We start from the raw sequence: 184,003 nt of genomic DNA, 5'->3' as shown, positions 1-184,003 counted from the left end.
CCGGGACGCCAGGCCCCGCTATATAACGTAATACCATGGAGACGCGTTCCTCTCGTTACGGGGGAACCGGCAATGAAACAGAAAAAAAAAGAAAAATGAGGGCGCGACGGGCCGCGGACGGGCCCCTCGGGGCGGACTGCGCCCCTCCCCCCGCGCTCGGGGGGAAAGCTCTAGAAAGGAGGTGTTCCAGCCGCACCTTCCGGTACGGCTACCTTGTTACGACTTAGCCCTAGTTACCGATCTTGCCCTAGGCCGCTCCTTGCGGTGACGGACTTCAGGCACTCCCGGCTTCCATGGCTTGACGGGCGGTGTGTACAAGGCCCGGGAACGTATTCACCGGATCATGGCTGATATCCGATTACTAGCGATTCCAGCTTCACGGGGTCGGGTTGCAGACCCCGATCCGAACTGTGACCGGTTTTGTGGATCCGCTCCGCATCGCTGCGTGGCTTCCCGCTGTACCGGCCATTGTAGCACGTGTGTGGCCCAGGACGTAAGGGCCGTGATGATTTGACGTCGTCCCCACCTTCCTCGCGGTTTGCACCGGCAGTCCCGCTAGAGTCCCCATCATGACATGCTGGCAACTAGCGGTAGGGGTTGCGCTCGTTATAGGACTTAACCTGACACCTCACGGCACGAGCTGACGACAACCATGCAGCACCTTGCAAAATGCCCGAAGGAAAACGTGTCTCCACGCCTGTCATAATGCATTTAAGCCCTGGTAAGGTTCCTCGCGTATCATCGAATTAAACCACATGCTCCACCGCTTGTGCGGGCCCCCGTCAATTCCTTTGAGTTTCATTCTTGCGAACGTACTCCCCAGGTGGGATACTTATCACTTTCGCTGGGCCGCCCAGACCTCAAGGGCCCGGACAGCTAGTATCCATCGTTTACGGCGTGGACTACCGGGGTATCTAATCCCGTTCGCTCCCCACGCTTTCGTCCATCAGCGTCAATATACGGCTAGTGAGCTGCCTTCGCGATCGGTGTTCTATGTAATATCTATGCATTTCACCGCTACACTACATATTCCGCCCACTCCGCCATAATTCAAGACCGCCAGTATCAAGGGCATTTCTACGGTTGAGCCGCAGACTTTCACCCCTGACTTAACGGCCCGCCTACGGACCCTTTAAACCCAATAATTCCGGATAACGCTCGGACCCTCCGTATTACCGCGGCTGCTGGCACGGAGTTAGCCGGTCCTTATTCCCATGGTACCGTCAAGGCGCCACACGTGGCGCCGGTTCTTCCCATGTAAAAGCGGTTTACGACCCATAGGGCCTTCTTCCCGCACGCGGCATGGCTGGATCAGGCTTGCGCCCATTGTCCAATATTCCTCACTGCTGCCTCCCGTAGGAGTCTGGTCCGTGTCTCAGTACCAGTGTGGGGGACCCCCCTCTCAGGGCCCCTAACCATCGTAGCCCAGGTAGGCCGTTACCCTACCTGCAAGCTAATGGTACGCATGGCCATCCGCTACCGCCCGAAGGCTTTGGGCGCGATGCGATGCCGCAAGGCGCCCGTATGGGGCATTAATCCGGGTTTCCCCGGGCTATTCCCCGGTAGCGGGCAGGTTCCATACGCGGTGCTCACCCGTGCGCCGGTCGCCGACTCTGTGCAAGCACAGATCGCTGCCCCTCGACTTGCATGTGTTAGGCCTGCCGCTAGCGTTCATCCTGAGCCAGGATCAAACTCTTCATCGTTGTGCGTTAAATGTATTCGCGCACCGCCGACCGAAGAGCCCGAACCGGGCCCGTCGCTCCTCATCGTTCCTAAAATTCTCTGTCCCGGACCGCAAATGAAAAAACGGCCCGGATATTATATGGTTCCTTCCCCGGGCCTTTCGGCCAGGGGTCGTTCTGTATTGTCTCCACAGTATGTCAATGAACTTCCTATCTCAAATCCGCCCCGAAAGAACCGAATGTTCCTCCTGTGTCTCTCAAAGCGGGTGCAAATATAAGAGGGTTTTTCGAATAAAAAATACAAATGATGATTTTTTTTGAAGTTTTTTTTCGCCCTCTCTTCAAACCCTTATCCTTGAACCGATTAAAGCAGTTCATTGAATTAAGGGGCAACAAAAATACTGCAATTTATTCTTTTGGGCAAGGTTTCCCCATCCTTTTATCATCCTTTTAACCTATCGGACGAGGTTCATGGCCTCGCCGCCGCTAACACGTGCTCCCTACTATCCTAATTCGCTTCCATCGTCCCAAAGAGGGGGAGAAAAAAATTCTAATCCCCTTACAACCCCATCCCATCCCGACCTGAAAAAGAAACAGATCAAAGCCAGAGGGGTAGTTCAGGGACACAAAACTCGAGAACGGTATCCCCCATTAGCTACGAAAACCATACCGACTACTCCTTACAGTAACGATGTCCTCCATGGCAAAACCCCGCTATTTCCGTACAATCGTTTCATCCCTATATATCAACCTCCACGGCCCAAGCCGCCGCCGCCTATAAATTGTTGTGCGCATGAATAGGGATTGCTATCTTTGGCATCCTAAAAATCAGGTATGATCAAAATCACCTTACCGGACGGTACTGTCAAAGAATTTGCGAAAGGAAGTACACCGATGGACGTCGCCCAGAGCATCAGTTCGGGCCTGGCGCGGAACGTTATTTCCGCGAAATTCAACGATACCATTGTAGAAACCGTCACCCCGTTGAACGAAGACGGCCATCTTACCCTTTATACCTGGAACGAAAAGGAGGGAAAAAAAGCCTTCTGGCACTCCAGCTCCCACATTGTCGCCCAGGCCTTGGAAGAATTGTATCCGAGGATAAAGTTGACCATAGGACCGGCCATCGAAAACGGATTTTACTACGATGTGGATTTTGGGGAACATACCATTTCAGAGAAGGATTTTCCGGCTATCGAAAAAAGGGCATTGGAGATAGCTCGGGGCAAACACGATTTTAAGATGCATCCGGTATCCAAAACGGATGCGCTATCCTTATATAAGGAACAGGGCAACGAATATAAGGTAGAGCTTATCGAGAACCTGGACGACGGAACGATTACCTTCTGCGACCACGATACGTTCACCGACCTGTGCCGCGGGGGCCACATCCCCAATACCGGAATCGTAAAGGCGATAAAAATCTTGAACGTAGCGGGCGCCTATTGGCGCGGCGATGAAAACAAGCCACAGCTCACCCGGGTGTACGGTATTTCTTTTCCAAAACAGAAACTGTTGAAGGAATATCTCGAAATGCTCGAAGAGGCCAAGCAACGCGATCACCGCAAATTGGGACGGGAACTGGAACTCTTTACTTTTTCACAAAAGGTGGGCCAGGGCCTTCCATTATGGCTTCCGAAAGGGGCGGCCCTTAGGGAGCGGTTGGAGTCGTTCCTCAAAAAAGCCCAGAAAAAGGCGGGCTATGAGATGGTCGCCACTCCCCATATCGGATCAAAAGAACTTTATGTTACCTCGGGCCATTACGAAAAATACGGGGCGGACAGCTTTCAGCCCATTCACACCCCGAAAGACGACGAGGAGTTCTTGCTCAAACCGATGAACTGTCCGCATCATTGCGAAATCTATAAGACCCGGCCCTTCAGTTACCGGGAGCTGCCCAAGCGGTATGCGGAATTCGGGACGGTATATCGGTACGAACAAAGCGGGGAACTTCACGGACTCACCAGGGTGCGCGGATTTACACAGGACGATGCCCATATTTTCTGCACGCCGGATCAGCTGGACCAAGAGTTTAAGAATGTCATAGACCTATCCTTATATGTATTGAGATCTTTAGGCTTCGACAACTTTACGGCGCAGGTTTCCATCCGGGATCTGGATAGCCCCGAAAAATATATCGGTTCGGTAAATAACTGGGAAAAGGCCGAAAATGCCATCATCAACGCCGCTACCGAAAAAGGATTGGATTTCGTCATCGAAAAAGGAGAGGCCGCTTTTTATGGTCCGAAGCTGGACTTTATGGTCAAGGATGCCTTGGGAAGGCAATGGCAATTGGGCACTATTCAGGTGGATTACAACCTTCCCGAACGCTTCGACCTGACCTATAAAGGTAGTGATAACGATTTGCACCGACCGGTCATGATCCACCGGGCGCCTTTCGGAAGTATGGAACGCTTTATCGCGCTGCTTCTAGAGCACACGGGAGGAAATTTCCCGTTATGGCTCATTCCCGAGCAAGCTATCGTGCTGCCCGTGAGTGAGAAACACGAAAAATATGCCGAAAAAGTTTTGAGTTCATTGGAAAATAACGAAATTCGCGCTCAAATCGACGCGAGAAACGAGACCATAGGCAAAAAAATACGGGAGGCCGAGATGAATAAGATTCCCTTTATGATTATCGTGGGGGAGAACGAAGAGGGAACGGACACGATTTCCGTACGCCGACATGGCGGCGAAGATTTAGGATCACTGACCACAAAAGAGTTTTCTGACTTGGTTTCTAGCGAAATAAATAGTACTTTAAAGTCGTTTTTTTAATCCAAAGTTTAACTAAAAAGAATAAGTCATAGCAATACGAAGAAGATTTAGGCCCAAGCCTAGAAGAGAAAATAAGAATCCGCACAAAATCAACAAGAAAATTTTGGCGCCCGAGGTACGTTTGGTGGGTGACAATGTAGAGGCCGAGGTGATACCTATTCGGGAGGCCCTGGACAAATCCATCGAAATGGGATTGGATTTGGTGGAAATATCCCCCAACGCCAAACCGCCAGTAGTCAAAATAATGGACTACAAAAAATTTCTCTACGAACAGAAGAAACGCGAGAAGGCCATGAAAGCCAAGGCTTCAAAGGTCACCGTAAAAGAAATCCGTTTTGGTCCCAATACCGACGACCATGATTACGATTTTAAAAAGAAGCATGCGGAAGGATTCCTAAAAGATGGCGCCAAACTGAAAGCTTATGTTTTCTTCAAGGGACGTTCTATCGTTTATAAGGATAAAGGGGAAATACTGCTTTTGAGACTCGCCCAGGATCTGGAAGAAGTTGGAAAAGTGGAACAATTGCCCAGATTGGAGGGAAAGCGAATGACCATGTTCATGGCTCCCAAAAATAAAAAATAAGGATAGGAACGATCGCCGTGCTCAGGTCAACAGACCGCAAAGTATTTCAATAGCACCTATTGGATGGAATTGTCCGAAATGGTAATTGCTACTGCTCCCATCACATCAGGCCCTGTTTGTAGGGCTTGTTCCATGTTATAAAAACGCGGATAGCATAACACCGGGCTGATGAAGTCTTTCTTCGAAAGCGCGCAACGAGATAGAAGTTTATAAAGTGAGATTAACATAAATAGGAAAAATGCCGAAACAGAAAACAAAATCCAGTGCCAAAAAGCGTTTTAAGCTGACCGGAACCGGAAAAATCAAAAGAAAGCACGCTTTTAAGAGCCACATTCTTACAAAGAAGTCCAAAAAGCGCAAGCGTAATCTAACGCAAAGCACGTTGGTCCACAAAGCCGACGAATCGAATATCAAAGAACAATTGTGCCTTAAGTAAAAGCTAGGGAACATTTGAAATTAGGTACTATATTAACCATGGAGTTGGGCCTTCAAAAGCGTTATGAATTTATGGATTCATAGTTATTGATTCGTAAAATTGATGACCGCCTACTACAAAAAAACAGAGAAAAATGCCAAGATCAGTAAACGCAGTTGCTTCACGCGCTAGGAGAAAAAAAGTGATAAAGCAAGCCAAAGGCTATTTCGGACGTCGTAAAAACGTTTGGACGATAGCGAAAAACGCGGTGGAAAAAGCGATGTTGTACGCCTACCGTGACAGAAAAAATAAGAAGAGAACCTTCAGATCCTTATGGATTACCCGTATCAACGCGGGGGCACGCCAGCACGGAATCTCGTATTCTCAATTTATGGGAGGAGTGAAGGCGAACGGTATCGAACTTAACCGCAAGGTGCTGGCCGATTTGGCCATGAACCATCCCGAAGCGTTCAAGGCGATTGTCGAGAAAGTAAAATAAGTTTTTAAAGTATCTCACTTTGAAAGGTCCGATTCCGTAGAATCGGACCTTTTTTTTGATATGTGCAAGGTTGCCTCGACCTGGACTTTCGGACCAAGGGTTTTAATCCTGTGGAGTCGGATGCAGGACTTCAGGAAATGCCAAATATCAAAAGCATCCCCAGCCACTCCTCTGCAATATCAGACTCCGTATGCGGAAAGCACGATTTTTCGTCCGGACGCCCGGTTGCGGTGCTCACATAGGTAAATGCCCTGCCAAGTGCCCAAGTTCAATCTTCCGCTGGTAATCGGTACCTGAACCGAAGCGCCCATCAACGATGCCTTGATATGGGCCGGCATGTCATCGGGGCCCTCGTAGGTGTGCACATAGTACGATGCATTTTCCGGGACCATCACGTTGATATGGCTCTCAAAATCGGTTCGGACCGTGGGATCGACATTCTCGTTAATCGTCAAACTGGCGGACGTATGTTTGATAAATACCTGTAGCATACCCGTTTCGATTTTCCGGATTTCGGGAAGAGAGGCCTCAACGGTGTCCGTAATCAAATGAAAACCCCGATTTTGGGGAGACAAGCGTATTTCTTTTTGGTAGAACTTCATTGCACTATATTAAATTGAACGCTTTTATGCGCGTTTTCATCCGAGAATCTAAATCTAAAACTTTTAAAATCTATTCGCGAAATTAATTTCTAAGGAATACCTTTGCCGGTCAAATTTTTAATAGGATGGATTTATCAAAAGTAAAAATGGTCGTCACCGATATGGACGGCACCCTGCTTAATTCCCAACACGAGGTAAGCGGACAGTTTCTCGAACTTTTTCAAAAACTGAAAGAACGCGATATTGTTTTTGTGGCCGCCAGCGGAAGGCAGTATCAGAGTATCGTAGATAAACTGCCGTCTATTAAAAACGATATTATCTTCATTGCCGAAAATGGGGGACTTGTCATGCAAAATGATACCGAACTGGTCTCTACTCCCCTAGCCTCCCCCGCCAAGAAACGTGTGCTTGATATATTGGACTCCATTGACGATGTACACCCCGTTCTCTGTAGCAAGAACAGTGCCTTCATCCTTCCAGAGTCCCGTGAATTCGAAGAAAAATTGCAGGAATACTACTCCGAATACGCAGTAATCGATGACCTAAAAGCCTTCGAGGGAGAGATTTTAAAAATAGCCTTGTATCATTTCGAGAATTCGGAGCAATTCATTTATCCCTTTGTCAAACCCTTAGAGGGCGACTTACAGGTAAAGGTTTCGGGGCAAAACTGGGTCGATGTATCCAGCCTCGACGCCAATAAGGGCTTCGCTCTACGAAAAGTCCAGCAACTTCACGGTATCACGCCTAAAGAGACCATGGTATTCGGAGACTACAATAATGACCTGGAGATGCTGGCGCTGGCCGACTTTAGCTATGCCATGGAAAATGCGCATCCGAAAGTTAAAAAAGCGGCCAAGTATAGCACGCTAAGCAATGACGACCTTGGCGTTGAGGCGGTTTTGGAAAAACTCTTGGCCTGAAAAATGGTTTAAGGTTCAATCGCTACTTCGTAGCCGTTTAAGGTTCGAAGTTAAAAGATGGATGTAGTTGTGTTTGAACCTTAAACCTGCCGAAGGCGGAATTTGAACCTCAAATCAAATCAGGACTCAGGTTGCACTAATGAGGCCGACAGTACTGCCTGCCATAACCGCAACTGCGTACCGAATCACGTTTTCTGCTTCTTTTTTCGAGCCGCAGGGAATAGGACGTTGTTCAATATCAGGCGATAGCCCGGGGAGTTCGGATGTAGTTCCAGCTCCGTTTTCGGGTCCCCCACCCGATGCTGGTAGTCTTCGGGGTCGTGCCCACCGTAGAAGGTAAAGAATCCCTTTCCCTTGATTCCGTGAATGTAGCGGGCCTCACCGTTGATCTTGTTTTCCCCCAACACCATGACCGTCGGCTTGACCTCACCCCTGGTGAACGCTGTGGTCTGACCCATAAATCCCTTTACCAAAGCGGTATGGTTCTGGCAAAGCATGGTGGGCACGGCATCCCATTTGGCGGAAAAATCCATCAGGGAAAAATAGTCCTGTTCCTTGGGTACGTTGCCGCGCTTGCCGGTCATATCGATGGAGGAAAATTCGTACTTTAACGGGTTCCTCTCCAAAGTAAAATCGGTGAACGCAAAGGTGTTGGTGAAGTCCAGCTTCGTCTGATAATTGGCATCGGACGGGTCGCCGTCGAACATCGGTTCGCAGATATCGACCCCTTCTGCGGCCAGGGCAATATCGAAACTATCGGTAGCCGAGCACATGGCGAACATAAAGCCTCCCCCGATAACATATTTCCTGATTTTTTGGGCGACGGCGCTTTTTTGGTCCGAAACTTTCGAAAATCCTAGTTTTGTCGCTAGCGCCTCCGCTTCTTCTTTATGTGCGATATACCAGGGTGCGGCGCGGTAGGCTCCGTAAAACTTACCGTATTGCCCGGTAAAATCCTCATGATGCAGGTGCAACCAATCGTAGAGCGCGAGTTTATCCCCCAGCACTTCCTCGTCGTAAACGGTCACATAGGGAATCTCGGCATAGGTGAGCACCATGGTGACCGCGTCGTCCCAAGGGGCGTTTCCCTTAGGGGAATACACGGCGATCTTAGGTGCTTTCTCGAGGATAACAGCATCCTGATTTTGAGAGGGACTGCTGATTTCATCGAGAATGGACTGCGCCTGTCCGTCTGAAAGGATTTCATAGGACACGCCCCGAATCTGACATTCTTTTCTGATCGCTTCGCCATCGGGCAGCAAAAAAGAACCTCCACGATAGTTCAGCAGCCATTGTACTTTTTGTTGCTTGGTCAGCACCCAATAGGTAATTCCATAAGCCTTTAGATGGTTCTTTTGAGACTCGGCATCCATGGGAATCAGGATGGAACTCGCTAAAGCTGCGGAAGAATAAAGAATAAGAAGAAGAGAGAAGAGACTTTTGCGCATCGTCAGGGTGTTACTGCTTTACCCAAAGATAACGCAATTCCCTGCTGCGAATTGTTAGCACGCGTTAAAGCTTTCTAAAACGGTACATCATTATCGCCATCGTTCAAGGAACTACCAAAGGCTTGATCGGCATCGGGCAGGTTCTTGGTCGTAAACGGATTCTCTTCATTGGCGTTCATTTTGGATTGAAATTCGAAGGGCGAATCGAAATCGTCGAGGTTGTCGAATTTACCGAGCTGGCCGATAAATTTGAGACGTATGTTTTCGAGTCCGCCGTTACGGTGCTTTGCCACGATAAACTCCGCCTGGCCCTGGGTCGGAGATCGCTCCTCGTCGTCCCATTCGTCGATCTTGTAGTATTCCGGACGGTAAATAAACGATACGATATCGGCATCCTGTTCGATCGCCCCCGATTCCCGAAGGTCGGAAAGCAAGGGCCGCTTGCTGCCGCCCCGGGTCTCCACGGCGCGGGAAAGCTGGGACAGGGCGATTACGGGTACATTGAGTTCCTTGGCCAAAGCTTTCAGGTTCCGCGAGATGGTGGAAATCTCTTGCTCGCGGTTACCGCCTTTTTGGCTCCCTCCGGCGGTCATTAGCTGCAGATAATCGATAATAATTAGTTTGATATCGTGCTGCGAGGCCAGTCGTCTTGCCTTGGCACGCAGGTCGAAAATGGACAGCGACGGGGTATCGTCTATGAACAATGGGGCCTTTTCGAGGGACTTCACTTTCACGTTCAATTGTTCCCACTCGTGCTTCTCCAGTTTTCCCGTTCGAAGTTTTTCGGACGACAACCCCGTTTCCGACGATATTAAACGCGTAATCAGCTGTACCGACGACATCTCGCAGGAAAAGAAAGCCACCGGAATATCGTTGTTGACGGCCATGTTCCGCGCCATGGAAAGCGTCAGGGCGGTCTTACCCATACCGGGACGTGCAGCGACGATGATCAAGTCACTGGGTTGCCACCCAGATGTCAGCTTATCGACCTTGTCAAAGCCCGAGGGCACCCCGCTCAGGCCCTCTTTGTTGGCGATTTCCTCTATTCTTTTTTTAGCCTGGATGACCAGGTTCTGCGCCGTTTCGGCGGAACGTTTCAGGTTTCCTTGGGTAACATCGTATAATTTGGCCTCCGCAGCATCCAACAGATCAAAAACATCGGTACCGTCGTCGTAGGCCTCCTTGATTATTTCGTTGGATATTTTAATAAGACTGCGCTGAATAAACTTTTGTAGGATGATCCGCGCGTGGAACTCTATATGCGCCGAAGAAGCCACCTTTTGAGTGAGTTTTATCAGGTAAAAATCCCCACCGATGGCCTCGAGCTTCCCGTCCTTCTTCAACTGGGACGAAACTGTTAATAAATCCACCGGTTCGGCAGTTTCGAAGAGTTTAAAAATGGCTTCGTAAATATAGCGATGCGCATCCTTGTAAAAAACATCCGGATGTAGGATATCTATTACTTCGTCCACTCCCTTTTTGTCGATCATCATCGCTCCGAGAACAACTTCCTCTAAATCAACTGATTGTGGCGGAATTTTCCCACGTTCCAAGTTGATGAGCGTGGACTTGTCAATCTTACGGCCGATAACAGGGTTGGTCTTTTCCATGGCTACGAAATTATGCAATTAACTTTAGGGAAACGAGAACTTGTTCGCTCGCGATATTCACAGTCCGTTCACAATTGCATGTTAATAAGTTACGATTTTGTGTTGATAACAAAAAAAATCCGAAGAAAAGCTTCTTCGGATTTTTTCGAACTTGATAAAATCGTGTATCAGCCGTTGTAAACTCCCATTTGGGAATATTTATCCATCCGTTGCTCTACCAATTCTTTTGGGGATAACTTTTCAAGCTCCTCATAATGGGTCCTAATTTTATTCTTGACGATTTCAAAGGTTTTATCCCGATTGGCGTGTGCACCTCCCGCAGGCTCACGTACGATCTCATCGATCAACTTTAATTTTTTCATATCCTTGGCCGTCAGTTTTAAGGCTTCCGCGGCCTGTTCCTTATATTCCCAACTACGCCAAAGGATGGAGGAGCACGATTCGGGCGAAATGACCGAATACCAAGTATTTTCCAACATCAGTACTTTATCACCTACCCCGATGCCCAAAGCCCCGCCGGAGGCCCCTTCGCCTATGATGACGACAATGATCGGCACTTTAAGACGGGTCATTTCCAAAATATTCCGTGCGATGGCTTCGCCCTGTCCCCTTTCCTCGGCCTCGATGCCCGGGTAGGCGCCGGGGGTGTCGATCAGGCACACCACGGGTATTCCGAACTTTTCGGCGGATTTCATGGCGCGGAGGGCTTTACGGTATCCCTCGGGATTGGCCATTCCAAAATTGCGATACTGCCTAGTCTTGGTGTTATAGCCTTTTTGCTGTCCGAGAAACATATAGCTTTGGTCGTCGATTTTCCCAAGCCCTGTAATCATCGCCTTATCGTCCTTGACGTTTCGGTCCCCGTGAAGTTCAAGAAAAGTATCACCACAGATGGCATTGATATAGTCCAACGTATAGGGACGATTCGGGTGTCGGGACAGCTGTACGCGCTGCCAAGCGGTAAGGTTCTTATAGATTTCCTTACGGGTATCGGCCAGTTTCTGTTCGATCTGCTTGCAGGTCTCGGTCACGTCGACATCGCTCTCCTCCCCGATGACCATACACTTATCGAGCTGTTCTTCGAGTTCCTTGATGGGAAGTTCAAAATCGAGATATTCCATGTTCTGATAGGTTTGTTTGATTGGACAAATATAAAATTTTAAAACCTGACTGCCTACCGCTTTGCCTTCTGCAGGAGCACAAAAGCCAAAATACCAAAGAGCAGGTTCGGCAGCACCACGGCCAATAAGGGTGAAAAGCCGGACTGTTCGGCCAAGGTACCGAAAACCTTGTCAAAAAATATAAATATAAAGGCCACGATTATTCCGAAGGCCAGGTTCACGCCCATGCCGCCCCTGCGCTTTACCGAGGCCACGGCCACCGCAATGATGGTCAGGATAAAGGCGGATATCGGCAAGGCCCACCTTTTATATTTTACCAAGACATACGTGTTGATGTTCGAGGCGCCCTTCTGCCGCTGGTCTTCGATAAACTTGTTCAGTTCGAAGATATTCTTGGTCTCGGCCACGTAAGACACCGGGGTCAGATCGCTTATATCGAAGGTGAACAGGGTATCCAGCCGGCGTTTGGTATCCACCAGCGCGGTATCGCCCACCATCTTTCGCTTGGTATAGGAGGTCAAGCGGTACGCGCTATCCTTTTCGACCCATCGGATATTGGCTGCCGATATCTTGAAATCCAATTGGTCATCCTCATTAAAACGTTCGTAGGTAAAGTTATAGCCGATCTGTCGGGCCGGGTCAAAATTGCTGACATAGATATAATCGGTCTTGTTCAATTGAGTAAAGACGTTGCTGGTGACCCGATCCTGCTTGCCTTTTTTAATGTATTTGTATTTAAACTCGTTGAATCCCAAACTTGCGGAGGGCACGATGAACATCCCCAGGACGAACATGATTAGGGCGATGATGGATGCCCCGATCAAATAGGGCCTTAAAAACCTGCCGTAGGATACCCCGGAGCTTAAAATGGCCACGATTTCGGTATTACTGGCCAGCTTCGAGGTGAAAAAGATAATGGAAAGAAAGAGGAAGATCGGAAACAGTAGGCTTCCTATATATATCGTAAAGTTACCGAAATAGACTATAATCTCGTCCAAAGGCGCCTCATTGGCCTGCATTCTACCGATCTGTTCGGCCAAGTGGGCCATAATCCCAATGGGAATGAACAACAAAATCATGACCCCAAAAGTGACCAGGTAGCGTTTCAGTATGTATTTGTCGATTATGGTCAGCACTTCTACAGCCTTTTATCCATTTGTTTGACCATGACGGTCTTCCACTCTGAAAAATCCCCCGCTAAAATATGCTTTCTCGCCTCCCTAACCAACCAGAGGTAGAAACCGAGGTTGTGTATGGTGGCAATCTGCTTGCCCAAATATTCATTGGCCGCGAAAAGATGCCGCAGATAGGCCTTCGAGTATTCGGTGTCGACAAAGGTGAGGCCCATTTCATCAACCGGGGAAAAATCGTTTTCCCACTTTTTGTTCTTGATGTTGATGGTGCCGTGCGCCGTGAACAACATGCCGTTTCTCGCGTTTCGGGTCGGCATGACGCAGTCGAACATATCGACGCCCAGGGCAATGTTTTCCAGGATATTGATTGGCGTTCCTACCCCCATCAAATAGCGCGGCTTGTCTTCGGGAAGGATGTCACAGACCACCTCGGCCATGGCATACATCTCTTCGGCGGGCTCCCCTACGGACAGCCCCCCAATGGCATTGCCCTCCGCCCCTACCCCGGCGATATATTCGGCGGAGCGTTTTCGAAGGTCCAAATAGGTCGAGCCCTGTACGATCGGGAAAAAGGTTTGGGAATATCCGTATTCCAAAGGTGTTTTCTCCAGATGCGCGATACAGCGTTCCAGCCAGCGGTGGGTCATGTGCATGGAGCGTTCGGCGTAGTTGTAATCACAGGGATATGGGGTACATTCGTCGAAGGCCATGATGATATCGGCCCCGATAATACGTTGGATTTCCATGACCCGTTCGGGGGTGAAAAGATGGGTCGATCCGTCGATATGGGATTTGAACTTGACCCCTTCTTCCTTGATTTTTCTATTGTTGGATAGGGAATAGACCTGATAGCCGCCGCTGTCGGTAAGGATGTTCCGGTCCCATCCCATGAACTTGTGGAGTCCCCCCGCCTGTTTGAGGATATCGGTCTTGGGACGAAGAAAGAGGTGGTAGGTATTCCCGAGGATGACATCGGGGTCGATATCTTGCTTTAATTCACGCTGATGTACGCTTTTTACGGAAGCCACGGTGCCCACAGGCATAAAAATCGGGGTTTCAATTGCGCCGTGATCAGTGACCATGGTCCCGGCCCGCGCCTTGCTTTTAACGTCCGTTTGGTGTAGGGTAAACTTCAAATTTCGTAATATTGGGGACAAAGATAGTCATCTGACCCGCATTAGATCCTTAAGGAAAAAATAAATGCAATTCAAATTAGGGAGTCGGTACAATAAACCCATTGAGCTGCCGTTGTAAGGGATAGAAACGCTACGGTTATCGCGGTATTGTTTTTGATGCCGTGATAACCACATAAACAAACACTATATATGAAAAATTCACTGCTTGCGGCGGCCTTTGCGCTATTCAGCATCGCTGCCTTTTCACAATCGAAATCAGGGTTCGGAATCAAAGGTGGACTCAACTACAATCAGAACGGTGACCTGATTGCCTCTGTTGGCGATGCCGCCGAGAACATCGTTCAGGGTTCGGACGGAAAAGTCGGTTACCACGTCGGGGTGTTCGGCCAACTGCAGCTGCTACGCTTGTATCTCCGCCCGGAATTGATCTATACTAAAACGCAAAGCGCCTACGATCTAAACGGGGGCACCAAATATGATATATCAAAGTTGGACCTGCCCGTATTGGTCGGAGCCAAGCTTATCGGTCCCTTACATGTGTTCGCAGGCCCCGCCTTTCAGTATATACTGAACAATGATTTGGAGGGCTTTAATATCAACGATGCGGAAAAGGATTTTACCGTTGGGCTGCACATCGGAGCCGGGGTAGATCTGGGCCGTTTGGGACTCGACGTACGCTACCAAAGGGGATTCTCGGAAAATGAAGCGGAGTTTATCGGCGACAATATTACACCAGAGATTTCCGGCCGGGTCGATTCCAGGCCTTCGCAGGTGGTCTTTGCGGTATCCTTGAAATTGTAGGATGCCTTTAGGGAAGTCTTTCTGAATCTATAGTCTCGGAATAGTGACCGAATGATATATTACTGCGCACTTGACGGAGTTTGGAGCTTCGTAATAAAAAACAAAGCCGTCTTCATTGTTGGAGACGGCTTTGTTTTTTAAAGATGTAGATTCGCTCGGAAGCTATTTCGTATCGGGATCAAGATAATCGGGGATGCCATCGTTGTTGGTATCGGTCAAAGTGACGTTCCCCTCCTCATCAATTTCCACTTCATCCTTTGTCGGGGTACCATCGCGATCATGATCCGCAGTATTGCTCACCAACAACTGTATATTGAATACTAAAGGCGAATAAGAAGCACCAACGTTCGGACTATTGTAATAACCCAAAGCCGATGGAAATATCAACAGACCTGAACCAAAACCCTTGACTTCGAAAGTACCGTCATCATTGACGATGATATCCCCTCCGGATTTAAACTGAGGCAGCCCTCGTTTAAAACCTTGAATCGTTCCACTATTGCCTTGTGACAAAGTACCTTGTAAATCGAGCCAAGAGGGGTTACCGATGTTGCTATCGAAAACAGTTCCGTCTAAACGAGATCCCTCGTACCTAAGAAAAACGGAATCGACCTCCGTCGGGCTTTCGCCCACGCCTTCCCGGGCCTTTAGAAAGTACATCTTGTGTTCGATATTTTGCTCATCCCCTTCAAGATTAAGGTCACTCGATGATAGATGCACGGTCTTGCTTGCCGTTTGCATCGAAAGGGGTTTTAACAGCGTATCCCCTTCTGGAATTTTTTTGACCACAACCCGATAATCAAAATCCTCGGTCGGATTTTCAAAATCCTCATAATTATAATAATGGGTATTGAGATACTCCTGAATTTTGGCCTCATCCTCTGCAGCAACTTCAGCCAAGGGTCTTGGGGGCACGGGTGGGGGCGCACCTTCATCATCATTATTACAGGAAATTACCAGTAATCCCACGGCAAACAAGGCAGCTACTCTACTCATTATCATCTTTCGTTTTTAAAAGCGGCAAGATACAATTTTCCCTTACTTTTGTTCGAGACCTTAACAAAGATTTTCCATGCGTATCGATAAATACCTTTGGCACGTCCGTTATTTTAAGACCCGTAGCGTTGCCTCGAGGGCCTGTAAAAAGGGACAGGTAAAGGTCAACGACCAGGTGGTGAAACCGTCGCGTGAGGTTTTTCCAATGGATGAAGTCCAAGTTCGCAAAAACCAGATCGACCTACAGCTTACCGTACTCGATATCCCCAAGAGTCGGGTCGGGGCCAAGCTGGTGGATATCTACCGGAAAGACACCACCCCCAAGGAAGTCTATGAACACGGCGAGCTATTGAAAAAAACCAAGGAACACTACCGAAAGAAAGGTACGGGAAGACCCACAAAAAAAGACCGACGCGATATCGAGGAGTATCTGGACGAAGGGCCATCCTCCGTGGAAGAATAGTACTGAAGGAAGAATCGGATATTAAACCAAAATGTCGAGCGTGACTACTTGACTTCTTATCCCAAAAATAGATTCAGATAGGAAAATCGGTCAGAAATGGTTCTAATTCCCGCTCTCCCGTTTATCTTTGAACAACAGATATCCCATCCATATGGACAACAAGATACTAACACACGAGCAAATACAGCATACCGTACGTCGCATCGCCTATCAAATCTACGAAGCCAATGTCGATGAAAAGGAAATTATCATCGCGGGGATAGCGTCAGGGGGATTACAGTTCGCCAAGAAATTGCAAGCCGTGCTGAAACAAATCACCGATGCCGAAATAACACTATGCGACGTTACTATGGACAAGTCCGACCCCCTTTCAAGCGGTGTTCAAACCTCTATTCCCGAGGATGGATATCGCGAAAAATCCGTAGTGTTGGTCGATGACGTATTAAATTCCGGCACTACCCTAATCTACGGGGTCCACCATTTTTTAAAAACACCTCTTAAACAGTTAAAAACAGCGGTTTTGGTCAATCGAAATCACAAGAAATATCCGGTGAAAGCCGATTTTAAAGGTATTTCATTATCCACCTCGCTACAGGAGCACGTTCATGTGGAGTTCAAGTCAAAAAACGATGTGGTTTATTTGGATTAAACTGCTCAGGAATCGGATTGATAATCCCAGTTTTCCACAACGGTTCCGGACTGAAAGTCAATAGATATCTTATTCATTGTTGAATTAATTCATTGTTGCATTGAATTCATGATATCCGCAACTATATCGATTGCTTCATTACTGCCGCAGTCGATCACCGTGTGGGCTTGATTATAGAATTCACTGCGTTCGAAAAGATGCTTTCCGATGAATTCGGGCAGCTCACCATCGGGGATATGCCGTATTAAAGGCCTCGTGGATTTTTGTTGGGACAGGCGTTGCGCCAGTTGTCCAATAGGTACCTTGAGGTAGAACACGTTCTCCGAACCCTTTAAGATTGTCTCCATATTTTTGCCATAGCAAGGGGTCCCCCCTCCTACCGAAAGCACGAAATTGTCTTTACGAAGAAGAAGCTCGTTCAGGTACTGGTGTTCTTTTTTTCTAAAGTATAGTTCTCCTTTATCGCCAAAAATATCGGCAACGGATAATTTTTCCTTTTCCTCGATATAATCATCCAGATCCAAGAACTGGAGTCCCATTTGCCGGGCGAGTTTCTTTCCCACCGTGGTTTTGCCACTTCCCATATATCCCAATAGAATTATTTTCACGCTTTTGACTTTTTGTAAAAATGAAGCATTTTAGAGCCAATTCAAAGAAATCTCAAATTTCTCTTGAAATCGACTTGTCAAATTAATTATTGCTTTTATATTTGCAGCCGCTAAAGGGAATATTGTTAGCGTTATATAAAATGTTGTTAGTCCGACCTGGTAGCTCAGTTGGTAGAGCATCTCCCTTTTAAGGAGAGGGTCCTGGGTTCGAGCCCCAGCCAGGTCACAGTAATGAGAACATGCCCTTCAAGAGATTGAGGGGCTTTTTTATACGACAGGTCCACGCAAGGTAAGTTTATCTTAAGTGACGGTTTTATGTCACTTGAAACAGGTGATGGTGGTTGTTCCAATAGATGCCTATGTAGATAAAGCTCAACACATAGCCAATAAACACGGGAAGTACTTTGAACAAAGACTGCATGGTCGCATCTTCCGGAGCCTTAAGCTCCAAAACCATAATAGTGATAACGATGGCGAGACCCCATCGCTGAAGGCTTCTAATCTACTAGTGGTCGCGATTCAATATTGTTCGGTTCAGCTATTAAAAACGGTTTCTTTTTCGATACCCAATTTTTTAATTCTGGCAAACAGGGTTTTTGCGTTCATATCCAAAATGCCGGCAGCGCCGCCAATGCCGCTTACTTTTCCATCCGTCTGTTTTAAGGCACGAATAATATGCTGCCGTTGGGCTTCCTCAAAGGTTAGAAGCCCCCCTGTTCTGATAGATTCCGATTCCGATTCCGTGGGCATCCAACTTCCGATATTCAGTGTTGTTCCACTTTCGACGATAACGGCGCGTTCTATTAGATTTTCCAGTTCCCTTATATTTCCGGGAAAACTATAGGCCATTAGCGCGTTCACTGTTTTTTTGGATAATCGTCTGAATGATTTACCGGCCTTGGCCGAATATTTTTCCAAAAAGAACTGTGCCAGTAGCGGAATGTCTTCCTTCCTATCACGAAGAGGTATATTGTAGATTGGAAACACATTCAACCTATAATAAAGATCTTCCCTAAATGTACCTTCCTTTATCATTTTTTCAAGACGCCTATTGGTAGCGGCGATTACCCGCACATCCACTTTTATGGTCTTTGTACCGCCCAGTTCATCAAATTCACCATCTTGTAAAACCCGTAACAATTTGGATTGTAAGTCAATGGGCAACTCCCCGATTTCATCCAGGAAAATGGTGCCCCCATCGGCAAGCGTAAACTTACCCACCTTGTCATCGACAGCACCGGTAAAAGCCCCCTTTTTATGCCCGAACAGTTCGCTCTCGATGAGTTCTTTGGGCAAAGTGGCACAATTCACTTTTATGAGGGGACGCTCTTTGCGCAAGCTGTTAGTGTGCAGCGCACTTGCCAGTAATTCTTTACCTGTACCGGATTCCCCCGTAATCAATACCGTGGTAGCTGTCGGCGCCACCAGATGTACTTGTTCCAATACTTTGGCATAAACCTCGCTTTTACAGATGATGTTGTCGGCATTGATCTTAGCACTTATTTCTTCCTGTAAATACTCGTTTTCGATTTCGAGCTTGTCCTTTAAGCTCTTTATTTCCTCTAAGGCCCGATGTAATTGCACATCCCGCTCTTTGCCTTCGGTAACATCTTGGTAAACGCCTACGATCTTAAAAATTTTGTCTCCTTTTAGCACCGGTTTTACAATGGCACGTATAAACCTACTCGGATTTTCTTTAGTCTCAAAAACCTCGTCGAACGGTACGGCATTTCGAGTCGCTTTGACAATACTTTTTTTGAAAAGGTCGGCATCCTTTAGATAATGGATTATTTTATTGGGATGAAAATCTTCTTTATTCTCGGTTTTGAAGATAGAGAGTGCCTCTTTCGTAACTAGAATGGTGCCATCTTGAAGATCTAGGTTCCACCCCCCGACCTTGGCGATAGATTCTACATTGTCAATTAGATTTTTATAAAAGCTGGAGGACGAGATATCTTTCAAAATGGCACAGATCATTTGTTCCCCTCCATAAGAGAAAAATTGGGCATATACCTCTACCTCATAAAATTTACCGGATCTATTTCGGTGTACCGCCTTAAAATTGTCACTGCCATTTTTTCGGACCTTTTCCCAATGCGCCCGCCAGCTCTCGGAGGTAACGGTGCTATTGATATCGAATATGCTCAACTTGGTAAGCTCCGATTTTTTATATTGAAGGCGGTCACACAGTATCTGATTGCCATAAATGATGTTGCCGTCCCGATTTGCCCAGAACACCTCATAGGGAAGGGTATCCACCAACCATTCCTTAATAGGCCCTACCTCTGCGATTTCTGCCATTAGGTTACATCTTTGTGGTTAAAAATAGGTTAATATTTCTCAAATAACAGAAAATTCTCATAAATAAGAACATATGCTTACACGACATAGTGTACTCATTTGTAAAACAGCTAATTACAGTTCTGGTATAACATTAGCTTTAAATAAGGCGACGATAAAAGTAAAAATAGAATATATTATAAATAAGGAGTAGAAAAACCATGAACACAGTACTACACAAAGCGGACACAAGAGGGGATGCCGACCACGGATGGCTGCATTCCAAACATACTTTCAGTTTTGCAAACTATCATAATCCCGAGCGGATGAACTTTGGGGTGTTGAGAGTATTGAACGATGATATCGTCTCGGAAAGTAGAGGCTTTGGAGCGCATCCTCATAGGGATATGGAAATTGTATCCATTCCCCTTGAAGGCGATTTAAAGCATCAAGATAATATGGGGAACGCGACCCTTATCAAGGCGGGCGATATTCAGGTAATGAGTGCCGGCACCGGGGTGATGCATTCCGAATACAACTACAATCCCGATAAGCCCGTAAAATTTCTGCAGATTTGGATAGTGCCGAACAAGCAAGGTGTAGCGCCACGCTACGATCAGATTACGCTAGACACTGCAGATCGTAAAAACCAGTTGCAGCAGGTATTATCGCCCAATGCAGAAGATGCAGGGGTTTGGATACACCAAAATGCGTGGTTTAATATGACCCAACTCGATAAGGGCAAGGAGCTGCAATATCCCTTGAACGATGCCGAAAACAATGGCGTGTATGCCTTTGTGCTGAAAGGGGATGCCACTGTCAATGGCCAAGCGCTTCATGAAAGAGATGGTTTTGGCATCTGGGATGTAGCGAATTTAGACATCAAAGCGGACACCGATACCGAAATCCTATTAATGGAAGTCCCGATGAACGTCTAGAAAAATAAATCAATAATTAATTAATTTTTTTAAATCAGAAAAATGGAAACAACAGGTACAACAAAATGGAACGTGGATGCCGCTCACTCAGAAGTAGGGTTTAAGGTAAAACATATGATGATCTCTACCGTCAAAGGAGCTTTTGAAGAATTCAAGGCCTCCATAGAAAGCGAAAATGAGGACTTTCAAGATGCGGACTTTAGCTTCACTGCGCAAGTCGATTCTATCAATACCAAAAATGCGGATAGGGACAAACACTTGAAATCCGAGGATTTTTTCAATGCATCCGAATATCCTGAAATGACATTTCAATCATCCTCTTACGATGGGGATAAGTTAGTCGGAGATTTGACCATCAAGGACATAACCAAAGAAGTGACATTTGATATGGACTTTAACGGGATTGCGGAAGACCAGTACGGACAGACTAAGGCAGGGTTTGAAATTTCAGGAAAAATAAACAGAAAGGATTTCGGACTTACTTGGGATGCCGTCACCGAAGCCGGTAGTGTCGTGGTAGCCGAAACCATACGGATGGCCATTGATCTGCAATTTATTAAAGAGTAGGTTTTCAACAAATAAGGTAATTGGGACCGGTCGTCACGCTAGACCGGTCCCAATTTTAATAACGAATATTACCCAATATCTTAAAATACAATTTAACTTAGCATTGGATTGTATATTAAACCCAATTTCTTATGGAAACAACTATAAGTGAGAGAGATAGCAAAGGCTTCGCCATGGTAAGGGAAGACGGCAAGAGGGCCGGAACGATGACTTATTCCATAGCGGGAGAAAACTATATTATCATAGACCACACGGAGGTCGACCCTGCATTCAAAGGCAAAGGGATCGGAAAGCAGCTGCTTTACAAAATCGTGGAGATGGCACGGGAAAAAGAAATCAAGATTACACCCTTATGTCCTTTTGCAAATGCTATGTTCAAAAAGCTTGATGACATTCAAGATGTACTAAAAAGATAAACTATGAATTATGGGTGAACATACCTTATTTCCAGCATTGCCACTCGCCGAGTGGAACAAATCAAAGGAAACCCTGCACCGTTATTTACAGATAGTAGGTAAGTTGCGCCTATCGTTAATGCCCAAAGACAATCACTGGTGGCACATTACCTTGTACGTCACCAGCAGCGGTATTACCACGGGACCCATCCCTGATAAGGACTTTACCTTTGAGGTCAGTTTTGATTTCATCGGTCATACACTCAACGTAAATACGAGCAAGGGAGACATGCGCTCTTTTGATCTTAAGGATGGCCTCTCCGTTTCTCAGTTCTATAAAAAACTGGCCGAAATATTTAACGAGCTGCAAATAGATTTTGATATTAAGGCAGAACCCTACGACCTAACTGACAATATACCCTTTCCTGAATGCACACAGCATCATAGGTACGATAAGGATGCTGTTCACAAAGCTTGGAAGATTTTGGTGCAAGTCGACATGGTCTTGAAGGATTTCAGCGGCAAGTCGTACAGTAAAACCTGTCCAGTTCACATTTACTGGCATCACCTCGACCTTGTCGTCACCCGGTTTTCAGGGGATAAGGCTCCGGAATTGGTCAATGCATCCAAAGTAGAAAGGGAGGCCTATTCTCATGAAGTCATCAGCTTCGGGTTCTGGTTCGGAGACGATAATATTAAAGAACCAGCATTTTATTCCTATACCTATCCTTCCCCGGAAAACATTGATAAAGAACCATTGAGTCCCGAGAGTGCCGAATGGCAGGATGCGAACGGTAGCCCTATGGCCGTATTACTGTATGAGGATATAAGAACAAGCGCTGATCCTAAAAAGGAAATCATGGATTTCTTGGAAAGTAGCTATCGGGCCGGAGCAAAATTGGCCGGTTGGGATATGGAAGCCTTGAAGGTCGATTCCAAATAGATCCCATTTGCGGTGCATTTAATGATTATTGGCATACGACTTGGAGGGCAGTGCCCACGCCTTAATTAAGAGAGAAAATACTTGCTAAAATGATGGGATCAAAAATTTTCATTACAACGATACTCGCTTCGGTTTTACTGTTTGCCTGCAATGAAAAATCGAAGAAGGAAAATAGGGACACCGTCAAATCAGAGTCAATTACAACGGAGTCCAACACAATCAAAACCCAATCCCTTACGGACAAAGAAGGGAATACACTTGAGATGTCCTTCGATAATTCCGAAGGTACGGCAACCATAGACCTGAATGGTGAGACCGCTCAACTTTCCAGCCAAAGGCCTGCTTCGGGCATCTGGTATAAAGATAATCAATATGAATTGAGGGGAAAAGAGAACGATATCTGGTTGAAAAAAGACGGAGAAGTGATTTTCGAACATGAGGACGAAAAGGTGGACATAGAAGCGAAAAACGACGATGGCGACGTTCTAAATATGACTTTCAACAACACGGAAGGAACTGTTAAAGCCTATTTAAACGGCGGAAAACAAATTGATTTGGCAGAAGAAAAAGCAGCCTCCGGTATTTGGTATAAGAACGACCACTATGAATTAAGGGGAAAAGGGAATCAGTATCGATTGACAAAAAACGGGACCGTCGTTTATTCCAATTAAGTCGGAAAATTACTCTTAAATCTAACGATTCTTTCTCTCGGTACGACCTTATAGTTGATTTCAAATTTTTGAGGATTCTTGGGTACGTGCCAAGGCCCCCGGTTCAATCCTTTGTTCGGTGTCTCAGGTACTATCGGTACTCAATCGGACAGTAGAGTAGGTCATAAAAAATCTCTCATCGGCCTAGAATTAGTTCTCATTAGTTTATTTTAGCAATCGCCATTGCCTTCAGGGACAGGAGAGCATACCGCAAAAGAAACTGAACCAACTACAAGAATAACCGACACATATGCCATTATTACAAGACATCCTTATCCTTCTAGGTTTTTCAGTGGTAATCGTTTTTGTGCTGCAGCGGTTAAAACTTCCTTCCATAATCGGCTTCCTGTTGACCGGTGTCATTATAGGGCCGTACGGCCTAAGTCTCATCAAGGCCGTAGAACAGGTAGAGATCCTATCGGAAGTCGGTGTAATCCTGTTACTTTTTGTTATTGGGATGGAATTATCGATCAAACAGTTGGTCTCCATTAAAAAAACGGTTTTTATAGGTGGCTTTTTACAGGTAGGACTAACCGTAGGTGTTGCCGGTCTTGTTTATTATCTATTAGGAAATTCTTGGAACGAGTCTGTATTCGTCGGCTTTCTATTTTCCTTATCAAGTACCGCAATCGTTTTAAAAACATTACAAGATCGTCAAGAAATTTCTGCTCCGCATGCAAGAAATGCATTGGCGATCCTGATTTTTCAGGACATCATAGTAGTGCCTATGATGCTGGTTACCCCGATGATCGCTGGAGAATCCAGTGATGTAGCCACCGATATTTTAATGTTATTGGTAAAATCGGCCATTGTCGTGGTACTCACATATATCAGTGCCCGGTACGTCGTACCTAGATTGATGCATGCTGTGGCAAAGACGAACAGTAAAGAACTTTTTCTCCTGGTCACCATTACCCTATGTTTTGCGATTGCCTTTCTAACGGCAGAAATAGGACTATCGTTGGCACTCGGTGCTTTTATTGCCGGCCTTATTATATCGGAATCGGAATATAGCCATCAGGCTACCAGTATCATCCTTCCTTTTCGGGAACTTTTTACAAGCTTCTTTTTTGTCTCTGTCGGCATGTTGCTTGATTTGAGTTTTTTTCTGAACAATATTCCTATCATCCTACTTTTGGTATTGATCGTCCTGATACTAAAATCATCTGTCGTGGCCATTGCGGTCGCCCTTCTGAAATATCCGACCAAAACTGCATTGTTAACGGGCCTGGCGCTTTTTCAGGTGGGGGAATTTGCTTTTGTCCTTTCTAAAATAGGTATCGGGTACGATCTTTTAACGCCAGAGACCAACCAGTACTTTCTGTCCGTTTCGATTGTGTCTATGTTATTAACTCCATTTGTCATTATTTTTTCGGAGAATATATCCAATAAGGTTTTAGGGGTCAAAAGAAAGTTAGGGCTAAAAAGGGACCTAGATCCAAGCGATATCGAAGAAGTTGTCGATGCCACTTTAGAAAATCATTTAGTGATTATCGGGTACGGAATAAATGGAAGCAATTTGGCTAAGGCGGCCACGGCTAATAACATTCCTTTTATAGTAATTGAGACGAACGCTGAAATAGTAAAGCGGGAAAAGGCAAAAGGTTTACCCATCATTTTTGGGGATGCGACAAATGACCATATTCTTGAGACCGTCCATCTGTCAAGGGCCCGAGCGGCCGTTATTGCCATTTCTGGAGGTAGTGACACTCAAAACATCATTAAAAAAATACGATCCATCTCCGATTCATTATATTTAGTGGTAAGGACGAGATATGTTAAACAGACTTCTGAATTATTGGCCTTGGGCGCTGATGAGGTGATTCCCGAGGAATTTGAAACATCCATACAGATATTTGAACATATCCTGCACAATTTTCTTGTACCTGAAGACGATATCGTTCAGCTTATCCATAAGGTGAGGGCCGACAATTACCAAATGTTCAAGGGAGAATTAAAGCGGCCGAAAACCTATAGGACCAGCGAGCTGGCGGATTTCAATATCAAAAGCCTGCGCATGAGTTCGGACAGTAACAAGTTCTTGGGAAAACCTTTAAGGGAACTGGATCTAAGGGGAAGGTACGGCATCAATATATTGGCCATTAAAAGAAAGGATAAATTGCTGGAAAGTGTACAGCCTGACGAGGTACTTCACCAAGGAGACATCATTTATATTCAGGGAAAACAGAGTAAAGTAGAGGAATTTCATCAACTTATAGCCTAAAACAACAGGGTAGCAGGTATCCATGAGTGTGGCCATAATCTTGCCGGATGCTATCGTCCATACAGCCTGAAAAACGCAATACAATCTTTAGAAATGAACAAACGGTTTATAGTACTCATTGACTTTTCGGAGTATTCGAGCAATCTGATAAAGTATGCTTGCGATTGGAGCAAAGAAGCAAATGCGAAGATTCTTTTGCATCATCAGACCCATGAGTTTTTACCGGCATTTGCAGAGGAGGAAGCTAGGGAATATATTGTTCGGCAAGCTAATGACAAAGCACTTGAAAAACTGAAAGCACTTGCAAGCGACCTCATTCCGGATACTATAGAGGTGTCCTTTTATGTTTCTGAAAATGATTTCCAGCATACGTTGCCCCAGCTATTGGTAGAACCTTTTGAAAATCTAATTTTTCTAGGTCTGAAAGGTACGGGAATGCTAAAGAAATTATTTCTTGGGAGCGTCGCTCTTCAAATCATAGGAAACACTGACAACACGGTGGTTGCTATGCCTAAAGGAATCGATTCTTTTTCGCACGAAAAAATTTTCGTGGCAGTAGGCGAAAACAAAGTGTTGAACGTACAGCAATTGGACAATTTTCTAAAGTTCATCCACCACCAGAATACTAGTATAACATTTTTCCATTTGGCGAAACCGAATGAGGACACTACCCGTATTAAAGAACAGTTACAGCATCTCTCGGAAACATATGCCGACAGGTTTACTACAGACTTTGCTATTTACGAAGCCAATAATCGAATAGACGGTATAAAGGGAGTAATTAACAACAAGATTGATGAAATACTGATCGTTCAAAAAGGCTCGCGTATTTTAACCGATCAACTATTTAGGCGATTTTTGATTAACGAATTGGTGTACGAAGGTCAAACCCCTTTGGTTGTTTTACCTTGAGAACGGCTGCAGCAACTTTCGGATATCTCTGGCACCTCACAAGAATTTATACGTGTGAAAAATACGGAATTTACACCTAAGCTGGTTTCGCTGCTCAAGGAGGGCATAGGCAGAAAACAAATTACGAAAGACGTTTTATCGGGAATTATTGTAGGTATTGTAGCCCTTCCCTTGGCAATAGCGTTCGCCATTGCATCGGGGGCGAATGGCGCCAGTTTAGGGAGTTGCTGAAAGGTAATTTAATGGATATCATCGTACTCCTGACCACCTTCTTCCTGACCGTATTTTTCGATTTGATCTTGGCCATCGAGATAGGTATGATCCTATCGAGCTTTCTTTTTATGAAACGAATGAGCGAAGCGACAACCATCAACGATGCGGAAAACCTTTTTGCGGAATCAGCCTCAAACGGTGAAACAATGTTTGAAGAAGAGTTACCCTACATCCCTATAGATACCATGCTGTATGAGATAAACGGACCCTTGTTTTTCGGGGCATCTCAAAAATTTCAGGATGTACTGACAGAACTGAAACAGAAGCCCAAGGTGCTAATCATTAGAATGAGACACGTTCCCTTTATCGACGCTACCGCAATGAACAGTTTAAAAGAATTTCATCATAAGCTACAGTCGTCCGGAACAGGTATTATTCTTTCGGGTGTAAACCCTCAGGTAAAAGAAGAATTGCATAAATCCGGACCTTATTCAATACTTGGAGAAAATAATATACTTGAAAACATACATAAAGCTATCTTAAGGGCTGAAGAGGTGTCGAAGTAATTCCACCGAAATCACAAATAAAAAAATTCTATGCCAGAACTTATTATAGATGCCCGAGAAGCCGCCATCAGTTCCCATTTAAGCGTAAAGCGTATCCTTCCCTTTAGACAAAGAAGAATGGTAGGCCCTTTTATTTTTATGGACCACGCAGGCCCTACAAGCAATTTTCCATCCGAAATCACCTCGATGGACGTGTTGCCGCATCCTCATATCGGCCTCTCTACGGTAACCTATCTGTTCAGTGGCAACGTTACCCACCGCGATAGTCTAGGGGTCGAGCAAATTATTCATCCAGGAGAAGTAAACTGGATGACGGCGGGAAAGGGCATTTCCCATTCCGAGCGTTTTGAAGACCCCGAACTTTTGGAGAAAGGCGGTCTGGAAATGCTGCAGACTTGGGTGGCCCTGCCGGAATCAGTGGAAGAGAGCGACCCCACCTTTGTGAATTACAAACCGGACCAGCTGCCAGTTTACACCGACACGGGTGTCTGGATGCGTTTAATTGCTGGCAATGCCTACGGATTAAAGAACGATGTAAGCGTTTATTCCCCTCTGTTTTACCTGCACGTAATACTGGAAACAGGTGCAAAGATTGATTTGCCCGGGGAGCATTCCGAAAGAGCTATTTATATCACAAACGGAAATTTGGAACTATCGGGAAGAACCTATTCCAACGGCCAAATGATTGTCTTTTCAAAAAACGAAGCGGCAACTGTTCGAGCCAAAACAAATACCGAATTGATGATTTTGGGCGGAGAACCCCTGGGCGAACGATTTATCTGGTGGAACTTCGTCTCTTCGAGCAAAGAACGTATCGAGCAAGCCAAGAACGATTGGAAAACCGGGAAAATCATACTGCCCCCCAATGATAATAAGGAATTTGTTCCGCTTCCGGAAAACCGATTTAAGCCTGCAAGTAGCGATGTGCCGCCCCCGGAGCCGCTTTCGTGAGGATTCTTGACAGAGACGACAATGATGGTCGAGCGGTGACGGATCGATTGTTGCCCCATAAGTTTCTATCTTAGAAAATGCATTTGATTCTGGGATTGCCTTCGGCGTTCATCCAAAACGGCTAGGGAAACGGTCTAACAACCCCCGGAATTCCCGACCCGCTAAAAGAATTTTCTTTAAAGTCGGTTTTGAATGGGGCGGTGAGGATTTTTTCAATAGGAGATGTGTAATCTACTTTAGTTTCACAGACTTTCTTAAACGAGGTTGACATGAATAAAATGATACGCTTGTTGAGTTTTGGTGCACTACTTTTAGTGAGCGTACCACTGAACGGCCAAAGTTTTATAGAAGAAATCTTAAAAGTCCCCATCAAAAGGGCGATGGATAAAAGCGCCGACGTACGTGTGCAGGAAATGCAAGGTGAGGGTACCCAATGGGAAATGGAAGCCATTAAAGGCAAAAGATTGCCTCAGGTTTCCCTTACGGGGGGGTATGGTTTTATGTACTCCCGATTAAGCCCCAAGTTTCCTACTCAATATCTGCCTATCAGCGGTACTCCGTTTTTGGAAGACCCCCTGGTTTCCAATTTTCAGACCCAAGTTTTTCTAGGAAGTCTTTCTGCACGGCAAGTTATTTTTGCGGGAAACCAAATTAACAGCGGTGTCCGGGCATTGGAAGAAAAACAAAAGGCCGAACGTTTGCTGGCAGAAGCCGGCAGGGAGGAAATCGCAAAGGAAGTCATCACGACTTTCGATCAATTGATGCTGTTAAGTGAAGTGGACAAATTGATCGAAGATTCGGGGAAAAGACTTGAGTCAGAGCATAAAAAGGTAGTAAAAGGAATCGCAAACGGTTTGGCCATCCCCTATGATCGAGATAAAATAAAATTGGCGATGCTGGAATTGGAAGAGAAAAAACTGGAAGCTCAAGGAAATAGAAACGTCCTGCTTGCCAAGCTGGAATATCTTACCCAAATGACAAAGAGCGAATTGGAATCCATTGAATATGAGTTACAGACTTTTTCATTGAGCCAAGTGTTCCCAACCCCAGAAAACCGGGCAGAATTGAAGGCCTTGGAAGCAGGGAAAAAAGCAAAGGAGTTTGCCTATCAAAAAGAAAAGGGCGCTTATTTTCCCACGATTTTCGCCTTTGGAAACCTGGCCTATTTAAATGCCTTTGACTCGAGTATCAAATTCAGGGATGTACCCATTTCCGGGGATGTGACCTTAGAGGCGGAGCACATCAGAATGGAACCCGCTGCAGCGGTAGGAGTAGGAATGAAGTGGGATGTGTTTAAAGGAGGGACACACCGCAAGAATGTAAAAAAGGCGGCGATAGAAGTCGAAATAAGTGAGACCAAATTAAAGGATACCCGAGAGAAGTTCGAACTGTTGTTATTCAAGAACAGATCTGATCTTAAGTCCGCGGAACAAAAGGTCTTGGTAGCTGAACAGCGGGTCAAGATAGCCGAAAACAATTTGCAGCTGGCATCCCGGCAATACCGCGCCGGTTTAGTCGATATGACAGAACGCCTGGCTTCGGAAAATGATTTTTATAAAGTGAACTTGAACTATCACAACCAAATTCTCGATCAGCGGACCGCTGTTCTGGAACTTCTACTGGCTACCGGGGAATTATCGGATAAAATTTATAACGGATATGGAAATTAAGAATATAGTACCCTTCGTAATCTTGTTGATTTCGGCCTCTTGTTCGGACAAAAAAATCGACCCCGCTTTTATGGGGAAGATCGAAAGGGACCAAATTTCAGTGGTAACCAAAGTGCCCGGGACAATAGAACGGATATTGGTCAACAATGGCGACTACGCCAAGAAAGGGGACACCTTGGCTATCTTGGACATCCCCGAAGTGGACGCCAAAAAACAACAGGCAGAAGGAGCTTTACAGTCGGCGGAGGCACAGTATCAGATGGCAATCAAGGGAGCCACCGAGGGCCAATTAAGGCAATTGCAGAACAAAGTAAGCGGACTCAAGGAGCAATTTGAATTTGCGAAAAAATCGTTGGTCAGATTAAACGGCATGGTGCAGGATAGTCTTGTACCCCAGCAACAGTTCGACGAAGTGTATGCGAAATACCAAGGCGCAAAAAACCAGTATGAGGCCGCCAAAACCGAATTGGAAGAGGCGCGGACCGGTAGCCGACAAGAGCAACAGGCCATGGCTTTAGGTCAGCAACGGCAAGCTTCGGGGGCAATCTCGGAGGTGGGCGCCGCGGAACGGGAAAAATATATGCTTGCGCCACAGGATATGACCGTGGAGACCGTCAACTTAAAAACGGGGGAACTGGCCTTGCCCGGATATCCCGTTTTTAGCGGGTATATCGACCATTCGGTCTATTTTAGGTTTACCATTCCGGAAGGTCAATTGGGCGAGGTCAAGCCTGGCGAAAAAATAAAGGTAAAGGTGCTCTATAAAGATGCGCCGCTTATCGACGGCGAAGTGAGCACCGTAAAGGCGCTGAGTTCGTACGCCAACATTGCTACCGCGTATCCCGATTTTGATATGCAACAAGCCTTATTTGAAGTAGAAGTACGCCCCACAGCACCAGAAAAGACGAGAGATTTGATCACCAAGGCCTCTGTTTCCCTAGAACTTGACAAATAAAGCAACGTGAAGAAATTTGTACACTTGATAAAAAGGGAATTCAGGCTATTTTTTAGCAATAGCGTACTGCGACTTTTATTTATCGGTGCCCCCATTTTATACGGTGTTCTCATCGGGGCCGTATATCAAAAAGGAAAAATAACGGACCTCCCCATTATTGTGGTCGATCAAGATCATAGTCCGATGAGCACTACGTTTATCGATATGCTCGAGGAAATCGAAAGTATCGAAGTAGCCGCCGTACTACCCGCCATGAACGGCGCCAAGGATAGGGCGATCGATGAAGAAGCTACCGTCATCGTAAACATACCGATCGGATTTACGTCCGGAATCCAACAAAATCGATTGACCGAGATCACCCTTTTTGTGGATGCTTCGAACACCTTGACCTCCAACACGGCACTCATGGCGGTCAATGCTGTCGCCATGACAATGAAAGCGGGCATTCAGATAGAATCCCAGATGAAACAGGGAGTTCCGGAATATGTGGCCGCCCAAAACTATGAACCGTTCAAGACCACGATCATCAAACAGAGTATCAGAAGCGGCAACTATTTGTACTTTATGCTGCCCGGGGTCTTGTTAACGGTTTTCCAACAGGTCTTGCTATTGGGATTGGCCCTCACCTTTGCCGCTGAATATGAAAACGGCACGTTCAGGGAATTGGTTCGAAAAATGCCAAATGCACTTGGAATGCTAGCCGTAAAAATTATACCCTATATGATTATGTCCGTTGGAATACTCCTATTGTACTGGGGCTTTTCCAGATATTTCAATATGGTCATTAGCGGTGCCTTTTGGGGATTTTCGCTGAGTACGTTCGTCTTTATCCTTGCCGTTTGCGGAATAGGGGTTTTGGTAAGTATTGTCTTGCCCAATTAATTGAAAGCTACGGAAGTATTAATGGTCGTGGCTACGCCAAGTTTTATCCTTAGCGGATTTACCTGGCCCCTGAGTCAAATGCCTACTTGGGTACAATTTATAGCCGATTTGATCCCATTAACGCATTATTTGAAAACCTTCAGATTGCTGTACCTCAATCACTCCGGAATTTCCCATATTTATGGGCCCTTACTCGCAATGGGTGTTATTGCCATCATTTGTTTGACCCTATCGGCAGTAATTCTGCATTTTAAGATTAGGAAAATAACAAGGGATGTGTGAGAACACCCTGAGGAGCCAAATTCCCCTTTTCCAGAAGTAAAAGAATTCTTATGATAAACACGATATCTAAAATACCATTGTTGAGACAACTCCTATAAACCATAAATCTAAGCTGCTATTTAGTAGATCAAAAGTCAATCTCGAAAAGACATGTTTTTTACTTAGCTTTGAATTCCATTAATCTTAAATTTTATGAAGAACATACTCGTGGCGGTCGACCGACCAAAAAATGCAGATCAGTTAATAGCCTATGCTGTCAAAATCGCCAAGCTCACAGATGCGAAAATTTGGATTATACACGTGACGGCAGACAATCCGAAAGATTTTCTGGCTCGTGAGGCCGGTCCTCAGTATGTTTACAATAAGAGAGACGAGGAACACAAGAAAGAAGCCGCCTTTCTTGAACAATTGGCACAGCAGACCATAGAAAAATACGATGTTTCCGCTAAAGGCTGCTTAATTAAGGGGCCGGTCATCAAATCGCTCACAGAAATCGTTAAAGCGCACAATATTGACCTTGTTGTGGCCGGGCATAAAAGAAAACATTTGGTTTACGGATTGTTTACCGAAAACAAGAAACGGGATTTGATCGATGAACTGAAAATTCCTTTATTGGCCGTTCCGTTGGTCTAATCGGCCAACCACAACGGTCGTCCAATGACAACAGATCGTAACTATTAGCTATTATAACGATTGTCGCCAATACCTACGATCTGATTGTTTGTACTTGAACCTGCCCAAGTATGTTCGATTCGCTTCCATCAATTCCTTCGGCTCATCCCAAACTTGGTGATTTTTCGGAAAACCTATCCTTTGGTAGGCTTTGGTGCCCACTTATTATAGGGAGTCATGTCGAAGTTATTGACTTCGTCCATAGTTAGGTCAAGCGCTTTTGCAACTCCTTCCCCATATTCGGGGTCTGCCTTAAAGCAGTTTCTGATATGGCGGACCTGAATGAATTTGTCGGCACCCCCTACTTGAGCCGCCGTATTCTTGAACAATAGATCCGCCTTGCCGTCGGCCTTGATAATGCGGAACAAATCCCCAGGCTGCGTGAAATAATCTTCGTCGTCGTCCCTGAAATTGTGTGCATAAGCGGTACCCTCCAATTCCAAGGGCGGTTCTTTTGCCCTGGGCTGTTCCTGCCATTCCCCATAACTGTTGGGTTCATAATGTTTGGTCGCACCGTAATTGCCATCGACACGCATGGCCCCGTCACGATGGTATGCGTGATAGGGACAAGTGGGTTTGTTCACGGGGATTTGATAGTGGTTGACCCCCAGCCTGTATCGCTGTGCATCCCCATAGGAAAACAATCTTCCCTGCAGCATTTTGTCCGGGGAGAACCCGATTCCGGGGACGATGTTCGTAGGGTCGAAGGCGGCCTGCTCCACATCCTGAAAATAATTTTCCGGATTCCGGTTCAGTTCGAATTCCCCGACGGGAATAAGCGGAAAATCCTTTTTTGACCACACCTTGGTCAGATCAAAAGGATGGAAACGGTAGGTCTTCGCCTCCTCTTCCGTCATAACTTGGACGAACATTTTCCACTTTGGGAAATCCTCTTTTTCAATGGCATCAAAAAGATCCCTTTGCGATGATTCACGGTCAATGCCCACTAATTCCACAGCCTCTTTATCCGTAAGATTCTCGATTCCCTGTTGGGTAATGAAATGGAACTTCACCCAGTGTCTTACATTCTCCTTGTTTATAAAACTGAAGGTATGGCTTCCAAAACCGTGCATATGTCGGTACCCTCTGGGAATGCCTCTATCGCTCATTACTATGGTCACCTGGTGCAGGGCTTCGGGGAGCAGCGTCCAGAAATCCCAGTTGTTGTTGGGGCTCCGTAAATTGGTTTTTGGATCACGTTTTACGGCGTGGTTCAGGTCCGGGAACTTCATCGGGTCCCGAAAGAAAAATACCGGGGTATTGTTTCCGACCAGGTCCCAGATTCCTTCCTCGGTATAGAACTTCAGTGCAAAGCCCCGGATATCCCTTTCGGCATCCGCGGCCCCCCTTTCGCCGGCAACCGTGGAAAAGCGGCTGAACATTTCGGTCTTTTTCCCCACTTCACTAAATATTTTGGCCTTGGTGTATTGCGTGATGTCATGCGTTACAGTGAACGTGCCGAAAGCCCCTGAGCCTTTCGCGTGCATTCTTCTTTCAGGGATTACCTCTCGGTCGAAGTTTGCCATTTTTTCAAGAAACCAGGCATCCTGCATTAACATGGGTCCGCGCGGACCGGCTGTTTGTACATTTTGGTTGTCCCCAACTGGCGCCCCGGTCCGTCTGGTGAGTTTTGAGTCTTTTTCCTTCATTTCATTTCGTCTTTTAATCGGTTGTACAATAAGTGAATGAAGTTACATAATTCCAGTAACTTAGCGCACATGGTAAAGTGTTAAATAGCAGTTTGAAAGTCACCGAACCTGGGCCATTACTAATGAAAGCCTCAGCGTCCGACCCGAAATTAAGTATGGGTTATATAAGTCAATATAACGTCCCTTAGGAATGAGCCACCTTCCTATCCTTGAAAATCAAGCTAAAGACGTATCCGAAAATAAAACAGGAGGCGACCCCGAAAAACGCGTACATCAAAAAGCTGATCTCGGTAAAAACGCTAATGTACCAGATCAGGATGGCGCTGGCTACCAGGCCCATTAATGTTCCGGTGGCGTTGGCCTTTTTGGTCAGCATCCCCAAAAGGAACATGCCGCCCAGCCCCCCGGTAAACAGTCCGAGATAGCGATAGAATTGGTCCCAGAGCGATTTGATGTTGGAGTTCGCCATCCACAGTGCCAATAGTATTCCGACGATTCCCGTAAGTATGGTCACGATCCTTGCTATCCGCAGCATTTTGGTGTCCTTGGTCCGGGACCTGAAGTGTTGATGGAAATCGTTGCAATAGGCGGTGGATACGGAATTGAGACTACTGCTGATGCTTGACATGGCCGCGGAGAATATTCCAGCCACCAGAAGGCCCGAAACGCCTATAGGCAATTCCCGCACTATAAACCACGGGAAAATGGAATCGTTATTGGAGATTGCCGGGGAAAGGGCGTTGGGCATTTCGGTATAAAAGATAAACAAGAGGGTTCCTATACCGAAAAATATGATGGTGGCCGGAAGGGTGAGAACGGCGTTCGTATAGAGCGTTTTTTGGGAATCCTTGACGCTTGAACTCGTCAGATAACGCTGTACGATGGTCTGATCGGTACCCTGGGTGACCATGGCCGAGGCGAGCCCCCCGATAAAGACCACCCAGAAAGTGGATTCGGTAAAGTCAAGATCCATATTGGCGATATTGAACTTGTCGCGCTCCGAGGCATAGGTAATCATTTCGCCAAATGAGGTTTCCGTATAGATCATCATCCAAGCGACTGCCAGAATACTACCGCCGAGCAGCACGATGACCTGCAGAACATCGGTCCAGATGACCGCTTCGATGCCCCCGAAAGTGGTGTAGAGGATGCAGAGTACCCCCATGATCATAATACTGGTTTCCACCGGAATGCCCGTCACTATCGAAATGGCCAGCGAGGGCAGTAGCAGTACGATTCCGATCCGTCCCAGCTGAAAAAGGATAAAGGAAAGACTGCCGAAGGCGCGGGCCGCGTAATTAAAGCGGTTCTCCAGATATTCGTAGGCGGTTCGAATATGCAGTTTGTTAAAGAAGGGAATAAAGATAAACGCGATTACGGGCGTGATCAGAATGGCCGTAATGTTTAGAAAAAAGAAAGACCAATCCGTTATAAATGCCTTGGCGGGGATGGCCATAAAAGTAATGGCGCTCAGCAGGGTGCCGAAGACACTGAGGCCCGATGCCCACCACGGGATTCGCCCGCCACCTACGAAATAATCTTCGGTGGACTTTTGTTTACGTGCAAAATAGACCCCGATCAGAAGGGAAATCAGCAAGTAGAGGGCCAAAACGGTATAATTGATAATACCGAAGGGTTTGGTGGCATCGGCAATGGCATATGTCCGTACTTCGGGCGTACGGATGCCGGGGGAAACCTCCCCGGAAACAATGACAAAATCGTCGGCCTTTTTAAAGGATAACGCGGTCACCGGAATTGGGTCCGGCAAGGTATCGTACACATACCAGGTTTTGGTGATACTATTATAACCGAGGATTTCTTGGGAGAAACCGGGATGGGAATTTAAAAGGGCATCCCTTTCAGCAGTAAGGCTGGCCTGAATGGAATCGTTTTTTTCGCTGTCGAGTTGTAGCGCAATGTGCTCCAACCGGTCGAACAGCACTTCATCGGAACCGCCGTAAACCATGATGCCCATCGAGCCTATACTCTCGGCGGAAGCCCCCATCAAGACCCTGGGCTTTCCATTGATCGGTATCTCCCCTTCATTTTTCCAAAAATTATCCTGTAGGTCGTAGGATAGATAGGTGGTCAGAGGCTCCGATTTTTGGCCCGATAGCTGGTTACGCCCGCCGATAACAAACAGTTTTCTCGAATCTTTGGTTTCTTGGACGGCAATAGTATGCAACGCGCGGGGAGCACCGGGTAAATCCTCAAGTTTTTCCCATTTTTTGGGATTGTCCAAGCGCATCCGATAAAAGGAATTGACGCTCCTATCGGCGTTTTTACCGCCAACGACATACACATACCCCGCTTCGACCACGGCGGCGGTATAGGCCAAGGGCTCGGGCAGACTTGGAAACCTGGCAATCTCGACCTCCTCGGATGCCGGATCGTACCTTAACCTGAGCACTTGATCTTTCGCCGTAATGCCATCCTCCCCGCCGATGACCAAAATTCCCTCGGGAGTGGACACCGAAGCTCCATAAGCAAGGGGAAATGGCAACGATCGCCCGGCCAATTTCCACTGCCCGTCGTTCAGCACATAAATGCTGTCACTATATACTTTTTTGCCACCTTCCCAAGGTAGTCCGCTGGGAAAGTTGGCGCCCCCGGCAGCAATTACGGCCCCATTGTGCCACCCACCAACCATTCCCGCATATCCAAAGGAAACGGAGTCCTTCGCCTTTGCGGGAAGCTCGGGCACATCGATCAATCTGACTTTCGGAATCTCCTGGCCTCTCGATATCAATGCGAACAAAAGGAGGAATACACTGATTGCCGAATGAATACTGTTTCTCATTCCGTTTTAAGGTTTTTGATACTGGTCCGCCCCGTCCGTCAACCAGGCTAGGGAAAAGCTGGCGAATACATTCTCGGTATAGTCGTCCTTCTCAAAAAATACGGCGATATCTCCATTGTCCAGCACCGTAAGGGAAGAATAGGCGGCGCTGCCCCCGTATATTGTCTTGCCCTCCGACCATGTTTTTCCCTCGTCATAGCTAACGCGTACGGTGAGGTTGGTACGGTCGTCTTCTGAATTGGCATTGGCAAAAAGCAACCTGTTCTTATCGTAGCCATCCTCGGTGGAAGTGTATCGGATGATGCTTGCATTGCAGCCCGGGTCACTGAGTTGGGGTTCCGGCTCGGTGGTCCATGTCTTGCCTTCGTCCGAGGATATGTGCACATAGCGGATTCCTTTTTTGTCATTGACCCTGGCGTTGATCATCCACCTTCCGTCTTCGAGCTCGACAATTTTTGACTCGTCGGCGGGGGTGATGGGGGTATCGATGAAGTACCAGCTCTCGCCATGGTCGTCACTTCCAAATACGTGAAGACCCCGCTTTAGGTTGACCATGCAGTGTAGCAATTTACCGCCCCGGGTCTGTATGCCCCGGCCAGAGGTAATGAACTTAAAATCGTCGTGCCATTCCGGTTTTGCGATCTGATCGGTGATGTCTTCGGGTTCGCTCCAGGTTTTCCCGTTATCATCGCTCTTGACCACGTGGAGGTAGTAAACGTCCTTCTCGGTATCGAGGTTCATGAAATTATAGAACAAAAAGATCTCGTCGGTGGTTTCGTCCACGATAAAGGACGGGTCCGAGGCGGACTCGCCCAGCGGAAAATCGATTACGGTCTCGATGGGCGACCAGGTCTGGCCGTTGTCCGTGCTTCTGCGTAACACAATGTTGATATCATCGCTCCCGCGAAGGTCATTGCAAGATGGGATCCGTTCGTCGATGGCCGCGAGGACATCTCCATTAGATGCCGTAATCAGTGCGGGAATGCGATAGCAGGCTATTGAATCGTTGTCGGTCGCATTGAAAAGATCCTGATGGTTGATCAGGCCTTCCGCCATTTGGTGGACGTTTTTTTGGGCGGTTACGGAACAGGCGAAAAGTACTAAGGCTAATAAAGGATTTAGTTTCATAATCGTGGAATTAAAATGTATATATCTGTGGAAATTATCGGTTTTCGTATTTTTTTTATTGGGATGCATCAGGATGGTGTGATGGTTTCTATCCGTTCAAAGGTCTTCCAGCACTGGTACAGGGCACGCGGCACGTGAAAACAGCCTTTCCATTTCCCGCCTTTTAAGGTCAGATGGGGCGCTCCTTGTCGGTTGAGGTAGCCGAACCATTCCCCGTTCTCGGTGTCGGGAAAATGCGTCCATGAGTACTCATGCACCTTTTCGTACCAGTTCTTTATTTTATTTGTCGGATGGTGTTCGTAAGCTTTGGCCAAGGCGACCAAGGCTTCCAGGTGCACCCACCAAAGCTTTTGGTCGTGTTCCAATTGCTGGGGCGGATGGCCCTTAGCATCCATAAAATAAAGAATGCCCCCGAATTCGTTATCCCATCCGTACTCCAAAATTCGGATAATCGTATCGGTTGCCGTTCGGATAAGGTTTCGGTCTTTTTGCCGCACCCCGATATCGATCATAAACCACATCGCCTCGATGCCGTGCCCGGGATTGATAAGGCGGCCTTCGAAGCTATCGTGTAAAGATCCGTCGGAAAACAGGTTCTCAAAAATCAATCCGGAATCCTTTTTAAGAAAAACGCCCATGACCTCATTGACGCTGAAATCGATAGTCCGTTGTACTTCTTCCGGTTCTAGGATGTCTTCAAGTTCCAAGACTAGGTTGGAAAGGATCATGGGCAAGGCGAAGTTCTTCAATTGACGTTCCCCGGTGCTCTTCTCGTAGCTGCCTTTCGGATTGTCTTTTCGGCGCAAAATGTTACGGTAGGTGTTTCTGGCCAAGGTTCGAAATTCCCCATCCCCCGAGGCCTTGGCGTACTGGGCAAAGGCCATGGCGGCAAAGCAGTCGGAGAAAATATTATAAGGCTGCACCAGGGCCTTTCCATCTCGGGTCAGGGAGAAATAGAAGTTGCCCTCGGCATCCATGCCGTATTTCCTTAGGAATTCCGCTCCCGATTTTGCCATTTGCAGCCAGGAATCACGTTGTTCCACCTGGTTGTAAAGCATCGAAAACAGCCACACCTGGCGGCCTTGCAGCCAAACGAACTTGTCCGTATCGTACACTTTTCCGCTGCGGTCGAGACAGGTAAAGTACCCACCGTAACGGGAATCCGGCGAATTGCGTTCCCAAAAGGGAATCACATCGTCAAAAAGGGCTTTTTTAAAATGCTCCGAGTAAATCATTTCAAAATAATATGTATGACATAATACAAATCTAGGTAAATTTTACTTAACTTCGGAGGATGAAGGACAATTAATATAATCCGTCGGATAGGCTCGTTGGGGAAAATTAGTTATAGTTGTCCTAGATTGCTACTTTCTTTTGTAATTTTAAAACATTTTTTGGGTAAGCCCTTATTCACCACGTATCAAAATCATCATGAAAACGTTAAAAAAACTAAAGCCGGTAGATACAGGATCCCTAGTGGACAAGGTGGAGGTCCGCCTGCTCTCCTTTTTCAAGGATAACAATCTCAAGCCGGGGGATGCCATTCCCAAAGAGCTCGAATTCGCCGAATCACTGGGCGTAAGCAGGACCGTGGTTCGCGAAGCCCTACTCCGACTTAGGACCCTAGGGTTGATCGATTCCAGAAAACATAAGGGCATGACCCTGAAGCATCCCGATATCATCAACAACTTCGCACGTATATTGGACCCGACCCTTCTGGGCGAAAATACCTTAAAACAGCTGTTCGAACTCCGGCTCATTTTGGAGATGGGGATGGCGGACTTCCTTTTCGAACATAAGACCAAAAAGGATATGGACGAGCTGGAGGAAATCGTAGCTGCCGAGGAGGCTACCGATAGCGGAAAGATCAGGTTTACCCTTGACAAAGAGGTCGCTTTTCACGGAAAACTGTACCAAATGTCGAACAATACGACCCTACAGAAATTTCAGGACCTGTTGCTGCCCGTTTTTAACTACGTGTATCAAGAGGATACCAAGAGTACCGACCTTGACGACTATCATTTTTCGGGCGGGCGGTTCGTCAGCCATCGCATGTTATTTCAGAATCTGAAAGTCGGCACCCCCGATACTTTTAGAAATGCCATGCGCCGGCATTTGGAGCCCCACTTTGACCATACCTTCTCGAAAAAGGAAAGCAAGAAAAAAGGTCTTGGCTAACTCATCCAAGACCTTTTCGCAACTCAACTAACTCAAACAATATTCGAATTCTAGTTGTATCCGGGCGTCTGCTCCAGCATAGGATTTCTACCGATCATATCCAAGGTGATGGGCAACAACAGCTTGTATTCTTCCCCAGCGCTTAAAAAGGGTACGTTGTCGATGACATAGCTGTCTCCCGCCCGTCGTAGATCCCACCATCTTTTGCCTTCCGCTATAAACTCCTTATACCTTTCCTCGAGAATGGTTTCCGTATTCTGCGCTTCTGAACCCATTGTAAAACCATAGGTTGCAGCATCATAATTTTCGCCATACGCCCGCTCCCTGATCTGGTTAATTTCAACCGACGGATCCTCGCCCAATAAGTTCTTGGCTTCCGCCAACAGTAGTAGGACATCCGCATAGCGATAGATCGGAATATCGTTGTCCATAATTCGGATACTGCCATCTATGGTGCCATCGTATTTCTTGATTACGGACCCAAAATAGGGTCCGGGGGCGTAGTTGGGATACCCTGCACCGCCATTGTCGTCAGTATACAAGCGGGTAAAGGAGGATTTTTTACGGGTGTCAAGATTATCGTCGATAAGGATCAAGGTTTTTTCAGAAGGCCCATACCTGTTGGCGCCATTGACAATAAAGTCGGACATGGGATTGCCGTCACTGTTAAATTGAGGCTGTATTTCGGTTGTTCGTCCAGTCATTAGACCATAGTAGTTCAACGCTTCATCCTTTTCATATTGGGCGGCAAAGATAAATTCCTTGTTATTTTCGTTATCGACCGACCACAGATCGGCAAAATTGGGCACCAATTCTACATCCAGGGAAGCAACCTCCTGCAGGGCGTTTCTGGCTTCGGTGTAATCGGCATCGCCGCCTCCAAGCAAAGTCCCGGACCAAATATACACATCTCCCTTTAGGGCCAAAGTAGCTGCTTTGGACCAATAGACACGCTTGTTCAACCAAAAGGAGCCATCGGATCCAAAAGCATCCAGAGAGGCTTGGATGTCGGACTTTATTAATGCCATTACCTCTGATTGAGGGGCTCTCGGCTTGCTCAATCCTTGTGGGTCCGTAGTAGCTAAAGGTTCCGTGGAAATGGGTACCGCGCCCCATGTTTTTAATAACGTGTAATAATACATCGCCCTAATCCCATAAGCTTGTCCCAGCATATGTTGCTTATCCGCCTCACTATCGAATTCGATGTTCGGCACATTGAGCAGAAAATCGTTTACCTGATGGATTTCGTTATATAGCCCTGCCCAACCCCCAAAGGGTGCGGTCGACACGGTAAAGTTAGACTCGATAAGCTCTACATTGGCGGGCGACTCAAAAGTCTGGCCACCCCACATATCGCTTCGTATTCCACCCAGAAGCCACTGTGTGAAATTGGTACTCCTAAAAGAACCATACAAGCCTGTGTGGGCCGCCCGTGCTCCGTTTTCGGAATCCCAAAAGCCGGCAACCGTCAGTTCACTCGGAGCTTCAAGTTCCAGTTCCTTTTCACATGAGCCAAGAATCAATAAGGCTGTAACTAGATATAGATATTTCATGTCGAATCGTTTAAAATGTTAGATTGAGTCCCACGGTATATGTTCTAGGTACGGGAAATTCTCCTAGTTGAATGCCTCCTTCTTCGGGACTATCGCCGCTGTATCCCTTAAAATAATACAGGTTGGAACCTGTCAGATACAAGCTTAAACCCTTGATCTTGTCGTTGAAGGCATTGGTAGGAATGTCATAACTTAAGGTAACCTCCCGCAAGGCCAAGTAATCGCCTTTTTCCCAGAAACGGTTGCTAATGGTCTGTTCATTACCCCTGAAGATGTTGCGTTGCGCATCGACGAAAACAAATCGGGGCACATCGGTATTTCGGTTGTCCGGGGTCCACGAATCCAATACAATTACGTCTTGGTTCAAATTCCCCTGGGTCTGCGCTAGGCCCTTTCCCCGAATATGGTTGTAGATGATGTGGCCCGTAGCGAAGTCGGTCTTGACGAACAGCCCGAAATTTTTGTATTTCAAATTGGAAGTGAAGCCACCTATCAGGTCCGGGGTGGTACGGCCGATGACCCTTCTGTCGAAACTGTTAATCGTATTGTCCCCGTCGGTATCTACCCAGGCCACGTCGCCGGGATAACGTTGGGTGGGGTCGGGCAATAGTTCGTCTTGCCGGGTCGCATGTTCATCCACCGCCGCTTGGTCGGCGTAGATATAATCCTGAATATAAGCGGTGACCAGATCCTGGCCGACCCGCTGTCCTTCTTGCAGACCGCCTACCCAGATCTGTTCGCCCGTGTTGGGGTCGTTGATCTGTACACCGCCCTGCCGGTTGAACTCATTGTCATTTTCAGGTAATTTTTCCACGAAATTTTTGCTATGGGACAGGGTGCCGCCCAGTTGCCATTGCACATCATCCGTTCTGATCGCATCCGCGGTCAACTGAAGTTCAAAGCCTTTGTTCCGTAGAATACCGTTATTGGTACGGATGGATCCGAACCCTGTCCAAAATGGTAGGGTCAGGTTGGAAATCTTATCTTCCACATCCCGTATAAAGTAGTCCCCAATTAGGGTCAACCTGTTGTCAAAAAACGATACATCCAGTCCCGCATTGAATGTGGTGGAACGTTCCCACTGCAGGTCCAAGGTCGGAAGCCCCGTATTGGCATAACCTGTTTGACCATCATAAATCCCTTGGGAGCCATAAGAGCCGAACACCACATAATTCGCTACCCGATCGGGCTGCCCCGCGGGAACCAATGATGATAGATTTCCATTGACCCCATAGCTCAGTCTAGGCTTAAAGTTGGTGATTACGTTATTAAGGGACGAATTGATGAAAAAATCTTCCTTATGCGCGTTCCATCCTAAGGATATCCCCGGAAAGAAACCGTATTTATTGTTCGCCAATTGGGACGAACCGTCGTAGCGATAGGTAAAGCTTACCAAATATTTATCCGCAAAGTCATAGTTCAGGCGACCAAATGTGGATAGTATGATGTTTTCGGATTCAAAGCTGGAGGGCACCCCGTTTGCCTCACTACCTGCGTTCAAGGTATAAATCAGATCAGTTGGAGAGTTTTGTGTAGCCGCTCCTAGTCCAAAATAATTATTTTTATAGTACTCCCCTCCTATCAAAAGGTCAAAGTTATGATCTTCTATAGATTTTGTATAGTTCAACGTGCCCGTCAACTGATTCCTCAAGGTTCTCTCCAAGCTGGCTGAGGCATTTCTAGTGGTTATCAAGGTATTTCCATTGAGATAGGCCTTATTGAACGCCTCATCATGGTTGTTTATGGTAAAATGGCTTCCGGTCAACGAAAATGCCAGGTTCTTTGCAATGTCCCAATCCAATACTACGGAGGCGGATAAGCGCTGCTCTAAATTCTTGCGGATAAACTTGTCAATATAGTACAACGGATTTCCGAACCCGCTGTTCGTACCGGGGTTCAGCTCATTGGAAAGCGTTCCATCGGGATTATTGTTGTAGGTCCTAGAGGTAGGAGCCTGTCCCGTAAATCTCCTGAATACCGTATTTTCCGACCCCAAAGGACTCTCGTTCAGATTGGAATGGGAATAGAGTATGTTCGAAGAGACTTTCAGCTTATCGGATATATTATAGGAACCGCTGAACTTTCCCGAGTAGCGTTTGAACCCCGAGCCCAAGATCAGTCCATCATTGTCTAGATATCCGAGACCTAAATAATAGGTTCCTTTCTCGTTACCTCCGTCAAATGATAAATAGTGGTCAACGGATTGGCTGGGTTGATAGACGAGATCGCTTACATCATTGTTCAAAAAAAGAATTTGTTGTCCGGGATTCAGGGGGTCTTCTACGGTGTCCCATCCGGGCTGGTTCAACAAATACCTGTTGTTGTCGTTAAGAAATTGCACCGTAAAGGGGGAATCAGTGGTATTGCCGCCTGTACCAAACGCCAAAGGCCCGTCCAGAAAAGCTGCGAACCCGGTATCGTTTCCGGTGGCCTGTCGATAATACTGCACCGCCTGGCGGTTGTATCGAATAAAATCCGCGGCACCGATATAATCGGGAGTGTCCCGCTTACGGTTGACGCTATATTTTTGTTTATAGCTGATATTCGATCGTCCTACTTTACCGGTCTTCGTTGTTACCAAGACGACCCCGTTGGCCGATCTCGCTCCATATATGGCGGTTGCAGCTGCATCCTTTAACACCTCGATGGATTCTATGTCATCCGAGTTCAAGGCATAGAAACTGCCCGGAATACCATCGATCAAGATCAATGGGGAGCCCGAACCGTCAAAATTGGTCCCTCCGCGCAAAACAATTTCAGGGGTTGATCCGGGCTGTCCCGTGGTATTGGTAACCCGGAGACCGGCAATGGTACCTTGTAGCGCAGTCGCTGCATTCGACCTACTCGAGGTTTCCAAGATCCGGGTATCCAACTTAGCGACCGAGGTCGTTAGTTTGGCCCTGGATTGTTTCCCGTAGCCCGTAACGACCACCTCGTCCAAGGTTGCAAAATCTTCTTCAAGGACTACATCGATGTTGGACTGATCGTTTACCGGAATTTCTTGGGATGCATATCCTATATAACTGAACATTAGGATGTCATCGGGATTTGCGTCGATGGTATAATTTCCGTCGAAGTCGGTCTGGGCCCCTTTCGTAGTTCCTTTGATAACGACACTTGCGCCGGGCAAGGGTATGCCCTCCGCATCCACCACAGTACCCGTAATCGGTGTTTCTTGGGCGAATGTCGTTGTGCTAAGGAATAGCACAAAAATTGTTAAAAGACCGTAAGATTTAGGCCAATAAAAGTGATTTAAAGATATATTAAGCGCTTTGATCCACTTAATTATCCGGTTCTCAGAGTGTTTCATACCATGAAAGTTGAGTTAACAATAGTTTAGGAACGCTGCAATATAAATAAATTATTGTATTATGTTATACATAACTTATTATAAAATTAAAATTTTAACATTTTTCCCGGGTTTTCCAGGTAGATTTTACACTACAGGTTATTAACCAAATGGAATATGCTCAATTAGTGAGGTACTCTTCTGAAAACGAGGTGCTCAATAGGGGGAGTATTCCCTTTTCATCGAGTTTTTGGACCGCGGTGGTCAACTGCCCATCCGTCATCGTATGATGTGGAAACCGGCTAGGCCCCATATCCAACCCGAAGAGCCGCATAAAGCTTTTTCCGGCCCCGTTGAAACCACCGATCTTGTCCAAGGTTTCCACAAAAAAGATGGCCTTCTCCTGAAGGGCTTCGGCACTTGGTATATCATCATCCCTAAAGGAGGAAATCAGTTTGTAATAGAGCGGAGCTAAATGGTTATAGGTGCTTCCCACCCAACCGGTAGCACCGAGCGGCAGACTGGACACTAGTTTTTCATCTACCCCGAAGAGAATGTTTCTCGAGCCTTGATCGAAATGTAGGCACCGGGAAAAATCCTTGGGATCGTAGTGCGAATATTTGATGCCCTCAAAATTGGGAATCCTATCGACGGCCATCCTTAAAAAATCGATCATTGGAAAGTTCGCACCGGTCAATATGGGAATATGATAATAGTAAAAAGGTAGGCTCGGCGCACGCTTCGCGATCTCGGAGCAATAGTGCAAAAGGCTATCTAGGGTTTGCGGCTTGAAATAAAAAGGGGGAAGGGCGCAGATAGCATCCGCCAACTCTTCTGAATGCGCCGCCAAATCTTGGGCTTCCCGGATGTTGGTGTGCCCCACATGGTTGGTGATAAAGAAATTTTCGGGACTTTCCTTTGCCCAAGCCTCGATCAGTTGTTTCCGCTCCGTCGTACTTAGCGATACGAAATCGCCGGTAGAGCCATTTACAAAGGCCCCCTTGACCTTATTGGATTTTAAAAATTCACCGTAAGGGGCGATAGCATTCAAGTTGAGAGAACCGTCTTGACGCATCGGGGCGTAGGTGGCAGCAATTAAATCTTTCATATTTGTATTATGTATTACATATCACAAATATAGTGTTTATTTTTTGTCATCCAATATTGGATATGGACCAACGTCATCGGCTGCGGGAATTAAATTAAAACTGAACACAAAGGATTATTCCCAATCATAGATCCATGAAGGTTATGGAAAAACAATCATAGCAATCCTCTACAAACAAGGGCTTTTTTCAGTGGACGGCTTTGTATATGGCATCGAGCAGACTTCCTTCCTCTTTGGTGTCATTCCCGAGTTCCCAGAACATGATACCGCCCAGTCCCTTTTCCTTGACGTATTCGGTTTTTTTAGAAACGGATACCGTATCGTCGTAAGAAATCATTAGACTGTCCGCGGCATTGTACATATAAGGGGCTTTGGCAACGTCGTCCCAATAGCGCTCAAAATCGGGGTCTGGCTCATACGATTTCCGGATTTGGTGGTAGGGCATCCATCCGATATGGATGCCGCCGCTTTTCTGGTACAATCCGTTGTTTTCAGGGCGGACGCCTTGCCATACCCTGCCGTAGAAGGCACTTCCTATCACGATCTGTTTGGGGGCAACGCCTTCTTTGATCAGAAAATCCACGATTTTTTGGGCCGAGCGCGGATGGGGATCGGTAGTTGCACCGGATTGATACAAACTATCCAGATAAGTGTGGAAGGGCGTTCCTTCGATATCCTTGCTGCGTATTTCCCCCAATGGGGTATGGTGTCCCGTGTAAATAGACACCCCCGAAACCTGGTCATAGGTCATCACGTTGGTATAGTCCGCGTACTTCATTACCTCCTCCATTTCGACGTGATCGTAATACCGTTTCCAGCCGGCGGAAGCAAAAGTAAGCAGCTTAGGAGTCTCAAAACGGTCCAGCATCTCCCGCAATCCCTTCATCAGGGCGGTGAAGTTTTGGGTATCCTCTTTACGAGCCTTGGTACCGGCACCCGATATTCCCGGGTACTCCCAGTCCATGTCCATTCCATCAAGTCGGTATTCCTTTATAAATTTCGAGGCACTTTCTATAAATTTTTCGCGGCTTTGAGCGGTCAAGGCCATATCCGAAAACCCGTCCGCGCCCCATCCGCCACAGGCGATCATCACCTTTAAATCGGGATTCCGTTTCTTTTGTTCTACCAGGGCCTTTAGCTTTGGTCCTGCTGCTTCCGGCACCCTGAATTTCATTTCTCCGTCTATGACATTCGTGAAGGAGTAGATAATATGGGTAAGCTTCTCAACGGGAATCTTCTCCGGTTCAAAATTTCGTTCCGGCACGTAATAGGCCATGATTACCGGTTCAACAGCGGATTCCGCCTCTCGGGATCTTTCCATCTTTTTTTTTTGTGACATGGAGCAACCGAGCATTAAGAGCGGCACTATAACAAGAGATACAATGGTATTTTTCCAGTTCATTTTTGCTTATTTAATCATGTGAATAATTAATATCGAATAGTTTCCACCCAACTTAGGACTTGTTCGGGGTATTGCTCCGATTCATGTTATGAACTTGTTTGGACTTTTTGATTTGAACCGATCCCGAAACCTTTCGGGAGGCTTTTGCGTCCTAATGAAGGCTTTGTTGAGCAGCATAGCCATAGCAACGCTGCGATAAAAAGACAAAATTAGTGGGCAAAATGTAAAATTTGCAGGTAAAAGAGAAAGTCTGATCGAGTTCTATGAACATAGCGCGTTAGGGATGTAAAATACATAGTTTTTACAGACCTAAGAAATTTGATGATGGTATTTTTCCTATACAAAAATATTTGCTGTTCCTACTACTGAAATGTCAAGCAAAATGTATAGCTTCCCCCTTTAACATTTAAACCGGAGATAAGATGGTTCAAAAATATAGGTACACCTGGCTCTGCCTGTTGATCGGGGCGGTAAGCTTTGCGCAAAGCACCAAACAAGAGGCAGCGGAACAATTAGAACGCAATGCCGATTCCTACGGAAAGATCGCCATGCAAATATGGGATTGGGGCGAGATGGGCTATTTGGAGGATAAAAGTGCGGACTTGCTGCAACAAACCTTAAAAGACCAAGGCTTTACCATCGAAAAAGGCGTTGCCGGTATTCCCACCGCCTTTATAGCGGAGTATGGCAGCGGCTACCCGGTGATAGGGATTCTAGGGGAATATGACGCTTTACCCGGCCTCTCCCAAAAAGCGTTGCCCAAAAAAGAATCCGCAGGCGGACAGGCGGGGCACGCTTGTGGCCACCATCTGTTCGGCACCGCATCCGCAGCTGCCGCCATCTCCACCAAGCAATGGATGGAGGAAAACGATATCGAAGGTACCATCCGATTCTACGGTACCCCGGCGGAAGAAGGGGGGTCGGGAAAGGTCTATATGGTCAGGGAGGGTCTTTTTGACGACGTCGATGTCGTGCTCCACTGGCATCCCGGCGCCCGGAACAGTGCCGACGCAGGGGCGGCCTTGGCCAATAAATCCGCCAAATTCAGGTTTCACGGAATTTCGGCCCATGCCGCTTCGGCTCCGGAACGCGGACGCTCGGCCTTGGATGCCGTCGAGGCCATGAACTTCATGGTTAACATGATGCGGGAGCATATTCCCGAGGATGCGCGCATTCATTACGTCATTACGGATGGCGGAAAAGCCCCCAACGTGGTGCCGGATTTTGCCGAGGTTTACTATTACGCCAGGCACGGGAAAAGGGACGTGGTCATCGACATCTTCGATAGGATAATAAAGGCTGCCGAAGGCGCAGCCATGGGTACGGGGACTACTTTTGACTACGAAATGATCGGGGGTACCCACGACCTTCTGCCTAATATTACCCTGCAAAAGGTCATCTACAATAACTTAAAAGAGATTGGAGGGTTTGACTACGATCAAGAGGAGCGGGCTTTTGCAGATCGAATGGCGGAATCCCTAGGTACCGACAACATAGACTATCAAGTGGCGCGAGACGTGCAGGAATTTAAGGCGGAAGCCAAGGCCACGGCCTCTACCGACGTAGGTGATGTCAGCTACACCGTTCCCACCGCCGGCTTCTCCACCGCCACCTGGGTTCCTGGTACCGCCGCCCATAGCTGGCAGGCCGTGGCTGCCGGGGGAACCAGTATCGGGAAAAAAGGGATGATGGTAGCGGCCAAAACCCTTGCGCTTACGGCAATGGACCTCTTTGAAAAACCGAAAACCATTGAAGAGGCCAAGGAGGAGTTTTTACAGGCGCGGGGCGATGATTTTGAATACATCCCCTTATTAGGAGATAGAACACCTGCATTGGACTATAGGAAATAGAAAACCGTAATGATTTTCAATGCTCAGAACGTGTAAGCTACTTTGACTTTTTCCATCCTATAAAAAAACAACGCGCCTAAAAAATAAAGCACCACATCCCAAAAATCGGCGGTGTAGCGCGGATTTACCTTGGGCAAATAATATTCGAAAAAGAGGGCGTAGTACAAGGTAACGCATAAAATCAGGGGTAATGAGAGCTGAATAGCAGGTTCGGCCTTCAGTTTGCGAACACTGTATTGACATATAAAAAGGACAATGGGCATGCACAGAAAGTCGTTGACATGGTTGTTAATCCACCAAGGCAGAGGCAGTCCCATTCGCTGCGCCGTATAGATACAGCCGGCGAGCAAGCAAAATCCGATCAAATAAAAATGGGACGATTTCAGCACGTAAGGTTCGTTTGTCGACATTTTTCGTTCCATAGTCTAAAATGCCAAATAGCTGAAAATAAACGCCAAAAAAGCCCCGATTGCCATCACCACGGCCCAGACGGAATAGAAAACTTTCGCAGGATATCGAATAATCGGATTGGGATGTCGGATCAACTTTTTAAAATACTGGGTTACGGCATTGGGTTTTTCTTCGTCTCTTTCCTTTTCTTTTTGCTGCGTACGCTCCTCGCCCTCACGCTTACGTTTTAGGTTGGTATTGATCAGTTCACCACAATTTTCACAATAATCCCTGTTCAAGTTCAGATGGCCGCATTCGGGACATCTGCGATAGGTTTTCTTCGCCATAGCGCAATTCTAATAGGTGGAGCTTTTCCATTTACGCCACCGCAAGCAAGATACTACCTTTTTTTATGGGGTGGCCGTACCGGACTCATGATCCGGGCCGCAAGTTTGTTTTTTCTACAGGGATAACAAATGACCTTTATCATATCGAATCTGGTTTCCCGCGTTTATCTTTGACTACAGAACAGGGCTTTCGCATTGCCCTAGACAATAGACTAAAACTCAAAGCATGAAAAGAATATTAATCCCCACGGATTTTTCCGAAAATGCCCAAAAAGCCATTGATTATGCGCTTGGTCTTATAGAAGGTAAGGAATGTACGGTCTATATCCTGCATGCCTACCATGGCGTACCCACGGCAGTAGGAAATAAGACGACGACAAAAAAACAGCTTAAACAGTTGGTAGAGGACCTCCAATCCAAAAAAAATACAAACCACAGTTTCAAATCAGTTTTTGAAACGGATTCAGTAATCAACTTGGTCAACAAAACAGTCATCGACAAGGAAATTGATTTCGTTTTTATGGGTACCCGGGGCTCTTCGGCGGTTCGCCAGATGTTGATAGGCGGGAACACGACCGATGTACTGAAACATCTCGCCACCTGCCCCGTCATTGCCGTTCCCGATGGATTCCCCGCGCATCTGCCCCTCGAAGTTGCGTTCGCCACCGATTTTAAATATGCCTTTAATAAAGAACAGCTCCAACCACTGGTGATGCTATCAGAATTATGCAATGCCAACTTGAACATCGTGCACATTAAAGCTGAAAAGAACTTGAGCGATGAACAGCTACAAAACAAAGAAAACCTCGTCGTTCATTTACAACACTTGGCCCCGAGATTGAAAGAGGTACCGATGGAAGACACCATCGCGGAATCTTTGCGGAACTACGTACGTGAAAACCCTATGATAGGTTTGGTCGCCTTATTGAAGACCAAACACGGGTACTTTAAAAAATTATTTCGCGAACCCGTAGTCCGGAAAATGATCTTTCAGGCCGAAGTTCCCTTATTGGTTTTGCCAATGCTCAGGTAGTTTTTTCCGATGCGACTGATACTTATCATGTTCTGTAAGCTAAAAGAAGCCTATATTTGACTCAAAACATCATACATAAATGGAAAATTTAGTAGGAATAGATCAAAAGAAAGCCGAGCAATTAGTTGAACACCTCAATAACTTATTAGCGGATTACGAAATATTCTATCAAAACCTGAGAGGCCTGCATTGGAATATCAAGGGCAAGGAGTTCTTTGAACTGCACGAGAAATTCGAGGAATTCTATAAGGATGCCTTTGTAAAAATCGATGAAATCGCGGAGCGGGTGCTGACCTTGGAAGGGGAACCCTTACACACGTACACCGATTATCTAAAAGCTGCCGAAGTGAAGGAAGAAAAGAATGTTACCGACGGGCCGCAGGGCGTCGAGGTGGTCATTGACAATTTTAGGACCTTGGTAAGAAAAGAGCGCGGTATTCTCGCTCTGGCAGCCGATGCGACCGATGAAGGTACGGTAAGCCTAATGAGCGACTACATTTCCGAAACGGAGAAAACTTTGTGGATGCTGCACTCGTATTTGAGATAAGTGTCGGAATTGGAGGCAGGGCGTACCCTGTCTCCATGTTTTTATGCAGAATCCATGAACATCAATTGGATACTATTGGTCGTCGGAGGCCTGTTTGAAACAGGTTTCGCCATCAGTTTGGGAAAAGCACAACACACGTCGGGCAAGGAAATGTGGCTGTGGCTGCTATCTTTTATAGTTTGTGTGAGCATTAGCATGTACCTGCTATTCAAGGCCATGGGCGGAGAGACGGCCATTCCCGTGGGTACGGCCTATGCGGTATGGGGCGCTATCGGGGCCATTGGAACGGTCATCGCGGGCATTTTGCTATTTAAAGAGCCCGTAACTTTTTGGCGGATGTTCTTTTTGACCACCCTGATCATCTCCGTAATCGGATTGCAGACGGTAAGTAGTAGCGCCTAGCAGGGACTAAACCTTTGTGGACCAAAGTACCGTGGTTATTTTAAGTGACTAATGAAATTCATTCCAGCGCACAACACTTCTCGGTCGGCAGCTGCAGTGCCCAGTAAGCGGGAAACTGCCTACTTCAGCTAATTACTACTCCGTGAACTATTTTTTAAATTCCAAAACGAGTTGCACTAAAGCACTTCGTGTGATGTCAAGGCAAAATTAGTCGCAGGCATCGGGAAATTCTAATGATTTCACTTTTGCCGACCGTTCTTCTAAGAGCCGAAGAACCAAGAGGCGATCGAAAAATAGACTACCACGCCGCAAATGTCCGATAAAGAGGTCACCAATGGGGCACTGGCGGTCGCCGGATCTAATCTTAACCGCGTAAAGATAAAGGGCAGCAGAAGTCCGATCAAACTGCCAATGAATACAGTTACGATCATGGAAAGCCCGACAACGGCCACTATTTCCGGGGCCCTGAAGCTAGCTATTGCTGCAACCCCAATTGCCATGGTGACCCCTAAAAGAAAGGAGACGAGAAATTCCTTGCCCACCAGTTTATGCCAATCCCCCAGTTGTACGCCCCCTACCGCTAGATATCGGATCATCAAAGTAGCCGACTGGGAACCGGCGTTCCCACCACTATCGATCAAAAGGGGCAAAAAGAAGACTAAGGGCACGAAGGATTGGATGACGTCCTCGAAAGTGGACATGGCCGCTCCTGAAAAGACATTCATAAAGACCAACAGGAACAGCCACACCACCCTATTTTTGTACAGATCGAACACCTTTGCCCTGATGGGATCGGCTATAGCACTCTTTATCGACCCGAATTTGTGAAAATCTTCGGTGGACTCTATTTCGTCGACATCCATTATGTCATCGACCGTAACAATTCCCAATAGGACCCCATCGGCACTGACGACCGGTAACGCCACCCTATCGTACTTCTTAAAGAGCTGTACTGCGATTTCTTGGTCGTCTATTGCTTTGAGGGCGATAAAGCGATGGTCCATAAGCTCTTGCACCCGCTGTCCCGGAGCGGCTAGAAGCAATTCCCCTATCCCGATGTCATCGATCATTTTACCTTCCCCGTCCACGATAAAAATGACGTTCAAGGTCTCCGAATTCCTACCATAATGCCGAATATATTCGAAGGAAGTCTCCACCGAAAAAGTGGGTTTGATTGCCACGAATTCGGGGGTCATCAGTCGGCCGACACTATCCTCGGGATAACTTAAAAGCTGGTTAGTGATCTTCCGTTCTTCGGGAGATAACAGTTGAATCAAGGGCAAGGCGACATTCTCCGGTAAGTTTTTAAGGAAGGTGGTCCGGTCGTCCGGCTCGATATCGTTAAGCAGGTTCGCTACTTTTCGGGGTCTTTCGCCCAAGGCCCCGACAATCGTCAGCTGATCGGAATGAGAAAGCAGTTTGAACACTTTTTTTGCCCGCGCTCTGCTGAGCAGCCGGAAAAGAATAATCTTTTCCCGATCTGGGGCCTCCTGCAAGACGCGAACCGCGTCGTTGGCCTCCAATCCGTTTAACCCAATCTTGGCCAATCTAAAGTCCCTATTCCCAACAAGTTCTATTAAATTCGTTTTTGTTTCGATCATACAGGGCTTTTCTATGATTTGTAGGTTGACTGGAACTCTAGGGCTTGGTCAGTGTCCATGGTATTTTCACAACTTGATATACAAAAAGAAATCCGTTCGTCACGGGAACTCGAATTTCCGTTTTTAAAGGATGGTTTACAAAACGTAAGAAGTAGAACAATGTATTTAAATCCGAATGATATCCGTCGGCGTTTCCACTATAATGGCACGGTTGCCGCGCAAAGCTATCGGTTGTTTCATAATCTGAGGATGGTTTTGAATCATAGTTATCCAATCTTCAGAAGAAAAATCCTTATCCGCAAGTCTTTTGGTGTATGCAAAATATTCTGGATCGACCAGTTCCTTAATCTTTATCTTCAAGCGAGATGCGAGTTCCGCAATTTGGGTACCGGTCAATGGCGTTTTTAGGATGTTGATGGTTTTAATAGGAAATCCCAATGATAGGGAATAGGCCAATACCTGTCGCCTTCCGGGAATGGGAATCGTAAAATAGGGTAATCTGTCTATTCGACGTGGCTATCACTCCCGTATTTCTACTAGTTCTGTACATAGTTGCTACATTTTTACAATATTCGAAAATAGAAAAACAAACTAAACGTCTGTAGATAAGTACATACAATGAAACCTTTTTGAGCAACGGGTAGGTCTCGATAGTTTGCCTGTGCTGAGCGACCGCCTGAATGGCATGGTCGAGCAGGCAACCGCAGTACTCTACCCGTCATTTTGCCGGAAATTTGCGTTACCTGGATGGGCAATGACAAATCATAGGAAAATTTCAAAAAAATCAATTCCGACCAAAGTGGGGTCGCCCAGCGGACTTCCTCTCCCCTATTCCTCTAAAAACTGTCTCAATACATACTGTAAAATGCCGCCGTGTTTTATGTACTCCCTTTCAATATCGGAATCCAGCCGTGCTGTCGCTGTAAACTGAATTTTGGAGCCGTCTTCTTTTTTAGCGGTCACCTGCAGCTCCTTGCGGGGCTCCAATCCCTCCTCGATTCCCGAAATCGAGAAAGTTTCTCGACCGGTCAAGCCTAGGCTGTTAGCATCTTCTCCTTGTTGGAATTTCAACGGTAAAACGCCCATGCCCACCAAGTTGGACCGGTGGATACGTTCGTACGAACTGGCAATGACCACTTTCACGCCCAATAGGTCGGTGCCTTTGGCGGCCCAGTCCCGGGACGACCCCGAACCGTACTCGCTGCCTGCCAATACGATCAAAGGCGTCTTGTTCTCTTGATACTTCATCGCGGCATCGTACACGTGCATTTCCCGGTCCTCGGGAAAATAGGTCGTATAGCCGCCCTGCTTCGATGCAATCTCATTTCTAATGAATACATTGGCAAAGGTACCGCGCATCATCACTTCATGGTTGCCCCGCCGTGAACCGTAGGAGTTGAACATCTGACGCTCGATACCCTTGGATTTCAAATACTGACCTGCGGCGCTGGATTCGGAAAAAGATCCTGCGGGGGAAATATGATCGGTCGTCACTGAATCGCCCAGCTTGACCAGCACCCTGGCGTCCTTTATATTTCGAAGGGGTTCCGGGGTTTCGCTGATATCCTTAAAGAAGGGGATTTCCTTGATGTAGGTGGAATCATCCTTCCAGTCATAATCCAATCCCGTTGGGGCCGGCAGATTTTGCCATTGTTCCTCCCCATCGAATATCACACTATACTCGTGGGCATAATCGTCCTTTGTGGTAGCGCTCTCAATAGCCCTTTGGATTTCTTGTTGGGACGGCCAAATATCCCTTAGAAAAACTTCCCTCCCATTGGCATCATGCGCCAGCGGATCTTCCATCAAATTAATATCCACTCTTCCCGCAATGGCGTAGGCCACCACCAACATGGGCGAAGCCAAAAAGTTCATCTGTATCTTGGGATGGATACGCGCCTCAAAATTACGGTTACCGCTGAGTACCGAGGCGGCTACCAAATCATAGTCGTCGATAGCCTTTTCGATATGTGGGGGCAGGGGACCTGAATTTCCGATGCAGGTGGTACAGCCGTAGCCGACCACGTGGAACCGTAGGGCCTCAAGGTATTCCAGGAGCCCGGCGCGCCTCAAGTAATTGGTCACCACCTTCGACCCCGGAGCCAGCGACGTCTTCACCCAAGGTTTGACATCAATACCTTTTTCCACGGCCTTTTGTGCCACCAGTCCCGCGCCCAACATCACTGAAGGGTTCGAGGTATTGGTACAGGAGGTAATAGCGGCAACCACGATGGAGCCGTCGCTCAGGGCATATTCCTGATTCCCTTGACTGATACGTACTGAGTGCAGGGGGTCTCCCTCTTCTTGCAGTACCTCGACATCGTCCGCCACCTTCTGGTCGCGAAACTGTTTGTTGAAACGGGTGCCCGAACCACCTTCGGCGTACCAGGTCTCGCGTTCTTCCAAGGGCACGTAATCGCGACCGTGGATTTCCTTCAAAAGGCTTCCGAACCGGTCTTTCAGATCTACGGCCCGAATTTTATCCTGCGGTCGTTTGGGGCCCGCGACCGAGGGTTCCAAGACGGACAGGTCAACGGTAACCACATCTGAGTATTCCATTTTCTCTTTCCCTGTTCGCCATAACAGGTTCTTCTTGCAGTACGTTTCCACCAAATCGACCTGGGCCTGCTCGCGATTGGTCTTCTCCATATAATGCAAGGTCTGGTCATCGATCGGAAAATAGGTGATGGTACACCCAAATTCGGGGGACATATTCGCGATAGTGGCCCGGTCGGGAACGGACAAATGATCCAGCCCATCCCCGAAAACTTCCACAAAATCACCGACTACCCCATACTTGCGGAGGCGGTTCGTGATTTCGAGTACCATATCCGTAGCGGTAATACCTTCGGACAATTTTCCCTTCAATTGCAGACCGATAACCTTCGGGGTGGAGAAATAAATTGGTTGTCCCAGCAGGGCGGCCTCGGCCTCGATGCCCCCGACGCCCCAGCCTACCACTCCGATACCGTTGACCATGGGGGTATGTGAATCGGTGCCCACCAAGGTATCGGGATAGGCCCATCCGTCGCGCTCCATAACGCCCTTCGCCAAGTATTCGAGATTCACCTGGTGGCAGATACCCATTCCCGGGGGAACTACCGTAAAATCGTCAAAGGCGTTCTGAGCCCACTTTAGCAGCTCGTAGCGCTCTCCGTTACGTTTATATTCGTACTCCACATTCTTTCTGTACGCATAATCGGTACCAAAAAAATCGACCTGAACGGAATGATCGATGACCAGGTCCACGGGCACTTTAGGATTGATCTTTGCCCCATCCTTTCCCTTTCGGATGGCCTCTGAACGAATGGCCGCGATATCGACCACGGCAGGCACCCCCGTAAAATCCTGCATCAGCACCCGTGCCGGTTTATAAGGTACGGAGGCTTCACTTCCCTTTGGATCCCAATTGATCAGATTTTCAATATGGTCGTCCGTGACCAAAAACCCGTCATGGTTACGCAAAGCGTTTTCCAGAAGAATACGGATGGAAAACGGTAGTTTTTTTACCTGTGGATGTTTTTCCGCAACCTTCTCAAGGCTGATGATGTTCGTATCGCGACCCTGTACTCTCAGGGTGCTTTTAAAAGAATTGGCGTCCATAGTATCCTATTTTAAATATCTCTTTATCCCTTGAAAAATGACCGATCCAAAAAAACAGGGAACCCCAGTACTCGGGAGACCCCCTGTCAACAACAGGCAAATCACCAGCGTGCAGGGGCTAAGCGCTGGCATTGACCTTTAAAGCTTCTGAATCGAATGAAAAATGAAGTTACCATTTTATTTTGGGAATCGAAATGATTAAAATCAGGTCCATGAAATTTTAGATCAAAATGTATAATTGGGAGCAGAGGAGAACAGATGGGGCAGTATCACCGTCACCAGAACCATGCGACCAATTTCAAAGGCCATTGCGAATTGCAGTACAATCTGACGGATATCATGGTATTTAATCGGTAGCAACCTTATATTTGTCCTAAACCGAAATACTGCTACCATGAAAAAAATAATTCTTCCGACCGATTTTTCCGAAAACGCCACCAACGCCATAAGATATGCCCTGCACCTGTTTCAAGGGGTCGAAACCACCTTCCATCTGCTACATACGTACACCCCTCCCGTTTTTCAGGTGGAGAATCTGTTCTACAAACCAAGCGAGGATAATCTCATCGATTCCTACCAGCGAAGGGCATACGAAAAATTAGGAGTTTTACGAAAACAATTGGAAAGGGAATTCGATAACCCCGAATACACTTTTGAACTACACGGGGTGTTCAATACGTTGCCCGAAGAAGTTCACTATATGGCCATACGCGAAGATGCCGATTTGGTCATCATGGGCTCACAAGGGGCTACAGGGGCCACGGAAATTTTGTTCGGAAACAATGCAACGCATGTCATCCGAAGGGCCAGTTGTCCGCTTATCGTCGTCCCCTCGGGCTACACCTACAAAGCCCCGAAAACGGTAGGGTTTCCCTCTGATTATGAAATCGACTACGACAAGGAACAACTGCAACAACTTTTGGATATCTGCGAAAAATACGATTCAAAAATTGATGTAATGCATGTATCCTCAGGTTACGACCTGACCGAGGAGCAGTTGCGGAACAAACAAAAATTAAAGCAGCTTCTTGAACATACCCCGAATGCCTTTCACAAACTGAGAGATCAAGGTGTGATCGAGGCCATCAACGCCTTTAAATCAGATAGGCCAATGGACCTCTTGGTCATGATACGAACGAAACACACTTTTTTCCAACGTCTTTTTGTCGAACCCGTCATTAAAAAAATCGGTCTTCAGGTCAACATCCCCTTTATGGTGATTCCGCATGAGGATAAATAAAGGCTGCGGATAGCGAATGCCGTCAGTCGTCCCGAACATCTTGAAGATACCTTACATTTATTTACAACTTAAAGCTTGCGCCATGGATAAAAGAATATTGTTGCTTACCGACTTTTCAAAGAACGCCCTGAACGCCGCCCTTTATGCACTGGACCTGTATTCGGATCGGGTTTGCAGTTTTTATATTCTAAACACCTACGGAGTAGATGGCTTTTCCATTGATGGCTCTGCCTATACGAGGCCGGGGCAATCATCCCATGACATCGCAAAATCGGAAACGGAAATCCGATTTAAAAATTTTATGCAGATGCTTCGCATGCATTCTGACAATTCTAAGCACACCTACGAGACTATTGCTTCCTACGATTCTTTGCTCGATGGGGTGAAGAAAGTGGTTGCCAAGAAGGATATTGACATCATCATCATGGGTACCAAGGGCATGACCGGATCAAGAACAGTGCTTTTCGGCATGAATACCGTTAATGTGATGGAAAAGGTAACGGAATGCCCGGTTTTGGCGGTGCCTGAAGACATAAAATTTAGACGTCCGAAAGAAATCGTTTTTCCTACGGACTACAAGAAGCCTTTTAAGCGAAGAGAACTCAAATACCTCATCACTATCGCCCAAATGCACAACACCTCTATTCAGGTGCTGCACGTTATGGAATCGAATGAGTTGAGTGAATCGCAAGAGGATAACAAAGAATTGCTAAAGCGCATCTTTAAAGAGGTCGGGCATAGTTTTCATGAACTGGAAGGGGCATCGGTGAATTCTGAAATCAACGCTTTTATCGACAAGAGGAACAGCGCGATGGTGGCTTTTGTCAACTACAAGCGCAATTTTTTCAGCAAACTGATCTCAAGGCCCCTGGTCCGGGACTTGGGGTACCAATCACGGGTTCCCGTACTTGTTTTGCGAAATCGTACCTAAAAAAGGACTAAAGCACCATAGGTTTTAACCATTGAATGAAATTCATTTCCTTGCACAGTGCCCAGTGGTAAGCAGTCGCAGAAGGCAGTTAACGAAAAAATGCCTGCTGCAACCGCCAACCGATTGGACCAAAGATTTTTTGGAAGCTAAAGCGGAATGCGTTAAAGTGCATAGTTTTAACTGTTTTTCTAGACAAATAAAGTCCTCAAGTAATCGATGGCAGTCTCTTTTGCCCTTCAATCGCTGTTTACCACCTTCTAAGCTGCGCTTTTGTTTACTATCCTTGCTCTTCTGACCTGACCGATATCATTGCATACCCCGCAAAGAAAGGCTAATTTGTAAAGCGGCCTTAGGATGACATCTCATAGGTAGTCGTTATGACGGATTAAAGGATTTTTAGGGAGAATTATAGTATATCACATTAAAAAAATAGGAAAATGGAAAACACGCGCACCGTTTTAAACCGTACACAAAAGACCGAGAAACTACATTGGCACATTGAACATTGGAGGTCGGACTTGCAGTTCATGGAAGATGAAACCCGTTTTCTCGAGCAGTTGCTGCATTCCGATGTCTTCGAGCCCGATACGCCCCATCTCTCGGATCGAATACAAAAATATTCAGCTCGGCTCGACAAGTTCAAGGCACGGAAGTCCCGATTGCGGGACCTGATAGCCAAACACGAACGATTTCTCGGCAGCGTTATGGCATCCCAGGACGAAGAGGTAGTTTCCGACTTTTATTTTAGACACGATGATCTTGAAATGGAAGTCCTTGATTGCACCGATGATTTCAAGAGCTTAAAAAAGGAGCTGTTCGACTTTATGGCAGAAGCGCTAAGAAAACCAAGGACGGAGATGGCCTAATTAACGCCGTCGGGACTTCAAGGCCTCGAAGCCGGCAATCAAATCGAACAACTCTTCGTCGATGGTGCTTTGCCTGAGGCGGTTATAAACCAAGTTGAGTTCATCGAGCATTTCGTCGATGTTCTTTTCCGCACGTTGCATGGCTTCGAGCCGGCTCGCATTTTCGGCGGCCAAAGATTCCGCACAAGCTTTGTAGATGGAAACAAAAAGGTATTCCCTGATCAAGGCCCGTAACGTGTTTTCGGTACTACCGATGACCCTGGGCAAATTTTTGGATGGCCACTTTATTTTCGATAGCTCACCGTACCATTTCTTGTCAGGCGGATAGAGCTGTCGGCTTTCCTGTCGATAGCCGGCGACGGGCAGGGGACTATTATGGAAAATAAGAAGGCCATAGCTTTGGTTTTGCTGCCGATATTCTTCGCTCTCGACCAAAATATGGTTCACCAAAGGCGTAATCGCAGTAACCGAATTCGGAACATTAAAAAGTCGCGCAGGTTTCAGTCCGCCCTGCTCGAGCAGTCCATAGGCCCTTTCGCCGACCGCCCAAATCTCAACCTCGCCGGGAACGGCTTTAAGTTCCTCTTCCGAAAAGTCCGTTACCGCATCGTTGAATCGCCCGACAAGACCCTGGTCCGACCCGAAGACAACTGCCAGGGTGAAGCGGTTTTTATCCTTTTCCCCATTCGACATCACCGAGAGCCTTTCCCGTTCAAAACAGGTATACAGTCCCAATAACACGGTACGGTAATATTCCTGCAAAGACTGCACCGCCATTTCGTATTGGGAAATATTGGAAGTGGCCATGGCCTTCATGGTGCGTACCACCGATGCCATATCGCTGGCGCTGCGCTTTCGTCGTTGCAGGTTTATCAGGGTGTCACTCATGGTTCTCGGATTCGGTGTTCTCAGTCTTTATTACTGGGCGCAAGGCTTCGTTCGCCAGTGCCATGATCGTTTCCTCGTCATTTTCATCCATTGCTTCGGAGGCAAAAATGCGCTGTAGTACCGATTCGGGCAATCGGGACGCCTTCTTTCTGACCCGGGCTTCCGCTTCCCCCACCCGGTCTAGGGGTACGTCGTCGAAAAGACCGTTGGCCAGTGCCATCAGTACAAGCAACTGTTCCGGTACGGGAACGGGCCGCATTTCAGGTTGTTTGAAAAGCAGGCGTATCCTTTGCCCATGTGCGATGGTCTTTTCGGTATCTTCATCCATACGGGTACCGAAACGCGAAAAAGTCTCCAGCTCCTCCGATTGGGCGTAGGCCAGTTTTAAGTTGCCCGAAATTTTCCGGTAGGCCCGCAGCTGTGCCTTCGCCCCTACCCGCGAAACGGATTTTCCTATATCTACCGCCGGTAACATTCCCAGTTCGAAGAGTTTTGGCGAAAGGTACACCTGCCCGTCGGTAATCGAAATCAGGTTCGTGGGAATATAGGCCGAAATATCCTGTGCTTCGGTCTCGACTATGGGCAAGGCGGTCAACGATCCCCCTCCATGGTCGTCGTTGAGATGGGTAGCCCTTTCCAGCAGGCGGGAATGGACGTAAAATATATCCCCCGGAAAGGCTTCCCGGCCCGGTGGTCTGCGCAGTAAAAGGGAAAGTTCTCGATACGCCCTGGCATGGTTGGTCAGGTCGTCATAGACGATCAATACGTCGCGCCCCCGTTCCATAAAATATTCGGCGATACTTGTGGCCGCATAGGGGGTAATGTATTGTAGCCCGGGGGGGCTGTTGCCTTCCGTGACTAAGACCACGGTGTATTCCATGGCGCCCCTTTCGGTCAACTGCGCCACCACCTTGGCAACGGAAGCGGTGCGCTGCCCAATCGCGCAATAAATGCACAGCATGTCTTTATCGTGCTGGTTCAAAATCGTGTCAATGGCGATGGAGGTCTTTCCGGTCTGCCGGTCTCCCAAGATCAATTCCCGCTGCCCCCGGCCAATAGGGATGATCGCGTCGATTACCTTGATTCCCGTTTGCAGGGGAGCGTTCACCGCTTCGCGGCTCATGATCCGCGGTGCAGGTCTCTCGATGGGAATACGGTGTTCCGTGGTTATCGGCCCCTTATCGTCCATCGGACTTCCCAAGGGGTCAACTACCCTCCCGATAAGGTCTTCCCCAACAGGGATGTCGGCGACCCGGTGGGTTCGGGTTACGGTATCGCCGGCCTTAAGCCTATCGTCCCAATCCAGAAGGACCACCCCGAATTCGTCTTCCTCCAAATTAAAGGCGATCCCATAAATATCATGCGGAAATCGGAGCAGTTCCTCAAATCCGGTTCCCGGTAGGCCCGTAACCGTAGCAATACCCGCGGAAACGTTCTTTACCGTTCCCATTTCCTTCAACTGGGGTTCGGAACGATAGCTTTGACGGCCAGTGCTGATTTCAGTAAACGCTTCGTCTAAAATCTTATCCAAGTCAGGCGTCGGCATCTTCTTTTTGTTTAATGATACTGCTCTTTTTTAACGCGTCGAGATAGGCTTCGATGTTCCACGACAGCTGGTAGTTCTCGGTGTCGATCTCGATTCCGCTTATTAAATTCGGTTCGGTTCGATAGCTAAAATCGATTTGTTGTCCCGTTATTTCCGCAAGCACGTTCTCCAAATTGGATTTCGAGGATGCCGGAAGGTCGAAGGTGCTGTTAATTATTACGGAAGGATTTTCATCGATCGCATTTTTAAGGTTTGCCCTGTCCCCGTTGTCCAAATTGCGGAGCTTACCGATAAAAACCTGTACGATCTGGTCTTCAAGGCCCGCATCGGCCAAGTCGGAAAGGGTTTTGCCCGCTATGGCGAAAACCTCCTCCTTGGTCCTGCGCTTTACGGTATCGATAAGTTCCCGTTGCTGCTGTTGGAGCGAGGACTCATATTTCGTCCGTAGGGCGGTGGACTCCTCCCGCACCTGATCGAAAAGACGTTTCTTTTCGTTGTTCGCCGCCTCGTGTACCTCGTTCATTTTGGCGCTGCGCTCGTTATCGAAAGCTTCGTTCTTTTCCCGAAACAGTCGATGCTCCTTAACTGCTTCTGTCTTTTTCGATTCGGCCTCGTCAAGACGCGCCCGGATCTTCTCTTCCCGTTCGTCAATAGCGCTCAAGACCGGTTTGTACAAAAACCGTTTTAAGAGCCAGACGAGAATGAGAAAATTGACGATCTGAGCAATTACCGTAAACCAATTGATTTCCATTGTAATCTTGTTAATACACTATTATTTGTGCTTGTCGCGGCATCTTATCGGCTACCGAACAGACATCGATCATCCTTTTATCATCCTAAAAAATAATTCCAGAAGGGATTTGCAAAAATGAGGATCATCGAAAGCACGAAACAGTAGATGGCCGTAGATTCGATCATGGCCAGACCTACGAAGAGCGTTCGGGTAATTGTCGGGGCGGCATCGGGTTGTTGTGCAATGGAATCCAATGCGGTCGAAACGGCCCTACCCTCTCCCACTGCGGGCATCATACTGCCAATGGCCGTTGTAAGGCCTGCCGTGATGATCGAGGCCATTGCGATAATCGTTGTACTATCCATGTTGTATCTGTTTTAGGTTCTTGTTCTTTTGTTCTTGCGCATCTTGTGTAGCGGCAGTGATATACACCGTCGCAAGAATCGCGAAAATATAGGCCTGTATCATGCCCGTGAGCAGCCCCAGGGCGCTCATGATCACCGGAAAGAAAAAGGGTACGATGGAAAGCAGCACGGATACGATCAGGCCCCCGCTCATAATATTTCCGAAGAGGCGTACCGCCAAGGCCAATGTCCGCGACAGTTCGCTGATGATATTGAAGGGCAACATGATAAAATTCGGCTGCAAGTAGGATTTCAGGTAGCCTCGCAGTCCACCCTCGGCAATGCCAAAAATGGGGACCGCAATGAATACGCAGATGGCCAGCGCCGCCGTGGTGGAAAGCGAGGCGGTAGGCGGTTCGTACCATGGCACTATGGTCAATAGGTTCGATACGGCGATAAAGAGAAATAAGGTTCCGATAAAACCCATGTACTTTCGCGGTCTGTTCAACCCCACTTCTTTGATCTGGTTCTGTATCATTAGAATCAGCATTTCAAGGATACTTTGCCAGCGGGTCGCCTTGATATCGGATTTCAGGTTGCGGGTTATGGCCCAAGTCCCGACAGCCAATAAGAGCATCAACGCCCACGTGGTAACGATGGTGAGGTTTAGGTTGATAAACCCGTACTCCCAATATATCATGTCATCCGGACTAAGTCTCATCGCCGATCTTTTTAGAAAACGCCTTCTCGGGACTATCTTGTTTTTGCGTGATGCGGGTGATCACGATCCTGGCTATCAAAAACCCTCCGAGGCAAGCCAACATTTTCTGCCAGCTATTGGCGCCCACGTAGTAAAAGCCGACCACGACCATCGCCATTCTTATGATGGCACTGCCCGCGAATATCAGGCCGGTCCTATTCGATCGCAAGCCCAAACGGATCGTAACCCATAGTCCGCCAAAAAAGAGCGTACCCAAAACCGCTCCGGCCAACACTGCCGGAAGCAGCCCTAAAATTTCATTCATTTGCATCTTCGTTGTTTTTATGTATTTCCCTGTCTTCTTTCCGTACCCAATTCCATGCGATCAGACAGCCCAAAATCAGGCCGGCGACCAACAGACTGAGGGTCCATGAAAAATCTTCCTTATAATGTTTATCCAGCCACACCCCCAATGCCGCTCCCAATAAGGTGGGTACTGCGATAGACCATCCTACCAGCCCGAAAAGTCCAAATCCGGACCATACGCTTCTTTTGTCGCGTTGCGCCCGCAATTTTCTTTGCTCCCTATCGCCTACTACCTTGCCGAGAGGGGAGTCATTCTTTCTATTTTGGTCTTTTGCCACTTTATTTGCCTATTTTTTGCAGGTTGCGCATAAAGCCGGTCTCCAATTTGGCCATAACGCTCCGGGCGTTTATCTCGAGTTCGTCCAATTGCATCATCTCCCGTTCCACCAAGTCCCGCAATTCCCCGAGTGGGGCATCCCCAATGGCATAGCGTACCGATACCGAGACCTCGCTGCCCGCCTTTATCATAATACCCTCGTCCAATGCAATATATTTTACCCCCTGCTTTTCAGTTTCGTAGCTGAGGATGCCCGGGGACAGGGCCGCTGTGCAATCGAGCCTTCGCGGCAAAATTCCGTAGGCACCGGCGGTGGTCTCGACCACGATTTTCTTCACATGGTCGAAATCCGCGAACACGCGATCCGGCAACAGTATTTTAAGATGCATTAGATCTATATCCATCGTTTAATGGGTGACCGGGGTTTCCTTTGTAACTTCATCGATCGCGCCGATCATATAGAAATCGCTTTCGGGATACTCCTCGAACTCATCGTTCAATATGCGTTCACATCCGTCCAGCGCCTCCTTTAAGGGTACATTTTTCCCTTTGTACTGCGTAAATTGTTCGGTCGTGTAAAAGGGTTGTGTAAGAAAACGTTCGAGCCGGCGTGACCGGTTGACCGTTTTTTGGTCCTGCAGGGACAGCTGTTCCAAGCCCAACATGGCTATGATATCCTTTAGTTCTTCATACTGTGCCAAGGTCTGCCGAATGCGCTGTGCGATAGCATAATGCCTTTCGCCTATGACATGCGGGGCGGCCATTTTAGACCCCGATTGCAACAGATCGATGGCGGGATACATCCCTTCGCTCGCCCGTTTTCTGGATAAGGTGATGGTAGCGGACAAATGCGAAAATGTATGCACTGCCGCCGGGTCGGTCAGGTCGTCTGCGGGGACGTACACCGCCTGTATAGAGGTAATGGCTCCCGCCTTGGTGTTGGCAATACGCTCTTGCAGTTCCGATAGTTCCGTACCTATGGTCGGTTGGTATCCCAGTCGGGAAGGCATTTGCCCCAATAATCCGGATACCTCCATCCCGGCCTGGATAAAACGGAAAACGTTATCGATAAGCAGCAACACGTCTTTATGCGCGTCGTCACGGAAATACTCCGCCATGCTCAGCGCGGCGTGTCCCACCCGAAACCTAGCCCCCGGCAGTTCGTTCATCTGTCCGAAGATCATTGTCATTTCGGGCAGTACGCCCGCCTCCTTCATCTCGTGGTAGAGTTCCAGGCCTTCGCGGCTGCGTTCGCCGATACCGCAGAACATACTGACCCCATCGTGGTTCTGGACCATGTTGTGGATCAGCTCGGTCAACAGCACTGTCTTGCCGACCCCGGCACCCCCAAAAAGTCCCGCCTTGCCCCCGCGTTCCAACGGCACCAAGACATCGATCGCCTTTATTCCGGTCTCAAAGACCTCGGATGCGGTCGAACGCTGGGTCAATCGTGGCGGGGGATTGTGTATACTGCGCCTTTCGATGTTCGGCGGTAGCTCGAAGCCATCGAGCGTATTTCCGAAGACGTCGAACATATGGCCCAAGGTTTTCTCTCCCACCGGCACCTTCAAAGGTTCGTGGGTGGCGATCGCCTTCATCCCCCTTGCCAGGCCCTGGGTCGGGGTCAATGCGATGCAACGCACCCTTTTTCTGTCGAGTTGCATCTGTACCTCAAGGACTATTTCTAGTCGCGGCCCTGATTTGACCACCGTATTGATGGATGGAAGATCAGACTCGAACCGCAGGTCCACCACGCTTCCCTGAGTGGCGACGACGGACCCGGTACTTTCCGAAGTTTTTGTATTTTCCATTCCTGTTCGTAAAATTTAAGGACCATCTTATATTACCCCTTGATTCTACCCTGAATTTTGTGGGTGATTTCAGGATTCCTCCGTCAAACGGAAGTTATCACCGATGGAAAAAGGACGGAACGAGCAAGGAAGAAAGACGAATACATTTTCGGGAACATCCAAAAAGGCAAACCTATGACTAAAAACACCCATATGTCCTTTATTTTCTTTGCTCATTCTTCCTTTCGTCGTTTGGTCCAATTAAATAACAACTGTTTTCACAGAAATAATGGTAGAACCTACCCCTTTATGACCGCCAGTGGTTGCAGTTCGATCTGAACGTCGACCAAACTGGTCTGGTTCGCCATGACCTCGTCGATATCCTTGTACGAGCTGGGGGCTTCGTCGAGGTCGTTGCGGTGTCTAATGGCATGCAAAATTCCCTTGTCCGAAAGGGCCTTGCTTTCCGCTTTAAGATCCAACGTCTTTCGGGCCTTGGTGCGGCTCATGACCCTTCCGGCCCCGTGGGAGCAGGATTCAAATGATTTCGCGTTTCCCTTTCCCTTGACAAGGTACGACCGGGTGCCCTGGGAGCCGGGAATCATGCCCCACTCCCCTTTCCTGGCGCGAGTCGCCCCCTTGCGGTGTACGAGGACCGATTCGCCAAAATGGTCTTCCCGTGAAGCAAAATTGTGGGGCTTGTTGATGAAATCGTAAAACGCTACCTCGGGAATAATCTCCGTAAAGGCGGACTTCGCCCGCTCCATCATCAGTTTTCTGTTGGCCAGGGCGAAGTCGATACAGTAGTTCATCTCATTCCAATACAGCTCGAAATCATCTGAATCGTCCGGTATAAATGCCAAGTCTTGGGGAACGGGACTATCCATGGTCTTATTCTTCTCCTTAGCGATCCTGTTATAGTGATTCGCCACGGTAAAACCGATATTTCTGGATCCCGAGTGAACCATAATCCATATATAGCCGTCCGATCCTTTTTGAATTTCGATAAAATGGTTCCCCCCACCTAGCGTCCCTACTTGATTCAAGGCGCTTTCATATTGCTGTTTCACTACGGGCAGGTTTCCCTCCAGTGCGGGCATCCACGTTTCATCCTGTGGATTCTCATGGTGCCTGAAGCCCACCGGTACCGTCTTTCGGATAGCGGACATAATTTTTTTCAGTTTCGGGGTTTCCAAGTGTTTCAGGTCCGTCCGCAACGAACACATGCCACATCCGATATCCACTCCCACCGCATTGGGAACAATGGCACGCTTGGTGGCCAAGATGGCACCGATGGGCATGCCATATCCCTGATGGGTATCGGGCATAATCGCAATATGTTTGTAGGCAAAAGGCAGGTTGGCAAGATTGCGGGCCTGTTCCAAAGCCCCTTCTTCCATCTCCTCTTCCTTCAACCATAATTTTATCGGTAATTTCTCTGTCTCAATGATATCTTTCATGTTTTCGAATTATCTCGCTATTAAACCTTGGTTAATATTAGAAATTCCTTGTGACTCTGATGGACCTAACTTATATTATTGCTTTAGAGGATGAAATGATTATTATCATCTTAGAATCATTTTCTATCGGATAATTTTGTATTTACTATAGCACACTATGAAAAAGCGCTGGAATAAAAAAAAGACAACCGGTTCATCGAACAACGGGGGATTAAAACCTCCTGCGGGATGTATGGGCTCCAATTGGTTCTACTTCTTCCTGCTCGGATGGCTGTTGTGGTTCTTTGTATTCTCGAACCCCATGTCGAACACGGAAGAAATTAGTTGGAATTTTTTACGGGATTCCCTTGTAGCCCCACAAAAAGTAGCAAAAATAGAGGTCATTAATCGAGAGGTCGCCGAAATCTATCTCAAGAAAGAAGAGCCGTCCGAGCCCGAAGACGAAGACACGATCGATAATTTCTTTAGCGTACCGGAAGGACCACGGTACCGCATTACCATCGGTTCGGTCGAAACCTTCGAGAACAAATTGCAACAGGCTGAAGCTAATCTGTCGGCGGCGGACGGGATTGAATTGCAGTACAAAACGAGAACCAGTTGGACGAGCATCTTGACTTGGCTTTTGCCCTTAGGAATAATCATTTTTTTCTGGGTGTACATGCTACGGAGGATGCGCGGGGGCGGAATGGGAGGCAACCCCTTCTCCAAATTCGGGAAATCTACCGCGAAAATATCCGAAAAGGGCACCAAAAGCTCCGTTACCTTTGAGGATGTAGCAGGGCTTCAGGAAGCCAAAGTCGAGGTCATGGAAGTGGTCGATTTTCTAAAAAATCCGGAAACGTACACCCAATTGGGAGCTAAAATTCCCAAGGGGGTCATGTTGGTCGGTCCGCCCGGAACGGGTAAGACCTTAATGGCCCGGGCCGTTGCCGGGGAGGCCGATGTGCCCTTCTTCTCCATATCGGGGTCGGAATTCGTTGAAATGTTCATAGGGGTGGGCGCTTCCAGGGTGCGCGACCTCTTCAAAAAGGCCAAGGAAAAATCCCCGAGCATTATCTTTATCGACGAGATCGATTCCGTAGGCCGTACCCGTGGCCAGGCGAACGTACACCAGTCCAACGACGAACGGGAAAGTACGTTGAACCAATTGCTCACGGAACTCGATGGGTTCGGCCCCAATACCGGGGTCATCGTCATCGCGGCCACGAACCGCCCCGATGTGTTAGATCAGGCCTTGTTGCGCCCGGGCCGTTTCGATCGCAGTATCCATCTCGAGCTCCCTACCAAAGCCGAACGAAAAGAAATATTCGAAGTCCACCTAAAACCTTTAAAGCTTGCGCCAAACGTAGACCGGGAGGTCTTGGCACAGCTCAGTCCCGGTTTCTCCGGGGCCGACATCGCCAACATCTGTAACGAGGCCGCCCTGATTGCCGCAAGAAAGAAAAAGTCGGCCGTGGAACAAGAAGATTTTATGGAGGCCCGTGACCGTATCGTTGGCGGCATGGAACGCAAAAGCAAGATCATTTCCGACAAGGAGCGGAACATCGTGGCCTATCACGAAGCGGGCCACGCCGTGGTCAGTTGGTACCTGAAGAACGTCGACTCCTTGGTCAAGGTGTCCATAATTCCCCGTGGAAAATCATTGGGCTCCACCTGGTACCTGCCCAAAGAACGGCAGATCGTCACCAAGGCCCAGTTTATGGACCAGATGTGTGCCTTGTTGGGCGGCCGGGTCGCAGAGGATGTAATTTTTGACGAAATCTCTTCCGGGGCGCTCGACGATCTCGAAAAGGTGACCAAACAGGCCTATAGTATGGTAGCCTACTACGGACTGGACAAAGAGATCGGGCCGATCAGCTTTTACGATTCCACGGGCAGAAACAACCAAATGCTCGGCAAACCCTACAGTGAAAACATGGCCGAGCAAATAGACAAGGAAGTGCAACAGCTGGTAAATGATGCCTATCAGCGGACCAAGAACCTACTGATCAAGCACCGGGACGAACTTGAAAAACTTGCCGAACTTTTATTGGAACAGGAAACGGTCGGAAAAAAAGACCTGGAGAAGATCTTGGGCAAACGTAAAATGGAAGAGCTGGTAGAAGGTCCAAAAGGGGATAATAAAAAACCCTCGATCCCGCAGTCGTAGGACATTAGCGAGAAAAGAAATTAGTCTTCGCACACATATTGATCGCTATTTTGGAGAAACAATCAAAAGTAAATTCTATATTTGCAGTCCCTTTTCAAAATTTGCGCACGTGGCGGAATTGGTAGACGCGCCAGCTTGAGGGGCTGGTGGCCATTAGGCTGTGGAAGTTCGAGTCTTCTCGTGCGCACTTTATCCCATTGAAGAAAAAGCCCGAGCGTTCTCGGGCTTTTTCTTTGTCCACCCCTGCCCAACTGACGGTAGTCTGCAACCCTGAGCACATGACAAGTTTTGACCACTAAAACTCCCAATAATGGAAACTAATAGAGATATTTGGATGAAAGTTGTACTTATCCCTATTAAATTGTAAGTTTGTTTAGCGTTTGAACATTTTCCATGAACAATAAAAGAAAAGCTTTTAGTATACGAGACTTGGAGAACCTGTCGGGAATCAAGGCCCACACGATCCGAATATGGGAAAAACGATATGATTTACTGTCCCCGGACCGAACGAGCACCAATATTCGAACCTACGATATCAATAGTTTACAAAAGCTCTTGAACATCACCTTGCTCTACAACGGGGGCTACAAAATCTCAAAAATCGCCAAAATTCCGGAAAAGAGCATTCCTCTTATGGTGCGCGAAATCGTTTCCGAAAACAATATAAAAGACCATTCGATCAGTGCCTTTAAGCTCGCGATGATCAATTTTGATCAATCCCTTTTCGCCAAAACGTACAACGATTTGTTGACGGATCGCTCATTTCCGGAGATTTTTCGGGATATTTTCATTCCCTTGCTCAGGGAATTGGGCATGCTATGGCAAACGGATACCATCAGTGCGGCCCATGAGCACTTCATCGCTTGCCTTATCAAACAGAAAACACTGGCGAACACCGAAAAGTTACAACACATCGCCCCGGTCAAAAAGGACAAGGTCTTTGTTCCCTACCTTCCGGAGAACGAAATCCATGATATGGGGCTGCTGTACCTCAATTATGAAATCGTGGCAAGGGGGTACAGATCCATCTACCTCGGCCAGATGGTTCCCATGGAGAATTTGGTCGATATCATGGGTTATTTCGACAACCTATATTTCGTTTCCTACCTCACTGTAGGGCCCGGCAAGGATAAAATACATCAATACCTCAAAGACTTTGAATCCATGGCGAACGGACACGGAGGGGTCAAGCTTTGGCTTCTCGGACGTCAGACCCAATATCTGGCCGAAACCAAACTCCCCGATTTCGTAAATATCTTTTCTTCTTTGGATGAGGTTGTCGGAAGGCTTTGAGTGTTTCGTAATGACTTTAAAAGTATAGATGCGAAAGAAAATTTCAATTATCGGCTCAGGATTTTCCTCCTTGGCGGCATCGTGCTATCTCGCCAAGGAAGGACATGAGGTGACCATTCATGAAAAAAACAGCAGTGTTGGCGGCAGGGCGAGACAATTAAAAATAGATGGTTTTACTTTTGATATGGGACCGAGTTGGTACTGGATGCCCGATATTTTCGATAAATTTTTTGCCGATTTTGGGAAAAAGACCTCGGACTTTTATCGTCTGGAAAAGCTCGATCCCGCCTATAAGGTATTTTTCTCCGACGATACGATAACGATCGGCGATTCCATGGAAAAAATTTGCGCGGAATTTGAACGCATCGAACCTGGAAGCGCCATCTATCTGAAAGAGTTCATCGCAGAGGCCCAAGACAATTACACCATTGCCATTAACAAGGTGGTGCTGCGTCCGGGCCTATCCCCCTTCGAGCTTATCACTCCAGAGACTGCAACGCGGGTCGACCGGTTTTTCAAGACCATCAGTAGCCGGGTCCGAAAAAAATTCCAAAATCCCAAGCTTATCTCCATCTTGGAGTTCCCGGTCTTGTTTTTGGGTGCCAAACCCAGCAAGACACCTTCGTTCTATAGCTTTATGAATTTTGCGGATTTCGGACTAGGAACCTGGCACCCGCAAGGGGGTATGTACGAAATAATCGATGCCATGAAAACCCTTGCGGTAAGCTTGGGCGTTCAAATCAACACTGAAAGTCCCGTGGAAAAAATTCTTGTAGAAGGCAAACGGGCATCCGGTATATTGGTCGGGGGCGAGGCCATACGTTCCGATGTCGTACTCAGCGGTGCCGATTATCATCATTCCGAAACCCTTCTCGACGAGCAGTATCGCCAATACTCCGAAGCATATTGGTCCGGTCGGACCTTCGCTCCATCGGCCTTGCTATTCTACATGGCATTCGATAAAAAACTAAAAAATGTAGCGCACCACAATTTGTTTTTTGATACCGATTTCAAACAACACGCCCAAGAAATCTACGATACCCCGCAATGGCCCGCCAAACCTCTTTTTTACGCCAATTTCCCCTCCATTACCGACGACAGCATGGCGCCCGATAATCGAGAAACAGGTTTTTTTCTGGTACCCATAGCCCCCGGTCTCACGGATACCCCAGAACTTAGAACGCAATATTTCGACATCATAATGCGAAGGTTCGAAGCGCGCACCGCCCAGAAAGTGCGGAAAAACATTATCTTTAAGGAAAGCTTCTGTGTGAACGACTTCGTCGAGCAGTACAACTCGTACAAGGGAAACGCGTACGGATTGGCCAACACCCTGCTCCAAACGGCTTTTTTACGACCTAAACTGAAAAGCGGAAAGGTGGAAAATCTATTTTTCACGGGGCAGCTGACCGTTCCGGGGCCGGGCGTGCCGCCGGCCCTTATCTCGGGAAAATTGGTAGCCGATCTTATCTTAAAAAAAAAATAAATGTTCTCAAGCTATGAAATCCACCTTCGACCATGTTTCTTACCGGTGTAGTAAAATCGTCACCGAATCTTACAGTACTTCGTTTTCTATGGCTACGAGGATGCTCGCATCATCAATACGGTCCGATATTTATAATATCTACGGATTCGTTCGCTTTGCCGATGAAATAGTCGACACCTTTCACGCGTACGAAAAAGAGGTGTTGTTCGAGAGGTTCGAAAACAGTCTGAATCAAGCCTTGGAGGATAAAATCAGTTTAAACCCTATCCTAAACGCCTTCCAGCATACCTATCACAAATATGGTATTCCCTACGATCTTGTGGCGGCCTTTATGAAAAGTATGCGGATGGACCTGCATAAAACCATATATCGCACCGAAAAGGAATTTAGGGAATACATTTACGGTTCGGCCGATGTCGTAGGCCTCATGTGTCTTAAAGTTTTCGTGAAAGGAGACGGGAAGAAATATTCGGCCCTGAGGGAAAGTGCCATGGCCTTGGGTTCTGCTTTTCAGAAGGTCAACTTTTTGAGGGACCTAAAAGCAGATTACGAAGACCTCAACCGCAGTTATTTCCCGAATACCAATTTGATGGAGCTGAACGAAATCTCGAAGACCAGGATCGTTGACGAAATCAAGACGGACTTTGCCATGGGCTATTCCGGTATCGTGAAATTGCCGAACGACGCGAAATTTGGGGTCTATACCGCCTACAAATATTACCATAAACTATTGGGGAAATTACAGAACACACCGCCATTGGAAATAAAGAACGCGCGTATCCGTGTGCCGGATTATGAAAAATTCGGGGTGTTGGCGAGATCCTATGTGAAATATAAACTGAGGTTGGTGTGAGAAAAAGTTTATGCGTTTATGGCTTTATGAGAAGTTTTGATTGATTTGTTAAATGCAAATCCGAAGCTTTAGTCTTAACTTCGTAAAGATTAGGTAAAAGGATTTAGGACCAGAGCCTGCGAATCTTGATTCGGAGTTTTAGAGTTCGGAGTGTCGGGATCAGAATAAAAAAATAGGAATTAATAATTAGCAATCAGAAATGAACATCGTCATTTGGATATTGATATTTTTGGGAACGTTTTGCTTTATGGAATTTATGGCTTGGTTCACCCATAAGTACATCATGCACGGATTTCTATGGAGCTTGCACAAAGATCATCACAGAAAGGACCACGATTCATGGTTCGAGCGTAACGATGCCTTTTTTATTTTCTATGCAGTGGTCAGCATGGTATTCTTTTATCTAGGGGCCCAAACAGAGTTTTGGTATGGTTGGCCCCTTGGATTCGGAATTCTAGCCTATGGAATCGCCTATTTTCTGGTACACGATATATTTATTCACCAACGGTTTAAAATGTTCCGTAACGCCAATAATTGGTATGCCAGGGGCGTTCGGCGGGCACATAAGATGCATCACAAGCATTTGGGCAAAGGGGACGGGGAATGCTTTGGGATGCTTTTTGTTCCCTTCAAGTACTTTAAAAGATAAAGTGTTTATCTGTTTAGAAACCTTAGGCCGGACCTTGGGCGGTTAGACTTAAGACGAAGGACATGAACATCTTGTAAATAGCGTCCCTTGTACTAAAAAGGCCAACAGTCTTACGTTCCAGCGCCAGCAGTCTTAGGTCTTACTTGACGATCAGGGAATTAAGCAGAGGAATGAAAACAAACTACTCGGCGAGCAATCGATCTATAATCGCCCGCACCTCGGCGCTGTTCCAATCCCGTGCCCCGGTTTCGGCCAAGGCGATTTTCCCTTCCTTTCCTAAGATATATGTGGTGGGCATGGATTTAGAAGCGAGCTCCTCGGGAATATTCTCTATATCGGTATAATAAAAGGGTAAAGTGTAGTCATTTTTTTGAAGGAAAGAATCTACCCTCGACGTATCTTCCTGGGTCACCAAAAAAAAGCCGATCTTGTCTCCATAATCATCATAGAGGTCTTGGATATCAGGCATTTCCTTCAGGCACGGCGCACACCATGTAGCCCAGAAATTCAAAAATACGACCTCCCCCTTTTCTTTGGCGAAACTACGGGGATTTCCATCAGTACCGGTCACCGTCCACTTATAAGCTGCGTCAGAAACCTGCAGGTCGGTCTTCAGGGCTACCGCGCTTTTAGACCACAGTCTGCCCGCATACCCTCTGACCTTCGGGCCTAATGGCGTGAAAAAATAAATACCGACCCCAATGAATAGCAGGACTAGGAAAGCAATTATCAACGAACGTTTCATACACTTAGATTTTTGTTGTTTCCAGTTTCTGCGCCCTCCCTATCACACTCCTGAAGAGGGCACAAACACGCGAAAAGCCCTAATAAGCTTGTTGCTCGTAGTGAAAAAGCAATCCGTCGGACTTGTAACATGTCCGAGGATTGCTTCATCATTCTTACTTGATTAATTGCGGAGGTAATTCGAGACGTCTTACGCCGCGTTTTCCCTTTTGATTACATTCAGGGCGGAACCTTCGTTGAACCATCCGATCTGGGCGGCATTGTAGGTATGGTTCGCCTTGATGGTGTCTTTGCTTCCATCGGCATGCACCACTTCGATGGTCAACGGCTTGTCCGGTGCAAAGTCCTCAATATCGACAAAGTTGAACGTATCATCTTCCTGAATCAGGTCGTAGTCGTCTTCGTTGTCGAAAGTAAGCCCCAACATCCCTTGTTTTTTCAGGTTCGTTTCGTGAATTCGGGCGAAGGATTTTACCAAGACGGCGGCAACTCCCAAATGTCGGGGTTGCATGGCCGCATGCTCACGGGAAGACCCTTCCCCGTAATTATGATCGCCCACGACGATGGTTTTAATGCCCTTGGCCTTATATTCTCGCTGTACATCGGGCACTCCGCCGTACTCGCCGGTCAACTGGTTCTTGACAAAATTGGTCTTTTTATTGTAGGCATTGACCGCGCCGATCAGGGTGTTGTTGGCAATATTGTCCAAATGCCCGCGGAAACGCAACCAGGGGCCGGCCATGGAAATATGGTCGGTGGTGCACTTGCCGAAAGCCTTGATCAATAGCTTGACCCCTTGCAGCTCATCGGGGGTGATGGGTTCGAAGGGCTCCAACAACTGCAGCCGTTCGGAATCCTTTGCCACTTTGACCTCAACGCCGGAACCGTCTTCGCGGGGTTCGAGATATCCCGCATCCTCGACCTCAAAGCCCTGTGCGGGCAATTCGATGCCCATCGGTTCGTCGAGTTTGACCTCTTCGCCGTCCTCGTTGATCAGGGTATCGTTCATGGGATCGAAGTCCAATTTCCCGGAAATCGCTATCGCCGCCACCATTTCCGGCGAGCCGACAAAGGCGTGGGTATTGGGATTGCCATCCGCCCTTTTGGAAAAGTTCCGGTTAAAGGAATGTACAATCGTGTTTTTTTCGTCCCCCTTCAGGTCACTTCGGTCCCATTGCCCTATACAGGGGCCACAGGCGTTGGTAAACACGGTCGCGCCCAAATCTTCGAAAATCTGGAGCAGGCCGTCGCGCTTGGCCGTGAAGCGAATCTGCTCGGAACCGGGATTGATTCCGAAATCCGACTTCGGCTTTATTTTTTTGGTGACCGCCTGTTTCGCTATGGATGCCGCCCGGGTCAGATCTTCGTAGGAGGAGTTGGTACACGACCCGATCAGGCCCCATTCTACATTGATGGGCCAGTCGTTTTCCCTGGCCTTGACACCCAGTTCACCAACCGGGGTGGCCAAATCGGGCGTAAACGGCCCGTTGAGATGGGGTCGTAGTTCGTTCAGATCGATTTCAATCAGCTGGTCAAAGTACTCGGAAGGGTTTTCGTAAACCTCATCATCCCCGGTCAGGTATTCACGGATCTTGTTGGCTTCATCGGCCACCTCGGCCCGCTCCGTCGCCCTAAGGTACCGCTCCATGGAATCATCGTAGCCGAAAGTGGAAGTAGTAGCCCCTACTTCGGCGCCCATGTTGCATATGGTTCCTTTTCCGGTACAGGAAAGGTTTTTGGCCCCTTCCCCGAAATATTCGATAATCGCCCCGGTACCGCCCTTTACGGTAAGGATTTCGGCTACCTTTAAGATGACATCCTTGGCGGACGTCCATCCGGAGATATTCCCCGTCAGCTTCACGCCGATAAGTTTCGGGAATTTCAATTCCCAAGGCATTCCCGCCATCACATCAACGGCATCGGCCCCACCGACCCCGATGGCGACCATTCCCAATCCGCCCGCGTTCACGGTGTGGGAATCGGTTCCGATCATCATCCCACCGGGAAAGGCATAATTTTCGAGAACAACTTGGTGAATGATTCCCGCACCGGGCTTCCAAAATCCGATGCCGTATTTATTGGATACGGATTCCAAAAAGTCGAAGACCTCGGCGCTAGTGTTGTTGGCGGCCCTCAAATCGGCCTCCGCCCCGCTCTTGGCCTGGATAAGGTGGTCGCAGTGGACCGTGGTCGGCACGGCAACCTGAGGTTTTCCCGCCTGCATAAACTGGAGCAGGGCCATCTGCGCGGTGGCATCTTGGCAGGCGATCCGATCGGGTGCAAAATCGACATAGTCCTTGGCACGGGTAAAGGCCTTGGTCGGGTTGCCGTCCCACAAATGGGAGTAGAGTATTTTTTCCGAAAGGGTCAGCGGTTTCCCGGTCACTTCCCGCGCTTTGTCAACGCGTTCGGCCATATGGGCATATACCTCTTTGATCATGTCTATGTCGAATGCCATTCTGTATGTGGTTTAGGTTATTGATCTGTTTTAACTGTCTTTGTTTCCAGGCTTTTTAGTAGTTCCCGTTCTCGCTTTTTTCCTCCACCTAAGCATGGCTTTTACTATTGAACATGGACGCCGTTAAGCTAATGGACCGAAAAAATAAACAAGGAATTAAACTCGTTACCAGCCTTCCTCCAAATCTGCCAAAATTACTAAAAAAGGACAAGGATAGTAAGGATTTCGGGGGATTTTTAGGATGCTCGGCGGCGGTGTTGCAGAAAGTCTGGTTCCATGCGCCCGGCATTGGGCGTGAAAGGCCATTTCGAAGCAAGAAATGGGCCAGTTGCCAGGAAAAACAACTAGGTGGGAAGCCCGGCCCGACCTTGTTTTATAACAACTTTCCGACAATATCCTCTTCGGAAATGCCCTCTGCCTCTGCCTTGTAGTTCTTGATAACGCGATGTCTTAGGATGCCCATGGCAACGGCCTTGACATCTTCACTATCCGGGGAATACTTCCCTTGGACGGCGGCATGCGCCTTGGCCCCTAAGATTAGGTTCTGGGAGGCACGGGGTCCGGCGCCCCAATCGATGAACTGTTTGGTAAAGTCGGATGCATTCTCCAAGTTGGGCCGAGTGCGGTTGACCAGATTTACGGCATACTCCACCACGTTGTCGGGTACGGGAATGCGACGTACCAGATGTTGTACCTGCAAAATCTCCTCGGCATTGAAAATCGTATTGACCGAGGCCTCCACATCGGTCGTGGTTCGCTTGACCACCTCCATCTCTTCGGCTACGGAAGGGTATTTTAGTTCGATGGCGAACATAAAGCGGTCGAGCTGCGCTTCGGGCAACGGATAGGTACCTTCTTGCTCTATCGGGTTCTGGGTGGCCAGGACAAAGTAGGGCAATGCAAGCGCATGCCGTTGCCCGGCAATGGTTACTGCCCGCTCTTGCATGGCTTCCAGCAAGGCGGCCTGTGTCTTCGGGGGAGTACGGTTGATTTCATCGGCCAAAATGATATTGGCGAAAATAGGTCCCTTGATGAACTTAAAGTTCCTGTTTTGGTCCAACACCTCGCTTCCCAGGATATCGCTGGGCATCAGATCGGGCGTAAACTGGATACGCTTAAAATCAAGGCCCAAGGTTTGGGCAATAGTGTTGACCATCAAGGTCTTCGCCAGTCCCGGCACCCCGATGAGCAGGGAGTGTCCGCCTGTGTATATGCTCAGAAGAATCTGGTCGATCACCTCATGCTGACCAATGATGATTTTGGCGATCTCCGCCTTGAGCGCCTTGTGCTTTTCGACCAGCTTGTCAATTGCTTCTACGTCAGACATGCACTTACTCCTTTACCCAATTGTTGGCAAAATCGCAATCCCTATTGTCCTCGTCCACGCTGATGTACGTATCGGTGATATGTTTGTCCATCCACTTTTTTATCGCCTTATACTGTTTTTCTGTTTTGGCCAGCTCTTGGATCTTGGTGTAGTCTTGGGCGAAATTTGCGGTATGCTCGTCGTAACGGTTGGTGACCTTTAGAATTTTGTACTTGGGACCGCCGCCCCTGGGGTCCTCTTCCAACAGCGGATAGGAAATTTCGTCATCCTTGAGATTTCGTACCTGGTTGTACAGCGTAGGATCCATCTTGGTCAGTTCAAAACGGGAATCATAGTTCACGGGGTTGCGCAGCAGTCCCCCATCGAACTTCGTCTCCTTTTCATCGCTAAAATTAAGGGCCGCCTCGGCAAAGGTGTATTTGCCTTCCATGATGTGTTTGCGGATCGTATCGAGTTCCTCTTTCACCTCGTCCAAGGCCTTCTGTGAAATTTCAGGCTGCATAAGGATGTGACGTATATCGCGTTCCTGCCCTCGTATCTTCTCCATATAAATGATGTGATATCCGAAAGCGGTTTCAAAGGGCTCGGATATTTCACCTTGTTTTAGGCTGAAGGCTACGTCCTTAAAAGTCTTGTCGAATCCGGTATCTTTGGTAATACTATAAAATCCACCGTCGGACTTGGAGCCGGGATCTTCGGAATACAAAATCGCCTTTACGCTGAAACTGGCATCGTTATCCAGAACATCGGCCCTGATCTTGTTCAATTTATCGATGACCTCCTGCTTTTCCTTTTCGGTCGGTTCTGGCGCTTTTACGATCTGGGCGATTTCCATTTCCGCTCCGAAGACAGGGCGTTCGTCCTCTGGAATATTGTTGAAGAACTGCCGCACCTCCTCGGGAGTGATCTCGATTTCCTCGACAATACTGGTTTGCATTTTTTCCGAAAGCATACGCAGTTTGTTGATCTTATTGATGTCCTCCCGAAGGCTGGCCTCATCTTCCTTTCGATAGAATTGCAATAGTTTTTCCATGGACCCGGTCTGCTGTACGAACGACTGGATCTGTCTTTCGGTAGTAGCCGCGACCTCGTCGTCGGAAACCAAAAGACTGTCCTGCACCGCCTGATGCGCATAAAGTCGGTCTTCCATCAATTTGCCCAGCAAGCCGCATCGGGTAACATCCTCAACCGAGGCGCCTTGGCTTTTCAGGTCGATGAGCGTTTTTTCAATGTCGGAATCCAATATCACATAATCACCGACCACCGCTGCAATTCCGTCCAATTTGATTTTTTTGTAGTTGCTTGAGGAATCCTTTTTGACATCCGTAACATCCATACTTGCTTCCAAGGCCGGTTCGTCCGGCTCTACCTGAGTATCCGTCAGTTCGTCGGATTGTTGGGCGAATGTTATGCCACATATCGCCAGCATTACAAAAAGGGCTCTCAATCGTATCGTTTTCATCATTTTAACCTTCGTCATTACTATTTTTATTTGTTTTGTCATAGACCTCGAATTTCCTTTTTTGGATGGCCTCGTCGATTACATCTGTTTCCAATTTTCGTATAAAATCCAGTTTCCTGCGGCTTAAAAGCACCCGCTCGATGGTGGGTTCGATAAAGGACAATGGAGCGATATCGTCTACCTCCATGACATCGATGATCTTGGCCAAATATACCCCGCTATCATCCTCCATGTTCAGAAATTGTGATTTCTTTAGGTGTTTCTCGACATTTTCAAATGTCAGAGGGGGGATTTCATCGATGATACGGGATGCCGTCACCCAAATGGAGTCGTTGAAACTCGCTTTCCGAAACTGGACGCTGATGGAGTCGAGTACGTTCTGGTCCTTTTCCCCAAAATTTTTAAGTCTTTCGGCAACTTCCACCTTGTTCAGAAAATCCTTGGAAAGGGCCACAAACCTCAGCTTGACCAATTTTTCCTTCAACCGGAAGTTTTCTTTTTCCCGCTCGTAAAAGTCTTGCAGCTCTGATTCGTTTACGGTTGAATCGTTGACCTGTTGTACCAGAGCCTCCTTATACGCCCGGGTATATAAATCGGTGCGGTAATCGGCCACCAAGGCCTCGAATTGCTTCAATTTATCCTCCGGCAGGTTGATCTTGGCCTTATCGAGAAGAAGTTGATTCGATGCCCAGGTATTGATGTAATCGGTCACAAAGGCAATGCTGTCATCTTTTGAAAGGCTGTTGCCGAATAGCGGGGCAAGATCTTCTTTGAACAAATAATTGTCCCCCACCCGTGCCAATGCCTCGGGCCGCTCTTTCTTCCAAAGGGAATCACAACCCCCTAAAAGTACCGTCGCAACAAGACAGCACAGCACGTAGATACGGGATGGAACTTTTGCTCGCATGGCGCAAAAATAACAAAAGCCCGCCGCTTCGCAAGGCTACCTTATTATTAGTTAACAGAACTTTGGGGTGGGAACAGGGGAATTTATTACTTTCGTTTTGTTAAGGGGAAAGCGGCGGACCGAAAGTCCCCGATCTGAAACCAAGGAAGCACCATCGGCCCCCAACCGCGAACCACTACCGCCACCCGAAGCCGATAGAACCAAAAGCCAGACCATGAAACTGCCTTTACCTTCTTTTTTGTCCGTGGCCGTGACAATTGGCCGTAAAAAAGCACTGCGCCTACTCTTGCCCGCTGTAGTTTTCGCGATTCTAGGTGCCTGCGCGGTACAGGAACCGTCGGGCACTCCCCTTGAAAAGGTTTTGGGCTCCCATGTACCCGCGATAAAGCGGGTAATGGATAGCATTTCTCATTACGGACTGCAGATTCGGTACACCCAAATCGATCGTAAAAACGATAGTGTCGTTCTAAGGGACTTCGATTTTCAGGTCGATGCGGATGCATATTTTTATCCGGCCAGCACTGTAAAATTCCCGATTGCGGTCTTGGCCCTTGAAAAACTGAACCGCACCGACTCCCTCGATCGTAACACCCGTTTTTACGTCGAAGGCGATTCCGTGGAAACGACCTTTGCCGAGGCGATTTCCCAGATTTTCGCCGTAAGCGACAACGATGCCAGCAATCGGCTAATAGAATTTTTGGGACAGGATGCCATAAACTCCGGCCTTAGAAAAAAAGGGGTGCGCCCCGTCCGAATCGCCCATCGGCTCGGGTATCGTTCGGACGACCTGGCCACAAAACCCCTGATCATTTACGAAAATGACAGCACGACCGCTATTTTGGACGGCACTATCAACACCGCTCCGGAACCTCTAGACCTTAAAAACATCACCAAGGGAAAGGGATACTATGAAGGAGGTGCCCTGATTGACGAAGCCTTCGATTTCAGTCTTAACAACTATTATCCCGTTCCCGCCCAGCATGGATTGCTGAAACGGATCGTCTTCCCCCACCTCTTTTCATCCGAAGAACGCTTCGATATCAGTGAAGAACAGCGGGAGTTTCTTCTTACCGCTATGCATACCCTTCCCAAAAAAGTAGGATACGACCCCAAAGAATTTTACGATGGCTACGTCAAGTTCTTTATATATGGGGACACTCAACAGGACATTCCGGCGAGCGTCAAAATCCATAATAAAGTGGGATTCGCCCATGGCACCTTGACCGACTCCGCCTATATCACTGACGACCAAAATGGGGTGGAATTTATGCTGACCGCCACAATCCTGGTCAACAAAAACGGCATCTTTAACGACGACACCTACGAATACGATGAAATCGGACTTCCTTTCTTGGCGGAATTGGGGCGGCAGTTATATGCCTATGAAGTCGATCGCAAAAAATAATATCACGGAAGCATCGACACCTCTACCTTATCCACGGTTTTACCCTTTTTCCAATACATTTTCACATCCTCCAAAGTCAGGTAGAGACAAGGCACTATTACTAGGATGATGCTGGTGGCGAAAACGATGCCAAAGCCTAAGCTGATGGCCATAGGAATGAGGTGAAAGGCTTGGCTGGAGTTTTCTAAAATGATGGGTGCCAGACCGCCGAACGTGGTCAAGGTCGTCAGCATGATCGGCCTGAACCTGCGTAATCCCGCCTCGTGGATGGACTCGTAGATCGATTTCTGCTTCCGTTGTTTATTGGCATAGTCGATCATGATCAGGGAGTCGTTGACCACCACTCCGGATAAAGCGATAACCCCCATAAGGCTGACGATGGATATATCATAGCCCAAAAGTATGTGCCCGATAACCGCGCCAATAATTCCGAAAGGGATTGCGGCCATCACAATCAAGGGCTGGCTATAGCTTTTAAAAGCCAGGGACAGCAGGGCATAGATCAAGAGCATGGCGATGCCAAAACCGCTCCAAAGGCTGGCGGTACTCTCGCGCATGTCCGCTTGGCTGCCCTCGAACGTCCAAGTGGTACCGGGAAAATCCGCACGCAATTGCGGCAGCACCTCTTCCTGAACCCTTTCAAGCACCCTTGAAACCGCATTGGAAGGCTCTACGTCCATCCCCACGTTGACCACGCGCCGCCCGTCGCGACGGTTGATACTGGTAAAGGCTTCCCGTTGCCGAACCTCGACGACATCGAGCAGGGGAACTTCCACCCCGGTCGGGGTACGTACTAAAAAATCTTTCAGATTGTGCATATCCTTTCGCTCTTCGTAGGGCAATTTGACCCGCACCTCGATCTCATTGTTACCTCGCAACTGCCGCATGGCCAAGGCCCCGTAGAAGGCATCCCGCACCTGTCGGCCGACATCATTGGAAGTAAGCCCTAGGTTCCGCCCTTCGGGAAGCAGTTTGAAATCGTACTGAATTTTGCCCATATCGTAGTTATCATTGACATCACGGGTATTCTCAAATGCTTCCATACGTTCCAAAAAAGCGGTACTGGCCTGCTCCAATACCTCAATTTCGGAATGGCTCAGGTCGACACTAATGTCTTGCTGGTATCCCCCGGGTCCCCGTTCGGCCTCGAAGGTAATCTGGTCGACCCCTTGGATGTCCCCTATGTTGTCGCGCCAAAGCGCTATGACCTCGCCCGCGGTCATATCCCGTTCGTCAGGTGGCCGCATCACGATTTCCACATCGACGAAACGTTGTCCCCGTACATTGGTCTTGATACCTTCGGCCACTTTGTCCAACCCGTGCTCCTCGAACATTCTTTCGGTAGCCGCGGTAACCCTTCGTGCCACTTCCGCACCCTGGTCCGGGGTGGTGCCGACCGGCAGTAAAATCCCTGCTTCGATTTCCTCTGCCGCCACCTCGGGCATCATGATCATCCCCATATGGTCGCTCATCGCGAACCCGCCCACCACCAACAACAGGGCGACGGCCGCACTGAGGCTGATATAGCGGAATTCCAAGCATTTGTCCAGAAAGCGGCGATAGTATTTGTCGATGACATGCTCAAAGCCCTGGGCGAAACGCCGTTGGTATTTTTCGATAAAACGGAGCGGCTTGGGCGTTTTGGCATCCTTTTTCAGATGGGCCAAATGAGCCGGTAGAATAAACAGGGCCTCGATCAGGGAAACGGCGAGGATGACGATGACCACCACCGGCAAGGGCCACCAGAACTTTCCGTTTTCGCCCGGCATAAAGAGTAGGGGCACAAAAGCGATGATCGTGGTAATAATACTGAACGAAACCGGCATGGATACATCCTTGGCGCCCTTGATGGCCGCCTCCATAGCGCTGTATCCCTTTTGCCGATACTCGTAAATATTTTCGCCTACTACGATGGCATCATCCACAACTATTCCTAAAACCACCAAAAAGCCGAACATGGAGATCATATTGATGCTGACCCCTAGCATCGGCAAGAAAATCATCCCCCCTACAAAGGATATGGTCATCCCCATCATGACCCAAAAGGCCAGCCGGTATTCCAGAAAAAGCGTCAGGATGGTCAGTACGATCAAGATAGCCAAAAGCCCGTTGCCGGTAAGCAGGGAAAGCCGCTCGCGAAAATCTTCGGCCTGGTTGCTATCGATACGCCATTCCACCCCCGGCGGCAACTGAAAGTCCGCCATAATTTCCTTGACTTTTTCCTCTATTTCCATGGGAGATTGGTCTCCCACCCGAAAAACGTCGAGACCAATGTTCTTGGTGCTGTTGAACTCCCCAAAGAACCCCACTTCTTCAAAGCCATCGCGTACAGATGCGATATCGCCCAGGGTTACCGTAGCTCCGGAGGGGGAAGTGATAATGGCAATCTTGCTGAATTCATCTGCCCACTGCTTGCGTTCCTGCATCCTGAGGAGTATTTCCCCGGTCTTGGTCTCCACCGCCCCGGCAGGCACGTCTTCGCTGCTCTCGGCGATGATGTCGGCCACTTGGCCCAACGTAAGGCCGTACTGCCTTAGGTTGTGGCGGGGAATCTCTACGTGGGTCATATAATCGGGTACGTTCCCGAATTCCACTTGGGTAATCTCGGGGTTGCTCAACAGGATGTTCCGCAAACGTTCGGCCAATTTTCTTAAGGTCCACACATCTACATCGCCGTACAGGCTAAGTTCCATGACGTCTCGCCGCCGTGATTGAAGGGCCACTTCGGGCCGTTCGATATCGTCGGGAAATGTGCGGATGCGGTTGATTTCCTGGTCAATTTCCTGAAACGCCTTCATGCGGTCGGAGCCGGCCACCAGTTCTATGGTTACCTCGCCGGAACCTTCGCGTGCGGTGGACACGATTTCCTTGATACCATCGACATTGCGCACCGCCTCCTCGACCGGTAAAAGGATGCCTTGTTCGACCTCGGCGGGGCTAGAGCCGGGATAGACCACGTTTACTTCGACAAAATCGAGCTGAAACTCGGGAAATACCTCCTTTTGGATAGTGAACATGGAATAGATTCCCCCCGCGAGCAATACGATCATGAGTAGGTTGGCGGCTACGGAGTTCTTGGCCATGTAAGCGATCATACCCTCTTTCACCGACGCACTCTTCTTCCCGGACGGCTTCTCGTTCCCGACGTTTCCCCCCGGATTTTCCTTTCTCGCGTTTTCCGAGCCTACCTTATCCGCATCCTTCATTTTTTCTTTTTCCTCATTCATATCATTGCTGCGTTTTGGTAGTGTCCGTTTGCTCCCTTTGGCGCCCCGTCATCCCTTCGGTACGCAGGCTTACACCTTCGGCTACGGTACTGAGATTGGTGGTTACCACTTGGTCCCCGTCTTCAAGTCCTGAAAGGATATAGGCATGTTCGGCATCGTAGAGTAGAATCTCGACCTTGCGAACCTGTAGTTTTTTATCTTGCATTACCCATACCGTCTCGTTGCTACGCACGTAGTCGCGGTTTAAACGCACTACGTTGACGACGGGTTCGGCCTGTATTCGGGCTTCGACAAAGCTACCGATGATCAAGGGGGGCTGCCCTTCGTTCCCGGGGTTTTGGGCGAGGGGGTCTTCCACCCTCACCAATACCCGTGACAGGCGGGTCTGGTCGTCGAGCGCCCCGACCTGACGGTAGAGATGGCCCGTTCGGGTTTCGCCCGGTTTCCATGCCGTTCGGCTACGCAGTTCAACGGAAGAGCCGGTCTGGTCTTGTTCTAAGGGAAAATCCAGCCAGCGCAACTGGCTTACGGGAACGGTCATTTCTACCCAATAGGCGTCCGTCCCCACAAGCCGGCCCAGATTATCGCCCGGTGAAACCTGGGAACCTACGGTTACGTTGCGGCTTAGTACCTGGGCATCAAAAGGGGCACGCACGGTTGTCCGCCGGAGATCGAGCTGCGCCTGGTCGACCGAGGCCTTGGCTGCTTTAAGGTTGGCCTTGACCGCATCAAGTTGGGGCTTGCGAAGCACCAACTCCTTTTCTTCGGATGATAGCGAATCGCCTCCGATCAGCGCCAGGTCTTGTTCCGCGACCTGTTGGCGGCCCATTTCCATATTGAGGTCGGTCTGTGATTGCTGCAATTCGCTCCGCCGCAGCTCCAAGGTGTTGCCGTAATCGGCGGGGTCGATTTTCAGCAGAACCTCGCCTTTGCTCACCCTTCCTCCCGGCGTAAATGAGGGGTCTCGCCGCAGGATCTGGCCACCCACCAAGGGACTGAGCACCACGTCATCGACCGGCCTTACGGTACCGGTAGCCGTGATTACCGGATTAAAATCCCCCTTCTCTGCGGACACCACATTGACCAGCATGGCGGTCTGTTTGCTAGCTCCCTCACTTTTGGCCGTGGGTTCGGTCAGAAAGATAAACGACGTGATCAGCCCCGCCAGAAGCAGGATACCTACACAAATCAATACAATTTTCTTTTTCTCCATATAGTAGTTGTTCCTAAAATTAAGCGGCCCGTACCGACCTTTTGAAAACGGATGGTATATACTTGAAATAGTACAGTGCACCCATCTACCCTACTTTTTAAGAGTGGGATTTCTACTCCGGCATCGGTTCCCTACGGCATTGCCACCTGATCTGTTTCAAATCCTCCGGACAATGCCCGATAGAGTGCAATACGAATCTCCAGTTGTTCGGCCTTGGCGTCTATCAGATCCCGTCGCAGCTGTTGTTCCTGGTCCAGCGCGAGCAATACATCCAAATAGGGACTCAATCCGTTCAAAAATTCCAATCGCAGTTGCCGACTTGTTTTTTCGGCCAGCTCGACCTGCTTTTTAAGAATTTCCATCCGCTCTCTCTGTTTGATATCTCGGATCAGGGCGTCCTCGGTTTCCTGAAATGCCGTCAGTACGGTCTGTCCGTATTGGTACAGGCTTTGATTTTTGATCGCTTCGGTACGATCGACCTCCGCGCCCAAACGTCCTCCGTAAAACAGGGGCGCTATCAAATTTCCGGCCAAGGAGTAGGCCCAGTTCTGGAACAGGGTGTTGAAGTCGTTGGCCCGCAATTGGCCACTTAAGCGGATGGAAAGTCGCGGATATTTGTTTTTTACCGCCGAAGCCATGTCCATGTCCGCGGCCAAAAGTAAATCGTAGGCACGCTGCACGTCAGGCCTGCGACGCACCAGCTCCAAAGGAAGGCCGGTTTCGGGCAATGCGGTCAATTGCGGGAAATTTGTCTCCGAAAATTGCGAGACCGCACCAGGTGATTTTCCCAATAACACCGCCAATTGATTTTCGAACAGGCTTACATTGGTCTCAAATACGATTTTTTGGTCCTTCGTGCTTTCCAGTAACTGTAGCTGGCGCAATATATCAACGGCCCGGACCTGACCGCTGCCGAAGCGGGCCCTGATCGATTTGATAATATTTTGGTTGGTCCGTATCTGCTCTTCGGCGAGTGCCAGTTGTTTTTTGGCCGCCACCATCCGGTACCAGGTCAAGGCAATCTCGGAGGAAAGTGATATCGCCGCCGTGCGATAATCGGCCAGACTTGCCGTCGCGCGAAACTTTTCGGCCTGTACCGCCGTCCTGATTCGCCCCCATACATCGAATTCATAGGAGGCGGAAATCCCCAACTGTACATTTTCCCCGCCGGCAAAATCGGGCTGGGGCCTGCTCATAGCACTTTGCGCCGAGGCCTCTAGCTGAGGCCAAAGATCTGCGCCTTCGCGTTTGGCAACGGCCTCCGCGGCCTTAAAGCGTTGCCAGATGGCCGCCAGATCGAGGTTATTGGCCAAGGCGCTGTCGACCAGGAGGTTTAGCCTTGGATCCTCGAAGGCCGTCCACCACCGATCGGGAACAGCTTCCGATCCCCGATACGAAAAACGCTGGGGCGACTCCACGGGCGCTAGAATATTAGGAATTTTAGGGCCGCAAGCCACCAAGAAAAGCAGCATTACGGGTACGATTATGTACTTGGCCGAGATGTAGGTTTTGCCATGGTCAACAATTTTATCCTTTTTGCCTTTGTTCTCCAAATTACTACTGCATCAGTGTATTCATTAAAAATCATCCGACGGAATCGATTGTTCTTTGCCCTTATCCCACCGAGAAGCCTAAAAATAAGATAAATTGATAAATCATGGGGTGTCAGAACCTAACTTTTAGACTTAAAAAATCAAAAATGGTTTAATTAAAGTCTGTTAACCTTAAACGGAAATCGCGGATTTTGTGCTGATTTCTTTGGATTTTTTGGCGCTTTTAGCCGAACATAGAGCTATATTGGCCAAAAGCAACAGGGCCGAAAGAAGAGGCCAAGAATTTGACCTTTGAAAGAGGAGCCAGCTCATGCGTTGACCGGAAAAAGAGCGAAAAACCCGTTTTCAGGCTTTGTGTTAACGGGACCTAGGCTATCGGAAACATTTTCGTTATCTTGGAACGGATCGGAACGACAGAAAGAAAGATTCACTATCTTTGTTCCAGTGTCAGACCCTAAACAAACCCGTATCAACAAATACCTCAGCGAGGTGGGCTACTGCTCCCGCCGGGCGGCCGATAAGCTCATCGAGCAAGGCCGTGTCACCGTCAATGGCCAAGTGCCCGAAATGGGCACGAAGATTACCGATAGTGACGAGGTCAGAGTCGATGGCAAACCGGTTTCGGAACCCCAAGAAAAACCAGTTTACCTGGCCTTTAACAAGCCTGTGGGCATCGTCTGCACAACGGATACCCGGGTCGAAAAGGACAACATCATCGATTATATCGGCTACCCTAAGCGGATTTTTCCGATAGGCCGGTTGGACAAGCCCAGCGAAGGCCTTATTCTACTGACCAACGACGGAGATATCGTCAACAAGATTTTACGTTCCCGGAACGATCACGGCAAGGAGTATCTGGTCACTGTGGACCGACCCTTGACCGAGCAATTTCTGCAGGGGATGCGGAACGGGGTGCCCATCTTGGATACCGTCACCAAAAAGTGCGAGGTGATGCAAATCGGGGAACGCGAATTCAGGATCATTCTCACCCAAGGCCTAAACCGGCAGATCCGCCGGATGTGCGAGCATTTCGACTATCGCGTAAAACACTTAAAACGCATCCGTGTCCTGAACGTTACACTGGACATCCCCGTGGGAAAATGGCGGGATTTGACCGAGACGGAACTCAAGGAAATCAAACGCTTGACGGCCAATTCCGACAAAGTTCACAGAGATTAAACTGTCGGGAGGAGCTTTGACGGGAAGTCTGTCCAGAAAGGTTCATGAACCCGGCGCACGCTACCCGAAATTTTGGTCATCGAACTCGTTTAGACTTTCCTCAAGCGTGCTAGGGCAACGTGCATATCTATCCAACAAATATAAAAACATCAGATTACGCTCAAATCCAATAAAATAATTCGCAGTAATACGATTTTTTTAACATACTATTCCGTTAAAAATCATTACTTTAATGGTGCTTAAAAAAAATGAACAACATTTCCCTGCTATGAAAAATAAAACAAACAAAATCCCGAAAAAATCCTGGCTCGCAGCATGCATCTTTTTGTCGTTGATCTGGGTAACCGCAACACCGTCTGCATTCGCCTTTTATCAGAATGTGCAACAAGAACCGCAAGATCAGAGCTTCAAGGAATACAAAGGCGAAGTAATAGGCAATGACACCAATAAATCCCTCGTCTTTGCCACGGTGGCCATCGAAGGCACGAACGTGAGCACGATAACGAACGCCGACGGCGAGTTTGCGCTCAAAGTGCCCAGCGACATGGCCGATGACCCTTTGGACAGCAATGTACTTGTTTCATTTCTAGGGTATACTACCAAGTCGATACCTCTCGTACAGTTCGATGAGAACGGAAATAATGAAATTAAACTTAGGGTATCGGTGACCGAACTCCCCGAAGTCAACGTCGAAGTTCCCAAAGATGCGGAGGCGCTCGTTCGGGAAACCTTGAAACGGAAGGGCGACAATTATTTTGATGATCCTACCCTGATGACCGCTTTCTATCGGGAAACCATCAAGAAAAGACGCAGGAACGTATCCCTGTCCGAAGCGGTGGTCAATATATACAAAACACCGTACACCTCCTATAAAAAGGACGGGGTCAAATTGTATAAGGCCCGGAAAAGCACGGATTACAGCAGATTGGATACAGTTGCGCTTAAATTGCAGGGCGGACCTTTTAATGCTCTCTTTGTAGATGTCATGAAATATCCGGAATATATCTTTACCGACGAGACCTTGAATAATTACGACTTCAGCTTCGACCGCTCGACCCGGGTAAATGACCGGCTTATCTATGTGGTCAATTTTAAGCAACTGGAATCGATACTAGACCCTTTGTATCAAGGTAAACTTTATATAGATGCCGAAAACAAAATTTTAACGAGCGCCATTTTTTCGCTAAATATTACGGATAGGGACAGGGCGGCCCGTATGTTCGTACGTAAAAAGCCCTCCAATGCCAGGGTCTGGCCTACCGAAGTGGCCTATCGCGTGGATTATAGGGAAAAAAACGGCCGTTGGTATTATGGGTACAGCAATGTATTGATGACCTTCAAGATCAATTGGGACAAGCGTCTGTTCAATTCCGTGTATAGCATGACCTGCGAAATGGCGGTGACCGACTGGAAAAAGAACAAGGATTCCGACTTTCCCAGAGCCAGGGAGCGAATGAAATCCTCCATCATTCTCGCCGATGAGGCCATCGGTTTTTCAGATCCCAATTTTTGGGGCGAATACAATATTATCGAGCCGGATAAATCCATTGAATCCGCCATTGATAAAATTCGGCGCCAATTACAAAGATCGGGAAACAACGGAGGCACCTCCGCCCGTTAAACTTCGAATTTTCCGGCACCCAAGAAGAAAGAAAGCCGTCTCCATGTAACCCGGGGGCGGCTTTTGCCATGGATTTTTGTTAACTTTACCTATTCCAGTCCGGGACCACCTTTGATTTAACAATCCGTCCCGCAGTTTAATCCAAACTACACCATGACAAAAAGAAGGGAATTTATGGCTTCGGCCATGGGCCTGGCCGCTACGGCCTTCGTACCCCAATTTATTACCGCTAAAAGCACCCATCGCACTACAGACAACCTACTTCCCAAACGATTAAAGAAAGGAGATACCATCGGCCTGATCGCCCCTGGATATTCGGTCAAGCCACACGTGCTCGATGATGCAAAAAAAGCACTAAGAACCATGGGGTTCAAACCCTACCATACCGAACGCATTATTGGCAACTTCGGTTATTTTAGTAATACGGATTCGGAACGGGTGGCGGACCTGAACGAGATGTTCGCCAACCCTGATATCGACGGGATTCTCTGCGCCCGGGGCGGCTATGGGTGCACCCGCATTCTGCCCATGATCGATTACGAAAATATCAGGGAAAATCCGAAGGCGCTGATCGGTTTTAGCGATGTTACCGCCCTTTTGAACGCTATCTATCAGGAAACGGGACTTGTAGGCTTTCACGGCCCCGTCGGCAGTACCTTAAACGACCCCTACAGTATGAAGCAGTTGCGGAACGTCGTGATGCGCCCAAAGAAGAATTACTTGATAGAAAATGTCGAGTTGTCGGACTATGCCCTGAGAACCGATCCCGAGTACGAACGGTATACCATCACCCCGGGGACGGCCACGGGAAAATTGGTCGGGGGCAGCCTTACCTTGGTCAACGCCCTGATCGGTACCCCGCATGAAATCGACTTGACCGACGCCATCGTCTGTCTGGAAGATGTAGAGGAGGCACCCTATCGCATCGACCGTATGCTGACCCAACTGATCGAGGGCGATACGTTTACCAAAGCTGCCGGAATCGCCTTCGGGGTCAGTGCAGGGTGCAACGCCTCTACCAACCCCGAATCGTTTACTTTAAAAGAAGTTCTCATGGATAGACTGCGGCCTTTGAATATACCGGCGGTTTACGGCATGAGCTTTGGGCATGTGGAAAATAATTTCACCTTTCCGATCGGAATCAATGCAACCCTGAATACCCAAATGATGACCTTGGAACTTTTGCAGCGTGCCGTAGTGTAGATCAGTTCGCTACCTCACTGATGAATTTCAGCCGGTACAATCGAAGTTCATCGTCTTCGTAATCCCCGTCGAATTCTTCCATGGCCTCATCGATATCGTCGGTTTCGGCCTCCAGAAAGTACTCGTGGATTTCTTCCTGCTGATCCTCGTCCAACTCTTCGTTGACCCAATAGTCCAAATTCAGCTTTGTACCGCTATACACGATCTGTTCCATTTCTTGGATCAACTCGGGCATGTTGATTCCCTTTGAGGAGGCAATGTCGGTCAGCGGAAGCTTTCTGTCCACGTTCTGTATGATGTACAGCTTCAGCGCCGAATTGGCGCCCGTACTCTTGACCACTAGGTCATCGGGCCTAATGATATCGTTTTCCTCGACATAATCGGCTATAAACGTGATAAATGGTTTCCCGTATTTTCTGGCCTTTCCTTCCCCTACCCCATGAATATTGGTCAGTTCATCTTTGTCGATGGGATATTTCATTGCCATATCTTCCAAGGAGGGGTCCTGAAAAATCACGAATGGGGGCACGCCCAGTTTCTTGGCTTGGGCCCGCCGGAGATCCTTGAGTTGGTTCAAAAGCTTTTCATCGGTAACGCCCGATTTGGCGGAACTCGATATATCATCGACCTTCTCCTCACTGTACGTGTGGTCCCTGGTCATCATGAACGACCCGGGATTTTCCAAAAAGGCCTTTCCCTTTTCGGTAACCCGTAGAATGCCGTACTGCTCTATTTCTTTTCGCAAGAGGCCGGCCACCAGCACCTGACGTATCAAGGCCATCCAATAGTTCTTGTCCTTATCCGCACCGATACCGAAAACTGGTTTCTCATCGGCCTTGTGGGAAGACACCAGTGCGTTGACCTTGCCGGTGAGGGTCTTTACGATTTCTTTGGACTTAAACTTTTCGCTGGTTTCCTTGACCGCTCTGATCAATTTTACGACCTCGTCCTTAGCCTCTTGTTTTTCTTTGGGATTTCGTACGTTGTCGTCCATATCCGCCCCATCCCCGTTAATCCCGTCGAATTCCTCCCCGAAATAGTGCAGCATGAATTTGCGGCGGCTCATCGAGGTTTCCGCATAGGCCACCACCTCTTGGAGCAACGCATTGCCGATTTCCTGTTCGGCAACGGGCTTATTGGCGATGAACTTTTCCAACTTTTCAATATCCTTATAGGCATAAAACGCCAGACAGTGGCCCTCGCCCCCGTCCCTTCCGGCACGACCGGTCTCCTGATAATAGCTTTCGATACTTTTAGGGATGTCGTTATGGATTACAAAACGCACATCGGGTTTATCGATTCCCATTCCAAAAGCGATTGTGGCGACTACCACATCGACATCCTCCATCAAGAACATATCCTGATATTTAGATCGGGTCTTGGCGTCGAAACCGGCATGATAGGGTACAGCGCTTATTCCATTGACCTGTAAAATCTGGGCCAATTGTTCTACGCGTTTTCTGCTCAAACAGTAGATAATACCCGATTTTCCCGCATTCTTCTTGACGAAACGAATGATATCCGTATCCACATCAGCGGTCTTGGGACGGACCTCATAAAATAGATTGGGACGGTTGAACGAGGCCTTAAACGTATTTGCATCGGGAATCCCTAAGTTTTTTAGAATATCTTCCTGCACCTTCGGGGTAGCGGTCGCGGTCAATGCGATGATGGGCATGTCGGGATCTAGCCGGTCCACAATAGACCGAAGGTTACGGTATTCCGGCCGAAAATCATGGCCCCATTCCGAAATACAATGCGCCTCATCGATAGCGGTGAACGAAAGTTTAACCGATTTTAAAAATTCCACATAGTCTTCCTTGGTCAGGGACTCTGGCGCCACGTAGAGTAATTTGGTTATGCCGTCGCTGATGTCCTGTTTTACCTCTCTAATTTCGCTTTTGGTGAGGGAGGAATTCAGTACGTGTGCGATTCCCCGCTGTGAAGAAATACCGCGGATGGCATCGACCTGGTTTTTCATCAAGGCGATTAAAGGTGATACGACAATGGCCGTACCTTCCTGAATCAGGGCCGGAAGTTGATAGCACAGCGATTTACCCCCACCGGTCGGCATGATGGCAAAGGTGTTGTGTCCTTGTACGATACTTGAAATAACGTTTTCTTGAAGGCCCTTAAACTCGGAGAAACCGAAGTATTTTTTTAGGGATTTATGTAAGTCCGTCTTGTTCAACGGCGTAGTTTCTTTTGTCATTGTTATTACTAATAATCAGCGGATTAAGATAAGTATTTTTGGTTGGTCGACCAATGACGTATCCATAATTAATTTCTATCTAAATGTGGAAATTACCGATCTCTTGGAATTGATTACGTAATTTTGTGATGGAAAAAATTTACGACAACATTTAAAGATAGGATAAACTTTTATATTTATTTTATTTTTTTGATAGTTTTAGGAAACTATCCCTTAATATTTCCAGAGATTTGATCGACTCCCAGAGCATTCTTGCTACAGCCAAAAAAACCATTGCGGCAGAAAGTGCCTCAATCGAACATCTATCGACCCTGTTGGACGATGGGTTCGTCGATGCGGTAAACTGTATCGTTGCCACAAAGGGAAGGATTATCGTTTCCGGTATCGGTAAAAGCGCCATTATAGCCACTAAAATCGCCGCCACCCTGAATTCAACCGGTACGCCGGCCATTTTCATGCATGCCGGTGACGCCATTCACGGCGACCTCGGCACGATTCTAAAGGATGATGTGGTAATCTGCATCTCCAAAAGTGGGAGCACGCCGGAAATCAAGATGCTGGTTCCCTTGATCAAACGGGGGAAGAACAAATTGATCGGCATGACCGGGAATGTCGATTCGTATCTGGGGCAACAGGCAGATTTCGTACTCAACACCTTTGTGGAGAAGGAGGCCTGCCCCAATAACCTGGCCCCTACTACCAGTACGACCGCGCAATTGGTCATGGGCGATGCCTTGGCCATCTGTTTATTGGAGATCAAGGGATTCAGCAGCACCGATTTTGCCAAGTACCATCCCGGTGGTGCCTTGGGCAAACGCCTATATCTCAGGGTCTCCGATATTGTAGGCAACAATCAAAAACCGGAGGTAAACAGTGACACCCCTGTCAAACAGGTCATCGTAGAGATTTCGGAAAAGATGCTCGGTGCTACGGCTGTGACCGAACACGATGAGATCTTGGGGATTATAACCGACGGAGACATCCGCAGGATGCTAAACAGATATGACAATATCAGTGGTCTCATCGCAAGGGATATCATGACCTCGAACCCCAAGACCGTTCCCATAGACGTGCTGGCCGTAGAAGCTTTGGAGCTCATGCAGGCCAACGGCATTTCACAATTATTGGGCGTAAGCGGAAAAAAATATGTCGGAGTCGTACATTTGCACAATCTGATCAATGAAGGGATACTCTAGTGGAGGATAGGATCAGAAGTAGTCAGTAAATCTGTAGGACGGAAGGACAAAAGGATTGAAGGACGAAAAGAAAACACCCCGACAACCGGACGTGATAAAATTCGGAAGCCGGACGCAGAGGAAAAGATGATCGACAGATTTTAGAACAACAATTAAACGGATAATTAGTTAAAGTCCCTATGGCAAACAGCACTACGAAGTCCCCCGACGAAATGTCGTTCCTCGATCATTTGGAAGAACTGCGCTGGCATTTGATTCGCTCGGTGTTGGCGGTGGTCCTCATCGGATGCGTCGCCTTTGTTTTCAGCGGATTCGTTTTCGATGTTATTATTTTCGGTCCGAAGGACATGGATTTCCCCACTTACAGGTTGTTCTGTAATATTGCGACTTCCTTGGGCTTCGATTCCGACTTTTGCAAAGACGAGCTGCCTTTTACCATTCAGAGCCGTACGATGGGGGGACAGTTCTCCGCGGATATTTGGACGGCCATATGGGTGGGTTTCATCGTAGGTTTCCCCTATGTACTTTGGGAGCTGTGGAAGTTCATCAGCCCTGGCTTGCATCCCAACGAACGCAAGCATTCCCGCGGGTTTATCGTGATTGCTTCGCTGTTGTTCTTTATGGGCGTACTGTTCGGGTACTACGTGGTCGCCCCCCTGTCCATCAACTTTTTGGGCACCTATCAGGTCAGCGAGCAGGTACTCAACGAGTTTGACATCGGCTCGTACATCAGCACGGTACGAAGCGCCGTTATCGCCTGTGGGATACTTTTTGAACTCCCGATCATAATCTATTTCTTGACCAAAGTAGGTATCGTCACCCCCGAAATCCTGAAGAAGTATCGTAAGATCGCCCTGGTCATCGTGCTGATCTTATCGGCGGTCATCACGCCCCCCGATGTCACCAGCCAAATTATTGTCGCCGTACCGGTAATTGTACTCTATCAGGTCAGTATCTATATTTCGAAGGTAGTCTTGAGACGGGAAGCCAAAAAGGAACGTCGGGCCCAAGGGAAGGCGATGAAAAAACAGTGAGCGCTTGCGGTTAGTGGCAGTAGGGGTTTTAGTGGCAGTTGCAGTTGCGGTGATAAGTGATAAGTAAAAAGTGATCAGTTGACGGTAAATTAAGAATGATATCATTTACAACCTACAAAGCATTACAACATTAACCTATAACCACATAAACTCATAAACTTGAAATTAAGAGCCGAAAATATCATGAAATCCTACCGGGGCCGGAAGGTCGTGAAGGGAATTTCTTTGGAAGTCAATCAGGGGGAGATTATTGGCCTCCTGGGTCCCAATGGTGCGGGAAAGACCACTTCCTTCTACATGATTGTGGGTCTGATCAAGCCCAACGGCGGAAAGATTTTTCTGGATGGGACCGACATCACCAAATTTCCCATGTACAAGAGGGCGCAGAACGGTATCGGATATTTGGCCCAGGAAGCCTCGGTGTTCCGGAAGCTGAGCATCGAAAAGAACATTTTGAGCGTGCTGCAGCTTACCGACCTCAGCAAAAAGGAGCAATTGATGAAAATGGAGGAACTGATCGAGGAGTTCGGTCTCGGCCATATCCGGAAAAGCCGGGGAGATCTGCTTTCCGGGGGCGAACGCCGGCGTACTGAAATCGCCCGGGCCCTGGCTACCGATCCCAAGTTCATTCTGTTGGACGAACCTTTTGCCGGGGTCGACCCCGTTGCGGTAGAGGACATCCAACGTATCGTGGCCCAGTTAAAAAACAAGAACATCGGCATTCTTATCACGGACCACAACGTGCAGGAAACCCTGGCCATCACCGAACGCTCTTACCTCATGTTCGAAGGCGGCATTTTAAAATCGGGTATTCCCGAAGACCTGGCAGCCGATGAGATGGTGCGGAAAGTGTACTTGGGCAAGAATTTCGAACTGCGGAAAAAACGCTTGGATTTTTAAAGGGTGTGCCCACTTCCAAAAAATATATCTCAATTTTAAACGAGCAATGTATTGGCCTGGAAAAACGCTAGGCAGCATTTTCGACTTCAGCTGACAATTCATGGTACCTGCAGCACCCCAATTGCAAAATTCTACACGACAATTCGGTCAATTCCCTTGAACTTTCATATTCGCGATTACCGAAGCGAGAACGTAAAATACTATGATCATCGGTACCGCCATAAACTGCAAGGTAACCAACAACACCAAGCTTATGATGATGAAGATATAGCGCAAAGCGTTGTCCTTAAACCCCCAATTCTCGAACTTAAGCGCGAATAGCGCTATTCTGGCGTTCAGCAAATATGTGCTTAAGAGGGTGATTCCTATCAAAAACCACGGGTCGAGGATGATCATATTTAAATAATCGTTGTTCTGATAGAGTAATATAAGGGGCAGGGAAAGGATAAACAGCGCGTTCGCAGGAGTGGGCAAGCCGATGAAGGAGTCGGACTGGTTCTCGTCGATATTGAATTTCGCCAAACGGTAGGCAGAGGAGAGCGTTATCAGAAATCCAAGTAACGGCAGCGGGTCGCGGAAAAGGGACCATACATACTCGGAGCCGCCAGCACCCAAACCATCGCCGGCGTTCCAGCCGCCCGTCATGGACATCCCCAGGAGTTGAAACATCACGACCCCCGGCACCAAACCGCTGGTAATAACATCCGCCAGAGAGTCTAGCTGCAGTCCCAGTTCACTTTTGACGTTAAGGGCCCTTGCTGCGAGGCCGTCGAAGAAATCGAAGAATATTCCCAAAAAGACGAAGAAGGCGGCAAGTTCCAATTGGTTCAAAACGGCGAACACTGTGGCCACACAGCCACAGAAAACGTTGAGCAGGGTAATGAGGTTGGGAATATGTTTTTTCATGCGAAATTATTCGTAAAAATAATACAAATTCCCCTCAATCGCGTCAGCCCGTAATTTATTCGGATATTTGTCCTGTAAAATTCCCGCTACTTTACCATGCCATTGAAAAGAATTTACATACTACTTTTTATTCTCGGCACCTTGATCGGCCAGGCGCAGGACGTCGATCTTTCGCCACTCTCCAAAATCAGTGTGCTTACCGCTGGGTCGGGTAGCGAACTCTATTCCTCTTTTGGCCATAGCGCCATTCACGTCGAAGACCCGAGCATGGACATCGACGCTATCTATAATTATGGAACCTTTGATTTTACCACCCCGAATTTTTATACCAAGTTCGCCCGGGGCAAATTGAATTACACCCTGTCCCGACAACGCTACCCCTATTTCTTAATGGGATACGAACAGGAAAAGCGTTGGGTAAAACAACAGGTTCTCGACTTGAGCCTCGACCAGCGACAGGCTCTGTTCGAATTTTTGGAAACCAATTATCTGCCGGGGAACAGGGACTATAAATACGACTTTTTCTATAACAACTGCGCTACAAAAATCTGGGACGTGCTCAAGGACGTATATGGGGACAAGCTCCAGCTCGACGAAAACTATCTTGACGAACTGTACACCCACCGGCAGCTCATCCATCAAAACGTACCAAAAAACTCCTGGTCCGGTTTCGGCATAGACCTGGCCTTGGGATCGGTCATAGACGATATGGCCACCCCTAAAGAACATATGTTCTTACCGGAATACGTGATGAAACAATTAGGTAGCGCGCAACTTGGCACGAAACGCATTACTGCCGAGACGGAGGTGGTGCTGGACTTCGATTCCCTGAATAGCCGCCCTCCGTTTTTTCTGTCCCCCGCCTTCTGGTTATCGATAGTTCTGATCCTTATTGTCCTCATGACTTTTCTCGACGTGAAATACAACACCCGACGGCGATGGCTCGATTTCCTGTTGTTCTTCGTGACCGGCACGATCGGATGCGTCATCATTTTTCTTTGGTTTTTCACCGATCATACCGCCACGGCGGGCAACTTTAATATCTTATGGGCGTTTCCGGCCAATCTGGTAATCGCCTTTGTCACGGCGCGAAAAAGGGGACCGACCTGGGTCGCGAAGTACGCGTTGTTCTTATTGGCCCTGATACTCATCACCTTGTTGTTATGGCTGTTCGGGGTACAAGTTTTCTCGCCGCTATTGCTACTGGTAGGGTTGGCCCTGGCGATTCGGTATTTCTTTTTATTTTGGTCGTACCAAAGTCCGAAAATCCAATGAGACCGGCTAAGATAGGACAAGGTCGATTGAGTACGAAACTCAGGGTTTCAGCTACAACTTGAGAACCAGAGTTGATTACAAAGGTTAAATGAATTACCTCGGTGCACGGTCCAAGGAGATACAAGAAACGCGAGGTACAAAAAACACATAAATTTGATACCCTTAGGGGATAGCAATTTAATTATGAACTCAAAACGAGTTCTATAATCAAGCCATGATATGAATCTTGTTTCGGTAGAAAATATATCCAAATCATACGGGGAACTGGTGTTGTTCGAAGACCTTTCCTTCGGTATCAACAAGGACCAAAAAATTGCCCTGATCGCCAAGAACGGTACGGGCAAGACTTCCATTCTCAACATTCTTTCGGGGGCCGATACCCCGGATAGCGGGCAGGTCAATTACCGCAAAAGCATCCGCATGTCTTTTTTGGAGCAAGAACCCGATTTGGACCCAAAGCTGAGCGTGGAGGAAACGATTTTTGCATCGGACAACGAAATTTTAAGCGTCATCCACCGCTATGAAAAGGCCTTGGAAAATCCCGAGAACGCCGATGCCTACCAGTCCGCCTTCGAGGCGATGGAACGATTTAATGCCTGGGATTTCGAGACCCTCTACAAACAGGTTCTTTTCAAACTTAGGCTAGAAGACCTCAACGCCAAGGTAGGAAAGCTTTCAGGGGGACAAAAAAAACGGCTGGCCCTGGCCAACGCCCTGATCAACAAACCGGACCTGTTGGTACTCGATGAGCCGACCAACCACCTTGACCTTGAGATGATCGAATGGTTGGAGGCCTATTTTGCCAAAGAGAACATGACGCTGTTCATGGTCACCCACGATCGGTTTTTCTTGGAACGGGTCTGCAACGAGATCCTTGAGCTCGAAAACGGGCAGCTGTATCCATACAAAGGCAATTACAGCTATTATTTGGAGAAAAAGGAAGCCCGGTTGGAACAGGAGGCCGCCGAGCAGCAAAAATCGGAACAGCTTTTTAAAAAAGAGCTCTCCTGGATGCGCAAACAGCCCAAGGCGCGCACTACGAAGTCCAAATCGCGTATCGACGATTTTCAGGAGATCAAGGCCAAGGCCGGCCAGCGGCGCAAGGAGCACGAGGTACAGTTGGAAATCAACATGGAACGGGTCGGCAGTAAGATCCTTGAACTGCACAAAATCTCGAAATCCTACCCGGACAAACCGATTTTAGATCAGTTCGACTACACATTTACCAAAGGCGAGCGCGTCGGCATCATCGGCAAGAACGGCACGGGCAAATCGACCTTCCTTAATATTTTGACCGGTGCCGTACAGCCCGATGCCGGCAAGGTGGTGGTGGGAGATACCATCAAATTCGGATACTACACCCAGGCGGGCATCAAAATAAAGAAAGGTCAAAAAGTAATCGATGTCATCCGCGACTTCGGGGACTTTATCCCGCTAAAAAAGGGACGCCAGATTTCGGCCCAGCAACTGCTCGAACGCTTTCTTTTCGACCGTAAGAAACAGTACGATTTTGTGGACAAGTTGAGCGGCGGGGAACGCAAGCGGCTGTACCTGTGCACGGTGCTCATCCAAAATCCGAATTTTCTCATCTTGGACGAACCCACCAACGACCTTGATATCGTGGCACTGAATGTACTGGAGAGTTTTTTGTTGGATTTTCCGGGATGTCTGATCGTTGTCTCCCACGACCGCTATTTTATGGACAAGATCGTCGACCACCTCTTTGTATTTCGGGGGAATGCCGTGGTGGAGGATTTCCCCGGCAACTATTCCGATTACCGCGCCTACGAGGATAGCAAGATCATTGAAAAGCGAAAAGAGAGTTCCGTGAGCAGGGGTCCTGCGGAGGCGGATACCACCGCAACATCCATTGAAAACAAGGCCCCCCTCACCTATCAGGAAAAAAAAGAGCATAAAAATCTGGAAAAGGACATACATAAACTTGAAAAGAAGAAAACGAAGGCGCAACAAGAGTTCGCGAACCCCGATCTATCCGGTGAGGATATCGACCGGCTTTCCATTGCCCTGCAGGAGATAGTGGATGAAATCGATGATAAGACGGAACGCTGGTTCGAACTTTCCGCAAAACTTGAGGAATAACAGGGTTTCTGAATTTTCTTCTGCCATCATTTACATGTAACAATTTTGTTAACTAATTGGACTAAAAGTCAAAAGGAAAATAGAACAAGGACACAAAGACGGAAAAAGAGGTTTCAGACATCGCTTTTTGGGACGTTCCGTAACATTTACTTGTCTTTCGTGCTTGCTCTTTCCGTCTTTTCACCGTGCGCGAAGCTTTCCTAAAGCCGACAGCGCTCAAAAATTATTGATTTTACGGCATAGCCCTAGGCTTCATCCGTCGTATTTTGGTCGCGTTGTACTATCCTTTAACCTTTGAGTGTGCAAAACCTGCTACGATACCTAAAATTCCTTTTTACCGCCACCAACCAACACGGTGTACACTCCCCCTTCATCTATGCCTATGTCACGAAATGCCTTTATGCCCAGCCGGGATACGGTGGAGCGAAATCGGAGGACATCCTCTTGAAAAGCATCGCCTATTTTAAACCAAAACGCGTTTGGCTTCCCCCCGATAAAAACAAGCTTCGAAAAACAATCCAACATGAATTTCCGTCGGTACTTTTATGCGGCGGACCTTACGACATCATCTATGCCGACCCCTTAAGAGCGGAAAAGCTATTGGGAAATCCATCCGAGGAAAACAAAATACATAATGACTGTATGATGCTGATATTCGGCATACGCAGCAATGCTGATCATCGAGCGACCTGGAAAAGAATCAAGACCGACCACCAGATAAGGATTACCGTGGACCTTTTTCATTGCGCAGCTGCGTTTTTTAGAAGAGAACAGGCCGAGGAACATTTCCAGATTCGAATTTGATTTTGTAACTTTAAGCTATGGACAAGTATACAATCTATGCCGTTTTAGGAATACTATTCGTAATCTATCTTTATATCACCTTTTCAAGTAAAAGACGTGCGAACCGGCGCAAAGACCGCAAGTTTATGGAAGACTACAAACGCCGTGACGAGAACAGGGAGTAGAATATCGCAGCAACAGCACGCTTTCAACCGTGCTAGAGTATAAACCCCTAAATTTCTTTTATAGAAGGACATTGACAAATTTTAAAAATTTCTTCACCAAAGGTGATGTTTAAAATTGTTGATGCAAGAGCGTAGGGGTAACATGTGCGCTCTCCATTTTTCAATTGATTAACTTTTAAATAATCGAAAAGATTTGAACGCATGAAAATCTATACTAAGACCGGTGATGACGGCACTACCGGGCTCATTGGCGGTACGCGCGTCAAGAAACACCATATCCGCATCGAAAGTTATGGCAGCGTTGACGAACTGAACTCGTGGCTTGGACTGGTCCGGGACCAAAACATCGATGTCCATTTCAAGGACATATTGAAGCGTATCCAGAAAAAACTGTTCACGATAGGGGCCATTTTGGCAACAGACCCAGATAAAGTGGTGCTGAAAAACGGGAAGAAGCGTTTGGACATTCCTGAAATCGATGAGGCCGCTATCCAATTTTTGGAAGATGAAATCGATGATATGGAAGCCTCTCTGCCACAAATGAATCATTTCATTCTACCCGGCGGACATCCAAGCGTGTCATACTGTCACATTGCCCGTACCGTGTGTAGAAGGGCAGAGCGTATGTGCACGCTGCTTCATGGGAATGCCCCCTTTGACGCCAGAGTGCTGATCTATCTCAACCGACTTTCGGACTACATGTTCGTACTGGCACGGAAATTGACCCAAAATCTACAAGCGGAAGAGATTGAATGGATACCTAACAAGGAGAATGAAACTTAAAAATCCCCGATTGTTTTTTGGTTTTCTCCAATAATTTGATTATTTCTCCGTTATCGAATTATTATAATAACAATTTTTAGCAGAAAGCGTCAATTTTACTTGCCTGTGTGCTTTTAAAAATTACTTTTGCAAAAAATTAAAATCATACCTTTAGCATGTATTGGACATTAGAACTGGCATCGTACTTAAGCGATGCACCCTGGCCGGCCACCAAAGACGAATTGATCGATTACTCCATTCGTACAGGTGCTCCATTGGAAGTAGTTGAAAACCTACAATCTATGGAAGAGGAAGGCGGAGAGGTTTACGAATCTATCGAAGAAATCTGGCCCGATTATCCAACCGAAGAGGATTATCTTTGGAACGAGGACGAATATTGATATACGACATTTTACGATTTCTAGGAAAAAGTCCCTTTGCGGGGCTTTTTTTATGGAAAAAACCGTTTTGAGATAGAGCTGTGAAACAAAGTAGATATCGATACCAAGACCTCAAGTCGTCTCCGGGGCCGAAACCAACACCGGTATCCACCTCAGCGAAAATGCCGCGTCGAAGGCCAATGTGAGGGACTATTACGGTAAATTTCCGCCCTGCCGACTGTTGCACATGGCAACCTCTGTTTTTTTGCAGGCGTCAAGTTTGCAAAGTTTGTACCCGGTGATCGTGAACTTCATGTAAACCCATGTTTTCTGCAAGCCTTAAGTTTGATATTAGCAGGAAAAACGAGAGATTTAGCCCTATACTTTATGTAAATTTGTCAGATAAACAACAGTTCTTCCGAAAATTCGTATGTTGGAATAACTTTTGTTGCCTTTAAGCAACTACAATAATAAAATTTTGTTCCGCCGTCAATTCATCCTCTAACAACCCTCAAGGCGGCCAAAACCTAATAAACATAATATGAGTCTTTTAAATTCTGTTCTTAAAATATTCGTAGGCGATAAATCCAAAAAAGATGTCAAGGCCCTACAGCCGATGGTAGACCAGATCAAGTCTTTCGAGGAGCAGCTAGAACCGTTGAGCAATGACGAGCTGCGCGAAAAGACCAAAACCTTCAAATTGAAAATTGCCGAAGATATCAGTGAAATCACCCAACAGATCAAAACTTTGGAGGAAGAGGTGAAAACATCCAACGATATCGATAAAAACGAGGAGATATATACTGAAATCGACAGGCTCAAGGAAGAGGCCTATAAAATCACGGAAGACACTTTGAACGAGATCCTGCCAGTCGCCTTTGCCGTGGTCAAGGAAACGGCAAAACGCTTCGCCCACAACGACACCCTCACCGTAACTGCCACGGAATATGATCGGGAACTCTCCGGCACCAAAGATTACGTCACTCTCGATGAAGATTTGGCTATCTGGAAAAATTCCTGGGACGCCGCCGGCAAGGAAGTCACTTGGGACATGGTCCACTACGATGTACAGTTGATCGGTGGTATTGCCATGCACCAAGGGAAAATTGCCGAAATGCAAACCGGTGAAGGAAAGACCTTGGTAGCTACGCTTCCCCTATACCTGAACGCCCTGGCGGGCAAGGGCTCGCATTTGGTTACGGTGAACGATTATTTAGCCAAAAGGGACAGCGCCTGGATGGCCCCGATTTTCCAGTTCCACGGGCTTTCGGTGGACTGTATCGACCACCACCGTCCCAATTCCGCAGGGCGAAGGGCCGCTTACAACGCCGACATCACTTACGGCACGAACAACGAGTTCGGTTTTGACTATCTGCGTGATAATATGGCGCACAAACCTCAAGATATCGTCCAACGGCCCCACCATTACGCCATCGTCGATGAGGTCGATTCCGTTTTGGTAGACGATGCGCGTACGCCCCTGATTATATCGGGACCGGTACCCGAAGGAGACCGTCACGAATTCATGGAGCTGAAGCCGAAAGTAGCGGATATTGTAAAGAAACAGCGCCAACATTTGACCGGCGTTCTAGCCGAAGCCAAAAAATTGATTGCCGAGGGCGATACGAAACAAGGTGGGTTTTTACTGTTAAGGGTACATCGCGGTCTGCCCAAAAATAAGGCCTTGATCAAGTTCCTGAGTGAGGAAGGGGTCAAGCAGATTTTGCAAAAGACCGAGAATTTCTACATGCAGGACAACAACCGCGAAATGCCCAAGGTTGATGAAGATCTGCTCTTTGTCATCGATGAAAAAAATAACCAGATCGAACTTACCGACAAGGGAGTCGATTATATTTCGGGGGAACAAAACCGTGATTTTTTCGTGATGCCCGATATCGGTTCCGAAATAGCCAAAATCGAGAGTCAAAATCTCGAAATTGAGAAAGAGGCCGAACTGAAGGACGAGCTATTTAGGGATTTCGGGGTGAAGAGCGAGCGAATCCATACCATGAGTCAATTGTTGAAAGCCTATGCGCTCTTTGAGAAGGACGTGGAGTATGTCGTGATGGACAATAAGGTGATGATCGTAGACGAACAGACCGGTCGTATTATGGACGGGCGGCGCTATTCAGATGGCCTGCACCAGGCCATAGAAGCGAAAGAAGACGTGAAGATCGAAGCCCTCACCCAGACCTTCGCTACGGTTACCCTGCAGAACTACTTTAGAATGTACAACAAGCTGGCCGGGATGACAGGTACGGCGGTTACCGAAGCCGGGGAATTATGGGAGATTTACAAGTTGGACGTCATGGAAATTCCGACGAACCGGCCGATTGCCCGGGACGATAGGAACGATTTGATCTACAAGACCAAACGCGAAAAGTACAATGCCATTATCGATCAGGTGACCGAGCTGTCGCAAGCCGGGAGACCCGTGTTGATCGGTACGACCTCGGTTGAAATCTCGGAGCTTTTATCACGGATGCTGAACATACGAAAGGTGCCCCACAACGTGCTGAACGCCAAACTCCACAAAAAGGAAGCCGATGTCGTTGCGGAAGCCGGTAAATCGGGAATCGTGACGATTGCCACCAACATGGCCGGTCGTGGTACGGATATCAAACTCTCCGACGAAGTCAAAAAGGCAGGCGGTCTCGCCATCGTGGGTACCGAACGGCATGACTCCCGCCGGGTAGATAGACAGCTACGCGGACGTTCCGGCCGTCAGGGAGACCCGGGAAGCTCGCAGTTCTACGTATCCCTCGAGGATAACTTGATGCGGCTTTTTGGCTCTGACCGTGTGGCCAAGATGATGGACAAGATGGGCTTGGAAGAAGGGGAGGTCATTCAACATTCCATGATGACAAAATCCATAGAACGCGCCCAGAAAAAGGTGGAAGAGAATAACTTCGGGGTGAGAAAACGACTCTTGGAATACGATGACGTGATGAACGCACAACGGGAGGTCGTCTATAAGAGAAGACGGCATGCCCTGCAAGGTGATCGTCTAAAGGTAGATATTGCCAACATGGTTTACGACACCTGTGAAAATATCGCTGAAACCAATAAAGCCGCCAACGACTACAAGAATTTTGAATTCGAACTGATCAAGTATTTCTCCGTGACCTCCCCGATCGAAGAAGCGGAATTTACAAGATTGGGCGTACGCGATATCGCGACCAAGATTTATGGGGACATTTACAGACAATATCAGGAAAAGATGGAGCGTAACGCCGCTACCGCTTTTCCCGTTATCAAGAAAGTGTACGAAGACAACGCCAACAAATTCGAACGGATCGTGGTGCCCTTTACCGACGGCGTAAAGACCTTGAATGTCGTCACCGATCTTCAGAGAGCTTACGAAAGCGATGGAAAGGAATTGGTTACCGATTTCGAAAAGAATATCACTTTGGCCATAATCGACGATTCGTGGAAGACCCATTTACGAAAAATGGACGAGCTCAAACAGTCCGTTCAACTGGCAGTACACGAACAGAAAGATCCGCTGCTGATCTACAAGTTCGAGGCCTTTGAACTCTTTAAGGTCATGATCGACAAGGTGAATAAAGAGGTAGTGTCCTTTTTGTTCAAGGGGGAGCTGCCCAGCGGTAGCCCTAGCGACATTCAGGAAGAACGCAACATACGTCGGCCCAAGCAGGAATTGCAGACCAGCAAGGAGGAAATTCCAAATAGCGACGAGCGTGCCGCACAGAATCGCGCAGCAGGACAGCAGGCTCAAGGTCAACGCCCTCAGGTTACGGAGACCATTGTTCGTGAACGGCCTAAAATAGGGCGTAACGAACGCGTCACCATTAAAAACGTACTGTCCGGGGAAAGTAAGACCTTAAAATACAAACAGGCCGAACCTTTGATCGGACGCGGAGAATGGGTAATGACAGAAGATTAACCGTTCCAATATAAAGACCTACTAAAACGGCAGCCCAATGATGGGCTGCCGTTTTTTTGTAAGGACTTTCTGAAGCTTTGACATTTCTTGAACAAGAAAATTCATCATAAAATTTCAATTTATCCTTAGAATTAACGTACTTTATCGAAATGGGAGGTAGAAATCCGCGCCTTGGATGCGTTCCCGCATGGTCTTATCGAAAAACGCATGGCAAAATCGATTAAAATCCCTTACAAAACGGATGACCAGACCCGGTTGATGTATCGATTTGTTTACGTCTCATCGGCCTTGACGGCGATATTTGGACTATTTTGCCTGTATCCCTTAGGCATTCTCGGGGTCGTTCCGATGGTATGCTTTTCCTATTGTCTCCTGAACCTCTCCAACATCACTCTTCTCAAGAAGCACGGCAATCTAAAGGCTACCGCCCTGCTGTCCGGCGTGATATCCCTTCTAGCTGCCATAAGCGTTATACTCTTTAGCGGAGGCATTAACAGTCCGTTTATCTTTATTCTGGGCGTAATTGTGTTGGGAGGCTATGCGGGCGCCCGCATCTTTGGCACCGTTTATCTGAACGCCGCAATGCTGGCCGTACTCTTAATTTTTATCGTAGGTGAGGCCCAGATCCCTTTCATCGTCAATGAAGTGCCGGCCGAATCGCGACCGCATTTCAGCCTTATATCCCTATTGTTCGCCGTATATCTTGTCGGTGGTGTTTTTGGGAAGTCCCTTGTACGGTCCCACGATGCCCTGGTTAAATCCAAAGCGGAATTAGAACGTCGTATTGCCGAAAAAGAAGTGCTGCTCAGGGAAGTGCACCACCGAGTAAAAAACAATTTACAGACCGTTTCAAGTCTATTGAACCTACAGGCGAAAAACTCGACCAATGAAAAAATCGGGGAATTGATCAATAGCAGTCAGAACCGCGTGGCCTCCATGGCAATGATTCACGAAATGCTTTACGTTCGTCATGACCTTTCAAAAATCGAGTTTCGCCCGTATGTGCAAGAGTTGACCAACTACCTCATCACTTCCACGGACAATAAGGATAAAAATATCGGCATAAATTTGAATATGGTCGAGGTACACCTCTGTATAGACACTGCAATTCCGCTGGGACTTCTCATAAACGAAGCGGTGACAAATTCTCTTAAGTATGGTTTTTTGGACAATGCCAACGGTCAGATAGATATCAGCCTAAAAATAGGGGATGCTGAAAATGCCTATGTTTTGAGTATAAAGGACGATGGTATCGGTTTTTCTCCTGAACTGAACAAGAACAAAAAATCATTGGGACTTAAACTTATCCATAATCTGGCCCGACAACTCAGAGGTTCGGTACAACTTAAGACTTCGGACCAAGGAACGCACTATCAAGTTGTTTTCTTGGACGTCGATAGGCATCGGACTATCGGAGACTAAATTATTTTTAAAAGGGACGCCGAATCGAATGATCTCAATGGCGATGATGCCATGTTACTTAAGAGAATTAGTGTCTAAAACAGGTTTCGTCGTAGTAGAAGAACCTACCCTATGTGTAATGCGACCGACTATAAAACAGTCGAAAAAAGAACAAATCGGAATAGAGGTATTCAGGTGGCTTTGGGTACATTTTTAAAAGTGCAAACCATTTTAATAGTATTCTTGAACCAAAAAAAAACATTATGCCCAAGAATCTACATCTGGAAGAAAGTCTTCGGGAGAAGGCACGTCTGGTAATAAAGATCCATTACATCAGTTCGCTTTTTTCCTTTCTATTTTCCGGAATTTGTTTCTACGTATTGAATATTAAGCACGTCATTCCATACGTATTCCTCACGTTCGGCATTTTGAACCTCATCAACGTCTTAATCTATAACTACCACCGCAGTCTCGCCCTAACCTACAATATCGTATCGATAATGACCTTGACCGGAGCCTGTATTATAACATTGTACAGTGGAGGCATCAACAGTCCCTTTATTTTCGTTTTGGTTTTAGTCATAGTAGCTGGCTATGTAACTACCCGAGCCTACGGAAATCTTTACCTCAACCTCAGCCTGCTGATCATTCTTATAATTTATTTGCAAAGTATCGCCGATTTTAATTTTGGTGTTAATGTGATACCAGAAAAATCAAGAAACGTATTCGCACTGATCAGCGTACTTTTTTCAATTTATCTCCTCGGGGGCGTTTTTGGGAAGAACTTGTTGCACGCCCACAACGATCTATACAAGACCAAAAGTAAACTTGAGGAAAAAATCAACGAAAAGAGAACCTTGATCAAAGAGGTACATCACCGAGTCAAAAATAACCTACAGACCATTTCAAGCCTGTTGAGCCTACAATCGCGCAATAGTGGGGACCAAGAGGTTCAGCGATTTTTAAAAAGCAGCCAGAACCGGGTCATTTCAATGGCCATGGTACACAAAAAACTATACATGCGCCAAGACCTTACGAACATTGATTTTCGTAGCTATGTTCAAGAACTAGCAGAACATTTGATACAATCCGTAAAGGATACGAAAAACGATATCACCCTAGAAATCGATATCCCCGAGGTACAACTGAACATAGACACGGCCATTCCCCTTGGCCTTTTGATCAATGAGAGCATAACCAATTCCCTTAAATTCGGCATACAGGAGAGGAGCAAAAAGAAAATCTACATTCATTTACAGAAGGGCGATTCCGATGAATATATCTTGTATATCGGAGATAATGGTATTGGTTTTTCCGAATCGGTTACCCACAAAAATTCAAAATCCTTGGGCCTAAAATTGATCCATAACCTCGTTCGTCAGCTACAGGGAACCATTATCCGTGATTTTACCAGAGACGGCACCCATTATACCATTACGTTCAAAATGGTACGAAACCATAGTTCTATGAGATCGTAGCCTGACGAGGATTTCAGTTTTGTAGTATTTACGATTTTAAAATCATGCCCAATGCTGCTTAGAAGGTCTCGCAGTGAAGGAAAGGGCTTTTTTTACTCGGGCGTTTTGAAACTTATACAAACGGGCTACCCCACTTTCGGAGCTAACCACAATTTTCGAAGGACATTCAGCATGGTCAGCGCTATTATCCAAAACAAAACCCATTTCAATACTGTTAGTTTTAACATAGGTTTGCGTATTTGCCTGAGTCGAGGCTCCGAAGGTTAGCACTAGAATCAAGGTTAGAAAAGATTTCATGGCGTTGCGTTTAGATACTATAAATATAACGGGGAATAACTTGGAAATTTGAGATTACCCGCTGAAAACCAATGTTTTTCGATTAAGGGGAAAAACGACGTCCAGCGGTAAAAATATTCGATTAACGCATTGTACAATTTGCCCCGGTCATCGACGGAATATGTCTTTAGACGGATGTTTGTTCCGAAAAGCGGTTGGCTACTGTTCGTTATCGACCCAAGCTAAAGCCCGGGCAACTGAAGGGACGCCAAAAATTTGAATGGGAAAATCATATCGGTGTAAAGAGGGGTCAGTGTCAGAGGGAAAAAATGACTCGGTGGAGCAAGCGGTCGGCGTGGAAAGTGCCGATGGCCTTTTGGTGCAAGAGTTGGATGTGTGTTAGAGAAAGTACCTGGCGTTGTGGTGAGCGCGGTGGTATTGTTGTGATGGTAAGGCTAAGGAAGCCTAAAAGCTTTTTTTGAAAGGTAGAAGCTTAAAATAATTTGAGTATTTCACTTTAAGTAGTTCAATGGGGAACCAACTGTGCTCGGTAATCTTTTTACGCCATCTTGGCCCGGTTCGCTTTGGTGTAAAAACCAAGTTCTTTTTTGACCCGCGTATTACTTCGCTTGTACAAGCGGGCGATTTCGCTAGTTAATTCCGTAACATTTTCTTCAATGTTGATTTCGCTAACAACTGAGGTTTCTAAAGTTTCGACTTTAACTGTTTTAGAGGCTGTATTGGCTTGGGCGGTAATTCCGAAAAAAAGAGCGATAATTAAAGTAGCGATGGTTTTCATGACTTGCGTTTTTATATAAATAGAACGCGGTACATGTTGTTTGACAGGGGTGTAAGTCGCTGAAGAACACTTGATTTTCGTTAATCGACAGCACTTCCGCCCAAGGGTCTAAAAGTGCCGTTGAACGGATTCAGGTCGAAATACCTGTTACCGAAACAGCGTGCATTTTGTCGGGGGATATTGGGATTTTTCTTATTTTTGGCGCCATGGATTTAAAGAAAATTTTCGGCACTATTCTCACCGTTCTTGGCATCGGCGGTCTTATTTACACAGCAATCCTCTTTTCCAATGATTCCGGTACGACCAAGATGCTGATCGTTTACGGGGTTTTGGGCGCTATTTTCTTTTTTTCGGGGGTCGGCTTGATCAAGAGGGATTGAGATTTTGGGGATAGTAGTTTCTATACCCCTTCCTTTCGCAGTACTTCCAAAGGTGGACTGTTCAGCACTCCACGGCTGTTGAGCAGCCCGATGGCGAGCACGAGCATCGTAATACCGGGAAGCACGATCAATAAAGGCACCCACGAAGGCACAAAGGCAGTTTCAAAAACGAAGAGGGCCAATAACTGGCTCCCGATCAGGGAGAGTAACACACCTGTAGTGCTTCCCAAGATGCCTAGATAACCATATTCCAACGCGGTAATCTTTAGGATTTGTCCACTTTTCGCCCCTAAGGTCCTAAGCAGTACACTCTCCTTAATACGTTGATACTTGCTGGTGCGTACCGAACCGATCAACACGATGATTCCGGTCAGGATGCTGAAGAAGGCCATAAAGTTGATGACCCACGAAATTTTATCCAGAATGTCATCGACAACAGATAACAGTTGCCGTAAATCTAAAATGGACACGGTCGGGAATTCCTGTACCAATTCCCGCTGCAGGCCGGCCGATGTGCTTTCATTGGGTGTATAGGTGGTCAAAACCCGGAATTGAGGGGCATCTTCCAGCACACCGCTCGGAAAGAGTACGGAGAAATTCAATTGCATCCGCCCCCAGTCCACCTCGCGGATACTGGCCACTTCGGTTTCCATTAACATGCCCTGTACGTTGAAAACAAGCCTATCCCCTACTTCGACCCCGGCGTCACGCGCCACGTTATCGGAGAGGGATACCGGCACGACGCCTTCCCCCTGGGATTCCACAGGCCAATTTCCCGCTTCCAAGCTTTCGGAATCAATCAGCGAATCGCGGTAGGTGACCCGAAACTCGTGGTTCAATATCCATCCGTTAATGGTCGAAGTGGTATCCGATCGAATCTCGTTTACCGTACGGTCCTTTATTTTATGCATCCGCATGGTAACGATCGGAATGTTGTTCAGCAGGGGCAATCCCTTTTCGGTAATGCGGGCAACTGCGGCTTCCTGTTGTTCGGTCTGCACATCCAACAAAATCAGGTTGGGGGCTTCGTCATTGGCTTCCAAGGTCGTTTTTGCCAGTAGGATATCCTTGGAGAAATACAGCGTACTGATGAGAAACGTACCTACCCCGATGGCCAGGATCAGGACCAAGGTCTGATTGTTGGGCCGAAAAAGATTCAGTAGACTTTGTCGGGCGGTAAAGCCCCACGAAGTCGGGAAGTATTTTTTTATCCCTTTCATAAAGAGATCGGCAACCCCGCCCAACAGCATAAAGACCACCAATATGCCTGCTGCGAACGATAGCGCGTACTTCCAACTGTCGACCAACCAATACGAAAATAGAAATACGAACAGGAGGATGGCGGACATTATCAATACATTGGCCCTCCTCGACTTTCGGGGTACGTTTTCCTGGATACGCAAGACCTGCAGCGGCGATACGTACCAAGTGCTCAACAGGGGCGAGAGGGCGAACAGTACCGACATGAACACTCCGAGTAACAGCCCCATGATGATCGGGGCCACGGTCAAGGTAATTTGGACCTCAAAAGGCAAAAAGCCCTGAAGCAATAAGGGAAAGGATTGTTGCACGAGCAATCCGACCCCGGTACCGATAAGGCCACCGATCAGGCCCATGCCGGCAATCTGGATCAGGTAGATCAAGAAACTTTGTTTGCGGCTGGCCCCGATGCATTTGAGTACGGCGACGGACTGCAGTTTCTCCTTAATATAGATATGTACGGAACTGGCGATACCCACACAGCCCAACAAAAGGGCAATAAAGGCGACGAGGTTCAGGAATTTGCCAAAGTTTTCGTAACGGCGGCCCAAGCGCTCACCGGTAGAAGTATGCGTATCGAGGTCCGCATTTTGGGCATCGAGCAACGGATCTACCTTTTCGTCCAGCGCCTCTAGGTCCTGTCCCGGTCCCGCCACAAAATAAAAGTCGTATCGAATCCGGCTTCCGGTCTGTATAAGTCCCGTTGCCTCGATAAAGCGGTAGGGAATCAGTACAGGCGGCGCGACCGAGGCCGATACGCCCGTGCTTCCCGGGGCGGAAACCAAACGGCCGGCAATAGGCAGGGTTATTTCCCCGATCGAGACGGAATCCCCCGGCCTGAGTCCGAATTGCATCATCAGGGTCGCATCGACCAGGACTTCTCCCGCCTGTTGATAATCGGTAGCTGCCGTTACCGGGTCGGTTTCAAGCTCCCCGTAAAAAGGAAAACCGCCTTCGATGCCCTTCACGTTGACCAATTTGGTATTTCGGGTCTTGGGGAAGACCGCCATGGATGGAAATCCGACGCTCTTGGCATCCGCACCGCCCAGCGAATCGATAATCTGCAGTACCCTTTCATTGGGAGGTTGCCTGCTGTCGATGATAAAATCCGCCCCCATCAAGGCTTTTGACTGAAGGGCGATATTGTCCTTTAAATTTTCACTGAAGGATTGGATGGAGACCACCGCGGCGATGCCCAGAATGATCGAGGCCATGAACAGTAGCAGACGTGTTCCACTGGCCTTGCCGTCACGCCACGCCATTTTGAGCAGCCAATTAAAATTGGTCTTGGTCGGATTGCCCTTGTCGTTTTTCACAGCGGTACCGTACTTTCGTTAGCGATTACTTTTCCGCCCTTCAACCGGAGAATGCGCTGGTTTCTCCGGGCCAGTTCAAGGTCGTGGGAAACAATGACCAAGGTGGTACCGGCCTCCTGGTTCAGTTCGAACAGCAGTTTCACCACCTTTTCGCCGGTCTCCTCGTCGAGATTCCCCGTAGGCTCATCGGCGAATAATATGGAAGGGTTACTTGAAAATGCCCTGGCCAAGGCCACCCGTTGCTGTTCGCCCCCCGAAAGCTGGGAGGGGTAATGATGGAACCGGTCCGCCAGTCCTACCTTGTCCAGCAAGTCCTGTCCGGACCGGGTGGGACTTTTAAAACCCTGTAATTCCAAGGGCACGATTACGTTTTCAAGGGCGGTCAGCGTGGGTAGCAGCTGAAAGTTCTGAAAAATAAAGCCGACCTCCCGGTTGCGCAACGCAGCGCGCTCGTCTTCGTTCAATGATGCCAGGTCCGTACCGCAGAGCTCTACCGATCCGGCATCCGGTCGGTCAAGACCGGCACAGAGTCCCAATAACGTAGTCTTTCCGCTACCGGAAGGGCCTACAATAGCGAATGTTTCCCCCTCTTCGATATCGAAGGTAATATCATTTAGCACCGTCAGCTCTTTAGTTCCACTAATATAGCGCTTCGTCAGATGGCTAACGTTTAATATCTTTGCCATAAAATTGCGTGATTTTTTTGTGCCCGCCGGTTGTTAGGTTTACGGAGACGGAAAAATAGGCAAATGATTCCTATTCTAAGACCTTACAACTATGCAGAACATCTTAAAGTTTCGTTATATTTTAATTGTGCTCTTGATCTTCTCCTGCGGGGAAGGCCCGAAAAAGAATACTGAACCGAAACCCGCCCGAACCCCCGACGCCGTCACTAGGGCCGCTATAACATCAGAAGAAAAAACCATTCTTTTCTATGGCAATAGCCTCACGGCGGGGTATGGGCTCGATACCGAAGAAGCGTTTCCGGCCTTGATACAGAACCGGTTGGATTCCCTGGGCCTAAACTACGTCGCCATCAATTCCGGCCTGAGCGGGGAAACCACTTCGGGGGGACTCAACCGGTTGGATTGGGTACTGAACCAAGATGTGGATATTTTTGTTTTGGAGCTGGGGGCTAACGACGGGCTCCGCGGTATTCCCATTACGGAAACCAGAAACAACCTGCAGGCCATCATCGATAAAGTACGACTCAAAAATCCCGATACGGAGATTATACTGGCGGGTATGCAGATCCCTCCGAACATGGGTCAACAATATACCGATGATTTTCGACAGATTTTTCCCGAGCTGGCAAAAAAGAACGACATCCCGTTAATTCCGTTTTTATTGGAAGGGGTAGCCGGGCGTCCCGATCTCAATCAAGACGATGGCATCCACCCTACTGCAGCGGGACAAAAAATAGTAAGGGACAATGTTTGGGAGGTTTTAAAGGACGTCATTCAAGAAGAAAGGGTATTATTACAGTAATAAAAAGCCATCCTAAAAGCGAATGCTACATCTAGGGCGTTCATCGTTTACGCCCATTTCATCCATTTTTTTCCTAAGGTAAAAGAAAGCTCCCGGCGGATAATATTATCCCTCATTTTATAAAGGATGGTGGTTCCGGTACTTGCGGTAGGCGAAATTCTATCAAATGAAGTGGACACAACGGGCCGTTTGAAGATTCGTTCATCGGTTTGGTTGTTGCGATTGTTCTCTTGTGCCGGGTCGACCATGGCGGTTACGTTAAAACTAAATACCGTTAAGGTTACCAAAGTCAAGATGCATCTCATAGTCCACAATTTTAAAACCGATTACATCTTACTAACGCCACCTATGAATTTTTACTAGGTAATTTTCGGTGAAGGGTATAAATTTTCGATAAAGCGTTAAAAACCGGATGAACCGCAGGGTAAAGTAGGGTAAAAGAGGACTCGACTGTTACTATTCCGGTTTATGGTAGGTCAATTCATCGACACGGCGGGGGCGAAACTCATGTTTCCCGAAAAAATGATTTTTATGGGGAAGAAAACACCAAAACAGACAAAAATCAGACGAAAAGAACTCGGTTTATTCCATCCGGTTCTATACCTTGCGCTTTCTTAGAGTTAAAACTTTTCTTACAAATAGATGTCGATACCCTTATCGTAAAGATCGTCATTTCATCGATAAAATGACATAAAAATTGATAGTAGCAAGTCTTTTGAATAGTTTTGACCCGTAATTTCGGATAAATGTAAATTGAATTATTAATTATAAATGTACAGATTATGAAGCTCAAATTTTTTAAAAGGTATTTTCTGTTTGCATCGTTGATCGCCTCATTTGCGATGCTACCCGCCGCATGCAGTAGCGATGACGGGGGCGACGAACCTCCGGTGGTAGTTGCTACGCCGGACCCTGCGAATCCGAACACCACGATTACCGCCGAATCGCCAGTAACTGCCGACGGCACCGCAACCTCGAAAGTGACCGTAAAAATTGCCGACACCGACGGGAAACCCATTGCCAACAGTGCCGGGAAGGTAGTCTTGACCGCCACAGGTTCGGCCAATGTATCGGATGTGACCGACAATAAAAATGGCAGCTACTCCGCAACGGTCACCAATACCGTTGCCGAAACCGTTACTATTTCAGGGGCATTGGACGGAAAGGCTATCACGGACAAGGCAGAGATTGTCTTCGAGGCCGCTGCGATCGTAGCCGGTGATCCGGACCCGACCAATGAAAATACGACTTTAACGTCTACCGCCCCGACAAACGAAAATGGGGTATCAACAGCCGAAGTGACCGTACAGCTCGCCGATGCCGATGGCATTCTTTTAGCTGTTTCCGGTGGAACCGTCACCTTGACCGCTACCGGGTCAGCGACCCTTACCGATGCGGGCGTTGTTGATAACGAGGATGGTACATATACCGCAATTTTCGAGAATAGCGTGCAGGAGAACGTAACGATTTCAGGAGCTTTGGACGGAGTTGCGATTACCAGCACCACGGACATCACTTTCAACCCCGAGGATGCCAACCCGGCGATTGAAGGGGTTCAGCAAACTCCCGAAGCAGAGATACAAGGTCCTTCCTTAATCCGAATTAATAGCGGAGGACCGGAAGTTACCTTGGACGGGAAGGTTTTCTTGGCGGACCAGTATTTCGATACGGAGAACACCGTAGCCTATACGAACCCGAACGTGACCGACATAGCCGGTACCGAAAGTGACTCGCTTTACCTGACGGAGCGGATTACGAAGGACGGAACCAGCATTAGAGGCCCGTTCTCGTATAACATTCCCGTGACCAACGGCACCTATACCGTCAAGCTGTATTTTGCCGAGATTTACTGGGGTCTTGAAAACCCAGAAGGGTTTGAAGGTGACATTGGAAAACGTATCTTCAACGTCAGCATGGAAGACACTCAGATATTTGCGGGTTACGACCTCGTAAAGGACGTAAATCCTGCTACGGCCAGTTCAAGAATGTACGATATCGAAGTGACCGACGGCGTACTGAACATTACCTTTGAGGCCAGTGTCAACAAACCGAAGATCTCGGGCATCGAGGTATTCGGTACCGGAACTGTCGGTGATATGTAATTTAGGATTTGCTGAACAGATAAGCATCCTTTTAAATTTTGGCAAGACTGTCCGGAAAATTTCGGACAGTCTTTTTTTTTGAACCTTCCCAGAAATTTTTCGTACATTAAAACAAAAACGCAGCTATGAAAATATTCGGAAATACGATATTAGTTCTTGCTTTGGCGCTGACCTATTCCTGCCAATCCAGTCCCAAAAAAAACAAAGCCGCTTCTTCGGAAAAGGACACGGCCAATCACATCCAAAATCCCACCGCCCAGGAATTGGATAAGTTAGAGACCGCTTATTTCGCGAGCGGCTGTTTCTGGTGTGTAGAAGCTATTTTTGAAAGTGTAAAAGGAGTCAAGGAAGTCGTTTCAGGCTACGCCGGGGGCTCCCAGGCAAATCCCACCTACGAACAGGTGGCCGGTGGTCGCACGGATCACGCCGAAGCGGTCAAGGTATATTACGATCCTGAGGTCATCTCCTTTACCGCGTTGGTTCAGGTTTTCTTCGGTTCGCACGATCCGACCACCCTCAATCGGCAGGGGCCGGATCGAGGACCACAATATAGATCCATCGCATTCTACCAAAACGATCGCGAAAAGGAAATTATCGAGGGATACATCAAGGCCCTGAAAGAACAAAAGGTTTATCAGGGGGAACCTATTACCACGGAGGTGACCGCTTTGAGTAAATTCTACGAGGCGGAGGACTATCACCAAGACTACGAACGTAAGAACCCCAACAACTCGTACATAACGAACGTTTCCGTCCCGAGGTTAAACCGATTTAAGGCGAACTTTTCCGACTACTTAAAGGAAGAGGCGCATTGAGAGGGGGATGATAGACGTACACGGAATTTATAGCTTGGTCCGATTGTTATTTCCCGTGAACAAAACGGAGGCTATGCAATTGTACCATAAACGAAAGGAAGAAACACTAAGGTAGCTAAAGGCGGAAAAAATTTTGGATGCTTAGATGCGAAACCCATAAGAAAAGCCATCCTATCGATTGAATGGATGGCTGTTGACTTTTAGAGGGATGCTATTGGAACTAGAAGGGGCGCTTTTCGAACTAGGCGCTGATCACACCTCCTCTACCAACAGATTTAATTTTACGGTAATGTTGTCTCGTGTGGCCTTGCTATAAGGGCAAATTTCATGCGCGGCATTGACCAATTTTTCACCCGTTTCTGTATCCACCGTGGGTAGCAGGCAATCCAAGGTGACCCCGACAAAAAACCCGTCCTCATCCTTGTTAAAGTTTACCGTAGCCGTGACCTTGAAATCGCCCAGATCCTCTACACCGTGCTCCCCTGCGACCGCTTGTAGGGCTCCGGCAAAACAGGTGGCGTAAGCCGCGGCAAAAAGCTGCTCGGGGTTGGTGGACTTTCCATCCGTTTTACCGTCGGCGTCCGGCATCTTGATATCCATATCGATAGCGCCGTCCTTGCTTTTTACATGTCCGTCCCTACCACCCGTATTTGTGGCTTTGGTCTTAAAAATTGTTTTCATCGTTTAGAATTTTTAGTGTTTTTTGGAATCTTTCCGAAGATAGTTCCGTACCCTTGAAAAAGCTAAAATCGACTATTAAAATTATGTGAAAAGGATGATGTGGGCAAAAAGGAGAAAGTATTCCGTAATTTGTGAGCGTGGGATAATGGGTATTGAGTACTTAGTACTTAGTATTAAGTAAAAATTATTGGGGCTGCGGTGTGATGCTTTGCGGGGTGGTGGTGTGGTTTGATGCGGGTGTACGTTGCGGAGGCGGTCGTTTGAAGTGGAGGTGAAAAGGTTTGTAGTCCGGGGAGTTGGGGAGGCACCAATTGTTAGGTGCCAAGTGTGAAGTGCGAAGTGCGAAGAGAAAAGTTTGTAGCTGAAGGAGCTGGGTCGAAGGTACGACATGTGAGGTGCTGAGTGTGATTTTTGATTCACAGGCACACGCAGCGAAGTGCCGGGCGCTTGGGGATTAAACTGCAAGATGTGGGAAAAGGCATTCGAAAAGTAGCGATAAAAGAGTAAAGAAATTGCTCAAATCGGGCTAACCACCCCCTGAGGAGGTGGGTTTTTTAAGATGAACTAAAATTGGAAACGGACAACCATATTCGGGGAAAGCGAACACCTAAAGGGCAAGGCAAAAAACAGCCTTCCCCTTCAGCAGACGACTTGGTGGAAGGCATCCTAAAAGGAGATACCGCAGCTTTGGGCAAGGCCATAACTTTAATCGAAAGCAACCGGGACGACCATCACCAAATAGCTAATAACGTCCTCCAAAAATGCCTATCCCAAAAAAAAGAGAGTATCCGCATTGGTATTACCGGGGTGCCCGGGGTGGGGAAAAGTACGTTTATCGAAACGCTGGGGGGACTTCTCACCGAGCAGGGAAACCGGGTGGCAGTATTGGCGGTGGACCCGACCAGCAGCCAGAGCAAGGGCAGTATTATGGGGGACAAGACCAGAATGGAAGCCCTGGTAAAAAATCCGCGCGCCTTTATCCGGCCCTCGCCCTCAGGGGAACTTCTGGGCGGGGTGGCACGCAAAACCCGGGAGTCCACCCTCCTCTGCGAGGCAGCGGGCTATAACATCGTGCTTATAGAGACCGTAGGGGTCGGGCAGAGCGAAACGGCAGTTCACGGGATGGTGGATTTTTTCCTATTGCTAAAACTGTCCGGCGCGGGCGATGAGCTGCAGGGCATTAAAAGGGGCATTGTCGAAATGGCCGATGCGATAGTGATCAATAAGGCGGACGGAGATAATATCAAAAGGGCGGAGGCAGCCGCCAAGGAATTTAAAAAGGCACTTCATCTCTATCCCCCCAAACCAAACGGATGGACCCCGAAAACGATGACCTGTTCCGCCACCGAGAATACCGGTATCGAAGCGGTATGGGAGATGATCCGAACCTACATCGAACAAACCAGGAAAACGGGCCATTTCAAAGAAAAACGCAAACAGCAAAACAGAAATTGGCTTTTCGAAACGATCGGGGAACGCCTAAAATCGGAATTTTTTCAGAGCGAGGCCGTACGACCCGTTATAAAGAAATTTGAAGCCCAAGTGATGGCCGGTACCCTCTGGCCGTTCCAAGCCGCCGAACAATTGATAGGTAGGTTTAAAAACAAAAGCTAAATTTGCCATAAACCGATATCCAGCACATGCATCCCGTAACCTCCTCCCTACTCTCCCTAGTCATCCCGCTTTATAACGAGGCCGATAACGTTTTGCCCTTGACACAACAGATCCATGAGGCGCTGAAAGGTTACGAATACCAGATTGTCTATGTCGATGATTTTTCGGAAGATGCGACCCGCTCGGTCGTCAACGGAATGAACGATAACCGCGTGCACCTCATCGCCCTAAAAAAGAACTACGGACAGAGCCTGGCCCTAGCCGCGGGAATCGATTATGCAGAAGGGGAGTATCTCATTACAATGGACGGGGACCTGCAGAACGACCCTAGCGATATCCCGAAAATGCTGGAATTTGCGGTCACCGATGAATACGACGTCGTTACCGGAATCCGCCAAAAACGGCAAGACTCCCTCGGGAAAAAGATTCCCTCTAAAATCGCCAATTTTTTAGTCCGACGCGTGACCCGGCTGGATATCAAGGACAATGGCTGCGCGCTAAAAGTATTCAAGAGAGAAGTAGCTAAAGACCTAAACCTCTACGGGGAAATGCACCGCTTTATCACCCTTCTCGCCCATTTGGAAGGGGCCCAGATCAAGCAGGTGCCCGTCAAACACCATGCCCGACATTCCGGGGTGTCGAAATACGGACTCGAGCGCGTGTTCAAGGTCGTGGCGGACATGATGCTCCTGCTCTTTATCCGCAAGTATTTCCAGAGGCCCATTCACCTCTTCGGTATTTTCGGATTCTTTTTGATCATCATCGGAATTCTGATCAATATCTACCTGCTCATCGTAAAATTCGGATTCGGGGAGGATATCGGTACCCGTCCCTTGCTGATTTTTGGGTTGATGTTCATTTTGGCCGGGGTTCAACTGTTTACTATCGGTATCGTCATGGAGCTATTGATCCGCACCTACTACGAATCGCAACAAAAAAGACCGTACCGCATCAAAAAAATATCCATCGGTGGCGAAGTGGCGTAAACAAGGCATAGCCCTGCTCAAAATCGTCGTCAGCCTGGTTCTGGTCTATTTTGTGTTCACCAAGGTCGATTTCGGGGAAGTCTGGAGTATCCTTCGAAAATCCCGGCCGAACTTCTTGGGACTGGCGCTGCTGTTCTTCGTAGGCTCAAAAGTCCTTTCTGCCTTTCGGCTCAATCTCTACTTTCATCAGCTCGGCATCCCGTTGACCCAAAATAGCAACCTAAAGCTTTACCTGCTCGGGATGTTCTACAATCTGTTCCTGCCCGGGGGAATCGGGGGGGATGCCTACAAAGGCTATCTGATCCGGAAAAAGTTCGAGGTGCGTACCAAAAAGGTAGTGTCCGTCCTGCTCCTCGACCGATTAAGCGGAATGTTGTTGCTCTTTGTCTTCGCCTGCACGTTGGCCATGGGGCTTGACGACTCGGTGTTGGGCGACTATCGCATCGTATTCGGAGTGGCCATAGTAGTGGGAATTTTCGTGTTTTGGGGGTTGAACAAACGCTTTTTCGGATATGTGTTTCCCATATTTTGGAAGTCGGTCGGGTATTCGGCACTGGTACAGGGCCTACAGCTTGCTAGTCTGTACTGTATTCTATCCGCCTTGTCCATATCGGACCAAATACCGGCCTACCTTTTTGTGTTCTTGATATCCTCGATTGTTTCGGTGGTGCCCCTGACCATAGGAGGGATAGGCAGTCGCGAGGTCACATTCTACTACGGTGCCCTTTGGTTGGGACTGGACCAGGATACCTCCATCGGAATCAGCATGGCTTTTTTTTTGATTACCGCCCTTGTTTCGTTTTTAGGAATTTATTTTCACTTTCGGAAACCGGAGTTGGGAGTCGTTAGACATTAGGCGTTGGGCGTTGGGCGTTGGGCGTTGGGCGTTGGGCGTTGGGCGTTAGGCGTTAGGCGTTAGGCGTTAGGCGTTAGGCGTAAAATAAACGAAAATCGGGAAACTTTGGACAAAGCTAGCCCCTGGATTTGAACTTGAAAATTTGTGCTTGAGGCGAGAACTGGTCGTTGCAGGCGACCGGATTAAAAAGAACGAAATTCTGGGAACTTGGGCAAGGCTTGCACCTGAATCTGAACTTGAAAATTTGTGTCTGATGTTGAGAACTGGTCGTTGGCGGGAGACAAGGTTGAAATGAGCATAATTTTAGAAACTAGGGGCACGGCTAGCGCCTGAATTCAAATCGCTGATCAGAGTTCGCAATCACGGGTCACAGGCCCGACTAAGAGCCTTAGTTCTTTTCTTTGTCCCTTATCTCTTGTCTCTGTTCCTTACTCTTTAGTTCTCCTAATAAATATGAATCAAATGCATATTGTCCAGCGTCCTTTTGCGGGTGGCAGGGTTGAGGAATTTAGTGCTCAGGCGGGTAATCCTGAAATGGGGCCTGGTGTACTGGCGGTCCCAATCGAAGCCTTGGTCCCGGAGCTGCCGAATTTCGGCATCGCTGACGTATAGCCAAACATTGTCTTCTTGCTTCAAATTTTGGGAAGAAAAGACGCCTAGCGGTTTTTGGTTGTAAAAATCAAAGGACCAGGTATGGAAATCGTCCAGCTTATAGATGTTATCCACTGGAATCTGTTCTTCCCTGACCACCTCGCCCATCTCGGAACCAGCCTGATAGGTCAATAGATTGGGATAAAAATGCAGGTTTAAAACGGCATTCAATAAAAGGGAGCTATAAACCGAAAGGGTGATGATCCTAAGATAATAGGCTTCCCGTTTCAAACAAAAATAAGTGATAATCAGTAATAGCGCTACCAGCAAAATGGACGCGTAAATATGCGCAAAAGGAAACACGAAGAAACATATGAACAGCGTGGCCACAAAAACAATACCCAAAATAAAGTACTGAAAGCCCAATAGAACTTTCAACGGTTTCATACGGTTCGCTACGTACAGCCCATTGATATAGGCAGCCGTCAGCACCGAGAACAGGGGAATGATAATGTTCAGGTAATGGGGCAGTTTGAACTGTGAAAAACTGGCGATCAGAAAAAACAAGGTTATGGTCCCCAGGGTCAAAAATTCGTATTTGGTGTCGTAGGCGAATTTCAGTCTGAACAACGTCCGTATCCGAGATGCAAAGGCGGCAAGGCCCAAAACCGTCCAAGGGAGAAAAACCCATAAAAAAGTATGGAAAAAGAAAAAGTAATCCCCACTATTCGTTCCCATCCCCTCGCCGCTGAGCCGTTCGAAACTCTGTTCCCAAAAAATAAAAAAGATACCGCTGCGGTCGCCCCTGCCACGTATGATCTTTTCAGGATGCATATCGAACTGCAGATAATAGGCATAGAGCATCGGGGCAATGGCCAATGAAAAGACGAGCAACGCCACCAGCAATTTCCAATGAAACAAGGCGGTCCACTTGCGGGTATAGGCCAGATGGCACAGCACCGCGATCCCGATGACCAAAAGGGCAATCTGGCCCTTGGTCGAGAACGCAAGTCCCGCGCCCAAAGCCCCCAGAATGATGGCGATGGTAGACCTATTTTCGATGTAGGTGACCAGCTGCCAAATGGCGAAGATGGTAAAGCCGGTAAGCACGGCATCGGTACGGACATCGATAACGGACAACATAATGGTCTGCGAGGTCATAAAGACGAGGGCAGCCAATTTTCCCGTATCGAGATTATAAAGTAACCTTCCCAAGCCGAAGCAACTGTAGGCGCCCAACAGGGTAACTAAAATGCCGGGAATGCGGTAGGCCCAATCGTGGAGTCCGAATAGCTTGTACGACAGGGCGGCAAGCCAATAGTGCATGTGCGGTTTGTCAAGATATTCTTCGGAACCTTTAAAAAGGTTGATAAAATCGTTTTCCTGGTACATCCGCATGGCCATAACGGCGAACTGTGCGGAGTCGTTCTCCATCAAGGTCACGAAGGTGCCGGCAATATACACCAGTACAATTAGGATTATAAAGAACCAGTACCTGCCGTTGGAAATCATTTGGGAGATTTAACGAGCATAAAGGTAAAGAACTTTACAAAAAAGGCACTTATGATCAGGCCGATCACCGCGCCGGAAAGCACGTCTAATGGAAAATGTACCCCGATATAGATACGGCTATAGGCGACCAGAAACGCCCAGACCATTAAGAAAATTCCGATGTAACGGAATTTATGCCTCAGTATTAAAGTGAAGAAAGTCGCCACCGCAAAATGGTTGGCCGCATGAGCGGAAAAATAGCCGAACTTGCCCCCACAGTGGCTTTTGACCAGGCGCATGGCCTCCGCCACCTCCTGATCATAACAGGGTCGGAGTCGCTCCACTCCGTACTTAAAAAGGTTGGCCAACTGATCGGTCGCGGCAATCATTATCACTACGGTCACCACAGCAACCACCGTCTTCTTGATCCCCAACGTTTTATAGGATAAAAACAATAACAGCGCATAGACCCCCAAGTTGACAAAACCCGTCTTATCGGTCATTAAGAGCCAGAACGGGTCCCAAGCTTCGTTTCCTAAATGGTTCAGGAACAGAAACAATTCTTTGTCGTACTCAAGTAGGATGTCAAACATATCGAACCGATATTGGAATTGTTCAAACTAAAGAATTTGCTCAAATCGGGCTACCCCCCCCCGAAGGAGATGGATTTTAAGGACGAACCATTAGGACTTCCTAAAGTTTTTAAAGGTTAAAAAAACATCCTATCGGCCCCTTTCAAGCAATGGGACAAGTTTGCCGAAACCAAGAAAGTCAGGCCAGCACTATTCTTCGTAACGGGAAACTTCCCGATCATAGAAGGTGTTCGCCTGTTCGATCAAGCTTTCGGCCTCGGATTCCAGCTCCTTTTCATCCTCTCTTGAAAAATCTTCCAGCCATTCTACCTCGTCGTTCTCCAAATTGATGATAAACCTGGGGTATTCGGTATGTACCACAAATATCGCGGTCGGATAGTCGGTATTGTCACCTAACAGAAATTTCGGAAACTCCATAAAAAAATCTTTTGTTTTAATCTATAATTGAATCATAGAACACTAGTTCGCTACCACAGTAATCCACTAGCTCACTAACCCACTATCTTTCCTATCCATCAATCTCCAACCGCTTCTCCACTATCAGCCTATCGGTCAAGTAATGGAAACGAATATACAAGAGAATGGCCGAAGCGGTAAGGCCCGCCAAGAGGCCGATCCAAATACCCGTACTTTCCAGATCGGTCTTGAGTCCGAGATAGTACATCACCGGAAAACCGACGCCCCAATAGGCGACAAAGGTAATCAAAGTGGGAATCTTAACATCTTGGAGTCCCCTTAAAGCGCCGAGCACCACCACCTGCACCCCATCGGAAATCTGGAAAAAGGCGGCTACCAATAGCAGTTCCGCCGCCAAGGTAATCACTTCGGTATTGTCCGCCATGTTCACCAAATCATCTACATCGAGGTACAAGGTCGGAAACCAATGCCGACCGATGAGAAACAGCCCGGCGAACAGGATTTCCAGCAAAAAGGTCAACAGGAAGATGGACTTCGCAATACGTCGCAGTTCCTTAAAATTCCGCAATCCCTTTTGGATGCCGACCCGCACCATGGCCGCTACCCCAAGGCCCATTCCGAACATAAAGGTCATACTGCTCAGGTTCAGGGCAATCTGGTTGGCAGCCTGTGCATTTTTACCCAATACGCCGCTTATCCAGACCGCGGACGTAAAAATGGCGACCTCGAAAAACATCTGCAAGGCCGATGGAAATCCAAGGCTAATAATCTTTTTGATTACTTTTCGTTCCAATTTCCTGAAGTTAAATCCCGTAACGTAAAATCGAAACTTTTGCTTGCGCTTGAGCAGGTACCAAAGATACGCGACCATCAAAACACGCGCGGTCAGGGTGCCGATGGCCGCCCCAACGATTCCCATTTTCGGAAAACCGAAAGAGCCGAAAATCAGTAAATAGTTCAATACGATATTGATGACGTTGGCCACGATGGTCGCATACATAGGATATTTCGTCTGGGAGAGTCCCTCTGAAAACTGTTTGAAAGCCTGAAATATGATTAGCGGCACCAACGAAAAAGCTACAAGATCTAAATAGGGAATCGCCAGTTCGACCACTTCGGGCGGCTGTTCCATAAAATACATCAGGGGCTTGGCCAGCAAAATGACCCCAAAAAGGGCCAGGCCCAGCACGGTGCACAACAGAAGACCGTGCTTTAGGGCGCTCTTCCCGTCCGCGCGGTTGCCGGCCCCGTCCGCCTCCGCCACCAGGGGCGTAATCGCGGTAGAAAACCCGATACCCAACGACATGGCGATAAAAACAAAACTGTTGCCCAACGATACGGCGGCCAATTGGGCGGTACCCAACTGCCCGACCATGATATTGTCCGCCAACTGCACAAAGGTGTGACCCAACATACCCAGGATTACGGGCACGGCGAGCTTGATGTTGTAGCGGAATTCTTTGGTGTATGCTTTCAAGGGAAAGTTATTCTAACAATTGGATTGCTGCCCGTGCGACTGTCAATTTGAAGCTCCGTGTTCTTTGCTGCTTTTTGTTCTATGTTCAAGTTCTTAGCGCTCTTTTATATTTTTTCTGGTCTTAGTGCTATGTCATTTGCACACTTCCGACTGCACACCGCGCACTGTCACTGCCCCCTAAACCGCTCACTGTTCACTGCCTACAGCAACTGCATACTGGCCACTGACCATCGCTCACTGTCCCCTGCCAACTCCCTTCGCCTCTTCCCAAAAGACATCCATTTCCGCAAGCGTCATGTCCCCCAGCGGTTTGCCAAGTTCTTTGGCTTTTTCTTCCAAGTATTGAAAACGGCCAATGAATTTTTTGTTGGTGCGTTCGAGGGCGTTTTCGGGGTCGATATTTAGAAACCGGGCGTAGTTGACCAATGAAAATAGCACATCCCCGAATTCCGCCTCCATTTTACCCGAATCCCTTTCCGTAACCTCTGCTTCAAATTCCTGCAGTTCTTCCTGTAACTTCTCCCAGACCTGCTCGGGTTTTTCCCAATCGAAGCCTACACCCGTAACCTTCTCCTGAATACGGTTGGCCTTTACCAGCGCGGGGAGTCCTTTTGGAACGCCTTCCAATACAGACTTCTTCCCTTCCCGAAGCTTGATATTTTCCCAGTTGCGCTTGACATCGGCCTCACCTTTGACCTCTACATCGCCATAGATGTGGGGGTGCCGATTGATCAGCTTTTCACAGATGTCGTTGCAGACATCGGCGATATCGAAATCGTCGGTTTCGGAACCGATCTTGGCGTAAAAAACGATATGCAACAACACGTCGCCCAATTCCTTTTTGACCTCCTCCAGATCATTGTCCAATATCGCATCCCCCAATTCATAGGTCTCCTCGATGGTCAGATGCCGCAGGCTTTGCATCGTCTGCTTTTTATCCCACGGGCATTGGGCACGGAGCTCGTCCATTATCGTCAACAGACGGTCGAACGCCTTTAACTGTGTTTGTCTGGAATTCATCCTATTCAAAAAATTTGTGCAAAGGTAATTATCTATTCCGCTTCCCGCCCCATAATTGCGCAAACCTTAGTAATCCACGCTATAAGATGGAGAACCTACAATATTTTTAATATTTCCACTACAAAACCATCCTCCATCCAAAGAACTACGGACTCACATTTTCAATGTAAATCGGATTTCTACAACTGTCCGTATCGAAAAAGTCCCATTCCTAGAGAATAAACTCGTACCCATCCGTCCAAAATAAATGTACAAGTTTTGCAATGTCTTTTTTCGATCATTAAGTAAAAAGAGGTACCAATCCTTCTTGAAAAACGTAATTCCTCTACCAAATACTTGATTCATTCCCATAACTCAGCAACAGGTAATTCCCACACATACATTACAGTCATTTCCGAAGCTTCCGCCTAGCAAAAGGTTCGTTATTTTTCATTATCTTCATGCGTTCAACCTTCATACTATGAACAGACGTAGAACTTTTTTACGGCAGTCCGGCGCCCTTGCCCTTGGAACGCTGCTGCTGCCATCCTATAGTTTCAAACCCAACAACGTCCAAAAATTCGGGGTACAATTGTATTCATTTCGAGATGAAATGGCCGCGGATGCCCTGGGGACCCTGGAAAAAATTGCGGCCATCGGTTTTAAGGAAATCGAATCCGCCCGGAGTGGCAAGGGTCTTTATTACGGACTTTCGCCCAAGGAGATGAAAACGGCCTGCGAAGATTTGGGGATGAAGCTGACCAGCGGCCACGTCGCCCTTGACGACGATTTTCAGAACACAATGGAGCAAGCGGTGGAATCGGGACAGGACTATGTGATCTGCTCCTCGTTGCCGAGCAAAGGCCAGACGGTGAACAATTACAAAAAGGTGGCGGACCAGTTCAACAAGGCCGGGGAAGCCTGTCGGGAATTGGGACTCAAATTCGGCTATCACAACCACGAATACGAATTCGAATCGGAAAACGGAACCGTACTTTTCGACGTGCTAATGGACCACACGGAAGATGACCTGGTACACATGGAACTCGACCTGGGATGGGTCGTCGTGGCCGGCAAAGACCCCTTGGATTATTTTGCAAAGTATCCGGGACGCTTTCCCCTATGGCACCTGAAAGATATGGATATGGACAAAAAGGAAAGCACTGAATTCGGAAAAGGAGGCCTGGATATCCCTGCCATGATGGCCCATCAAAAAGAATCGGGCGTGAAACATATCTATATTGAACAGGAAGAGTACACGAAAAACCCTACGGAAAGTATGAAGGAAAATATGTCTTTTTTGCGCGAGTTGGGATAGAAGGCGACTAAAAACGAAAATCGATGAAAGACCAAAATAATATGAAAACTTCTTTGACCGTACCGCTACAGCTATTCGCACTGGCTCTTGTTCTGTTGGCCGGGGCCTGCAAAGCCCAAAAAACGGCCGACCAAAAAATTATCGCCGATGGGGCAGAGCTTACCTTGGTAGCGGACGACTACGAATTTACCGAGGGACCAGCCGTTGACAGCAAGGGGGACGTTTATTTTACCGATCAGCCCAACGACCGTATCATGAAATGGAATGCGTCCGATAACTCCGTTTCCGAGTATATGAAACCCGCGGGACGTTCAAACGGACTCTATTTTGACGATGAGGGCAACCTTTTATCCGCTGCGGACGAAAAAAACGAATTGTGGCGTATCGATCCCGACAAAAATGTGACCGTGCTGACCGATGGTTTCGAAGGAAAAAAGCTCAATGGGCCCAATGACCTTTGGGTCGATGGCAAGGGAGGCATCTACTTTACCGACCCTTATTACCAACGCAGCTGGTGGACGCATAATGAGCCGCCACAGGAAGCCCGGAGCGTCTATTACCTAGCTCCCGGGACCGATACCCCCCGTGTTGTCGGAGATATCGATTTCGAACAGCCCAACGGCATCATCGGCTCTCCCGATGGCAAGCTGCTCTATGTTTCGGACATCGACGCCAAAAAGACCTACGAATACGATATTCGCGACGATGGCAATCTGTACAGCAGGAAATTGTATGCAGAAATGGGTTCCGATGGGATGACCATCGACAATCGGGGCAACGTCTATCTTACCGGGGACGGTGTCACCGTATTCGATAAGTATGGAAATCAAATTCAGCACATTCCCGTTCCCGAAACGTGGACCGCCAATATCACCTTCGCCGGTCCCGATCAAAAAACACTGTTCATCACAGCCATGGATTCGGTATACACGCTGGAAATGGTAGTACATGGGGTACGATAAACATGAATAACAACCACTTGTAGAATAAAGGATCGAAACCTTTTAGGCTTATCTGCCGGGGTACGACCACCTTGAAGAACCGCTTATAACGAATCACCCTGACCCAATTCGAACACCGGGGGCGTCCAGCAAATGGGCATCCGATTCGGTTATGACGATGAAGTACGGCTCCATCTGAAAAAACTATCCGTAAAATGGAGCCAGACCCATAAATCATTCTACGTACCGCTAACCACTGAAAATTGGAACACGCTATACCCATTTGCGAAGAAAGAATTGGTATGTTGACTACCGTGCGCTGCAAAAAGAGAAAACGACAGCGCAGAAAGCACCCGAATGGAAAGTGACCACGCGAACAATGAGCGAGCGGCCAATGAACCCGGGGCAGACGAGCCAGCGACAGATGCCCTCCCAAAAAAACACTGGAGAGGCCTGCTCCCTATCCGAAAAACGACCAGAGACAAGCGGCCGAACCCGATAATATGGGCCAGGAAATGATTGCGCTGCAGAGGAGCGTACAACAAACGTTCACCCAAAGATGAATCGAGCGGAAAGCGATTGAACAAAATACGGCCGAATGGCGGGATCCCCATCGGAAAACGAGAGGGAGAGGGTTCAAAGGGCAGGCCATAGAGCAGAAAATGTCCGGTCGAAAAACAATGATAGGCAAAACGACCGGGAGGCAAGCGTCCGAACATAAAATAGGTACAGCCTCGAAAACAAGTCGTATCATATCCGATGAAAATAAAGCGCTTATAAGAGGTTACGTCTCTTATCTGGGCGGCTTGCGACTGAGCGAAAGCACGGTACGCCCCTATTTTAACTTAAACGTCCGAAAAAAAGCAGTTATCTCCCCGAAGTAATAAGCCAGCAAGAAGTACTGGAGCTACTACGGGCCACAAGAACTTGAAGCACAGGGCAATATTGGTCCTCACCTATTCCGTCGGACTGCGCATCAGAGAAGTTTTAAGCCTGCAACTCCACCATATCGATATCGACCGCAGACAGCTCTTGGTCAAGAATGCCAAAGGCAGAAAAGACCGCAACGTCATACTAGCCGAAAGTTTTTTGCGATTGTTCGAAAATTACTTTTCCACCTATGCCCCCAAGAAATATTTTGTCGAAGGCCCGATTGGAAGCCGTTACAGTGCCGCTAGCGTCAGGGCATTTTTAAAACGGTCATGCGAACGTGCAGGCATCAAGAAGAGGGTTACGCCCCACACCTTACGCCATTCGTTCGCCACCCACCTCATGGGAAACGGGGTAGGCCTGCGCCATGTACAAGAAATATTGGGCCATGCAAAACCGGAAACCACCGATTCAAAATGTGCCAGGGACCGATATCCGAAAAGGTCGCCGCGCCGATTCAAAATGTGCCGGTCCGAGATTTGATTTCTGTCGGAGACATTTATTTGGAGGTTTAACGATAAACCCAGATAGATGGCCAGAAAACCGATAGAGATGATGAAGCTAAAACAGATTATCCGACTCAAGGAACGCAAGACCAGTAACCGCGAAATATCCGGGATACTGTCCGTCCACCGCAACACGGTCAATAAATATGTGCGCCTGATAACGGCATCGGGAGTGTCCCTGTCAGCCCTTCGGGAAATGGTCGACGCGGAGCTGGCAAAACTTTTCCCCGAGACCGATACGGTCGACGACGACAGGTACGAGGTACTGTCCTCGTATTTTTCCTATTTTGCCAAGGAACTGAAAAAGACGGGCTGTACCAAGTTCATATTATGGAAATGGTATATATCGAAACATCCCGACGGCTGCGGTACGAGCCAATTCAACGAACACCTGAACAGTTGGTCGAGGCGCACCAAAACGAGCGGAAAGATAAACCACCGTTACGGTGATAAGGTGTTCGTCGACTACACGGGCAAAAAACTCCGAACAGTAGACAGGACAACGGGCGAGATAAAGTACGTAGAGGTGTTCGCGGCCATTTTGCCCGCCAGCCACTATGTGTATGTGCAGCCCGCAACCGTAGAGCATGGCAAGCATCAACCGGTGCTTCAGGTATTTTGGGTCCATCAACAGCTCCCGCACCTCCCTTTTACTGAGCACCAAGGGAAGGTCCTTCTGCCTTTTGATCTGTGGAAGCCCGATGCGCTTCCTATCCATCCCCAGCACCTTGTAGACGGCGCGGAGCCCAAAGATGGTATGTTTAAAAACGTTCTCCGAAGGGGTATCGTATAGGCTTTGGCAATGGTGGAGGTAGTTGTCTATCCGCTCTTCGCCGAAAAGCTCCGGAGTACATTTGTAATGCAGCACCAAGTGAGCCAGACACCGCAGGTAGTTCCTTAGGGTGCCGGTGGCCTTGCCGTTGATGGTAAGCTCCTTTCAAAGGTCAGGACAAGTTCCTTAAATCCGGGTACCTGATCCGAGGCCGTCTTCAAGATCGTCGCCGTTTTTTTTGAATACACATTCGTAAGGTTTTTATGAACCGATCAAGATAATGTATTTTTACAAGTAGCTAAAAGCTTCCGAGGTACGGGGATTAGTTCAACAACGAATAAGCGCAAGACGGGCAGGCCCGCAGGACCGGACCTGCAAAGACGTCAGTAAAAATATCCGGATATCGGACCCAGAAATGCCACGGCCCCGCACTGCGCTTGTTCAATTCCATTCTATGCATATAAAAAGAATCTTCATTGCGAAATTTTACATTCATATTCCTGTTAGTGACCTTTATCGCTTGCGAAGAATCTTCTAAGCCAAAGTCAACCGTTCAGAACTTAGATTTCCGTTTTAATAACAAACAAATAGCACTCAATAAGAACGTACTCAAGTATGTAAAGTATCGTTCAAAAATAACAGCCCTGGCAAACGTCAAAGTCTTTGACGGAAAGGGAAATGATGCCAAAGAAAATCAAACGGTCATTATAGTTGATGGTTACTTCCATTCGATCGGAGAAAGCTCTGAAATTGAAATACCGAATGATGCTGAATTGGTTGACCTCAGTGGTAAAACTATTATTCCCGGGATTGTAGGCGTCCACAACCACTTGCATATTCCACATTTTCCTTTTATCGGTGCCGAGGCTTCAAAACTTTACTTGGCATCAGGGGTTACGACCATTCAAACCTGTGGTTCGGCCTCACCGGAAAAGGAAATTGAACTGGCCGAAAAAATAAAAACCGGACAGGCCGTTGGACCGAACATTATTACAAGCGGGCCTTATTTTACCGGTAAAGGAGGTAATCAAAACATGATTATTCCCAGAAATGCAGAACATATTAGAGACACTATTAAATACTGGACAGTAAAAGGGGTCAAGTGGTTCAAAGTTTATCGCAACACTAAACCGAACGACCTGAAAACCATAATTCAAGAAGCACATGATCAAAATGCGAAAGTAACCGGCCATTTATGTTCCATAACATTTGAGCAAGCGACAAAATTGGGCATTGACGGAATAGAGCATGGTTTCAACAGTATGAGCGATTTTCGCGAAGACAAGACATTGGGCGAATGCAATGGCTCTTGGGATTACTTACAGACCCTTGATGTCTCAAGTGAAAAAGTACAACGTCTTCAACAATTGATGATAGATGAAAATGTATTCATGACTTCCACCTTGGCAATTTATGAATCCGGTATGCCGGATCGAGCTTTTGCAGATGAACGAAGTCTGAAAATCATGTCGCCGTTTTTGAAATCCCAATATCAAAATCGAAGAAATAATTTTGATGAACTCGAGAAAGGATACGACACTAAAGAACAAATCTTAAAGAAAAGAATGCAGTTCGAACATCAATTCTATAAAATGGGCGGCAATTTAACAGCGGGGGTCGATGCCGGCCGACACATTCTACCTGGTTTTGGGGACCAAAGAAACTTTGAACTGTTGAAGGAAGCTGGATTCACCACGGAAGAAGCTATTAAGATTTTGACAAGCAATGGAGCAAAAGCTCTTTCCGATAATGAGATCGGCTCGATAGGGAAAGGCAAAAAAGCAGATTTTGTAGTTATTGCCGGTAATATAAACGACAGTATTAGAAACGTTGAAACCGTATTTAAAAATGGGTATGGCTATGACCCAAATCTTATACTGGGGGAACTGACCGGAAGGTTTCCCGCCGAATAACTGCAGCGCACAACTCGCGTTCGTGTGGTCGGTAAGGCTCAAAATGAACGCCGTGTTAACTAAACCGGACCGCTCTTGCATGTAGTATGGGTATTGGCACCATTGTGAAGTGCTTGTTGAAGGGGGCCGCCTTTACACGGCCGCTCCGTTGCCGCGTTTAGATCGATCCTCGGTACCCTTTTTCAGGTCTGGACCCTTAGGAATTAGTACTTATTTCGGCAGAAAACCGCCGTTTTCATTGGAAGAGGTGATGAGAAGATTGAATGAAAAAGATAGCAACTATAAATGAGCATTCCTTCGTGGAAAGGTGGCCCCTGAGTAAACCCTACAAGAGAAGACAAGATCAAGAGCCGAAAGTCGACAAATTTCATGATTACACAAAACCAGGGTAAACCACAATTGCTACTGCCGTATATTTTTACGGACTGTCGCTATAAAAGAACTATTTTTACATCATGGCCTGGAAAAATCTATTCGACGAAAAAGAGGTTCAAGAAACTATTGACCGAATTAAGAACTTGACCCCCAAAACCCAGCCCCTATGGGGTAAAATGAACGTGGCCGAGATGTTGGCGCACTGCAATGTGACGTACGAACTCGTTTACACGGACAAACACCCCAAACCCAAAGGTTTGAAGAAATTCCTGATCAAACTTTTTGCAAAAAAAATAGTGGTCGGACCAAAGCCTTACAGAAAGAACATCCGCACCGCACCTGAATTCCTGATTACCGATGAACGAAATTTTGAAACTGAGAGGAAACGGCTCATCGCGCACATCGAAAGGACTCAAAAACTGGGCCCGGAACATTTTAACAGTAAGGATTCCCATGCCTTTGGCCCTTTAACGGATAAAGAATGGAATACCCTCTTCTCTAAACATCTCGACCACCATTTACGCCAATTTGGAGTGTGACTATCCCGCAACAAAGGAATCTCGATCTGCCGGAGTCAACTACTTCGGGGCAAGATCAACACGTGGATGTCGAATTTTTCCAAAATTTTATTTACCTTTTGACCCTACTAATCAGCCAAACCTATGACCGTTTATATTTTTGAGTTTATTGGAACCGCTCTGTTGCTGCTCCTCGGTAACGGTATCGTCGCGAACATTGTACTCAAAGGAACCAAGGGTTCGGATGCCGGGTGGACCGGGATTGCCCTAGCCTGGGGCATCGCGGTCTTTGTAGGGGTCTTTGTAAGTGCAGATGTAAGCGGGTCCCACCTGAACCCCGCAGTGACCTTGGGCCTTGCGACCGCAGGAAAATTTCCTTGGGAGTTGGTGCCCGGATATATGCTGGCCCAAGTCATGGGCGGCATGATGGGCAACCTGCTCGTATGGTTGACCTATAAAAAGCAATACGAGGCCACGGAACAGGACCCGGAAGCGATGCTGGTCACTTTTTCTACGGTCCCTGCCATTCGCAGTCCCTTTTGGAATTTGGTCACCGAGACTATCGGCACTTTTGTACTGGTTTTCGGCGTGTTCTATATTGCCGGGGGTACGATTTCCGACGAGCCGATCAAGCTGGGTGCGCTCGACGCCCTTCCCGTAGCCTTATTGGTCATGGGGATAGGCTTCGGACTCGGCGGCCCTACCGGCTATGCCATCAATCCGGCACGGGATCTAGGACCCCGTATCATGCATGCCATTCTTCCATTAAAGGGCAAGGGCAGCAGCGATTGGAACTATGCCTGGGTGCCTATTGTCGGTCCACTGATCGGAGGGGCTCTTGCTGCATGGGTATACCTGTGGATAGGGATTTAACCTAGTTTTGATGCTATCAGTTGATTTGAATACAACCTTTAAAAGTTCACTATGAAAAAATTAATAGTACTCATTCCCTGTATGGCTTTCTTCCAAATGGCTACCGCCCAAGAAATTATTGAAGTCCCCCATGAGAAATCGGACGCCGTGGTCTGGGAGAATCCTGAAAAACAATACCGGTCGGAGATATGGAACAATGAGGTGGTGACCAATGTGTCGGTCCCGACCATGGAGGTATTTCGTCCGGACGCCCCCAACGGGACATCCGTAATCGTTGCACCTGGAGGGGGACTATACGCCTTGAGTATCGAAAGCGAGGGGACCGATGTGGCCAAATGGCTGAACCAAAAAGGCATCACGGCCTTCGTGCTAAAATACAGGTTAGTGCCCACAGGAGAGGACGGGGTCAAGGAAATTAGCGATGAAGGAGCCACTAATCCCGCCCGAATCGGGGAACGCGTGTCCCCTGTCATGCCATTATCCGTGGCCGATGGACTTTCAGCTATTTCCTATGTGCGCGAAAACGCCGATTCTTTTGATATCGATCCGGAAAAAATAGGTTTTATGGGATTTTCTGCCGGCGGAGCGGTCACCATGGGCGTTGTCTATAATTTTGAGGAAGCCGATCGACCTAATTTTATCGTACCGGTCTATCCGTGGACATCCGCCTACCCGGTGCAGGAGGCTCCAAAAAACGCACCCGCGATGCTGATTATCTGTGCCAGTGACGACCCATTGGGACTGGCGAAGGGCAGTATCGAACTCTATTCCTCATGGCTCGAGGCCGGCCATTATCCCGCGTTGCACATGTACTCCAAAGGCGGCCACGGCTTTGGGATGAAACCCCAAGACCTTCCCTCGGATAATTGGATACAGCGTTTCTACGATTGGTCCGTAGCACAAAAAATCACCGTTCCGACGAGCGAGAAATAAGGACTGCGAAAGGCGCTTTCGGGATTACTTTGGCGATGCTGCATAAAAAGCTAACTTGTACCGCAATTTATACCCCCATGAAATATAGGTTAATTGTTCTTTTTTTTTCAGCAATTTTATCAGTGAACGCACAGGATGCGCTGCGGTTTGAAACGGAGGTCGAAGCCATCCAAAAGAAATATGATACGGTATACGGCACTTCCGATGAAACCATCGTCTTTACAGGGAGTTCGAGCATCCGAATGTGGCATGACGTTCAAGACCGCTTTCCTGGGCACCAAGTCGTAAACACCGGGTTCGGGGGGTCTGAGGCATCCGACCTATCCCACTACCTCTATGACCTCATCCTACGTTTTCATCCCGAAAAAGTATTTATTTACGAGGGGGACAACGATATTTTTGCGGGCAAAAAACCGAAGCGGGTCCGAAATGATATCCGACAGATCATCAATAGCATCCACAGAAACGATTCCACTGTCCAGATCGTACTGATTGCTGCAAAACCTAGTATTGCCCGGTGGAACCTCAAGGGTAAATATAAGCGTCTTAACCAAAAACTGGAAAGCTTGGCAAACGCACATCCGCTGGTGGAATATGCCGACGTATGGCATCCCATGCTGGACGGCAGCAAGGTAAAGCAGGATATTTTTATAGAGGATGGACTTCACATGAACCAAAAAGGCTATCAAATCTGGTACGACGTACTCAAATCCTTTGTGAATTGATTCTTAGGCGGGGGACTGAGCGACAAAGACTAAATCGGAACAAAAATGAAACTATTACTCAAAAGCCTATTTTTCTGCTGCGTGTTCGTCGGATTTTTATCCTGTGCGGACGATAGAAAAAAACGCGTACTGAATTTTCCCGAGACGGATTTGGCCTTGGAAAACATGATTCCCAAACCGATGAAAATTATCGCAACCCATGGGGGATTCGCGTTAGATGAGTTTACGGCCATCTATACCTCTGAAAACGCCTCCGGTTTTCCCGAAGTAGGCCAATTTTTGGCGGATAAAATAGATGCCAAAACCTCCCTCGATATTCCCGTGAACGTTGCGGAGGTGCCCCATCGGGAAGGTATTATCTATATCAACCAGTCGGACAGCCTCGAACTGGATGCACCCGAAGCCTACCAGCTCTACATTACAGCCGATTCGGTGATACTGAATTCCAACACGGCCGAAGGGGCCTTTCGGGGCGTTCAGACCATAAGACAACTCATTCCCGAAAAAAGCAATGATACCTTGGCGGAATATAAGGTGTGGACCATCCCCACGGGAAAGATAATCGACAATCCCGTTTTTGAGTATCGGGGTACCATGCTCGATGTGGCCCGGCATTTCTTCAGCGTCGAGGAGGTGAAACGGTACATCGACCTGCTGGCCTATTACAAGTACAATGTGCTGCATTTACATTTAACGGACGATCAGGGCTGGCGTATCGAAATCAAATCTTGGCCCAAACTGACCGAGGTCAGCGGCGGCACCGAAGTGGGCGGCGGGGAAGGTGGCTTTTATACGCAGGAGGATTATAGGGAGATAGTGGACTATGCCGCCAAGCACCATATCACCATCGTGCCCGAAGTCGATATGCCCGGACATACGAACGCCGCTTCGGTGGCCTATCCCTTCCTGAACGGCAACGGTAAAAAAGTCGAGCCTTACGAGGGAATAGAAGTAGGCTTTAGCACCTTCGATACCCGAAAGGATACCGTTTACGCGTTTCTCGACGACGTAATACGGGAAATTTCCGAAATGACCCCCGGGCCTTATTTTCATGCCGGAGGCGACGAAAGCCATGCGACCAAAAAGGAGGACTTCAACTATTTCGTGGAAAGAGTGCAAAAAATCGTGAACAAGCACGGGAAGCGCATGATCGGATGGGATGAAATCGTCACGGCGGATATCGATTCCACCGCCATTCCCCAATATTGGAGCAGTGGCGATAACGCCCAGATAGCGGTCAAAAAGGGATTGAAAATGATTCTTTCCCCTGCCAAGAAAGCCTACCTGGACATGCAGTACGATAGCCTTTCGAAACACGGTCTGCACTGGGCGGCCTACGTACCAGTGGATTCGGCCTACGTGTGGAATCCTGAATCGTACGAAGGCATTCCTATGGAAAACATCTTGGGCATCGAAGCGCCATTGTGGTCCGAGACCATCGAAAATTTTGACGAAATCTCCTACTTGGCGTTTCCCCGGGCCATCGGCTATTCCGAATTGGGATGGTCCACCCCCGAAAATCGCGACTGGGAGGACTATAGGAAAAGGTTGGCGAACCAAGCCCCTTTCCTAGATCGAATGGACGTCACATATTATCCCTCGCCATTGATCGACTGGCAGAAAAGTAAATATACCTACGAAGAAATCGAGAAGGATTAGAAATCGTAAAACCTTGCAGGAAATTGGCAAATTGGCGGCCCCTTATGCCCCTACTTGCCAAAATTTTACTTCTTTCTAGTGGCCGGATTCTTTTGGGCGGTCTGTTTGCCGGAGGACTTTTGATTGGGAGTGTTCCTGGCCGCCGGTTTTGATTCGGAGGATTTCATTCCCTGAGGCTTAGATTCCTGGGCTTTCTTTTCCTGCGGCTTGTTTTGCTCAGCATCCCCTTCGGCTTCTTTTTCTTCCGGATCGGAAAAATCGGTGATGCCCTTATCATGTAAAATGTTGTACCATTGGATCACCTTTTTGATATCGCTGGCATAAACGCGGTCCTCGTCGTAATGGGGCAGCACCTCGAAAAAATATTCCTCTAATTTGATTTTATCCTCCTTGTGGCCGATGGCCGTTTTACCGCCGTTCTCTTTTTCCTGTATTTTTAGAAAAACCTCTCGCAAAGGAAGCTCTTCCTCAAGGGTATAGATTGCGATTTCAGAAAGTACACTGACGTTGCTGCGCATGCTCACGGTAATCCGCTTGTTGTCGAGCAAGGATTCCGCGACGAAGCCCCCACGGGTCTGGGTAATCAATTTATAGAGACCGGGTCTTCCCCCGATGGATAAAATCTTGTCTAACGTCATTTCAACTTTTTTTGTTCATGGATGGGGCAAAGATTGCATTTTTCAATGGATTACCACAGAGCTTTAACGTGCTTTTTTAAGCTTTGGGAACCGCATTCGGTATTCGACATCGATCTTGCCTTTTGAGATGTTGGTCAGTTTTCCCTTTAGCATCCTCTTTTTCAAAGGGGATAGCTTATCGGTGAAAAGAATGCCCTCGATGTGATCGTACTCGTGCTGGATGACCCGCGCCAAGAGTCCGTCATAGGTTTCGGTACGTTCCTTAAAATCGGTATCGACAAAGGTGATGGTGAGGGTATCCTTACGTTTAATGTCCTCCCGAATCTCCGGAATACTGAGGCATCCTTCATTGAAGGCCCATTCGGTACCGGACTCCTCTTCGACATGGGCATTGATAAAAGTTTGTTTAAAGCCTTTCAGCGCTTTTTGATCCTCGGGAGATAGATCGTCGTCATCGGCAAAGGGCGAGGTATCGATTACAAATACCCGAATGGGCAATCCGACCTGGGGTGCCGCCAGGCCCACTCCGTTGGCGTTATACATGGTTTCGTACATGTTGGAGACCAATTCCTTCAACTTTGGAAAATCTTCGGGCACGTCTTTACAGACTTTTCGCAAAACCGGATCGCCGTACGCTACAATAGGTAATATCATTTTGTGGTATTTAAATAATCCTGTAGAATGATGGTCGCACTAATTTCATCGATCAGGGCCTTGTTTCTACGTTGTTTTTTCTTCATTCCACCCTCCACCATACTGCGTACCGCCAGTTTTGAGGTAAAGCGTTCGTCATGGCGGGCAATAGGGATGTTGGGAAAATCTTTTTTCAACCTGACTAAGAACGGGGCGATCAAAGCTTCCGATTCGGAAGGCGTATTGTCCATTTGCCGCGGTTCTCCCACAACAAACTGCGCGACTTTTTCTTCTTGGACGTAAGCTTTCAAAAAGTCAATTAAATTACTGGTAGGCACGGAGGTAAGTCCGGAAGCGATCAACTGCAGCTGGTCGGTTACGGCAATTCCCGTTCGTTTTTTACCATAATCCAATGCCACTACCCTACCCACGTCAGTATATTTTTGGCAAAAATAACCGATAAATTGTTATAAGTATAAAATTGAACGGCAAATCCTATTCCGAAGGCTATATTTGCGGCGAAATAAGGTAGTAAGGATTAGGTTTGGAACCCTTCTCAACTCATAAACATATAAACTCATAACAAACGTATAAACTCAAAAAAATGTCCGACATAAAACAGATTATCGAAAAAGCTTGGGACAACCGCGAGCTCCTCAAGGAAAATACCACCCAAGATGCCATACGGGAGGTCATCGACCGTTTGGATGCGGGCGAACTGCGTTGTGCCGAGCCGACTGAAAATGGTTGGCAGATCAACGAATGGGTGAAAAAAGGGGTCGTACTCTATTTCCCGATTCAGAAAATGGAAACCCTAGAGGCAGGCATATTTGAATACCACGATAAGATTCCCCTTAAAACAGGATATAAGGAAAAAGGGATTCGGGTCGTGCCCCATGCGGTCGCCCGTCACGGCGCTTACATTTCATCGGGAACCATTTTGATGCCCAGCTATGTCAACATCGGGGCCTATGTTGACGCGGGCACGATGGTCGATACCTGGGCCACGGTGGGCAGTTGCGCCCAAATTGGCAAGAACGTCCACCTTAGCGGCGGGGTAGGCATCGGCGGGGTGCTCGAACCCCTTCAGGCCGCTCCCGTCATTGTGGAGGACAACGCCTTTATCGGATCGCGATGTATCGTGGTCGAGGGCGTTCGCGTGGAGCAAGAAGCAGTGCTGGGGGCCAATGTCGTGCTGACGGCCTCCACCAAGATCATCGATGTGACGGGAGATACCCCAAAAGAGACCAAGGGGAGGGTTCCGGCCCGTTCCGTAGTTATCCCCGGCAGCTACACCAAGAACTTCCCAGCGGGGGAGTTTCAGGTGCCTTGCGCCCTGATTATCGGTACCAGAAAAGAGAGCACCAACAAAAAAACATCCCTCAACGATGCGCTTCGGGAGTATGATGTGGCGGTGTAATTTTAAGAATAGAGAGAAAAGATAAAAGAAAAGAGACGCTTGGACGGTGGCGGGTCGGAGCGTGTTGCTGCGGAAGTAGGCGGGGGTGGTGTAATGTTGGGAATAGCAATCAAGGAGTAAAGAATAACGTTCGTCCCGAAGAACACCTCATCAATCTATTTGAATCAAAAATGTCACATCAAGTACTTCGGCTGCCTGCCCGACGCTATCATTCAGACGAGCGCTCAGCACAGGCAGGCCAGTCCTAGACGTAAGTCTTACGTCCTAGGTCCTACAGTCTTCCCTCTTATCTGACAAGTTAGTGCATTGCCGAATCCGGATAATAGTTAAAGATGCTTGTCGGCTTGGGAGCCTAAAGAGCGTTTTAGTCACCTTGAGCGGCTCTACCGAGGGATATTCAGGAGTAAGCCCTTTTTTCGGTAAAATTTAAAGTCGGTGCCGTTCGACCGTAGAGGTCGGGCGGCATTTTCGATTTCCGGTGTCGCCTTTGAGGTCTTTTCGGTTCGGGAGGACGGATTTCGGGCCCTTCCGGTCCCGTCGGGACATAGGTCTCCCTCGGGCCTCCTGGCTGCTGGAGGCTCAGGCTGCTTTTGCCAGGCGGGCCGAGGCCATGCGCCTGCCGATCTCAAGGGCGTTGGCGGTGTGGATGCCGAAAAATATCCAGAGGATCTCCGTAGCCTTGGTGCGGGCCCTTATTCTTTTGAGGCCGTAGTGTTCCTTGTCGTTGCCGAAGCTGCCCTCCAGGCGGGCGGCCCTTTCCTTGGTGATGGCCGCCGCCAGTTTCTTACGGTGCCCCTCGTGTTTGCCGGCCCTTCCCTTGCGCTTGAAGTCGGTACGGATACCGTTCCCGGTGGCGAACTTCCGATTTTTGTTGGTCGCGTAGATGGCATCGGCCCCTACGATCTTGACCTTGGTACGGGTCAGGCCCTGCGCGTCCAGGACGGTCTTGCGGAAGCGTATCCCCTCGTGGAAGGCGTCGAAGGATAGGTGCTCGATAAAGCCGATGCCGCCCACCTGGAACTTGTGCACCTTGGCACCGAACTCCACCGGCTTTTTCTCCTTGCCCCTGACGATCGGCCTGACATAGGGCCTGTCAAGGCTGACGATGCGGCCCTCGGGCCGCACGCCGTGGTGGAACAGGGCGTACTGTTGTTCCCGTACCTTCCTGGCCGCGGCCCTGCGCACGTACTGGTCCACGGTGAACGCCAGGCCGTGCTCCCCTTCCATACGGTCCAGTTCCGCCGAGAACTTTTCGGTCAGCAGGAGCAGGGCCCTGGTCAGCGCATCCCGCTTCTTCTTGGTCTTCCTCTTCATCTTGCTGTAGGACACGTACCGCTTTTTCCATTTCAGGTACTTGCTGCGCGGCATGGCGACCTTTTTTTCCCCGCATACCTTTTTGAGCAGCCGGTGCAGCCAGTCGGTACATTCCCAGAGCAGTTTTACATTTGTAGGGTACCGCATGTTGCTCTCGTAGCAGGTGGCGTCCATCGTGACGGAGCCCTTGTCCCCCATGTGCGGGGACCAGTGTCCGTAGAGGGCCTTCTGCAGGGCGTCGATGTCGAGCTTTCCCCCCAGTTCCGACCGTATCTCGCTCACGATCTTGAAGTTTTCCAGACGATCGGCACCGATATAGATGCCGCAGAAGAACTGCCAGTCCAGGTTGCCGTTGAGCCCTTCGACAAGTTTTCTGTCGGAGCAATCCGCATAGTGCTTGAGGAACATCAGGGCGACCTTGCCCCGGGGGGAGAAGATCGCCTTCGGGCCTTTTTTCGCCTCCTTCACACCGAGGGCCGCCACCATGTCGTCCCAGGGCACCGCCCGGTAGATCTTGCCCAGATCGGATTCCAAAAAACGGTCAAAGAAAACTCCCAACTGTTCCTGTTGGGAGGAAAATGAAAAAGTGTGCTGGAAATCGCGGATTCTTCGTATCTTGGACATAACATCTTAGATAAAAACCCCGTTTTTCGAGCTAACGACTCATTCTCGGGGTTTTGTTTACTCTAAGATACGGATTATTACGCTGATAATCAATAGGTTATTTAACTTCTGAATGTCCCTACCGAGTACAGTCGCGGTACAGTCGAAAATCAGGCCAAAACGTCTCGACTGCGCTCGACGGGGCATTGTTATCTCAAATGGATTGGGTGTTCTTCCTAATAAGCTTTTAAAAAAATAGCGTCTCTTAAATCACTTGGTTCCTGAAATAGAACTTGATATCCTTGCGTAAAAACTTCAAGCGTTCCGCAAAAGAAAGTTCCGGTGGATTCTGCAGGGCTTGCAGTACTTTATGTCCCTGAAGACGGATCCAGCTGCGGGAGGTCTTGCCGGCGACGGCGTCAACGATCGATCCGAAATCGATGACCTTGCAGCGTACGCCCATGTTCCAAAGTCTTACGGAAATGACGTTCGAGGTACTTCCCGCGGAGGGAATGACCAAATCGACTTTCCCCGCGTTCCCCTCCACCTCCGGCCACCAGTCCGCTATGGACTCATAAGCGTTTCTTGCGGGGATCTGAACGTAGTAATCAATGGGACCGTACAATTTTTCGGCAGTCGTTTTCTCGGTCGAACCGATGAACATCTTCTTCTCCTTTCGGACGAAATCGTCTAAAAAACGCTTGAGCAGCTTGGGTCTAAAAACACCTAAACACTGAAAGATACAGGGATTTTCAAAGACGAGATCTTGGGGGAAATCCCTTTCTTCCATCACTTCGATCATTTCCTGCTGCCAAGAAAACTGCCGGTAGATGCCCTTGGCATGGAACTCGTCGTAGGGATAATTGATGGGACAGGCAATCAGGTACTCCTCGTGCTCGATCCGAAACGAGGTTTCAAGTTCCTTTTCCAGATTTTCATTGAACACGTAGTTCCGATGGTCCTGTTGCATCAAAGTCACGAATTCCCCATCCCCGAACCTTACAAAGAACAGACGCTCGTGGGTTTTGAGCTTCTCCACCAGAAAATGGAAGGACTCCAAAATGGTCTTTGTTCGGATGGCATCGGTAGTATCCCTTTGCGCAGAAAAAAGGGTATGGAAATAGTATTTTAGGGGTTTCATCCTATAAATGGTTTTGATCGTATAATCAGTTGGTGGTCGGCACGGGACGTTCCCCAGCCGGCCCCTTCCTTGTCAGCGTGCCCCTCCCCCGTTCGCACCGAATCGGACGGCGCCCAGTTCTATCGGGAATGAATCTTGAGCTAGCCTACTAGACCGGTTTAAAGTGCAATATACCTAGATAGATGGAAAGAAACGTTTCAAGCTTAGCGCAAAACTGCCATAAAAACCGCAAATAGCCACATATTTTTTTGGTCCTACCTAAACTTTGATACTCATCCTAAAAAAGATATACGCAACCTTTTGTCAATTCGGTCATCCTTGAGGATAAGGAGTAGGGTTTGCCAAATCTCAATTGTTCCATAACCAGTTATCAGATTTGTAAGAATTCTTCCCTTTAATACAATTTTAGTGCTATTTTACGGTTATAGTTTATTCCAGATATGTCGGAAAAATATCAAAGCGTTTTGAAAACAGGGAGCACCCAGAAAATATCGGCGGTAATTATCACTTACAATGAGATGGGGTACATCGAGCCCTGCGTCGCCTCGGTTGCCTTCGCCGACGAAATTATTGTGGTGGATTCCTACAGCTCCGACGGTACTTACGAGTATCTATCCGGCCTCCCACAGGTTAAGGTCATCCAGCATCCCTTTCAAGATTTCACAAAACAGAAATCCTATGCCATGAAACAGGCCACTAACGATTGGGTGCTGTTTTTGGATGCAGACGAAGTGGTTCCCAACAACTTGCGAGAGGAAATTATCCGGGCAACGCGGAGTACCAAACCTGAAGTTGCGTATTGGTTCCGAAGAAAATTCATGTTCAAAAACGAGCATTTGCGGTTCAGTGGATGGCAGACGGACAAAAATTACCGGTTGTTTAGAAAAAGTAAGGTAAAATTCTGTCAAGAACGTAGGGTACACGAATGCCTAAAGGTGGACGGCAAATCGGGAACCCTTAAAGAAAAATTGGTGCATTATTCCTATAAGAAATACGGGGACTATAAGGGTAAAATGCTACGCTACGGGCAGTTAAAGGCTCAACAAGATCAGGAAAGAGGGAAGCAACCCGGAATTCTAAAGCTGTTGCTCGCCCCCTTTTGGAAATTTCTGTACAATTATACCGTCCGCTTGGGAATTTTAGACGGTAGAAAAGGCATCACGGTCTGCTATCTAAATGCCTTGAGCGATCTTGAAAGATATCGCGAATATCGCCTACTACGCCGAAGATCCGGAGAACTCCGGGAGGCCACCTCCCCTACCGCCCTGAGCCCCGTAAGCGAATAGGGTATTACGCTTATTGCATCTAAGGCTCGTTTCGCACAACAGCCCTGGACTTCCGGAGCCAAGTGCTCATCTTAGCGCTCAATTCCTCATCTAAAAAGTATTTCAATTTTCATCATTCTTTAGTTCAAATGGCGGCACGCCCCTATCCGAGGCTATCTCAATTTCGAGCTCAAAGCCGCACCGCTAAGTTCTCGACCCTATCGTCAGAATCCGTTTCTGACAACCATTAGAATCCATTATCTTGCGGGCTGACACCAACGGATGAGAACCGCTATCGTAGAACTAAGGACATCGCACGAGGAATGTATCTTTAGCCAACTCCGCTTTTTAAAGGACGCTGGACATCGGGTGACCCTGATATTGCATCCCGCTCTGGCCCCGCAGATTAAGGACTATCAAAATCTGGCGGACGATTTGGTCTATATCGATTTTGACAAAGCGGACTTCTTTACAAAACTCCAACGTCAATGGCAGTTGTTCGGCATCCTCCGAAAGTTCGACCTCCTTGTTTTCAACACAGCGCACTCGTACAGCGTGCTACGCAACCTGTCCCAGTTGCTCCGATTCGTGAGTACCCGATGTGTAGGGATACTACACGATACCAAAAAACTAAATAGCAGTTCGACGCAGCGGCTGATATCCAAAAAAGTCAAAAAATACTTCGTACTGAACGATGCGCTGCTACCGACCGATCCATCTGCTGATCCCATCGAAGTCCAAAGTTTTTACCCCATCTTTTTCCCAAAGTACGAACCTGTACCCACCTACAAACAGAACGAAATTTGGATCGGCATCCCGGGCAGGATCGATTATGGTCGAAGAGCCTATGATTTTCTGATCGATGTCCTTGCGACAATCCCAAATTTGAAACGGGTGAAGTTCCTTATCCTAGGAAAAGTAGATGCCACTGATCCTGCCGGAAAACGATTGTATGATAGCCTCAAGGATTTAGGGCGATCGGAGCGTTTTAAAATGTTCCATTCTTTTATTCCCAATGAGGAGTACCACGCCTATCTCGCCGCTTGCGATTATATCATGCCTCTACTGACGCATAAGGAGGAGTACCTTGAACACAAAATTTCGGGTACCTTTAATTTGGCGTTTGCCCATAAAAAACCGTTGCTTTGCCATACCTTTTTTCAGGACATTCCCGATTTGAAAGAAAATTCCCTTTTCTTCGATACGGAAACGTTTCCAAAGCTCATTTCGGATATCGATACCAAAAATACGGCCTCTCCCGCTTCCTATGCCGATCCCAAATGGAGCTATCGTTTTCAACAAAAACGGTATATTGATTTTATAAACGAATAACCAAAAGTCGCTAATTGCACTATCTTTGACCACTTACAAAAAACAAGACGATGAGAATCGGTTTTGACGCCAAACGCATCTTTCACAACAGTACGGGACTAGGCAATTACGGAAGGGACGCCATCCGTATCTTGCACCGCTACACCCCCATCGAAAAGTTCGTACTCTACAACACGGCCCCTTCAAGCGTTGACCGACTTGACATCCTTAAAAATATTTTGATCAAATACCCCAAGGGCTGGTTTTGGAAGAAATTCTCGGCCCTCTGGCGCTTGGGTCCAGTATCCAAGCAGATCGCCAAGGATAAAGTGGATATTTTCCACGGATTGACGGGCGAGCTTCCAGCCGGACTCAAAAACCATGGTATTGCAACCGTCGTGACCGTCCATGATCTTATATTTCTTACCCACCCTAACTTTTACTCCTTCTTTGACCGAATTATTTATACCAAAAAGTTCCAGTACGCGGCCACCAATTCCGACAAAATAATTGCCATAAGCGAACAGACCAAAAGGGATGCCGTGCAATACCTGGGGGTGGACCCGGAGAAAGTTACGGTGATATACCAAGGCTGTAACGACGTCTATAAAAAGGAGTACGATGGTGAATTTAAGGAAGAGGTGCGGCGCAAATATGACCTGCCCCAAAATTTCGTACTGAACGTAGGCACCCTGCAAGAACGCAAAAACGCCTTCACCTTGGTCCAAGCCATTGACGGAACGGATCATCACCTGATCTTGGTCGGGTCGGAAAAGAAATATGCCCACAAAATCCACGCCTACATCGAGGACAACCAACTGCAATCACAGATAACCTTTTTAAAGAATGTGGGGGATACCGAGCTTGCCGCCATCTATCAAATGGCCACGGTTTTTTGTTACCCATCGATCTGCGAGGGCTTCGGCATTCCGATCATCGAGGCCCTTTTTAGCAAAACAGCGGTCATCACCTCAAAGGGCGGCTGTTTTCCCGAGGCGGGCGGTCCCCATTCCGTTTACATCGATCCGTTGGATGTCGGTGCGCTGAGAAAAGAAATCTGTCGCCTTTTCGAAAATCCTGAATTGCGAAAGGATATTGAGGAAAAAGGCTACCGGTTCGTGCAAAAGTTTTCCGATGAGAGTGTGGCCCACAATCTCTACGAGGTCTATAAATCGGTCCTGGTATGAAGACGATATGCTTTTTTAACAGCACGACTGCATGGGGAGGGGGCGAAAAATGGCACCTGGAGGTTTGCACCCACCTCCATGATCTGGGATATCCGGTTTTGGCGATCGTGCATCAAAAAAGTGAACTTTTCAAACGTTTATCGAATACGGGTATCCCCTGTCGCGGTATCAAGGTAGGCAACCTCAGTTTTTTTAGTCCCTTCAAGATTAACACGGTCAGGTACCTGCTGAGGGAGAACAACGTTGGAACGATCGTAATGAACCTGTCGAGAGACCTAAAACTGGCGGGGCTGGCCGCTAGATGGGAAGGTTTAAAGCGGATAATCTATAGAAGGGGCAGTGCCATCCCTATTAAAAATTCATTCTTGAACCGTTATTATTTCAGCCATGTGGTCACAGAGGTACTGGCGAATTCTGAGGCTACCAAAAAGACGGTCTTGGCGCGTAATCCGGGATTATTTCCTGAGAATAAGATAAAAGTAATCTATAATGGCATAGATATCGAAGGGTTTCTTGCGCGGCCGATACGACCGGTATACCAAAAGAAAGATGCCGATGAAATCGTGTTGTGCAATCTGGGGCGGCTGGAATTCCAAAAAAACCAGAGGTTCCTGATCGCATTGGCGGCAGAACTACAACGAAGGGAGATCAAATGTATGCTCGTAATAGGCGGCACCGGAAGACTAAGGGACGAATTGCAGGGGTTGGTGGAACAACTTCACGTGCAAGAACGGGTGACCTTTGCCGGCTTTATCGACAATCCCCCGGACCTGATCTGCAGCGGGGATATTTTTGTACTCTCCAGTTTATGGGAGGGCTTTGGTTACGTGTTGGCCGAAGCAGCACTGTGCGAAAAACCCATCGTTGCCTTCGATTGTAGCAGCAACCCGGAAGTTGTACGGGACGGAAGTACAGGTTTTCTAACCCCGGTCGATAATGTTAACGCCTTCGCCGACAAGGTGCAGTTCTTGGCCGAGCATCCCAAACAAAGAGAAGAAATGGGCCGTAGGGGTTCTGCTTTTATAAAAGAAAATTTCGATAGCGCAATGATTCAGGGTAAAATCGTAAACTACTTGGTACATGGGCAATAGCGAACGAAAAATAACGGCTTTGTTGATTACCTACAACGAGATATTCCATATCGATGCGGTGTTGGACAATGTAGCGTTCGCCGATGAGATTATCGTGGTCGATTCCTTCAGCACCGATGGGACTGCGGAAAAGGTCCGGCACCGGCCCGATGTAAAATTGATCCAGCGCCCCTTCAAGGACTTTACGGACCAAAAATCGTTCGCCCTTGATCAAGCTTCCCACGATTGGGTGCTGTTCTTGGACGCCGATGAGCGGGTGACCGAACCTTTAAAAGAAGAAATCATCGAAACGGTCAACCTCGAAAGACCACCGGCCAATGCCTATTACTTTCTGCGCACCTTTATGTTCCAGGACGAGGTCTTGCATTTCAGCGGATGGCAGAGCGATAAAAACTATCGTCTGTTCCGAAAGAGTAAGGTCTATTTTTCCGAAGAACGCATCGTTCACGAAACCTTGGTCATCAATGGAAAATCCGGGACGCTTAAAAACAAATTGATCCATTATTCCTATAAAAATTATGAGGACTACAAGGGCAAGATGATAAAATACGGCCAGATGAAGGCCTCCGAGGAACTGGATAAGGACTATTCCCCTAACCTCTACCATTTCTGGTTCAGACCTTTTTATAAATTTATCAACCACTACATCTTTCGGCTGGGCATCTTAGATGGTAAAAAGGGAATTATTATCTGCTATCTTAACGCCTTGGGAGTACATGCCCGGTATAAAGAATTGGCCCGGTTGCGAAGTGAGAAGTGTGAAGGTGGAAAGTAAAAAAGTGGAATCTGGAATTTGGAATCTGGAATCTGTAAGGAATCTGGAATCTGGAATTTGGAATTTGGAATTTGGAATTTGGAATTTTTTAAAAAAAGTAATTTGTACAACAGTTGAAAAATCTTGCCAAAGAAATTAATGCCTGTCTCAAAGTTCTCCAACAAGGAGGCCTAATCCTCTACCCCACCGATACCGTCTGGGGTATCGGTTGCGACGCCACCGATGAAGCGGCGGTACAAAAAGTATACGCTTTAAAAAATCGCGATGACCGGAAGGCCTTGATCTGCCTAGTTGCCAATGATGCAATGCTGGAGAGACACGTCGAAAACGTGCCAGACCTGGCGTACGATATATTGGACCTATCCACAAAACCCACCACGATCATCTATGACGCCCCAAAAGGCGTGGCCAAAAATCTGATCGCTTCCGATGATACCCTGGCCGTTCGCGTGGCATCGGATAAGTTCTGCCGCAACTTGATCAACAAATTCCGAAAACCCATCGTCTCGACTTCTGCCAATGTTTCCGGCGAGCCAAGTCCCAGAGACTTCCAAGAGATATCGGAAGCCATTTTACGGGGAGTAGACTATGTAGTAAATTTGCAGTCCGAACAGCTGAATTCCCTACCTTCCTCCATTATCAGGTTGGCTAATGATGGAAAGGTAAAGATCATTCGGGAATGAATCATTAGACGTAAGATTTTGGGTGTTGGAAGTCGGGTGACGGGTGTCGGATGTTTGATATATGGGTCGTCGGTTCTGGGAATTTGGTACTTGGGGTTTTGGAATTTTATTGGCGGACCTTGAACCCTGAACTGGACTTTAAACTTTGTACCTTGAACTTTAAACCTTGAACCAAAAGTCTTGAACCTTAAAGAAGCCTTAAAAAATCCAATTTTCCGCTCCGTTACCGAAGCGGCCGACCAACTCGGGGTGGATACCTACGTCATCGGTGGGTTTGTTCGTGACTTTCTCCTAAATCGTGGCACTCCCGACGACGTCGATATCGTGGCGATCGGAAACGGTATCGCGATGGCGAGAGAAGTGGCGTCGAAACTACCGGGACAACCCAAGGTCTCCGTTTTTAAAAACTTCGGTACTGCCATGCTGAAGCACGACGGTATCGAACTGGAGTTCGTCGGCGCCCGAAAGGAGAGCTACGACCGGAACAGCCGCAAACCCACGGTGGAAGACGGTACCCTCGAAGACGACCAAAAGCGTCGGGATTTCACGATCAACGCCTTGGCCATCTCTCTGAACCAAGCGACGTTCGGCCAACTGTTGGATCCGTTCGGAGGACTGGCGGACCTCGAAAGACAAATTATCCGCACCCCATTGGAACCCGGGATTACCTATTCCGACGATCCCTTGCGGATGATGCGCGCCATCCGGTTCGCGACCCAGCTCAATTTCGAGATCGAACTGAAATCCCTACAAGCGATAACCGAGCACAAAGAGCGGATCGAAATCATTTCCAAAGAGCGAATCGTCGAAGAACTGCATAAGATCTTGGCCAGTGAAAAGCCATCCAAAGGTTTCGCCCTGCTGCACAAGACGGAACTGCTGCCCTATATTTTACCCGAACTGGTCGCCCTGCAGGGCATCGAGGAAAAAGAAGGCCAACGCCACAAAGACAATTTCTGGCATACGCTAGAGGTGGTGGACAACATCGCCGAGACCACCGATGACCTCTGGCTGCGGTGGGCGGCATTGTTGCACGATATTGGCAAGGCCCCCACCAAACGATGGCACAAAAAAATAGGATGGACGTTTCATGCCCACGAGTTCGTAGGTTCCAAAATGGTCTATAAACTCTTCAAACGGTTGCGGATGCCCCTAAACGAAAAAATGAAGTTCGTCCAAAAAATGGTGCTGATGAGCTCCCGCCCCCAAGTCCTCGCCGAAGAATTTGCCACAGATTCTGCAGTAAGGCGTTTGGTGCACGATGCCGGGGACCACGTGGACGCCTTGATGACCCTCTGCGAGGCGGACATCACCACAAAAAATCCACGAAAACAACGAAAATACAAGAACAACTTTAAGCTGGTACGCCAGAAAATAGAGGAGGTCGAGGAACGCGACCATGTCCGTAACTTTCAGCCCCCCATTTCAGGGGAAGATATTATGGAGACCTTCGGGATAAAACCATCCCGGGAAATCGGGGTTATAAAAGAAGCGATCAAAGAGGCCATCCTTGAAGGGGAAATTCCCAACGAATACGAGGCCGCGAGGACATTTATGCTAAAAAAAGGTAAGGAAATCGGCTTGACCGCTAAATCTTAAATTATTGGTCACTATTCCACCGATTCCAACTCGAAGCCATCCCCTTATCGAGGTTTATGGTAAGGCACTGTGGTGAATTGTGTGATTGGATTTTTTATAGATTATTTTGATGTCATTGTAGGCAAAATTTTAGAGCATAGCCGTAGCCACGATCCAAAATTTTAACGGGGCCGATAGCACGAGGCCAATGATTTGGCCTTGTGCAGAGGAGCCAGCAGCTGCGTTGGCGCGCAAAAATTGGCATAAAAAATAATTGACAGATTTCAAAACAGTCACTAGAAAGTAGGGAAAACTAAAAATGGATACCTTTATCTTAGCCAATGGGTTGTATCTCCGTCGGAAATTCCATAAAAGAAATCCCATGAAAAAACTCCTTTTGATCTTTTTCTGTACCATCGCTTCAGTATCGGAACTGGTGGCCCAGCAAGACGCCCAATACACCCAATACATGTATAACACGGTAGCGATCAATCCCGCCTATGCCGGTTCAAGAGGTGCGCTGAGCATCGCTGCCCTCCATCGCTCGCAGTGGCTCGGGCTAGACGGGGCGCCTAGAACACAGACCCTGAACGTACATAGTCCCGTTTCTAAAACGGTGGGCCTTGGACTATCGGTCGTCAACGATGAAATCGGCAACGGCACCAATCAGGAAACCTTTTTCGACGGTGTCTTTTCATATACTATTACACTCTCCCGCGAACAACGATTATCCTTCGGTGTCAAGGCCGGGGGACATCTATTGAACGTCGATTTCAACAAACTGGCGAACTATGACGCCGAGGCCGCGAATGTGGGCCTGTCCAATATCGACCAACGCTTCTCGCCCAACTTCGGGGCAGGAGTCTATTATTATGCTACAAATTTCTATGCCGGGCTATCGATACCCAACTTTTTGAGCACCAAACATTTTGACGACTCGGCTTCGGGCACCTCCTTTTTGGCCGAGGAACGATTGAATTTCTACTTTATGACCGGGTACATCTTCGAACCCTCGCAACGATTAAAATTTAAACCGGCCCTATTGGTCAAAGCCGTAAACGGTGCGCCGTTGCAGGTCGATGTCTCGGCCAACTTCTTGCTCAACGAAAAGTTCAAACTAGGGGCGGCATACCGGTGGGACGCGGCGGTAAGCGCCCTCTTCGGATTCCAGCTCAACGACAAGCTTCTCCTGGGCCTCGCCTATGACCGAGAAACCACCGAGCTGGGCGGTACCCGGTTCAATGACGGATCGTTCGAGATTTTGTTGCGCTATGAGTTAGACACCTTCTATGGAGGTTCCGGCCGTCCTGGCCGTCCTAGGTTTTTTTAATTGAATTCGTCTTGGGTTCATGTTTGTACCCCAACGTGAGTTCATTATTTAATGGGCACATTACCGCCCTTTAATTGTCGTGTTTCTTGCCTAAGAGTGGTAAATTTGCATGGCAAACCCACGACATAAAATGCAAGAAGGTTTTCGAAAAATTGCGAAGATATCCTTGGTCCTCGTCTATCTGGTTATCGCGGCCGGGGCCATCGTAAGAATGACGGGCAGCGGCATGGGCTGTCCCGATTGGCCGAAATGTTTTGGATACTATATCCCCCCTACCGAAACCGCGCAACTGCAATGGCAGCCGGACCGGGAATTTAAAAAGGGACAGGTCATCATTGTCGATAGAACGCTACAGGTCGCCAAGGTCGATTTCAAGACCGGGAACGAATACACCGATCAAAATTGGGAATTGTACACCAAGCACGACTACGCTATTTTCAACCCTTGGCATACGTGGATCGAATTTATCAACCGCTTGTTCGGGGCCCTGGCGGGTCTCGGCACGCTAGTTCTGGCTGTTTTTTCCCTCGGATTTTGGAAGAAGCGCAAAAAAATCACCTTGCTTTCTTGGTTGGTGGTCTTCGCCATGGGATTTCAGGGCTGGTTGGGCGCTACCGTTGTCTATTCTGTTCTCGCGCCGGCCAAGATCACGATACATATGATCATGGCCCTGTTTATTGTCGCCCTGCTGACCTATCTGATCTATACGACCAGAAAATCGTCCGAATCCCTTGTTTACGAAAGAGGCCTTTTCGTTTGGTTATTGGCAGCGTTCGCCGCTACCGTTATCCAGATTATTTTGGGTACCCAAGTGCGGCACTTGGTCGATGAGCAAGTCGATAGAGTCGGGTACGATGCCAGACATCTTTGGTTATCCAACTTTGACTGGACGTTCTACGTACACCGCTCCTTCTCCATCGCGGTGGTCTTGCTGAACCTCTTCTTGGCCTGGCGCATCTATAAACATCGATTGGGCTTTACCAAAATAAACTGGGTGCTGCTGCTTTTGGGCATCGAGGTGCTCACGGGCGTAGGCATGTATTATTTGGATTTCCCATTCGCTACCCAGCCCCTGCACCTGATCATCGCATCGCTGCTTTTCGGGGTCCAATATTACTTGGTCATGGAAGTGTTCGGCGCGAAAAAAAATCCCAAAATAAGCCCGACCGTCTAAGGCTACCACCGAAATCACTATCCCTTTAAACTTTGGTCCTGCCCTGAATCCTTTCAAACAAAACGGATGACACTTAATTTGACCAAAAGACGAAAGGAAGAAAGAGCAAGGATAGCTAAAGGCACGAGAAAGACACAAGGGTATTCTTGGCATTGGCTAGCCTTTTTGGATGTTCCCTAGAGTGTATTGGTCTTTCTTCCTTGCTCTTTCCGTCCTACTTCCCACCGCAACCTATAAACTTCTAAACCCATAAACTCCTAAACCTATAAACTGATAAAACACAGATTTCTTCGTAACTTTGTCCTCCCGTAAAAAAGAACACCATGATCTATAAAATACGAATCATCTTGGATGCCAAAGAGGATATTTTCCGTGATATCGAGATCGAGGAGAGTAGCACCATGGAAGAGTTTCACAACGCGATTACCCAGTCCTTCGGCTTCTTAGGCAACGAAATGGCTTCGTTCTACACTTGTGACGAGGATTGGAACCAAGACGAGGAAATCGCTCTTTTCGATATGAGCGACAGTGGCTCGGATGTACGCCTGATGAACGAGACTTTTTTAGAGGATGTAATGACCGAAAAGAGTCCCAAACTTATTTATGTCTATGATTTTTTGAATATGTGGACATTCTTAGTTGAACTGGCCGATATTGTAGAGTCCGAATCCGGAGTCTCCTACCCCAACCTTTTGTTCAGCTTCGGGGAACTGCCCGAAAACCCACCGGAAACCAATTTTAAATCGGAGTCCACTTTCGATTTCGAGGATACTTTTGAAAACTATGACGACCTCGATTTTGATGAAAATTGGAATTGAATAACAATAATGAGTAACCAGTAATCTAGTAGTTACGTAGCTGTCTTTACAATCCCATAAACTGGTAAACCTTTTTCAGCGTCCGTATTTTTTTGAACTTGCACTTGACACTTGAACTTTACAACCCATGATAAACCTGTATTCTACCCAAATCGAATCCATATCCCTCCATCGTGTGGGAAACAAAACCAAGGCAGAAGGTCTGTTTCTTTCCGAGGAACCTTTTAGGCTCAACGACGAAACAACGGGATTGCTCAAGGAGTATTTCTTTAAACCCTTCCGAGAAAAAGAGGAAAACTACCTTACACTATCCAATGAGGCCGACGTCGAATTCAATGAAATCTACAAGTTCGCGTCCGCGATTTTCGCCGATCCCGAAACGACCCACGCGAATTCCAAGAACATCGCCAAACATCTGTTCGCCCAATCCAACCATCCGCATATCAAGAGCGGGGAACTCTATGTCGCCCATTTGACAGGCATTCTGTTGGATAACGTGAAAACAGATGCCGTTGGAATTTTCAAGAGCGAGCTAAAGCAGGATTTTCTCCAGTTCGAGGAAAGGGGAAGCAATCTAGATCTCGTCATCCAACAGGGTATCAATATCAACAAACTCGACAAAGGATGCCTGATTTTCAACGTCAACGAGGAGCAGGGGTATAAGGTATTGTCGGTGGACAGCAACCGCTACGATACCAAATATTGGCTGGAGGAGTTTTTGGGTGCGACCCCTTTGGCCGACGAGAATTTCTACACTAAAAACTACCTGAAGTTCTGCCAGAATTTTGCCAAAGATGTCGTTCTCCCGGCGGAGGACAAGCAACAGGAGGTGTTGTTTATGAACCGCGCCGTCAACCACTTTGCCAAGAACGATAATTTTGAGGAAGGCAACTTTCTGAACGAGGTCATGGAAAACCCCGAGTTCATTCCCGAGTTCAAACACTATAAGGTGGAAAAGGGACCCAAATATAGCGTTGAGGACGTCTCAAACTTTAACATTGCCAATAAGGCCGTATCCGACGCCAGAAAAAAAATCAAGAACGTCATCAATTTAGATACCAATATCCAGATCAAGATGGACTTCATCAATCCCGAATCCGCCCAAAAATTCGTTGAAAAAGGATGGGACGAAGAGCGGCAGATGTACTACTACTTAGTGTATTTCAACAAGGAGGAGAAGAGCTAGTGGTCAGTGGTCAGTGGTCAGTGGTCAGTGGTCAGTGGTTCAAAACTATTCATTGCGAGGATAAAGGATTTACGATAGGCTAAAAGATTTTGAAATCTCATAAATACTGTTCACTATTTACTGCTTTCTGCTCACTGTTCCCTTTTCGCTAAATCTTGATCTTCTGTTCGATGATCTGTTTCATACTTACTCCCTGATAGTTACGGCGGACGAAATTTAGAGCCGAATCGAGCACCTCACCCATGGACTTGCATTTTTTAAACTTGATGTCCAACGTGAGATCCAAAATTTGGTCTCGGAGCATTTTCATGTTCGCCGTGGTCGAGATGGTATCCTTTTTGGCAATGGACCGTAGCCTTTTTATCCGGTTTCCGGAACTGAGGATACGCTTGGCCACGATAGAACGCTCTTCCAACTTATACTGATCAACGGAATCCCGCAATAACTTTTTGCGTACAAGCTCCACCATTTCAAAGTTTTCCTTAAAAAACTGGGGACGATAGACGTTCAGCCGTCCCTCATAACACTGCTGATCGAAATCGATGGCGCGAATCCGATAGACCACGTGATCAAAATCGTGTACTGGCACAATCACATAGTTGTACGACCGCATATCGCCCAAAAGTCGAATCATGCATCTTTCGTTAAATTTTACGAATTCCTTGGCCAACTGGGCCTTTTCCGATTCCGTACAGCTTGGCAACATTTCCTTTATAAAGACGTCCCCGGGAATTCCGGCAATATGCTCTTCGATCAAGGTATCTTTATAGACCAAAAAATTTAAATTGTAGGGCGAAAGCATGTGCTCTAACTCCAGGCCGTAAATACGGGAGGCATCCGTTTTCTTGACGTAAAAATAGGTGAAGTTGTCATTGAGAATGTTTCGGATACGGATACGGAAAGGTTTGGAATTGCCGAAAGTACAGTAATCCACGGCATCGACGTTCAAGTATTGACTGATATTGCTGCTCCCGTCGGAATGTAAGATCGAATAGACCCGTTTGAGACTGTCATCAATTTCCTTCCGCTCAAACTCAGGGTAGTAGGCCCGTACCCAAAGCGTATCTTCATCATTGGCATCATAGACCACCACCGAACCGGAGAAGCGCAACAGGTCTTCATAAAAGATCGGAATTTCGATCTTTCGGTTGTAGTGCTCTAAATAGGCATCCAGCTTATCGTTGACCGGATAAGCAGGTTTTTTCTTCGACATCAATTTTTCTTCGGACATATTCCTTTTACTTTGTAACAAATTTACGTTTTTATCGTCTTGTTGATAACTCTTGGCGGAACACCTTTAATCCCATCAACCTTGGAAAACATACTCACTGTAACCCACCTGACCAAAAAATTCGGACCACTTGTTGCCGTAAGTGATTTATCCTTCACCATAGAAAAGGGGAATGTGTACGGCCTTCTTGGTCCCAATGGAAGCGGGAAGTCCACTACCTTGGGCATTGTACTGAACGTTGTCAACCGAACGGCTGGAAATTTCGCATGGTTCGACGGGAATAGCTCCACGCACGAGGCCCTGAAAAAAGTGGGCGCCATTATCGAACGGCCGAATTTTTATCCCTACATGACGGCGGTTCAGAATCTAGATCTCGTATGCAGGATCAAGGATGTACCGAATACCAAGATTTCGGAAAAACTCGAACTCGTAGGCTTGTTGGACCGTAAGAACAGCAAGTTCAGAACCTATTCCCTGGGCATGAAACAGCGCCTGGCCATTGCCTCGGCCCTACTCAACGACCCGGAAATATTGATTTTGGACGAACCTACGAACGGACTCGACCCACAGGGTATTCATCAGATACGGGAAATCATCAAGACCATAGCATCCCAGGGCACTACCATTTTATTGGCCTCCCATCTGCTGGACGAGGTCGAGAAAGTCTGTAGCCACGTGGTCATACTTAGAAAAGGCGAAAAACTCTATTCCGGGCGTGTTGATGGGATGCTGGCCAGCCATGGATTCTTTGAACTTCGGGCGGAAAACACCGAACACTTGGTGCGCTATCTTGAAAAGAACGCCAGCTTCGGCCCGGTCAAGGTAGATAAAGGCCTGGTTACGGCCATCCTGAAGGAAGAAATGGACGCCACGGAACTCAACAAGGTCCTTTTTGCCCAGGACATCACGCTTTCGCACTTGGTAAAAAGAAAGGAAAGCCTCGAAGAACAATTTTTGACCTTGACCAAAAATCAGTAGCATGGTACGACTTTTACAGATCGAGTTTATCAAACTTTGGAACAACCGGGCCAGTAAGGTCCTGATAATATCCTATTTCATCTTATTGACCTCTATCGCCCTGGTAGCCGCCATACGTTTCGATATTGGCCCCGTTAAATTTCACCTGGCGGACCAAGGTATTTTCAACTTTCCTTACATCTGGCATTTCAACACCTATATCGCGGCGCTATTCAAACTTTTTTTGGCCATTGTCATCGTGTCCATGATGTCGAACGAATACAGCAACAAAACCATAAAACAGAATCTTATTGACGGACTTTCGAAACGGGAATTCATCCTCTCCAAGTTCCTGACCGCTATCTCCTTCGCCTTGATTTCCACGGTCTTTGTATTTATAGTGTCATTGATTCTCGGAGCAATTTATTCCGATTTTAACGAACTGCCGATCATATTCTCCGATTTGGAGTATCTTTTGGCCTTCTTTGTGAAGCTGGTCGGTTTTTTCTCTTTTTGTCTTTTTTTGGGGATATGGGTAAAGCGTTCTGCCTTTGCGTTGGGGTTCCTCATTCTATGGGCCATCGTGGAACAGGTTTTGTACGGCATCCTAGGATGGAAATTCGTTTCATGGGACACCGCGAACGCGATCAAGGGATTTCTCCCGCTACAATCCATGTCCAACCTGATCCAAGAACCCTTTACCAGGCTGAAAGCCGTACAATCCGTGGCCAAGGAAATTGGAGAGAACTTTAATTTTGATTATCAAGTACACTGGTATCAAATTGCCATTGTACTCTGCTGGACGGCCCTTTGCGTTTACCTGTCCTACGCCCTGCTCAAAAAACGCGATTTGTAAGGAATAAACTCAAGAAGAGGCGTGCCCCTCTAAAAGGGTTGGCTAGAGACCAATAGTAATTTCTCATAACAAACCTTTTCGCTCACCCGAATAGGTCTGGTCTGCGCCTGTCTCGAGCGACGTTGGGAGAATTGACCTGACAAGTTCCCGATAATTGATACGCCATTACCTACAGAGTTAAGACCGTCTGAGTTAAGATCGTCGGAGCTGAGACCGTTTATTCCTGAAAAGGGAAAGGCATAAAAATGTCAGCGAAAAGCGTTCAAATTATCCCTGAACCCACTCCTTCAAATCCCCACTTCTTTTGTAATTTTAGGGGATGAAATTCAAGGTAGTATCAGAGTTCGAACCCACTGGCGACCAGCCCGAGGCGATAAAACAATTGACCCAGGGAATGGAAGAGGGGGAACGGTACCAGACGCTTCTCGGGGTCACCGGATCGGGAAAGACCTTCACCGTGGCCAACGTCGTCGAGAACGTGCAGCGCCCGACCTTGGTGCTCGCACATAACAAGACCTTGGCCGCGCAGCTCTATTCCGAGTTCAAACAGTTCTTTCCGGAGAATGCGGTGGAGTATTTTGTTTCCTATTACGATTATTACCAACCGGAAGCCTTTATCCCCACCTCGGGACTCTACATCGAAAAAGATCTTTCTATCAACGAGGATATCGAAAAACTGCGGCTGAGCACCACCTCTTCCCTGCTCTCGGGGCGGCGCGATGTCATCGTGGTGGCCTCGGTATCGTGCCTGTACGGTATCGGGAACCCGGTGGAGTTCAAGAAAAACGTGATTTCCATCAAAAAGGACCAGGTCATCGCGCGCACCAAATTCCTCCATCAATTGGTACAGGGACTCTATTCTCGGACTACGGTGGACTTCAAAAATGGGAATTTTAGGGTCAAGGGGGATGTCGTAGATGTCTTTCCCAGCTATGCCGACCATGCCTTCCGCATCCATTTTTTTGGGGACGAAATCGAGGAAATCGAGGCCTTCGATCCGTTCAACAACAACGTGCTAGAAGTCTATGAAACCCTGAACATCTACCCCGCGAACATGTTCGTCACCTCCCAGGACGTGCTACAAAATGCCATCCACCAGATTCAGGACGACCTGGTCAAACAAATCGATTATTTTAAGGATATCGGAAAACCCTTGGAGGCGAAACGCTTGGAAGAACGCACCAATTTCGATCTGGAAATGATACGGGAACTCGGATACTGCTCGGGTATCGAGAACTATTCCCGCTATCTGGACGGCCGCCAGCCGGGTACGCGCCCCTTTTGTCTTTTGGATTATTTTCCCGATGACTACCTGATGGTGGTCGATGAAAGCCACGTCACGATTCCCCAGGTGCATGCCATGTACGGGGGAGACCGCTCGCGGAAAGTCAATCTAGTGGATTACGGCTTCCGGCTTCCGGCCGCAATGGACAACCGACCCTTGAAATTCGAGGAGTTCGAGGCCCTTCAGAACCAGGTCATCTACGTCAGTGCCACCCCGGCGGACTATGAACTGCAATTGAGCCAAGGGGTCTATGTGGAGCAGGTTATCCGACCTACCGGACTCCTCGACCCCGTCATAGAAATCCGTCCCAGCCAAAACCAAATCGACGACCTGGTGGAGGAAATCCAGCAACGCGTGGAAAAGGATGAACGCACCTTGGTCACCACGCTGACCAAGAGAATGGCGGAAGAACTGGCCAAGTACCTGAGCCGTATCAACGTCCGTTGCCGCTATATCCACAGCGATGTGGATACCTTGGAACGGGTGGAAATCATGCAAGACCTTCGAAAAGGGATATTCGATGTGCTTATCGGTGTGAACCTTTTGCGGGAAGGACTCGACCTACCTGAAGTCTCCCTGGTCGCCATATTGGATGCGGACAAAGAAGGCTTTCTCCGAAGCAACCGCTCCTTGACCCAAACCGTAGGCCGCGCGGCCCGGCACCTCAATGGAAAAGCCATTATGTATGCCGATAAGGTTACGGACAGTATGCAAAAGACAATGGACGAAACCGATTATCGCCGGGAAAAGCAAATGACTTACAACCAGGAGCACAATATTACTCCCAAAGCCCTGAAAAAGAATTTGGACAGTGTACTGGCCAAAAATTCCGTTTCTACCTACCATTTCGAAAAGGAGGAACTTCGTGCCGCCGAACCCGAACTTGAATACATGACCAAGGACCAGATCGAAAAATTGATCCGTACCAAACGCAAGGCCATGGAAAAAGCGGCCAAGGAACTCGATTTTATGCAGGCGGCCCAACTCCGCGATGAGATCAACATGCTAAAGGAGCAGGATTAAACTATCCCGTTACAAGAATACGAACTATTAAATTTTCCTTTCCTTGCCCGTGAAATCGCCTAAAAATCGGTAATTTTCACACGTTTCCCTAAAAGACAAATTTTTTAAATAGTAACTTCACATATACTAATTCAAGCAACTGGTCTTTAATATTTTATTGTCATTTTTTAGACAAGTCTAAATCTTAAAAAACTACTTAAAGATACTACAATAGGTCCCGAGGCACACCCATCGAGAGATATGGCGAACCCCGCCCTATATCAAAAGAAAAGCGTCCCGATTTCTCAAGACGCCTTCCTCAACTAACCAACTAAACCAACCCTGCCTAAGCGGCAGGCAACCATTATGAAAACCTACCAAAACGGTATGGGAACATAATTTTTTTGCCGTTTCAACTTCTAGCGTTACGACAATTCAATCATTCTTTTTGGCTTGGGCAGTGCCTCTTCTTTTTTCGGCAGAACGAATTTCAAGATGCCGTCTTTATAGTCGGCCTCTATTTTATCGCCGTCGATGGTCTCGGGCAACGTAAAAGCACGCTTGAAAGAACTGAATCCGAATTCCCTTCGAGTGTAATTCTCTTCCTTGACCTCATCCTCTTTCTTGACTTCCGAAGAAATGCTAAGAACATCCTTATCCACTTCGATGTTAAAATCAGATTTTTTTCTTCCTGGCACGACCAGTTCAAGTTCAAAATCCTTTTCATTTTCCTTAATGTTTACCGCTGGAACACTGGCAGCAGCACTATCCATACCCCCAAACCAGTCCGGCTTGAAAATTTCATTCATCAGGGATGGAAAAACCAAATTGTTTCGTCTTGCAATACTCATGATATCTATCTTTTTTAGTTGAACTTCGATTTCGATAGGATATAGGCAAAGGATGTACCAATACATTGATACTGCCTTTATGACAGCTTGAATTGAGTTATTGGTGCCATTTTGTCGCTTTTCTTTATGGCCTCCGAAGTTCAACGAGAGCAATACGGGCAATCTGCATCAAAGATGCGACAATTTGGACCGTTAGCTTTCGTAAACAGGGCAAGGTTAATGCCCACAGGGCGGCCTAATATGTTATTTTTGCTTTACCTTGTCAAAAAAACAGGTCAATGACGAACAACGATATTTTCAAGAAGCTACGGGTAGCTTTAAAGCTCAGGGACGATGACATTATAGACATCCTCAACTTGGTCGATTTCAAAATCGGAAAGAGTGAACTGGGTGCTTTCTTTAGAAAGGAGGACCACCCCAATTATATGGAATGTAAAGATCAGATTTTACGCAACTTTCTGAACGGATTGGTCATTTATCTGCGGGGCACCAAGGATAATCCAAAAAACCCCGGAGATGTGCTTTCCAAAAAGGACCCGAAATCCGTTGTAAGAAAAAATCCTGGTTTCAAGGCTCAGCAACGTAAAAACGTGGACAGGGACATCACCAATGTCAAGTACAAGAACAAGAACAAGCCTCGCCCGAAGCACGGGCCTACGAAATCATAGGCCGTGCCCATCGGACCATCCAACGTTCGAGTTCTTTGAAGAGACCAACCCGCCAGATTTGAAAATGATCTTCAATCGACTGACGAGTCTTCAGTTTCTAGGGCTCAACCCGTACTGAAATAGTGTATAATTTACCCTCTTTGTAAGCGTCGAGTTCCACTTTTTGATAATTTAGACGATGCTTTACGAACGCTTCCAACTTTCGATCATCGGTGTCGACCGACAGCACCACAATTTCGTGTTCATTGTTTAGAGTGAACCTGACCTGTGCGAACGCTTCGCCCCGATCTTGGCTGAAGGTGTGGTCTTTTAACAAAGTTGAAATTTGAGCGGATAAGCTTTTGGAAGGATCTACATGAACCCCTTCGTTCGCAAATACGTTCCCTACAGAAAGCAGCATTGCAGCTGCCAGCACTATACTAAATTTTCTCATGATTTGTTCGTTTTTGACTCCCCCGCTGATTCACGGTGTGCTTTAGGAATCGGTTAATAAAGATTGATGAAGTTGTTATAAAGACGATTGAATCGACACTATTGTTACATATTTTTTAATCTTTTAACATAACCCATAAAAAAAGCCGCGCTATCTAGTATAGCACGGCTTTTTAAATTACTTATGGACTCTCCTGTCAACTAAGGACCTCCTTCACCTTGTCGGCAGCTTCCTTGAACTGTACGGCGGAATGTACCGCCAATCCGGAATTATCGATGATACTCTTGGCTTCTTCGGCATTGGTACCCTGCAATCTGACAATAATCGGCACTTTCATGGCATCGCCCATGTTCTTATAGGCATCCACAACGCCCTGCGCCACCCTGTCGCAACGCACGATACCACCGAAGATATTGATAAATATCGCTTTTACGCTATCGTCTTTTAGAATAATACGAAACGCCTCCTCTACCCTTTTGGCATCCGCGGTACCCCCGACGTCCAAAAAGTTGGCAGGTTCACCGCCGGCCATTTTGATAAGGTCCATTGTCGCCATGGCCAAGCCGGCACCGTTGACCATACAGCCGACATTGCCATCCAGGTCCACATAGTTCAGTCCCACCTCACGGGCTTCCACTTCAATGGGATTCTCTTCCCGCAAATCACGCATCTCTGCGTACTCCTTCCTTCGGAACAGCGCGTTGTCATCGATGGACACCTTGGCGTCCACCGCCATAATCTTATCATCGGAAGTCTTCAACACGGGGTTGATTTCGAACATACTGGAATCGCTCTCTGAATACGCCTTATACAGGGAGGTGACGAATTTTGTCATTTCTTTGAAGGCCGTACCGGACAACCCCAAGTTAAAAGCTATTTTTCGCGCTTGAAAAGGCAAAAGTCCCGTAGCCGGATCGATTTCTTCGTTGAAGATAAGGTGTGGCGTCTTATCGGCCACCTCTTCGATGTCTATACCCCCTTCGGTCGAATACATAATCATGTTTCTTCCGGTCGCCCGGTTCAGGAGAACGGACATGTAGAATTCGCTGGTCTCGCTATCCCCGGGATAATACACGTCTTCAGCCACGAGTACCTGATGTACTTTTTTACCCTCGGCGGAGGTCTGCGGAGTGATCAGGTCCATCCCTATGATCTCCCCTGCCACTTCCTCTACTTCCTTCAGGTTTTTGGCCAGTTTTACCCCACCGCCCTTTCCGCGGCCTCCAGCATGCACCTGAGCCTTGACAACGTGCCAGCCCGTTCCGGTCTCGGCGGTCAGCTTTTTTGCCGCATCTACGGCCTCCTTGGGATTGTGGGCCACGATGCCGCGTTGAATGCGTACGCCGAAGCTATCCAATATCTCTTTTCCTTGGTATTCGTGAAGATTCATGTACAGGATGTATTTAAGTTCAGGCACAAAAGTAAGGATTTAGATTTTAAAGTCCTTAAAATCCAAAGGATCGAAATTTCTAAAATCCCCGTTCATCTCTATGGTCTGTTTTGTGCGATCGACTTCCTGCAACACCGCAATGGTAGATTCCAGATGCGATACTATAAAGGTAAGGCGATCGCTCTCCTTTCGCAGTTGCAGAAGCTGATATTCCTGTTCGAACGAAAGTCCCATTTTATGCGCCAGCACATAGCTATTGAACTTTTCGACGGGCAACGGGGTAAAGGGCACATCCATCAGGACGTAAAGTTGATGCAACTTATCGAGCACCTCGCGTTTTGATGTCTTATCCGCATCGTTGATATTATCGAGAAATTCGATTTCACCCCCAGCGTATAATTTCCCCTCCAATTCGTTTTCAAAATTGAGAATCCGAAAAACCTGACGCGCTACGCAGGTCACGTCCATTTCTCCAGTTTCGTAGGTGTTTACGACCTCCACCAGTTGGACCTCGGTACCGAAAGCCATCGTATCGTTGATGTAAACCGGAATACCAAAGGTTATCGCCTCTCTACGGCAATCGCGTATCAGCTGCTTGTAACGCTCCTCGAAAATGTGCAACGGGACGGTCTCCCCGGGAAAGAATATAGATTGCAAGGGGAATAAGGGAAGTTTCATGGCGTTCATTTTCGGATAAAAATACAACGCAAAAGAACAATCGCCAACTCAAGGGGTCGACTAATGCACTACCTCGATGTAAGCACAAGAGGTATCAAATTCCAAAAAAACAAATCCAAAATCCCAATTAAGTAACTCTTCGATGCAAGAATCGGGTAATTCAACCCCAAGAGGTTAAAGAATGTTTCAAAACAAACAATTTGTTACATTTTATATTTCTACCTCAAATTCTTTGTCCATATCGCCGGAAGGACTTAGATTTGTAGCTACTCATACATCGACATCGTCTATAACGAAGTCATCCATTGTAACAACAACGTTCATGAAAAACGCCGATCTCCTGAAAATTGCCGCCTCCCATGGCGCTCCCGTCTATGTTTATGATTCGGAAAAAATTATTTCCCAGTACCGCCGCCTCACCAAGGCTTTTGATGGCGTCAAATATTTGAAGCTTAACTACGCGGTAAAGGCCCTATCGAATATCGCGATATTGAAGCTGATGAACAGTTTGGGCAGCGGGCTCGATACCGTTTCCATTCAGGAAGTACAATTGGGCCTATTGGCGGGCTTCAAACCAGAAGATATTATTTTCACCCCCAACGGCGTCTCGTTGGAAGAAATCGAGGAAGCCTCGAAATTGGGCGTTCGCATCAACATCGACAACCTGTCGATATTGGAGCAGTTCGGCAACAAGCATCCGGATGTTCCCGTGTGCGTCCGCATCAATCCCCATGTCATGGCCGGTGGCAACACCAAAATTTCCGTGGGACATATCGACTCCAAGTTCGGCATCAGCATCCATCAGATTCCCCATTTGCTGCGTATCGTAGAATTGACCAATATGAACGTGAACGGCATACATATGCATACAGGAAGCGACATTTTGGATATCGATGTTTTTCTGTATGCTTCGGAAATTCTCTTCGAGACGGCAAAGAATTTCGAGAATCTCGATTTTATCGATTTTGGTAGCGGCTTTAAGGTGCCTTATAAGGAGGGGGACATTGAGACCAACGTCGAAGAACTCGGCAAGAAATTGAGTGCCCGGTTCAATGCGTTCTGTAAGGACTACGGCAAGGAACTGACCTTGGCCTTCGAGCCCGGTAAGTTCTTGGTAAGCGAGGCCGGTCACTTTTTAGCCCGTGTCAATGTGGTCAAACAGACTACCTCTACCGTATTCGCCAGTATAGATAGTGGTTTCAACCATTTGATCCGGCCGATGTTGTACGGGGCAATGCATCATATCGACAATATTTCGAACCCAGATGGCCGGGAGCGGTACTATTCCGTTGTGGGGTATATCTGTGAGACCGACACTTTTGCCAGCAATAAGCGCATCAACGAGATTTCGGAGGGGGACGTCCTCCGCTTTAAAAATGCCGGGGCCTATTGCTTTATGATGGCGAGCAACTACAACTCCCGATTTCGACCCGCGGAAGTGCTATGGCACAACGGGGAGGCCATTTTGATTCGGGAAAGGGAAATCTTTGACGACCTGATCAGACATCAAGTAGATGTGAAGGACCTGTTCGTACCTGAGGACACCGAGCAAGAGAAAGAGGACATCGAGAAAAAGGAGGGGGCGGAAGCAAAATAAAGTGCCTATATTTTCGTTTTTTTGGTATAGTTGTTGAAACCCAACGGCAATAAATCCCACTTTATGAAAACGATTTCTTCATTTATATTCAAGGCCATCCTGATAGTCGGTATGGGTTTCACATCCGTTGCAAGCAACGCCCAAGACGTCGAATGGCTCTCTTGGAGCGAGGCCGCGGAACTGGCAGCCACCGAAAAAAATCCCAAAAAAATCTTCATCGACGTGTACACGGATTGGTGCGGTTGGTGTAAGAAGATGGACAAGGATACGTTTCAAAATAAGGAAGTAGCCGCCTACATGTCCCAAAATTTCTACATGGTCAAATTGGACGGCGAGGGCAAGGAGCCCATCGAATTCAAGGGAAAAACCTACAAATATGTGCCCCAGGGCAGAAAAGGCTACCACGAATTTGCGGCGACCTTGATGCAAGGCCGGCTAAGCTACCCGACCACCGTTTTTTTGGACGAGGAGATGAACATGCTATCCCCCGTGCCCGGCTACCAAAAACCGCAGCCGTTTCTCAACATCGCCAAGTATTTTGGGGACGATATTTATAAGGAGAAGGATTGGAAGGCGTATTCTGGGCAAAGTGGGAGGTGAAATTAAAGTTCTATACTGCTGCACTAGCAACCATGTTCCCCCTAATTCTGGATGCTCAGTCAAGACGACGTTGTCATCACTATCGGAGCACGAGAAAAATAATATAGCAACTATGGTAAACCCAATGTTTTTCAAAATTCTCGTTCTTTTTAGAAAGATAGGGAAAACGGGACATGGTTGCTACAAAACTTTTTCAAAGTTGACGTAAAGCTTTCTATCGACTATAATTCGGCGATTCTTTGGTAATCGTAACATCGTGGGGATGGCTCTCATGGATACCACTGGAGGTGATTTTCACGAAACGTCCGTTTTCCTTTAAAGCTGCAATATCCTTGGCGCCACAATAGCCCATGCCGGCCCGTAAGCCCCCGATGAACTGGTGGATACTCTCGTAGAGCTCCCCTTTATAGGGCACCCGGCCGACGATTCCTTCTGGCACCAATTTTTTGATATCGTCCTCTACATCCTGAAAATAACGGTCTTTACTGCCTTCCTTCATGGCCTCGACCGAGCCCATACCGCGGTACGATTTATACTTTCTACCTTCGTAGATAATGGTTTCCCCCGGGGATTCCCTAGTACCGGCGAGAAGGGACCCTAACATGACGGTGTCCGCCCCCGCTGCGATGGCTTTGGGAATATCACCTGTGTATCGGATACCACCGTCCGCGATAACGGGAACGCCACTTCCTTTGATGGCCGTAGCTACTTCCAATACGGCAGAAAATTGGGGAAATCCGACCCCCGCGACGACCCTGGTTGTACAAATAGACCCGGGACCGATTCCCACCTTGACCGCATCCGCTCCCGCTTCGACCAAATATTTGGCCGCTTCGGCGGTAGCGATATTGCCTACGATCACTTCTAGATCTGTGAATTTGTTCTTGACTTCCTTTAGAGCGCGTACGACGCCTTGGGTATGGCCATGGGCGGTATCTATGACCACGGCATCGACCCCGGCTTCGACCAGGGCGGCGGCCCTGTCGATGGCATCGGGAGTGACCCCGATGGCGGCGGCCACGCGTAAACGCCCGTAAGTATCTTTATTGGCAATAGGCTTCTGGGTCAATTTAGTGATATCGCGAAACGTTATCAATCCCACCAGCTTATAATTGGCATCGACCACAGGTAGTTTTTCGATCTTGTTTTCCTGAAGGATATCCTCCGCCTGTTCCAGGGAGGTCCCCTCCCCGACCGTCACCAGGTTCTCGGAGGTCATTACCTCAGAAATCGGTCGCTCGTCGTTCTTTTCAAACCGCAGGTCACGGTTGGTCACGATACCGAGCAATTTCCCTCCGTTATCTACAATAGGGATGCCTCCGATACTATATTCCTTCATATTTGCCTTGGCATCCCTGACCTTGGAATCCAGCGGCAGGGTCACCGGATCGATGATCATTCCGCTTTCGGCGCGTTTCACCTTGCGCACCTTGATGGCCTGGTCGTCGATCGTCATGTTCTTGTGCAACACCCCGATACCGCCCTCCTGTGCCATGGCAATGGCCATTTGCGATTCGGTAACGGTATCCATGGCCGCGGAGATAATGGGCACGTTAATAGGTACGTTGCGCGTGAATTTCGACTGGATGTTTACTTTTCTGGGAAGTACTTCGGAATAGGCGGGTACAAGCAGAACGTCGTCGTAGGTAAGACCTTCGCCTAAAATTTTATCGTGGTGGACTTGCATGCAATTATGGATTTAATTGCGTGCAAAAGTAGTAAAAAAAGACGGAAGGACCGTTGCGCTCATGGAGTAAAGAACAAGGACTAGTTACCGGATTTGCCTAAATCCCACAGGTCGGACAACAAAATTGAGAATTCTACGATCTTAAAAATTCCCCACCGGGGACTTTTGTGGGACGTGGGGCAGGATTTTCCATAGACATGTGATCTCTGATCCGGCACATGTCCTATATAACTGATCTGCATCCGCTACACATACTACGTCCCTGCCCTTCCGTACCTACTCCCTGCTCTCTTCACCCTATTCTATTATCTCCTTTCAAAGTTTCAACTGCAACGTCGTATAGAACGTCCGCGGTTGGGCGGGAATGATTCCGGGGCCGGGGTAGCCCGTCGCCCTTCGGGTGAAGTAGCTATGGTCCAACAGGTTGTTGATGCCGGCTTCTAGCTTCCACTTTTTGTAGGTGTAGGAAAGGCTCAGGTCCAAGACGTCGTAGGCGGGAATACTGCCTTCGATGCCCCGCTGGTTGTCGTTCACATCCTGGGGGGCATTGGTGGCGTCGGTGAACTGTTCGGAGAGGTAGGTGTACTGTAAACTTCCCAGGAGATTGCCGTATCCGAAGTTCAATCCGGTCTTTACGTTGACATCGGGGATGAATTCCACTTGGTTGCCTTCGACGTTATTTTCTTCGGAGGAGGTATATTCCGACCGGGTCAGGGCCAGATTGATGAAATAGTTCAGTTTTGATTTTTCGGAAGCGGGAAACAGGACCTGCTTTATGTTTACATCGACAAAACTCTCCAACCCGTACATAAAGGCGGTTCCGATATTGCCCCGAAACCGGACGATGCCCCCGGTCTCGATTTCCTCCCCATTTTCCCCGGGTCGGGTGGCGGGTTTTAAAATTTCGCCCAATCGATTGTCATATTTCAAGGCAAAGGCGCCGATATCGTAGGATAACAGTTCTTTGAACTTTCCCCTAAACCCGAGATCAGCGGTAAAGCCATCTTCATCGTCAATGTTCTCATCCACTTGAAAGGATGGGTTGACCACCCGGATATCACTAAAAGTCACCGAACGGTAGTTCTGTGAAAAATTGCCGTACACTTCCGCACTTGGGAATGCCTTGTAAGAGGCGCCGACCCCCAAGAGCAAAAAGCTGCGATTGAAACTCCGGTTATCCTCGATTTCTTCGTTCAGTAGCGGGTTTCCCACCAGGTCGAGCACGATGTTCCTATAACTGCCCCTACTTTCGGTCTTGATATGTTCCAAACGGAAGCCCGGGGTGATGGCCAGTCTATCGGTGAGGTTAAAAATGTTCTCCCCGAAAAAAGCCAGGTTCAGGTTGGGGAACTCAAATCGCGACTGCCGTTCGTAATTCGGAAAACTTTCGTCGGCAAAATTAAAGTCCGGATCCGCAGCGGCAGTTCCGGGACCTTGACGTTGGTCGTTTTGGGTCTGGTAATACTTCCCCCCTAACAATAAAGCAGATTCTCCGGCAAGAAGGTCGTACCGCGTAAGCACTCGCGCCTCGGCACCCCAGTTGTTGAAATTATCAATGAGCAGTTCCCGGGGTTCGGTCGGGTCATCGGGTTGGGAAACGCGGTTGGTACGAAAGCCCAGGGCTTTCCGGGAAGCATCCAACCCAAAAAGGTTCAGGCTGAAATCCGTCCGCGGGGAAAATTTGTGGTCCAATCTCAGGGAATACAGCTTCCAATCCACTGCAAACCAGTTCCGCTCCCGGTTACTGAAGGTGGGGTCTTCCAAAAATTGGGCATCCGTGAGTCCCCCGGGCTGTTGGGCCAGATAGTTGAGGAAGGTGGTTTCCAGGGTCAAGCTGGTACGTTCCGAAAATTGATATCCGAGATGGGAGTAGAAATTTTTACTCTTGTACTGGGAATTGGGCCGGAACCCATTTCCGTTCTTGTAATTGAAATAGGTGTAATAGCTGAATTTATCAACGGTACCACTGAGGCTGTTGAAACTGGTGAAAAGCTGGTTCGAACCTAGGGTCTGGCGGGTGACGAGCTCTATTTCCTTAGTGGGATCCGGACGTTTGAACTTGAAATTGACCAAGCCCCCGAACTGGGTGCCGTACTGTAGGGAAGCGGCCCCGCGCACGACCTGGATCTTCTCAAGGGCCTCGGCGGGTGGAGTATAGTAGCTTTCAGGGTACCCCAGTACATCGGCACTGATGTCATAACCGTTCTGGCGGGTGTTAAAATTTGCCGTACGGTTCGGATCGAGTCCCCTGCCCCCGATATTCAACTGCAGGCCTGCGTCCCCGTTATCATAGATGTTAAGTCCCACGACCTGGCTGTACACCTGTCGGGCGTTGTTGGCGGCCAAGTTCCCGGTGATGCCGTCCAAAAGCACCACTTCGCTTTTTTTACCGGCAAAGATGGCCGTGCCTTCGACTTTTTTCAGTCGCTCTAAAGCGAAGATACGCTCCCGGCGTTGGGTCAACACCACCTCGGAGAGCTCTTTTGTCCGTAAGGGCTCGAGTCTGATGTCGAGCTTAAAAGGGATATCAAAAAGGAGTTCCTTTTCATAAATTTCATATTCGAAAGCGAAGACGACGAGCGTGTATTTTCCCCCGGGCAGGTCCGAAAACTGGAAATTACCTTCGGCATCGGTAGTTTCAAGTTGCTGGATTTCCTTGAGATAGACCTCGGCCTCGGAAACGGGTTTGCCGTTGGGACCGGATACGCTTCCCGAAATGGAAAGTTGGCCCCAGACCGAAACGGATGTGAGCAGTAACAGCCATAACAGGCCCTTGAAATTCAACAGACTTGCGACCATCCTTGACAAACCATTGTTAAGTGCGTAATTATATTCCTTTGATTTCATCCGTGAAGGGGAGTATCCAATTTTTGTGCGCAAATGATTCCTTTTTTTCGGTCAGGTCGACATTCGGATCGATGTACGGGGTACTCAAACGGCCGTTCAAACTTACCTGGCTATCCACATATATAGCCACATTTTTATGCCCGTCCTGTTCAAAATGATGTTGTAGATAATGGGCGTATTCTAGGATAAAATCGGGCTGGGTGGCCATTTGCTTTTCCTGAAAGGGCGTCAGGAAATCCGAATTATCCACGTAAAACCACTTTCCGCTCTCCCCATCGACCACCCTGAATTGAGCGTACCCGGATTTTTCCATCAACATGACCCGCCAAGAAAACCGGTATCCCTCCTCGGTCCAAAATAATTCCCCTGGATAAAGCAAATACCTCCAGGGCAGCAGTAACTGTATCCCGAAGAAAACTACGATTACGGTGTTCATAATCCGATTGGCGAAAGTCGGACGGTAGGTTAAAATCCTGCCGGAATCGTAATGCGATTTACCCGGTTTAACGAGTCTATCGAATCCGCGTAAAAAATGATGATGCAGCTTGGCATCGAAAAAGATCAAGGTGGAAATGATCATGATATAAGGGAACATCCCAATGGGGAACAAGACCCAGGTCATCATATGAAAAACCACCACCGTGATAAAGGCGAACGGCCGGGTCTTGCGGTACAGCAACAGAAAGGGAATGGCCAGATCGTAACCCGCTCCGGCCCAACTGAAGGCGTAATGCACCCATTCCAAATCAAAAAAATGGCCCACCAGCGGAATATGGAATTTAGAGGGCAACCATATTCTCAGGGGCATGGCATCGAACAGCCATTCGGAGTTCAGTTTGGCGAGACCGGCATAGAAATAGACCATGCCAAGCAGCAACTTGATACTGTTGATGGTCCACGCGGGAATTTTCTGAAAAGATTTTTTCGGATGTAGGTATGCATCGACCGAATAATACGCGTTTGCGGGAAGAAAAATCATTAAAAATGCGAGTACACTCGTAAAATAGTAATGGTTGAGATAGGTGGTCTTGTCCATCAGCTCGATATAGGTGAAACTGAGGAAGAAGACGATAATGGCCAAGCGGTATTTGTAGCCGATGGACACCATTAGCGCTGCTATCCCGCATAGCAGGTAAATCAGATAGGTATAGGTTCCTATAGGTTTGATCCATTCGAGGCCATAATAGGAAAAGAAAAATCGGGGCCGGATATACAGGGTGTCGATCCAGCCATAACTGGCGAAACGAAGGAGTCCGAACAGCATCATCGCCCCGAAAAGAATACGAAAGACCGCCAAAGGGGCGGCCTCTACGGGTTTCGTGATGTATGGTTTCAAGTTAATCGCCATCGGCATCCACATAGGAAATACTGATACTCATCGCGGAAACCATGTCGACCTTGAATAAGGGAACCAGACGCTGTACCTCATCGTAGGCCTCGAACATATCGTTCGGCGAGGCATTGTTCTCAATTTCTTCCCGGAAAGTGTTTAGCGCAGTGACCGACTGACGGGCGACCTCGAACTGTTCGTTAATGATCTCGTTCAGATCCTCGCCTTGCTTGAGAGAGTTCAGGGCGTCGAGATAGGAGGCCAAGCTTTCGCCTTTCGCATCCGATCCGAAATGTTTCCCGTTGAAAAAATCCTGAGAGGCGTTCAGGCCCTCCAAGAACAGGGTTTTTGCCAAGTCTTCGGCATAGTAGGCTTCCAGATTTCCGGGAAGGGCCGTTCCGGTAAAAACACCCAAGGGAATCCCCATTTTACCCGCCCTTAAAAACTTCTCGTAGTAAAAGATGTACGCGTTGACGAAACGGTCGACCGATGCGGTCGCCGAGGCCCCGTCGTTTTTTACGAAGGTATCGCGATAGCCCTGCTGCCACTCCGACACTACTTCTTCGGTCAAACTTTGCATGTCGCTGATGATTGCCTCTATATACGGAATATACGAAGCCTTACCGGTATCCGAGCTTAATTTTGCAGTGATATCCTCATCCGTCTCCCCTATGCCGTTGATAAGATAGTCCAGGGCCGGAAAGCCCTTGGCTACGCGGTTGGACGGAAGCTTTAGGTCGTAGGTTCCGTTTCCCGCGTTGCTTTCGATGACCTCGGTGTCGGTAGGATAGGCGTTGATGTTCAACCGCAGTCCCACAGTTTCAGCGGGACCGACCTCGAACATCACGACGTGTTGCCACGCTTTGTACGCCGCTACCCATGAGGCCCTCAGCGCAGCCAAATTGCCCGCGTTGGAATCGGATTTAAAAGTGTCATATTCGCTGGATAGTTCGGTCAGTTTCGTGGAAAAGTCGGTATAGGCCGGAATAATGATGTTATCGGCCCAGTTGGCCAACATCGCCCCCCGTTCAAAGGTCCCACCTGTGTCTGGCTCTGGATTCGAATCGACGTCGTCGGAAATTCCCGAGCCTCCGTTGTTGTCGGACGAACAGGCCCCTATGAACATTAACACCATCAATCCTCCCAAAATTCTACGCATAGCTTATTTTTATTTATTCTAAATCAACTTTGCAAAAATAAGGGATAACTCCAAAATAGCTATGGAACTATCCCTTAAATTTTGCTTGGACAGGATGTCAGAAAATCCGCGGCCTGTACCTTAAGAAAAACCTTATTCCATAACCGGGGCCGCCTGCTCCACGGTGAATCCGAATTTGTTGGCAATAGTTTCTGATAGGCTATCCAAGGTTTCCGGAGTCACGTCCCACAGACCGTTCTCACCGTCTCCGAGTAGTTGCTCCAACATCGCCTCGACTTCAGCCTTGGTGAAGAAGGTATCTCCTGTAGTGGGATTTTGGGCGAACTGAAGGCTGTAAATAAATCCGTACGCCTCGGACAGGGCATGGAACCCGCCGCCATAGTTCGGCACTTCGGCCATCAAGGCATTTTTTCCGGCCTGCAAGTAGAATACGCCCCGCACGGAAGGGACCAAAGCCAATTTGGCGGTAATAATCTTAGCCTGTTCATCGCGCACCTCGTAGTCCTTGGCCACAATCGCGGCCCTTCCCAATTTAAAGGCATCGTAAGAAGCGGTAATCAGATCACTAAAATCAGGATCCGTGGCCACCTGTCCGATATAACTTCCTAAAAATCGGTCCCCGTCGTTCTCACCGGCTACCGGATTGGCGGTATCCGTATTCAGGCCGAATAGATAGCCATAGGCCTCGTCCCATTTATGCTCCATGGTGGTATACGGCTTCCCTTCGGCCAAGGTACCGGCATCGTTCTCCGCCCGATTGTCGCCTTCGTCAAGGACAGCCGGACTTAAATAGTTGTTTACGATCTGATCGAGCGTCAACGCTCCGATCAGTCCCTTGGCGATCATCTGGTTGTATTCCAGTCCCATCCCATTAATATAGCGCACTTTCTCGCCTTGCGCTATTTGTCCCGCGACCCCGGCAGCGGCTGCCGTCTCCCAATTGGTGAAGACCTCATCGACCTGGGCGTTGATCCAACCGTCGAAATCCGAACGGATGGCGGCCTGATCCGTGGCGTTATTAGCGAACAGATCTTTGGAGGCCGCGGTTTTGCTTTTCAGGTTTTTACCCGAAGCGTTCAGATCGGCATCCGAAAAATCAGCGTCCCCCTCCTCGTGTGCGTACATGGCCTGCAGGCTTGTGGCGGTATTCGTATTGTCCGTCAAGGCGGACACGAATTCCCCGCCCATTTTTAACCTGGTAATCTGCCCGCTAAAGTTTACGGTGCTTTCCCCGTTTCTTTCGAAAGAATAGGTATCCGGGTTCTCAATAGGATTTTCGGCGTCGGTCTCGCAAGGCGTGCAAGTACCACCACAGTCCACCCCGGTCTCATCCCCATTTTGGATGCCGTCGTTGCACGTCGGGGCTACTGCCTCTTCGTCAATACCGTTATCATCAGAGCTGCAGGACATCATCGCAACAGCGGCCACAACACTTAAGGCCAAGGCAAATTTTCTCATTTTTGGTTCCGTTTTTATTTAGACTTGTTTTAAATAGATGCGCAAATCTAAAACAGGGAGCTTTATTTACCAAAGATTATTTGTAATAATTCTAAATAAATAAGACCTCACACCTTGGGTGCATCTTAAGAAGTAGGATTGGGTTGAATCATTGTAACGGAAAAGATAGGTGCATCCCATGCCGATAAATACCGTTTTTCAATAGCGTTAAGGATGGAATGAATACAGTTAAACTGTTCGAACAGCATATTTTATTTTACAGGAGTCGATTAGGATACAATCCGTTTCGACACTGCGCAAATCCTTTGAAAAGGATATTTATCAACCTTAAATATTTATTGTAATGAAAAAAAGAATACAGAACCTTGTCACATTGAGTCTAACGCTCTTATTTTTCAACTTTGCGACCAACGCCCAGTGGTCGGGCCAAAAAGTTTTTGAAAACATTGACGACACAAAAAACTATACCACCCTTGAATTGGCATCGATGGATCCAAATCTCTCCACCTTTGTCAATCTGGTTAACCTATCAGGACTGACCCCCTCAATGTTGATGACCGATGAACATACTGTCTTTATCCCCACCAATGATGCTTTTCGCGACATTTCCATCGAGCGTTTCTCGGAGTTGACGAATCCAGGAAATAAAACAGAATTAATGGAATTCGTAAAGTATCATATTATGCCGACGAAAAATATGAAAGTCGACTTTAAGGACGATCAAGTAATGACCGGTCCCTCTCCCGATGAAATAACGGTAACTCGAGATACATACGACAACGTATTCATTGGCGGTGCCAAGATAATCAGGTCCGACATTGAAGCCTCGAATGGTATTATTCATATCGTAAATGACATAATCGTTCCGAACCGATCGATTTTTATGATTGACTAATCCGTTATAATCCCGCTGGGATTTTAGAGCAATAAAAGAAAAGCCCCGCCAGAGATTGTTCCGGCGGGGCTTCTCTTATCATAAAAATCAACCGAGCCAAACCTGTGATCAGAAGGCGGAGTATTTGCTATCGGCCGGGCTTCGATAGTTGACTCCAAACCTAATATCATCACTTCCTTTGGCAAAGCACTGACCAAATTCGTTGACCGTGGTTTCTTTATCACCGTCGATACCGGTACTTGGAAACCTATCCGCTTGAGATTCATTTGGTGTAATAGTTCCGCCCAGAGGTGCACGGTGGTCATGGCAAGTGTGTTCTTGGAATCGGGGAAATAGTTCCCCATTTCGCTTCCTGTCCGACAGGCAGGGGGGTATCTATCTCCCAATCGGTTCTGAAAACCTTGCTTTTACAAAAAAAGGATGGGGCTCACCTCATAGAATAAAAAAGCCGGGATTTCTCCCGGCCTTCTTTTACATAGCAATTGACTTAAGTAGTGACCGTGAAGATTGTTTCAACCGTTCACGATAAATGCATGTATCACCCCTGGAAGCCATGCCAACAATGTCAGGAGTACACTGATTAGAAAGGTTGTTCCAAGCCCATGGTTCATAAAAACGGCCAATGGTGGTAAAAGAATATTTAAAATAATTGTTACTAATGACATATCTATGTAATTTAAGATTATTATTAATTAAGCGGAATCGAATGAGTGTCCGTCTGCATTTGGATTTTGCGGGATATTATACTTTCGGATTCGGTCTGGTCTTACCACGCCGCTTCCTGTCCTCATCGACTAAGACCGCGTAATCGGGCGAACCGACAACGCCTCCAAATAAAGCGGCACCTGCCCCTAGGAGCAAAATGAGAAAGGCGACAATACTAAAAGTTCCAGCGGCATCAGTGGCCTTTTCACTATATTGCTCCACCTTCACCTTCGCTTCCGCGTAGGTCTCTTCGATGGTATCTACCATGTTCTGCATTCGGGTTTCCCACTTTTCAATGACCCCATCGATTTCTGCTTCACTCAACTCGGTGTTCTCAGCGAGGGACTGTTTTATCTTCTCAACGTCGAAAAATTCGTCGTTGTCCGAATTTATGCTAAGATTCCCTTCCTTGTCCAAGTCAAAGGAAAGGTCGTTCACATAGCTCTCGATATCGTTCTCAAGGTTCATCCGCTTGAGGTCTCTTTTAGTTTCCTGCAAGAATTCGCTGGTCTCTTCCGAAGCATCGGCGGGCAGTACATTATACTTCTCTCCGGTATTGATAAGGTCGAACATTTGCTGTTTGATGGTTTCCGAGGTGCCCTGCGCTTGTTCCTTACCTGCTTTCAAAGCGTCTTCTACCTGTACGGTGACATCTTTTGACGAATCGCCGCCCACTAGGCCGGAGACCATATTGCCGATACCGTTGAGGGCCCCGCCGACCGTAGCGGTAACCATCCATACCCCGACTACCAAATATAGCGCCCATGCGAGAAAACCGTGAAGGGCACCGTCTATGTTAGAAGTATAACCGGACATGCGAGCCGCGACAAGACCTCCCGTAAATAAGGCGGCGGCATTGGAAAGAATCCACCAAATGGCCGTACCCGTGCCGATGCCGCTAAAGGGATTTGGATCGGTCAAGGGATCTATCGAAGTCAGGCCGATGCCCAGTCCCAGAATATTGAGTAAAAACATGAGGGCCAAGGTGGTCAGGGTACCTGCCAAAACGCCTCCCCAAGAAATCCGTGAAATACGTTTCGGACTTTCATTGATCTGTGCAATCGTAGTTTCTTCCATATTCTTTAATGTTTAGTCTATATTTTGTACCTGAGCGGATTTCGTATACCCTGATAGGTTTTGGCAAAACTAATTGCTCTATGACATTCGGATTAAAACTATCGGAAGAATTGTTAACGCATATCACATTTTGTGTAGAGGTAGTTATCATATTCTCAAAAGAATGTAATGCATCGCTATTAATCTATAATTCTAAAGTTTTATTTGGTATCCCATTCAATAGGTTCCTTTTTTCCCCGTGCCCGATTTTTGGACTTTCTGAAGGAGTTCAACGACAAAACGGTTGCCGGTAACCTTGCCTGGCAAAGAACTTCTCCGCTGGTTCAATGATACCAATGCAAAGAGTATCCCGTATCTGACCCATCCTAAAACGCGTATTGGAACATCCCGCAAACAAAGGCGTTCCACCCGTAGAAAATAGCTGTACCGTTTCATAATCAATGATATATAATTTGCATTAGGGGCAAAATTAATTGCGATAGTGACGTATCCCATCGGATTATAATTTTATTTTCCCTCGGTTTAAACTTTAAAATATAGATACTATGAACCAACTTGAAAAAACACATTGGATATTTGACAGCCTATCCAAAACCACCGACAAAGCGTGTAAAAAATCCTTAAAACTTTTGAAAACGGAAAATGTAGAGGAATTTGAAGAGGCGGTTCCCCAGCTTCGGGACAACTATAAGACAATCAGGGCCGCCCTTCGCTTGGTAAGGGACGATTACAAAAACTATAAAAAAGAGAATGAGTTCTATCGTGACGAGGCCAAGAAAGTACTGAACGTGCAGCAATCGATAGCCATGGCAAAGGCCGTTGCCCTCATCAACGAGCAATACAGCGACCGCTTGTACAAGAATGCATTTACGGACCTGCAAGACAAATTAGATGAACACAGGCGACAGCAGATAGAAACAGCGCTGAACGAGGACCATATCTTTCAGGAAATGCACCAAAACCTACAGGATCAATGCGAAGTGCTGAAAGACGACATCTCTAATCCTATTTCTCGTAATACCGTTTTATCGGGATTAAAAAGAGTCTATAAACGCGGTAGGAAAGCGCAAGAAAAATTATCCGATTCCCAGGCGCATGAGGACTTCCACGAGCTTCAGAAAAGAACGAACTACCTGAGTATTCAAATGGGAATGTTGCGGGAGATTTGGCCGGACATCGTCGACCCCTTGAAATCCGAGCTTGAAAAGTTGAGCCAGTTATTGGTAACCTCCGAAGGGCTGTACCAACTTTCGGTGTTTTTACGCAACAATGCCGATATGGACAATAAGGATAATGGGGTATATCTGATGAATACATTGATCGAAGGCCATCGGGAGCAGGTGCAACAACATGCCAAGCTGTTGGCTAAAAAAGTATTCAGCTTAAAGCCCAAACATTTCAGAAAATACATCGAGACGGCCTGGGACGCCCATGAGGCGGAGAGCGCACAGCAGATGCTGCCGTCCGAAAAACTGAAATTAAGCAAGTAGCTTACCTAATATTTTAAAAATAAACCAAAATCAAGATGGACAAACGCGTTAAGCAAACTGCCCGGGCCGGATATATCTCAAAAGGAGCCGTATATGCCATTACGGGCATACTGGCCTTTGGGGCCGCCGCCGGCTTGGGAAGTCAAAGTAAGGGAAAGCTCGGCGTTTTGGAGTTTCTGCAAA

General features: G+C 47.7%; 157 protein-coding genes, 2 tRNA genes, 1 rRNA gene and 4 pseudogenes (1 of these 164 cut by a window edge). 91 read left to right on the top strand and 73 right to left on the bottom strand.

The features are described from left to right. Positions 1-174: 174 nt before the first annotated feature. Positions 175-1,703 (bottom strand): 16S ribosomal RNA (locus RQM65_RS14740). Positions 1,704-2,516: 813 nt separating this feature from the next. Here RQM65_RS14740 and thrS point away from each other — a divergent pair. The 4 genes from thrS (at position 2,517) to rplT (ending at position 5,957) form a co-directional block, all read left to right on the top strand. Beyond that, positions 2,517-4,460 (top strand): threonine--tRNA ligase, encoded by a 1,944-nt coding sequence (gene thrS / locus RQM65_RS14735; protein ID WP_314016185.1) that lies wholly within the window; start codon positions 2,517-2,519, stop codon positions 4,458-4,460. A gap of 34 nt (positions 4,461-4,494) precedes the next feature. Continuing rightward, on the top strand, positions 4,495-5,043 hold the full coding sequence (gene infC / locus RQM65_RS14730) for a translation initiation factor IF-3 (protein WP_314016841.1): 549 nt from the start codon (positions 4,495-4,497) through the stop codon (positions 5,041-5,043). Between the two features lie 238 nt (positions 5,044-5,281). Then, entirely contained in the window at positions 5,282-5,479 is a 198-nt protein-coding gene (gene rpmI, locus RQM65_RS14725) for a 50S ribosomal protein L35 (RefSeq protein ID WP_314016184.1), read from the top strand. Positions 5,480-5,612: 133 nt separating this feature from the next. After that, on the top strand, positions 5,613-5,957 hold the full coding sequence (gene rplT / locus RQM65_RS14720) for a 50S ribosomal protein L20 (RefSeq protein ID WP_314016183.1): 345 nt from the start codon (positions 5,613-5,615) through the stop codon (positions 5,955-5,957). A gap of 179 nt (positions 5,958-6,136) precedes the next feature. On the opposite strand, the gene RQM65_RS14715 is transcribed toward rplT, so the two are convergent. Beyond that, on the bottom strand, positions 6,137-6,559 hold the full coding sequence (locus tag RQM65_RS14715) for a secondary thiamine-phosphate synthase enzyme YjbQ (RefSeq protein ID WP_314016182.1): 423 nt from the start codon (positions 6,557-6,559) through the stop codon (positions 6,137-6,139). 125 nt (positions 6,560-6,684) lie between these two features. On the opposite strand from RQM65_RS14715, the gene RQM65_RS14710 reads away from it, so the two are divergent. Next, complete coding sequence (locus tag RQM65_RS14710; protein WP_314016181.1) at positions 6,685-7,479, top strand: HAD family hydrolase; 795 nt, start codon at positions 6,685-6,687, stop codon at positions 7,477-7,479. A gap of 185 nt (positions 7,480-7,664) precedes the next feature. Here the strand turns inward: RQM65_RS14710 and RQM65_RS14705 are convergent, their stop codons facing one another. From RQM65_RS14705 to tgt, 5 genes are all read right to left on the bottom strand, one after another. Further along, positions 7,665-8,927, bottom strand: a complete 1,263-nt coding sequence (locus RQM65_RS14705; protein WP_314016180.1) for an asparagine synthetase B — start codon at positions 8,925-8,927, stop codon at positions 7,665-7,667. A gap of 74 nt (positions 8,928-9,001) precedes the next feature. After that, the gene (gene dnaB / locus RQM65_RS14700; RefSeq protein WP_314016179.1) at positions 9,002-10,537 is read right to left on the bottom strand and encodes a replicative DNA helicase; all 1,536 of its coding nucleotides are present in this window, start codon (positions 10,535-10,537) and stop codon (positions 9,002-9,004) included. A gap of 167 nt (positions 10,538-10,704) precedes the next feature. Then, entirely contained in the window at positions 10,705-11,658 is a 954-nt protein-coding gene (locus RQM65_RS14695; protein ID WP_314016178.1) for an acetyl-CoA carboxylase carboxyltransferase subunit alpha, read from the bottom strand. A 53-nt stretch (positions 11,659-11,711) separates the two neighbouring features. Further along, complete coding sequence (locus tag RQM65_RS14690) at positions 11,712-12,791, bottom strand: LptF/LptG family permease (protein WP_314016839.1); 1,080 nt, start codon at positions 12,789-12,791, stop codon at positions 11,712-11,714. A 5-nt stretch (positions 12,792-12,796) separates the two neighbouring features. Continuing rightward, on the bottom strand, positions 12,797-13,927 hold the full coding sequence (gene tgt / locus RQM65_RS14685; protein ID WP_314016177.1) for a tRNA guanosine(34) transglycosylase Tgt: 1,131 nt from the start codon (positions 13,925-13,927) through the stop codon (positions 12,797-12,799). Between the two features lie 189 nt (positions 13,928-14,116). Here tgt and RQM65_RS14680 point away from each other — a divergent pair, with 189 nt between their 5' ends. Beyond that, positions 14,117-14,728, top strand: coding sequence for an outer membrane beta-barrel protein (locus RQM65_RS14680; protein WP_314016176.1), 612 nt, complete (start codon positions 14,117-14,119; stop codon positions 14,726-14,728). Between the two features lie 162 nt (positions 14,729-14,890). Here the strand turns inward: RQM65_RS14680 and RQM65_RS14675 are convergent, their stop codons facing one another. Further along, positions 14,891-15,724 (bottom strand): FKBP-type peptidyl-prolyl cis-trans isomerase, encoded by an 834-nt coding sequence (locus RQM65_RS14675; protein WP_314016175.1) that lies wholly within the window; start codon positions 15,722-15,724, stop codon positions 14,891-14,893. A 76-nt stretch (positions 15,725-15,800) separates the two neighbouring features. Here RQM65_RS14675 and RQM65_RS14670 point away from each other — a divergent pair, with 76 nt between their 5' ends. Next, positions 15,801-16,187, top strand: coding sequence for an RNA-binding S4 domain-containing protein (locus tag RQM65_RS14670; protein ID WP_314016174.1), 387 nt, complete (start codon positions 15,801-15,803; stop codon positions 16,185-16,187). Positions 16,188-16,338: 151 nt separating this feature from the next. Continuing rightward, on the top strand, positions 16,339-16,836 hold the full coding sequence (locus RQM65_RS14665; RefSeq protein ID WP_314016173.1) for a phosphoribosyltransferase family protein: 498 nt from the start codon (positions 16,339-16,341) through the stop codon (positions 16,834-16,836). A gap of 89 nt (positions 16,837-16,925) precedes the next feature. On the opposite strand, the gene RQM65_RS14660 is transcribed toward RQM65_RS14665, so the two are convergent. After that, complete coding sequence (locus RQM65_RS14660; protein ID WP_314016172.1) at positions 16,926-17,444, bottom strand: shikimate kinase; 519 nt, start codon at positions 17,442-17,444, stop codon at positions 16,926-16,928. Positions 17,445-17,597: 153 nt separating this feature from the next. Between RQM65_RS14660 and RQM65_RS14655 the strand changes: the two genes are divergently transcribed. Beyond that, a tRNA-Lys gene (locus tag RQM65_RS14655) sits at positions 17,598-17,670 on the top strand. 102 nt (positions 17,671-17,772) lie between these two features. Here RQM65_RS14655 and RQM65_RS14650 read toward each other — a convergent pair. Both RQM65_RS14650 and RQM65_RS14645 read right to left on the bottom strand, forming a co-directional pair. After that, a pseudogene (locus RQM65_RS14650) lies at positions 17,773-17,963 on the bottom strand (TMEM175 family protein); the annotation flags it as partial. Positions 17,964-17,978: 15 nt separating this feature from the next. Then, positions 17,979-19,745, bottom strand: coding sequence for a sigma 54-interacting transcriptional regulator (locus tag RQM65_RS14645; RefSeq protein WP_314016171.1), 1,767 nt, complete (start codon positions 19,743-19,745; stop codon positions 17,979-17,981). Positions 19,746-19,945: 200 nt separating this feature from the next. Here RQM65_RS14645 and RQM65_RS14640 point away from each other — a divergent pair, with 200 nt between their 5' ends. From RQM65_RS14640 to RQM65_RS14570, 14 genes and pseudogenes are all read left to right on the top strand, one after another. Then, positions 19,946-20,662 carry a pirin family protein gene (locus RQM65_RS14640; RefSeq protein WP_314016170.1) on the top strand — a complete coding sequence of 239 codons (717 nt, stop codon included), beginning with the start codon at positions 19,946-19,948 and terminating at the stop codon, positions 20,660-20,662. A gap of 42 nt (positions 20,663-20,704) precedes the next feature. Beyond that, positions 20,705-21,229: a YceI family protein gene (locus tag RQM65_RS14635; protein ID WP_314016169.1), complete on the top strand. Its 525-nt coding sequence runs from the start codon at positions 20,705-20,707 to the stop codon at positions 21,227-21,229. A gap of 131 nt (positions 21,230-21,360) precedes the next feature. Continuing rightward, positions 21,361-21,645, top strand: a complete 285-nt coding sequence (locus RQM65_RS14630) for a GNAT family N-acetyltransferase (RefSeq protein WP_314016168.1) — start codon at positions 21,361-21,363, stop codon at positions 21,643-21,645. Between the two features lie 10 nt (positions 21,646-21,655). Then, positions 21,656-22,567 carry a DUF5996 family protein gene (locus tag RQM65_RS14625; protein WP_314016167.1) on the top strand — a complete coding sequence of 304 codons (912 nt, stop codon included), beginning with the start codon at positions 21,656-21,658 and terminating at the stop codon, positions 22,565-22,567. An 89-nt stretch (positions 22,568-22,656) separates the two neighbouring features. Continuing rightward, positions 22,657-23,238, top strand: coding sequence for an MliC family protein (locus RQM65_RS14620; protein ID WP_314016166.1), 582 nt, complete (start codon positions 22,657-22,659; stop codon positions 23,236-23,238). Between the two features lie 289 nt (positions 23,239-23,527). Beyond that, entirely contained in the window at positions 23,528-25,501 is a 1,974-nt protein-coding gene (locus RQM65_RS14615; RefSeq protein ID WP_314016165.1) for a monovalent cation:proton antiporter family protein, read from the top strand. 93 nt (positions 25,502-25,594) lie between these two features. Further along, entirely contained in the window at positions 25,595-26,413 is an 819-nt protein-coding gene (locus RQM65_RS14610; RefSeq protein ID WP_314016164.1) for a universal stress protein, read from the top strand. 54 nt (positions 26,414-26,467) lie between these two features. Beyond that, the gene (locus RQM65_RS14605) at positions 26,468-26,644 is read left to right on the top strand and encodes a hypothetical protein (RefSeq protein WP_314016163.1); all 177 of its coding nucleotides are present in this window, start codon (positions 26,468-26,470) and stop codon (positions 26,642-26,644) included. Between the two features lie 11 nt (positions 26,645-26,655). Further along, positions 26,656-27,192, top strand: coding sequence for an STAS domain-containing protein (locus RQM65_RS14600; RefSeq protein ID WP_314016162.1), 537 nt, complete (start codon positions 26,656-26,658; stop codon positions 27,190-27,192). Between the two features lie 30 nt (positions 27,193-27,222). Then, complete coding sequence (locus tag RQM65_RS14595; protein ID WP_314016161.1) at positions 27,223-28,143, top strand: pirin family protein; 921 nt, start codon at positions 27,223-27,225, stop codon at positions 28,141-28,143. 269 nt (positions 28,144-28,412) lie between these two features. Beyond that, a complete protein-coding gene (locus RQM65_RS14590) occupies positions 28,413-29,813 on the top strand; it encodes a TolC family protein (RefSeq protein ID WP_314016160.1) in 1,401 nt (466 codons plus the stop codon). Then, a complete protein-coding gene (locus RQM65_RS14585; protein WP_314016159.1) occupies positions 29,803-30,768 on the top strand; it encodes an HlyD family secretion protein in 966 nt (321 codons plus the stop codon). Before RQM65_RS14590 ends, RQM65_RS14585 begins: the two co-directional genes overlap by 11 nt. Positions 30,769-30,774: 6 nt before the next feature. Continuing rightward, a pseudogene (locus RQM65_RS14580) lies at positions 30,775-31,932 on the top strand (ABC transporter permease). A gap of 192 nt (positions 31,933-32,124) precedes the next feature. Next, positions 32,125-32,565 (top strand): universal stress protein, encoded by a 441-nt coding sequence (locus tag RQM65_RS14570; RefSeq protein WP_314016155.1) that lies wholly within the window; start codon positions 32,125-32,127, stop codon positions 32,563-32,565. 173 nt (positions 32,566-32,738) lie between these two features. On the opposite strand, the gene RQM65_RS14565 is transcribed toward RQM65_RS14570, so the two are convergent. The 4 genes from RQM65_RS14565 to RQM65_RS14550 form a co-directional block, all read right to left on the bottom strand. Further along, positions 32,739-34,253, bottom strand: coding sequence for a catalase (locus RQM65_RS14565; protein WP_314016153.1), 1,515 nt, complete (start codon positions 34,251-34,253; stop codon positions 32,739-32,741). A gap of 184 nt (positions 34,254-34,437) precedes the next feature. Continuing rightward, on the bottom strand, positions 34,438-37,053 hold the full coding sequence (locus tag RQM65_RS14560; protein ID WP_314016151.1) for a sodium:solute symporter family protein: 2,616 nt from the start codon (positions 37,051-37,053) through the stop codon (positions 34,438-34,440). Positions 37,054-37,059: 6 nt separating this feature from the next. Next, positions 37,060-38,181 carry a sialidase family protein gene (locus RQM65_RS14555; protein ID WP_314016149.1) on the bottom strand — a complete coding sequence of 374 codons (1,122 nt, stop codon included), beginning with the start codon at positions 38,179-38,181 and terminating at the stop codon, positions 37,060-37,062. A 68-nt stretch (positions 38,182-38,249) separates the two neighbouring features. Then, positions 38,250-39,416, bottom strand: a complete 1,167-nt coding sequence (locus tag RQM65_RS14550; RefSeq protein WP_314016148.1) for a n-acyl-d-glucosamine 2-epimerase — start codon at positions 39,414-39,416, stop codon at positions 38,250-38,252. A 196-nt stretch (positions 39,417-39,612) separates the two neighbouring features. Between RQM65_RS14550 and RQM65_RS14545 the strand changes: the two genes are divergently transcribed. Continuing rightward, positions 39,613-40,359: a FadR/GntR family transcriptional regulator gene (locus RQM65_RS14545; RefSeq protein WP_314016146.1), complete on the top strand. Its 747-nt coding sequence runs from the start codon at positions 39,613-39,615 to the stop codon at positions 40,357-40,359. Between the two features lie 50 nt (positions 40,360-40,409). Here RQM65_RS14545 and RQM65_RS14540 read toward each other — a convergent pair whose 3' ends face one another. The 4 genes from RQM65_RS14540 to RQM65_RS14525 all read right to left on the bottom strand — a co-directional run bounded on the left by RQM65_RS14540 (position 40,410) and on the right by RQM65_RS14525 (position 47,630). Continuing rightward, complete coding sequence (locus tag RQM65_RS14540; protein ID WP_314016144.1) at positions 40,410-41,912, bottom strand: RagB/SusD family nutrient uptake outer membrane protein; 1,503 nt, start codon at positions 41,910-41,912, stop codon at positions 40,410-40,412. Between the two features lie 10 nt (positions 41,913-41,922). After that, entirely contained in the window at positions 41,923-45,120 is a 3,198-nt protein-coding gene (locus RQM65_RS14535) for a SusC/RagA family TonB-linked outer membrane protein (protein ID WP_314016142.1), read from the bottom strand. Positions 45,121-45,382: 262 nt separating this feature from the next. Next, entirely contained in the window at positions 45,383-46,309 is a 927-nt protein-coding gene (locus tag RQM65_RS14530; protein WP_314016140.1) for a dihydrodipicolinate synthase family protein, read from the bottom strand. Positions 46,310-46,496: 187 nt separating this feature from the next. Beyond that, complete coding sequence (locus RQM65_RS14525) at positions 46,497-47,630, bottom strand: glycoside hydrolase family 18 protein (protein ID WP_314016138.1); 1,134 nt, start codon at positions 47,628-47,630, stop codon at positions 46,497-46,499. 503 nt (positions 47,631-48,133) lie between these two features. On the opposite strand from RQM65_RS14525, the gene RQM65_RS14520 reads away from it, so the two are divergent. After that, positions 48,134-49,561, top strand: a complete 1,428-nt coding sequence (locus RQM65_RS14520) for an amidohydrolase (RefSeq protein WP_314016136.1) — start codon at positions 48,134-48,136, stop codon at positions 49,559-49,561. Positions 49,562-49,584: 23 nt separating this feature from the next. On the opposite strand, the gene RQM65_RS14515 is transcribed toward RQM65_RS14520, so the two are convergent. Both RQM65_RS14515 and RQM65_RS14510 read right to left on the bottom strand, forming a co-directional pair. Next, the gene (locus RQM65_RS14515) at positions 49,585-49,971 is read right to left on the bottom strand and encodes a hypothetical protein (protein WP_314016134.1); all 387 of its coding nucleotides are present in this window, start codon (positions 49,969-49,971) and stop codon (positions 49,585-49,587) included. A 15-nt stretch (positions 49,972-49,986) separates the two neighbouring features. Beyond that, positions 49,987-50,298: a hypothetical protein gene (locus tag RQM65_RS14510; RefSeq protein ID WP_314016132.1), complete on the bottom strand. Its 312-nt coding sequence runs from the start codon at positions 50,296-50,298 to the stop codon at positions 49,987-49,989. 226 nt (positions 50,299-50,524) lie between these two features. Here RQM65_RS14510 and RQM65_RS14505 point away from each other — a divergent pair, with 226 nt between their 5' ends. The 3 genes from RQM65_RS14505 (at position 50,525) to RQM65_RS14495 (ending at position 52,280) form a co-directional block, all read left to right on the top strand. Continuing rightward, positions 50,525-51,331: a universal stress protein gene (locus RQM65_RS14505; protein WP_314016130.1), complete on the top strand. Its 807-nt coding sequence runs from the start codon at positions 50,525-50,527 to the stop codon at positions 51,329-51,331. Positions 51,332-51,410: 79 nt separating this feature from the next. Beyond that, positions 51,411-51,878 (top strand): Dps family protein, encoded by a 468-nt coding sequence (locus RQM65_RS14500; RefSeq protein ID WP_314016128.1) that lies wholly within the window; start codon positions 51,411-51,413, stop codon positions 51,876-51,878. Between the two features lie 60 nt (positions 51,879-51,938). Further along, positions 51,939-52,280, top strand: coding sequence for a DMT family transporter (locus RQM65_RS14495; protein ID WP_314016837.1), 342 nt, complete (start codon positions 51,939-51,941; stop codon positions 52,278-52,280). Between the two features lie 260 nt (positions 52,281-52,540). Here RQM65_RS14495 and mgtE read toward each other — a convergent pair whose 3' ends face one another. From mgtE to acnA, 3 genes are all read right to left on the bottom strand, one after another. Next, positions 52,541-53,881: a magnesium transporter gene (gene mgtE, locus RQM65_RS14490; RefSeq protein ID WP_314016126.1), complete on the bottom strand. Its 1,341-nt coding sequence runs from the start codon at positions 53,879-53,881 to the stop codon at positions 52,541-52,543. 165 nt (positions 53,882-54,046) lie between these two features. After that, positions 54,047-54,319, bottom strand: a complete 273-nt coding sequence (locus RQM65_RS14485; protein ID WP_314016124.1) for an arsenate reductase family protein — start codon at positions 54,317-54,319, stop codon at positions 54,047-54,049. 390 nt (positions 54,320-54,709) lie between these two features. Further along, the gene (acnA, locus tag RQM65_RS14480) at positions 54,710-57,484 is read right to left on the bottom strand and encodes an aconitate hydratase AcnA (protein WP_314016123.1); all 2,775 of its coding nucleotides are present in this window, start codon (positions 57,482-57,484) and stop codon (positions 54,710-54,712) included. A gap of 394 nt (positions 57,485-57,878) precedes the next feature. Between acnA and RQM65_RS14475 the strand changes: the two genes are divergently transcribed. From RQM65_RS14475 to RQM65_RS14465, 3 genes are all read left to right on the top strand, one after another. Continuing rightward, positions 57,879-58,724 carry a universal stress protein gene (locus tag RQM65_RS14475; RefSeq protein WP_314016122.1) on the top strand — a complete coding sequence of 282 codons (846 nt, stop codon included), beginning with the start codon at positions 57,879-57,881 and terminating at the stop codon, positions 58,722-58,724. An 82-nt stretch (positions 58,725-58,806) separates the two neighbouring features. Further along, positions 58,807-59,655 (top strand): universal stress protein, encoded by an 849-nt coding sequence (locus RQM65_RS14470; RefSeq protein WP_314016121.1) that lies wholly within the window; start codon positions 58,807-58,809, stop codon positions 59,653-59,655. A 437-nt stretch (positions 59,656-60,092) separates the two neighbouring features. After that, a complete protein-coding gene (locus RQM65_RS14465; RefSeq protein ID WP_314016119.1) occupies positions 60,093-60,521 on the top strand; it encodes a hypothetical protein in 429 nt (142 codons plus the stop codon). Here the strand turns inward: RQM65_RS14465 and RQM65_RS14460 are convergent, their stop codons facing one another. From RQM65_RS14460 to RQM65_RS14415, 10 genes are all read right to left on the bottom strand, one after another. Then, positions 60,522-61,409 (bottom strand): F0F1 ATP synthase subunit gamma, encoded by an 888-nt coding sequence (locus tag RQM65_RS14460; RefSeq protein ID WP_314016117.1) that lies wholly within the window; start codon positions 61,407-61,409, stop codon positions 60,522-60,524. Then, the gene (locus tag RQM65_RS14455) at positions 61,402-62,955 is read right to left on the bottom strand and encodes an alternate F1F0 ATPase, F1 subunit alpha (protein WP_314016115.1); all 1,554 of its coding nucleotides are present in this window, start codon (positions 62,953-62,955) and stop codon (positions 61,402-61,404) included. The genes RQM65_RS14460 and RQM65_RS14455 overlap by 8 nt, the downstream gene beginning before the upstream one ends. Then, positions 62,942-63,706, bottom strand: a complete 765-nt coding sequence (locus RQM65_RS14450) for a F0F1 ATP synthase subunit B family protein (protein WP_314016114.1) — start codon at positions 63,704-63,706, stop codon at positions 62,942-62,944. Before RQM65_RS14450 ends, RQM65_RS14455 begins: the two co-directional genes overlap by 14 nt. An 80-nt stretch (positions 63,707-63,786) precedes the next feature. Continuing rightward, complete coding sequence (locus RQM65_RS14445) at positions 63,787-64,053, bottom strand: F0F1 ATP synthase subunit C (protein WP_314016113.1); 267 nt, start codon at positions 64,051-64,053, stop codon at positions 63,787-63,789. Continuing rightward, positions 64,046-64,753, bottom strand: coding sequence for a F0F1 ATP synthase subunit A (locus tag RQM65_RS14440; RefSeq protein WP_314016111.1), 708 nt, complete (start codon positions 64,751-64,753; stop codon positions 64,046-64,048). The genes RQM65_RS14445 and RQM65_RS14440 overlap by 8 nt, the downstream gene beginning before the upstream one ends. Beyond that, positions 64,743-65,057, bottom strand: a complete 315-nt coding sequence (locus RQM65_RS14435; protein ID WP_314016109.1) for an N-ATPase subunit AtpR — start codon at positions 65,055-65,057, stop codon at positions 64,743-64,745. The genes RQM65_RS14440 and RQM65_RS14435 overlap by 11 nt, the downstream gene beginning before the upstream one ends. After that, positions 65,050-65,376, bottom strand: coding sequence for an AtpZ/AtpI family protein (locus RQM65_RS14430; RefSeq protein WP_314016107.1), 327 nt, complete (start codon positions 65,374-65,376; stop codon positions 65,050-65,052). Before RQM65_RS14430 ends, RQM65_RS14435 begins: the two co-directional genes overlap by 8 nt. Before the next feature lies 1 nt (position 65,377). Continuing rightward, on the bottom strand, positions 65,378-65,779 hold the full coding sequence (locus tag RQM65_RS14425; RefSeq protein WP_314016105.1) for a F0F1 ATP synthase subunit epsilon: 402 nt from the start codon (positions 65,777-65,779) through the stop codon (positions 65,378-65,380). Between the two features lie 3 nt (positions 65,780-65,782). Further along, entirely contained in the window at positions 65,783-67,186 is a 1,404-nt protein-coding gene (gene atpD, locus RQM65_RS14420; RefSeq protein WP_314016104.1) for a F0F1 ATP synthase subunit beta, read from the bottom strand. Positions 67,187-67,464: 278 nt separating this feature from the next. Continuing rightward, positions 67,465-68,625 carry an RtcB family protein gene (locus tag RQM65_RS14415; RefSeq protein WP_314016102.1) on the bottom strand — a complete coding sequence of 387 codons (1,161 nt, stop codon included), beginning with the start codon at positions 68,623-68,625 and terminating at the stop codon, positions 67,465-67,467. 157 nt (positions 68,626-68,782) lie between these two features. Here RQM65_RS14415 and ftsH point away from each other — a divergent pair, with 157 nt between their 5' ends. From ftsH to RQM65_RS14385, 6 genes are all read left to right on the top strand, one after another. Continuing rightward, complete coding sequence (gene ftsH, locus RQM65_RS14410; protein ID WP_314016100.1) at positions 68,783-70,774, top strand: ATP-dependent zinc metalloprotease FtsH; 1,992 nt, start codon at positions 68,783-68,785, stop codon at positions 70,772-70,774. A gap of 103 nt (positions 70,775-70,877) precedes the next feature. Further along, positions 70,878-70,961: transfer RNA gene (locus tag RQM65_RS14405), tRNA-Leu, on the top strand. Between the two features lie 206 nt (positions 70,962-71,167). After that, entirely contained in the window at positions 71,168-72,067 is a 900-nt protein-coding gene (locus tag RQM65_RS14400; RefSeq protein WP_314016098.1) for a MerR family transcriptional regulator, read from the top strand. A 28-nt stretch (positions 72,068-72,095) separates the two neighbouring features. Next, positions 72,096-73,553 carry a phytoene desaturase family protein gene (locus RQM65_RS14395; RefSeq protein ID WP_314016096.1) on the top strand — a complete coding sequence of 486 codons (1,458 nt, stop codon included), beginning with the start codon at positions 72,096-72,098 and terminating at the stop codon, positions 73,551-73,553. A gap of 13 nt (positions 73,554-73,566) precedes the next feature. Then, on the top strand, positions 73,567-74,406 hold the full coding sequence (locus RQM65_RS14390; RefSeq protein ID WP_314016094.1) for a phytoene/squalene synthase family protein: 840 nt from the start codon (positions 73,567-73,569) through the stop codon (positions 74,404-74,406). Positions 74,407-74,605: 199 nt separating this feature from the next. After that, positions 74,606-75,055 carry a sterol desaturase family protein gene (locus RQM65_RS14385; RefSeq protein ID WP_314016092.1) on the top strand — a complete coding sequence of 150 codons (450 nt, stop codon included), beginning with the start codon at positions 74,606-74,608 and terminating at the stop codon, positions 75,053-75,055. Between the two features lie 181 nt (positions 75,056-75,236). Here the strand turns inward: RQM65_RS14385 and RQM65_RS14380 are convergent, their stop codons facing one another. The 5 genes from RQM65_RS14380 to RQM65_RS14360 form a co-directional block, all read right to left on the bottom strand. Beyond that, positions 75,237-75,800: a TlpA family protein disulfide reductase gene (locus RQM65_RS14380; protein WP_314016090.1), complete on the bottom strand. Its 564-nt coding sequence runs from the start codon at positions 75,798-75,800 to the stop codon at positions 75,237-75,239. Between the two features lie 189 nt (positions 75,801-75,989). After that, a complete protein-coding gene (locus RQM65_RS14375) occupies positions 75,990-78,257 on the bottom strand; it encodes an aconitate hydratase (protein ID WP_314016088.1) in 2,268 nt (755 codons plus the stop codon). 373 nt (positions 78,258-78,630) lie between these two features. Then, positions 78,631-79,584 carry an AAA family ATPase gene (locus tag RQM65_RS14370; RefSeq protein WP_314016087.1) on the bottom strand — a complete coding sequence of 318 codons (954 nt, stop codon included), beginning with the start codon at positions 79,582-79,584 and terminating at the stop codon, positions 78,631-78,633. 4 nt (positions 79,585-79,588) lie between these two features. Beyond that, positions 79,589-81,064: a peptidylprolyl isomerase gene (locus tag RQM65_RS14365; RefSeq protein WP_314016085.1), complete on the bottom strand. Its 1,476-nt coding sequence runs from the start codon at positions 81,062-81,064 to the stop codon at positions 79,589-79,591. Next, a complete protein-coding gene (locus RQM65_RS14360; protein WP_314016083.1) occupies positions 81,051-81,953 on the bottom strand; it encodes a peptidylprolyl isomerase in 903 nt (300 codons plus the stop codon). The genes RQM65_RS14365 and RQM65_RS14360 overlap by 14 nt, the downstream gene beginning before the upstream one ends. A 214-nt stretch (positions 81,954-82,167) precedes the next feature. Here RQM65_RS14360 and RQM65_RS14355 point away from each other — a divergent pair, with 214 nt between their 5' ends. Further along, positions 82,168-83,358, top strand: a complete 1,191-nt coding sequence (locus RQM65_RS14355) for a serine hydrolase (RefSeq protein ID WP_314016081.1) — start codon at positions 82,168-82,170, stop codon at positions 83,356-83,358. A gap of 2 nt (positions 83,359-83,360) precedes the next feature. On the opposite strand, the gene RQM65_RS14350 is transcribed toward RQM65_RS14355, so the two are convergent. The 3 genes from RQM65_RS14350 to RQM65_RS14340 all read right to left on the bottom strand — a co-directional run bounded on the left by RQM65_RS14350 (position 83,361) and on the right by RQM65_RS14340 (position 89,351). Next, on the bottom strand, positions 83,361-86,585 hold the full coding sequence (locus RQM65_RS14350) for an efflux RND transporter permease subunit (RefSeq protein ID WP_314016080.1): 3,225 nt from the start codon (positions 86,583-86,585) through the stop codon (positions 83,361-83,363). Position 86,586: 1 nt separating this feature from the next. After that, positions 86,587-87,798, bottom strand: a complete 1,212-nt coding sequence (locus tag RQM65_RS14345) for an efflux RND transporter periplasmic adaptor subunit (RefSeq protein ID WP_314016079.1) — start codon at positions 87,796-87,798, stop codon at positions 86,587-86,589. Between the two features lie 131 nt (positions 87,799-87,929). Further along, complete coding sequence (locus RQM65_RS14340) at positions 87,930-89,351, bottom strand: efflux transporter outer membrane subunit (RefSeq protein ID WP_314016077.1); 1,422 nt, start codon at positions 89,349-89,351, stop codon at positions 87,930-87,932. Between the two features lie 444 nt (positions 89,352-89,795). Here RQM65_RS14340 and rluF point away from each other — a divergent pair, with 444 nt between their 5' ends. From rluF to RQM65_RS14325, 3 genes are all read left to right on the top strand, one after another. Then, complete coding sequence (gene rluF / locus RQM65_RS14335) at positions 89,796-90,530, top strand: 23S rRNA pseudouridine(2604) synthase RluF (protein WP_314016075.1); 735 nt, start codon at positions 89,796-89,798, stop codon at positions 90,528-90,530. A gap of 268 nt (positions 90,531-90,798) precedes the next feature. After that, positions 90,799-92,151 carry a carboxypeptidase-like regulatory domain-containing protein gene (locus RQM65_RS14330; protein WP_314016073.1) on the top strand — a complete coding sequence of 451 codons (1,353 nt, stop codon included), beginning with the start codon at positions 90,799-90,801 and terminating at the stop codon, positions 92,149-92,151. Between the two features lie 153 nt (positions 92,152-92,304). Next, entirely contained in the window at positions 92,305-93,354 is a 1,050-nt protein-coding gene (locus RQM65_RS14325; protein ID WP_314016071.1) for a S66 peptidase family protein, read from the top strand. Position 93,355: 1 nt separating this feature from the next. Here the strand turns inward: RQM65_RS14325 and recQ are convergent, their stop codons facing one another. Beyond that, on the bottom strand, positions 93,356-95,566 hold the full coding sequence (gene recQ / locus RQM65_RS14320; protein WP_314016069.1) for a DNA helicase RecQ: 2,211 nt from the start codon (positions 95,564-95,566) through the stop codon (positions 93,356-93,358). A gap of 230 nt (positions 95,567-95,796) precedes the next feature. Here recQ and RQM65_RS14315 point away from each other — a divergent pair, with 230 nt between their 5' ends. The 3 genes from RQM65_RS14315 to lptB all read left to right on the top strand — a co-directional run bounded on the left by RQM65_RS14315 (position 95,797) and on the right by lptB (position 98,696). Beyond that, positions 95,797-96,762, top strand: coding sequence for a KpsF/GutQ family sugar-phosphate isomerase (locus tag RQM65_RS14315; RefSeq protein ID WP_314016067.1), 966 nt, complete (start codon positions 95,797-95,799; stop codon positions 96,760-96,762). Positions 96,763-96,941: 179 nt separating this feature from the next. Then, the gene (gene tatC, locus RQM65_RS14310) at positions 96,942-97,796 is read left to right on the top strand and encodes a twin-arginine translocase subunit TatC (RefSeq protein WP_314016065.1); all 855 of its coding nucleotides are present in this window, start codon (positions 96,942-96,944) and stop codon (positions 97,794-97,796) included. 159 nt (positions 97,797-97,955) lie between these two features. Continuing rightward, a complete protein-coding gene (gene lptB, locus RQM65_RS14305; protein WP_314016063.1) occupies positions 97,956-98,696 on the top strand; it encodes an LPS export ABC transporter ATP-binding protein in 741 nt (246 codons plus the stop codon). 147 nt (positions 98,697-98,843) lie between these two features. Here lptB and RQM65_RS14300 read toward each other — a convergent pair whose 3' ends face one another. Then, positions 98,844-99,602: a CDP-alcohol phosphatidyltransferase family protein gene (locus RQM65_RS14300; RefSeq protein ID WP_314016062.1), complete on the bottom strand. Its 759-nt coding sequence runs from the start codon at positions 99,600-99,602 to the stop codon at positions 98,844-98,846. A gap of 96 nt (positions 99,603-99,698) precedes the next feature. Between RQM65_RS14300 and RQM65_RS14295 the strand changes: the two genes are divergently transcribed. The 9 genes from RQM65_RS14295 to RQM65_RS14255 all read left to right on the top strand — a co-directional run bounded on the left by RQM65_RS14295 (position 99,699) and on the right by RQM65_RS14255 (position 111,873). After that, positions 99,699-100,877, top strand: a complete 1,179-nt coding sequence (locus tag RQM65_RS14295; protein ID WP_314016061.1) for a lipoprotein N-acyltransferase Lnb domain-containing protein — start codon at positions 99,699-99,701, stop codon at positions 100,875-100,877. 219 nt (positions 100,878-101,096) lie between these two features. Further along, positions 101,097-102,977 (top strand): ABC-F family ATP-binding cassette domain-containing protein, encoded by a 1,881-nt coding sequence (locus RQM65_RS14290; RefSeq protein WP_314016059.1) that lies wholly within the window; start codon positions 101,097-101,099, stop codon positions 102,975-102,977. 300 nt (positions 102,978-103,277) lie between these two features. Beyond that, positions 103,278-103,781, top strand: a complete 504-nt coding sequence (locus tag RQM65_RS14285; protein WP_314016058.1) for a hypothetical protein — start codon at positions 103,278-103,280, stop codon at positions 103,779-103,781. A gap of 17 nt (positions 103,782-103,798) precedes the next feature. Next, entirely contained in the window at positions 103,799-103,945 is a 147-nt protein-coding gene (locus RQM65_RS14280; protein WP_314016057.1) for a hypothetical protein, read from the top strand. Between the two features lie 201 nt (positions 103,946-104,146). Then, complete coding sequence (locus RQM65_RS14275) at positions 104,147-104,728, top strand: cob(I)yrinic acid a,c-diamide adenosyltransferase (protein ID WP_314016055.1); 582 nt, start codon at positions 104,147-104,149, stop codon at positions 104,726-104,728. Positions 104,729-104,883: 155 nt separating this feature from the next. Further along, the gene (locus RQM65_RS14270) at positions 104,884-105,108 is read left to right on the top strand and encodes a DUF2795 domain-containing protein (protein ID WP_314016053.1); all 225 of its coding nucleotides are present in this window, start codon (positions 104,884-104,886) and stop codon (positions 105,106-105,108) included. A 520-nt stretch (positions 105,109-105,628) separates the two neighbouring features. Further along, positions 105,629-108,994: a preprotein translocase subunit SecA gene (gene secA / locus RQM65_RS14265; protein WP_314016051.1), complete on the top strand. Its 3,366-nt coding sequence runs from the start codon at positions 105,629-105,631 to the stop codon at positions 108,992-108,994. Positions 108,995-109,201: 207 nt separating this feature from the next. Continuing rightward, the gene (locus tag RQM65_RS14260) at positions 109,202-110,416 is read left to right on the top strand and encodes a sensor histidine kinase (RefSeq protein ID WP_314016049.1); all 1,215 of its coding nucleotides are present in this window, start codon (positions 109,202-109,204) and stop codon (positions 110,414-110,416) included. A gap of 242 nt (positions 110,417-110,658) precedes the next feature. Next, entirely contained in the window at positions 110,659-111,873 is a 1,215-nt protein-coding gene (locus RQM65_RS14255) for a sensor histidine kinase (RefSeq protein WP_314016047.1), read from the top strand. Between the two features lie 42 nt (positions 111,874-111,915). Here RQM65_RS14255 and RQM65_RS14250 read toward each other — a convergent pair whose 3' ends face one another. Next, positions 111,916-112,170: a hypothetical protein gene (locus RQM65_RS14250; protein WP_314016045.1), complete on the bottom strand. Its 255-nt coding sequence runs from the start codon at positions 112,168-112,170 to the stop codon at positions 111,916-111,918. A 538-nt stretch (positions 112,171-112,708) separates the two neighbouring features. Then, positions 112,709-112,948 carry a hypothetical protein gene (locus tag RQM65_RS14245; RefSeq protein WP_314016043.1) on the bottom strand — a complete coding sequence of 80 codons (240 nt, stop codon included), beginning with the start codon at positions 112,946-112,948 and terminating at the stop codon, positions 112,709-112,711. Positions 112,949-113,154: 206 nt separating this feature from the next. On the opposite strand from RQM65_RS14245, the gene RQM65_RS14240 reads away from it, so the two are divergent. Beyond that, entirely contained in the window at positions 113,155-113,328 is a 174-nt protein-coding gene (locus RQM65_RS14240) for a hypothetical protein (protein WP_314016041.1), read from the top strand. A 20-nt stretch (positions 113,329-113,348) separates the two neighbouring features. On the opposite strand, the gene RQM65_RS14235 is transcribed toward RQM65_RS14240, so the two are convergent. Continuing rightward, a complete protein-coding gene (locus tag RQM65_RS14235) occupies positions 113,349-115,850 on the bottom strand; it encodes an ABC transporter permease (protein ID WP_314016836.1) in 2,502 nt (833 codons plus the stop codon). 50 nt (positions 115,851-115,900) lie between these two features. After that, on the bottom strand, positions 115,901-116,590 hold the full coding sequence (locus RQM65_RS14230) for an ABC transporter ATP-binding protein (RefSeq protein WP_314016040.1): 690 nt from the start codon (positions 116,588-116,590) through the stop codon (positions 115,901-115,903). Between the two features lie 91 nt (positions 116,591-116,681). Between RQM65_RS14230 and RQM65_RS14225 the strand changes: the two genes are divergently transcribed. Further along, positions 116,682-117,392 carry an arylesterase gene (locus RQM65_RS14225; RefSeq protein ID WP_314016038.1) on the top strand — a complete coding sequence of 237 codons (711 nt, stop codon included), beginning with the start codon at positions 116,682-116,684 and terminating at the stop codon, positions 117,390-117,392. 47 nt (positions 117,393-117,439) lie between these two features. Here RQM65_RS14225 and RQM65_RS14220 read toward each other — a convergent pair whose 3' ends face one another. Beyond that, positions 117,440-117,697, bottom strand: a complete 258-nt coding sequence (locus RQM65_RS14220) for a hypothetical protein (protein ID WP_314016036.1) — start codon at positions 117,695-117,697, stop codon at positions 117,440-117,442. Positions 117,698-118,174: 477 nt separating this feature from the next. Here RQM65_RS14220 and RQM65_RS14215 point away from each other — a divergent pair, with 477 nt between their 5' ends. Both RQM65_RS14215 and msrA read left to right on the top strand, forming a co-directional pair. Then, entirely contained in the window at positions 118,175-119,494 is a 1,320-nt protein-coding gene (locus RQM65_RS14215; RefSeq protein ID WP_314016034.1) for an invasin domain 3-containing protein, read from the top strand. A 125-nt stretch (positions 119,495-119,619) separates the two neighbouring features. Further along, positions 119,620-120,309, top strand: a complete 690-nt coding sequence (msrA, locus tag RQM65_RS14210) for a peptide-methionine (S)-S-oxide reductase MsrA (RefSeq protein WP_314016032.1) — start codon at positions 119,620-119,622, stop codon at positions 120,307-120,309. 252 nt (positions 120,310-120,561) lie between these two features. Here the strand turns inward: msrA and RQM65_RS14205 are convergent, their stop codons facing one another. Next, positions 120,562-120,990 (bottom strand): organic hydroperoxide resistance protein, encoded by a 429-nt coding sequence (locus tag RQM65_RS14205; protein ID WP_314016031.1) that lies wholly within the window; start codon positions 120,988-120,990, stop codon positions 120,562-120,564. A 570-nt stretch (positions 120,991-121,560) separates the two neighbouring features. Here RQM65_RS14205 and meaB point away from each other — a divergent pair. Genes meaB through RQM65_RS14190 form a run of 3 tightly spaced genes read left to right on the top strand, consistent with a single transcriptional unit; the run spans position 121,561 to position 124,446 of the window. After that, positions 121,561-122,604, top strand: coding sequence for a methylmalonyl Co-A mutase-associated GTPase MeaB (meaB, locus tag RQM65_RS14200; protein WP_314016029.1), 1,044 nt, complete (start codon positions 121,561-121,563; stop codon positions 122,602-122,604). A gap of 26 nt (positions 122,605-122,630) precedes the next feature. Continuing rightward, positions 122,631-123,590, top strand: a complete 960-nt coding sequence (locus RQM65_RS14195) for a glycosyltransferase family 2 protein (RefSeq protein ID WP_314016027.1) — start codon at positions 122,631-122,633, stop codon at positions 123,588-123,590. Then, positions 123,574-124,446 carry a lysylphosphatidylglycerol synthase transmembrane domain-containing protein gene (locus RQM65_RS14190; protein WP_314016026.1) on the top strand — a complete coding sequence of 291 codons (873 nt, stop codon included), beginning with the start codon at positions 123,574-123,576 and terminating at the stop codon, positions 124,444-124,446. Before RQM65_RS14195 ends, RQM65_RS14190 begins: the two co-directional genes overlap by 17 nt. Before the next feature lie 444 nt (positions 124,447-124,890). Here RQM65_RS14190 and RQM65_RS14185 read toward each other — a convergent pair whose 3' ends face one another. The 5 genes from RQM65_RS14185 to mazG all read right to left on the bottom strand — a co-directional run bounded on the left by RQM65_RS14185 (position 124,891) and on the right by mazG (position 130,035). Continuing rightward, the gene (locus tag RQM65_RS14185; protein WP_314016024.1) at positions 124,891-126,549 is read right to left on the bottom strand and encodes an ArnT family glycosyltransferase; all 1,659 of its coding nucleotides are present in this window, start codon (positions 126,547-126,549) and stop codon (positions 124,891-124,893) included. Then, positions 126,546-127,121 (bottom strand): phosphatase PAP2 family protein, encoded by a 576-nt coding sequence (locus tag RQM65_RS14180; protein ID WP_314016022.1) that lies wholly within the window; start codon positions 127,119-127,121, stop codon positions 126,546-126,548. The genes RQM65_RS14185 and RQM65_RS14180 overlap by 4 nt, the downstream gene beginning before the upstream one ends. A gap of 189 nt (positions 127,122-127,310) precedes the next feature. Next, the gene (locus RQM65_RS14175) at positions 127,311-127,538 is read right to left on the bottom strand and encodes a DUF8828 family protein (RefSeq protein ID WP_314016020.1); all 228 of its coding nucleotides are present in this window, start codon (positions 127,536-127,538) and stop codon (positions 127,311-127,313) included. Positions 127,539-127,629: 91 nt separating this feature from the next. Further along, positions 127,630-129,015, bottom strand: coding sequence for an MATE family efflux transporter (locus RQM65_RS14170; protein ID WP_314016018.1), 1,386 nt, complete (start codon positions 129,013-129,015; stop codon positions 127,630-127,632). A 234-nt stretch (positions 129,016-129,249) separates the two neighbouring features. Next, positions 129,250-130,035, bottom strand: a complete 786-nt coding sequence (gene mazG / locus RQM65_RS14165) for a nucleoside triphosphate pyrophosphohydrolase (protein ID WP_314016016.1) — start codon at positions 130,033-130,035, stop codon at positions 129,250-129,252. A 460-nt stretch (positions 130,036-130,495) separates the two neighbouring features. On the opposite strand from mazG, the gene RQM65_RS14160 reads away from it, so the two are divergent. The 10 genes from RQM65_RS14160 to RQM65_RS14115 all read left to right on the top strand — a co-directional run bounded on the left by RQM65_RS14160 (position 130,496) and on the right by RQM65_RS14115 (position 141,477). Beyond that, positions 130,496-131,332, top strand: a complete 837-nt coding sequence (locus RQM65_RS14160; protein ID WP_314016014.1) for a sugar phosphate isomerase/epimerase family protein — start codon at positions 130,496-130,498, stop codon at positions 131,330-131,332. A gap of 23 nt (positions 131,333-131,355) precedes the next feature. Continuing rightward, positions 131,356-132,294, top strand: a complete 939-nt coding sequence (locus RQM65_RS14155; RefSeq protein ID WP_314016013.1) for an SMP-30/gluconolactonase/LRE family protein — start codon at positions 131,356-131,358, stop codon at positions 132,292-132,294. 906 nt (positions 132,295-133,200) lie between these two features. Beyond that, complete coding sequence (locus RQM65_RS14150; protein WP_314016011.1) at positions 133,201-133,686, top strand: tyrosine-type recombinase/integrase; 486 nt, start codon at positions 133,201-133,203, stop codon at positions 133,684-133,686. A gap of 48 nt (positions 133,687-133,734) precedes the next feature. Next, entirely contained in the window at positions 133,735-134,502 is a 768-nt protein-coding gene (locus RQM65_RS14145; RefSeq protein ID WP_314016009.1) for a hypothetical protein, read from the top strand. A 455-nt stretch (positions 134,503-134,957) separates the two neighbouring features. Next, positions 134,958-136,394: an amidohydrolase family protein gene (locus RQM65_RS14140; RefSeq protein WP_314016007.1), complete on the top strand. Its 1,437-nt coding sequence runs from the start codon at positions 134,958-134,960 to the stop codon at positions 136,392-136,394. A gap of 455 nt (positions 136,395-136,849) precedes the next feature. Further along, positions 136,850-137,308 carry a DUF1569 domain-containing protein gene (locus tag RQM65_RS14135; protein ID WP_314016005.1) on the top strand — a complete coding sequence of 153 codons (459 nt, stop codon included), beginning with the start codon at positions 136,850-136,852 and terminating at the stop codon, positions 137,306-137,308. Between the two features lie 123 nt (positions 137,309-137,431). Then, on the top strand, positions 137,432-138,160 hold the full coding sequence (locus RQM65_RS14130) for an MIP/aquaporin family protein (protein WP_314016004.1): 729 nt from the start codon (positions 137,432-137,434) through the stop codon (positions 138,158-138,160). A gap of 51 nt (positions 138,161-138,211) precedes the next feature. Beyond that, on the top strand, positions 138,212-139,093 hold the full coding sequence (locus tag RQM65_RS14125; protein WP_314016003.1) for an alpha/beta hydrolase: 882 nt from the start codon (positions 138,212-138,214) through the stop codon (positions 139,091-139,093). Between the two features lie 77 nt (positions 139,094-139,170). Continuing rightward, a complete protein-coding gene (locus RQM65_RS14120) occupies positions 139,171-139,818 on the top strand; it encodes a GDSL-type esterase/lipase family protein (protein WP_314016001.1) in 648 nt (215 codons plus the stop codon). A 45-nt stretch (positions 139,819-139,863) separates the two neighbouring features. After that, positions 139,864-141,477: a beta-N-acetylhexosaminidase gene (locus tag RQM65_RS14115; protein WP_314015999.1), complete on the top strand. Its 1,614-nt coding sequence runs from the start codon at positions 139,864-139,866 to the stop codon at positions 141,475-141,477. A gap of 215 nt (positions 141,478-141,692) precedes the next feature. Here the strand turns inward: RQM65_RS14115 and RQM65_RS14110 are convergent. From RQM65_RS14110 to ruvX, 3 genes and pseudogenes are all read right to left on the bottom strand, one after another. After that, positions 141,693-142,115 (bottom strand): annotated as a pseudogene (locus RQM65_RS14110) (DUF5606 family protein); the annotation flags it as partial. Positions 142,116-142,178: 63 nt separating this feature from the next. Then, entirely contained in the window at positions 142,179-142,769 is a 591-nt protein-coding gene (def, locus tag RQM65_RS14105; RefSeq protein ID WP_314015997.1) for a peptide deformylase, read from the bottom strand. Beyond that, positions 142,766-143,179, bottom strand: coding sequence for a Holliday junction resolvase RuvX (ruvX, locus tag RQM65_RS14100; RefSeq protein ID WP_314015995.1), 414 nt, complete (start codon positions 143,177-143,179; stop codon positions 142,766-142,768). The genes def and ruvX overlap by 4 nt, the downstream gene beginning before the upstream one ends. A 173-nt stretch (positions 143,180-143,352) precedes the next feature. On the opposite strand from ruvX, the gene RQM65_RS14095 reads away from it, so the two are divergent. Beyond that, positions 143,353-144,168, top strand: coding sequence for a 2,3,4,5-tetrahydropyridine-2,6-dicarboxylate N-succinyltransferase (locus RQM65_RS14095; RefSeq protein WP_314015993.1), 816 nt, complete (start codon positions 143,353-143,355; stop codon positions 144,166-144,168). A 579-nt stretch (positions 144,169-144,747) separates the two neighbouring features. On the opposite strand, the gene RQM65_RS14090 is transcribed toward RQM65_RS14095, so the two are convergent. From RQM65_RS14090 to RQM65_RS14080, 3 genes and pseudogenes are all read right to left on the bottom strand, one after another. Next, positions 144,748-145,656, bottom strand: a complete 909-nt coding sequence (locus tag RQM65_RS14090) for a transposase (protein ID WP_314012501.1) — start codon at positions 145,654-145,656, stop codon at positions 144,748-144,750. A 150-nt stretch (positions 145,657-145,806) separates the two neighbouring features. Beyond that, positions 145,807-145,968, bottom strand: a pseudogene (locus RQM65_RS19010) (hypothetical protein); the annotation flags it as partial. Positions 145,969-146,350: 382 nt separating this feature from the next. Next, positions 146,351-147,226: a hypothetical protein gene (locus tag RQM65_RS14080; protein WP_314015991.1), complete on the bottom strand. Its 876-nt coding sequence runs from the start codon at positions 147,224-147,226 to the stop codon at positions 146,351-146,353. A 464-nt stretch (positions 147,227-147,690) separates the two neighbouring features. On the opposite strand from RQM65_RS14080, the gene RQM65_RS14075 reads away from it, so the two are divergent. The 11 genes from RQM65_RS14075 to RQM65_RS14025 all read left to right on the top strand — a co-directional run bounded on the left by RQM65_RS14075 (position 147,691) and on the right by RQM65_RS14025 (position 159,624). Next, a complete protein-coding gene (locus tag RQM65_RS14075; RefSeq protein WP_314015989.1) occupies positions 147,691-148,512 on the top strand; it encodes a glycosyltransferase family 2 protein in 822 nt (273 codons plus the stop codon). A gap of 261 nt (positions 148,513-148,773) precedes the next feature. Further along, positions 148,774-149,823 carry a glycosyltransferase family protein gene (locus tag RQM65_RS14070; protein ID WP_314015987.1) on the top strand — a complete coding sequence of 350 codons (1,050 nt, stop codon included), beginning with the start codon at positions 148,774-148,776 and terminating at the stop codon, positions 149,821-149,823. Between the two features lie 50 nt (positions 149,824-149,873). After that, entirely contained in the window at positions 149,874-150,989 is a 1,116-nt protein-coding gene (locus RQM65_RS14065) for a glycosyltransferase family 4 protein (protein ID WP_314015985.1), read from the top strand. After that, a complete protein-coding gene (locus RQM65_RS14060; protein WP_314015984.1) occupies positions 150,986-152,080 on the top strand; it encodes a glycosyltransferase in 1,095 nt (364 codons plus the stop codon). The genes RQM65_RS14065 and RQM65_RS14060 overlap by 4 nt, the downstream gene beginning before the upstream one ends. Then, entirely contained in the window at positions 152,070-152,855 is a 786-nt protein-coding gene (locus tag RQM65_RS14055; protein ID WP_314015982.1) for a glycosyltransferase family 2 protein, read from the top strand. Before RQM65_RS14060 ends, RQM65_RS14055 begins: the two co-directional genes overlap by 11 nt. 113 nt (positions 152,856-152,968) lie before the next feature. Then, positions 152,969-153,538, top strand: a complete 570-nt coding sequence (locus tag RQM65_RS14050) for an L-threonylcarbamoyladenylate synthase (RefSeq protein WP_314015980.1) — start codon at positions 152,969-152,971, stop codon at positions 153,536-153,538. Positions 153,539-153,718: 180 nt separating this feature from the next. Then, a complete protein-coding gene (locus RQM65_RS14045) occupies positions 153,719-155,137 on the top strand; it encodes a CCA tRNA nucleotidyltransferase (protein ID WP_314015978.1) in 1,419 nt (472 codons plus the stop codon). Positions 155,138-155,498: 361 nt separating this feature from the next. Next, positions 155,499-156,446, top strand: a complete 948-nt coding sequence (locus RQM65_RS14040) for a PorP/SprF family type IX secretion system membrane protein (protein WP_314015976.1) — start codon at positions 155,499-155,501, stop codon at positions 156,444-156,446. A 130-nt stretch (positions 156,447-156,576) separates the two neighbouring features. Then, complete coding sequence (locus tag RQM65_RS14035; protein WP_314015975.1) at positions 156,577-157,620, top strand: COX15/CtaA family protein; 1,044 nt, start codon at positions 156,577-156,579, stop codon at positions 157,618-157,620. A gap of 323 nt (positions 157,621-157,943) precedes the next feature. Continuing rightward, on the top strand, positions 157,944-158,438 hold the full coding sequence (locus tag RQM65_RS14030) for an IS1096 element passenger TnpR family protein (RefSeq protein WP_314015973.1): 495 nt from the start codon (positions 157,944-157,946) through the stop codon (positions 158,436-158,438). Between the two features lie 127 nt (positions 158,439-158,565). Beyond that, on the top strand, positions 158,566-159,624 hold the full coding sequence (locus tag RQM65_RS14025) for a nucleoid-associated protein (RefSeq protein WP_314015971.1): 1,059 nt from the start codon (positions 158,566-158,568) through the stop codon (positions 159,622-159,624). A gap of 148 nt (positions 159,625-159,772) precedes the next feature. Here the strand turns inward: RQM65_RS14025 and RQM65_RS14020 are convergent, their stop codons facing one another. Further along, complete coding sequence (locus RQM65_RS14020; protein ID WP_314015969.1) at positions 159,773-160,855, bottom strand: hypothetical protein; 1,083 nt, start codon at positions 160,853-160,855, stop codon at positions 159,773-159,775. 81 nt (positions 160,856-160,936) lie between these two features. Here RQM65_RS14020 and RQM65_RS14015 point away from each other — a divergent pair, with 81 nt between their 5' ends. The 3 genes from RQM65_RS14015 to uvrB all read left to right on the top strand — a co-directional run bounded on the left by RQM65_RS14015 (position 160,937) and on the right by uvrB (position 164,976). Beyond that, on the top strand, positions 160,937-161,833 hold the full coding sequence (locus RQM65_RS14015; RefSeq protein ID WP_314015967.1) for an ABC transporter ATP-binding protein: 897 nt from the start codon (positions 160,937-160,939) through the stop codon (positions 161,831-161,833). A gap of 1 nt (position 161,834) precedes the next feature. Next, the gene (locus tag RQM65_RS14010; RefSeq protein ID WP_314015965.1) at positions 161,835-162,668 is read left to right on the top strand and encodes an ABC transporter permease; all 834 of its coding nucleotides are present in this window, start codon (positions 161,835-161,837) and stop codon (positions 162,666-162,668) included. 319 nt (positions 162,669-162,987) lie between these two features. Continuing rightward, positions 162,988-164,976, top strand: coding sequence for an excinuclease ABC subunit UvrB (gene uvrB / locus RQM65_RS14005; RefSeq protein WP_314015963.1), 1,989 nt, complete (start codon positions 162,988-162,990; stop codon positions 164,974-164,976). Positions 164,977-165,380: 404 nt separating this feature from the next. Here the strand turns inward: uvrB and RQM65_RS14000 are convergent, their stop codons facing one another. Further along, entirely contained in the window at positions 165,381-165,806 is a 426-nt protein-coding gene (locus RQM65_RS14000) for an Hsp20/alpha crystallin family protein (RefSeq protein WP_314015961.1), read from the bottom strand. Positions 165,807-166,084: 278 nt separating this feature from the next. On the opposite strand from RQM65_RS14000, the gene RQM65_RS13995 reads away from it, so the two are divergent. Next, entirely contained in the window at positions 166,085-166,474 is a 390-nt protein-coding gene (locus RQM65_RS13995; RefSeq protein ID WP_314015959.1) for a DUF1456 family protein, read from the top strand. 97 nt (positions 166,475-166,571) lie between these two features. Here the strand turns inward: RQM65_RS13995 and RQM65_RS13990 are convergent, their stop codons facing one another. The 3 genes from RQM65_RS13990 to RQM65_RS13980 all read right to left on the bottom strand — a co-directional run bounded on the left by RQM65_RS13990 (position 166,572) and on the right by RQM65_RS13980 (position 168,975). Next, the gene (locus tag RQM65_RS13990) at positions 166,572-166,907 is read right to left on the bottom strand and encodes a hypothetical protein (RefSeq protein ID WP_314015957.1); all 336 of its coding nucleotides are present in this window, start codon (positions 166,905-166,907) and stop codon (positions 166,572-166,574) included. A 196-nt stretch (positions 166,908-167,103) separates the two neighbouring features. After that, positions 167,104-168,297 carry an ADP-forming succinate--CoA ligase subunit beta gene (gene sucC, locus RQM65_RS13985; RefSeq protein ID WP_314015955.1) on the bottom strand — a complete coding sequence of 398 codons (1,194 nt, stop codon included), beginning with the start codon at positions 168,295-168,297 and terminating at the stop codon, positions 167,104-167,106. A gap of 39 nt (positions 168,298-168,336) precedes the next feature. Further along, entirely contained in the window at positions 168,337-168,975 is a 639-nt protein-coding gene (locus tag RQM65_RS13980; RefSeq protein ID WP_314015953.1) for an LON peptidase substrate-binding domain-containing protein, read from the bottom strand. A 322-nt stretch (positions 168,976-169,297) separates the two neighbouring features. On the opposite strand from RQM65_RS13980, the gene lysA reads away from it, so the two are divergent. Together lysA and RQM65_RS13970 are read left to right on the top strand one after the other, a co-directional pair. Continuing rightward, positions 169,298-170,572, top strand: a complete 1,275-nt coding sequence (gene lysA, locus RQM65_RS13975) for a diaminopimelate decarboxylase (RefSeq protein WP_314015951.1) — start codon at positions 169,298-169,300, stop codon at positions 170,570-170,572. 63 nt (positions 170,573-170,635) lie between these two features. After that, on the top strand, positions 170,636-171,172 hold the full coding sequence (locus tag RQM65_RS13970; RefSeq protein ID WP_314015950.1) for a thioredoxin family protein: 537 nt from the start codon (positions 170,636-170,638) through the stop codon (positions 171,170-171,172). A 214-nt stretch (positions 171,173-171,386) separates the two neighbouring features. Here RQM65_RS13970 and guaB read toward each other — a convergent pair whose 3' ends face one another. The 5 genes from guaB to RQM65_RS13945 form a co-directional block, all read right to left on the bottom strand. Beyond that, positions 171,387-172,859, bottom strand: coding sequence for an IMP dehydrogenase (guaB, locus tag RQM65_RS13965; protein ID WP_314015949.1), 1,473 nt, complete (start codon positions 172,857-172,859; stop codon positions 171,387-171,389). A gap of 315 nt (positions 172,860-173,174) precedes the next feature. Next, positions 173,175-175,658, bottom strand: a complete 2,484-nt coding sequence (locus tag RQM65_RS13960; RefSeq protein WP_314015947.1) for a TonB-dependent receptor domain-containing protein — start codon at positions 175,656-175,658, stop codon at positions 173,175-173,177. Between the two features lie 28 nt (positions 175,659-175,686). After that, positions 175,687-177,054, bottom strand: a complete 1,368-nt coding sequence (locus RQM65_RS13955; protein ID WP_314015945.1) for an HTTM domain-containing protein — start codon at positions 177,052-177,054, stop codon at positions 175,687-175,689. Further along, positions 177,044-178,195 carry an imelysin family protein gene (locus tag RQM65_RS13950; protein WP_314015943.1) on the bottom strand — a complete coding sequence of 384 codons (1,152 nt, stop codon included), beginning with the start codon at positions 178,193-178,195 and terminating at the stop codon, positions 177,044-177,046. The genes RQM65_RS13955 and RQM65_RS13950 overlap by 11 nt, the downstream gene beginning before the upstream one ends. 132 nt (positions 178,196-178,327) lie before the next feature. Next, positions 178,328-179,653, bottom strand: coding sequence for a DUF4856 domain-containing protein (locus RQM65_RS13945; RefSeq protein WP_314015942.1), 1,326 nt, complete (start codon positions 179,651-179,653; stop codon positions 178,328-178,330). Between the two features lie 343 nt (positions 179,654-179,996). On the opposite strand from RQM65_RS13945, the gene RQM65_RS13940 reads away from it, so the two are divergent. Beyond that, the gene (locus tag RQM65_RS13940) at positions 179,997-180,548 is read left to right on the top strand and encodes a fasciclin domain-containing protein (RefSeq protein ID WP_314015940.1); all 552 of its coding nucleotides are present in this window, start codon (positions 179,997-179,999) and stop codon (positions 180,546-180,548) included. 512 nt (positions 180,549-181,060) lie between these two features. On the opposite strand, the gene RQM65_RS13935 is transcribed toward RQM65_RS13940, so the two are convergent. Together RQM65_RS13935 and RQM65_RS13930 are read right to left on the bottom strand one after the other, a co-directional pair. Continuing rightward, positions 181,061-181,213, bottom strand: a complete 153-nt coding sequence (locus tag RQM65_RS13935) for a YqaE/Pmp3 family membrane protein (RefSeq protein ID WP_314015938.1) — start codon at positions 181,211-181,213, stop codon at positions 181,061-181,063. Positions 181,214-181,289: 76 nt separating this feature from the next. Further along, positions 181,290-182,330 (bottom strand): hypothetical protein, encoded by a 1,041-nt coding sequence (locus RQM65_RS13930; RefSeq protein ID WP_314015936.1) that lies wholly within the window; start codon positions 182,328-182,330, stop codon positions 181,290-181,292. 545 nt (positions 182,331-182,875) lie between these two features. Between RQM65_RS13930 and RQM65_RS13925 the strand changes: the two genes are divergently transcribed. Together RQM65_RS13925 and RQM65_RS13920 are read left to right on the top strand one after the other, a co-directional pair. Continuing rightward, a complete protein-coding gene (locus RQM65_RS13925; protein WP_314015934.1) occupies positions 182,876-183,820 on the top strand; it encodes a CHAD domain-containing protein in 945 nt (314 codons plus the stop codon). A 35-nt stretch (positions 183,821-183,855) separates the two neighbouring features. Beyond that, a protein-coding gene (locus RQM65_RS13920; protein WP_314015930.1) for a DUF1206 domain-containing protein crosses the window boundary here: on the top strand, positions 183,856-184,003 show its 5' end (the start). The gene runs 653 nt beyond the window's last position; only the first 148 of its 801 coding nucleotides appear in the window; it begins with the start codon at positions 183,856-183,858; its stop codon lies off the right edge, out of view.

The organism is Pricia mediterranea, from assembly GCF_032248455.1.
GTDB classification, from domain to species: Bacteria; Bacteroidota; Bacteroidia; order Flavobacteriales; family Flavobacteriaceae; genus Pricia; species Pricia mediterranea.
The sequence above is the reverse complement of the archived record's forward strand: the minus strand, read 5'-3'. Positions and strand labels throughout refer to the sequence as shown.

What these genes read in the sequence shown, in the direction of transcription:
- tatC (WP_314016065.1), top strand. Translation starts at nt 96,942, where the DNA reads ATGGCAAACAGCACTACGAAGTCCCCCGACGAAATGTCGTTCCTCGAT.
- RQM65_RS14465 (WP_314016119.1), top strand. Translation starts at nt 60,093, where the DNA reads ATGGAAAACACGCGCACCGTTTTAAACCGTACACAAAAGACCGAGAAA.
- RQM65_RS14530 (WP_314016140.1), bottom strand. Translation starts at nt 46,309, where the DNA reads ATGAAAGATTTAATTGCTGCCACCTACGCCCCGATGCGTCAAGACGGT.
- secA (WP_314016051.1), top strand. Translation starts at nt 105,629, where the DNA reads ATGAGTCTTTTAAATTCTGTTCTTAAAATATTCGTAGGCGATAAATCC.
- RQM65_RS14570 (WP_314016155.1), top strand. Translation starts at nt 32,125, where the DNA reads ATGAAGAACATACTCGTGGCGGTCGACCGACCAAAAAATGCAGATCAG.
- acnA (WP_314016123.1), bottom strand. Translation starts at nt 57,484, where the DNA reads ATGGACGCCAATTCTTTTAAAAGCACCCTGAGAGTACAGGGTCGCGAT.
- RQM65_RS14155 (WP_314016013.1), top strand. Translation starts at nt 131,356, where the DNA reads ATGAAAGACCAAAATAATATGAAAACTTCTTTGACCGTACCGCTACAG.
- RQM65_RS14500 (WP_314016128.1), top strand. Translation starts at nt 51,411, where the DNA reads ATGGAAAATTTAGTAGGAATAGATCAAAAGAAAGCCGAGCAATTAGTT.
- RQM65_RS14225 (WP_314016038.1), top strand. Translation starts at nt 116,682, where the DNA reads ATGCAGAACATCTTAAAGTTTCGTTATATTTTAATTGTGCTCTTGATC.
- RQM65_RS14715 (WP_314016182.1), bottom strand. Translation starts at nt 6,559, where the DNA reads ATGAAGTTCTACCAAAAAGAAATACGCTTGTCTCCCCAAAATCGGGGT.
- sucC (WP_314015955.1), bottom strand. Translation starts at nt 168,297, where the DNA reads ATGAATCTTCACGAATACCAAGGAAAAGAGATATTGGATAGCTTCGGC.
- RQM65_RS14180 (WP_314016022.1), bottom strand. Translation starts at nt 127,121, where the DNA reads ATGTTTGACATCCTACTTGAGTACGACAAAGAATTGTTTCTGTTCCTG.
- RQM65_RS13925 (WP_314015934.1), top strand. Translation starts at nt 182,876, where the DNA reads ATGAACCAACTTGAAAAAACACATTGGATATTTGACAGCCTATCCAAA.
- RQM65_RS13970 (WP_314015950.1), top strand. Translation starts at nt 170,636, where the DNA reads ATGAAAACGATTTCTTCATTTATATTCAAGGCCATCCTGATAGTCGGT.
- RQM65_RS14300 (WP_314016062.1), bottom strand. Translation starts at nt 99,602, where the DNA reads ATGAAAAAACATATTCCCAACCTCATTACCCTGCTCAACGTTTTCTGT.
- thrS (WP_314016185.1), top strand. Translation starts at nt 2,517, where the DNA reads ATGATCAAAATCACCTTACCGGACGGTACTGTCAAAGAATTTGCGAAA.
- RQM65_RS14025 (WP_314015971.1), top strand. Translation starts at nt 158,566, where the DNA reads ATGATAAACCTGTATTCTACCCAAATCGAATCCATATCCCTCCATCGT.
- RQM65_RS14680 (WP_314016176.1), top strand. Translation starts at nt 14,117, where the DNA reads ATGAAAAATTCACTGCTTGCGGCGGCCTTTGCGCTATTCAGCATCGCT.
- RQM65_RS14445 (WP_314016113.1), bottom strand. Translation starts at nt 64,053, where the DNA reads ATGGATAGTACAACGATTATCGCAATGGCCTCGATCATCACGGCAGGC.
- RQM65_RS14115 (WP_314015999.1), top strand. Translation starts at nt 139,864, where the DNA reads ATGAAACTATTACTCAAAAGCCTATTTTTCTGCTGCGTGTTCGTCGGA.
- RQM65_RS14635 (WP_314016169.1), top strand. Translation starts at nt 20,705, where the DNA reads ATGGAAACAACAGGTACAACAAAATGGAACGTGGATGCCGCTCACTCA.
- RQM65_RS13940 (WP_314015940.1), top strand. Translation starts at nt 179,997, where the DNA reads ATGAAAAAAAGAATACAGAACCTTGTCACATTGAGTCTAACGCTCTTA.
- RQM65_RS14095 (WP_314015993.1), top strand. Translation starts at nt 143,353, where the DNA reads ATGTCCGACATAAAACAGATTATCGAAAAAGCTTGGGACAACCGCGAG.
- RQM65_RS14275 (WP_314016055.1), top strand. Translation starts at nt 104,147, where the DNA reads ATGAAAATCTATACTAAGACCGGTGATGACGGCACTACCGGGCTCATT.
- RQM65_RS14520 (WP_314016136.1), top strand. Translation starts at nt 48,134, where the DNA reads ATGGTTCAAAAATATAGGTACACCTGGCTCTGCCTGTTGATCGGGGCG.
- RQM65_RS14040 (WP_314015976.1), top strand. Translation starts at nt 155,499, where the DNA reads ATGAAAAAACTCCTTTTGATCTTTTTCTGTACCATCGCTTCAGTATCG.
- RQM65_RS13980 (WP_314015953.1), bottom strand. Translation starts at nt 168,975, where the DNA reads ATGAAACTTCCCTTATTCCCCTTGCAATCTATATTCTTTCCCGGGGAG.
- RQM65_RS14000 (WP_314015961.1), bottom strand. Translation starts at nt 165,806, where the DNA reads ATGAGTATTGCAAGACGAAACAATTTGGTTTTTCCATCCCTGATGAAT.
- recQ (WP_314016069.1), bottom strand. Translation starts at nt 95,566, where the DNA reads ATGACAAAAGAAACTACGCCGTTGAACAAGACGGACTTACATAAATCC.
- RQM65_RS14455 (WP_314016115.1), bottom strand. Translation starts at nt 62,955, where the DNA reads ATGCCGACGCCTGACTTGGATAAGATTTTAGACGAAGCGTTTACTGAA.
- msrA (WP_314016032.1), top strand. Translation starts at nt 119,620, where the DNA reads ATGAAAATATTCGGAAATACGATATTAGTTCTTGCTTTGGCGCTGACC.
- RQM65_RS14505 (WP_314016130.1), top strand. Translation starts at nt 50,525, where the DNA reads ATGAAAAGAATATTAATCCCCACGGATTTTTCCGAAAATGCCCAAAAA.
- RQM65_RS13930 (WP_314015936.1), bottom strand. Translation starts at nt 182,330, where the DNA reads ATGGAAGAAACTACGATTGCACAGATCAATGAAAGTCCGAAACGTATT.
- RQM65_RS14350 (WP_314016080.1), bottom strand. Translation starts at nt 86,585, where the DNA reads ATGAATGAGGAAAAAGAAAAAATGAAGGATGCGGATAAGGTAGGCTCG.
- RQM65_RS14625 (WP_314016167.1), top strand. Translation starts at nt 21,656, where the DNA reads ATGGGTGAACATACCTTATTTCCAGCATTGCCACTCGCCGAGTGGAAC.
- RQM65_RS14345 (WP_314016079.1), bottom strand. Translation starts at nt 87,798, where the DNA reads ATGGAGAAAAAGAAAATTGTATTGATTTGTGTAGGTATCCTGCTTCTG.
- guaB (WP_314015949.1), bottom strand. Translation starts at nt 172,859, where the DNA reads ATGCAAGTCCACCACGATAAAATTTTAGGCGAAGGTCTTACCTACGAC.
- ftsH (WP_314016100.1), top strand. Translation starts at nt 68,783, where the DNA reads ATGAAAAAGCGCTGGAATAAAAAAAAGACAACCGGTTCATCGAACAAC.
- RQM65_RS13960 (WP_314015947.1), bottom strand. Translation starts at nt 175,658, where the DNA reads ATGGTCGCAAGTCTGTTGAATTTCAAGGGCCTGTTATGGCTGTTACTG.
- RQM65_RS14090 (WP_314012501.1), bottom strand. Translation starts at nt 145,656, where the DNA reads ATGGACGCCACCTGCTACGAGAGCAACATGCGGTACCCTACAAATGTA.
- RQM65_RS14555 (WP_314016149.1), bottom strand. Translation starts at nt 38,181, where the DNA reads ATGAAACTAAATCCTTTATTAGCCTTAGTACTTTTCGCCTGTTCCGTA.
- RQM65_RS14080 (WP_314015991.1), bottom strand. Translation starts at nt 147,226, where the DNA reads ATGAAACCCCTAAAATACTATTTCCATACCCTTTTTTCTGCGCAAAGG.
- RQM65_RS14615 (WP_314016165.1), top strand. Translation starts at nt 23,528, where the DNA reads ATGCCATTATTACAAGACATCCTTATCCTTCTAGGTTTTTCAGTGGTA.
- RQM65_RS14590 (WP_314016160.1), top strand. Translation starts at nt 28,413, where the DNA reads ATGAATAAAATGATACGCTTGTTGAGTTTTGGTGCACTACTTTTAGTG.
- RQM65_RS14540 (WP_314016144.1), bottom strand. Translation starts at nt 41,912, where the DNA reads ATGAAATATCTATATCTAGTTACAGCCTTATTGATTCTTGGCTCATGT.
- RQM65_RS14230 (WP_314016040.1), bottom strand. Translation starts at nt 116,590, where the DNA reads ATGGCAAAGATATTAAACGTTAGCCATCTGACGAAGCGCTATATTAGT.
- RQM65_RS14250 (WP_314016045.1), bottom strand. Translation starts at nt 112,170, where the DNA reads ATGAAATCTTTTCTAACCTTGATTCTAGTGCTAACCTTCGGAGCCTCG.
- RQM65_RS14295 (WP_314016061.1), top strand. Translation starts at nt 99,699, where the DNA reads ATGCCATTGAAAAGAATTTACATACTACTTTTTATTCTCGGCACCTTG.
- RQM65_RS14270 (WP_314016053.1), top strand. Translation starts at nt 104,884, where the DNA reads ATGTATTGGACATTAGAACTGGCATCGTACTTAAGCGATGCACCCTGG.
- uvrB (WP_314015963.1), top strand. Translation starts at nt 162,988, where the DNA reads ATGAAATTCAAGGTAGTATCAGAGTTCGAACCCACTGGCGACCAGCCC.
- RQM65_RS14220 (WP_314016036.1), bottom strand. Translation starts at nt 117,697, where the DNA reads ATGAGATGCATCTTGACTTTGGTAACCTTAACGGTATTTAGTTTTAAC.
- RQM65_RS14065 (WP_314015985.1), top strand. Translation starts at nt 149,874, where the DNA reads ATGAGAATCGGTTTTGACGCCAAACGCATCTTTCACAACAGTACGGGA.
- RQM65_RS14030 (WP_314015973.1), top strand. Translation starts at nt 157,944, where the DNA reads ATGATCTATAAAATACGAATCATCTTGGATGCCAAAGAGGATATTTTC.
- RQM65_RS14400 (WP_314016098.1), top strand. Translation starts at nt 71,168, where the DNA reads ATGAACAATAAAAGAAAAGCTTTTAGTATACGAGACTTGGAGAACCTG.
- RQM65_RS14035 (WP_314015975.1), top strand. Translation starts at nt 156,577, where the DNA reads ATGCAAGAAGGTTTTCGAAAAATTGCGAAGATATCCTTGGTCCTCGTC.
- RQM65_RS14645 (WP_314016171.1), bottom strand. Translation starts at nt 19,745, where the DNA reads ATGGCAGAAATCGCAGAGGTAGGGCCTATTAAGGAATGGTTGGTGGAT.
- RQM65_RS14145 (WP_314016009.1), top strand. Translation starts at nt 133,735, where the DNA reads ATGGCCAGAAAACCGATAGAGATGATGAAGCTAAAACAGATTATCCGA.
- mgtE (WP_314016126.1), bottom strand. Translation starts at nt 53,881, where the DNA reads ATGATCGAAACAAAAACGAATTTAATAGAACTTGTTGGGAATAGGGAC.
- RQM65_RS14360 (WP_314016083.1), bottom strand. Translation starts at nt 81,953, where the DNA reads ATGCGAGCAAAAGTTCCATCCCGTATCTACGTGCTGTGCTGTCTTGTT.
- RQM65_RS14205 (WP_314016031.1), bottom strand. Translation starts at nt 120,990, where the DNA reads ATGAAAACAATTTTTAAGACCAAAGCCACAAATACGGGTGGTAGGGAC.
- RQM65_RS14245 (WP_314016043.1), bottom strand. Translation starts at nt 112,948, where the DNA reads ATGAAAACCATCGCTACTTTAATTATCGCTCTTTTTTTCGGAATTACC.
- RQM65_RS14425 (WP_314016105.1), bottom strand. Translation starts at nt 65,779, where the DNA reads ATGGATATAGATCTAATGCATCTTAAAATACTGTTGCCGGATCGCGTG.
- RQM65_RS13995 (WP_314015959.1), top strand. Translation starts at nt 166,085, where the DNA reads ATGACGAACAACGATATTTTCAAGAAGCTACGGGTAGCTTTAAAGCTC.
- RQM65_RS13945 (WP_314015942.1), bottom strand. Translation starts at nt 179,653, where the DNA reads ATGAGAAAATTTGCCTTGGCCTTAAGTGTTGTGGCCGCTGTTGCGATG.
- RQM65_RS14120 (WP_314016001.1), top strand. Translation starts at nt 139,171, where the DNA reads ATGAAATATAGGTTAATTGTTCTTTTTTTTTCAGCAATTTTATCAGTG.
- RQM65_RS14620 (WP_314016166.1), top strand. Translation starts at nt 22,657, where the DNA reads ATGATGGGATCAAAAATTTTCATTACAACGATACTCGCTTCGGTTTTA.
- RQM65_RS14235 (WP_314016836.1), bottom strand. Translation starts at nt 115,850, where the DNA reads ATGGCGTGGCGTGACGGCAAGGCCAGTGGAACACGTCTGCTACTGTTC.
- RQM65_RS14585 (WP_314016159.1), top strand. Translation starts at nt 29,803, where the DNA reads ATGGAAATTAAGAATATAGTACCCTTCGTAATCTTGTTGATTTCGGCC.
- RQM65_RS14125 (WP_314016003.1), top strand. Translation starts at nt 138,212, where the DNA reads ATGAAAAAATTAATAGTACTCATTCCCTGTATGGCTTTCTTCCAAATG.
- RQM65_RS14325 (WP_314016071.1), top strand. Translation starts at nt 92,305, where the DNA reads ATGACAAAAAGAAGGGAATTTATGGCTTCGGCCATGGGCCTGGCCGCT.
- RQM65_RS14240 (WP_314016041.1), top strand. Translation starts at nt 113,155, where the DNA reads ATGGATTTAAAGAAAATTTTCGGCACTATTCTCACCGTTCTTGGCATC.
- RQM65_RS14055 (WP_314015982.1), top strand. Translation starts at nt 152,070, where the DNA reads ATGGGCAATAGCGAACGAAAAATAACGGCTTTGTTGATTACCTACAAC.
- RQM65_RS14610 (WP_314016164.1), top strand. Translation starts at nt 25,595, where the DNA reads ATGAACAAACGGTTTATAGTACTCATTGACTTTTCGGAGTATTCGAGC.
- mazG (WP_314016016.1), bottom strand. Translation starts at nt 130,035, where the DNA reads ATGAATTCCAGACAAACACAGTTAAAGGCGTTCGACCGTCTGTTGACG.
- RQM65_RS14415 (WP_314016102.1), bottom strand. Translation starts at nt 68,625, where the DNA reads ATGAAAGATATCATTGAGACAGAGAAATTACCGATAAAATTATGGTTG.
- RQM65_RS14510 (WP_314016132.1), bottom strand. Translation starts at nt 50,298, where the DNA reads ATGGCGAAGAAAACCTATCGCAGATGTCCCGAATGCGGCCATCTGAAC.
- RQM65_RS14175 (WP_314016020.1), bottom strand. Translation starts at nt 127,538, where the DNA reads ATGGAGTTTCCGAAATTTCTGTTAGGTGACAATACCGACTATCCGACC.
- rpmI (WP_314016184.1), top strand. Translation starts at nt 5,282, where the DNA reads ATGCCGAAACAGAAAACAAAATCCAGTGCCAAAAAGCGTTTTAAGCTG.
- RQM65_RS14515 (WP_314016134.1), bottom strand. Translation starts at nt 49,971, where the DNA reads ATGTCGACAAACGAACCTTACGTGCTGAAATCGTCCCATTTTTATTTG.
- RQM65_RS14195 (WP_314016027.1), top strand. Translation starts at nt 122,631, where the DNA reads ATGCATCCCGTAACCTCCTCCCTACTCTCCCTAGTCATCCCGCTTTAT.
- RQM65_RS14060 (WP_314015984.1), top strand. Translation starts at nt 150,986, where the DNA reads ATGAAGACGATATGCTTTTTTAACAGCACGACTGCATGGGGAGGGGGC.
- RQM65_RS14390 (WP_314016094.1), top strand. Translation starts at nt 73,567, where the DNA reads ATGAAATCCACCTTCGACCATGTTTCTTACCGGTGTAGTAAAATCGTC.
- RQM65_RS14135 (WP_314016005.1), top strand. Translation starts at nt 136,850, where the DNA reads ATGGCCTGGAAAAATCTATTCGACGAAAAAGAGGTTCAAGAAACTATT.
- def (WP_314015997.1), bottom strand. Translation starts at nt 142,769, where the DNA reads ATGATATTACCTATTGTAGCGTACGGCGATCCGGTTTTGCGAAAAGTC.
- RQM65_RS14665 (WP_314016173.1), top strand. Translation starts at nt 16,339, where the DNA reads ATGGACAACAAGATACTAACACACGAGCAAATACAGCATACCGTACGT.
- RQM65_RS14640 (WP_314016170.1), top strand. Translation starts at nt 19,946, where the DNA reads ATGAACACAGTACTACACAAAGCGGACACAAGAGGGGATGCCGACCAC.
- RQM65_RS13955 (WP_314015945.1), bottom strand. Translation starts at nt 177,054, where the DNA reads ATGGCGATTAACTTGAAACCATACATCACGAAACCCGTAGAGGCCGCC.
- RQM65_RS14130 (WP_314016004.1), top strand. Translation starts at nt 137,432, where the DNA reads ATGACCGTTTATATTTTTGAGTTTATTGGAACCGCTCTGTTGCTGCTC.
- RQM65_RS14595 (WP_314016161.1), top strand. Translation starts at nt 27,223, where the DNA reads ATGCCAGAACTTATTATAGATGCCCGAGAAGCCGCCATCAGTTCCCAT.
- RQM65_RS14255 (WP_314016047.1), top strand. Translation starts at nt 110,659, where the DNA reads ATGCCCAAGAATCTACATCTGGAAGAAAGTCTTCGGGAGAAGGCACGT.
- RQM65_RS14010 (WP_314015965.1), top strand. Translation starts at nt 161,835, where the DNA reads ATGGTACGACTTTTACAGATCGAGTTTATCAAACTTTGGAACAACCGG.
- dnaB (WP_314016179.1), bottom strand. Translation starts at nt 10,537, where the DNA reads ATGGAAAAGACCAACCCTGTTATCGGCCGTAAGATTGACAAGTCCACG.
- lysA (WP_314015951.1), top strand. Translation starts at nt 169,298, where the DNA reads ATGAAAAACGCCGATCTCCTGAAAATTGCCGCCTCCCATGGCGCTCCC.
- RQM65_RS14630 (WP_314016168.1), top strand. Translation starts at nt 21,361, where the DNA reads ATGGAAACAACTATAAGTGAGAGAGATAGCAAAGGCTTCGCCATGGTA.
- RQM65_RS14710 (WP_314016181.1), top strand. Translation starts at nt 6,685, where the DNA reads ATGGATTTATCAAAAGTAAAAATGGTCGTCACCGATATGGACGGCACC.
- RQM65_RS14370 (WP_314016087.1), bottom strand. Translation starts at nt 79,584, where the DNA reads ATGTCTGACGTAGAAGCAATTGACAAGCTGGTCGAAAAGCACAAGGCG.
- RQM65_RS14475 (WP_314016122.1), top strand. Translation starts at nt 57,879, where the DNA reads ATGAAAAAAATAATTCTTCCGACCGATTTTTCCGAAAACGCCACCAAC.
- RQM65_RS14560 (WP_314016151.1), bottom strand. Translation starts at nt 37,053, where the DNA reads ATGAGAAACAGTATTCATTCGGCAATCAGTGTATTCCTCCTTTTGTTC.
- RQM65_RS14070 (WP_314015987.1), top strand. Translation starts at nt 148,774, where the DNA reads ATGAGAACCGCTATCGTAGAACTAAGGACATCGCACGAGGAATGTATC.
- RQM65_RS14670 (WP_314016174.1), top strand. Translation starts at nt 15,801, where the DNA reads ATGCGTATCGATAAATACCTTTGGCACGTCCGTTATTTTAAGACCCGT.
- RQM65_RS14260 (WP_314016049.1), top strand. Translation starts at nt 109,202, where the DNA reads ATGGCAAAATCGATTAAAATCCCTTACAAAACGGATGACCAGACCCGG.
- RQM65_RS14460 (WP_314016117.1), bottom strand. Translation starts at nt 61,409, where the DNA reads ATGAGTGACACCCTGATAAACCTGCAACGACGAAAGCGCAGCGCCAGC.
- RQM65_RS14355 (WP_314016081.1), top strand. Translation starts at nt 82,168, where the DNA reads ATGAAACTGCCTTTACCTTCTTTTTTGTCCGTGGCCGTGACAATTGGC.
- RQM65_RS13935 (WP_314015938.1), bottom strand. Translation starts at nt 181,213, where the DNA reads ATGTCATTAGTAACAATTATTTTAAATATTCTTTTACCACCATTGGCC.
- RQM65_RS14385 (WP_314016092.1), top strand. Translation starts at nt 74,606, where the DNA reads ATGAACATCGTCATTTGGATATTGATATTTTTGGGAACGTTTTGCTTT.
- RQM65_RS14290 (WP_314016059.1), top strand. Translation starts at nt 101,097, where the DNA reads ATGAATCTTGTTTCGGTAGAAAATATATCCAAATCATACGGGGAACTG.
- RQM65_RS14160 (WP_314016014.1), top strand. Translation starts at nt 130,496, where the DNA reads ATGAACAGACGTAGAACTTTTTTACGGCAGTCCGGCGCCCTTGCCCTT.
- RQM65_RS14365 (WP_314016085.1), bottom strand. Translation starts at nt 81,064, where the DNA reads ATGACGAAGGTTAAAATGATGAAAACGATACGATTGAGAGCCCTTTTT.
- RQM65_RS14470 (WP_314016121.1), top strand. Translation starts at nt 58,807, where the DNA reads ATGGATAAAAGAATATTGTTGCTTACCGACTTTTCAAAGAACGCCCTG.
- RQM65_RS14705 (WP_314016180.1), bottom strand. Translation starts at nt 8,927, where the DNA reads ATGCGCAAAAGTCTCTTCTCTCTTCTTCTTATTCTTTATTCTTCCGCA.
- atpD (WP_314016104.1), bottom strand. Translation starts at nt 67,186, where the DNA reads ATGGAAAATACAAAAACTTCGGAAAGTACCGGGTCCGTCGTCGCCACT.
- RQM65_RS14435 (WP_314016109.1), bottom strand. Translation starts at nt 65,057, where the DNA reads ATGAATGAAATTTTAGGGCTGCTTCCGGCAGTGTTGGCCGGAGCGGTT.
- RQM65_RS14450 (WP_314016114.1), bottom strand. Translation starts at nt 63,706, where the DNA reads ATGGAAATCAATTGGTTTACGGTAATTGCTCAGATCGTCAATTTTCTC.
- RQM65_RS14695 (WP_314016178.1), bottom strand. Translation starts at nt 11,658, where the DNA reads ATGGAATATCTCGATTTTGAACTTCCCATCAAGGAACTCGAAGAACAG.
- RQM65_RS14600 (WP_314016162.1), top strand. Translation starts at nt 26,656, where the DNA reads ATGGATATCATCGTACTCCTGACCACCTTCTTCCTGACCGTATTTTTC.
- RQM65_RS14380 (WP_314016090.1), bottom strand. Translation starts at nt 75,800, where the DNA reads ATGAAACGTTCGTTGATAATTGCTTTCCTAGTCCTGCTATTCATTGGG.
- RQM65_RS14375 (WP_314016088.1), bottom strand. Translation starts at nt 78,257, where the DNA reads ATGGCATTCGACATAGACATGATCAAAGAGGTATATGCCCATATGGCC.
- RQM65_RS14675 (WP_314016175.1), bottom strand. Translation starts at nt 15,724, where the DNA reads ATGAGTAGAGTAGCTGCCTTGTTTGCCGTGGGATTACTGGTAATTTCC.
- rplT (WP_314016183.1), top strand. Translation starts at nt 5,613, where the DNA reads ATGCCAAGATCAGTAAACGCAGTTGCTTCACGCGCTAGGAGAAAAAAA.
- RQM65_RS14280 (WP_314016057.1), top strand. Translation starts at nt 103,799, where the DNA reads ATGGACAAGTATACAATCTATGCCGTTTTAGGAATACTATTCGTAATC.
- RQM65_RS14525 (WP_314016138.1), bottom strand. Translation starts at nt 47,630, where the DNA reads ATGGAAAGATCCCGAGAGGCGGAATCCGCTGTTGAACCGGTAATCATG.
- RQM65_RS14545 (WP_314016146.1), top strand. Translation starts at nt 39,613, where the DNA reads ATGAAAACGTTAAAAAAACTAAAGCCGGTAGATACAGGATCCCTAGTG.
- RQM65_RS14565 (WP_314016153.1), bottom strand. Translation starts at nt 34,253, where the DNA reads ATGAAGGAAAAAGACTCAAAACTCACCAGACGGACCGGGGCGCCAGTT.
- RQM65_RS14440 (WP_314016111.1), bottom strand. Translation starts at nt 64,753, where the DNA reads ATGAGACTTAGTCCGGATGACATGATATATTGGGAGTACGGGTTTATC.
- RQM65_RS13950 (WP_314015943.1), bottom strand. Translation starts at nt 178,195, where the DNA reads ATGCGTAGAATTTTGGGAGGATTGATGGTGTTAATGTTCATAGGGGCC.
- RQM65_RS14185 (WP_314016024.1), bottom strand. Translation starts at nt 126,549, where the DNA reads ATGATTTCCAACGGCAGGTACTGGTTCTTTATAATCCTAATTGTACTG.
- RQM65_RS14550 (WP_314016148.1), bottom strand. Translation starts at nt 39,416, where the DNA reads ATGATTTACTCGGAGCATTTTAAAAAAGCCCTTTTTGACGATGTGATT.
- RQM65_RS14020 (WP_314015969.1), bottom strand. Translation starts at nt 160,855, where the DNA reads ATGTCCGAAGAAAAATTGATGTCGAAGAAAAAACCTGCTTATCCGGTC.
- RQM65_RS14395 (WP_314016096.1), top strand. Translation starts at nt 72,096, where the DNA reads ATGCGAAAGAAAATTTCAATTATCGGCTCAGGATTTTCCTCCTTGGCG.
- RQM65_RS14330 (WP_314016073.1), top strand. Translation starts at nt 90,799, where the DNA reads ATGAAAAATAAAACAAACAAAATCCCGAAAAAATCCTGGCTCGCAGCA.
- RQM65_RS14215 (WP_314016034.1), top strand. Translation starts at nt 118,175, where the DNA reads ATGAAGCTCAAATTTTTTAAAAGGTATTTTCTGTTTGCATCGTTGATC.
- RQM65_RS13990 (WP_314015957.1), bottom strand. Translation starts at nt 166,907, where the DNA reads ATGAGAAAATTTAGTATAGTGCTGGCAGCTGCAATGCTGCTTTCTGTA.